This is a genomic window from Methylobacterium nonmethylotrophicum (genome assembly GCF_004745635.1).
Classification (GTDB): Bacteria; Pseudomonadota; Alphaproteobacteria; order Rhizobiales; family Beijerinckiaceae; genus Methylobacterium; species Methylobacterium nonmethylotrophicum.
On record NZ_SRLB01000005.1, the window covers coordinates 1 to 228,234 of the forward strand.

Here is a 228,234-nt window from a genome sequence, read left to right on the forward strand (position 1 = left end):
AAAAGACCGCCGTCAGCTTCATGGGCGTCCTTTGCCTTGCCTCCACACTACTGTGGTTCAAGTGACAACAGGCCCTAGTATGCCGTGCTCAACATCACTGTTTCACATCACATAACAATCGACGGCTGGTAGCCATGGATCGCTTCGACACCATGCGGCTGTTCGTGCGGATCGTCGAACGCGGGAGCTTCGCCGAGGCCGCCCGGGACCTGCAAGTGCCGCGTCCCACCGCCACTCAGGCGATCCAGCGCCTGGAGACGCATCTCGGCGTCAGGCTGCTCGAACGGACGACGCGGAAGGTCAGGCCGACGCTCGACGGGTCGCTGTACCACGAGCGCTGCGTCCGGCTGATCGCGGACCTGGACGAGGTCGAGAGCGTCTTCAGGAGCGCGAAGCCCAAGGGACCGCTTCGCGTCGACATGCAGGGCACCGTGGCGCGGCACTACGTTCTGCCCGCTTTGCCCGGGTTCCTGGCGCGCTTCCCCGAGATATCCCTCAGCCTGAGCGAAGGCGATCGGATGATCGACCTGATCACCGAGGGCGTCGATTGCGTCGTGCGGTCGGGCGACATGTCCGATTCATCCCTGATCGGGCGCCGCATCGCCGTGTTCGATCAGGTCACCCTGGCGAGCCCGGCCTATCTCGAGCGCCACGGCACGCCGGCGACGCCGGACGATCTCGACGGCCATCGGATGGTTGCGTACGCCGCCTCGACGACGGGACAGCCCTATCCGCTCGACTTCAGGATGGACGGCGAGGTGCGGGAGATCTCGCTGCCCTACGACATCGTCGTGCGCGGAGCGGAAATCTACACGGCGAGCGGTCTCGCGGGGCTCGGCCTGATCCAGGTCCCCCGCTACCGCGTGGAGCATCAGATCGCGGCGGGGCTGCTGGTGCCGGTCCTGCAGGTCTTCCCGCCGGCTCCGATGCCGGTATCGGTGCTCTATCCGCGCAGTCGGCACCTGTCGGTGCGCGTGAGGGTGTTCATCGACTGGCTGGCGGACGTGTTTCGTACGCGCAGCGGCGACACGGCCTGAACCGGCGCTATCGACAGCGGCGGCGAGTGAACTGCCTCCTGCGCAACTGCGGATCAAGCAAGCGAGCCCGCCCGGCAGCAAGACGCACCGCGACCGGGCGCGGCCTGGGCGAGTGCTTGATAACGACGGCTATGGCAGGGTCGTCCTGAAAACATCAACCGGATCCGCCCTGCCACGACCAACCGTCCAGCTTATATATTCCTGGTAGTCGTGAGCGCAGAACATGGCCACTTCGAGCCCATGTCTGTCTCGCAGTTCCCTGAGCTTGCTCAAGCTTGCGACGCGGTCGCAGGAATCGGCCTGCATGGCGATCTCGAGCGGCAGGCCCGGAGGAGGATCCAGAAAATTGATGCGGGCATCGAAGTAGGCGTCCCCGGCATGCAGCGTCCATTGCCCGTTCTCCCGGTAGGCGACGCCGCGGTGCCCTCTGGAATGCCCGGGAAGCGGTATCAACTTCGCGTCGAGATCGCGCGGCAGGGGCAAGCTCCGGGCCGGCAGACCGAACCACTGCTCGTCGCTCGGACCATAGGTTTCCAAGGTCGTCTGGCGGGAGACTTGATACGGATGATAAGACTTCCTGGAGCGCGGTTCGTCGTAGGCCGCCAGTTCTTCTGCCGAGATGTGAACCGTCGCTCCCGGGAAATCATGGAGACCGCCGGCATGGTCGGCGTCGAGATGCGTGAGCACGATATCCGTGACCTGCTCGGCGCGGATGCCGCGTGCGGCAAGGCGATGGAGCGCCGTCAGGCGGACGTCGACCACGATGCCGAGGCTCAGGAGCGCGTCCGACCCCAGATAGCGGTTCGGCTCCAGCATCTCGCGGGTCCCGAAGCCTGTGTCGAGGAGGATAACCCTCTCGCCGATCCGGAAGATCACGCAATGGACCGACATGGTGCGCGTCGGCGTATGCGCCAGGGGCCCGAGAAGGCCGAAGGTCGCGGTTTCGATCGAAACTCGTTCGGCCACCAGCGGCTCCTTTGCAATCGATGACTGAGAGCCCGTTTGATTGAAGAGAACAGAGTCTCATGGGACTGATCCATCCCATCCACGGCCTCATCCTGAGGTGATGGCGATCGAAGATCGCCATCACCTCAGGATGAGGGTGAGCAGGGGATGAATTTGCCGTGCACGTCAAACAGGCTCTCAGTAGGGCGGCCTCGGCGCAGCGGGAGTTTTGTCAGGTGCAACAAATCTATTCTCGAAGAGAATGTGATATTTATAACTTGAGCGTGGCGTCGATCCAGTTGAAGACCACCTCGTCCTTGTAGGACAGTGCGCCGGACTGGCAGTGATTCTCGGCCCCATCCTCAGCGGTGAAGCGCACCAAGGTCTTCGGCGCCTCGAGCTCGTCATAGACGCGTTCCGGCTGACCCGTGAAGAAGATGTCGGATTCTGCTTCCATCACCAAGCACGCACATTTGATCTGCTTCACGATATCGCGGAGCGTGTACTGCCTTGATGTATCCAAGATACCCGCCGCATCCGGCACGGCGAACGACCACGTGCCCTGGTTCATGTTCCACTTCAATGGCGTATTCGTCTGCATCTTCTCTTCAACGATCCGTTGGCACACGTCCCTGTCGCCAGCGTCGTAGGCCGCGATTGCCTCCGCGGGGAACAGCTTGCGCATGCTCTCGTAGAGATCGTAGACGCCGTCGAAGAAGACGGCGGCCTTGAAACGATGCTCGAAGGCGACCGCGCGCGCGGCGAGATAGCCGCCGAGGCTCATGCCGATCAGGACCAGATTGTCGCCGTCGACGTCCGGTCGCGTCAGGGCGTAGTCCACCGCCGGCGTCACGACCTTTTCTCAATCGTAGCGGAACGGCAGCTTCTGCTCGCGCATCGGCGCACCTTGCCCGGGTCCGTCGAAGGTCAGGCAATTGTATCCGCGGAGAATCGAGGGTGCTCCTCCGTAGTAGAAGAGTTCCTCAAGGCTCGAGTCGTAACCCCCGTGGAAGATGACCGTCGGCCGGCGCTTGCCGGAATCATCCGGCTTGTAGAAGTAACCGGGAAGAGTCGTTCCCTCGTAGGGAATCTCGACGCGCTCCCAGGTCGGACCCGTGAGTTCGGCGGCCTTGGTGTAGGCCTTCTGCGAGGCCCGCATCGACGCCAGGATCCGCGGGTCGTCAGGATTGCCATGAAGGTAGAACTCCGACATGCGGAAATACGTGGAGGCCCGCAGGTAGGCTTGCCGGGCACTCACCACGTGTTCGCCGGTCAGGCTCTCATCCGCACGCGCCAGGGTTCGGCGGGCACGCGCATCCCATTTCGCGAACCAGTCCTCGAAATCTCCTTCGACGATCTTCTCTGCGGTGGCGACCATCTCACCCAGATCCGAGCCCCCATAATACATGAAGCCGAGATTTCGAACGAGTTCGAATGCGAAATGATCGTCCTTGAAATCGACTTTCATCCGGCAGCTCTCCGTCTCCGGGTATGGGTCGGATTGTAATTCGGCGCACCGTGGGACGGGCGCGTGGCCGCGATCGGCCTTCCGCTCCCGGGTGGCGCCCGGCGTTCCGCACGGTGGGGCGGTGGGAGCGGAAGCGGTTGCAGGCGTGAGCCCGCCTTCGCGCCGCGGCTCGAATATGGGCTCCGATCGCAGCAGGTGACATCATTGATTTCTATGATATCGGCGCTGAAGTATTCGACGCACACGTCGCGGAATGAGGCTAGGCTTCCGGCCGGCAAGTCGCTGGAGCAGGGTGGTCCTACGCCTGCCGGGACTTTTCATCGAACTTCCACCTTCGCGACGTTCATCTCGCCGGGAACCCGACGACGGTCGCAGCGCCGCAACCGAACGCCGGCCCGGATGCGGTACGGCGGCCCGGCCTCCCGCGAGCGCTTGGCGATAGCAGGCAGGGCTGACGCCGGCCGTGCCGCGGAAGCGGGCGCGGAAACAGGCCCGCGCCTCGAAACCCGTGGCGGCGATCGCCTTCGCGGGGCAGCAATTTTTGTACTGATCACTATGAAAATCGTTGACCGCCGTCGCTCCCCGATTTATGTAGCGGATAGTAAATTAATCCTCAAGGAGGCTGTCATGGGGACGTTCACGGGGAAATCGGTGCTGGTCCTGGGCGGGAGCCGCGGGATCGGGGCGGCCATCGTGCGCCGTTTCGCGGCGGACGGCGCGGCGGTTACCTTCACTTATGCCGGATCGCGCGAAGCGGCCGAACGCCTGGCCGACGAGACCGGCGGCAAAGCGCTTCGAACCGACAGCGCCGACCGGGACGCGGTCATCGCGACGGTGCGCGAGAGCGGGCCCCTGGACGTCCTCGTGGTGAATTCCGGCTTCGCGCTCTTCGGCGACGCCCTGGAGCAGGATCCGGACGAGGTCGACCGCCTCTTCCGGGTCAACGTCCACGCCCCGTACCATGCCTCGGTCGAGGCGGCCCGGCGGATGCCGGAGGGCGGGCGGATCATCGTGATCGGCTCGGTGAACGGCGACCGGATGCCGGTCGCCGGAATGGCGTCCTATGCGCTGAGCAAGTCCGCCCTCCAGGGCCTGGCGCGGGGCCTGGCGCGGGACTTCGGACCCCGCGGCATCACGGTCAACGTCGTGCAGCCCGGTCCGGTCGACACGGATGCCAACCCCGAGAACGGGCCGATGCGGGAGCTGATGCACGGCTTCATGGCGATCAAGCGCCACGGGCGGCCCGAGGAGGTCGCCGGAATGGTGGCATGGCTCGCCGGGCCGGAGGCGAGCTTCGTGACGGGTGCGATGCACACCATCGACGGCGCCTTCGGCGCCTGACGGGGGAACATTCCCAAACCGGGGTGGCTGCCGGGGTGGCGGGGCTCAGCCGGGCACCGCCGCCTCCATCCGCTCGCGGGAGGTCTCGTGAAGGTCGCCGCCATCCCGATGCCTCCGCCCGCGGCGAGCACGGCAGCCAGCGCCTCGCTGACGTCGACCGCCAGGCCGGACGGGGGCGCGTCACCTCCACCACCCGGCCCTCGATGCGGAACGGCCGGTGCAGCACCGGACTTGGCCGCCGCGGACCCGGCGGCCTTCGTGGCGCGATGGCGAGGGCGGATGACGGGCGACGTCGCCAGGATCGATGCCGCGGACGAGCCTGGGCTCCTGGACCCGTGAGACGAAGGCCGTCGCCCGAGACCGGGACCGATATGAGCGTGGGCCACGACATGCCGGCGTCATGGCCGCCCGCCGACCGGTTCGGCACCCCCTGCCCTCTCTCTGCACGGCGACGAATGATCTCGCTCAGGGTTCGTCCGTTCACGTCTCAAGCCGATCCGCGAGGCATGCCATGTCGTCACGATTGCGCTGTCCTCGAAGAACGCGCGGTTTACGGGCGAAGGCTGGCCGCGTGGCCGCTGCTCCCACGCAGCGCGCAAAGCAGCAAGGACTGATCCAAGCACCTCTCACATCGAAGGTTCTCGAGAGAGCCCACCTCACCGCAAAGCCACCTTTGCGGCTTTTCCGTCGAAAATGCCATTCGCTCGGCCGAGACGGGTTCGACCGGGCCTTCGTGCTCCACCGATCATTTCCCCATAAAACAAAGGCAGTGCAAATCAGGAACCTGTAAGGTATGGCAAGGAGATGGCGGCCAGCATTCTTCGATTTTGCTCTTCCGAGCGTCATTGCGGATTTTCTGCTCACTCCATTCTACGGTCTCGCGTCCGATGATCCCTGCGTTTCCGCTGACCGCTCAGCCGGATTTTCTGAGACCGGTCTGTGCGCGTGACCGGGAATCAAGCTACGATACTGCCGACGGGCCTTTCTCGAACTGAATCGTTGGGGAAAGTTTTGATTCCATCATCGGCTCGGCATCGACGGCGAAAATCCTTGAGGTCGAGAATCCGCGTCGCCGTCGATCGAATCAACGATCGCGGAACTTGCGCGCGATGCGTTTGGAGGCGCTCATGGCGGTTCGGTGTCACGAGACCCTATGGGCAAAGCGTGATGCAGCAGGCGGTTGGCATTCCCTGGTGGGACATTCCGCGGATGTGAGCGCGTCCCTCAAGGCGCTGCTCGACCTGCCGCTGATGAGCGCGCGCCTGCAACGTCTCGGGCAGATCGACGAGACAGCCGCCATCGCCGCCTCGGCCAAGCTTTCGGCGCTCGCCTTCCTCCATGACATCGGCAAGGCCAATCGTGGCTTCCAGGCCCGGTCGCGAGCCGACGCGCCACGCGTCGGTCACATCGACGAACTCGCCTGGGTGTTCTCCGGCCGTCGCGGCGCGGACATCGTGTGCGACTGCCTGCACGGCCGTCTCGGGCTCGACCGGGTCGAGGCCTGGCTCGCGGACGCGCCGGGCCTGTTCGACGCGGTGTTCGCCCATCATGGCCGCCCCTGGGCCCTGGGGGGCGAGGGGCAGACCGCCGACATCAAGGATGCCTCCGCGCATTGGCGAGACGGACCGGGCGATCCCGTCGAGAGGCTCGCGCCGATGCGAGCGGCCTTCGACGCCTGGTTCCGGGAGGCCCTCGCCGATGGAGGCCCATTGCCCCGCCACCCGGGTTTCGAACATGCCTTCGCGGGGCTCCTGATGCTGGCCGACTGGCTCGGTTCGAATCCCGCGCCCAGATTCATTCCCTTCGACCACGGTCATCACGCGGACAGGATGGCTTTCGCGCAGAACCGGACGGCCCTCGTCATGCCGGCGACCGGGATCGATGCGCGCGCCACCCGCGAGGCCGCGCTCCGGGTCGGGGCGGGCTTCGCCGAAGCCTTTGCGCAAGGCGACCGGCTGCTCTTCGCCGCGAGGCCGATCCAGGCCGAGACGGCGCGGCATCCCGCGCCGCTTCTCGTGCTGGAGGCCGAGACCGGATCCGGCAAGACCGAGGCCGCCCTGTGGCGCTTCGCCGAACTCTTCCGCGCGGGCGTGGCCGACGGCCTCTACGTCGCGCTGCCGACCCGCGTCGCGGCGACCCAGATCTTCGAGCGGGTCAAGCGCTTTCGCGACAACGTCTTTCCGGTGCACGAGCGACCGGCCGTCATCCTCGCCGTCCCGGGGCAGATGCGCGTCGACGAGGCGGAGGGGGCGCGCCTGCCCGATTTCGACGTCCAGTGGAGCGACGACGGCGACCGTGCCGCCCGCTGGGCCGCCGAACATCCGAAACGGTACCTCGCAGCGCCGATCGCCGTCGGAACGATCGACCAGGCGCTTCTGAACGCGGTTCGGGTGAAGCACGCCCATCTGCGCGCCGTCTCGCTCCTCAACAAGCTCCTGGTGGTCGACGAGGTCCACGCCTCCGACGCCTACATGGAGCGCCTGCTCACGAACCTCCTGCGCTTCCACGCCGGGGCGAGCGGCCACGCGCTTCTCCTGTCGGCGACGCTCGGCGCGGGGGCGCGCTCGCGCCTGCTCGGGGCCGCGACGGTCCCGGATCGGGCGGAGGCCGAGACCGTGCGCTACCCGGCCCTGAGCTGGTGCGAGGACGGCGTCGAATACCGCAAACCCGTCGGCTCGGTCGGTGGCGACAAGGTTGTCCGCCTGGAGGCACGCCCGATTCTGGCCGAGCCCGAGGCCGTCGCGGCGGCCCGCGCCGGCGCCAAGGTCTTGATCATCCGCAACACGGTCGGGCAGGCGTTGCGGACGCAGGAGGCCCTGGAGGCGGTGCTGGACGCACAGTCGACGGCCCCGGACGGAGCTCTGCCGTTCCGGGTGCGGCACGCCGACGGACGGGGGATCGCGACGCTGCATCACTCCCGCTTCGCCGAGCCCGACCGGCGCATCCTCGACGCGGCCGTCGCGGCCGCCATCGGGCGCGAGCGCCCGGACGGTGGCCGGATCGTGATCGGCACGCAGACGCTGGAACAATCCCTCGACCTCGACGCCGACCTGCTCGTCACGGACCTCTGCCCGGTCGACGTGCTGCTGCAGCGGATCGGCCGCCTCCACCGCCACGCCGGCCGATCCCGCCCGCATGGTTGCGCCGCGCCGCGCGCGATCGTGCTCGTCCCCGCGGCGCGGGAGCTGTTTCGGGCCGACCTGCGCGCCTACGGGCTCGGATCCGGCGAGACCGGCGGCGTCTACGAGGACCTGCGCACCCTCGAGCTGACCCGGCGGCTCGTCGAGGCCGAGCCGGTCTGGACGATCCCGGCGATGAACCGCCGTCTCGTCGAGGCCGCGACCCATCCCGACGCCCTGGCGGCGATCGAGGCGGAGCTGACGGCCGCCGACCCGGCCTCGCGGCCGCATGTCGACCGGCTCACCGGCCGGTTCTTCGCTGATCTCAAGGCGGCGGAGACCGCGCTGCTGCGGTTCGACCGGCCGTTCTCCGACTTCCGGATCGAGGCCGACGCGATCATCGCCACACGCCTCGGTGGCGCCGACCGGCCTGTCGACTTCCGGTCCGAGGAGCGCCCGCCGCCGGTCGGTCCATTGACGCGGGACGTTGCCGACCGCTTCCGGGGCTTCCTGTCATCGGTGATGCCCGAGGCAGCCCCGGGCGTCTTCGTCGCTGCCGAACTCTCCCGAGGCGTGCGCGAACGGATCTGGACCGTGCTTGCGAGTTGGTGGGCCGAAATGCCGGGTGGCTCGATCGTGCTCCTGTGGAAGGATGACGCCGCCCCCGGGCGACTTGGCCTGCGCACGCTCGGCCTTCCGCCCCGAACCCTTGCGGACCTCGACGGCGCGCTTCTCGTCCGCCGCTGACGGCGTTCTTTGACATCGTGAATGCCACCAGCTACTTAGCAGGTAGAGGCGCCCCCGCCTACGCGGGGATCGACCCGGGACGTATTCCTTGATCGCGATGCGGTAGCCGGATCCCCCGGCTGAGGAAGGCAGCGACGTCCCGAGCGTCCTAGAGCCGCGCCGCACGATTCGGCCGTCATCGCCACCGCCTTCCTCGCTCGACGACATCGTGGATTTCGGCTCGCTCGGCCCTGTCCTGCAGTCTGCGGTGGAGCTTCGCGTCTTCCACTTTGCGTCCACTTGGCGACGGTCGCGGGATTGCCGCCGTCGGCGCGGCGCTGCCGTGGTGAACCTGGCCCAGGGCGCATCGCGCCACGCGAGCGTGACGCGCGCACCAGCAAACCCTGGGATCAACCATCAAGGCGCCGTTGCCTGGGTGTTACCAGAGATCACCGATCGACGGCTGGCGGCGACCACGATGGACTGAACGAGACTGCCGATCTTCACGATCGCGATCCAGTCCATCGCACGCGCTCCAGTCGACTTCAGGCGGTGCGCGTGAACCGATTATCGCGGTGGCGGGTTTGTGGTCGCGAAGGAGTAGCGTGCGATCTTCCACCCATCGCGACCTTCTTTACTGAGTATGAACAATTCGTGGTTGGCGTCGGGGACGCGCTGTTTGATCGCATTCACGATCACATGTCCGTTCGAGCTCGTCCGGGCGAACGCCCAGTTTGGAGCGACCTGCACGACTTCCTCGACCGTCAGCTCGGTGTCGAAGGTGATCGTCTGGAATATCCCGTCATAGGCAGCCCGGATCGCCTCGGCACCGACCGTCGAGGGGCTGTTCGGGGCCATGAAGACGGCATCTGTTGCGAAGACGGACAGTACCGCGTCCGTGTTTGACGCATTCAGCGCCGTCTCGTAAGCCTGCAATGCATCTTCGATGCCGGATTGGACCGAAGCTGCATCCGAGCTTGTCCCGGTCGATTTTGCGATTTTTTTCATGCTCTTGCATCTCCTGCGGGATTTGCATGTTCGTGATTGGATTTTGCGATGCGGCGTTCTTCCCCGTCGTACGGGCGTCTGTGACGCTGCATGGCTGGTGCCGGAGCGCGGCGCGACGACGACCGGGCTGGCGCGCTGCGGCTTCCGGCCTCGTCGGCATGGAACGCCGGCCCTGCCTCCCGGAACGGGCAGTTTCGCCGCGACGCGCTGCAGGGTTGCGGATCAGCCGGCACCGCCCGGGACCGGCGTGTTGAGCAGTTGCTGCTCCCAGAGATACGCGATTCCACACCCGGCGGCGTGCTGCCTGAGGACGTCGGTGACCCCGGCGACCGTCTCCAGCCGAGCCCAGTCGCGCTGCCATTCCGCCATCACCGCCAGCCAGGTCATGATGTTCACTCCGGCCCGGATCATGCGTTGGACGGCGACCTCGTGGGCCTCGATCGAGATGCCGCCGCAGGCGTCAGTGACCACGGTCACGTCCCATCCTTCGCCCGCCGCCTGGATCGCCGGCATCGCGACGCAGACCTCAGTCCAGAGGCCGGCGATGACCAGTTGCGTTCGGCCAGTCCGCTTGACTGCATCCACGACCTTGGCGTCCTCCCAGGTGTTGATGAACGTCCTGTCGATCACGTCCTGTTCCGGAAAGACGTCGGTAACCTGAGGGAAAATGACCCCGCCCCGATCGGCGATGACGCTCGTCAGGATGGTGGGAACGCCAAACACCTTGGCAGCCTTGGCCAAGGCCGTCGTGTTGTTGACGACCAGATGCTGATCGTGGCTGTTCAAACTCGCCAGCTGGTAGGGCTGGTGGTCGATGAGAACAAGAATCGAATCCTCCGGGCGAATGAGCGACGCAAGACCATTGCGTAGAGTCATGACGATCCTTTGCTGCCAGCGAGTCAGATCGCTATCGGAACAACATACGCCGGTTTCGGCGATGTCGGATCGACATTGCCATTGCGGTTTGTGTTACGATAGCGTCGGTCGGCGGCACGGTGTGTCGCGAAAACAGGAACGCCAAGGTGGACATCGACGATCTCAGAACGTTTGTGGAACTTGCCGACGCCGGAGGCGTGACACCCGCTGCGCGGCGACTGGGCGTCTCCAAGTCGATCGTCAGCCGTCGGCTCGCGCGCCTTGAGGCCGACCTCGGCGTGCAGCTGGTCGCGCGGACCACGCGTGGCGCAGCCCTCACGGAGGCGGGAGCGACGTTCCGGGATCACGCAGCCCGGGTCTGCGCGGAAATCGATATCGCCAAGGAAACGATCCTGCCCGCTGGCGACGTTCGTGGCCGGCTACGGATTGCTGCGCCGCTTTCCTTCGGCCCGACCCACCTGGCCGCCGTCTTCGCCGATATGGCGCGGCGCCATCCCCATCTCCACCTTCAAACCTGCTACACCGATCGCTTCGTGGATCTCATATCGGAGGGATTCGACTGCGCAATCAGGCTTGGCTACCTTCAGGACTCGACCCTGATTGCCAGGCGCGTCGGCCCCATCTACGGCAAGCTTGTCGCCAGTCCGGACTACATCGGTGCCCATGGCGCTCCCGAGACGCCGGATGACCTGCTCGACCACCAGGCCCTCATGCAGGGCACTGAAACGTGGCAATTCATGGATGGACACAAAGCCATCACCGTCCGCCCTCAGGGACGATTCAAAGCCGACAACGGTACCGCACTGGTGTCCGCTGCCATGGCGGGGCTGGGGATTGCCTACCTTCCGGAGAGGCTCATCCAGGAGCAACTTGCATCCGGAGCGTTGGTACCGGTCATGACGCGCTTTCCGATCCCTCCGGCAGGTTTATTCGTTCTGCGTCCGCCTGGTCATTATCCGGCCAGGGCGGTGCGAATTCTCACGCAAATGCTGATCGACTGCTTCGACAAGGCGTCGTAGCGATCCGGGCTATACGTGCACCTCACACAACTCCCGCTGCGCCGAGGCCGCCACACCGGGCCATGCCAGCGATCGGGAGTGTTGTGAGAGACACTCAATCATCGTGCCACGTCGGGCGCGAACGCCCGCATGCCTGCGCTCTCCGCACGGAAGCGCAGACAGCCCGCGATACCAGACCAGCCAGCCTCCGCCCGGGGCAGGCCGGGCGCTTCGGCCGCGACGCCCGCGACCCGGCGCCGGCCACCGCCCCACTGACGGGAAAGGGGCAGCGGGAGGAGCCGTCGCGGTGCCCCGCAGCACAGCGGCCCTCGTCCGGCATCGCGCCCCGTCACGACGCGGCAGGTGGTTCGCCCCCCGCCTGATGCAGGTAAAAGGCGTGCTCCACCGTGAACACGTGCGCCCGCATCTCCCGCGCCGCTGCCTCCCCGTCCCGCGCCCGAAGCGCGGCCGCGATACGCTCGTGCTCCGCCAGGGACCGGGCCAAGCGGCCAGGGAACCCGCACTGCGCATGCCGGAACGGCGCGACCCGCCGTCGTACCGCACGCGCCTGCTCCTCCAGGCACCCGTTCCGGCTCGCCCGGTAGATCAGGTCGTCCCGCCCCGCCGCCGCCGCCTCGCATCGCCGCCGCACCTGGTCCAGTTCCGCCCCCGCGGCCGCGCTCATCGCCCCCGCCGCCAGGCGGCAGCACAAAGCCTCCAGCTCCGCCATCACGAAGAACATCTCCGCCAGCCCCTGCGGCGCGATCGTGCTCACCCGCGTGCCCCGCCGCGGCCGCGAGGTCGCGAACCCCTCCACCTCCAGCTGACGCAGCGCCGCCCGAATCGGCGTGCGCGACGTGCCGAACGCGCTGGCGAGCTCCGCCTCGTCGATCGGCGTGCCCGGCGCGCGCCTGCCCTGCACGATCTCCTCCGCCAGCCGCCGCCGGATCTCCTCCGTGCGGGTCGGGCCGGCCTCCTCCGGTCGCGTGGGGCGTGTCGTCGGGTGTCCCGTCCTGGCCGGAGCCCTCCGGCCGCCGGCCACTCTGCATGCAGCCTGCGTGCGCACCAAGGTGGATCGTCGCGCCGTCCCCCCCTCTCGCCCCGACGCCGGCGGACGATCCGGCCCTCACCCGTCCTTCTTCTCCTCGATCCGCACCGATCCGCCCGGCAGGGTGATCCGCCGCTTCAGCGCGGCCCGCCGGCCGCTCATCTCCCAGGTCAGCCGACGTCGCGTCGCGCGCCTCCGGCGCGCAGGCCCGGATCCGGCTCTCCGCCTCCCCCGACACCAGCCCGCGCCCCGCCGGTGCCACCTCCAGAAGCGCCCGCTCCCGCGTCACGTTCGCCGGCTGCCCGGGATCGCCGAACCGCTCCGCCGTCAGCTCCAGATCGTGACCTCGTCCGCCGGCTCCCCCGGAAAGACCGGCACCCGTATCGTCTCGCTCGCGGCCGCGACGAACGCGGCGCGGGTGTCCCGGGCGCCCGCGCCCACCTCCCTCGCCCGGTCAGAACTGCAGGGCGACCGAGAAGGTGATCCGATCGTCCGCCGGCAGCCGGTCCGAGCGCTCCGAGCGGCCGTACTCCACGCTCGCACTCACGTTGGTGAAGCTCGCCTGCGGCGAGGCCCCGAAGCGGATCCCCACCCCGTAGGAGGCGCCCCGCACCATCGCGCGTTCCAACGCCGTCGGCCGCTGCAGCCGCACCATCCCGAATGCCCCGAACCCGTAGGGGCTCGCCATCACGGCGCCCAGCGTCTCCTCGCCCGATGCGAGCCCCGTCCCGAGCTGGCCCGGCCACTCGAACAGCCGGAACGGCAGGCTCACGGGCAGGACGAAGGGCAGCTGCACCTCGCCCCGCACCACGTAGCCCTCGTCCCCCTGGAACAGGCCCGCGTCGAACGACGACAGCCCAGTCAAGTTCGCCAAGCCGATCTGCTCGGAGCGCGGCAGCGCCTGGTTGAACGAGGTCTGGCCCCGCGCCCGCAGGTCGAGGGTCAGGTGCTCGGCCACCGGCTGGGTGACGCTCAAGGTCGCTTCGAGCTTCTGGAATTCCGGCCGCGCCCCCAGCCGCGACAACGGCTCGACCTCGGCGCCCGCCCCCGGTGGCCGGCGCGCGCCCAGCCCGTCGAGGCCGAAGGCGCCCGAGAGCCGGCCCGACACGATCCCGTCGCTGGGCAGGAACCACAGGAAGTCCGTGGTCGTGCGCGCGATGCGCAGGCGGTCGAGGGAGAACGGCGCCTCGACCGGCACGATCACCGTCTGGCGCTCCTCCTGTGCGTCGAAGGCCGCCTCGGCGTTGAGCGTGAAGGCCCGCGAGCGGATCAGCGGATAGCGCAGCCGGGCCGAGTAGCGCGAGAAGTCCGAGGTGAAGCCGAGCGTTCCCGCCTGAGCCTTGGGCGTGGTGCGCGCGTCGGTGACCTCCAGGTTGAGGGTGAGCCCGTCGGCGCCGAGCGGCAGCACGAGGCCGGCGGCGAGCGAGCGGTTGCGCGGCTCGGGGTCGAAGAAGCTCGCCCGCCCGCCCGGATAGGGCGCCCCGCCGGCGCGCAGGTAGAGCAGCTCGCCGGTTCCGGTCGGCGAATTCAGGTCGAGGCCGAAGCTGCTCGTGGTACGCCCCAGCGCATCCGAGAGGGTGTTGTCGATGCCGGCCGAGCCCGTCACGGGCTTGGTGCGGGCCTCGACCACCAGCACGACGCCCCCCGGCACGCTGCCCGGCGCCAGCGTCGAGCGCAGGACCGTGCCGGGGGCGTCGCCGGCCAGAAGCAGCCGGCGTTCGAGTTCGGAGAGGCGCAGGGCCCGTGCCCCGGCGAGCGGCGCCAGCACGGCGGCCACCCGCGCGCGGATCTCGGGCGGCAGCGCGTCGGTGTCGACCCGCTCGACGAAGCCGTCGAGGACGACGAGGCGCAGGTCGGCGCCGTCGGCGAGCCGCTGGGCGGGCAGGACGACCCGCACCAGGGGATAGCCTGCCGCGACGTAGGCCTGCTCCAGCGCCCGGGCGGCCGCGAACAGCTCGGCGGCGGTGACCGTGCGACCCGACAGGCCTGCGACGATGTCCTGGGTCGGGTCGGCAAGATCCGGCAGGGTGCCCTCGATCGCGACGGTGCGCAGCCGGACCGTGAGGCGCTCGGCCCCGGCCGGCGCCTCGAGGCCCGGCCCCTCCGGGATGACGAGGCCGCCGCCCTGGCTCTGCAGGGCTGGGCGGAAGCTCTGGGGGGTGATCTGGGAGGCGGTCTGGGCCAGGGCCGGGCCGGTGACGAGAAGGGCGCCGGCGAGGAGGCCGAACCGTCCACGGGCGCGCGACCTGGCGGGCACGGGCGCGACGATGTCCTGCGATCGTCCGTCGGTGAGTCGCAGCGTCATGCGGGTCGCTCCCGAAGTTTGTCCTGGACGATCTCGGCGCCCTTGCGCGTCTCGCGAGGTGATGCCGCCCGGGGGTGCCAGCCTCGATTGAGGGATTCACGTGGTGAATGCAAGGTGAAGGCCGGCAAACCGCGGACAGGCAGGACGTGCGCCGCACCTGCTTTGAGACGCGGCGCACATTCCGCTGCGGCCGGCGTGGGGCGGGGCGCCCGCCAGGACGGGCGGCCTCAGAGGCTGAGGAGCCACTCCCTCACCACCCGCACGTCGGTGTCCGGTGCCGCCGGATCGCCGTTCGTGCGCGAGCGGGCCTGCGCCGCAAGCCGGCGCAGGTCGCGCGGTCCCACGCCGTAGACCGCCCGGAACAGCCGGCTGAACGCCGAATCGTTCACGAAGCCGCAGGCGCGGGCGATGTCCCGGATCAGGAGGCGATCCTGCCCGGGATCCTCGAGCAGCGCCCGCGCCCGCGCCAGGCGTGCCCGCGTGATGGCCTCCGCCACGCCCCCAACGGGCTCGAACAGGCGGTACAGCGACGCCCGCGAGAGCCGGAACCGCCGTGCCAGGAGAGCGGGCCCGAGCTGCGGGTCGGCCACGTCCCGCGCGATGGCGGCCTGGATCATGCGCAACTGCCCGGCCCGCAGGGCCGCCCGCGCGAGGGCGCGCCCCTCCCGCGAGGGGCCGGCCGCGCCGGCGATCAGCGCGGCGGAGGCGGCCGTGGCGGCGTCGGCCTCGGCCCGGCTCATGGCAGGCGCATCGGCCCTGAGCATCGTGAGATGCGACCACAGGAGGTCGGCCATGCCGGTGCCGCGTCGCAGCATCAGGCCGTGCAGGGCGTCGCTCCGGGCGACCAGCGGCGTGACGAGGTCGCGGCGGATGGTGAGGGACAGGTTGCTGACCGCGGGGGCGCGGACCGCGAAGGGACGGGTGAGGTCCAGCACCACCACGTCGCCCGGCTGGATCGCGAGGGTCTTGCCCTCGACCTCGCAGGCGTAGCCGTTGCGCAGGTAGGTCATCAGCATGATGTCGTCGAGGCCGGCGGCCGCGATGACCCCGGGGGTGCGCAGGCAGTCGCTGCGCGGCGCCAGGGCGCCGCCCAGATGCATGCCGCCGAAATGATCGGCCTCGAACACGGCCGAGAAGTCGGCGTGGTCCTCCGGATGCGGGAGTTCCCAGCGCACGACGGGGCTGAGGGCGCACCGCATGGCCTCGTAGGCGTCCGGTGCGCCGCGGGCGATCGTCGACCGGAGCCGGGGAACCGCCGCGACCTCGGCCGGGTGTCGGGTTGCATCAGGCATGGCGAGAGTGGGAGTGCGAGGCCTGCCGCGCCCGTCGATGCAACGCGCGGCGAGGCGACCCTGGATTTCCGGAGCCGGCTGCTGCGGAGGGGCGCCCGGCCGGCAACGGACGCTCGGCCGCATTCAAGAACCAGGCTGAGGCCCAAGGCAAATCCCGCCCGATGTTTCCAAGGCGGCATGGTGCCGCAGATGATGCGAGTCCTGCCAAGAAAATAGATTGGAAGTTGTGCCGCATCGATTGTTCATCGAATGACGGTAGCGTTCATACACGATATCCGCGAGACTCCCGTGCCCTGATATTCGGGCCGATACTCCCCAGGGCTTTCATGGTTGGACGGGGCGCAGGGACGCATCGGTAGTCCTCAGCAACGACGATTCGGAATCGATCCGCATCACAATGTGCCCAGCGTATCAATCCTGACCGCGACTGTGGCGCAGTGCCTTTCTCCCGTGCTACCCTAACGGCAGATCGCGCCCCGGGGAGAAGGCCCGGGCGTTTGCGGAGGACGGTGACGGGATGCAGGCGATGCCACGCGGGTTGAGCGATCGGGATCCGGCCCCGGCGGCCTGGGGAACGGGTCCGTCCGCGCGGGAGCGCACGCGCCCGCAGGACGGATCGTCGCGCCGTCCGCCCTGCGGCCGGTCGTTGCGGCGCGGCGGCGTCCGGGGTCGGACCTGAGCGCGCCGGCCTGGGCCGTGTGCGGCCCTGCACTCTTCTTCGACCTCCTCTCGACCGCGACCCCGTGATGACCCATTCCCTGCCGGCCGCCCTCCTCGCCACCACGGCTCTCGCGACGACGGTCCTCGCGACGATGTCGCCCGCGCCGGTCCTCGCGCAGCAGGCCCTGCCGACGGGCGGGCGGGTGGTGTCGGGCGGGGTGACCATCGGCACGCCCCAGAACGGCGCCCTCGCAATCCGGCAGTCGAGCCAGACCGCCATCGTCAACTGGCAGGGCTTCTCGATCGGCCAGGCCAACCGGGTCGACATCCAGCAGCCGAACGCCCAGGCCGCCATCCTCAACCGTGTGACGGGCCAGACCCGCTCGACCATCGCCGGGCAGCTCGACGCCAACGGGCAGGTCTACCTCGTCAACCCCAACGGCATCACCATCACGAAGACCGGCAAGGTCAACGCCGCCGCCTTCGTGGCCTCCTCCCTCGACATCGCCGACGAGGACTTCAAGGCCGGGCGGCGGCAGTTCCGGGGCTCCGGCGCCTCGGCGCGGGTGACGAACCGCGGCACGATCACGATCGGGCGGGGCGGCTACGCGGCTCTGCTCGGCGGCGAGGTGCGCAACTCCGGCACGATCAGCGTGCCGATGGGCAAGGTCGGGATCGGGGCGGGGGAGCGGGCGACGCTGGACCTGTCGGGGGACGGGTTCCTGCAGGTACAGGTGCCGAGTGCGGCGGCGGGCAAGGGCGCGCTGATTCGCCATTCGGGGGTGATCTCGGCGGAGGGGGGCAGCGTCGAGATCAAGGCGGCAGCGGCGCGGGACATGGCCCGCCAGGCCGTGAACCTCTCGGGGGTGGTCGAGGCGACGAGCGTCTCGGGGCGGTCGGGCGCCATCGTGCTGTCGGGCGGGGACGGGGCGGTGGCGGTCGGCGCGGCGGCGCGGCTCACCGCCAACGGCACTGGCGGCCAGGCCGGGGGGCGGGTGCGGATCAGCGGCCGCGCCGTGTCGGTGGCGGGCCGGGTCGAGGCGTCGGGCGCGACGGGCGGGCGGATCCGGGTCAAGGCGGAGGAGAAGTTCGCGCTCACCGGCACGCTCGCGGCGACCGGCGGGACCGGGGCGGGCGGGCGCGTGACCGCGACCGGGCGGGAGATCGCGCTCACGGGCGCCGGCGTCGACGCCTCGGGCGCGGCGGGCGGCGGGACGGTGCGCTTGGGCGGCGGGCGGCAGGGGCAGGGTCCCCTCGCCCACGCGCAGAACCTGCGGATGGACGCGGACAGCATAATCCGGGCGGACGCGACCGCGTCGGGCTCCGGCGGCGACGTGGTGCTGTGGTCGGACGCCGCCACAGAATTCGCGGGGCGGATCAGCGCGCGGGGCGGCGCGCAGGGGGGCGAGGGCGGGCAGGCCGAGGTCTCGTCGAAGGGGGTCCTGTCCTACACGGGCTTTGCCGACCTGACGGCCCCGAAGGGCTCGGCCGGGACGCTGCTGCTCGACCCCTACAACGTCACGATCTCGTCGGGCACGGACGCGAACCAGTCCAGCTTCGTCGCGACGGGCAACGACTCGGTCATCAACGTCGGGACGCTGAACGCGGCGCTCGCCGGCGCCAACGTCACGGTGCTGACGGGCCTCGGCGGCGGCAGCCAGGCGGGCGACATCACGGTCGCGGCGCCGGTGACGTGGTCGTCGAACAACCTGCTCACCCTGTTCGCGGCCCGCTCGATCGCCGTCAATGCGACCGTGACCGTCGCCGGCGGCGGCGGGTTGACCATCCAGACGAACAACGGCGCGGGCTCCGGCCCCGGCGCCCTCACCTTCGCGCAGGGCGCGAGCGTGACGTTCCGGCCGAACGCCAGCCAGGCCTTCCAGGCGCTGTTCATCAACGGGCAGTCCTACACGCTGGTCCGCGACATGGCGGCCCTGCCGGGCCTGAACGGCCAGTCGGGGCGCTACGCGCTGGCCACCGACCTGACGGCGCCGGGCACAGCCTATTCGGGCGCGGTGATCGGCAGCTTCTCGGGCACGCTGGAAGGGCTCGGCCACACGATCGCCAATCTCAAGGCCAGCGCATCGAGCGGCAGCGTCGGCCTGATCGGGATGCTGGACGCCACCGGGACGGTGCAGAACATCGGCCTCGTCGGAAGCGACGGCACGGTCAGCGGCAGCACGTCGACGCTCGGCACCGGTGCCCTGGTCGGGCTCAACCTAGGGACGATCAGCCGAAGCTACGCCGGCATCGCGGTCGACTCGGGCAGCATCGGGGGCGGCCTCGTCGGCTTGAACTCCGGTGGGACGATCAGCCAAAGCTACGCCAGCGGACCTGTCACCGGCCGCAGCGGCAGCACGCTGGGAGGTCTCGTCGGAAGCAGCACCGGGAGCATCGGCCAGAGCTACGCGACCGGCGCCGTCGTGAGTTCGGGGGTGAGCGGCGGTCTCGTCGGCGTCATAAACAACGGGACGATCAGCCAGAGCTACGCCACCGGCGCCGTCGTGAACGCCGTGGGCATAGCGGGCGGGCTGATCGGCCGCGTCAGCGGCGGGACTGTCAGCCAGACCTACTGGGATACGCAGACCAGCGGTCGGTCGCAGGGGGTGGGCACCGGCTCCTCGACCGGCACCACCGGCCTGACGACGAGCGCATTCCAGTCGAACTTCGCGGTTCCGGGCGGCAGCTTCGCGGGTGGCGCGGGCCTCTACCCGTACCTGACGACTCTCTTCCCCACCGGCCCGCAGGTGATCACCGGCACCACCCAGGCCGCCCCAACCATCAACGGTCCCGCCACCGTCTCCCTCGACGCGGGCGGCCGCCTCGTCGGCCAAGCCACCACGGGGGTGAACGGGACCTACTACATCGCCCTGCCCGCCGGGACGGTGGCCAACGGAACCTCCTTCGTCGCCTCCGTGCCGACGGTCTCCGGCGCCTCCACCGCCGCCGCGACGCTCGCCACCTCGACCTACAGCACCGGCAGCCCAGTCCAGGCCGGCGTCAACCTCTACGGCGGGACGCTCTCCAGCGTCACCGGCGCGACGCGGCTCTCGGACGCGCTCGCGGCCGTGTCGTCCGGTGTCGGCGCCGCGGCGAGTTCCGGCACCGCGAGCCTGATCGCCGGCCTCGGCAGCCGCCGCGTCGTCACGACCGCGTCGAGCTTCACGGTCGACACGGCCGTCGATCCGACGAACGCGACCGTGATCCAGACCGGGACGGGCGTGCCGCTCTCCGTGACGGCGGCCCAGACCCTGAACGCGGGCGGGTCGCTGGGGCTACTCTCGGGCGGGAGCCTGCGGATCAACGAGAGCGTGACGGCGAACGGCGCCTCGTCGGTGTCGCTGAACTACGATTCATCGAACGCGACCAACCTGAGCTTCGCGCTGGGCAAGAGCGTGAGCTTCGCGGGCACGGGCGGGTCGCTGTCCGTGAACGGGGCGGGGTACACGCTGATCCGCACCATGGCGGACCTGCCGGGGCTGAACAACCAGTCGGGGCGCTACGCGCTCGCCACCGATCTCACGGCGCCGGGCACGGCCTATACCGGCGCGGTGATCGGGACGTTCTCGGGCACTCTGGAGGGCCTGGGCCACACGATCAGCAACCTGACCATCACGGGGACGAGCGACAAGGCCGGCCTGATCGGGACGCTTGCCTCCGGCGGAACGGTGCGTGACCTCGGTCTCGTCGGCGGCAGCGTGAGCGGTGGCGGCAACGTGGGCGGGCTCGTCGGGTCCAACAGCGGCACGATCGTGCAGGCCTCCACCACCGGCGCCGTCTCGGGCTCCAGCATCGTGGGCGGACTCGTCGGGATCAACTTCGGCACGATCGTGCAGGCCTCCGCCACCGGCGCCGTCTCGGGCGCTGATCAAGTGGGTGGGCTCGTCGGGGCCAACAGCGGCACGATCGTGCAGGCCTCCACCACCGGCGCCGTCTCGGGCACCATCTCCGTGGGTGGGCTCGCCGGGTACAATGACGGTACGATCACGCAGGCCTCCGCCACCGGCGCCGTCTCGGGCTCTGACGAAGTGGGCGGTCTCGTCGGGTACAGTGGCAACTTGATCACGCAGGCCTACGCCGCCGGCGCCGTCTCAGGCACCAACAACGTGGGCGGACTCGTCGGGGCCAATGACGGCACGATCACGCAGGCCTACTGGGACACGCAGACCACCGGCCAGGCGACGAGCGACGGCGGCACCGGCCTGACGACGCGCCAGTTCCAGGGGCTCGACCCCTTGCCGAGCCCGCTGACCGGCGCCCTCACGGATGCGAACAAGCTCGGCTCCGCCTTCGCGGGCGGGGCGAACGGGCTCTACCCCTACCTGACGAGCCTCTTCCCCACCGGCGTCCAGGCGATCTCCGGCACCGCCTACCGCGACGCGGGTGCGACGCTCGCCGCCTCCGGCAGCGCGGGCGCGGTCACGGTGTCGCTCGATACGGGCGGGCGCCTGCTCGGGCAGGCCACGACGGGCGCGAACGGCACCTACTACATCGCGCTGCCGGCCGGCACGGTGGCGAACGGGGCGGGCCTCGTCACCTCTGTCCCGACGAACGGAAGCCTGTCCACCGCCGCCGCGACCTTCGTCCCCTCGACCTACACGGCGGGCACGCCCGCCCAGGCCGGCGTCAACCTCTATGCCGGGACGCTCACCGGCAGCACGAGCGCCACCACGCTGACGGCCGCCGAGACCGACCTGACGGCGCGCGCCGCGGCGAGCGCGGGCGCCACGACCCAGACGCTGATCGCGGGCTTGAGCGGGCGCAACCTGACGGCGACGGGCGCGAGCTTCACGATCGACCGGGCGGTGACGACGGGCGGCACCTTCGCGGTCCGGACCAGTGCGGCGGGCGCGCCGCTGACGGTGGCGGCGCCGATCAGCGTGAGTGACGGCGGGACGCTCGGCCTGAGCGCGGCGGGGGCGCTGCGGATCAACGAGAGCGTCACGGCGACGGGCGTGGTACCGGTGGCGCTGGGCTACGACGCGTCCGACCCGACGAACCTGAGCTTCGCGCAGGGCAAGAGCCTGACCTTCGCGGGCACGGGCGGGTCGCTCGCGGTCAACGGGCAGGGCTACACCCTGATCCGCGCGATGACGGACCTGCCGGGCCTGGACACCCAGTCCGGCCGCTACGCGCTCGCCACCGATCTCACGGCGCCGGCGACGGCCTATACGGGCGCGGTGATCGGGAGCTTCTCGGGCACGCTGGAGGGCTTGGGCCACACGATCACCGGCCTGACCATCACGGGGTCGAGCTCCAATGTCGGCGTGATCGGGGAGCTCACCGCTGGCGGAACGGTGCGGGATCTCGGTCTCATCGGGGGCAGCGTGAGCGGCGGCAGTTCCGTCGGCGGGCTCGTCGGGTCCAACGGCGGCACGATCGTGCAGGCCTACGCCACCGGCGCGGTCTCGGGCTCCTCCGAGGTGGGCGGGCTCGTCGGGTCCAACGACGGCACGATCACGCAGGCCTACGCCACCGGCGCCGTCTCGGGCTCCTCCTCGGTGGGCGGGCTCGTCGGGGTCGACGGCGGCACGATCACGCGGGCCTACGCCACCGGTGCCGTCTCGGGCTCCTCCTCGGTGGGCGGGCTCGTCGGGTCCAACGGCGGCACGATCGTGCAGGCCTACGCCACCGGCGCCGTCTCGGGCTTCAACTACGTGGGCGGGCTCGTCGGGATCAACGGCGGCGGCGGCACGATCGTGCAGGTCTACGCCACCGGCGCCGTCTCGGGCTCCTCCTCGGTGGGCGGGCTCGTCGGGCTCGACACCGCCGGCGCCCATATCACGCAGGCCTACTGGGACACGCAGACCACGGGCCGAGCGACGAGCGCCGGCACCCACACCGGCTACACCACGCGCCAGTTGCAAGGGCTCGATCCGATCTCCGGCTCGGTCGCCGGCGGCAATGCCGTCTTCTTCTCCACCTCCGCCCAGCTCGGGGACGGCACCACCTCGGTCTTCTCCGGAGGGGCGAACGGCCTCTATCCCTACCTGACCAGCTTCTTCCCGAACGGCGTCCAGGCAGTCTCCGGCACTGCCTACCGCGACGCGGGCACCGCCCTCGCCACCTTCGGCAGCGCGGGCGCGGGCACGGTGTCCCTCGATGCGGGCGGCACCCGCCTCGGGCAGGCCAGCATCGGGGCGAACGGCACCTACTACATCGCGCTTCCGGCCGGCACGGTGGCGAACGGAGCGGGCTTCGTCACCTCCGTGCCGACCGTGGCGGGAGCGTCGAACGCCGCCGCCACGCTCGCCGCCTCGACCTACGCCACAGGCACGCCCGTCCAGACCGGCGTCGATCTCTACGGCGGGGCGCTGACGGCGCCCAGCACCGCAGCCACGCTCTCCGCCGCGCTGGCGAGCGCGCCGCCGAGCCTCTCCGGGATCGCGAGCGCGTCCACCGTCACCCTCGCGTCCAACCTGACCGGCCGCGGCTTCGTGACGAGTGCGGCGGGCTTCACGCTGGACACGGCCGCGCCGTCCGGCGCGACGACGGTGGTGCAGACGGGAGCCGGGACGTCGATCACCGTGGCGGCGGCGCAGTCCTTTACAGCGGGCGGGTCGCTGGGGCTCCTCTCGGGCGGCAGCCTGCGGATCAACGAGAGCATCACGGCGACCGGCACGGCCGCGGTGGCTCTGGCCTACGACGCGTCGGACCCGACGAAGCTGAGCGTCGCGCCCGGCAAGAGCGTGACCTTCGCGGGCACGGGCGGGGCGCTCGGTATCAACGGCGCCGGCTACACCCTGATCCGCACGATGGCCGAGCTCGACGCCATCGACGGGGTGTCGGCGGTCGACGGCAGCACCGTCACGGCCTTCGGCGCCGGCCTGTCGGGCCGCTACGCCCTGGCCGGGGACGTGGCGGCCTCCGGCACGACCTACGTCGATGCGCTCGTGGGGACCGCCTCCGGCGGCGGGTTCGGCGGCACGTTCGAGGGCCTGGGCCACGCGGTCACCGGGCTCACCATCGCCAAGCCCGCGACCCAGGCGAATCCCGCGCTGTTTGCGGGCCTGTTCCGGAGCCTCGGCGGCGGCGCGACGGTGCGCGACATCGCCCTGCGCGGCGGGAGCGTGTCGGCGAGCGGCATCATGGGGGCGCTCGCCGGCCAGAATGACGGGACGATCGTCTCCGTGTCGTCGGACCTGACCGTCGTCGGCGATTTCCCCGTCGTCGGCGGCCTCGTCGGCGGCAACGGCGGAACGATCCTCCTGAGCGCGAGCACCGGACGCGTGCAGGGGGGCGCTCAGGTCGGCGGGCTCGTCGGCAATTCCAGTGGCACCATCGCGCAGAGCTACGCGACCGGAAGCGTTTCCGGCGGAAGCGGGAAGGCCGGCGGTCTCGCGGGGACCCAGAACGGCGGCGTGATCCGCCAATCCTTCGCCACCGGGAACGTGTCGGGGAACGACGGTATCGGCGGCCTCGTCGGCTTCACGTCGTCCGGGAGCAGCATCGTCGAATCCTACGCGACGGGCGCCGTCTCGGGCTCCAGGAACGTGGGTGCCCTGGTCGGCCAGAACGCCTCGTTCGGCGGCGCCACGGTCGCGCGCAGCGCCGTCGATGCGCAGACCAGCGGGCGGAGCGCCTTCGGGACCGACTTCGCCAATCAGTCCGGCAACGTCGCGAGCCTCACCACGGCGCAGCTCCAGGGCAGCCTGCCCGCCGGCTTCGACCCGGCCGTCTGGGCCACCGGGCCGGGCCTCTACCCCTACCTGAAGGGCGTGTTCCCGAACGGGATCCAGGCGGTCTCGGGCACCGCCTACGCGGATGCGGGCGCGACCCCGGTCGCCGCCACCCGGGTCACCGTGGCGGGCGCCGGCACCACGCTCGGCTCGGCGAGCACCGGCGCCAACGGCGCCTACTACGTCTTCGGCCAGCCCGGCACGATCGCGGCCGGCCAGGGCCTCGTCGCCTACACCACCCAGGACGGGACGGGGGCGCGGAACGCCGCCGCGCTCGTCACCGCCGCCGGCACCCCGAATGCCGCCCAGACGGGCGTGGACATCTGGGGCGGCGTGACGCTGCTCGCGGCGCGCACCGGCCAGGCGACGCTGTCGGCCTCCGGCTTCGACCCGGCGAGCCTGCCCGCCGTGCCGGCCGGCGCGAGCCTGCCGGGCTTCCTCGCCGGCGCGGTGCCGGTGCTGGCGGCGACGGGCGCGCAGGGCTTCACCATCGACCGGGCGGTGACGACGAGCCGGCCCTTCGGCGTGCAGACGGTCGCGGCGGGCGCGCCGCTCACGGTGGCGCAGCCGGTCACGATCGGCGACGGCGGCGGGCTCGGGCTCGTCGCCGCGGGGGCGCTCGCGGTCAACGCGGCGGTCACGGTCAACGGCGCGGCGCCGGTGGTGCTGGGCTACGACGCGGCGGACGTCACCAACCTGAGTTTCGCGCCGGGTACGAGCCTGACCCTCAACGCCGCCAACGGCGCCGCGACGGCAAGCCCGGTGGCGGGCCAGTCCCTGACGATCAACGGGGCCGCCTACGCGCTGGTGCGGTCCATGGCCGACCTCGACGCCATCGACGGGCGGCGCGCGACGGACCGGGCGAGCGTCGCGACCTTCGGGGCCGGCCTGTCGGGCCGCTACGCCCTGGTGGGAGACCTGTTCGCGACGACCGACGGCACCGCGTCCGGTGTCCCGGTCGCCTACCGTTCGCCGCCGGTCGGCACGACGGCGACGATCAACGACACGGCGGCCCCCTTCGCCGGCACCTTCGAAGGGCTCGGCCACGCGATCGGCAGGCTGTCGGTCGGCGCCGGCTCACAGGGGGCTTCCGGCCTGTTCGGCAGCCTCGGCACGGGCGGGACGATCCGCGACCTCGGCCTCGTGCAGGTCTTCGTGAGTGGCGTCACCAACGTCGGCGCTCTGGTCGGCCGCATCGACGGCGGTACCCTCGCCCAGGTCTCGGCATCGGGCGGGACCGTGACCACTGGCTCCGACGTCGTGGGCGGACTCGTCGGCCTGAACAGCGGCGGCACCATCATCCGGGCCTCGGCGGGGGGCTCCGTCTACAGCTCGGGGGGCTCCTTCCTCGGCGGCCTGGTCGGGTCCAACGCCGGGGGCACCATCCGGGACGCCTCCGCCACGGGCGACGTGCAGGGCTCCGGAAGCGTCGGCGGCCTCGTCGGCACGAATACGGGCACCATCACCCGCGCCGTCGCGACCGGAGCCGTCTCCGGGAACGCGTTCGACGTCGGCGGGCTCGTCGGCACCAATGCCGGAAGCATCCTCCAGGCCTCCGCGACCGGCTCCGTCAGCGGGCCCGGCTTCTCGTCCGGCGCGCTCATCGGCAACAACGCCTCCGGCACCGTGACGCAGGCCTACGCGACCGGGCAGCTCGTCACCAACGACCGCGGGACGGGCGGCCTCATCGGCATCAATCCCGGCACGGTGACGAATGCCTACTGGGACCTGTCGACCACCGGCCGGTCAGCCAGTGCCGGGGGCAGCGGCCGGGTCACGGCCGACCTCCAGGGCACGCTGCCGGGCGGCTTCGACGCGGCGGCCTGGGGCACGGGCCCCGGCCTCTACCCCTACCTGAAGAGCCTCTACCCGAACGGCGTCCAGGCGATCTCCGGCACCGCCTTCGCGGATCGCGGGGTGACGCCCCTCGCCCGGCCGGGCGACACGTCGGACACCGTCGCGCGCCGGGTATTCCTCGACGTCGCCGGGACGCGGGCGCAGGTCGAGACCGGCGCCAACGGCTACTACTACCTCGCCCTGCCGGCCGGGACACTCTCCTCCGCCGGGACGCCGGTCCTCGCCTACACGACCGCGGACGGCGGCGAGGACGCCCTCCAGCCCAAGCCGGTGACCGGGGCGAGCCTGATCTCCGCCACCGGCACCACGCGCCACCTCGACGTCTGGGGCGGCACCCTGATCGCGCCGACGAGCGCGACGGCGCTGTCGGGCGCCCCGACGAGCGTGAGCGCGCTGCTCGCCCCCAACCTTGGCCTGCTCTCGGGCGCCAGGGGCAGCCTCGGCTTCGCCGGCACGTCGGGCCTGTCCGGGGTGGGCTACGTGGCGACGGACCCGGCCGGGTTCACCCTCGATGCGGCGGTGGCGTCGGGGGCCGCGGGCGGGCTCTACCTGCGGACCACGCAGGGGCCGATCACGGTCGCGCAGGGCCAGGCGGTGAGCGGAGCGGGGCTGTCGCTCCATTCCGCCGGGTCCCTGCGCGTCAACGCAGACGTGACGGCGAGCGGGGTCCCGGTGTCCCTCGCCTACGACACCACGGACCCGACGAACCTGAGCTTCGCGCAGGGCCGCAGCCTGACCCTCGATGGCGGCGGGTCGCTGGCGATCAACGGCGCCGGCTACGCGCTGGCGCGCCGGATGAGCGACCTGCCGGCCCTCGACGGCCAGTCGGGCCGCTACGCCCTGGCGACGGACCTGACGGCGCCGACCACGGCCTATGCGGGCGCGGTGATCGGCAGCTTCTCGGGCACGCTGGAGGGGCTCGGCCACACGATCACCGGCCTGACCATCGCGACATCGAACGACAACGTCGGCCTGATCGGAACGCTCAACGGCGGCGGAACGGTGCGGGACCTCGGTCTCGTCGGCGGCTCCGTCACCACGGGCGGCTTCTACGTGGGCGGCCTCGTCGGGTCCAATGCCGGGGCGATCGTGCAGGCCACCGCCACCGGCGCCGTCTCGGGCTCCTTCTCCGTGGGCGGGCTCGTCGGGAGCAACGCCGGCACGATCACGCAGGCCACCGCCTCCGGCGCCGTCTCGGGCGGATCAAGCTCCTCCAGCGTGGGCGGGTTCGTCGGGTACAACGCCGGCGCGATCACGCAGGGCTATTGGGACACGCAGACGAGCGGCCTGACGACCGGGATCGGCGTCGGGGCCGATGCCGGCGCGACCGGCCTGACCACCCGCCAGTTGCAGGGGCTCGATCCGATCTCCGGTTCGGTCGCCGGCGGCAATGCCGTGTTCTTCTCCCCCGCCGCCCAGCTCGGGAACGGCACCATCTCCGCCTTCTCCGGAGGGGCGGGCGGCCTCTACCCCTACCTGACGAGCCTGTTCCCGAACGGCGTCCAGGCGGTCTCCGGCACCGCCTACCGGGATGCCGGCACCACCCCGGTCGTCGGCAGCACCGTCACGGTGGTGGGCGCCGGCACCACGCTCGGCTCCGCCTCCACGGGCGCCAACGGCGCCTACTACGTCTTCGGCCAGCCCGGCACGATCCCGCAGGGCCAGCCCCTCGTCGCCTACACCACCCAGGACGCGAACGGCGCGAAGAACGCGGCCGGCTACGCGCTCTCGACCTACGCGGCGGGCACGCCGAAGCAGGGCGGCGTCGACATCTGGGGCGGCGTGACCCTGATGGCGGCGAGCACGGGGGCGGCGACGCTCTCGGCCTCGGGCTACTATCCGACCGTGAGCCGGCCGCTTCCGGTCGGGGCGACGCTGCCGGCTTTCCTTGCGGGCGCGGTGCCGTCGCTGGCGGCGACGAACGCGCAAGGGTTCACGATCGACCGGGCGGTGACGACGGGCGGCAGCTTCGGGGTGCAGACCACGGCGGCGGGCGCGGCGCTGACGGTGGCGGCGCCGGTGAGCGTGACGGCCGGCGGGACGCTCGGCCTGGGTTCGGCGGGGGCGCTGCGGATCAACGAGAGCGTGACGGCAGCCGGCACGGCCGCGGTGTCGCTGGGCTACGACGCGTCCGACCCGACGAATCTCAGCTTCGCGCAGGGCAGGAGCCTGACCTTCACGGGCACGGGCGGGTCGCTGTCCGTGAACGGGGCGGGCTACACGCTGATCCGCGCCATGACGGACCTGCCGGGCCTGGACGGCCAGTCGGGCCGCTACGCCCTCGCCACGGACCTCGATGCCTCGTCGAGCCGCTACAACGCGGCCCCGATCGGCACCTTCTCGGGCACGCTGGAGGGGCTCGGCCACACGATCACGGGCCTCACCGTCACCGGCTCGACCGACTATGCGGGACTGATCGGACGGCTCGGCGGCGGCGGGACCGTGCGGGACCTCGGTCTCCTCGGCGCGACCATCAGCGGCGGCAACAACGTCGGCGCGCTGGTCGGCGAGAACGACGGGGTCGTCGCGCAAGTCCACGCCAATGCCACCGTCAGCGGTTCCATCTCCGTGGGCGGGCTCGTCGGCTTCTTCTCCGGCTTCCAGGGGGGGGCGGTCACGCAGTCCGCCGCGACGGGCAGCGTGAGCGGCGGCGACAACGTCGGCGGACTCATCGGCTTCAGCAGCGGCGGTGCCGTCGCGCAGTCCTTCGCGTCAGGCAGCGTCAGCGGCGGCGGCAACGGCCTCAGCGTCGGTGGTCTGGTCGGCTACAACGGCGGCAGCATCAGCCAGTCCTACGCGTTCGGCAGCACGGTCACGGCCTCCAGCGCGGCCGCGGCGGGTGGGCTGGTCGGGACGAATTTCGGCTCCGTCACCTCCTCCGTCTGGGACACGCAGACGAGCGGCGCAGGCGCGAGCACGGGCGGCACGGGCCTCACCACGGCCGCGCTCCAGGGCCGCCTGCCCACCGGGTTCGACCCGGCCGTCTGGGGCGCCGGGCCGGGCCTCTACCCGTACCTGAGGAGCGTCTTCCCCAACGGCGTCCAGGCCATCACCGGCACCGCCTACCGCGACGCGGGAGCCACACCGGCGGCCTCCGGCGGCGCGGGGGCGGTCACGGTCTCGCTCGACGCGGGCGGGCGCCTCGTCGGGCAGGCGGGCACCGGCGCGAACGGCGCCTACTACATCGCGCTCCCGGCCGGGACGCTGGCCTCCGGCACCGCCTTCGTCGCCTCGGTGCCGACCGTGGCCGGAGCCTCCACCGCCGCCGCGACGCTCGCCACTTCGACCTACGCGACCGGAACGCCGGCCCAGACGGGCGTGACCCTCTACGGCGGGGCGCTGACCGCGCCAGGCAATGCCGCGACGCTGACCGACGCCCTGGCGAGTGCCCGTCCCGACCTGACCGGAATCGCGAGCGCGTCCACCGTCACCCTCGCGTCGGGCCTCACCGGCCGGGGCTTCCTGACCACGGCCCCGGGCTTCACGGTCGACACGGCCGCGCCTTCCGGCCTGACGACGGTGGTGCGGACGGGCGCCGGCGCGCCGATCACCGTGACGGCGGCGCAGGCGCTCGCGGCGGGCGGGTCGCTCGGGCTGCTGTCGGGCGGCAGTCTGCGGATCAACGAGAGCGTGACGGCGACCGGCGCGGCCTCAGTGGGCCTGGCCTACGACGCGTCGGACCCGACGAACCTGAGCTTCGCGCAGGGCAAGAGCCTGACCTTCACAGGCACAGGCGGGTCGCTGGGCATCAACGCGCAGGGCTACACCCTGATCCGCGACATGGCGGACCTGCCGGGCCTGAACAACCAGGCGGGCCGCTATGCGCTCGCCACCGACCTCACGGCGCCGACCACCGCCTATACGGGCGCGGTGATCGGGACCTTCCCGGGCACGCTGGAGGGGTTGGGCCACACGATCGGCAACCTGACCATCACGGCGTCGAGCTCCAATGTCGGCGTGATCGGGACGCTCAGCAACGGCGGCACGGTGCGGGATCTCGGTCTCGTCGGCGGCAGCGTGAGCGGCCGCAATTACGTGGGCGGGCTCGTCGGGTTCAATAGCGGCACGATCGTGCAGGCCTCCGCCACCGGCGCGGTCTCGGGCACCACCCGCGTGGGCGGGCTCGTCGGGGGCAACCAGGGCGGCAGTATCACGCAGGCCTCCGCCACGGGCGCCGTCTCGGGCACCACCTACGTGGGTGGTCTCGTCGGGTTCAACGACAGCGGAACGATCACGCAGGCCTCCGCCACCGGCGCGGTCTCGGGCTCCTCTCTCGTGGGCGGTCTCGTCGGGTCCAACGGCGGCACGATCACGCAGGCCTACGCCACCGGTGCCGTCTCGGGCTCCTTCGCCTTGGGTGGTCTCGTCGCGGACAACAGCGGCCCGATCACGCAGGCCTACTGGGACACAAAGACCACGGGCCAAGCGACGAGTGCCGGCGGGACCGGCCTGACCACGCGCCAGTTCCAGGGGCTCGACCCCTTGCCGAACCCGCTGACCGGCGCCCTGACGGATCCGAACAAGCTCGGCCCGGCCTTCGCGGGCGGGACGGGCGGCCTCTACCCGTACCTGAAAGGCTTCTTCCCCACCGGCGTCCAGGCGGTCTCCGGCACCGCCTACCAGGATGCGGGCGCGCTTCCCGCCGCCTCCGGATCGCGGGCCGTCACCGTCTCGCTCGACGCGGGCGGCCGCCTGCTCGGGCAGGCCACGACGGGTGCGAACGGCGCTTACTATATCGCGCTGCCGGCCGGCTCGATCGCGACCGGGACGAACTTCGTCGTCTCGGTCCCGACCGTGCAGGACACGACCGCGAGCCCGGTCGTCACCTACGCCAACGCCGCCGCGACGCGGGCCACTTCGACCGGCACGCCGGCTCAGGGCGGCGTGCCCCTGTACGGCGGGGCGCTGACGGCCCCGAGCAATGCCGCCACGCTGACCGACGCGCTGGCGAGCGCGCGGCCCGACCTGACGGGGATCGCGAGCGCGTCCACCGCCACCCTCGCGTCGGGCCTCACCGGCCGCGGCTTCCTGACCACGGCCCCGGCCTTCACGGTCGACACCGCCGCGCCCTCCGGCCTGACCACGGTGGTGCAGACGCAGGCAGGCGCGCCGGTCACCGTGACGGCGGCGCAGACGCTCGCGGCGGGCGGGTCGCTCGGGCTGCTGTCGGGCGGCAGCCTGCGGATCAACGAGAACCTGACCGCGACCGGCGCGGCCTCGGTGGCGCTGGGCTACGACGCGTCGGACCCGACGAACCTGAGCTTCGCGCAGGGCAGGAGCCTGACCTTCACGGGTGCAGGCGGGGCGCTCGGCATCAACGGGCAGGGCTACACGCTGATCCGCGACATGACGGACCTGCCGGGCCTGAACGGCCAGTCCGGCCGCTATGCGCTCGCCACCGACCTCACGGCGCCGACCACCGCCTATACGGACGCGGTGATCGGCAGCTTCCCGGGCACGCTGGAGGGGTTGGGCCACAGGATCAGCAACCTGACCATCACGGCGTCGAGCTACTATGTCGGCTTGATCGGGCGGCTCGAAGCTGGCGGAACGGTGCGGGATCTCGGTCTCGTCGGCGGCAGCGTGAGCGGCCGCAATTGGGTGGGCGGGCTCGTCGGGTTCAACAGCGGCACGATCGTGCAGGCCTCCGCCACCGGCGCGGTCTCGGGCTCCACCTACGTGGGCGGGCTCGTCGGGTTCAACGACAGCGGCAGGATCGTGCAGGCCTCCGCCACCGGAGCCGTTTCGGGCTCCACCTACGTGGGCGGGCTCGTCGGGTTCAACGACAGCGGCAGGATCGTGCAGGCCTCCGCCACCGGTGCCGTCTCGGGCGGATCGGGCTCCTTCGCCCTGGGCGGGCTCGTCGGGGGCAACGGCAACGGCGGCACGATCGCGCAGGCCTACGCCACCGGTGCCGTCTCGGGCCGCACCTTCGTGGGCGGGCTCGTCGGGGACAACGGCGGCACGGTCACGCAGGGCTACTGGGACACGCAGACCACCGGCCAAGCAGCGAGCGACGGCGGCACCGGCCTGACCACGCGCCAGTTCCAGGGCCTCGACCCCTTGCCGAGCCCGCTGACCGGAGCCCTGACCGACGCGAACAACCTCGGCCCCACCTTCGCGGGCGGGGCGAACGGCCTCTACCCTTATCTGACGAGCTTCTTCCCCAACGGCGTCCAGGCGGTCTCCGGCACCGCCTACAAGGACGCCGGCACCACCCCGGTCGTCGGCAGCACCGTCATGGTGGTGGGCGCCGGAACCACGCTGGGCACCGCCTCCACGGGCGCCAACGGCGCCTACTACGTCTTCGGCCAGCCCGGCACCATCCCGCAGGGCCAGCCCCTCGTCGCCTACACCACCCAGGACGCCAACGGCGCGAAGAACGCTGGCGGCTATGCGCTCTCGACCTACGCGGCCGGCACCCCCGCTCAAGGCGGCGTGGACATCTGGGGCGGGGTGACCCTGCTGGCGGCGAGCACCGGCGCGGCGACGCTGTCGGCCTCGGGCTACGACGCGACCCTGAGCCGACCGCTGCCGGTGGGCGCGACGCTGCCGGGCTTCCTGGCGGGCGCGGTGCCGGTGCTGGCGGCGACGAACGCGCAAGGGTTCACGATCGACCGGGCGGTGACGACGGGCGGGACCTTCGGGGTGCAGACCACGGCGGCGGGCGCGCCGCTGACGGTGGCGGCGCCGGTGAGCGTGACGGCCGGGGGGACGCTCGGCCTGAGCGCGGCAGGGGCGCTGCGGATCAACGAGAGCGTGACGGCGAACGGCGCGGCCTCGGTGGCGTTGTCCTACGACGCGAGCGACCCGACGAACCTGAGCTTCGCGCAGGGCAAGAGCCTGACCTTCACGGGCACGGGCGGGTCGCTCGCCGTGAACGCGCAGGGCTACACGCTGCTCCGCGACATGGCGGACCTGCCGGGCCTGAACAATCAGACCGGCCTCTACGCCCTGGCGACGGACCTGACGGCGCCGAGCACGGCCTACACGGGCGCGGTGATCGGGAGCTTCGGGGGCACGCTGGAGGGGCTCGGCCACACCATCACCGGCCTGACCATCACGGGGTCGGGCTTCCGCGTCGGCCTGATCGGAGATCTCCAAAGCGGCGGAACGGTGCGGGACCTCGGTCTCGTCGGCGGCAGTGTCGGCGGCGGATTTAGCGTGGGCGCGCTGGTCGGTCAGAACGACGGAGCCGTCGTCCGGTCCTTCGCAACGGGCACAGTTCGCGCCACGGGCTTTGCGGGTGGCTTGGTCGGGTACAACACCGGCAGCATCACCCAGGCTTACGCGACCGGGGATGTCGGCGTCAGCGGCAGCGTCAACGTCAGCGACACCGTCGGCGGGCTGGTCGGTTCCAACGACCGCGGCACCATCACCCAATCCTTTGCCACCGGCAGCGTCAGCGGGCCCGACCGTGTCGGAGGGCTCGTCGGCTACAATCCCGGCGGGACCATCACGCAGTCCTTCGCGATCGGGAGCGTCGCGGGCAACGGCGCGAACCTGGGCGGGCTGGTCGGCTTTGCCTTCGGCGGCGCGGTAAACCAGTCCGCCTGGGACACCCAGACGACCGGCCGCAGCGGCAGCGCCGGGGGCGGGACGGGCCTCACCACGGCGCAGTTCCAGGCCGGGACGCTGCCCCCGGGCTTCGACGCGAGCGCGTGGGGCGCGGGCGCCGGGCTCTATCCGTACCTCAGGAGCTTCTTTCCCGCCGGGCCGCAGGTCGTGACCGGCACGGCCTACGGCGGCGCCGGCGCCGTGCCGATCATCGGGGGAACGGTCGGCATCGCCTCGGGCGGCAGCGTCGTCGCGACGGCCTCGACCGGCGCGAACGGCGCGTACTACGCCTTCGGGGCGCCCGGGATCCTGCCGGCCGCCGCGGGCTTCGTCGCCTGGACGGACACCAACAGCGCCACCCTGACGACGACCGGCGCCGCACCGGCGGCGTTGACCGCGGGCGTGAACCTCTACGGGAACACGCTGACCGTGCCGGCCGGGGTCGGCGTGACCTCGCTCTCTGCCGCGCCGACGCCGGCGTCGGCGCAAGCCCTCGCCACGGCGGCGACTTCCGTCCCGGCGGCCCGCACGGCGATCTCTGGCGCGCAGGGACTCGGGCTCGTCGCCGCAGGGGCGTTCACGATCGACCGGCCCGTCGGGGTGGATGCCGGCAGCACCTTCCTGGTCACGACGCCGGCGAGCCAGCCGCTGACGGTGTCGGCGCCGGTCACCGTGTCGACCGGCGGCGCGCTCGGCCTCCTGTCGGGCGGCACGCTCTCGGTTGCCGCGCCGGTGGCCCTGCGGGGCAGCGGATCCGTCGTGCTCGCCTACGACGCGTCGAATGCCAGCAACCTCGCCTTCTCGGCGACCTCGACCGTCGCCGGCACGGGGGCGCTGCGCTTCCTCGACGCGACCGGCGCGGCGCTGGCCGCGAACCCTGGCAATCAGTTGCTCGCCGTCAACGGCCAGCGTTACGCGCTGCTCTACAGCATGGGCGACGTGGCGGGCATGAGCGGCACGGGCGCGTCGGCGCTGGCAGGGCCGCTGACTGCGCCCGGCACCCCCTACACGGACGCGGTCGTGGGGGCGAGCCAAGGGGGCGCGAGCTTCACGGGCACGTTCACCGGCCTCGGCAACACGATCGGCAACCTCGCGATCGCCGCGACCGGCGTCGGCACCTACGGCCTGTTCGGCACGGTGGGCGTGGGCGGCACGGTGCGGGACATCGGCGTGACGAACGCGGCGCTCACCCTGGCCGACGCGGCATCGGGCGGCAGCACCGCCTCCGCTATCGGTGCACTGGTCGGCAGCAATGCCGGCACCATCGCTTCCGCCTTCTCGACGGGCGCAATCACTGCCGGCGGGCTGAGGCAGGAGAGCGCGGCCCTGGGCGGGCTGGTGGGGCTGAACCTGGGCCAGATCAGCTCCTCGCGAAGCTCAGCCGCCGTCACCGCCGGCGCAGTCGTCGGTCAGACCGTTCTCGCGGGCGGCCTCGTCGGCAGCAACGACGCCTTGAACAGCCCTGGTGGCACGGGCGGGGTGCTCGTCAATTCGTGGAGCACCGGCGCCGTGACCGTCGGCGCCGTGAGTGGCGGCATCGCCTATGTCGGCGGCCTCGCGGGACTGAACAACGGTGGTCAGATCATCGCGGCGCTGAGCACGGGTGCGGCGTCGGCGGGCGCGAGCGCCGATGGTGCGCTCGTCGCCGTCGGCGGCCTCGTCGGCTACAACGCTGCGACGGGTCAGGTCGCGTCGACCTTCAGCACCGGCGCGGTCTCGGTGGGGGCGAACAACGGCGCGGGGACCCTGGCGGTCGGCGGGTTGGTCGGTGCCTCCGACAGCGGCGGGGTCACCAACGGCTACTGGGACACCCAGACCAGCGGCCAGGCGACGAGCGCCGGCGGGTCGGCGCAGACCACCGCACAGCTTCAGACCGCCTTCCCTCTGACGAACCTGAACACGCGAGCGACAGGCGCCGCCTTCAGCGGCGGGGCGGGCGGAAACTATCCGTACCTGGCGAGCTTCTACCCGAGCGGGGTGCAGGCGATCTCAGGGCTCGCCTACCGGGACGCGGGCGCGATCCATGCGGCCTCCGGAGCGAGAGCCGTCACGGTGTCGGTCGATGCAGGCGGTGCTCTCGTCGGGCAGACCACGACGGGCGCCAACGGTTACTACTACCTCGCGCTGCCCGCTGGCACGATCACGAACGGGACGCCCTTCGTGACCTCGGTGCCGACCGTGCAGGACACGGCCGCTGCGGCCGCGACGCTCGCGACCTACCCGGCGAACACGCCCGTCCAGACGGGGGTGAACCTCTACGGCGGGGCGCTGACCGCGCCCAGCAGCGCTGCCACGCTCACGGACGCTCGTGCGAGCACTCCGCCCAACCTGACCGGGATCGCGAGCACCTCGACCGTCACGCTCACATCCGGGCTCACCGGCCGGGGGTTCGTGACGACGGCTTCGAGCTTCGCGGTGGACACGGCCGCACCGTCTTCCGCGACGACGGTGGTTCAGACCGGGGCGGGCGTGCCGATCACGGTGACGGCCGCGCAGGTGCTGAATGCCGGCGGCTCGCTCGGGCTCCTGTCGGGCGGCACGCTCGCCATCAACGCGCCCGTGACGGTGAACGGCGCAGGCTCCGTCGCCCTCGCCTCGGGCTCCCGCGCCATCCTGGACGCGAACGGGAACACGGCCGCCACCGTGGCGGATCTCAGCTTCGCCCGAACCGCGTCGCTGACCTTCAACGACGCGACCGGCGCACCCGCGACCGGCCCCGTCTCAGGCCAGGCCCTCGCGATCAACGGGCAGGGCTACGCGCTCCTGCGCTCGATGACGGACGTCCAGAACCTCAATCCCGTCGCCGCCTCGGCGCTCGCGACGAACCTCGACGCCTCGACGACGCCCTACACGAGTGCGGTCGTCGGGAGCCTCTCAGGGACGCTCGAGGGTCTCGGCCACACCATCACGGGCCTGACCGTCACGGGGGGAAGCGACACCGTCGGCCTGATCGGAACGCTGAACGCCGGCGGAACCGTGCGGAATATCGGCCTCGGCGGCGCCGTCAGCGGCGGCTCGGAGGTCGGCGGGTTGGTCGGCCTCAACAACGGGGGGGTGATCAGCCAGTCCTCCTCGACCGCGAGCATCACCGGCACCGGCTCCAATATCGGTGGTCTCGTCGGGTTCAACGTCGGCGGCACGGTCGTTCAGAGCAGCGCGCATTCCATCGTTGGCGGCGGGTCTTCGGTAGGCGGGCTCGTGGGGCACAATGTCGGCATCGTCAGCCAATCGTCCGCAACGGGAAGCGTCCGCGGCGGCGACGGCGTCGGCGGCCTCGTCGGCTTCAACGACGATCTGATCAGCGGATCCTTCTCGTCAGGCAGCGTTCACGGCGGTAATTTCGTGGGCGGGCTGGTCGGCTACAATCTCGGAAGCGGCACCGTCGTCCGCTCCTTCTGGGACACGCAGACAAGCGGCGCGACGCTCCCCGGCATCGGATCGGACAACAGCACGACGAGCCATGTCGTCGGCCTGACGACCCGCCAGTTCCAAGGGCTCGACCGGCTGCCGGCCTCGGTCATGGGTGCGTTGACGGATGCGGGGAACCTGGGCTCCGCTTTCGCGGGCGGCACGAACGGGCTGTATCCGTATCTCGCGAGCGTCTACCCGAACGGCGTGCAGGCGATCTCAGGCACCGCCTACAGGGATGGGGGAACGACCCTGCTGGCCTCCCCCGCCGGCAGCGGCCAGACCGCGGCGCGACCGGGCCTGGTCTCGGTGGCGGCCAACGGCGTCCTGCTGGGCAGCTCCACGACGGGCGCCAACGGCACCTACTACGTTCTCGCTCCCGCCGGCACGGTTCCGGCCGGCGGCACCCTGGTGGCCTACACGCTCGCCGGCACCGTCGTCAACGGCCTGGGCGGCTCGGGCGCGCAGAATGCCGCCACCTATGTCGCAGTCACCGCGAGCACGGGCGTGACCCATGCCAGCGTGTACGGAGGCTGGCAGCTCGATCGGCCAGGCTCCGCGACCACGACCCTGTCGAGCCTCAACACCGCCGATGCCGCGGCGGCCGGCGCGCTTGCGCCCACTGGGCTGGCCAACCGCATGATCGTGCCGGGGGCCGCGACCTTCGTGCTCGACGCGGCCACGAGCCTCACCGGCACGCTCGCCCTGCGCACGGCCGGTCAGGTGACCCAGAGCGCGGCCCTGGCGGTGGGCGCGCTGCTCCTCGAAGGGGGCGGCGACATCACGCTGACGGACGGCGCGAACCGCATCGGCACCGTCGCCGCCGATACGGGTCGCCTCGCCGTGTCGAGCGCGGCCTCGCTGACGGTCGGGTCGGTCTCGGATGCTGTCGGCACGGCGGTCTCCGGCATCGGCGCGACGGGTACCGTGAGCCTGACCACGGGCGGGGACCTGACGCTCGGGGCGGCCGTGTCGGGGGCGAGCCCCGTCCTGGCGGCGACGGGGGCATTCGTCAACGCCGCGGGCGCGACCGCGGTCACGGCGACCGATGCCGGCGGGCGGTGGCTCGTCTCCTCGGCCGATCCGGGCCGCGCCACGTTCGGGGGACTGGACAGCGGCAACACGGCGGTCTGGAACACGACCGCAGGCACGGCGGTGGCGGCGACAGGCAACCGCTACGTGTTCGCGCTGCAGCCGACCCTGACGGTTGCGACGACGAGCCTCGGCAAGGTCTACGGCGAGGATGCCACGGCGCGTGTGGCCGGTGCCTACGCGATCACGGGCTTCGATCCAGGCCGGGCCGGCGCCTACCGGGGCGACGACCTGAGCACCGCCGTGACGGGCGCGCCGGTCGTGACCTCCCTGGGCAGCGCGATGTCGGCGGGCGTGAGGAGCCCGGACTACGCGATCACGGCAGATCCCGGGACCTTGGCGTCGCCCTCGGGCTACAGGTTCGGCTTTGCGGCGACAGGCTCGCTGAGCGTCACAGCCGCGCCGTTGACGATCACGGCCACCGACCAGAGCAAGGTGTACGGGACCAGCCTGGCCCTGGGCACGAGCGGGTTCAGCACCACAGGCCTGGTCACCGCCAACGGCGACACGGTCACGGGCGTGACGCTGTCGAGCCTGGGGGGTGCGGCCAGTGCGGGTGTGGGGAGCTACGCGCTGACGCCCTCGGCGGCTCTGGGCACGGGCCTGGGCAACTACACGATCAGCTACCGCGACGCGCCGACTGGCTTGAGCGTGACGCCGCGCCCTCTGACGGTGACGGCGGACGCGCAGAGCCGGGTGTACGGCAACGCCAATCCGGCGCTCACCTACGCGGTCGGCGGGCTGGGGCTGGTGAACGGCGACACGCTCACGGGCGGTCTCGCGACGGCGGCCACGACCGCCAGCGGGGTCGGTCCGTACAGCATCACGCAAGGCTCCCTGGCCGCCTCCGGCAACTACGCGGTGAGCTACCAGGGCGCGACCCTGTCGGTGACGCCGCGCCCGCTGACGGTGACGGCCGACCCGCAGAGCCGGGCGTACGGGGAGGCCAACCCGGCGCTCAGCTACAGCATCGGCGGGCTGGGGCTTGTAAACGGAGATGCCCTGTCCGGCAGCCTCGCGGCGGCGTCGACCAGCAGCAACGTGGGCACCTATGCGATCACCCAGGGGACGCTGGCCGCCTCGGCCAACTACGCCCTGACCTACCAGGGCGCGACCCTGTCGGTGACGCCGCGCCCGCTGACGGTGACGGCGGATGCCCAGAGCCGGGTGTATGGCAACGCCAATCCGAGCCTGACCTACACGCTCGGGGGGCTCGGTCTGGCGAACGGCGACACGCTCACGGGCGGTCTGGCCACCGCCGCCGTGGCAACGAGCGGGGTGGGTCAGTACAGCATCACGCAGGGTTCGCTGGCAGCCTCCGGCAACTACGCGGTGAGCTACCAGGGCGCGGCCCTGTCGGTCACGCCGCGTCCGCTGACGGTGACGGCGGATGCGCAGAGCCGGATGTACGGCAACGCCAACCCGGCGCTCACCTACACGGTCGGGGGCCTTGGCTTGGTGAACGGCGACATGCTCGTGGGTAGCCTCACGACGGCAGCGTCGACCGGCAGCAATGTGGGCCCGTATGCGATCACGCAAGGCTCCCTGGCGGCCTCGTCCAACTATGCGGTGAGCTATCAGGGCGCGACCCTGTCGGTGACGCCGCGTCCGCTGACGGTGGCGGCGGACGCCCAGAGCCGGATCTACGGCAACGCCAATCCGGCGCTCACCTACGCGGTCGGCGGCCTGGGGCTGGTGAACGGCGACACGCTCACGGGCGGTCTCGCGACGGCGGCCACGATCGCCAGCGGGGTCGGTCCGTACAGCATCACGCAGGGCACTCTGGCGGCCTCCGGCAACTACGCGGTGAGCTACCAGGGCGCGACCCTGTCGGTGACGCCGCGCCCGCTGACGGTGACGGCCGACCCGCAGAGCCGGGCGTACGGGGAGGCCAACCCGGCGCTCAGCTACAGCATCGGCGGGCTGGGGCTTGTAAACGGAGATGCCCTGTCCGGCAGCCTCGCGGCGGCGTCGACCAGCAGCAACGTGGGCACCTATGCGATCACCCAGGGGACGCTGGCCGCCTCGGCCAACTACGCCCTGACCTACCAGGGCGCGACCCTGTCGGTGACGCCGCGCCCGCTGACGGTGACGGCGGATGCCCAGAGCCGGGTGTATGGCAACGCCAATCCGAGCCTGACCTACACGCTCGGGGGGCTCGGTCTGGCGAACGGCGACACGCTCACGGGCGGTCTGGCCACCGCCGCCGTGGCAACGAGCGGGGTGGGTCAGTACAGCATCACGCAGGGTTCGCTGGCAGCCTCCGGCAACTACGCGGTGAGCTACCAGGGCGCGGCCCTGTCGGTCACGCCGCGTCCGCTGACGGTGACGGCGGATGCGCAGAGCCGGATGTACGGCAACGCCAACCCGGCGCTCACCTACACGGTCGGGGGCCTTGGCTTGGTGAACGGCGACATGCTCGTGGGTAGCCTCACGACGGCAGCGTCGACCGGCAGCAATGTGGGCCCGTATGCGATCACGCAAGGCTCCCTGGCGGCCTCGTCCAACTATGCGGTGAGCTATCAGGGCGCGACCCTGGCGGTGAGGCCGCGTCCGCTGACGGTGACGGCGGACGCACAGAGCCGGATCTACGGCAATGCCAACCCGAGCCTGACCTACGCGGTCGGCGGGCTCGGTCTGGCGAACGGCGACACGCTCACGGGCGGTCTCGCAACGGCGGCCACGACCGCCAGCGGGGTCGGTCCGTACAGCATCACGCAGGGCACTCTGGCGGCCTCGTCCAACTATGCGGTAAGCTATCAGGGCGCGACCCTGTCGATCACCGCGCGCCCGCTGACGGTGACGGCGGACGCCCAGAGCCGCGTCTACGGCAATGCCAACCCGAGCCTGACCTACACGCTCGGCGGGCTGGGGCTGGTGAACGGCGACGGCCTGAGCGGCGGTCTCGCGACGGCGGTCACGACCGCCAGCGGGGTGGGTCAGTACAGCATCACGCAAGGCTCCCTGGCCGCCTCGGCCAACTATGCGGTGAGCTACCAGGGTGCGGCCCTGGCGGTCACGCCGCGCGCGCTGACGGTGACGGCGGATGCGCAGAGCCGGATCTACGGCAACGCCAACCCGGCACTGACCTACACGGTGGGCGGCCTTGGCCTGGTGAACGGGGACAGCCTCACGGGCGGTCTCGCGACGGCGGCAACGACCAACAGCAACGTTGGCGGTTATGGAATCACCCAAGGTACGCTGGCCACGTCCTCGAACTACGCGGTGAACTATGTCGGAGCGACCTTGTCGGTGACGGCGCGGCCTCTGACGGTGACGGCGGACGCGCAGAGCCGGATCTATGGCCACAGCAACCCGGCGCTGACCTACACGTTGGGTGGGCTCGGCCTCGTCGGCGGGGATACGCTCTCGGGCTCGTTGGCAACGGGCGCCACACCGGGCAGCGGGGTTGGCCAGTACGTGATCGCGCAGGGCTCCCTGGCGGCGTCCGGCAACTACGCGGTGACCTACCAGGGCGCGACCCTTGCGGTCACGCCGGCAACCCTGACCATCGCCGCCACCGACCAGAGCAAGGTGTACGGGACCAGCCTGGCCCTGGGCACGAGCGGGTTCAGCACCGCAGGCCTGGTCACCGCCAACGGCGACACGGTCACGGGCGTGACGCTGTCGAGCCTGGGGGGTGCGGCCAGTGCGGGTGTGGGGAGCTACGCGCTGACGCCCTCGGCGGCTCTGGGCACGGGCCTGGGCAACTACACGATCAGCTACCGCGACGCGCCGACCGGCTTGAGCGTGACGCCGCGCCCTCTGACGGTGACGGCGGACGCCCAGAGCCGGATCTACGGCAATGCCAACCCGAGCCTGACCTACGCGGTCGGCGGGCTGGGGCTGGTGAACGGCGACACGCTCACGGGCGGTCTGGCCACCGCCGCCGTGGCAACGAGCGGGGTCGGTCCGTACAGCATCACGCAGGGTTCGCTGGCCGCCTCCGGCAACTACGCGGTGAGCTACCAGGGCGCGGCCCTGTCGGTGACGCCGCGTCCGCTGACGGTGACGGCGGATGCGCAGAGCCGGGCGTACGGGGAGGCCAACCCGGCGCTCACCTACGCGGTCGGCGGGCTCGGTCTGGCGAACGGCGACACGCTCACGGGCGGTCTCGCGACCTCGGCCATGTCAGGCAGCAGCGTCGGCCCGTACGCGATCACGCAGGGCACTCTGGCGGCCTCGTCCAACTATGCGGTGAGCTATCAGGGTGCGACCCTGTCGATCACCGCGCGTCCGCTGACGGTGACGGCCGACCCGCAGCGCCGGGTGTACGGCAACGCCAACCCGGCGCTGACCTACACGGTCGGAGGCCTTGGCTTGGTGAACGGCGACATGCTCACGGGTGGGCTGGCCACCCCCGCCACGACCAGCAGCAGCGTCGGCCCGTACGCGATCACGCAGGGCAGCCTGGCGGCGTCCCCGAACTACGCGGTGATCTACGCCGGTGCGACCCTGTCGGTCGCCGCGCGCCCGCTCAGCGTCATCGCCGATCCGCAGACCCGCCTGCAAGGCCAGCCCAATCCGATCCTCACCTACACAATCGGCTCGGATGGCCTCGTCAACGGCGACACCCTGGCCGGCGCGCTCTCGACCGCCGCCACGCCAATCAGCCTGCCGGGCCGCTTCGCCATCACCCAGGGCAGCCTCGCCGCCCCACCCAATTACAGCCTCACCGTCCTGGGGGCCGACCTCACCGTGCTGCCCGCCTCCAGCCCTCCCGCAGCCTCGGCCAGCACCATTGCCCAGGCCTTCCAGTTCAACACCCCGTCGCCCGGCGGCCCGCTGCCGCTGCCCGCCTCCGCCCTGATCGGCGGCAGCCTGCTCAGCGATCCCCGCTTCAGCAATATCGTGGTGTGCTCCACGTCCGCGGGGAGTTGCATCGTCGTCCCGCCCGGCCCGCAGGCCGCGCTCCCCTCCCCGCCCACGCCGTGATCCCGGCATCGATGAGGCCTCGATGAGTTCCCTGCCCCTGTTCTACCGCAGCGTGGTGCCCCTGCACCGCGACGCCCATGCCGGCCTCGGCCTGCGCAACCCGCAGCGTTTCGGCTTTGCGCGCGCCAGCCACCTGATCCCGGCGGTGGTCGACGAGTTCGCCGCCGCCTGCCGCCACCTGCCGATCCTGTTCCTGCCCGAGAGCCTGGGTCCGACGCCGGTCTTCCTGGCCGGGCTGGTGCCGGGGCGCAGCGCGCTCGTGACCGAGGACGGGGCCTGGAGCGGCCGCTACCTGCCGGCCTATCTGCGGCGCTACCCGTTCATCCTGGGCGAGAGCGAGGGCCAGCCCCCGCTGGTGTGCCTGGACGAGACGGCGGAGGCCGTGCTGCCGGCGGAGGTCCACGAGACCGAGGGGCTGCGCCTGTTCGGGGCCGACGGCGCGGAGACGGCGCTGCTGCAGGAGCGGATGCGGCTGGTCGCGGACTACGCCCAGGCGGCGCGGCGGACGGCGGCTCTGGGCCGTGCGCTGCAGGATCTGGGGCTGCTGCGCGGGGTGACGCTGCAAGGGCAGGATCCGGTGACGGGCGAGAGCCACAGCCTGCACGGGGCGCTGGCGGTGGACGAGGGCGCGCTGGCGGGTCTTCCGGACGAGGCGTTCCTGTCCTTGCGGCGCGAGGGCTGGCTCGGGCCGATCCACGCGCACCTGGTCAGCCTGCAGGCGGTGGGCGACTTCACCCTTGGCTTCGCGGCGCCGGCCGCTGCGCGTCGAGACCAGTCCGTGGGAGAGGCCGCATGAGATCAGGATCGACGGTGCCCCGCGCCGTGGCGGGATCGCTGGTGGCCGCAATCCTCGTGCTGGCGGCCGGCATGGCGGGCGCGCAGACGGCGCCCAAGGCCGCGCCGAGCCCGCCGCCGGGCCCGCCTGCGGTGTCGCCGGAACCTGCGGTGACGACGGCGAGCTTCGGGGACTGGGTGCTGCGCTGCCAGCGCCTCGGGGAGGGAGAGAAGGCGACGCGGGTGTGCGAGGTGTCGCAGGCGATCCAGGTGCAGGGACAGGCCGGTCCGCTGGCGCAACTGGCGCTGGGCCGGGTTGGCGGCGAGGCGGGCCTGCACCTGACGGTGGTGGTGCCGGTCTCGGTGAGCTTCCCGTCGAGCGTGCGGGTGGGGCTGGAGGAGAAGGAGGGCCGCGAGAGCGCCGGAATGGATCTGGGCTGGCGCCGGTGCATCCCGGCGGGGTGCGTGGCGGATGACGTCGTCAGGGAGGAGGCGCTCAAGCGGTGGCGCACATCGAGTGAGGCGGGCCGCCTGCTGTTCAAGGACGCAGCCGGGCGCGAGGTGGCGATCCCGGTGTCGTTCCGCGGTCTCGATCCGGCGCTGTCCGCCCTCGCCAGGGAGCGGGTGTGATCGTCCCGAGGTCAGGTCGGGTCCTGGCCCGCGGCGTGGCCGAAACCGGCCGTCTCGCGAGGTCCGTCCTCCGAGCTTCCACCCGGGATTTCGCCGTCCCGGCCCGCCGACGATCACCCCCTTCGATCGGCGGCACGGTGGAGGGCGCGCACCGGCCCGCCCGCTCCGTGCGAGCGGGCCGGTTGCGGCGCAGGGGGATGGACACGATCTCCGCACGACTTCCGCCTTGCGACAGCGATCCCGCAGGGATCGCCTGAAGCAATCATTCGGACGTCGTATGAGGTTCCCGAAAAACCGCCCGCACGAGTCTCGATCGATCCTTCGATTGCCGTCGAACGCGGACCACGGCCATCGTCGCTGTCTCGTTTCGTGTGGTGATCGCGTTCCTCGATCCGCCGATGGGACAGGGCGATCACACCCGATTCAGGCGCCGCCCGCGAGAACCGGGCGCCGGTCGAGGACGCCCGCGAGCGCGCCGACGACCTGCCGCGCCACGGCCTCGGTCATGCCGGGGAAGAGCGGGAGCAGGATGCAGCGGTCGCGAACCGCCTCGGAATGCGGCAACCCGAACCGCAGCGCGAGGTCGGCATAGGCCGGCTCCAGATGGAGGCACATCACGCCGCGGCGGCTGGCGACGCCGCGATCGAGCAGCCCCTGCATCACCCGGCGCTGGTCGCAGCCCGCCGGCAGCCGCACGCAGTAGCTCTGCCAGTTCGTCCGCGCCCAGTCCGGCTCGGCCGGCGCCACCACGCCCGGCACGGCCGCGAGAGCGTCCCGGTAGGCGTCGGCGAGGCGCCGCCGCTCGGCCACCATCGCGTCGAGCCGGCGCAGCTGCACCCGGCCGATCGCCGCCTGGACGTCGGTCATCCGGTAGTTGAAGCCGGTGACCGGGTAATCCTCGAACACCACGGCGGCGCTGCCATGGCGCGAGACGTCGGAGACGGCCATCCCGTGCTGGCGCCAGAGGCGGAAGCGCCGGTCCCAGGCCGCGTGGGACGTCGTCAGCATGCCGCCCTCCCCGGTCGTCAGCACCTTGCGGGGATGGAACGAGAAGCAGGCGACGTCGCCCAGCGGTCGGCCGATCCGCTGCCAGGCGCCGTCCATCCGGATCTCCGAGCCGATGGCGCAGGCGGCGTCCTCCACCACCGTGAGCCCGTGCCGCCGGGCGACCGGCAGGAGGCGGGCCATGTCGCAGGGCATGCCGATCTGGTGCACGCACAGGATTGCGCGGGTGCGCGGCGTCACCGCCGCCGCGACCCGGTCCGGATCCATCGTGAAGGTGGCGGGGTCGACGTCGACCAGCACCGGCACGGCGCCGCATTGCCGCACGACGTTGGCGCAGGCGATGAAGGTGTGGCTCACCGTGATCACCTCGTCGCCGGCACCGACGCCGGCCGCGAGGAGCGCGAGGTGGAGCGCCGTCGTTCCGTTCGACACGGCGCAAGCATGCGGCGCACCGACGGCCCGGGCGAATTCCTCCTCGAAGGCCGCGACCTGCGGCCCCTGGGTGAGCCAGCCGGAGCGGATCACGGCGGCGGCGGCCTCCGCCTCCGCCTCGTCCATCACGGGCTTGACGATCGGGATCATGGGGCGGCGTCCTGAGCGGGAGAGCGGGGCGCGCCGGCGAGGGCCCGCGCGGGACCGGCCGGAAGTCGGGCCGGCCGGCCAGGAATCCGGACGGCCGGCTCACACGGCTTCGGCATAGCCGTTTCCCAGGCTGTCGCTCAGGGCCGAGACGACCTTGGCGATCTGCCGCTCGGTGATCTCGGGGAAGAGCGGCAACGACAGCCACGCGCCGGCCAGCGCCTCGGAGACCGGGCAGGGCGTGCCGAGGCGCACCCGGTCGGCATAGGCCGGCTGGTGGTGCACCGCCTTCGGGTAGTGGATGCCGGTGGCGACGCCCGCCGCCTGCATCCGGGCCCGCACGGCGTCCCGGTCCGGCACCCGCACGGCGTAGACGTGGTAGACGTGGTCGCGCCCGCCGGGCTTCGGGGCCTTGAGGCCGGCCTGCGCCAGCAGCGCGTCGTATCGCGCCGCCGCCCGGCGCCGTCCCTCGGTCCAGCCGTCGAGGTAGCGCAGCTTCACGCCGAGCGCCGCCGCCTGCACGGTGTCGAGGCGGTAATTGAAGCCCGGGCGGACATGGTTGTAGCGCCCCTCCTGGCCCCAGTCGCGCAACGAGCGCAGGGTCCTGGCGATGTCAGGGTCGTCGGTCGTGACCGCCCCGCCCTCGCCGCAGGCGCCGAGGTTCTTGCCCGGGTAGAAGCTGAAGCAGCCGACCGTCCCGAAGGCGCCAGCCTTGACGCCGCCCCGCTCGGCCCCGTGGGCCTGGGCGGCATCCTCCACCACGGTGATGCCGTGGCGCGCGGCGATGGAACAGAGCGTCGCCATGTCGGCGAGCCGCCCGTGCAGGTGCACCGGGACCACCGCGCGGGTCCGCGGCGTGATCGCGGCCTCGAACGCCGCCGGGTCCATCGTGTAGGTCTGCGGATCGACGTCGACGAGGACGGGTCTGGCGCCGGCATAGAGGATCGCCGCGACCGTGGCCACGAAGGTCATGCCGACGGTGATCACCTCGTCGCCGGGGCGCACCCCGGCGGCGATCAGCCCGAGATGGAGGGCGGCGGTGCCGGTCGAGACCGCTACGGCGTCCTCCGTGCCGCAATGGGCCGCGAAGTCGCGCTCGAAGGCGGCGACCGGGGGCCCGAGCACGTAGGCGCCGCTGCGCAGGACCGCCAGCACCGCCTCCTCCAGGGGCGCCTGCACGGCCCGGTACTGGGCCTCGAGGTCGAGAAGCGGGATCATCAGGCGGCCCTCAGGGGAGACAGGTCGATCGGGTGCCCGCGCTGGGCCAGGGACTGGGAGGCGGCCTCGAGCAGGCGCACCACCCGCAGGCCGCTCTCGCCCGAGGTGAGCGGGATCTGGCCGTGCGCCGCGCAATGGGCGAAGTGCTCGATCTCGGTGACCAGCGCCTCCTTGACCGCGATGTGCGGCGTCCAGACGTCGCCCATGCGGTAGGCCGGCAGGATGCGGCGGATCTCCTCCGGCGAAGGCTTCTCCCGGAACTCGACGCCGCGGTCGTAGACCTTGACCTTCTCGCTCGGCTCCATGTCGTCGTAGACGATCATCCGGCGGCTGCCGCCGATCAGCGTGCGGCGGATCTTCACCGGGGCGAGCCAGTTCACGTTGAGATGCGCGGTGACCCCGCCCTCGAGGTAGAGGGTGATGTGGGCGAGGTTCTCCGGGCTGCCCTTGATGTGGCCGGCGCCGGTGGCCGAGATCGCCAGGGTCTCGGCCGGCAGAAGGAAGTCCAGGATCGCGAGGTCGTGGACCGCAAGGTCCCAGATCACGTTGCAGTCGTCCTGAAACAGGCCAAAATTGATCCGCGTCGAGTCGTAGTAGAACAGGTCGCCGGTGACGCCGGTATCGATCAGGTCGCGGATCTTCTGGACCGCCCCGGTATACACGAAGGTGTGATCGACCATCAGGGTCAGGCGGCGCTTGGCTGCCTCGGCGACGAGGCGGGCGGCCTCGCGGGTGGTCGGCGCCAGCGGCTTCTCGACCAGCACGTGCTTGCCGGCCATGAGGGCGGCGAGCGCGATCTCGTAATGCGCCTTCGTCGGCGTCGCGATCGCGACCGCGTCGACCGTGGGGTCGGCCATCATCCGCTGCCACCCGTCGTCGATGGCCACCCCCGGGTGGCGGGCGGCGGCGCGTCCTTGCGCCGCCGGCGAGGGATCGGCGATCGCCTTCAGGGTGCAGCCGCTCGCCTCCGCGATGCAGCGGGCGAGGTTCGGCCCCCAGTAGCCGTAGCCGATGACTCCGATGCCGATCATGACGCCTCCGCGCGGTTGGGCAGTGAGGAAGGGTGAAAGGGGACGGCCGGCACGCCGGCGACGGCTGCGCCGGGCGGCACGTCGCGGGTGACGACCGAGCCGGGGGCCACCTGCGCGCCGGCCCCGATCGTCAGCCCGCACAGGATCGTGGCGTTGGCGCCGATCACCGCGCCGGCCCCGACCCGGGTCGTCTCGAGGGTCCAGTCGTCCGGCCCCATCAGGGTGCCGGCCGCGGTGACGGCGCGGGGGTGGCGGTCGTTGGTGAACATCACGCCCGCCCCGACCGTGACGTCGTCGGCGAGGCTCACGCCCTCGCACAGGAAGGCGAGCGGCCCGATCCGGCAGCGCGCCCCGACCGCGGCGCCGCGCTGGATCTCCACGAAGGGTCCGATCCGCGTGGCCGCGCCGATCGCGCAGCCATAGAGGTTGACGAGGGCGGGATCGGGCAGGTCGGCGCCGGCCTCGATCCTCGCATTCACGACCGGCATCCCGTCCCCCGTGCCATCACGCTACCGGGACGCTAGGCGGGTGGGCCGGCCAAGTAATCGTGCCAATGCGGGGGTGATCGTTACACCCTAATCACGCCATTATCGGCCAGAACGGTCCGGTCTCCCTACCGCTTCGGATGTAGTGCGATCGATCACGACCAATTCAGGCGGGCTCGATGCCTCGCCGTTTTCCGATCTGGGCAGGAGACAGGCCGGATTCCGACACTCGTCCGCGAAGGAGCACCCTCATGCCGACCTTAGCGGACACCGCCCCGACCTGCGTCGTGCGGGGCCTGAGCTTCGACGCCGTGACGGCGGCCCTGGTCCGGGGCCGCGCCACGGTCTTCACCCTCAACATGATGCACATGCGGCTCCTGGCGCGGAACCCGGAGTTCCGCGAGAGCTACCGCCAGGCCTCGATCGTCACGCTGGACAGCAACCTGCTCAACATCTGCTTCCTGCGCCGGCGCATGACCGTCGCGACCGGCAGCGACCTGGTGCGGCACCTCTCGGCCCGGCGCTCCCTGCGCGACCGCTCGGTCCTGGTGATCGGCAACGTGACGCGGGAGGAGGCCGGCGCCGTGATGGCGAGCCGGCAGCTCGACGTCCTGCGCCCGCCCTTCGGTTTCATCCACGACCCGGAGGCGGTCGAGGCGGTGGTCGCGCAGGTTCAGGCCATCGCGCCGGACGTGATCTTCATCGCGGTCGGCGCGCCCCAGAGCGAGATTCTGGCCCTGCGCCTGCGCCGGGCGGGACTCGCCGCGCCCTCGATCCTGGCCTGCGGCGCCGCCTTCGAGTTCGTCCTCGGCAAGCAGTCCCGCTCGCCCGTCGCGCTTCGCCGCATCGGCCTCGAATGGGCCTGGCGGCTCGCCGGCAATCCCCGCCGCCTCGCCGGCCGCTACGCCCGGGATGCCGGGTTCCTGCTCTCGATGCTGGGCCCGCTGACCCGCCTCGCCCGCTCGGGCGCCGTGAAGGTCGGAGGCCTGCAGCTGCAGTTCCGGCAGGAGGCGGGGGTGGGCGCCTGAGCTCAGTCTCGGGCCGGGTCAGAGTTGCCCCCACGAGGAGGACCGCGATCCCCCGGTTCCGCTCTCGCGAGGCGGGCTCTTCCGCGACGGGTGCCAGCATCCTACCCTTGGGTCATGCCGGCGCCGGGTAGCGCGTCGCGAGGTGGGGATCGGGCATGATCGGACGGCGCCGGCATCGGAGCATCCTCGCGGCCCTCCTCCTCGCGATGACCGCGGACGGCGCCTTGGGGACTTCGGCGAGCTTCCGCATCGTGGACCCGGTCCCGGTCGCGCTCAGGGACCGCATCGGCGCCGCGGTGCCGAGCTTGCGCCCCGGCGACCGCGGTGACCCGCTCGCGGACGCGATCTACTGGAGAGCGTTGTACGACACATCCGGCTGGCTGCTGCTGCGCGTGGAGGCCAACTGCCCGGGCGATGTCTGCATGACGGTCATCATCCCGCCGCCGGGGGAGGAGGCGCCGCCGGCGATCGTCTCGGCGAAAAACACATTCTCCATCGACGATTACGTCATCGATCTCTGGGGCGAGCAGGCCACCGGATGGCGCTTCATCGGCGCCGACGGTGCGGACCTCGTTCTCTACCTCCGCGGCCGGCACTGGGTCGTCGGGCCCGCGCCCCGCGCGGCCTGGCAGGACGGGACGGGTGCGGAGGAACAGCGCGACGAGGACCGGCCATGGAGCGGGACCGATGCGAAAAGCGGCGGTTTCGAGCGATATCTCCGGGATCTCTCACGCGCGCGATGAGCGCCGAAGCGTGCCATCGCGCCGCGCCGGGCAGCCGGCCGGCTCTCAAGCCGCCTCCTGCCCCAGAGCCGGCCGCCCTGCCTCCCCGACCGCCCCGCCCTCCCGGGCGATCGCCGTCGCGAAAAGCCCGCGCAGGGTGGTGGCCAGCGCGGCGAGGTCGTGGTGGCGGGCGACGCGGGCACGGCCCGCGCGGCCCATGGCAGCAAGCGTCGCGGCGTCGGCCCGCAGGATGTCACGCAGGGCCTGCTCCAGCGCCGCGCCGTCGCCGGGGGGCACGATGCGGCCGCAGGTCTCGTCGACGAGTTCCGGGATGCCCGCCACCGTGGTGGTCACCACCGGCCGCTCGAGGGCGAGGGCCTCGAGCAGCACGATCGGCAAACCCTCGGCGAAGCTCGGCAGCACCAGGGCCCGGGCCTCCGCGATCGTGGCGCGCACCTCGGCGTTGCTGCGCCAGCCGCGCAGCTCGATCAGGTCGCCGACGCCGTGGCGGGCGATCTCGGCCTCGATCGCCGGGCGGCTCTCGCCGTCGCCGATCAGCACCAGGCGGAACGGCGCCTCGGTCGCGCGCAGGCGCGCCACGGCCGCCGGCAGGTAGGCCTGCCCCTTCTGCGGGCAGAGCCGGCCGACGCAGACGAGGGTGCGGCTCGCGCCCGCCGGCCGGGGCGACGGCACGAACTCGGACAGGTCGAGGCCGCAGCGCGCCACCACGATCCGGTCGCGGTACAGGGCGCCGCCGAAGCGCAGGAGCTGCCCGCGGCAGAAGTCCGAGATCGCCACCGCGAAGGCGGCGCCGGCGAGCTTCTGCGGCAGGCCGTCCTCCGTCGCGGTCAGGAACTCGTCCGGCCCGTGGGCGGTGAAGCTGTAGGAGGGCCCGCCCATGGTCCGGGCGATCAGCGCCACCGCGGCCGCGTTCGACGAGAAGTGCACGTGGATGTGGGCGATGCCTTCCCGGCGCAGGCAGCGCAGGAGATACACCGCCTCCAGGAAATAGGCGGCGTGCCGCACCGCGCCGCCGCCGGAGCGGGCGAGGCGCACGGCGCGCCAGGCGCCGCGGGCGAAGGCGGCCGGGCCGGTGATCGCCTGGCGAAAGGACGCGAAGGCAAGGCCGCGCAGGTTGCCGCTGAGGATGTAGCGGGTGCGCGCCTGGTCGGCGATGTCGAGGGGGTCGACGAGGGTCTGGTGCCAGCGCCGGAGCGCGAAGCGCCGCACCGTGACGCCCTGGGCCTCCAGCGCTGCCATCTCGCGCCGGATGAAGGTGGAGCTCGTCACCGGGGCGGTGTTGACCAGGTACGCGATCTTCATTGGCGCGGTCTTCATGGCCCTGTGCGCTCCCGATAGGTGCTCTGCAGTCTCGCGCGCAGCCTAGGGGCCCGCCCCCGGCGCCGGAGCGGCGGAATTCGGCGGCGTCCCTGCCCAGAAATGCGGGCGCGCCTACGCCTTTCGGCGGGCCCGCGTTCCCCGATTGCGACGCTTACCCCCCGGGACCGGACGGCTAGCCTGGAAGCCAGGTCGCGGCACCGCGGCACGAGCCGGCCAGCCCCGAACGAACATGCAGCGCCCCCTGATCATCCTCGGCACCGGCGGCAACGCCCTCGACATCCTCGACCTCGTCGAGAGCCGGCCCGGATCCTGGCGGGTGGCCGGCTACCTCGACGATGCCCGGCCGGAGGGCGAGCGCGTCGCCGGGCTGCCGGTGCTCGGGCGTCTCGCCGAGGCGCGGCGCTTCGCGGAGGATCCGGACGCCGCCTTCGTCAACGCCATCGGGAGCGACGCCAGCCACCGCGAGCGGCTGCGCATCGTCGCCGGGACGGGCCTTCCGCCCGAGCGCTTCGCGACGCTGGTCCATGCCGGCGCCGCGGTCTCGTCCCGGGCGGTCCTCGGCCCCGGCACCTGCGTGCATCACGGCGCCACGGTCGCCGGCAACGTCGTGGCGGGGCTGCATGTCGGCATCGGGCCCGGCGTCCGCGTCGGGCACGACACCGTGATCGGCGACGGGGCCGTGCTGGCGCCTGCTTGCGTGGTCAGCGGCTTCGTGCGCCTCGGGCGGTCCTGCTACGTCGGGGCGGGCAGCCGTCTTCGCCAGCGCGTCGAAATCGGCGAGCGGGCCCTCGTCGGCCTCGGCGCCGTGGTGCTGCGCGACGTGCCGGCGGGCGCGACGGTGGTGGGCAATCCCGCCCGCCTCCTGCGGATGGGGGCGTGAGCGCCATGCGCGGCACCGCTCCTCCCGTCACGGTGGTGCTTCCGCTCCGGGCGGATGTCCCGGTCGGGCCGGCCCTCGCCTCCCTGCGGGGCCAGAGCTTCGGCGATTACGAGGCCGTGCTGGTCGGCGACGGCGCGCGCGAGGCCGCCGCGGAAGCGGCCGACCCGCGGGTGCGGGCGCTGCGGGCCGAGGGGAGCGGGCGGGCGGCCGCCCGCAACCGCGGCGTGACGGCGGCCCGGGCGGAGTGGATCGCATTCCTGGATCCCGGCGATGTCTGGCGCGAGGACCACCTCGCCGAGCTCTTGGCGGCGACCCGCTTCGGCGACGCCGTCGCGGTGTTTGGCAACCCGGTCCGTGCAGCCAGCGGCCGGACGCTCCTGGCGATGAGCGTGCCCTCGGGCCGCGTCCCGGACCTGTTCGCCTTCTCGCTCCGGGTCGGGTGTGCGCCGGTGCGGGCGAGCGCCGCGCTGATCGAGCGGGCCGCGGCGATCGACGCCGGTCTGTTCCCGGCCCAGGCCGGCGGCGGGGCGGACCTCGACCTGTGGGGCCGCCTCGCCCTCCAGGGACTCTTCCGCTACGTCGCCCGGCCGACCGCCATCCTCGCACCCGTCGCACCGGCCCGGCGCCCATCGGCACCGCCTCTCCTCGCCGCCACCCTGGCGCAGCTCCTCGACGAGGGCGCGGTGCCGGCCGACCTGATGCCGTCCGCCCGGCGCTACCGCAACCGGCTGATGCTCGACCACGCCCGGCGCCTCGCCGCGGCCGGCTGCCCGGCCGAGGCGCGGGCGGTGCTGGCCCGGGCCTGCACGCCCGGCCTCGATCCGCTGCGCCACCTCGCGGCGCTGGCCCGCACCTGGCGGGCCGGGTGGACCGGGCCGGCGCCGGGCGCCCTCGCCGGATCACCGTGAGCTGTCGGGCCGCGGGGCGGCGGATACCGGATATCGGGCCGTCCGAACAAGCGTCGGCTCAAGAAGGCGCGGGATCCCCTCTCCAGGCGATACCAGGCTTGCCTGGTATCGCTGCAAGGTGTGGGAGAGGGGTTGGGGCGATCGAAGATCGCGCGAGGGTGCTACGGTTCTGAGTCGAGCACTGAGCGTCACGCTGGCGGCGGAACGGTCGGAGCCAAGTTCAGCACCGTCTCCACCCTCACGTGCGATCTTCGATCGCCACGGCCCCTCTCCCACACCTTTCAGCGATGCCGGGCAAGCCCGGTATCGCCTGGAGAGGGGGGACCCGCGCCACGTCCTTCCCCGGACCGCACGGCCCCGAACGAAAATTTTGCCCGAGGGATGATCCGATGAGCCTCGTCAAGCGCGCCGTGCTGCTGGTCTCGGGCGAGCGCTACCTCGTCCTGTCGATCACCCTGTGCCAGACCGCCCTGGTCTCGCGCCTGCTCACCCCGGAGGAGGTCGGCCTGTCGCTCATCGGCGTGGCGCTGGTGCAGGTCATCGACGGGATGCGGGATTTCGGCACCACCAACTACATCATCCACGACCCGACGGCCTCGGATCGGAGCGCCCGGACCGCCTTCACGGTGCTGTTCGGGCTGTCGCTGCTGCTCGCGGTCGGGCTCGTCGCCTCGGCGGGAATCTGGGCGCAGGCCTACGGCCAGCCGCTCCTCGCGCCCTACCTGCGGGTGCTGAGCCTGAGCTTCCTGCTGGTGCCGTTTTCCGGACCCCTGATGGCACTGATGCGCCGGGATTTCCAGTTCGCCGCCCTGGTGGCGGTGAATGTCGGGACCTGCCTGACCTACGCTCTCGTGCTGGTCGCCCTGGCGCTCCTCGGCTTCGGGGCGATGAGCTTCGCCTGGGCGGCGGTGGCGGCGGCCACCGCCTCGGTGGCCCTGAGCCTCGCCGGCCGGCCGCAGCCCGGCATCTACCGCCCATGCCTCACGGGCTGGCGAACGGCGCTCGCGATCGGGGGCTGCTCGAGCGCGACGACGCTGCTCAACCGCGCCTACGACCTGCTGCCGATCTTCCTCCTCGGCCGGGCCGGCGGGGCGGACCTCGTCGGGCTCTACGGCCGGGCGCAGGTGGTGAGCCAGCTCCCCGACAAGCTGATCCTCGGCAGCCTCGCCTCGGTGATCCTGCCGATGTTCGCCGCCGACCGGCGCGACGGGCGCTGCCTGGCGCCGTCCTACCTCGCCTCGATCGGCAACATCACGGTGGTGCTCTGGCCCGTCGCCCTCCTGATGGCGCTCATCGCGCAGCCGGTGGTCCTGGTCCTGCTCGGGCCGCAATGGCTCGCCGGCGTGCCGGTCGTCCAGGTGCTGTCGCTCGCCTCGATGCTGAGCTTCCCGGCGATGCTGACCTACCCGGTGCTGCTGGCGAGCGGGGGCCTGCGCGACACCCTGACGGCGAGCCTGATCAGCCTGCCGCCGAGCGCGGTCGCGATCGCCCTCGCGGCGTCGGGCGGGCCGCTGGCGGTGGCGGCGACCCAGTTCGTCACCGTCCCGCTCCAGGTCGCGGTGGCGCTCGCCTTCATCCGCCGCCGGGTGCCGTTCAGCCTCGGCGACCTCGCGGCGGCCGTCCGGATCAGCGCCCTCGTCACGGTGGCGACGGCGCTGCCGCCGCTCGCCGTGATCGCGCTCGCCGGCCAGGGCTTCGCCCTCAGCGTGCCGCAGGGCATCGTCGCCGGGATCGGCGGGAGCGCCGCCTGGCTCGCCGCCATGCTGTCCCTCGACCACCCGGTCGCCGGCCACGTCCGCGAGACGCTCCGCCCGGTGCTGCTCGTCCTGCGTGCCCGGCTGCGGCCGGCCCGCTGAGGACGGCTTGCGGCGCCCGCGCGCCGCGATACCCTGGCCTCTCATTCACCCGGCGGCACCGCGATCTCCGAGCCCGAAGATCCCCGCGCGGCCGCGCTCGCTCGGCTGTTCCGCGAGACGCCCGCCCGCGCGGGGTGGTTCGCCCCGGCCTTTCTGGCGCAGGTCCCGGTGAGCCGGGTCACCGAGATCCTGCGCGCCCTGACCGACCGGAACGGCCCCTTCGAGGCGCTGACCGGGGCACAGGAGGGCTTCACCGTGCGCCTGCGCGACGCCGAGGTCCCGGCCCGGATCGGCCTCGACGGAGAGGGGCGGATCCAGGGCCTGTTCTTCCACCCGGCCGTGCCGGTCTCCGGCGGGATCGAGGACCACGTCCGGGCCATCGCGGCGCTGCCGGGATGCGCGGCCGTGCTCGTCGCCAGCGAGGGTCAGGTGCGGGCGGAGCACGCCGCCGACCGGCCGCTCGCGGTCGGCTCCGCCTTCAAGCTCGCGGTGCTGCGCGCCGTGGCAGGCGCCTGCGCGGACGGGCGCCTCGCCTGGGACCGTGTCGTGCGGCTCGATCCGGGCTGGCGCTCGCTGCCCACCGGCCTCCTGCAGGACTGGCCCGCGGGCGCGCCGCTCACGGTCGCGACGCTCGCCAACCTGATGATCGCGCAGAGCGACAACACCGCCACCGACGCGCTGATCCGGCTCGTCGGCCGGGAGGCGGTCGAGACGCTGGCACCCCGCAACGCGCCGTTCCCGACGACGCGGGAGGCGTTCCTCCTCAAGCGGGCGGACGCGGCGGACCTCCGGCAGGTCTGGGCCTCGGGCGACGCCGCCGGCCGGCGCGCCCTCCTGGCCGGGCTCGCCGACAGGCCGCTGCCGCGGGCGGACGACCTCGCGCCGGAGGCGACCCTGGAGGTCGAGTGGCTGTTCACCGCGCGGGAGCTCGAGGCCCTGATGCGGGAGACCCACCACCTGCCGGCCCTCGCCATCAGCCCGGGCGCCGTCCCGGCGGGACGATGGCGCCGCGTCGCCTACAAGGGCGGGTCGGAGACCGGCGTCCTCAACCTGACGGCCCTGGTCACCGCCCGGAGCGGAATCCGGCACGGCGTCGTGGCGACCTGGAACGACACGCGAGCCCTCGATCCCGAGCGCCTGCTCGCGCCGTTCCGGGGCATCCTGCGCCGCCTCGACGACGAGGCCTGATCGGGCGCGGGATCACTCGCCCGGGGAGGCCTCGCCCTGCAGCGGCGGCGGCGGGGCCGCCACGCGGGGGCCGGGGCCGCCCGGATGGGCGGCGGCGTTGTTCGTCACCATCGCGAGCATCGACAGGATGAGGTCCTTGTCCGATTGCAGGGCGTCGATCTGCGCATCGGTGCAGCCCTCCTCCAGGTAGGCGACCACCACGGTGCGGCCGGCGGTGTCGGTGATGTAGCCGCCGAAATCCTGGAACGCCCGGGCGAGGGCCCGGCCCTCCGGGGTCTTGAGGCCGAGGCGGGCGAGGTCGACCTGCGGCGGGATCGCGAACAGCGACCCCATCGGGATCAGGCCGGTATGCTCGTTGTTGCCGCCGCCATCGGTGGAGGAGGCCGGCCAGACCGTCCGTGTCCGGCTCGCCTGGGTGGTGCTGGCCGCCATCGCGATGGCGTGGCGGATCTCGCCGCGCTCGAGCTCGGCCCGGCGCACCAGGCCGCCGGCGAGCGAGCCGCCGAAGGCGCGCACCCCCTCCGAGCCCCAGGCGACGCTGGCGATGCCGCTGCCGCGCAGGTCGGTGCGGATGATGTAATGCGCCGTGTAGAGGTTGCGGGCCGCGTCGAAGGCGCCGCGCCAGACCTCGTAGGCGTAGCGCCCCTCCTGGTCGATCAGGATCGCGTGCCCGTCGCCGCCGCCCAGGAAGGCGATGCCGGGCGGGGTGCGCAACGAGAAGCGGCCGCCACCGGGCGAGCCGCCATGCGGCCAGGGCACGGTGGGCGGGCGGCCGCGATAGATCCAGGTCCTCACCGGATCGTCCGGAGCCTGGCGGTAGATCCCGAAGGCGTGGCCGCCGATCCACGCGAAGGCGCCGGCCGGCCCACCGGCATTCTGGTCGCGCAGGAGCGCCGTCTCGGGCGCGTCCCCGGGCTGGAAGACCGCCCCCCGCCCGAGCGGCGTGTTCCAGATGCTCGTCGAGGCGAAGGGCTGCGCGACCGGATCCCGGAACGGGCCGGGGGCCTCGGACCGCGCCGGCAGTCCCATGAGGCCGAACAGGGCGAGCGCGAGGGCGGCAAAGCGGTGCATCGGCGCGGTTCTCCCCGGGGGAACAGGTCGGCGGCAGGGTAGCGGGCCGGCGGCGGGTGCGGAGCACCGCCTTCCGGCGCGGGCGCCTCCCCCGGAGGGCGCGAGGTCGCACCCCTTTCGGGCGAGCCGGCGCCGCCTTTCTCGGACCCGCGGCCGCCGGATTGCGCCGCTCCGGTCAGCCCGGGGGCGCCATAGGCTCCTGCCCGTGACCGGGGACACGGTCGTTCAGGACGGGAGCCGGCTTGATGCAGTGGATCCTCGCGGCCCCCTTCGCCCGAAACGACGAGGGGGACTGGATCACCCGCCACGTCGGCGGGCGCGCCCGCTTCGTGACGGCGCCGGCGCCCTACGACCACGACCGGTCGCGGGCCGCGACGGGCCTGCGGCAATGGTTCGACTACCTGCGCCACGCCTGGCAGGCCTGGCGCCTGGTGCGGGCGGCGCCCCGGGGCGAGGCCGGCCTCCTCACCAATTTCCCGCAGCTCGCCGCGACGGCGGCGATCCTCAAGCTGCTGTCCGGGCGGCGGGACGTGCCGCTCGTCGCCTGGTGCTTCAACCTCGGCCGGACGCCCGGGGGCTGGAAGGGGCGCCTCGCCCGCCTGGCGCTGCGGCAGGTCGACGTGTTCGTGGTGCATTCCCGCCGGGAGATCGCGCTCTACGCCACGTGGCTCGACCTGCCGGCGGAGCGCTTCGTGTTCGTGCCCCTGTCGATCCGCGACGAGAGGCGGGAGACGCGGGAGGACGCGGCGGCGCCCTTCGTCCTCGCGATGGGCTCGGCCAACCGGGACTACCGCACGCTGGCCGCGGCGGCGGCCCTCCTCGGCCTGCCGACCGTCATCGTGGCGGGACACCACGTCACCGCCGGGCTGGCGCTGCCGCCGACCGTCACGGTGCGGCACGACCTCACCACCGCGGAGTGCCACGACCTGTGCGGCCGGGCCCGGGTCACCGTCGTGCCGCTGCGCGATGTCACCTTCACGTCGGGCCAGGTCACGGTGCTCGAGGCGATGATGCTGGGCAAGCCCGTGGTGGCGACCCGGGCCGCCGGCACCGAGGACTACGTGGTCGAGGGGGTGAACGGCCTCCTGGTGCCGCCGGAGGATCCCGCGGCGCTCGCCGCCGCCATCGCGTCCCTCTGGGACGATCCCGCCGCCCGGGCGCGCCTCGGCGCCGGGGCCCGCCGCACCGTCGAGGAGAGCGCCACCTTCCGGGCGGTCGCCCCCGCGATGGCGGCGGTGCTGGAGACGGCCCGGGCCCGGGCCGCGCGCGAGCCCGGCACCCCCCTGCTCGCGCGGGCCGGGAGCCCGACCGGCTGAACGGCGAGGATCGCCTCGCGCAGCCACGCAGCCCCGTCCGCGGCCGGGCCACGATCGCGGACGGCAACGATGCGCCCTTCGCGCACGATCAGGGAGCGGCAGGATGCTCATGACCGCAGGGAACGGTGACGAACCCGGCTCGCCGGTGCGGATGGCCGTGTTGATCATGGCGCACGCGCATCCCGAGCAGGTCGGGCGACTGGTCGAGCGACTGAGCGCGCCCTTCGTCGACATCTACCTCCACATCGACCGGCGGACGGAGAGCGGGCCGTTCCTGTCCGCGCTCGGCGGGCGCCCGGGCTGCACGGTCTTGCCGGACCGCGACCGGGTCGGGGTCCTGTGGGGCGGCTTCTCGGTCGTCCAGGCCATCCTCAACCTGGTGCGGACCGCCCGCCGGGGCTCGCCTGCGGCCGAGCGGTTCTGCCTCCTGTCCGGTGCGGATTACCCGGCGCGGCCGATCCACGCGATCGCCCGGGAGATGGCGGGCGACGTCGAGTACATCGACGTCGAGCAGAAGCTCGACCCGAAGGGGTCGCGGTTCTGCGACACCACCATCCAGCACCACCACCTCGGGAACTTCCGGCTGTTCAATCCCCGCACCTCCCCGAGCGGCCACCTCGTGACGTGGGGGGCGATGCTGGGCGGGATGCTGCCGCGCCTGCGCCAGCCGGCGACGGACCTGTACCGGGGGTCGTGCTGGTGGGCGCTGACGCGGACGGCGATCGACGAGATCCTCGCCCTCATCGCCCGTCAGCCGGGGGAGCTCGCGTGGTTCCGCAAAGCCGTGGTGCCCGACGAGCTCGTCTTCCCGTCCTTCGTCATGGCGACGTCCCGGCGCGACCGCGTCTGGCGCGATCCGGTCGACCGCGGCGTTCTCTCGGAGCCCGACGAGGGACGGCGGCTCGGATCGCACTTCATCCGCTGGGGCGGGGGCATCTCGCCGGAGATCCTGACCGAGCGCGACCACGACGCCATCCTGGCCTCCGGCGCGCCATTCATCCGCAAGGTCGATCCCGCCGCCTCACGGGCGCTCCTCGACGCGCTCGATGCCGCGGCAGGGCGGGGTCCGGCCGATGCGATACTCTCGGAGAGCCAGGGCTGCCGCCCCGCGTCGTCCCGGGCCCGCCAGGCGGAGCCCGGGATCCACAACCGCTGACGGTGCGGGACGGGCGGGCTGCGAGCCCCCCTTGCGCGTCAGCGATCAAGGATCCCGGAACGACGGGCGCGGACACCGACACGGATGGCCGTGCGGCTTGCGCGCCGTCCGGACAGGCCGGCCCGACGCCCGAACAACCGGCCCGGATCCGGCCTCACACCAGCCGGCTCTGCTCGATCGCCGCCGCCACGAAGCTCTGGAACAGCGGGTGCGGCTCGAACGGCCGCGACTTCAGCTCCGGGTGGAACTGCACGCCGATGAACCAGGGATGCCCCACCACCTCGACGGTTTCCGGCAGGAGCCCGTCCGGCGACAGGCCGGCGAAGCGCATGCCCTTGGCCTCCAGCCGCTCGCGATAGGCCATGTTGACCTCGTAGCGGTGGCGGTGGCGCTCGGCGATGCGGGTGCCGCCGTAGATCTTCGCGATCTGCGAATCGGGCGCCAGCGCCGCCGTGTAGGAGCCGAGCCGCATCGTGCCGCCGAGGTCGCCCTCCGCCACCCGGCGCTCGAGCTCGTTGCCGCGCATCCACTCGGTAAGGAGGCCGACCACCGGCTCAGGGGTCGGGCCGAACTCGGTCGAGTTGGCGTCCGGGATGCCGGCGAGGGACCGGGCCGCCTCGACCACCGCCATCTGCATGCCGAAGCAGATGCCGAAATACGGGATCTTGCGCTCGCGGGCGTAGCGGGCGGCGCGGATCTTCCCCTCGGCCCCGCGCTGGCCGAAGCCGCCCGGCACCAGGATGCCGTTGAGGCCCTCCAGGAACGGGCCCGGATCCTCGCGCTCGAACACCTCGGACTCGATCCACTCCAGGTTGACCTTGACCCGGTTGGCGATGCCGCCGTGGTGCAGGGCCTCGATCAGCGACTTGTAGGCGTCCTTGAGGCCCGTGTACTTGCCCACGATGGCGATCGAGACCTCGCCCTCCGGGCTCTTGATCCGGCTGACGATGTTGCGCCAGCGGTCGAGCTTCGGCTCGGGGCCGGTCTCGAGGCCGAAATGCGCCAGCACCTCGCGGTCGAGGCCCTCCTCCTTGTAGGAGAGCGGGACCTCGTAGATCGTCCCGACGTCCCGGGCCTCGATCACCGCCGATTCGCGCACGTTGCAGAACTGGGCGAGCTTGCGCCGCTCCTCGCGGGGGATCGGCCGGTCGCAGCGGCAGAGCAGGATGTCGGGCTGGATGCCGATCGAGCGCAGCTCCGCCACCGAGTGCTGGGTCGGCTTGGTCTTCAATTCGCCCGCCGACGGGATGTAGGGCAGGAGCGTCAGGTGGACGTAGGCGCAGGCGCCCCGCGGCAGCTCCTGGCCGAGCTGGCGGATCGCCTCGAAGAACGGCAGTCCCTCGATGTCGCCGACGGTGCCGCCGATCTCGACCAGCACGAAGTCGTAGGCCTCGTTGCCGTCGAGGACGAATTCCTTGATGGCGTTGGTGACGTGCGGGATCACCTGGATCGTGGCGCCGAGATAGTCGCCCCGGCGCTCCTTGGTGATGATGTCGAGGTAGATCCGCCCCGTCGTGATATTGTCGGCGCGGGTCGCCGGCACGCCGGTGAAGCGCTCGTAATGGCCGAGATCGAGGTCGGTCTCGGCGCCGTCGTCGGTGACGAAGACCTCGCCGTGCTGCGTCGGGCTCATCGTGCCCGGATCGACGTTGAGATAGGGGTCCAGCTTGCGCAGGCGGACCTTGTAGCCGCGGGCCTGGAGCAGGGCCGCGAGGGCGGCGGAAGCGAGACCCTTGCCGAGCGAGGAGACCACGCCGCCGGTGATGAAGACATACCGCGTCATGGGACTCGCTCCATACACAGGCGTGGCCTTGTTGCCAAACGCCGTCAGCTCAACGGGGTCATGTCCGGACGGCGGGGCCGGCCGGATTCACAGGATCTTTTTCGGTACGGGGCGGCGCCGATGCGCCGCCGGGATCAGCGCGCGATCACCGCGACTGCGGCGCGGCCGGAACCGCCGGTGCGGTGGGCGCCGCCGGGGCCGCGGGCGCCGGCGTCGCGGGCGCGTCGCCCTGCTGCTGGCGCAGCTGGTCGAGGACGTTGCCGGCCGGCGGGGCGCCGGTCTGGCCCGCCGGGGCCCGGGTACCGGCGCCGTCGAAGATCGAGCGCGGGCCGGTGCCCCGGTGCGACATGATGGCCAGGATCATGCTGGTGGCGAAGAACAGGGCCGCCAGGATCGCGGTGGCGCGGGTGAGCGCGTTGGCCTGGCCGCGGCCGGTCATGAAGCCCTGCGTGCCGCCCCCGCCGCCGAGGCCGAGGCCGCCCTCGGAGCGCTGCAGCAGCACCACGCCGATGAGGGCGAGGACGATGATCAGGTGGACGACGATCAGGACGGTCTGCATCGGGCTTCCGGGCCGGCCCTCGCGGGACCGCCAACGTGGCAACGGCCGGCACGCGGGACGCGTCCGGACCTCCAATTCCGGGCGCTCCTATACGAGAAGCGCGCCGGCGCCAAGGGTGGCGGGGAAGAAGTCGAGATCGGAGCGGGCGCCCGAACCCTCTCCCCTCTGCGGGGGAGGGTGCCCCACGAAGTGGGGCGGGAGAGGGGCCGCCGCTTCCGGAGAAATCGCACGCGTCTTGAAGGGCGCCCCCTGGATCAGCGTTGCGCTGCCCCTCTCGACGGGACTGCGTCCCGCTGCGCTCCCTCCGCTCGCCACTCTCCCCCGCAGAGGCAGGGCTGTCCGGGGAAAATCCCTTTTAGAATCAAGCGCGAGATCCCCTCTCCCGTGTGGGAGAGGGGTAGGGGTGAGGGTGGAGACGGTGCCGCAATGATCCTGAACCGCCGAGCTGCGAAGCTCGACTGTCGGCGGCTTATCCTGAAGCCGAGCCACCCTCACCCCCGCCCCTCTCCCACACGGGCTATCGCATTCACACAACCCGGTCTGATTGCTCTCCCCATTGAAGGGAGCGCGCCTCCCCTCCCCCTTGTGGGGAGGGGTAAGGGGGTGGGGGTGGTGCCGCGTTGAGCTGTGCGGTGCCTTCTGCACCACCCCCACCCCTATCCCCTCCCCACAAGGGGGAGGGGAAGTGCGCGCTTTTACAAAGGGTTGGACCTCAAACGCGATGTGTGAATCTGCAAGCCCACACGGGAGAGGGGAGACTCGCGCTTTTCCTTTTCCCCGGACAGCCCTGCCGCGTAGGGGGAGGTTTCAGGGGCGGTGCCTCACCCCCGCGCCGGAAACCCCTCCTCGAACCGCACCGCCTCGCCGCGCGACGGCTCCGTGAGCGTACCCTCCCACATCACCGCCTGCCCCCGCACCACGGTGCCGACCGGCCAGCCGGTCACCGCGCGGCCGTCATGGGGCGTCCAGCCGCACTTGGAGGCGATCCAGGCGTTGGTGATGGTCTCGCGGCGCTTCAGGTCCACCACCGTCACGTCGGCGTCGTAGCCCACCGCCAGGCGGCCCTTCCGGGCGATGCCGAAGATGCGCTTCGGGCCGGCGCTGGTGAGGTCCACGAAGCGCTGCAGCGAGAGGCGGCCGGCCGCGACGTGGTCGAGCATCACCGGCACCAGGGTCTGCACGCCGGTCATGCCGGAGGGCGACTCAGGATAGGCCTTCCGCTTCTCCTCCAGGGTGTGCGGGGCGTGGTCGGAGCCCAGCACGTCGGCGACGCCCTGCGACAGGCCCCACCACAGCCCGTCGCGATGCACGGCGTCGCGCACCGGCGGGTTCATCTGCACCAGCGTGCCGAGGCGGGCATAGGCCTCGTCTCCGTCCAGCGTCAGGTGGTGGGGCGTCAGCTCGCAGGTGGCGACGTCCTTGTGCTCGGCGAGGAAGCGCATCTCCTCCTTGGTCGAGATGTGCAGGATGTGGATGCGGGCGCCGGTCTCGCGGGCGATGCGCACCAGGCGCTCGGTGGCCTTGAGCGCCGCCTCCGGCGAGCGCCAGACCGGGTGGGAGGACGGATCGCCCGGCACCCGCAGGCCCTTGCGGTCGCGCAGCATCGCCTCGTCCTCGGCGTGGAAGGCCGAGCGGCGGCGGGTGCGCTTCAGGATCTCACGGATGCCGGCATCGTCCTCGACGAGGAGCGAGCCGGTCGAGGAGCCGATGAACACCTTGATCCCGGCCGCCCCCGGCAAGCGCTCCAGCTCGGCCACGTCCTTCGCGTTCTCGTGCGTGCCGCCGACCCAGAAGGCGAAGTCGCAATGCATGCGGTGGTGGGCGCGCCGGAGCTTGTCGTCGAGCGCCTCCGGGTCCGTCGTCTGCGGCACGGTGTTGGGCATCTCGAACACGGTGGTCACCCCGCCCATCACGGCGGCGCGCGAGCCGGTCTCGAGATCCTCCTTGTGGTCGAGCCCCGGCTCGCGGAAATGCACCTGGCTGTCGATGACGCCCGGCAGGAGGTGGAGGCCGCGGCAATCGAGCGTGCGGCCGGCATCGGCCTGCGACAGGTCGCCGATTGCGGCGACGCGGCCCGCCCGCACCCCGATATCGGCCAGCCCCTCGCCGTCGTGGTTGACCACGGTGCCGCCGCGCAGGAGGAGGTCGAAGCTCTGGCTCATCGTCGGGATCTCCGTCCGTAGTCCGCGTTCGCCCCTGCCTCGTTCGCTCCTTGCGCCGCGATTGAGGGCCGGGCGCAGGCGGCTTATGTCAGCCCTGCCCGCGGTTCAAGCAAAGGACCCAAGATGCCGCTCGCCCTCCTGCCGGACCGCGCCATCGTGGCGGTCGCCGGCGCCGACGCATCGCGCTTCCTGCAGGATCTCCTGACCTGCAACGTCGAGACGCTGCCCGAGGACGAGACGCGGCTCGGCGCCCTGCTCAGCCCCCAGGGCAAGATCCTGTTCGACTTCCTCGTCAGCCGCGCGCCCGACGGCTACCGCCTCGACGTCGCCCGCGACCGGGTGCCCGACCTCGTCAAGCGCCTGACCCTCTACCGCCTGCGCGCCAAGGTGACGGTCGAGGCTTCACGCCTCGCCGTCGCTGCCGGCTGGGACACCCCGGCCCCCTCCCCGGCGATCCGGGACGGCCGGCTGCCGGCGCTCGGCTGGCGCCTCTACGCCACCGAGGACGCGATGCCGCCGGCCGATGCCGACGCGGCAGCCTACACGGCCCACCGCATCGCGCTCGGCGTGCCGGAGGGCGGCACCGACTTTGCCTACGGCGACGCCTTCCCGCACGAGGCGCTGATGGACCAGCTCGGCGGCGTCGACTTCAGGAAGGGCTGCTATGTCGGCCAGGAGGTCGTGTCGCGGATGCAGCACCGCGGCACCGCCCGCACCCGCATCGTGCCGCTCGTCTACCGCGACGGCGAGCCTGCGCCGGCCGGCGCGCCGGTGACCGCCGGCGAGCGCAGCCTCGGCCAGACCGGCGGCGGGGCGGGCGGGCGCGGCCTCGCGACCCTGCGTCTCGACCGGGTGGCCGAGGCGGTCGCGGCCGGCGAGACGGTGCTGGCCGGCGGGCGGCCGGTCGCGGTGGAGAAGCCGGCTTTCGCGACCTTCGCCTGGCCGGCGTGAGCCTCAGCCCCGCGTCGTCAGCACGACCCCGGCGCCGATCGCCAGGATGGCGCCGACATGGAGCGGGTCCGGCACCTCGCCGAGGACCGGGATTGCCAGCAGCGTCGCGATCACCGGCACCAGGGCCGTGAAGGCCGGGGTGCGCCGGCCGATCAGCCCGAGGGATCGGGTGAAGGCCGCGAGCGCCACCGCGCTGGCCAGCACGCCCTGGTAGACGGCCTGGACGGCGAGTTCCGCCGCGGGCGCCTGCGCCAGGCGCGACAGGCCGGAGGCGAGGTAGAGCGGGATGTAGGTGACGAGGGAGGCGACGCAGATCAGCGCCGTCGCCTCCAGCGCCCCCAGGCGCGAGCGGCGCATCCGCACCGTCCCGACGGCCCACAGGAAGGCGGCGGTGAGGAAGAGGGCGTAGCCGAACAACTCGTCGGCGTCGCGAAAACCCCCCGCCAGGGTGAGCGCCCCGGCGGCGATGAGGCCGAGGCCGGCGAGCGCCCACCGGCCCGGCCGGTCGCGCAGGGCGAGCACGCCGAGGAGCGCGGCGAAGAGCGGCATGGTGCCGGGCGTCAGCGCCGCGCCGTGGCCCGCGGGTGCGTAGCGCAGGCCGACCGAGATCAGCATCGCGAAGGGCGCGCCTTGCGCGACGTAGAGGAAGATCCCGTCGACGATCGTCCTGCGGTCGAGGCCGCGCAGGCGCATCGCGAGCACCGGCAGCAGGACCAGGCCGCCGATGCCGAAGCGCAGCGCCACGAGGTCGGCCGGCCCGAGCACGCCCCCCGCCCCCACCGTCCGGCGGGTGACCACGAACCATCCGCCCCAGATGCTGACGGCGAGGAGCGCGAAGGCGACGCCCTCGGCGAGGCGGCGTCCGGACGGCGCCCCGCTTCCCTGCGCCTTCACGAACCTTGCCTCACGAATCCTGCCTCACGAGGCCTGGGCCGCCGGGGCGGCGGGCTCGCGGTCATCCGCGAGCTGGAGCCGGTGCAGCCGGGCATAGGTGCCGCCCCGGGCGATCAGCGCCGCGTGGCTGCCGGTCTCGGCGACCCGGCCGGCCTCCATCGCGACGATCACGTCGGCGTCCCGCACCGTCGAGAGGCGGTGGGCGATGACCAGGGTGGTGCGGCCGCGCATCAGCCGGGTCAGCGCGGCCTGGACGAGCTGCTCGGATTCGGCGTCGAGCGCCGAGGTCGCCTCGTCGAGGAGCAGGATCGGCGCGTCGCGCAGGAAGGCGCGGGCGAGCGCGATGCGCTGGCGCTCGCCGCCCGACAGCCGGTTGCCGGCGGGGCCGACGCGGAAATCGTAGCCCTCCGGGCGCGCCGTGATGAAGTCGTGCGCGGCGGCGGCCCTGGCGGCCGCCTCGATCTCGGCCCGGCTCGCGCCCTCGCGGCCGAAGGCGATGTTCTGCGCGATGGTGTCGTCGAACAGCACCACCTCCTGCGACACCACCGCGACGGCGCGGCGGAGCGAGGCCAGCGTCACGTCGCGCACGTCCTGGCCGTCGATGGTGACCCGGCCCTCGGTCACGTCGTAGAGCCGCGGCACCAGGGACAGGAGCGTCGACTTGCCCGAGCCGGAGCGGCCGACCAGCGCCGTGGTGCGCCCGGCCGGCACCGTGAGGTCGATGCCTTCGAGCGCCGGGGCGTCGTCGCTGTAGCGGAAGCGCACGCCCTCGAACCGGACCTCGCCGCCAGACACCTGCAGAGCGGGCGCCCCCGGCTTCTCCCGGATCCGCGGCGCCTCGTCCATCAGCGCGAAGGTGCGCGAGAGGGCGGCGAGCGATTCCTGCAGGATCGCGTTGAGGTTGCCGAGCGCCCGGGCCGGCTGGGCGGCGAGCAGCAGGGCCGCGACGTAGCCGGTGAAGTCGCCCACCGTCTTCTCGCCCGAGAGGATGCGGTGGCCGATGAAGGCCAGCACGCCCGCGACCGCGAGCCCGCCGCCGACCTCGAGGAGCGGGTCGAGCCGGCCGCGGGCATTGGCGGCCTTCATCTTGAGGCGGCGCACCTCGTCGAGGGCGTCGCGGGTGCGGCCCTTGAGGTAGCCTTCGAGCCCGTAGGTCTTGGCGACCCGGGCGCCCGCCAGGCTCTCGCTGATCAGGCTCGCGGTGGCGCCGACCTGCTCCTGCGTCGAGGTCGAGACCCGGCGCAGCTTCTTGCCGATGCGGGCGATCGGCCCGGCGATGAACGGCACCGTGACGCCGGCGACCACCGTCAGCCACGGGTCCATCCAGATCATCGCGCAGACGAGGGCCACCAGCATCGCCACGTCGCGCAGGAGCACGGTGGAGATGCGCGTCAGCGCCTCCTTGATGAAGGCGAAGTCGGTGGTGAAGCGCTGGGTCAGGCTCGCCGGGCTCTCGCGGCCGAGCTGGGCGAGGTCCTGCTCGATCAGGTGGCCGTAGAGGGCCGCCTGCATGTCGGCTTCGACCCGGGTGACGACCCGGTTGGTCAGAACCGTCTGGGCGAGCAGCGCGAAGCCCCGCACCGCCGTGACGGCGATCACCAGCACGGGGCCGTAGGCGAGCGCGTTGGCGTCCTTGGCGTCGAAGGCGTCGAACGCGGCCTTGATCAGGGTCGGATAGAATCCGGTGGCGGCGCCCACCACCGCGATCAGCACCAGAACCAGGGCCAGGGTGCCGGCATGCGGCCGCAGCCAGTCGCGCCAGAGCCGCGTCAGCAATGGCAGCATGTCGCCGGAGAGGAGGGGGCGCCGCGCCATGATGCTCGCTTCGTCCGTTTCTTGAGACGCCGCGCTAGCACGCGGGACGGCCGAGCGGCAACGCGGGCCCGCGCGCGGCTGGGCTGCGGGCGGAGGCGCGGCACGGCTGACGGGAGGTGGAGCCCGATTGAACAATTGCCGCCTGTGCGTCAATTTCGTGTCAAAACCAGGGCGTGCAGAATGCCCGGCGACACGGAGGCTCGACGTCCATGGCCCGGTATGCTGCCCCCCTGACCGCGCTCCTGGTCGGCCTCGCCCTCGCGGGGCCGCCCGCCGCCGCCCAGGCACCCGCGGGCTACGCCGAGGCGGAATCGCGCTTCGCCTTCCTGGAGACCGAGCGGCGGGTGCGGCTGCAGACCCTGCTGACCGCCGCCGGCTACTGGACCGGGATGCCGAACGTCACCTTCGGCCGGCGCCTGTTCGACGCGGTGGCGCAGTTCCAGGGCGAGAACGGCTTCCGGCCCACCGGCTGGCTCGACGGGGCGCAGATCGCCCGGCTGCGCGTCCTGGCGACGCCGAAGCTGGCACAGTGGGGCCTGCGCACGATCGCGCATCCGTTCCGGCCGGTCTCGATTTGGGCCCCGATGGGGCTCGGGCTCACCGCCGAGCGCACGGCCCGCGGCCTCGAGCTCAAGGACCCGACGCGGCGCCTGTCGCTCGCCTACAATTATCTGCAGAACGTCGCGGTGGCCGACGCCTTCGCCTATACGGTCGAGAAGTTCCAGCGCGAGGGCGCGACCCTGCATTACAAGGTGCTGCGGCCGGACTTCTTCGCGATCTCGGCCTCCCAGGACGGCATCGACATCTACATGCGCTACCACCAGGACGGGCCGGGGGCGCTGGGCTTCGTCCTGCGCTGGGACACCCGCGCGACCGACCTGTCCGCCGAGCGCATCGCGGTGCTGGTCTCCGCCTCGCTGTGGTCGGCGATGACGCCGGACGCGCCCTTCATCCCGCTGCCCGAGATCGGCGCGCCGGACGCCCGCGCGGTCGCCCTTCCGCCGGTGCAGACCGCGCCGCCCGCCGTTCCGTCGCCGCCGCCGGCGGTCGCGGCCCTGCCGCCCGCCACCCCGCCCGCCGCCAAGCCCCGGGACAGCTCCGGCACCGGCTTCTTCGTCGGCGGGTCCGGCGAGGTGCTGACCAACGCGCACGTGGTCGAGGATTGCGGACGCGTCGAGGTCCGCGGCCCCCTCGGGGCGGTGCCGGCGCAGGTCGTCGCCCGGGACGCCGCCAACGACCTCGCGATCCTGCGCACCGGCCTGACGCCCCCGAAGGTCGCGGCCCTGAGGATGGGCATCCGCCTCGGCGAGCCGGTGGCGGCGTTCGGCTATCCCCTCGCCGGCGTGCTCTCCACCTCGGGCAACTTCACCCTCGGCAACGTGACGGCGCTGACCGGGCTCGGCGACAATACCAGCTACCTGCAGGTCTCCGCGCCCGTACAGCCGGGCAATTCCGGCGGCCCGCTCCTCGACGGCAACGGCAACTTCGTCGGCGTGGTGACGGCGAAGCTCAATGCCCTCAAGGTGATGGTGGCGACGAACGGCGACATCCCGCAGAACGTCAACTTCGCCCTCAAGGGTGCGGTGGCGGCGACCTTCCTGGAGAGCAACGGCGTCGCCTTCACGGCTGGCAGCGCCGCGGCCCCGATGGCCCCGGCCGACCTCGCCGACCACGCCAAGGCGATGAGCGTCTCCGTGACCTGCCGCTAAGGGCGTTTGCTACCGCATCATCGCGAGGGCGGCCTGGATCAGGGTCGCCCCGCCGATCGGGGCCATGAACCAGAGCAGCACGTTGACGACGATGATCCAGACGAGCATCCGCTCCTGGCGCTGGGTGAGCCGGGGCTGGCGCGGCGGCGGCTCCCAGGGCGATCTCCACCCTCCCTCGACGAACATCGGCGCCTCCGCGCTGTCCTCCGTGTCCTCGACCAGTTAGGGGCGGCGGATGGTGGTGAAAGTGCGGCGTGTTGTGCGGCCGGTCGCGGCGCTGGTCGAACGCATGGTCAGCGTGCCGCCGGAGTGAGGTCCCGCCGCATCAGCGCGTAGGTCCGGTCCCGGTACGGAAACGTCTCGACGGTCCGCCAGCCGATCCGGGCGTAGAGCCCCTCCGCGCTGCGGGTGTAGAGCCAGAGGGTCGGGATCGCGAGGTCCGAGGCCCCGGCCTCGACCGCGGCGACGAGGCGGGCGGCGTGGCCCCGGCCGCGGGCGTGGGGCGCCACGAACACGCCGGCGAGCCAGGGCGTCAGGTCCGGGCGCGGGTCGAGGTCGTGGGCGGCGAGGCTCGCCATGCCGACCGGCTGGCCGTCGGCCAGGAGGACCCAGGTGCGCGGCATCGGGTCGGTCCCGGCGGCGGTCGCGGCTTCGGCCGCCGCCACCTCGGCGAGGGTGCGGCCCTGCCCCCGCGCGAAGGCCTCCCAGCGCCAGCGGGCGGTCACGGGTGCGAGGTCGGGCCGTTCGGCCGTGGTCACGATCGCGTGGGGCATGGCGGGCCGCATCCCGGAGCGCCACCGTCCATCGCCTGTCCCCGCCCCGCCATCAAGCCGTCGATGCCGGAGGCCCGATGCCGGACGTTCAATGCCAGCCCTGGCCGAAGCGACCGGTCGAGTGCATCAGGGTGTGTCCGCATTCGAGGCAGAGGTAGCGGGTCTCGATGCCACCGCCGAACGCCTCGACCACCGGGGTCGAGGCCACCACCATCAGGCGCGCATGGGGCCGCTCCTGCCAGTGCGCGCGCATCTGCCCGCGACAGGCGCGGCAGGCCGCGTCGTCGGCACTCATCGGCGGCGGCCCGAGGCGGGCGTGGTATGTCTGCTGCACCATGACTCCGCCTCGGTGGCTCCGTCTCGATGACTCCGTCGCGGCGGCTGTCTCGCGCGGTGGGCCGCATCCGAAACGATCCCCGGGAGGAGCGCCCGCCGGCCCCGCGGGAGGAGCAAGAACGGGACCGAGCGGCAGTGCCGGCACATGCCCTGCAAGGCCAAGCCGATCCGGCCCCGCCTTTCGGTTCGGACGATACCACTCTTTCGAGGGATTGCGGCAAGACTGTGCGGGGGCGCGGCATCGCCGCCGGCGGCGGGAACCGTGGCCGCGGGTGCCGGTTGACCCGCCGCCGGAGGGACGGGCCTTCCGTCGGGAGGTCCCAGTGAGGCGTCGCCGGATCGCCGTCTGGCTCGGAGGGGTGGCTCTCCTCGCGGTCGCGGGATCGGGCCTCGCGGCCTGGCGGTCCGCCCTCCCGCCGGGCGGTCCCGAGCCGGGCGAGACCGTGCCCGAGCGGGTGCAGCAGGGAGCGGTCCTCGCCGCCCTCGGCTACTGCGCCTCCTGCCACACCGCCGAGGCCGGCCGGCCCTATGCGGGCGGCCGCGGGGTCGCAACGCCGTTCGGCACGATCTACGCCACCAACATCACGCCGGATCCCGAGACCGGGCTCGGCCGCTACACGCTCGCAGCCTTCACCCGGGCGATGCGTGCGGGTGTGGACCGGGACGGCCGCCACCTGTACCCGGCCTTCCCGTACACCCACTATGCCGGGCTCACCGACGCCGACATCGCCGCCCTCTACGCCTTCGTGATGACGCGCGAGCCGGTGCGGGCCGAGGCAAAGGCCAACGCCCTGCCCTTCCCGCTCTCCTGGCGGCCGCTGATCGCCGGCTGGAAGCTCCTGTTCTTCCGCACGCCCACCCTGCCGAAGGACGAAAGCCGCGATCCGGCCTGGCACCGCGGCGCCTACCTCGCCGAGGCGCTCAGCCATTGCGGCGCCTGCCACACGCCGCGCAATGTCCTGGGTGCCGAGATCAAGTCGCGGGCCTATGCCGGGGGCGAGGCCGACGGCTGGTGGACGCCGCCCCTCGACCGCTCCTCGCCGGCGCCGCTGCCCTGGAGCGAGGACGACCTCGCCCGCTACCTCGCCGAGTGGGACCCGCAGCATGGCGGGGCCGGCGGCCCGATGCGCCCGGTGGTCGACGCCCACGCGGCGGTGCCGAAGGGCGAGATCCGGGCGCTCGCCCGCTACGTCGCGACGCTCTACGGGCCGGGCCCCGCCGGCAGCCGCACCGGCCCGGTCGACCGGGCGCCCGGTGACGACCCAAGACTCGGTGAGGACCCAAGACTCGGCGAGGGCTCAAGACTCGGCGAGGGCTCAAGACTCGGCGAGGGCTCAAGACTCGGCGAGGGCTCAAGACTCGGCGAGGACCCGGGCCTCGCCCGGGGGGCCGCGACCTATGCGGGCGCCTGCGCGGTCTGCCACGAGAGCGGCGGGGGCGCAGCCGGCGGCGTGCCCTACACGACGCCGTCGCTCGGCCACCGCACCACCTTGCGGGCGCCGGATCCCCGCAACCTGATCCTGGTCCTGCGCGACGGCGTCGCGCCGCGGGAGCACGCGCCGGGGCCGATCATGCCGGCCTTCGGGGCGGTGCTGACGCAGGCCCAGATGACCGACCTCGCCGCCTATCTGCGGGCCCGGTTCAGCCCCGACGGGCCCTGGCCCGGGCTCGACGGGACGGTGCGGGAGCTGATGCGAGAGCCCCCCCGCTCCGGTGCCCGGGCGGAGGCGAGCCCGTGAGGAGGAGACGCCGATGCCGACCCTGACGGTGAACGGCCGGGCCCAGGCGGTCGCGGCCGAGCCCGAGACCCCGCTCCTCTACGTGCTGCGCGACGAATTCGGGCTCAACGGCGCCAAGTTCGGCTGTGGGCTCGGCCAGTGCGGCGCCTGCACGGTGGAGGTGGAGGGCCGCGCCGTCCTGTCCTGCCTCACTCCGATCGGGCTGCTGGAGGGCCGGCCCGTCACCACCGTCGAGGGGTTGGGGACGCCGGAGAATCCAGGTCCGCTCCAGGCCGCCTTCATCGCCGAGAACGCGGCGCAGTGCGGCTACTGCATCGCCGGCATGGTAATGCGCGCCTACGCCCTGTTGCGGAACAACCCGCATCCGGGCGAGGCCGAGATCCGCGACGCGCTGCGGCTCAACCTGTGCCGCTGCGGCACCCACATGCGGATCCTCGCCGCCGTGCGCCGCGCCGCCGGGCGCGAGCCCGCCGCGACGGGGGCGACGCCGTGATGGCGCTGACCCGCCGCACCCTGCTCGTCGGGGGCGCGCTCCTCGTCGGGATCGGGCTGCCGCGGCCGGCCCGGGCCGCCGCGCCGACCGGCAGCCTGCCCGCGGCGCCGCGGATCGACGCCTGGATCCGCCTCGGCGAGGACGGCGCCGCGACGGTGCTCACCGGCAAGGCCGAGCTCGGCCAAGGGATCAAGACGGCGCTGATCCAGGTCGCGGCGGAGGAGCTCGGGCTCGACCCGGCCTCCGTGCACCTCGTCACGGCCGATACCGAGCTGACCCCGAACGAGGGCTACACCGCCGGCAGCCACTCGATGCAGGATTCCGCCACGGCGATCCGGCTCGCCGCCGCGGCGGCCCGGGCGCTGCTCGCCGAGGCGGCCGGGCGCCGGCTCGGCCTGCCGCCGGAGTCGCTGACGGTGGCGGACGGGGCCGTGGCGGCACCGGACGGAATGCGGCTCCCGTTCGGCGAACTCGTGCAGGAGGTCGACCTCGAGGCGGAGGTGCCCGCCACCACACCGTTGCGGGATCCGGCCACGTACACGATGGTGGGCCGGCCGCTGCCCCGGGTCGACATCCCCGGCAAGGTCGCGGGCGCAGCCTCCTACGTCCAGGACATCCGCGCCCCCGGGATGGTGCATGCCCGGATCCTGCGCCCGCCCCGCCCGGGCGCGCGCCTCGTCGCCCTGGAGGCCGAGAGCGTGGCCGCCCGCTCCGGCGTGATCCGGGTGCACCGCGACGGCGACTTCGTGGCGGTGCTGGCGGAGCGGGAATACGCCGCCGTCACGGCTTTGCGGGCGCTCGCCCGCGTCGCGGTCTGGCAGGGCGGTACCGTCGTGCCGGAGCCCGACGCCCTGTTCTCGGACCTCGCCGGCCGCAAGGCCGAGCGCACGGTGATCCACGAGGCCGGGGCCGGCACGCCGGTGCCGGCCGGGCGGCGGCTCACGGCGCAGTACCGGCGGCGTTACCAGATGCACGGCTCGATCGGCCCGTCCTGCGCGGTCGCCGAGTTCGACGGCAGCCGCCTCACCGTCTGGTCGCACGCGCAAGGGATGTTCCCCCTGCGCAAGGCGCTCGCCGAGATGCTGGCGCTGCCCGAGGATCAGGTCCGCTGCATCCATGTCGAGGGCTCGGGCTGCTACGGCCATAACGGCGCCGACGACGCGGCCGGCGACGCGGCCCTGCTCGCCCGCGCCCTGCCCGGCCGCCCGGTGCGGGTGCAGTACACCCGCGAGCAGGAGCACCTGTGGGAGCCCTATGGCGGCGCCATGCTGACCGAGGCCTCGGCGGTGCTCGGGCCCGACGGGCGCATCGCCGACTGGGATTATTCGGTGCGAAGCCCGACCCACCTCACCCGCCCGCCCGGCGCCGGCCAGCTGCTCTCGGCCCGGATGCTCGAAAAACCCTTCCGGGCCCCGCCCCCGAAGGCGCTGCCGCAGCCCGAGGGCGGCGGCGACCGCAACGCCATCCCGCTCTACCGCCTGCCCCGGGCGCGGGTGGCGCACGACTTCGTCACCGACATGCCGCTCCGCGTCTCGGCCCTGCGCAGCCTCGGCGCCTACATGAACGTCTTCTCGATCGAGAGCTTTCTCGACGAGCTGGCCGAGGCGGCCGGCGCCGACCCGGTCGCCTTCCGGCTCGCCCATCTCGACGATCCCCGGGCGCGGGCCGTCATCGAGGCCGCGGCGGAGCGCTTCGGCTGGGGCCGGACGCTCCAGAGGGGCCACGGCGCCGGCTTCGCGTTTGCCCGCTACAAGAACCTCGCGGCCTATTGCGCCCTCGCGGTCGAGGTGGCGGTCGCGCGCGAGAGCGGCCGGGTCCGGCTGGTGCGGGCGCAAGGAGCGGTCGATGCCGGCCAGATCGTCAACCCGCACGGGATCCGCGACCAGATCGAGGGCGGGATCATCCAGGCGATGAGCTGGAGCCTGTTCGAGGCCGTGGCGCACGATGCCGAGGGCCCGACGAGCCGGGACTGGAGCACCTACCCGATCGCCCGCTTCCCCGACATCCCTGAGCGCCTCGACGTCCACCTGATCGACCGGCCCGGCGCGCCCTTCCTCGGCGCCGGCGAGGTCGCGCAGGGCCCGACCGCCGCGGCGCTCGCCAACGCGATCCGGCAGGCCGCCGGGGTGCGGCTGCGCGAGCTGCCGATGCGGCCGGAACTGGTCAAGGCGGGGATCGGGGTGTGACGCGAGGCCCTCACCCTCCGAGCGGTGACGGCACCGTCGAGATCCCCTGCGCCTCCGCCGCCCGCCGCTCGGCCGCGAGTGCCCGCCCGTAGGACGGCTCGGCCTTCAGGCCCGTCCAGTACGCCGTGGCGAAATCCGGCAGCTGCTCGCCGAGACCCGCGAACTCGGCCAGCATCAGGGCGTAGCCGACGCTGATGTCGGCCGCCGTGAAGCGCCCGGCGCAGACGAAGGGACGATCCCCCAGCACCGCGCCGAAGCCCTTGAGCCGCGACAGGAACCACCGCGAATAATCCTCGACGAGGCCGGGATTGCGCCGCTCCGGCGGCTCGAAGCGGCCGTAGCGCAGCACCAGGGTCTGCGGGAAGGTCAGGGTCGCCTCGCCGAAATGGAGCGCGTTGAGGTAGCGGCCGTATTCCGGCTCGTCGGGCCGCACCCCGAGGCTCCCGGCGCCGTGGCGCGCCGCCAGGTACTCGCAGATCGCCGCCGATTCGGTCATCCGGGTCTCGCCGTCCTCGAAGAGCGGGATCGTGCCCAGCGGGTTGAGGGCGAAATACGGCTTGGCGTGGACCCGGGGCGGGAACGGCAGCATCGCCAGCTCGTAGGGCAGGCCCAGCGCCTCGAGGGCCCAGAGCGGGCGGAACGAGCGGGCGCCGACGCAGTGATGGAGCTTCATGGTGTCACCAGCGGGCAATTGCCGGCCTTCAGGGGCCGGAAGGCCTGGTCGGCCGGGATGGTCGAGACGAGGCGGTAATAGTCCCATGGGCCCTTCGACTCGGACGGCTTCTTGACCTCGAAGAGGTACATCGGGTGGGTCACCCGGCCGTCCGCCCGCACCTCGGAGCGGCCGAATAGCGGGTCATCGGCGGGCGTCCTCCGCATCTCGGCGGTCACGGTCGCCGGGTCCTTGCTGCCGGTCGCCTTCACGGCCTTGAGGTAGTGCATCATGCCCGCATAGACGCCGGCCTGGACCATGGTCGGCATCCGGCCCTTGTGGCGCTCGGCGAAGCGGCGCGACCAGGCCCGGGTGCCGTCGTTGAGGTCCCAGTAGAAGGCCTCCGTCAGCACCAGGCCCTGCGCGACCTTCAGGCCGAGGGAATGCACGTCGCTTAAGAAAACCAGCAGGCCGGCGAGGCGCTGGCCGCCCTCGGCGACGCCGAACTCGGCCCCCTGCTTGATGGTGTTGATGGTGTCGCTGCCGGCATTGGCCAGCCCGATCACCTTGGCCTTCGAGGATTGTGCCTGGATCAGGAACGACGAGTAGTCGGTCGCCGCGACCGGGTGGCGGACCGAGCCCAGCACCTTGCCGCCGTTGCGCTCGACCACCTCCGACACGTCGCGCTCCAGCGCCTTGCCGAAGGCGTAGTCGGCGGTGATGAAGAACCAGCTGTCGCCGCCCGAGCGCACCATCGCGCCGCCGGTGCCGTTGGCGAGCGCCCAGGTGTCGTAGGTCCAGTGGATGGTGTTGGGCGAGCACAAAGCCCCGGTGATCTCCGAGGCGCCGGCCCCCGAATTGATCATCAGCCGGTTCTTCTCGCGCACGATCTGGTGCACGGCGAGCGCCACCGAGGAGAACGGCACGTCGAGCACCACGTCGACGTCGTCGCGGTCGATCCACTGGCGCACGATGCCGGCGCCGACATCCGGCTTGTTCTGGTGGTCGGCGGAGAGCACCCGGATGTCGACATCGGGGTTCTGCGCCTTGAAGTCGGCCGCCGCCATCTCGGCCGCCACCACCGATCCCTCGCCGGCGAGGTCGGAATAGGGCCCGGCGCGGTCGTTCAGGACCCCGAGGGTGACGCGGATGGGGGTTGAGGCGGCGTGGGCCTGGGCGAGGGTGAGCAGGGATGCGGCGGCGAGCGCCAGCAGGCGGAATGGTCGGCGGTGGTGGCGTGTCGGCATCGTGTCCTCCCGTTGGTGTTGCGGCATCCGGTCGTTGGTCGCCGGATGTAATTTATTCTCCATCGTCATCCCGGGGCCGCGCAGCGGAACCCTGGATCCATAACCGCAGACGCTGAACGATGAAGCGGACCGTCTATCGCCGGGTTCAGCATCGTCGGCGGTTATGGATCCCGGGTTCTCGCCTTCGTCGAGCCCCGGGGATGACACGGTGTGTCGGGGACGGTGCTGTCACTCGACCTGTTGCCGAGCAATACTCAATCCCCGCCCCGCTCCCTCAGCGCCCGCCGGATGATCTTCCCCGTCGCGGTCATCGGCAGTTCCTCCACGAAGGCGACGTGGCGCGGGTATTCGTGGGCGGCGAGCCGCGTGCGCACGAAGTCCTGGATCTCGCGGGCGAGATCCGGCGTGCCCTCGACGCCGTCCTTGAGCACGATGAAGGCCTTCACCGCCTCGGTCCGCACCGGGTCCGGCACGCCGACGACGCCGCAGAGCGCCACCGCGGGGTGGCGCAGCAGGCAATCCTCGATCTCGCCGGGACCGATCCGGTAGCCGGCCGAGGTGATGACGTCGTCGTCGCGGCCGACGAACCACAGGAAGCCGTCCGGGTCGCGCCGGCCGAGGTCGCCGGTGATCAGCCAGTCGCCGATGAACTTGCGCACGGTCGCCTCGGGGTTCTGCCAGTAGCCGAGGAACATCACCGGGTCGGGCCGGCGCACCGCGATATGGCCGGTGGTGCCGTCCGGCACCTCCCGGCCCTCGCCGTCGACGATGCGCACGTCGTGGCCGGGCACCGGGCGGCCCATGGCACCAGGACGAGCGGGAAACAGGTCGGCGCAGGAGGAGACGACGAGGTTGCACTCGGTCTGGCCGTAGAACTCGTTGATCGGCACGCCGAGGACCGCCTCGCCCCAGGCCAGCATCTCCGCCCCCAGGCTCTCGCCGCCGGTGCCGACGGAGCGCATGGCCAGGCCCGGATAGGGCGTGCTGCGGGTCTGGCGCATCAGCTTCATGGCGGTCGGCGGCAGGAAGACGTTGCGCACCGCCTGCTCGGCCATCAGCCGGAACGCTGCCTCCGGATCGAACTTCTTCGCGCGATGCGAGACCACCGGGACACCGTGGTGCAGGGCCGGCAGCAGCACGTCGAACAGCCCGCCGATCCAGGCCCAGTCCGCCGGGGTCCAGAACCGGTCGCCCGGTTGCGGCAGGAACCGCTGGGGCATCTCGACCCCCGGCAGGTGGCCGAGCAGCACCCGGTGGGCGTGCAGGGCGCCCTTGGGGTCGCCGGTGGTGCCCGAGGTGTAGATGATGACGGCGGGGTCGTCGGCGGCGGTGTCGACCGGCGTGAAGGCGTCCGAGGCGCGGGCGCAGAGCGCGTGGAAATCCTCGGCGCCCGCCTCCGGCCCGTCGATGCAGTAGATCCGCTCCAGTGCCGGCAGCGACTCGCGGATCCCGGCGAGGAGCAGGGCGCCGGCCCGGTCGGTCACCACCGCCTTCGCGCCGCTGTTGCCGAGGCGGTAGGCGAGCGCGTCGGGCCCGAACAGCACGAAGAGCGGGATGGTGATGAGCCCGGCCCGGAAGCCGGTGATGTGGGCGATCGCCGTCTCCGGCGCCTGCGGCAGCAGCACGCCGATCCGGTCGCCGCGCGTGAGCCCGTGCGCCGCCAGCACGTTGGCGAAGCGGTTCGAGAGGCGGCGCAGGTCGTCGAAGCCGTAACGCTGCACGGCGCCGTCGTGATCGAGATGGATCAGCGCGAGCGGGTTGCCGGGTGCGTGCCGGTCGCAGACGTCGGTGCCGATGTTGTAGCGGCCCGGGATCCGCCAGCGGAATTGCGCGACGAGGTCGGCATAGGTGTCCGCGCGCTGCAGCATCGGCGTCGTCCCACCCGTGAGTCTTACGTGGACCGTCGGGCGGTCCTTCGATTGAAACGATTGTTCATTCGTTTTTGGGTGTCAACACAGGTGCGGCGGGGGCGGCCATGCGTGGTCCAGGCTTGGGATTGGGCGAGCGTCCCGAGCACACGATACTGCGGGCACCCTCTGGCTTCTGGAGCCCTCCTTCGAGGACGTCGATCAAAGATCGAGGCGATCTCCGATCGCCAGCACCTCAGGACGAGGTCGCGCATGGTACGAAAAAACGGTACCCGAACCGGAGTCACCCCCCCTTCACCGCCCCCGCCGTCAGCCCGGCGACGATCTGGCGCTGGGCGAAGACGGTCAGCACCAGGACCGGCAGGGTGACGATGAGCGCCGCGGCGGCGAGCGGGCCCCAGCTCAGCTGGTCGAACGAGATCATGTTGTAGACCGCCACCGGCAGGGTGCGGGTCTCGCGCCCGGCAAGCACGATGCCGAACACGAAGTTGTTCCAGGAGAAGATCACCGCCAGGATCATCGCCACCGCGATGCCGGGCTTGGCGATCGGCAGGGCGACGTGGCGAAACACCTGCCAGCGGCTGGCGCCGTCGATGACGGCGGCCTCCTCCAGCTCGAGCGGCGTGGTCTCGAAGTAGCCGATCATGATCCAGATCACGATCGGCACCGTGACGACGAGGTGGATGATGATCTGCGGCCACAGCGTGCCGAGGAGCCCGAGCCACTGGAACAGCAGGAAGAGCGGGATGAGGTAGGACAGGCCGGGCGTGATGCGGGCAACCAGGATCACCACCGCGGCCTTGGCGGCCTTCATCCGGGCGATGCCGTAGCCCGCCGGCACGCCCACCAGCAGCGCGAGGCCCGTCGCCGTGCCGGTGACCAGCAGGCTGTTGACGAAGTAGGTCGAGAACCGGTTCGACTCGAGCACGTCGATGTAGTTCTTCCAGGCGAAGCGCTCGGGGATCAGGATCGGCGGATAGGCGGCGTTGTCGATCTCGTACTTGACCGAGAGCGACAGCATCCAGACGAAGAACAGGATCACCGGCGAGACGATCACCAGGACGGCGAAGAGCAGGGCGGCCTGCCGGAGGAGCCAGCGGAGGTTCATCCCACAGCCCCTTGCGTGCGCTTGCGGACCACCAGCAGGGCGGCGGCGAGCGCGATGATCAGCAGGAAGAACACCACCGCGATCGCCGAGCCGTAGCCGACGTCGTAATACGCGAAGGCGACGCTGTAGAGGTAGATGTTGATCGTCTCCGACGCCGTGCCGGGTCCGCCCTGCGTGATCGCGAAGATGATGTCGAAGCTCTTCACCGCGTCGATCATCCGGATCATCGCGGCGACGAACAGGAACGGCGCGACGAGCGGCAGGGTGATGTGGCGAAACACCTGCCAGAGCGAGGCGCCGTCGATCTGCGCGCTCTCGTAGGGCTCGGTGGGGAGCGCCGCGAGGCCGCCGAGCACGATCAGCATCACGAGCGGCGTCCATTGCCAGGTCTCGACCAGCACCAGCGACGGGATCACCGTCGCGGGGTGGAACACCCAGAGCTGGGCCGGGATGCCGACGAGGGACAGGAGGTAGTTCAGCACCCCGAGCTGGGGGTGGAACATCATGGTCCAGACGAGCGCGATGGCGACGGGGGTCGCCATCATCGGCAGGATGAACACGCCGCGCAGGAAGCCCCGCAGCGGGAACCGCGCGTGGAACACGCAGGCCGCCAGCGTGCCGAGGATCAGGGGCAGCACCACCGAGAGGGCGGTGTAGAGGAGCGTCTGCCAGACCGCGTCGAGGAAGCGCGGGTCGGTCGGCAGCCGCGCGTAGTTCGACAGGCCCACGAAGGCCGGCGCCGAGCCGACCTTCCACTCGTGCAGGCTCATCCACAGGGTGAAGGCCCAGGGGAAGACGATCACCCCGACGACGACGATGAGGGCCGGCACCACGAAGGGCCAGTAGCCCGGCGGGCGCCAGCGGGTGGCCGGCGCCGCGTCGGTCGCCAGCTCCCCGGTCGACACGGTCGGCGGCGCGAGGCCGGCCCGGGCCATCACGCCTTCTCGCTGCGCTCGAGGATCGGCCGGTACTGCTCGGCCGCCTTCTTCAGCTCGGTCGCCGGATCGGCCCCCGACAGGGTGGCGGTGACGGCGGAGCCGACGATGTCGCGGAACTCCGCCACCGGCACCACGACCGGCAGGCCGAGCTTGCTGATCTTGGCCGAGCCGATCGCCGAATCGAGCCACTCGCGCGGCATCTTCACGCCCTGCTGCACCTCCGCGTCGTTGAGGATCGAGTCGCGGAACGGCACGCCGCCGCCGGCCTGGAGCAGGCGCCCGCCCATCAGCTTCGAGACCGCCCACTGGCAGTAGAGGTAGCCCGCCTCCTTCTTGCTGCTCGCCGCCGCGACGCCGATGCCGTCGCCGTAGGTGGCGGCCGCGTGGTCCTTCGGCCCCTTCGGCACCACCGCGTAGCCGACCTTGCCGACGACGCGGGAGGCGTTCGGGTCCTCGAGCGGCGGCGCCCAGCCGACGCCGTCGAGCCACATCGCGGCGCGTCCTTGCGTGAACGCGGCCATCGACTCCATCCAGTTGAAGCCGACGACGCCGGGAGGCGCGGTCTTGGTCAGCAGGCGCTGGTAGAGCTTCGTCGCCTCGACCGCCTCCGGGCCGTCGATCAGCAGGTTGCCCTTGTCGTCGAGGAAGCGGCCGCCATAGGCGAGGAAGAACGCGCCCCAGAGCGCCATGTTGGCGTTGCGCAGGCCGCGCCCGACGAAGCCGTAGGTGCCGGCCTTGGGGTCGGTCAGCGTCTCGGCCGCCCGCATCATGTCGTCGAAGGTCTCGGGATAGGCGACGTTCTTCTTCTGGAAGAGTTCCTTGTTCCAGTACAGGATGAAGTAGTCGACCGACATCGGCAGCGAGCGCAGCTCGCCGTTCGGCGTCTTGGCGTATTGCAGCCCGGCGGCGCTGAAATCGGCCTCGCGCAGGGAGGGCTCGGTCAGGTTCGGGTCCTTGACGTAGCCCGACAGGTCGGCGAGCCAGCCGGCCTTGTCGAACTGGCGCTTCTGCACGTGGTAGCTCAGGTGCACCACGTCGAAGCTCGGCCGGCCGGAGGTCAGCTCGATGACGATCTTCTGGCGCTGCTGCTGCTCGGGGATCACCTCGGAGGAGACCTTGATCCCGGTGAGCGCCGTGAACTCGGCGGCGCTGCGGTGGAGCAGGTCGCCCCGCGGCCCCTTGATCAGGTTGACCTCGAGGGAGGTGCCGGCGTGCTTCTTCCACTCGACCGCCGAGAGGGCCGGGCGCGCGCCCAGAAGCCCCCCGCCGGTGAGCCCGAGGCCGGCCGCGGCGGCGCCGGAGGCCAGGATGCGGCGGCGGGTCGGGCCGCCGCGGGAGAACTCGCCCATCGTTTCCACCCCTGAAGATCGCCCGGATCTGTCGTCCAGGCTGTCTTTGGATCCGGAGCCGGTTCCCGGTCCCCGTCGCGCCGGACCGCCGAGCGGCAGCGCTGCCGCTCAAGCGTAGTGCAAGTCGTGACGCCCTGGGAAGCGGCTCACCGTGACGACCCCGATAAAATCCGCCGGCGAGCGACGCCCAGGGCAGGCGTCACGCCCGCGGGGAGCGTCACGCCCGAGACAGATCGATCGTCAGGGCGAAGCAGGCCCCGGCCTCGCCCGAGACCGCGAGCTCGCCGCCGAGCTGGCGCGACAGGCCGTGGATCACCCGCATGCCGAGGCTGCGCCGGGCCGCCGCGGTGTCGAAATCGGCCGGCAGGCCGACGCCGTCATCCTGGACGCTCAGGCGGACCTTGTCCGCGCCCTCCGGCACCGCCGCGACCCGTACCGGGCCGTGGCCGTCCGGATAGGCGTGCTTGACCGCGTTGGTGACGAGCTCGTTGACGAACAGCCCGAGGGGAATCGCGAGGTCGGCCGGGATCGCCATGGCGGGCGCCTGGCAGGTGATGGCGTGGCCCGGTGCGCTCTCGCGCAGCTTCTCGCACAGGGTCTCGAGGAAGCCCGCGAGGTCCACCGCCGCGAGGTCGGGCTGGCGCCAGAGCTGGTCGTGGACCTGCGCCACCGCCTCGACCCGCGAGCGGGCATCCGTCAGCGCCTCGCGCGCCTGCAGGTTCTCGGTGGTGCGGGCCTGGAGCGAGAGCAGGCCCGCCACGGTGGCGAGGCTGTTCTTGACCCGGTGGCTCATCTCGCGGGTGAGCAGCTCCTGCCGGTCGAGGGCGGCCTGGAGGCGGGCCTCGGCGCGCTGGCGCTCGATGGCGCCGCCGAGGAGGTTGGCGAAGCCCTGCATGAAGGCGATGTCGGCCTCGTCGAACTGGCCCTCGCGGGTGTCGTCGACCTCCAGCACGCCGAAATCGCCCTCGCGGTTGCGGATCAGCACGTTCAGTGCCCGGCGCACGCCGTGCTCGGCCATCAGCTGCGGGGTGCGGAAGCGGCGCTCGTTCTCGAGATGGTTCGAGATCACCGGCTGCCCGGTCTTGAGGGCGTAGCCCGCCGGCGAGGCGAGGTCGGCCCCGACGGTGGCGTGGCCGACGACGTTCGGACCCCAGCCGACGCCCGCGATGACGAGCAGCGTGTCGTGGCCGGGCTTGTATTCCAGCGCCTTGCAGAACTGGGCCGCCATCCCCGCCGCGCACAGCTCGGTCGCCCGCTGCAGGAGCCGGCCGAGGTCGTCGGCGCGCAGGGCCTCGACGCCGAACTCGGACAGGATCTTCTGCTGCTTCAGGCGGTAATCGAGGTCCGAACGGCTGAGCTCCGCCATCGTGTGCAATCCTGTCCTTTCCCTGCGGCGATGCGGGGGCTGTGCTGAGTCGAGGCCGGCAGCGTGGCCGGCACGGCGGGGTGGAGTGGGGTCACGTCTGCCGGGTCGGGTCAAGCGCGCGAGACGGTCGAGCCAGCATGCCGCACGCCGCGATTCCGCGCGCCAGTTGTGAGATCAAGGCCCTGTCGATTCGCCGCAGAGGCGCCATATGGTGCGGTGCAGTGGAAACAGGAGTGCAGGCCGGTGCTGCGCCTCTTCGCCCTCGGCATCATCGTGACCGCCGCCGCGCTGGTCCTGGCCGCCCTCCTCCGGCCGCCGGCGACGCAGGCCCAGGAGGAGGAGGCCTATTGCCGGCCTCCGCTGAAATTCGCCGCCGGCGCCTGCGTCGCCTCCTGCCCCGCCGGCTACGAGGACCGCGGGAGAACGTGCGTCTACCGCAGCCTGTCGCGCTGAAAGGTCAGGCGGCCTTCGCCGCAGCGACCGGCGCCGCATAGGCGTCGCCCCAGGCCTTGAGCGCCCGGATCACCGGCTCGAGGGTGCGGCCGCGCGCGGTCAGGCGGTACTCCACCCGGGGCGGCACCTCGGCATAGACCGTGCGGTGAACGAGCCCGTCCGCCTCCAGCTCGCGCAGCTGGTTGGTCAGCATGCGCTGGGTCACGTTCGGCATCCGGCGGCGCAGGGCGTTGAAGCGCAGGGCGCCCTCAGGCTCCGGCGCCTCGTCGAGCAGGTGGTAGAGGATCACGCCCTTCCACTTGCCGTCGATCAGCTGGAGCGTCGCCTCGACGGCGCAGCCCGGGCTGCAATCCAGGCTGCGGTGCCGGGTGCGGGCCATGACGGTATCCTTTTCGACACTATGGGCGCGAAATGTGCGTTCTTGTGCCGTGCGACAGTAGCGGTCATCTCGGGCTTCGTCATCAAGGAGCCCGCCCATGCGCGCCGTCGGTTACCAGACCTCCCTGCCGATCGAGGACGAGGCCGCCCTCCAGGACATCACCCTGCCCCGCCCCGAGCCCACCGGCCGCGACCTCCTGGTCGAGGTCCGGGCGGTGTCGGTGAACCCCGTCGACACCAAGGTGCGCCGCCGCGCCGCCCCCGAGGCCGGGGGCTGGAAGGTCTTGGGCTGGGACGCCGCCGGCATCGTCGTGGCGGCCGGTCCCGACGCGACGCGGTTCCGGCCCGGCGACGCGGTGTACTACGCCGGCGATATCGGCCGGCCGGGCACCAATGCCGAGTTCCACCTCGTCGACGAGCGCATCGTCGGCCACAAGCCGGCCTCGCTCTCCTTCGCCGAGGCCGCGGCCCTGCCGCTCACCGCGATCACCGCCTGGGAGACGCTGTTCGACCGCCTCGACGTGCGCAAGGCCGTGCCGGGCGCCGCGAACGCGCTCCTGATCATCGGCGGGGCCGGCGGCGTCGGCTCGATCGCCACGCAGCTCGCGCGCCAGCTCACCGACCTCACCGTCATCACCACCGCCTCGCGGCCGGAGACGCAGGCCTGGAGCCGGGAGCTCGGCGCCCACCACGTCGTCGTGCATGGCCCGTCGCTCGCCCGCGAGGTCGCGGAACTCGGGCTCGGCGCCCCGGGCCTCGTCTTCGCGACCACCCATACCGACGCGCATCTCGCGGCGATCGTGGACCTGATCGCGCCGCAGGGGCGGCTGGCGCTGATCGACGACCCGGCGACGCTCGACGTCTCGCTCCTGAAGCGCAAGAGCCTGTCGCTGCACTGGGAGCTGATGTTCACCCGCTCGCTGTTCGGCACGGTCGATATCGGGGCGCAGGGCGATCTGCTCGACGAGGTGGCGCGGCTCGTCGATGCCGGCCGGCTGCGCACCACGCTCGCCGAGCATTTCGGCCCGATCACCGCCGCCAACCTGCGCCGCGCCCACGCGCTCCTCGAGAGCGGGCGGGCGAAGGGCAAGATCGTGCTGGAAGGCTTCGCCTGAGCGCTCGCGGCGCCGGGCCGGTCCGCCGATGAGTCCGGGCGGGCGGGCCGTGTTCAGATCCGCCTGCGCGATCTGATACGCGTTCCGCCGGGATTACTGCGAGACGAACGAGGCCCGGGATCCCCTCTCCCGTTTGGGAGAGGGGTAGGGGCGATCGGAGATCGCGCGAGGGTGGCTCGGGTCCCGCAATAATCCTGAGCCGTGGAGCTGCCCAGCTCGACAGTTCAGGGTCATTGCGGGACCCGAGCCACCCTCACGCGGGATCTTCGATCCCCCGGCCCCTCTCCCAAACGGGAGAGGGGGGGGCGGGCTCTACCTTTAAGAGAACGGATCAGGCGGTCGCCCGCCTCACAGCACCCCGTACACGTCGTAGACCGGTCCCTCCGGCAGCCGCTGCCCGACCCCCACGGCGATCAGCCGGTTGAGCCAGGCGAGGTCCGGGGCGCCGGTCTCGAAGCGGACGGCGGTGCGGAAGTAGTAGGAATCCGGGGCCACCGCCTCGCCGCGGCCGAGGCGGGCCAGCACCTCCGGCGGGCCGGCACGCAGGCCGGTATACTGGCAGTAGACGAGGCCGCCGCCGGCGGCCCGCAGGGTCAGGCGCACGTCGAGATGGGTGGTGCCGTCGGGCTCCACCCGCAGCCAGTCGCCCGCCGGGCCGGGCAGGACCTCGCCGGAGAGGCGCGGCCCCTCGAAGGTTCCGCCGGTGACCGGCACGACCCGCAGGTCGGCGCCGCGGGAGGGGCCGATCCCCTGCGGCGCGGCGACCGCGAGGGTGAGGCGGAACAGGAACTCGGTGCTGAGCGGCAGCGGCGCGTCCATCGGGCGGTCCTCGGGCGGTGTGTTAGCGCGTGATATCCTTCACCGCCCGGCGCGCCGCGTCGAGGTCCGGCGGGTCGATGCGGCGGTAGCGGGCCTGGACGAGGCCGAACACCCCGAAGGCCGCGAGCCCCGCGGCGGTGACGGCCAGCAGCACCCAGCCGTAGGGCTCGGCCCGCAGGGCCTGCAGGGCGCCGCCGAGGCCCTTGACGTCGCTCGACCGGCTCTCGATCGCCGCAGCGATCAGGAAGCCGCCGATCAGCCCGAAGGTCAGCGCCCGGGCGGCGTAGCCGAAACGGCCGAGATGCCGGGCCCAGTCGCGGGCATCGTGCGGGACGGAGAGGCGCCGGGTCACGTCGCCCCGCCAGGCCTTCCGCGCGAAGGCGAAGCCGGCGCCGATCACCACCAGCCCGACCGCGCCGACGAGCCACTGGCCGAAGGGCTGCTGGAGCAGCCAGGCGGTCCAGTCGCGGGCGCCCTGGTCGTCGGAGCCGGCCGTGCCGCGGCCCAGCGCCGCCTTCGCCATCGAGAGGGCGAGGCCGCCATAGATCACCCCGCTGACGAGGTGGCCGGCCCGGGTCGCCAGCCCCTTGGCCGAGCGGCCGTAGCCGTCGGCATCGGTCACCGCCTCGACCACGCGCCAGAGCGCGAAGGCGGCGAGGCCGAACGCGATCAGGCCGAGGAGGATCCAGCCGAAGGGCTTGCCGAGCAGGATCAGCAGGGCGCTGCGGCTGCCGCCGGTCTGGCCGCCGACGCCGACCGCCGCCAGCACCGCGAGGCCGCCGACGAGGCAGTAGGTGATGCCGCGAGCGCCGTAGCCGAGGCGGGCGAGCAGTTCGAGGGCTTGCCGGCCATCGGGGCGCATGGGTGCTCGGGCTCCTCTCAGGCCGAAAGGCCGGCTTCGACCCGGGCGACCGCCGCCTCGTCGAGGTCGAGGGCCTCGGCCAGCAGGCGCAGGAAGGTGCGCTCCTGCATCGTGTCCGGATCGACGGCGAGCCGCGCCGCGGCGTAGACCCGCGCGGCCGCGGCGGGATCCTGCACCCGGTCGGCGATCTCGTCGATCGTCGCCGGGTCCTCGAGCTCGCGGGCGAGCCATTGCCGGCCGGCGAGGTCGAGGCCGGATTCGGCGACCGCCGCGTCGAGGCGCTCGCGCTCGCGGGCATCGATCACCCCGTCGGCGGCGGACGCCGCCACCATGATCCGCAGGCACAGCGTCGCCTCGTCGTCGCTGATCGCGGCGGCATCGAACGGCGTCGCGGTCTGCGTCTTGGCCGATGGCTCGGCCGGTCCCTCGCCGGCCCGCTCGGCCGGCGCGCCGCTCTGCGTCGCCCGCAGGGCCAGCCCGGCGATCAGCGCCAGCCCGCCGAGGGCGGCGGAGGCCGCGAGCCCGCCGCGGCTGCGCACCAGGGCATCCACCACCCGCTTCACCTCGGCCATCGCGCCCTCCCGGTCCGTACGCCGCATCCTTGCCGACAACGGTCTCGCCCGGCTCCGGTTCGCGCATGGCAGTTCGCGCATGTCAGGTGGACATGACAGGCGGATCAGGCCGCCGGTTGCGCCCGGACGCCGTCGGGCCCATCTTCATGGCCATGCTTCTCGCCCTGGCCTGGCTCGCGCGCACCCTGGTGCTCGCGCTCGTTCTCCTGTTCCTGCTGCCGCTCGTGACCCACGCCCTGTGGTGGTGGAGCCGCGACGACGTCGCCCCCGACTGGGCCACCGCCGACTGGTCGAGCGCCCGGCTCCTGCCCGCCGCGGCCGCGGCGCCGGAGGCCATGGTGCGGATCTACGCCGCCCGGGTCGGGCGCTGGCGGGGCATCTTCGCCCACCACACCTGGATCATCGTCAAGGAAGCGGGGGCGGCGCGCTACACCCGCTACGACGTGGTCGGCTGGGGGATGCCGGTGCGCACCGACGCCTACGCGGCCGATGCGCGCTGGTTCGGCAACCCGCCGCAGGTGGTGCTGGCCCTCGACGGCGAGGCGGCGGCCCGGGCCGTGCCGCGCCTGCGCGCGGCGACCGCGACCTATCCGTACCGGAAGGCGGGCAGCTACAGCGCCTGGCCGGGGCCGAACTCCAACACCTTCGTGGCCCACGTGCTGCGGGCGGTGCCGGAGCTCGCCGTCGCCCTGCCGCCCACGGCGCTCGGCAAGGATTTTTCGGAGAGCCCGATCGCCTGGACGCCGAGCCGCACCGGGGTGCAGCTCACCGCCCGCGGCTATGCCGGCCTCACCCTCGGCTGGGTCGAGGGGATCGAGATCAACCTGCTCGGGGCGGTGGCGGGGCTCGACCTGCGCCGCCCGGCCCTCAAGCTGCCGGGCTGGGGCCGCATCGGCATGGATCCGGCGGGCGCGACCTAGACGCTGATCGCCCCGACGGCGAGCAGCTGAGCCGGCGCCTCAGGCCACCAGCCCGCCCAGCGGCCGGACCGCCTCGCTGCCCGGGAACACGCTGCGGGCGAGCACCGCCGGGGAGAGGCCGAACAGGTCGGCGGCGAGCCCCTTGGCGACCGCCCGCACGTCGGTCGTGGCGGCGAGGTCCCGGCCCTCGTGGAGCTGCCCGTGCGCAAGGCCCGGCCAGTCCGCCAGCACCCGGCCGCCGCGCACCGCGCCGCCGAGGAGGAACGCCACCGTGCCGGTGCCGTGGTCGGTGCCGGTGGTGCCGTTGACCCGGGCGGTGCGGCCAAACTCGGTGACGACCAGGATCGCGGTGTCGGCCCAAAGCGGCGCCAGGATCTCCGCGAAGGCGTCGAACACGCCGTCGAGCCCGCCGAGCAGGCCGGCGAGGCGGCCGGTGGCGCCGCCCTCGTTGGCGTGGGTGTCCCAGCCGTCGAGCGCCAGCGCGGCGATCCGCGGGCCGTCATCGGCGGCGATCAGCCGGGCCGCTCCCTCGGCAAGGCCGCGCAAGCCCCCGGCCCCCTTCGGCCCGCCTTTCGCCAGGGCGTCGACCTCGAGGCCGTGCGCGAGGCTCGCGGCGAGGGCCGGGTCGCGGGCCTCGTAGAGGCCGAGCACCCGCCGCCCGAGCTCGTCGCTCGCCCGCGGCAGGCGCGGCGGCGCCCAGCCGAGGACCGGGGCGGGCCCGCGCAGGATCAGCGGCGGCACCACGCCCACCCCGAGGGCCGCGCGGGGTGGGATGCCTTCGCCTGCCGGCAGCGCGGCCACGAGGCGGTTGAGCCAGCCGCTCGCCGTGTGGCCGGGGCCGGGCTGGCCGCTCTCGAGCACGTCCTGCCCGTCGAAATGGGAGCGCTCGCGGTAGCCGGTGGCGGCCGCGTGGACGACGAGGGCCTGGCGGGCGGCGTAGAGCCGGCCGAAGGTCGGCAGGGCCGGATGCAGGGCGAAGAAGCCGTCGAGGGGCAAAGCCGCCCCCGTCCCGTCGCCATTGCCGTCGCGGGTCAGCGCGATCACCGGGCGAAGATCCGCGTAGGCCGGGTCGCCGAGCGGCGCCACCGCCGAGAGCCCGTCGAGGGCGCCGCGCAGGATGACGACGACGAGGCGCGGGTCCCGGGCGCCCGGGGCCGCGGTGGCGATGCGTGGGATCGCCCCCCAGGCGAAGAGCGCGCCGGCGGTGCCGAGGATCGCCCGGCGGCTCGGATGGACAGCGCAGAGATCGGCCATGGGTGTCACCGTCGCTGGAATTCGGGCGCCATCAGGACGAGGGCGATCCCTTGCGCCCGGCTCTCGGCCCGGCGCAGGGCGGTGCGGGTCTCGTCCGTGACGAGCGGGCCCAGCACCGCGTCGGCGAGCGCCATCGGGTCGGCATCGGCGGCGAGCTGGCCGGCCCGGGCGGCGACGTCGAGGCGGGTGCGCAGGCCCTCGGGCGAGGCCCAGGCCCCCGCATCGTCGGGGTAGCCGTTCGGGGCCGGGGCGGACCAGAACGGCTGGCCGAGGCTCGCGAGAGCGGCCGTCACCACCCTCGGATCCGGCGTCAGCGCCAGCCCGCGCGAGGCCGCGACCACGAATTCCTGCGGCGAGCGCACCTTGCGCTGCGCGGGATCCCAGGCCTCCGGCGCCTCGATCAGGGCCAGCGCCAGGCGGGAGAGGTCGCCATCCTGGTCGAGGAACGTCTGCGCCAGGCGCGCCACCAGGGAAGGGGGCGGATCGTCGGCGACGAAGTGGCGGGCGAGGCGCAACGCGACGTGGCGGGCGGTCGCCGGATGGGCGGCGAGGTCGGACAGCGCCATCCGCAGCTGCTCGGGCCCGACATCGAGGTAGGTGCGGCCGAGAAGCGTCACCGCGCCGGGCTCGTGGGCGCCGCGCCGGAAGGTCGTCGAGCCCGGCCACCCCTCGGCATTGCCGTCGCGCTGCAGCGACCAGCCGGTGAGGATGCGGGCGAGCGCCGTCACGTCGTCCTGGCCGTAGCCGCCATCGGCCCCGAGGGTGTGCAGCTCGAGGAGCTCGCGGCCGAGATTCTCGTTGAGGCCCACGCCCCGGCGCTGGCCGGCCGGCGAGTTCGGGCCGACCGAGGCGACGTTGTCGAGATAGATCAGCATCGCCGGGTGGGTCGCGGCCGCGAGCAGCATGTCGCGGAAGCGCCCGAGCACGTGCGGGCGGATGGCCTCGCGCTCGAAGGCGCCGGCGCTGACCCGCAGGCGCGGCCCCCGTGCCACCGAGACGGTGAAGTGGTTGGCCCAGAACCAGACCAGGCGCTCGACGAAGCCGAGGGGCGCTCCTTGCGCCAGGGCGAGGCGGGCCGCGACCTCGGCCCGGTAGATCCGTTCCGCGATCGGCGGCGCCGGCGGGCCGGCCGGCATCGCGGCGTCCTGCGCTCCCTCCCGGGCGAGCTTGCGGGCCTGCTCCTCGGCCTGGAGGGCGGAGAGCAGCGTCGGGGTCGCGGCGAGGTCGGGTCCGCTCGGCAGCGGGACGGCGGCCGACAGGATCTCGCGGTGCAAGGCATCCTCGACCGGCTCCTCCCGCGCGAGGTCGCCCGGGCGGGCGCCGAGGCCGAACCGCCCGAGGGCGAGCGCCGTCCGCCGTGGATCGAGCGCCATGCGTGGTCCCTCCCCTTCCGTCAGCCATCATGACGCGCCGCGCCGGCTTAACCGATGCTGAGCGCCCCATGACGGTTTCGTAAGGTTGCGATGCGGGGACGGAGGCCTGCCGTGATCCTCAAGAATCCGGGGATCCGCAAGCTCGACTGACACCTCGGCTTTTCACGCGGCAACCGCGGCGCTAAGGTCCGGCGACCTCGCGTGACTGACGCTTGAGATGGGTTACCATCGGGGAGCGCGAGCGGCCATCGCCGCGCGTCTGGGCCTCCTCCTGCAACGGAAGACCGATGCCCGACCCGCAGACGCTCCTCGCCTTCGCCGCCATCGCCCTCGGCATGGTCCTGACGCCCGGACCCAACATGGTCTATCTGGTCTCGCGCTCCCTCTGCCAGGGCCGGAAGGCGGGCCTGATCTCGCTCGGCGGCGTGGCCCTGGGCTTCGTCGTCTACATGCTGTGCGCGGCCTTCGGCATCACCGCCCTCGTCCTCGCGGTGCCCTATGCCTACGACGCGATCCGCATCGCGGGCGCTCTCTACCTGCTCTGGCTCGCCTGGCAGGCCGTCCGGCCCGGCGGCCGCTCGCCGTTCCAGGTCCGGGACCTGCCGAAGGACGGAGCGAGGAAGCTGTTTCTCATGGGTTTCCTGACCAATTTGCTGAATCCGAAGATCGCGGTGATGTACCTGTCGCTGCTGCCGCAATTCATCGATCCGGCCGCCGGCAGCGTGCTGGGTCAGGCGCTCGTGCTCGGCGCCACGCAGACCCTCATCAGCGTCCTCGTCAACGCGCTCATCGCGATCTCGGCGGGGTCGATCGCCCTGTTCCTGACCCGGCGGCCCTCCGTCGCGGCGGTGCAGCGCTGGATGATGGGCACGGTGCTGGCCGGGCTCGCGGTCCGGATGGCGACGGAGGCCCGCCGGTGAGGCGGACCGCCTGAGGGCGGGCGCTTCGTCCTAGGACGCCAGCGCGAGCAGCCGGTCGCAATCGACATGGGCCTCGAGGTGGTCGGCAAGGCGGTCGAGCACGCCCTCGATCACCGCCTCGTAGGCCTCCGGCCCCGGCGCGGCGCCGAGGCGGGAGAGCCACAGGGCGCGCTGGCCCTCGTCGGAGAAGAGCCCGTGCACGTAGGTGCCGCAGACGAGGCCGTCGACCGAGACCGCGCCGTCGGCGCGCCCGTCGGCGAGGCGCAGGAGCGGCCGGGCGGCGTCGGGGCCCTCGGTCTCGCCGACATGCATCTCGTAGCCGGTGAACGGGGTCTCGTCCGGCAGGCTCACGCCGCGCGCCGCGGCGAGGCGCTTCTCGGCGGTGAGCACCGTCGCGACGTCGAGGAGGCCCAAGCCCGCCACCGTGCCGGGCGGCCCCTCGATGCCCTGCGGGTCGCTCACGGTGGTGCCGAGCATCTGGTAGCCGCCGCACAGGCCGAGCACCCGCCCGCCGCGGCGGCGATGGGCCAGGATGTCGATGTCCCACCCCTGCGCGCGCAGGAAGGCGAGATCGGGGATCGTGGTCTTCGAGCCCGGCAGCAGCACGAGGTCGGCCTCCGCCGGGATCGGCCTTCCGGGCTCGACCAGCACCACGCTGATTCCGGGCTCGGCCCGGAGCGGATCGAGGTCGTCGAAATTGGCGATGCGGGGCAGGACCGGCACGGCCACCACCTTCCCGCCGGGCCGTTCGGCGCCCTTGAGGCCCAGCACGTCCTCCGCCGGCAGCCGCGCGGCGTCGGGGAAGTGCGGGATCAGCCCCAGGGGCTCCCAGCCGGTGCGGGCGGCGATCAGCGTCAGGCCGTCGGAGAAGAGCGACGGGTCTCCGCGGAACCGGTTGACGAGGAAGCCCCGCACCAGGGCGGCATCCTCCGGGTCGATCACCGCCTTCGTGCCGACGAGGCTCGCGATCACCCCGCCCCGGTCGATGTCGCCGAGGAGCACCACCGGCGTCCCGGTGGCGCGGGCAAACCCCATATTGGCGATGTCGCCCGGCCGCAGGTTGACCTCCGAGGCCGAGCCCGCGCCCTCGACCAGAACGAGATCGGATTCCGCCCGCAGCCGGCCGAAGCTCTCGACCACGGCGGAGAGGAGCCGCGGCTTCCAGGCCTGGTACTCCCGGGCCCGGGCCGTGCCGGCCATCCGGCCCTGCACCACCACCTGCGCGCCGGTCTCGCTCTGGGGCTTCAGGAGCACCGGGTTCATGTGCACCGAGGGCGGCACGCCGGCGGCCCGGGCCTGGAGCGCCTGGGCACGGCCGATCTCGCCGCCATCGGCCGTGACGGCGGCGTTGTTCGACATGTTCTGCGGCTTGAACGGCCGCACCCGCAGGCCGCGCCGGGTGTAGACCCGCGCGAGCCCGGCGACGATCAGCGACTTGCCGACATCCGAGCCGGTGCCCTGGATCATCAGGGCCCGGGCGCCCGCCGGGGGCCTCTCGTCCTGCTCTGCGCCCATGGATCCTCGGGTTCTGGCGACCGGGTCCGGCCGCGACGTCCGGACCAGCGGGAACTGAACGGAAAAAGTTCAGAAAACCGGTCGGTCCACTGCTGGGTGTGGCGCGGCGGTCATAGGCGCCCGGCCACGCTCAAGCTAGCCTCAGCTCAACTGTCCGTTCAACGGGGCGTATTCCAGTGATCAAGAAGCTCATGCTCGCCGGCGCCGCGACGTCGCTCCTCGCCGGAGCGGCCTCTGCGGCCGACCTGCCGCGCCGCGCTGCGCCCCCGCCGGTCTTCACGCCGGTGCCGGTCTTCACCTGGACCGGCTTCTATGCCGGCCTGCACACCGACTACACCTTCACCGACCGCCAGCCGATCAACACCTTCGGCAACACCCCGCTGACGATCACCAACGTGGCGACCCTCCGTCGCCCGCCGACGGTGCGCAACGAGCAGGACGGGCTCGCCAATATCGGCGGCGGCTTCGGTTACAACTACCAGTTCACGCCGGGCTCCGGCTTCGTGGTCGGCGTCCAGGCCGACTGGGCCTGGAACGACATCCACAAGAACACCTTCTATCTCGGCCCGCCGCTCGCCGCGAACGGCTTCGTGCCGGATCCGGCCGCGTTCCGGCAGGAGCTGTCCTGGCTCGGCACCGTCGTGGGTCGCGTCGGCTACGCCTTCGACCGGTTCTTCGTCTTCGGCATGGGCGGCTTCGCCTATGGCGGTGTCGATTACCGCGCCAACTTCTACACCCCGGGCGGCGTCCTGGCCTATGCGGGCCGCTACAACGACATCGAGACCGGCTACGCCTATGGCGGCGGCATCGAGTACGCCCTGCCGACCGATTCGTTCCTCTCGCGCTTCAGCCTGCTCGGCCTGCTCGGCGTGAAGTCCGAGGCGGTGACGATCAAGGCCGAGTACCTGCACTACGACCTCGGCACCCGCAACGTGCTGGTCAACAACACCGGCATCGTCGCGGCCGCGACCGGCTCCTACACCTCGCGCTTCCGCACCGAGGGCAACCTGGTCCGCGCCGGGTTCAGCTACAAGTTCAACGGCCTCTGATCGCGCGATCAGCCGAGCCGGACCGGCGGGCTCTGTGAGCCCGCCCCTCTCGACGGCCGTGGGGCGCCTGCCCGGCGGCCGTTTTTGTTGTGGGCCATGACGATTCGTCAGCCTTCCAGCGACCACGTCCATGGCGTGTAAGCTGGCCCCGCTCACACCTGATCGAAATCCACCGTCACCCGCCCGGAGGTCGGCCGGGCCTGGCAGGTGAGGACGAAGCCGGCCTCCACCTCCCAGGGCTCGAGCGAGTAGTTCACCTCCATGGCGACGCTGCCGTCGACCACCTTGGCGCGGCAGGTGCAGCACATGCCGCCTCGGCAGGAATAGGGCAGGTCGAGGCCGGCGCGGATCGCGGCGTCGAGCACCGCCTCGCCCTCGGCCACCGGCACCTCGGTGGCGATGCCGTCGGTGATGACGGTGGCGAGCGCCGCCGGCGCGGCCGCGGTCGAGACCGGGCGGGCGGCACGGGCGCGCCCCGGCTCGGCCGGCGTGAAGCGCTCGACATGGACGCGCTCGCGCGGCAGGCCGAGACCGAGGAGCGCGCCCTCCACCGTGTCGATCATCTCGCTCGGGCCGCACACGAAGGCGTGGTCGACGAGCGAGGCCGGCACGATGGTGCGCAGGAAGAGCGCCGCCTTCTCGCCGTCGAGGCGGCCGTTGAGGACAGAGAGGTCCTGCGTCTCGCGCGACAGGACGTGGAAGACCGACAGCCGGTCGAGGAACCGGTCCTTCAGGGTCTCCAGCGCCTCGCGAAACAGGATCGAGCCGGTGGCGCGGTTGCCGTAGAACAGGAAGAAGCGGCTCTTCGGCTCGGCTTCGAGCACGGTGCGGATGATCGACAGGATCGGGGTGATGCCCGACCCCGCCGCGAAGCCCACGAAGGTGCGGGCCTCGTCCGGCAGGATCTCGACGCCGAAGCGGCCCATCGGCGGCATCACCTCGATCTCGTCGCCGGGCGCGATCGCCTCGTTGGCGAAGCCCGAGAAGAGGCCGCCCTCGACGCGCTTGATCGCGACCCGCAGCTCCGGCTCGCCGACGCCCGAGCAGATCGAGTAGGAGCGGCGCACCTCCTCGCCGTCGATGGTCGTCCTCAGGGTGAGGTACTGGCCACAGGAGAAGCCGAAGGCCGCACGCGCCTCCTCCGGCACCGCGAAGGCGATCGAGACGGCGTCCGGAGTCTCGCGGCGGATGTCGGCGACGCGCAGGCGATGGAAGCGGGGGGTCATCGGCGCCTCAGATGCACTTGAAGTAGTCGAACGGCTCGCGGCAAGCCCGGCAGCGCCACAGCGCCTTGCAGGCGGTCGAGCCGAATTCCGAGACCTTCTCCGTCGCGGCCGAGCCGCAATGCGGGCAGGCGACCTGCTCCTCGCCGAACAGCGCCCGGCGCGAGGCCTTTCCGGCCGGCGGGGCGATGCCGTAGGCGGTGAGCTTGGCCTTGCCGGCATCCGTCATCCAGTCGGTGGTCCAGGCCGGCGACAGCACGAGGCGCACCCGCGCGTCCGGGATGCCGGCCTGCGCCAGGGCGGTCTGGACCTCGATCCCGATCACGTCCATCGCCGGGCAGCCGGAATAGGTCGGCGTGATCGCGACCTCGACCCGGCCGTCCGCGACGGTGACATCGCGCAGCACGCCGAGATCCGCGATGGTGAGGACCGGGATCTCGGGATCGCACACCGTCGCGGCCGCCGCATGCGCCCGCCGGGCGAGGTCGGCATCGGCGGGGGTCACCAGGTCGCTCCCGGATGGGCGCGCTGCAGGTATTGCAGGTCGGCGAGGATGAAGCCGAGATGCTCGCTGTGGCGCCCGGCCCGGCCGCCGCTCTGCATCCATCCGCCCGCCGGGCGGGTCAGCGTCGCCTCGGAGAGGATGTGGTCGAGGGTGGCGTCGAAACCGGCGCGCAAGCTCCGCGGGTCGGGGAGCGTACCGGCCTCGATCAGGGCGGCCTCCGCGGCGTCGACCTCGAACAGCTCGCCCGTATAGGGCCACAGCTCGTCGAGGGCGGTGCGGGCCCGGGCATGGCTCTCGTCGGTGCCGTCGCCCAGCCGGATCAGCCACTCGCCGGAATGGCGCAGGTGGTAGGCGGTCTCCTTCTCGGCCTTCGCGGCGATGGCCGCGAGCGTCGCGTCGCGCGAGCCCGTGAGCGCCCGGTAATACGGGTCGTTGAAGGCCGAGAACAGCACCTGGCGCACGATCGTGCCGGCGAAGTCGCCGTTCGGCTGCTCGACCAGCAGGCAGTTGCGGTACTGCCCGGCCTCCCGGCGATAGGCGAAATCGTCCTCGGTAAGCCCCCCGCCGGCGACCTCCGCCGCGTAGGCGTAGAAGGAGCGGGCCTGGCCGACGCAGTCGAGGGCGATGTTGGCGAGCGCGATGTCCTCTTCCAGCATCGGCGCGTGGCCGCACCACTCGGACAGCCGGTGCCCGAGGATCAGCGCGTCGTCGGCGCGCCGGAGGATGCCGGCCAGCAGCGGGGTCTCGGTGAGGCTGAGGGAGGTGGTGGGCATGGGGGCCTCGGGAACGTGGGGGCCTCGGGCAAGCAATCACGCCGATGACGGATGAGGCACATCTCCCCTCTCCCGTGTGGGAGAGGGGCCGGGGGATCGAAGATCCCGCACGGGCCTGCGGCCCGCGTGAGGGTGCTACGTTTCTGACTAAAGCTCAGATCGTCGTGCTGGCGGCTCGACCTTCAGCGCTCAATTCTGAGCCGTCCCCACCCTCGCGCGATCTTCGATCGCCCCTACCCCTCTCCCATACGGAAGAGGTATCCCGCGCCATACTTGGCGCGGGCTCGTGAAATCTCACATATGCCCGACCTCGTCCGGCACCTCGTAGAAGGTCGGGTGGCGGTAGATCTTCGAGGCGGTCGGCTCGAACAGGACGTCCTTGTCGGCCGGGTCCGAGGCCACGATCGCCGAGGACGGCACGACCCACAGCGACAGGCCCTCGCCGCGGCGCGTGTAGACGTCGCGGGCGGCCTGGAGCGCCATCGTGGCGTCGACCGCGTGGAGCGAGCCGACATGCTTGTGCGCCAGGCCGTTGCGGGAGCGGATGAACACCTCCCAGAGCGGGATCTTCTGCTCAGGCATTCTTTCCTCCCTCACGCCGCCTGCGGCAGCGCATCGGCGGCGGCCGCCCGGCGGGCGCGCTTCTCGGCATGCGCCAGCGCCGCCTCGCGCACCCAGGCGCCGGCAGCGTGGGCGTCGCGGCGCTGCTTCATCCGCTGGCGGTTGCAGGGGCCGTTGCCGGCGAGCACCTGCTTGAACTCCTCCCAGTCGATCGCCCCGTAGCGCCAGTGGCCGGCCGCCTCGTCGTAGGCGAGGTCGGGATCCGGGAAGGTCAGGCCGAGATACTGGCCCTGCGGTACCGTCGCGTCGACGAACTTCTGACGCAGCTCGTCGTTCGAGAAGCGCTTGATCTTCCACTTCGCCGATTGATCGGAATGCTGGCTCTCGGCGTCCGGCGGCCCGAACATCATCAGGCAGGGCCACCACCAGCGGTTCAGGGCGTCCTGCGCCATCGCCTTCTGCTCGGGCGTGCCGCGGCAGAGGGTCAGCATGATCTCGTAGCCCTGGCGCTGGTGGAAGCTCTCCTCCTTGCAGACGCGGATCATCGCGCGCGCGTAAGGCCCATAGGAGCAGCGGCAGAGCGGGATCTGGTTCATGATCGCCGCGCCGTCGACCAGCCAGCCGATGGCGCCGATATCGGCCCAGGTCAGGGTCGGGTAGTTGAAGATCGAGGAATACTTCGCCCGGCCGGCGAGCAATTGGTCGACCAGCTCCTCGCGGCTGGTGCCGAGGGTCTCGGCCGCCGAGTAGAGGTAGAGCCCGTGGCCGGCCTCGTCCTGCACCTTGGCCAGCAGCGCGGCCTTGCGCTTGAGCGTCGGCGCGCGGGTGATCCAGTTGCCCTCCGGCAGCATGCCGACGATCTCGGAATGGGCGTGCTGCGAGATCTGCCGGGTCAGGGTGCGGCGGTAGGCCTCCGGCATCCAGTCGTTCGGCTCGATCCGCTCCTCGGCGTCGATCCGCGCCTGGAACCGGGCCGCGGCCTGCGCGTCCTCGGGGCCGCCGAGCGGAGACGGATTCTCTTTGGCGTTGAGGGCCTGCGTGTACATGGCCGCGCCTCCCTAAGGCTGTCCGGCCCTCAATATGTCACGTAATTTTTGGATTGCAAGATTTTTCGTAACACGTTTCCGGGCGGCGAGGCGTTCGGGGAGCGCCGCGCTCACCCGGCGAAGCGCGCCGCGAAGGCCGGGCCGGGCGGCGGCAGCGGGCCGGTGTCGCTGGTGGCGTTCGCGTCGAGCCAGGCTTCCGCCGCCGGCGCGATGGCCCGGTAGATCGTGGCGCAGAGGGAGCGCGCCGCCGCCCCCGGCCAGCCCTCCGGCAGCAGGTCGGCCGGCAGCAGCGGGTCCTTGAGGACGGCGCGGCGGTACTCGTGGATGAGGAGGATGCGCAGCACCAGGGCGTCGAGCCCGTCCGGGCGCCGCGTCGTCACGGCCTCTCCGGCCTGCGCGAAGATGGCGGTGAAGCGGGCATAGCGCTCGCCCACCTCCGCCACCGGCCAGGCCCGGGCGGCGAGGCGGCGGGCGGTGACCGGATTGTCCGGCCGCGCGGCGAGGCGCAGGAGTCCCTCCCCCGCGATCCCCTCCCCGGCCGTGCCGTCTGCCGACGGCGCCGCGCCGATCATCAGGTCGGGCCCGAGGCTGCCGTAGCCCGACGCCGCGAGCTCGGCCCGCTTGTCGGCGCCGTCGAGGAGCAGCAGGTCGAATGCGCCGGACCAGGCCGGCGCCGCCGGGCCGTAGATCCGCGCGGTCGCCCGCGCGAAGGCGGCGGCGCCCGTGCCGGTGAGGCGGTAGAAGCTGTTGCGGCCGAGCTTCCAGCGCTCGAACCAGCCGTCCGCGACGAGGCGCGACAGGGCGGTGCGCACCACGCCGTCGCCGATGCGGAAGGCCCGGGTGATCGCCAGCAGCGATTCCAGCGACAGCACCCCGCCACGGGGCACCACCGCGTCGCCGAAGACCGTGACAACCAGGGAACCGGCGCGGATCGGCGTGCGGGCGTGGAAGTGGTCGATGAGCGGCGCGAGGAGGTCGGCCATCCGGGTCCTTCGGGGTGGTGCCGTCCCGATAGCTGGGCCAGGCCGGTCCTGTCGAGGCGTCGTGGCTTGACCAACCGGCCGGTCGGTTAATAATGGTCGCAGAAGAAGGGGAGGACGCCATGCGGCTGGAGAGCTACGTCCAGGGACGCTGGATCGCGCCGGGGGGAGACTGGACCGGCATCCGCAGCGCCGTCACCGGCGCCGTGGTGGCGGAGGTGGGCAGCAGCGGCCTGTCGATGGCCGATGTGCTGGACCATGCCCGCCGGGTCGGCGGCCCGGCTCTGCGGCGCCTCACCTTCCACCAGCGCGCCGAGATGCTGAAGCGGCTGGCGGCCTATCTCAACGAGCGCCGGGACGGGCTCTACGCCCTGTCGCACCAGACCGGCGCGACCCGCACCGACAACCTGATCGACATCGACGGCGGCGTCAGTACGCTGTTCGTCTACGCCTCGAAGGGCCGGCGCGAATTGCCGAACGCCACCTTCCTGATCGATGGGGCCGTGGAGCCCTTGTCGCGGGGCGGCAGCTTCGTCGGGCGCCACGTGCTCACCGCGCGCACGGGCTGTGCCGTCCACATCAACGCCTTCAACTTTCCCTGCTGGGGCCTGCTGGAGAAGCTCGCGCCCGCGATCCTCGCCGGCGTGCCGGTGGTGACGAAGCCCGCCACGATCACGGCCTACGTCGCGCACGCCCTGGTGCGGCTGATCGCCGAATCGGGAATCCTGCCCGAGGGCGCCCTGCAATGCGTGGTCGGGCCGACCGGCGACCTGTTCGACCATCTCACCGGCCAGGACGTGGTGTCGTTCACCGGTTCGGCCGAGACGGCGCAGATGCTCCAGCGCCATCCGGTCATCGCCCGCGAGGCGGTGCATTTCGTGGCCGAGCGCGACTCGCTCAACGCCGCGATCCTGAGCCCCGATGCCGGGCCGGGCACGCCGGAATTCGACCTCTACATCCGCGAGGTCGCCAAGGAGATGACCGTCAAGGCCGGGCAGAAATGCACGGCGATCCGCCGGGCGCTGGCGCCGCGCGCCCACGTCCCGGCCGTGATCGAGGCCCTGAGCCGGCGCCTTGCGTCCGTCCGGATCGGCGATCCCGCCCGCGAGGACGTGCGGATGGGGCCGGTGGTGGGCCTGTCGCAGCGCCGCGACGTGCTCGCCCGGGTCGAGGCGCTGCGGGCGGAAGCCGAGCTGGTCTTCGGCGATCCGGCGCGGGTCGCGGTCGAGGGGGCGGATCCGGAGAAAGGCGCCTTCCTGCCGCCGCTGCTTCTGCATTGCCCCGACCCGCTCCGGGCCCGGCAGGTGCATACGCTCGAGGCCTTCGGCCCGGTCTGCACCGTGATGGGCTATGACGGGCTCGAGGAGGCGGCGTCGCTCGCCAATCGCGGCGAGGGCAGCCTCGTCGCCTCGCTCTACACGCACGATCCGGCGGCGGCGGCGGAGCTGGTCTTCGGGGTCGGGGCCTATCACGGCCGCCTCGTCGTCATCGACCGCGACTGCGCCAAGGAGCAGACCGGCCACGGCTCGCCGATGCCGCACATGATGCATGGCGGCCCCGGCCGGGCCGGCGGCGGCGAGGAACTGGGCGGCGTACGCGCCCTCCACCACTACATGCAGCGCACGGCGCTCCAGGGTTCGCCGGCGATGCTGAGCCGGATCACGCAGAGCTGGATCAAGGGCGCGCCGGAGACGATCCTCCCCGAGCATCCGTTCCGCTGCCACTTCGAGGACCTGGAGATCGGCCGCAGCTTCCACTCGGCCGAGCGGGTGATCACGCTGGAGGACATCGAGCACTTCGCCCACTTCACCGGCGACACCTTCTACGCCCACATGAGCGAGGAGGCGACGAAGGGGCATCCGTTCTTCCCGGGCCGGGTGGCGCACGGCTACCTGCTGCTCTCCTTCGCGGCCGGCCTGTTCGTCGATCCCGATCCGGGCCCGGTTCTCGCCAATTACGGGCTCGATTCCCTCCGCTTCCTCAAGCCGATCCAGCCCGGCGAGGCGATCCGGGTGCGCCTCACCGCCAAGGAGAAGTCGCCCCGCAACGCGCAGTACGGCGAGGTGCGGTGGGACGTCGAGATCCAGACGGCGGCGGGGGAGATCGCGGCGACGTATGAGCTGCTGACGATGAATGCGATGCGGGGGGTGTGACGGGACGCTCCGGTCTTAACCCCCCCCGCAAAGTGCAGGGCTGTCCGGGGAAGAGAGAGTGGCGCGAGGTTCCCCCCCTCTCCCCGCGGGCGGGGAGAGGGCCGTGTCGACGTTCAGGAGACACGGCAAGCGGAGGCGCAGCCGGAGCGAGGGTGAGGGGGTAGTTCCGGATGAGACTCCTCCGGCACCTCCCCCCTCACCCTCGGGTCGATCCCTGCGGGATCGATACGCCGCCTCGCCGCGCCGACGACAAGGTCGTCGCGGCCCTCTCCCCGCCTGCGGGGAGAGGGGAAGACTCGCGCCTTCTCTTTCCCCGGACAGCCCTGTGCGGAGGGGGAGGGTTCAGGCGCGCGCCTCTGAGAGCCTGTTTGACGTGTCTGGCAAATTTATCCCACCCTCAACCTCATCCTGAGGTGTCGGCGATCGGAGATCGCGCACGATTGAAGATCGACTGACCTCGAAGGAGGCTTCCAGCAACCACTGTGATATCTGGAGCCCTCCTTCGAGGCTCCTTTCAGTCGCACCTCAGGATGAGGTCGTGAACGGGATAGATCTGGCCCATGCGATACCGTTCTCGGCAGTCAAGCAGGCTCTGAAGCAGTCGTCACCCGAACCGCCCCGCCCGCAGCGCCTCCACCTCCACCGCCGGCCTGCGCCCCGCCAGCAGGTCCGCCACGATCCGCCCGGTCCCGGCGCTCTGCGTCAGCCCGAGATGGCCGTGGCCGAAGGCGTAGATCACCCGCGGGCTCGCCCGCGACGGACCGATCACCGGCAGGCTGTCGGGGAGCGACGGCCGAAATCCCATCCATGACCGGCCGCCCTCCGTCCGCAGCCCGGGCAGGAAGGCGGCGGCCTTGCGCAGCATCGCGTCCGCGCGGGCGAAGTTGGGCGGGCGGTGGAGGCCGCCGAACTCGACGGCGCCGCCGACCCGGATACCGGTCGCGAGCGGCGTCACCACGAAGCCGTGGCCGCCGAAGGTGAGCTGGCGGCGCAACGGGAAGGCGCCTGGCGGCAGCGTGGTGTTGTAGCCGCGCTCGGTGTCGAGCGGCACCCGGTCGCCGAGGCGGCGGGCGAGGTCCCGCGACCAGGCCCCGGCAGCGAGGACGCAGGCGTCGGCGGTCAGCGTGGCGCCGTCGGCGAGCGTCAGGCGCACGCCCTCACCGGCGGGCCCGATCTCCCTCACCTCTCCCCCGGCGAGCGCCGCGCCCTTCGCCATGACGTCGGCGTGCAGCGCCAGGGCGAACCGGTGCGGATCGTCGACCGTAATCCAGTGCGGCGTGAAGGTGCCGGCAACGAGCCGCGGCGACAGGCCGGGCTGCAGCTCCGCGAGGCGGGCGCCGCGGACATGCTCGAAGGCGATGCCCTCCCGCGCCCGGGCGGCCCAGCCGGGCTCGGCGGCGGCGAGCTCCGCCTCGCTCTCGTAGAGTTCGAGGTTGCCGTCGCGCCGCAGCCGCCCGGCGAGGCCCGCCGCCTCCACCATCGCTGCCATCGCCTGCGCGGCGAGCCGCATCAGGCCGGCCTGCACGGTCGTCGCGTGGCGGTGACGGTCGGGCAGGCTGGCGCGCCAGAAGCGCAGGAGCCAGGGCGCGATCCGCGGCAGGTAGGCGGGCGGCAGCGCCAGCGGCCCGAGGGGATCGAGGAGCCAGGCCGGCGCCTTGCGGAGGATGCCCGGCGAGGCGAGCGGCAGCACGTCCGTGAAGGCGAGGGCCCCGGCATTGCCGAAGCTCGCCCCCTCGGCGACGCCGCCGCGCTCGACGAGCCGCACCCGCCAGCCCTCGGCGAGCAGGTGATGAGCGCAGGCGAGGCCGACGATGCCGGCCCCGACGACGATGACCTCGCGGGCCAAGGCGGCCTCTTACGCCGCGAGCTTCAGGCTCGGGCGGCGCTCGAGCGCGGTCCGGACGATCGCCTCGACGGCGGCCCGGCGCTCCCCCGAGAGGGGCTTTCGCGGCATGCGGACGTGCTCGGTCGAGCCGATCGCCAGCGCCTCGGCGAGCTTGATGTTCTGGACCAGGAAGGTCGAGACGTCGAGGTCGAGGAGCGGGCGGAACCAGCGGTAGATCTCGAGGGCTTCCGCGTATCGGCCGGCCTTCATCAGCCGGTAGATCGCCACGGTCTCTTCGGGGAAGGCGACGACCAGGCCCGCGACCCAGCCGACCGCGCCGACGCTGAGCGCCTCGAAGGCGAGGTTGTCGACGCCGGTGAGCACCGCGAAGCGGTCGCCGAAATGGTTGATGATCTCGGTGGTGCGGCGGATGTCGTCGGAGGATTCCTTGATGGCCACGAAGCGGGAATCGGAGGCCAGCCGCTCCATGATCGGCACCGTCACGTCGACCCGGTAGGCGACGCGGTTCGAGTAGACCATCACCGGCAGGTCGCCGGCGGCGGCCACGGCGCCCAGGGTCGCGACCGTCTCGTCCGCGTCGGTGTGGTAGATCGGGCTCGGCACCACCATCAGGCCGGCCGCGCCCGCCTTGGCGGCTCGGGCGGCGAGCGCGCAGGCCTCGCGGGTGCCGGCCTCGGAGACGGTGAGCAGCACCGGCTTGCCCTCGGCGACCGACTGGGCGGTCTTCAGCACCGCGAGGCGCTCGTCGGGCGACAGCATCGGGCCCTCGCCGAGCGAGCCGCAGACGATGAGGCCGTCGCAGCCGGCCTTCATCTGCAGCGCGAAGCAGCGCTCCATCTCGGCGTGGTCGAGGGCACCGTCGGCGGTGAACTTGGTGGTGACGGCGGGAAGGACGCCTGTCCACATGGGTCGTGTCTCCTGAGGTGTCGTCGGGTTGGAAGGTCAGGCCGCCTCGGCGACCGGGGGAGGCTCGGGCTGCGGCCGCGCCGCCCGGGCGGCGCGGCGGTGGCGCAGGTGCAGCCACTCGCCGACGACGCCGCGGCGGAAGAACGAGACGCAGAGGATGAAGATCAGGCCGATCACCACCGTGACGAGGTCGCCGATCGTCGCGAGGTAGTTCTGCAGGCCCACCACCAGGGCGGCGCCGACGAGGGGCCCGAACAGGGTGCCGACGCCGCCGAGCAGCGTCATCAGCACCACCTCGGTCGAGGTGTGCAGCGAGACGTCGTTGAGCGAGACGAGGCCGAAGACCAGGGCCTTGAGGGCGCCGGCATAGCCGGCGAGCGCCGCCGAGAGCACGAAGGCGAGGAGCTGGAACCGGGCGGCATCGTAGCCGAGCGACACCGCCCGCGCCTCGTTGTCGCGCACCGCCTGCAGGATCTGGCCGAAGGGCGAGTGCACCACCCGGTCGACGAACAGGAAGCCGGCGGCGAACAGGACGAGCGCCAGATAGTACATCGCGGTGTCGTTCTGGAGGTCGAGAAGGCCGAGGAGCGTGCCGCGCGGGATGCCCTGGAGCCCGTCCTCGCCGCCGGTCCAGCGGACCTGCACCGCCAGGAAGTAGACGATCTGCGACAAAGCGAGCGTGATCATCGCGAAGTAGATGCCGCGCCGGCGGATCGCGAGGCCCCCGATGGCGAAGCCGACGAGCGCGGAGACCGCGACGCCCGCCACGAAGGCGACCGGCACGCCGAGCGGGTGGGCGCCGAATCGGATCATCAGCGCCCCGGTCACGTAGCCGGCGCTGCCCAGGAAGGCCGCGTGGGCGAAGGAGACGAGGCCGGTGAAACCGAGCAGCAGGTTGAACGCGCAGGCGAACAGCCCGTAGGCCATCACCTTCATGACGAAGATCGGGTAGATCAGCCCGGGCACCAGCGGCACCAGGACGAGCAGCGCGACGAGGGCGGCAAACAGGGTCCTGGTGGTCATCTCACGCCTCGCGCCCGAACAGGCCGGCCGGGCGCAGGAGCAGCGCCAGGGCCATGATCACGAAGACCACCACGGTCGAGGCCTCCGGATAGACCATCTTGGTCAGGCCCTCGATCAGCCCGAGGCCGAGGCCGGTGAGCATGGCGCCCAGGATCGAGCCGAGGCCGCCGATCACCACCACCGCGAACACGATGTTGAGGAGGCTGCCGCCCATCAGCGGCGTGACCTGCATGATGGGGGCGGCCAGCACCCCGGCGATGCCGGCGAGCGCCACCCCGAAGCCGTAGGTCAGGGTGATCATCACCGGCACGTTGATGCCGAAGGCCTGGAGCAGGCGCGGGTTCTCGGTGCCGGCCCGCAGGTAGGCGCCGAGCTTGGTGCGCTCGAACAGGTACCAGGTGGAAAGGCAGATCAGCAGCGAGGCGACCACGACGAACACGCGGTATTTCGGCAGCAGCATGAAGCCGACGTCGACCGGGCCCTGCAGGATCTCCGGCGGCTCGTAGCCCTGGCCCGACACGCCGAAGGCGTAGCGAAAGCCGCCCTCCATCACCAGCGCCACCCCGAAGGTGAGGAGCAGGCCGTAGAGGTGGTCGAGGTGGTAGAGCCGGCGCAGCAGGGTCCGCTCGACCGCCATGCCGAAGACCGCGACGAGGGCCGGGGCCAGCACCAGGGCGAGCCAGAAATTCACCTGCAGGTCCGGCTGGCCGAGCCAGGGCCCGATCTGCGTCAGCCCGATCCAGGCCAGGAACGCCGCCATCATGAACTGCGCCCCGTGGGTGAAATTGATGATGTTGAGCAGGCCGAAGATGATCGCCAGCCCCATGCTCAGCATGGCGTAGAAGCAGCCGCCGATGAGCCCGATGGTGAGCTGGGCCAGGAAGGCCTGGAGGGTGATGTCCGACATGGGAGGACCGGGGAAGACTGACGGGACGGTTCGGATTGTCCCCTCCCCCCTCTGCGGGGGAGGGTGCCCGGCTGCGAGTGCGAAGCACTCGTGCGCCGGGCGGGAGAGGGGACGCCGCTTCCGGAGAGGTCGCGACCGTCATGACGGGCACTCCCTGGATCGGCGTCGCGCTGCCCCTCTCCCGCCCCGCATCCGCGGGGCACCCTCCCCCGCAGAGGGGGGGAGGGTTCAAGCAGCGCCGCGTCACCCCTTCGCATTCAGCGGGCAGGCGTCGCTCGGCTTCGGATAGACCTCGTCACCCTTGAGCACCGCCTTGACGTGATAGAAGTCCCAGTCGCGCTTCGATTCCGCCGGCTTCTTCACCTGGAGCAGCAGCAGGTCGTGGACGAGCGCACCGTCGGCCCGCAAGCGCCCGTTGCGGATCACCGCGTCGTCGATCGTCATCGAGCGCAGCTGCGTCATTACCGCCCCGGCCTCGTCGGTGCCGACCGCCTGGATCGCCTTCAGGTAGCTCAGGACAGCGGAATACACCGCCGCCTGCGAGGCGCTCGGCATCCGCTTCATCCTGGCGAAGTATTTCTCCGCGAAGGCGCGCGAGCGGTCGTCGTAGTCCCAGTAGAACGCTTCCGTAAGGTACATGTCCTGGGCCTTGGCGAGGCCGAGGCTCTTCACGTCGGTGATGTAGGTGAGGAGCGGCGCGATCACCTGCTTGTCGCTGCGGCCGATGCCGTACTCGGCCGCCTGCTTGACGGCGTTGATGGTGTCGTTGCCGGCGTTGGCCAGCGCGATCACCTGGGCGCCGGTGCCCTGCGCCTTCAGCATGTAGGACGAGAAGTCGCCGCCCGGGAAGGGATGGCGCGAGACGCCCAGCACCTTGCCGCCCTCGGCCTCGACCATTGCGGCGGCGTCCTTCTCCAGCGAATGGCCGAAGGTGTAGTCGGCGGTGACGAAGTACCAGCTCTTACGCCCGGCCTTCAGCAGCGCCTTGGCGGTGCCGGCGGCGAGCGCGTAGGTGTTGACCATCCATTGCGCGCTCAACGGCGAGCACTTGTCGGTGATCGCCGCCATGGCGACGCCCGCCGAGAGCATGGTCACCCGGTTCTTCTGCCGCGCGATCTCCATCACGGCGAGCGCCGTCGAGGAGGTCGGGAAGTCGGCGATCATGTCGACCCTGCCCTGGTCGAACCACTCGCGGGCGAGGTTGGCGGCGATGTCGGGCTTGTTCTGGTGGTCGGCGGCGACGAGCTCGACGGGGGCGCCCAGCACCATGCCCCCCATCTCGTCGATGGCGATCTGCGCCGCCACCGCCGAGCCGCGGCCGGTGAAGTCGGAATAGATCCCCGACAGGTCGTTGAGGATGCCGACCTTCACCACCCCGTCGCTGACCTTGTCGGCGGCGACGGCCCCTGACGCCAGAGCGGCGAGAGACAGCCCGAGGGCGCACCCGATGACACGCGACCGCATGATTCTGAGCCTCCTGTGACCCTGCTGGATGAAGCTGGTTTCGCGAAAGACCCGTCAGATCCCGAGCAGCCGCCCGACCTCCTCCTCCCGCGCCGCGACCTCGTGCGCCGCGATCATCGCGGCGATGCGGCCGTGCTCGACCACGTAGTGGCGGTCGGCGAGGTGGCGGGCGAAGTGGAAGTTCTGCTCGACCAGCACGATGGTGAAGCCGCGGCTCTTCAGGAGCGCCACGGCGCGCCCGAGCGCCTCGACGATGACCGGCGCCAGCCCCTCGGTGATCTCGTCGAGGAGCAGGATGCGCGCGCCCGTGGTCAGGACGCGCCCGAGCGCCAGCATCTGCTGCTCGCCGCCCGAGAGCCGGCCGCCATAGCTGTCGGCGCGCTCGGCGAGGTTCGGGAACAGCGCCAGCACCTCGTCGAGGGGCAATCCCCCCTCCCCCAGGCGCGGCAGCAGGGTCAGGTTCTCGCGGGTGGTGAGCGTGCGGTAGACGCCGCGCTCCTCCGGGCAGTAGCCGAGGCCGAGGCGGGCGATGCGGTGGGTGGGGAGCCGGATCGCCTCCTCGCCCCGGACCCGCACCGAGCCGGCGCGCCGGTCGGTGAGGCCGAGGATCGCCCGGAGCGTGGTGGTGCGCCCGGCGCCGTTGCGGCCGATCAGGGTCACGCACTCGCCCTCGCGCACCGTGAGGTCGATGCCGTGCAGCACGTGGCTCTCGCCGTACCAGGCCTGGAGGCCGCGCGTCTCGAGGACGGTCTCAGGCATGGCCGCCCCCGAGATAGGCGGCGCGCACCGCCGGGTCGGTCGAGACGGCGGCGTAGGGCCCCTCGGCCAGGATCTCGCCGCGCTGCAGCACCGTGATCGTGTCGCAGAGGTCGGCCACCACCGACATGTTGTGCTCGACCATCAGGATCGTGCGGCCTTCGGCGATGCGCCGGATCAGCCGCTTGATGCGGTCGACGTCCTCGATCGCCATGCCCTGCGTCGGCTCGTCGAGGAGCAGGAAGGGCGGATCGAGGGCGAGCGTCGTGGCGATCTCGAGGGTGCGCTTGCGGCCGTAGGACAGGTCGGCGGCGCGCGCCTCCGCGGCCTCCGCCAGGCCGACCTCGGAGAGGAGCCGCCGCGCCTCGTCGTCGAGCACCGCCAGCGTGCGGCCGGAGAGCCAGAATCGGTACTGCGTGCCGAGGCGCCGCTGCAAGGCCACCCGGACGTTGTCGTGGACGCTGAGGTTCGGGAAGATCGCCGAGATCTGGAACGAGCGCACCAGCCCGCGCCGGGCGATGGCGGCGGAGGTGTCCCGGGTGATGTCCTGGCCCTCGTAGAGGATCTGCCCCTCGGTCGGCACGTGGACCTTGGTGAGCAGGTTGAAGACCGTGGTCTTGCCGGCGCCGTTCGGGCCGATCAGCGCGTGGATCGTGTGCCGCCGGACCTTCAGGTCGAGCCCCCGCACCGCCCGGAAGCCGCCGAACGCCTTGGTCAGCCCCCTGGTCTCGAGTGCGGTCTCGGGCACGGCGTGGTCCTCGCGTCGGCGTGATTCGTAGATTGTATAAAATATGCGATCACGTCAAGCGGTGGTTCGGCGTTCCCGTCGCTCGAATCCGGATTCCACACCCTCGGCGTCATCCCGGGGCCGCGCAGCGGAACCCGGGATCCATAACCGCCGATGACTCAGAGCCTGTTTGACGTGCCTGGCAAATTTATCCCACCCTCGACCTCATCCTGAGGAGTCAGTCGATTGAAGATCGACTGACCTCGAAGGAGGGCTCCAGGGATCACTGAGCCTTCTGGAGCCCTCCTTCGAGGCTCCTTTCAGTCGCACCTCAGGATGAGGTCGTGAACGGGATAGATCGGGCCCATGCGATACCGTTCTCAGCAGTCAAACAGGCTCTCAGAAGATTTCGGAACATGGTCCGCCTGACTCGGAACCGTCAGCGGTTATGGATCCCGGGTCCTCGCCTTTCGGCGAGCCCCGGGACGACGCGGAGGGTGGGAAGACCGAAGCATCGATCGATGCTGGCGATCGGAACCGCCCGTGGATAACCTTCACACCGCCGCCGCCGACTTCCTGTAGATCTCCACCAGCGAGCGCCCCGCATGCTCGACATGGATCCGCAGCAGGTTGGCCGCCGCCACGACCTCCCCCGCCTCGCACAGATCGAGGATCGCGGTGTGCTCCATGTCGGCCCGGGCGACGTCGCCGGTGACGGAGAGCTGGAGCCGGGTCGGGCGGTCGCAATCCTGGAGCAGGCCAGCGATGATCGCCAGCGAGCGCGGCCGGCCGGCATGGCGCAGCAGGCCGAGATGGAAGCGCCGGTTCAGCTCGCCCCAGGTCTCGACCGTGCCGGCCTTGAGCGCGGTGCTGTACTCGTCGCGCAGGGAGCGCAACTCGGCGAAGTCCTCGGGGGTGAGGTGGCGGGCCGAGAGGATCAGGAGTTGCGGCTCGAGGGAGACGCGGAGCTGGAAGACGTCCTCGATCTCCTCGACCGAGAGTCCCGTCACGACGGCGCCGCGATGCGGCACGATCTTGACGAGCCCCCCGGCTTCGAGCTGCAGCAGCGCCTCGCGGATGGGGATCCGGCTGATGCCGAACTCCTCCGCCAGCGCGTCCTGGCGCAGCTGGACGCCCGGCGCCAGGGCGCCGGAGAGGATGCGCTGGCGCAGGGCCTCGGCCACGGCGGCCGAGACGGTCCGGTGTCCGAGGCCTCCGGCGACGGATCGCGTCCCTCGCTCCTGCGCCGTCACCGCCATGCTCTCGACTCCACTCGCTCACATCACGTGAATATTGTATACGATTGGCGGTTGCAAGCCGGTCAGAAGGTCGGCGGCGTGCAGGCGCTGACGACCTCGCAGGGGTGCGGGCCGACGCAGCGGAAGCGGTGCGGCCGGCGGCTCGAGAAGTAGTAGGCATCGCCCGGGCCGAGCACCCGGCGCTCGTCGTCGACCGTCACCTCGAGCCGGCCCGACAGCACGATGCCGCCCTCCTCGCCGTCATGGACGAGGGGCACGCGGCCGGTATCGGCGCCCGGCTCGTAGCGCTCCTTGAGGAGCTGCAGCGCGCGGCCGAAGAGGCTGTCGCCGACCTGGCGGTAGGAGATCCGGCCCTTGCCGATCTCGACCAGCTCCTCGCTGGCATAGAAGGCCTTCTCGGTCCGCTCCGGGGTCAGCGAGAAGAACTCGGCGAGCCCGATCGGCACCGCGTCGAGGATGCGCTTGAGGGCGCCGACCGACGGGTTGGTCTGGCCCGATTCGATCAGCGAGATGGTGGAGTTGACCACGCCCGCGCGCTTGGCCAGGGCCCGCTGCGACAGGCCGTGCAGCAGGCGCACGTGGCGCAGGCGCGCCCCCACCTCGTCGTTGGTCACGCCGGCTCCCCTGTTGAGGCTGTTGCGGATCGGGCAACACTCTACCTTGGCCACTCTGGGCATCAAAGGCTTGGCGGAAGCCAGAAAAGGACTTGTTGCCCTTGCCGGAACGGTCTTGTCTGGGCGCCATCGCGCCCCAGGGACCCTGCCAGGAGGAACCCCGCCATGAACGCCCATCCGCCGCGCCTGAACCGCCCGAGCCTCGACGCCTACTGGATGCCGTTCACGGCCAACCGCCAGTTCAAGGCGGCACCCCGCCTCCTCGTCTCGGCGGAGGGCATGCACTACACCGCCGATGACGGCCGCGAGGTCCTCGACGGCACCGCCGGGCTGTGGTGCGTCAATGCCGGCCACGGCCGGAGGCGGATCGCCGAGGCCGTGGAGCGCCAGCTCTCGACCCTCGACTACGCGCCCTCGTTCCAGATGGGCCACCCGATCGCCTTCGCGTTCGCCGAGCGCCTGGCGGCGATCGCGCCGGGGGGCAGCCTCGACCGGGTGTTCTTCACCGGCTCCGGGTCGGAATCGGTCGACACCGCCCTCAAGATCGCGCTCGCCTACCAGCGCGCCATCGGCCAGGGCACGCGGACCCGGGTGATCGGGCGCGAGCGCGGCTATCACGGCGTCGGCTTCGGCGGCATCTCGGTCGGCGGGCTCGTCAACAACCGCCGGATGTTCCCGCTGCTGCCGGGCGTCGACCACCTGCGCCACACCCACGATCTGGCCCGCAACGCCTTCGTGCAGGGCCAGCCCGAGCACGGGGCGGACCTCGCGGACGACCTCGAGCGGCTGGTGGCGCTTCACGGCGCCGAGACGATCGCGGCGGTGATCGTCGAGCCGGTGGCGGGCTCGACCGGCGTGCTGGTGCCGCCGAAGGGCTATCTCGAGCGCCTGCGCGAGATCGCGACGAAACACGGCATCCTGCTGATCTTCGACGAGGTCATCACCGGCTTCGGCCGCCTCGGCGCGCCCTTCGCCACCGACTATTTCGGGGTCACGCCGGACCTGATCACCACCGCGAAGGGGCTGACCAACGGCACGATCCCGATGGGCGCCGTCTTCGCGTCGCGCGCCGTCCACGACGCGCTGATGCACGGGCCGGAGGGCGCGATCGAGCTCTTCCACGGCTACACCTATTCGGGCCACCCGGTCGCCTGCGCGGCCGGCCTCGCCACCCTGGAGATCTACGCCGAGGAGGACCTCCTCACCCGCACGACGCAGATCCAGGCGCACTGGCACACGGCGATGCACGCGTTGCGCGGGCTCCCGCACGTGATCGACATCCGCACCATCGGCCTCATCGCCGGCATCGAGCTCGAGCCCCGCGCCGGGGCGCCGGGGGCGCGGGCCTACGACGTCTTCACCGACTGCTTCGAGAAAGGCCTGCTGATCCGCGTCACCGGGGACATCATCGCCCTCTCGCCGCCGCTGATCGCGGAGCCCGAGCACATCGACACCATGGCCTCGATGCTGGGCGAGGCGCTGCGGCGGGTCGCCTGAGCGGAGGGTGCGCGGGCCGTCGCCCGGCGACGGCCAATGACCTGCAGCCCAGAAAAAAGGCCGCCCTTGCGGGCGGCCCGAAGTCTAGGGAGGAAACGCCCAAGAAGGGCAGCACCGCCGCGACGCCATCGCCGCGGTGCGTGAAAACGATTTCACATTTTGCGGCGCACACAGCAAGCGACGACAGGGCGGGGCCGCCATGCGTCGGTCGCAGGGCGCGTCGGTCACAGGGCGCGGGCGCTCTCCCCCTGCGCCCGCCGACGCTGCCCCAGGACCGCGAGCGTCGGCTCGGCGTCGAGGAGCCGGCGCGTATACGCCTCGCGCGGATGGTCCAGCACCTCCCGCACCGGGCCGGTCTCGACGAGCCGCCCGGCCTGCATCACCCCGACCCGGTCGGCGATCTCGTCGACGACGCCGATATTGTGGGTGATGAACAGCACGGTGAGGCCGTGGCGGTCGCGCAAGGACAGGATCAGGCGCAGGATCTGGGCCTGGATCGACAGGTCGAGGGCCGAGACCGCCTCGTCGGCGACGACGAGCTTCGGGTTGGTGATCAACGCCCGGGCGATGGCGATGCGCTGGCGCTGGCCGCCGGAGAATTCATGCGGATAGCGCACCGCGGCGCTCGCCGGCAGGCCGACATCCGCGAGCGCCCGGGCGACCAGCGCCTCGCGCTCACGGCCCCGGGGCGCGTCGTCGAGGAGGTGGAGCGGCTCGGCGACGATGCGGCCGACGGAGTGGCGCGGGTTGAGCGAGCCGTAGGGGTCCTGGAAGACCATCTGGAAGTCGCGGCGCTTGCGCGCCAGCGCCCTTGGCGGCAGCGCGAACAGGTCGTCACCGCCGAGCCGCACGGTGCCGCCGGTCGGCCGGTCGAGGGCCATGACGATGCGCGCCAAGGTGGACTTGCCGCAGCCCGATTCGCCGACCACCGCGTAGATGCTGCCGGCCTCGACGTCGAGGCTGACGCCGTCGACGGCGCGCAGATGCCGGGTGGCGCCCCCGGTTCCCCGCAGGGCGTAGTCGCGGGTCAGGTTCTCGATCGCGAGGAGCGGCGCGCTCACCGGCCGCCTCCCGCAACGCGGCGCGGTTCCCCGCCCGCGGTCTCCCCGCCCAGGCCAGCCCGGGCCCGGCGGGGCAGCGCCGCGATCAGGTCGCGGGTGTATTGCGCCGTGGGCCGGCGCAGGACCGCCTCGGTCGGCCCCTCCTCCACCGCCCGGCCGCGGCACATGACCAGGGTCCGGTCGGTGCTGCGGGCGATCACCCCGAGGTCGTGGCTGATCAGGATCAGGGACAGGCCGAGATCCGCCACCAGCTCGTCGAGGATGTCCAGGATCTCCTTCTGCACCGTCACGTCGAGGGCCGTGGTCGGCTCGTCGGCGATCAGGAGGTCGGGCTTCAAGGCGAGCGCGATGGCGATGCCGACGCGCTGGCGCTGGCCGCCGGACATCTCGTGCGGGTAGCTGTCGATGCGCCGGGCCGGATCGGGGATCCGCACCCGGTCGAGAAGGCGCAAGGCTTCCGCCCGCGCCTCGGCGCGGCCGACGGCGCGGTGGAGGCGGATGCCTTCGGCGATCTGCTGGCCCGCGGTCATGGCGGGGTTCAAGGCCGTCATCGGCTCCTGGAAGATCATGCCGATGCGCCGGCCGCGGATGCCCCGCAGCTCGCGCTCGCTCGCCGCCAAGATGTCGCGGCCCTCGAGCAGGATCTCGCCGGCGGCGCGGGCACTCTTCGGCAGGAGCCCGATGGTCGCGAGCGACAGCATCGACTTGCCGGAGCCCGATTCGCCGACGATGCCGAGGCTCTCGCCGCGCTGGACCGCGACCGAGACGTCGTCGACGACCCGCACCGGGCCGTCGGGGCCCGGGAAGGCGATGGAGAGGTTGCGGATCGCGAGCATCAGGAGGCCTGCCGGCGGCGCGGGTCGAGGCGGGCGGCGAGCCCGTCGCCCAGGAGGTTGAGGCCGAGCACCGCCGCCGCGATGGCGAGGCCTGGGGCCAGCGCCAAGTGGGGCGCCTGGAGCAGGTAGGTCTGCGCTTCGGCGAGCATCCGCCCCCAGGTCGGGGCCGGCGGCGGCAGGCCGAGGCCGAGGAAGCTCAGGCCCGCCTCGGTCAGGATCGCCATGGCGAGCTGGATCGTCACCTGCACGATGATCTGCCCGGCGATGTTGGGCAGGACATGTTCGAGCGTGATCCGCGCCGTGCCCTTGCCGGCCATGCGGGCGGCCATGATGTAGTCCCGCGCCCAGATCTGCAGCGCCGCGCCGCGGGTGACCCGGGCGAAGACCGGGATCATGAACACCCCGATGGCGATGATCGCGGTGAGCGCGCCCGGCCCCAGCAGCGCGCCGAGCATGATCGCCGACAGGATCGGCGGCAGGGCGAACAGCGCGTCGCAGATCCGCATCAGCACCGCATCGAAGCCCGCCCTCGCCGCCGCCGCGACGCCCGCGAGCGTGCCGAGCACGGCACCCACGGCCACCGCCGCGAAGGCGACGGTGAGCGAGTTGAAGGCGCCGCGCATCAGCATCGAGGCGACGTCGCGCCCGAGATGGTCGGTGCCGAGGAGCCCGGAGACCAGGGGCCCTTTGAGCTTCTGGAGGATGCGCATCCGGGCCGGATCCTCGGGGGTCCAGACCAGGGAGGTGAGCGCCACCGCGACGAGGAACGCCGTCAGGACGCCGCCGACGAGGAGCGTGACGCTGCCGGGGCGCCAGGCCCGCCGGGCCCGCAGGGCGAGGACCGTCACGCGCGCCTCCTCAGGCGGGGATCGACCACGGTGTAGAGCAGGTCGACCCCGAGATTGACCACGATCACCACCGTGGCGAAGACCATCACGACGTTCTGGATCACGATCAGGTCGCGCTGGGCCAGCGCCTGCCAGGCGAGCCGGCCCATGCCCGGCAGGGTGAACACGTTCTCGACCAGCACCGCGCCGCCGATCAGGAACGAGATCTGCAGGCCCAGCATGGTGATGACCGGCACCAGCGCGTTCGGCACCGCGTGGCGCCAGAGCGCGCGGGAGACCGAGGCGCCCTTGGCCCGGGCGGTGCGCACGAAATCCTCGTTCATCACCTCGACGACGGAGGCCCGCGTCACCCGGGTCAGCACCGCCGATTGCGGGATCGCCAGCGCCAGCGCCGGCAGGAGCAGGGCGCGCAAGGCCGCGACCGGGTCGCCCCAGCCCGGGAAGCCGCCGGCCGGCAGGAGCCCGAGGCCGAGCGCCACCGTCATGATCAGCAGGAGCCCGATCCAGAAATTCGGCACCGCGATCCCGGCCTGCGCGTAGAGGGTGGCGGCCCCGTCCGCCACGCCGCCCGGCCGCGACGCCGCGGTGACGCCGAGCGGCAGGGCGATGCCGATGGCGAGCAGGACCGCGAGGCCGGTGAGCGGCAGGGTCACCGCCAGCCGCTCCAGGATCAGCGATCCCACCGGCACGCCGTAGGTGTAGGAGATGCCGAGGTTGCCGCTCGCGAGCCCGCCGAGCCAGCGCAGGTAGCGGACGACCGCCGGCGCATCGAGGCCCATCTGGGCGCGCAGGGCCGCCAGGGTCTCAGGGGTCGCCGAGGTGCCGAGCATCGCCGAGGCCGGGTCTCCCGGCACGATCTCCATCATGCAGAAGACCAGCACCGAGATCAGCAGGAAGGTGACGGCGAAGCCGGCGGCGCGGCGGGCGAGGTGCCTCAGCATGGGATCGGTCTCGAAGTCCGCTCGATGGGACTGTTCAGGTTCATCCCACCCGCGCCCTCATCCTGAGGTGCCGGCGATCGAAGATCGCTGGGCCTCGAAGGAGGGCTCCAGGGATCGCAGAGGCTTCTGGAGCTCTCCTTCGAGGCTGGGCGATCTGCGATCGCCCAGCACCTCAGGATGAGGTCACGGGTGGGATGGAACATCGAAAGCAATGCAAGCAGGCTCTTATACTGGCCGCGGGATCGCCTGGAGAGGGGAGCGGCCCTCTACTCCGTCCACCGCACCTCGGTCAGGTCGTTCGACGGCACCGGCTCGTTCTTCCAGAACCCGGTGAGCTTGGCCTTCCACACGCTGAGCTTCGGCAGCACGAACAGGAACAGGGCCGGCACGTCGTCGGCGAGGATCTGCTGCGCCTCGCCGTAGGCTTTCAGCCGCGCCGCCTCGTCGGTCGCCTGCGCGGCCTCCGTCACCACCGCGTTGAAGGCCGGGTTCTTGTAGCCGAAATAATACGGGTCGTTGGAGTAGATCGCGATGTCCATCGGCTCGGCATGCGCGATGACCGTCATGTCGAAGCTGCGGTCGCGCATCACCTCCTGCACCCACTTGGCCGGGAACTCGGTCGGCACGATGGTCATGGTGACGCCGACCTCGGCGAACATCGCCTGCAGGATCTCGGCGGTGCGCGAGGCGTAGGCCATCTGCGGCGACTTGAAGGTGAAGGTCAGGCCCTTGGCGTAGCCGGCTTCCGCCAGCAGCGCCTTCGCTTTCTTGGGGTCGTAGGGATAGACGCCCGTGAGATCCCGGTAGCCCGGGTCGTTCGGCGTGTAGTGGCTGCCGATGGCTGCGCCGTAGCCGGAATAGGCGCCCTCGACCAGGAGCTTGCGGTCGACCGCCATCATCAGCGCCTGGCGCACGCGCTTGTCGCCGAAGGGCTTGGCGGCGTTGTTCATGCCGGCCACGACCTTCATCTCGGTCAGGCCCGGCTCCGCCGTGAACGCCTTGTCCTTCTGGAAGGCGGCGTAGAGCTCGGGCGCCGGCAGCAGCGGGAAGGCGTCGACGTCGCCGGCCCGGAGCGCCGCGGCCGCCGCCTGCGGATCGCCGATGAAGCGGAACGTGACCTTGTCGAGATGGACCTTGCGGGCGGAATCCCAGTGGTCGGGGCTGCGGGTCAGCTCGACCCGGTCGCCCTTGCGCCAGGACGCGAAGCGGAACGGGCCGGTGCCGACCGGAATGGCCTTCAGGCCGTCGCGCGACTTCGGCTCGACCATCACGGCGGCCGGCAGGCCGAGCCAGAACAGGAGGTTGCCGGAGGGCTTCGACAGCGTGAGCACCAGGGTCGCCGGATCCGGCGCCTTCACGTCGGCGATGACGGCGTAGAGGGCCTTCTGCGGATTGACCGAGCCGGGTGCGCGGATCGCGTCGAGGGCGAACTTGGCGGTGGCCGCGTCGAAGGCCTCGCCGTTGTGGAACTTGACGCCGGCCTGGAGCGCGAAGGTGTAGGTCAGGCCGTCGGGCGAGACGGCCCAGCTCTTCGCCAGCTGCGGCTGCACCTTGCCGTCGCGGTCGACCCGGGTCAGGCCCTCGAACACGTTCTGCCACACCACCTGGCCGATCACGGTCGGGGCGGCGCTGGTCGGGTCGAGGCCCGGCGGCTCCACCGGCATGCCGAGGACGAGGTCGGTGCGGGGCGCCGCGACGGCGAGGCCCGGGACCAGGAGCGCGGCCAGGAGGGCGCCCGTCAGGAGGTGGCGGCGGGTGCGTGAGACCATGGAACCCCTCGGTTGGCGTGTCGCCCGGCCGCCTTTCCCGTACGTCCCGGCGATGCCGCCAGGAGATCAGGATTTTTGGTGTGGCCGCAACAGCGATCTGGTGCGCACCCCGTAGCCGAAACCGCTACACCCCGGGAGGGGCGCGGAAGCCCGGCATGTGCTGTTCGAGCACGCCGACCAGCTTGGCGGCCGCGAAGGAGAGCGGCCGGTCCTCCCGGTGCGACAGGTCGAGATGGGTGCGGATGCGCAGGTCCCGGAACGGCCGCGCCACCAGCGTCCCCGCCGCGCCGTCGCGCCGCACGCTGAAGGGCGGCAGCACCAGCACGGCCCGGCCGCGGCGGGCGAGCTCGAGCTGGATCTCGAGGGCGCCGGTGGTGAAGACCGGATCGAGGGGCGGCAGGCCCGCCTCCCGCATCTGCCCGTCGAGGGCCTGGCGCACCCCGAAGGCCGCGTCCGGCATCGCCACCGGATGGGCGAGAAGGTCGCGCGGGCCGATCGCGTCGAGGCGGGCCAGCGGGTGCGACGGCGCCATCACGGCGGCATGGTCGATCGCCACGCGGCAGCGCACGAAGGTCTCGGCCTCCGGCGGCGTGAACAGGGTGACGGCGAGGTCCGCCTCCCCCTCGACCAGCGCCTGCATGGTGCGCCCGACGCTCGCCACCACGACCTCGAACCGCACCTCCGGGTAGCTCGCGGAAAAGTCCGCGAGCGCCGGCACCAGCAGCCCGGAGGCCGCCGCCCCGCTGGCATAGACCGTGACGCGGCCCGCCCGCAGGCCCTTGAGGTCGTCGATCAGGGTGCGGACGTGGTCGAGCTCGCGCAGGGTGCGGGCCGAGCGGGCGGCCAGGAGTTCGCCGGCGGCGGTGAGCCGGATCCCGGTCGGGTCGCGCTCCACCAGCGGGGCGCCGAAATGGTATTCGAGGTTCTCGATCTGCCGGCTGATCGCGGTCGGCGCGATGCCGAGCTTTTCCGCCGCCCGCCGCATCGAGCCGTGACGGGCGAGCTCGTTGAAGTAGATCAGGGCCCGCAGCTGCACGGCTGACACCATCCTGGCGGCCGCACCCCGGCCTGCCGCTAGGGAGTAGGCTGCTCCGCCGCTCGCGTCCACGCCCGGGCTCAGGTCGTCGACTGCGCGCCCCGCTCCTCCTCCGTCGTGCCCGGCACCGGGCCCTTCGCGGCGACCCGGCTCACGGACATGTCGAGCCGGGCGGTCGCCAGCGCATCACGACGGCACGGCCCTACTCGGCCGCCAGCACGCCGCGGCGGATCTGGTCCTCCTCGATCGACTCGAACAGGGCCTTGAAGTTGCCCTCGCCGAAGCCGTCGTCGCCTTTGCGCTGGATGAACTCGAAGAAGATCGGCCCGATGGCGTTGGCGGAGAAGAGCTGCAGCAGGATCTTGGTCATCCCGCCCTCGACCACGCCCTCGCCGTCGATCAGGATGCCGTTGCGCTCCATCCGCTCCAGCGGCTCGCCATGGCCGGGCAGCCGCCGGTCAACGCGGCGGTAATAGACGGAAGGCGGCGAAGGCATGAAGGCGACGCCGCCGTCCCGCAGAGCCTCGATCGTCGCGTAGATGTCGCGGCAGCCGCAGGCGATGTGCTGGATGCCCTCGCCGTTATAGGCGTGCAGGTATTCCTCGATCTGGCTCTTCTCGTCGGCCGATTCGTTGATCGGGATGCGGATCTTGCCGTCCGGCGAGGTCAGGGCCTTCGAGAACAGGCCGGTATGCTTGCCCTCGATGTCGAAGTAGCGGATCTGCCGGAAGTTGAAGATCTTTTCGTAGAACCCGGCCCAGACGCCCATCCGGCCGCGATGCACGTTGTGGGTCAGGTGGTCGAGATAGTAGAGGCCGAGGCCCTCCGGCTTCGGGTCGCGCGCGCCGAGCCAGTCGAACGCGGCCTCGTAGGGCGAGCCCTTCGTCCCGTAGGTGTCGACGAAGTAGAGGAGCGAGCCGCCGATGCCCTTGATCGCCGGCACGTCGAGGGTTTTATCTCCGTCCGCAGGATCCGCCGGCTCGGCGCCGAGCGCGATCGCCCGCGCGTAGGCGGCCTCGGCGTCGACCACCCGGAACGCCATCGCGGGGGCGCAGGGACCGTGGGCGGACACGAAGCGGTGGCCGTGGCTGCCGGGCTCCTCGTTGACGAGGTAGTTCACGTCGCCCTGGCGGTAGACGGTGATCGCCTTGGTGCGGTGGCGCGCCACCGCGGAAAAGCCCATGGCGCGGAAGAGGTCGTGCAGGGCCTGCGGCTCGGGATGGGCATATTCCACGAACTCGAACCCGTCCGTGCCCATCGGGTTGGCGGCGGTGACCTGCGCGGCCGGGGCGTCGTGCGGATAGGGGCCCATCGATGCGTCTCCTCGTGTGCGTGGCCTCGAGTCCAGCATGGACGGCCCGCGCGGGGCGTGCGAAATGCGGGCGCCGGCCGCGCTCGCGCGCACGGATCGTGCATGGAACCGCCCCGCGATGACCGACTCGCTCACCCTCGACGGGTTCGACCTGAAGATCCTCGCGGCTCTGCAGGAGGACGGGCGGCTCGGCAACCAGGAGCTCGCGGACCGGGTGCATCTCTCGCCGAGCCAGTGCTCGCGAAGGCGCCTGCGGCTCGAGGAGCGCGGCGTGGTGCGGGGCTACCGGGCCGATCTGGCGCCCGGCCCCCTGGGGCTCCGCGTCACCGTGTTCACCAAGGTGGCGCTCGCCACCCACAACCGCGACAATGCCCGCCGCTTCGCCGAGCTGGTGCGGGGCCTCGACTGCGTGCTCGAGGCCCACGTCATGACCGGCGACAGCGATTACCTGCTGAAGGTGATCGTGCCCGACCTGAAGGCGCTCTCGGGCCTCGTCAACGACGTGCTGCTCCCGCACGAGAGCGTGGCCCACGTCCATTCCTCGGTGGTGCTCGACACGCTGAAGGAGGCGGCCCCCCTGCCGCTGCCCCTCCTGCCCGCCTCCGGCTGAGGCCGCGTCAGAACTCCACCCCCAGCTTCACCCGCACCGCGTGGCGCTCGAAATGGGTGAGGTCGAGGGGGCGGCGGGTCTGTCCCTCCGTGCGGTCGCGGCCGGCGATCTGGCCCGCATAGGCGAGCGTCACGAAGGCCTTGTCCGACAGGCGCCGGTAGAGGAGCGGTCCCAGCGTCAGGGCCCGGCCCTCGTAGCGGTTGAGGAAGGCGCCGTCATGGGACCGCAGGTAGCGCAGTTCCGGGCCCACGAACGTATCGGCGTCGATCCGGACCGCCACCGCGTTCGACCACAGGAAGGTCGAGGAGCGGTCGGTGTCGCGGGAGCCGCGCAGGGTGCCGACCGTCGGCTCGTAGCTCACATTCATGCCGTACCAGACCTTGTCGGGCACCAGCCGGAGGTCGAGCTGGAGCACGCTCTCCATGTCGAAGATATTGGCGCCCCGGCCCTCGACCGGGAGCACCCGGGCGAAGCGCGGGCGCAGCTCGACCGCGAGGCCGAGGGGCTGGTCATCCGAGCCCTTCAGGAACTGGTACTTCAGCTCGATGCCGGCCCCGTCGAAGCTGCCGTTGTCCTTGTCGGGCAGGTCGGCGGCGCCCCGCACCCGGCGGGCATCGCCGAACAGGCCGAACTCGATGCTGAGCGCCTCGGTCGGGTCGAACTGGTAGCTGAGCTTGGTGCTGGCGACGCCGTAGCGGCGGGGACCGGTCGCGCCCCGGTTCTTGCCGGCGCGCCCGACCGTGTCGAGGAGGATCTCCTGCTCGCCCTTGCGGCCCGTGCTCGACCCCTCGGTGAAGCCGAACAGGTTCTCGGTGTCGACGTCGCTCTCCTCCCCGGCGGCGGCCGGCTGGGCCAGCGCGGCGAGGAGCAGGGCGCCGCGCAGGGTTCGGCCCGGTCTCGTCATGCCCGTCTCGATGCCCATCCCCCGACCATCGGCCGTGTGGCACGGGCCCGCGGACCCCCGCAAGCCTGCCGCAAGGGCGGTTTTCGCTAAACGGTGATGAAACCTCCGCCGTTGACGAACGCTTGATGGATCCAGGCCACACTACGGTCCGGGACAGGCCCGGCAGAGGTCAGGCGCCATGATGTGGGACGGCATCGCACTCTTCTCCGGCGCGCCGGTGCGGCGCTCAGCGGACGGCGTGCTGGGTGCCGCGGGCGTGCCGCCGGTGCCCGAGCCGCCCCGGCGGGCCAAGGTCGGCCTGGCGCTCGGGGGCGGCGCCGCCCGGGGCTGGTCCCATATCGGGGCGATCGAGGTGCTGCAGGAGGCCGGCATCGCCATCGACGTGGTGGCGGGCTGCTCGATCGGGGCGGCGGTCGGCGCCTGCCACGCCGCCGGCAAGCTCGGCGAGCTGCGCGAATTCGCCCTGTCGCTGACCAAGCGCCGGGTGATGGGCCTGCTCGATTTCCACATCAGCGGCTCGGGGCTCATCGCGGGCGAGCGCCTGCGACGGCTGCTCGAGCGCGACCTCGGCCGCTCCCGCATCGAGGACCTGCCGCTCACCTTCGCGGCGGTGGCGACCGAGCTGGGCACCGGCCACGAGATCTGGCTCACCCGCGGCGGCCTCGTCGAGGCGGTGCGGGCCTCCTACGCGCTGCCGGGCATCTTCGACCCGGTCAAGATCGCCGGGCGCTGGCTGATGGACGGAGCGCTGGTCAACCCGGTGCCGGTCACGGCGGCCCGGGCGCTCGGCGCCGACGTGGTGCTCTGCGTCAACCTCAACGGCGACATGCGGGTGCGCGGCACCGTTATCCAGTCGCACGGGGCGGAAGGCGCGGATGCCGTGATGGAGGTCGCCGCCGAGGCGGCGGCCGGCCTGCCGGAGGAGCCGCGGCGCTGGCCGCTCATCGGGGCGCGCAAGGCGCGGCCGAAGCCCCGGCCGGAATCCGGCGCGCCGAGCGGCATCGCCAGCGTGATGGTCGACGCGTTCAACATCACGCAGGACCGGATCTCGCGCTCGCGCCTGGCCGGCGACCCGCCGGACGTGATGATCAACCCGAAGCTCGCCCAGATGGGCCTGTTCGAGTTCCACCGCGCCGAGGAATGCATCGAGCTGGGTCGCCAGGCCACCCGGCGGATGCTGCCGGAGATCCACGAGATGATCGCCGCCGCCGTCGCGCCGATGTGAGGAATGCCGCTCAGGCCGTGGCGATGTACTCGCGCAGGGCCTGGTGCTCGGCCTCGACCGACTCGATGCGGTGCTTGACCACGTCGCCGATCGACACGAGGCCGACGAGGCGGTCGTCCTCGACCACCGGGACGTGGCGGAAGCGGCCGTCGGTCATCAGCTCCATCACCTCGTCGATGGCGGTGGAGCGGGTGCAGCACACCACCTTCGCGGTCATGTGCCGGGACACCGGCGCTTCCAGCGCCGCGCCGCCGCCGCGGACCACCGCTCGGATGATGTCGCGCTCCGAGAGCATGCCGAGGACGGTCTGGCCGGCATCGCTCACCACCAGGGCGCCGATGCCCTTCTCGGTCAGGAGCGCGGCCGCCTCCGCCAGGGTGCGATGGGGCTGCACGGTCACGACGGTGCGGCCCTTCTGCGACAGGATGCGCGCAACGGTCATCAGCGTCTCCCTGTAGGGGCCCCGCCGGCCTCGAAGCGGTCCGGGCGGGACTCTCGTTCGGAGGGCGAGTGTGTGACCGTGCGCCGGGCGACGCAAGCACCCTGGAAGTCGAAGCGAAGAATCGTCCACCGGGCGTCAGCGTCGTCCGAGCCGATCGACCAGGGGAAGCAGCAGGAACCCGACGACGAACCCGCCGAGATGCGCGTCCCAGGCCACGGCGGAATCGCTGAGCCCCAGCGGCAGGGCGGCGAGGCCGAACAGCAGGTTGGTGACGAACCAGATGGCGAGGAATACCGCCGCCGAGCGGTTGCGCAGCAGCTCGGGGATCGTCTGGAGCCGCGTCGGCACCGGGCGCTGCCAGGGCAGGGTGGCGGGCCCCGCGGCCTCGACCGGGTGGAACGCGAAGCGCACCGCCGCCGCCATCAGGCCCGACACCCCGGCGGAGGCACCGACCAGGGGTACGGTGCTCAACGGATCGATGAGGACGTGGAGCAGGCCGCCGGCGGCGGTGGAGGCGAGCGCGATGACACCGTAGCGCCAGGCGCCGCAGCGGCGCGCCACCGGCGTGCCGAAGGCGGCGAGCCAGACGCTGTTGAGGAGGACATGGGCCCAGGAGCCGTGCAGGAGCGCGTAAGACACGAAGGTCCAGGGCATCGCGCCCGGATCCGCCACCAGGTAGGCCGCGAAGGCCTTGCGGGTCCCGACCTCGAGCGCGGACCCATCCGCGCCGGCGGCGGCCCGCAGCACGTCGGCGGCCCGGCCGGGATCGAGGGCGAGGGTCCAGCGCGCCGGCACCAGGGCGAGGTCGAGGAAAAGGGTGACGTCCCAGAGGTCGGGGAGGATCTGCCGCACGGCGTGGATCAGCACCAGGATCCCGACCGAAGCGGTGACCACGGCGGGCATGTTGAAGACCGGCACGCGCGGCGGCCGCGGAAGGTCGGGGGTGGCGTCCATGCGGGCACCATTGCGGGCCGCGGGCGCCGGCCGCAAGGCCGGGCGGCGTCGCGGACGGTCCGCGCACCGAAGAAAGAGTGCAACGCCCGGAAAAAAGAAGGGAGAGCGTTGCCGCTCTCCCCGAAAGAGGGCGATCGCGCCCGGCCGGGAGGCCGCGCGCGGAACGCCGTCAGGACCGTGACGGCGCGGGCCACCTGGGCCCTCACCCCTTTGCACGTCGGCCAGCATGGGGCGCGCTCCCCGCCCCGGCCAGCCCGAATTCGCTGTTGCCCGTCACAATCGCGCAGGTGTGGGACGAACGCAACATTTATCAACCGGTAACCTTAATCGAACCTTACGCTCTCACGGCTCGGCCGTTCGGCATACGGTCTGCTGCACCGAATCAGCACAGCCGGTCGCCGTCCCGTTGCGGGACGATGACAGGCCGCTCCCCGGACCGCCCGCCCCAGACCGAGACGCCATGAAGCACCCGACCAGCCGCATGCTCCACGCCTACTGGAACGGCCTGCGCGGCGCCCGCGCCGCGCCGGAGCGGGGCGAGATCGAGCCCGGGGAGATCCGGCACGTCCTTGCCGACAGCCTGATCCTGGAGATCGACGCCCCGCGCGGCCTCGCCAGCGTCCGGCTCGCCGGCACCCGGCTCTGCGCGCTGTTCGGGGCCGAGCTGCGGGGACGCTCCTTCGCGGGCCTGTGGGGCGAGGCCCCGGCCGCCGATCCGTGGCGGCTGATCGAGGTGGTGATCCAGGAGACGGCGGGCGTCGTGGTCGGGCTCGTCGGGGTGACCGAGGCCGGCGAGACCCTCGACCTCGAATTGCTGCTGCTGCCCCTGCGCCACCGCGGCAAGACCCAGGCCCGGGTGATCGGCGCGCTCTCGCCCGCGGTGATCCCGACCTGGCTCGGCTTGCGCCCGATCGTGGCCCTGCGCACCGTGTCGCTGCGGATCCTCACCGCCGCCGAGGCGAACGCCGCCGCCCCTCCCCCGCTCGCCGCGCCCCCGGCCGCCAACGACGAGCCGGGGCTGGAGCGCCGCAAGCGCTTCGTGGTGCATCGCGGCGGGCGGATCTGACGGCGTGTCGGCGGTTCCTTAACCCTTCGGCGGCACGCTGCGCGGGCGGTCGGTTCCGCGCGGGAGAGACGAGCGCCATGGGCCAGGCACCGCGGTCGAGCTTGCGTCCCCTCGCGCTGCGGGCGGCGACTGACCAGCGTCGGCATCGCCGCGTGGCGGTCGCCCTGCTCGGGCGCTACATGCTCTCCGACCGGAAGGAATATCCCTGCCAGACCGTCGACATGTCCCCCGGCGGGGTGCGGCTGACCTGCGCGGTCGGCGGCGAGGTCGGCGAGCGCACGGTGATCTATCTCGAGCACGTCGGGCGGATCGAGGGCACGATCGCGCGCCTCCTGCCGGACGGGTTCGCGGTGGCGATCAGCGCGACGGCGCACAAGCGCGACAAGATCGCCTCGCAGCTCACCTGGCTCGCCAACCGTGCGGTGCTCGGCCTGCCGGAGGACCGCCGCCACGAGCGCCTGGTGCCGCGCCAGACCGTCACCACCTTGCGCCTCGAGACCGGGCGCGAGATCGCCGCGCGCATCGTCGACATCTCGCTGTCGGGCGCGGCCATCGCCTGCGCGGTCGAGCTGCCGCTCGATGCGAGCCTGACCCTCGGCCGCACGCCCGGCCGGGTGGTGCGCCAGTTCAAGGGCGGCTTCGCGGTCGAGTTCCGGCTGCCCCTGTCGCCGGACCGGTTCGACGAGAACCTCGTGCTGTAACGCCGCCGCCGCGCGAGGAGCCGCGCGCCGCGCGAAGGTCCGCCCGTCCCGATCACTTGGCGCCGCCGCGACACTCGCGCGGGGCCGCCATCCGCCACGGCGGGAGCCGGCGGCCGATGCCGGCCGGGAAGGGGGGACGCGCCCTTGCGGACGCGTGCGTCGCGACGGCGAACCCGGCGCGGATCGCCCGAAACGATCGCTCGGCAGAGTTGCACGGCGCAACTCTGCCGAGTTCATCGGTTCTGCAGCATTTTCGCCGCCGAACCGGTGACCGCTTCGGCGAAGGATGCATAGGGCAATCCCGCCCCGTGCGGCGCGCTGGGCCCGCCCGGGGCAGGGCCCGCGCTCAGGCGGCGCGCACCGTGTCGAGGAATTGCCGCACCTCGGTCGAGAGCGACTCGGACTGGCGCGACAGCGCGGAGGACGAGGCCAGGACCTGCGTCGCTGCGGCGCCGGTCTCCTCCGCCGCACCCGCCACGCGCGCGACGTTGGTCGTCACCTCGCCCGCACCCGCGGCGGCCTGGGCGACGTTGCGGACGATCTCCTGCGTCGCCGCGCCCTGCTGCTCCACCGCCGCCGCGATCGAGGCCGTCACGGAGCTGATCTCCCGGATCCGCCCCGAGATGCCGCCGATCGCCTCGACCGCCTGGCTCGTCGCCCCCTGGACCTGCCCGATCTGCCGGCCGATCGCCTCGGTGGCCTTCGCGGTCTGGTCGGCCAGCGCCTTGACCTCGGACGCCACCACCGCGAAGCCCCGCCCGGCCTGCCCGGCCCGCGCCGCCTCGATCGTCGCGTTGAGCGCGAGCAGGTTCGTCTGGGCGGCGATGCCCGAGATCATCCCCGCCACGTCGCCGATCTCGGCGACGGTGGAGGTCAGCTGATGCACGAGCGCGGCGGTCCGGTCCGCCTCGCCGACCGCGGCCCGGGCGAGGTCGGAGGAGCTGGCGACCTGCCGGCCGATCTCCTGCACCGAGGCGCCCAGCTCCTCCGCCGCGACCGCGACCGTGCCGACGTTGGAGGCCGCCTCCTCGGCGGCGGAGGCGACGGAGGTGGATTGCAGGGCGGTCGCGGCTGCGGTGGACGTCATCGTCCGCGCCGTCGCCTGCAGCTCCGCGGCGGAGGACGAGACCATGCCGACGATGCCGCCGACGGCCCGCTCGAACGCCTCGGCCATCTGGTGCATGGTCGCCCGGCGCTGCTCCTCGGCCGAGGCGCGGGCGAGCGCCGTCTCCTCCTCGAGCGCCTTCGCGCGGAGCAGGCTCGCCTTGAAGACCTCCACGGCCCCGGCCATCGCGCCGAGCTCGTCCCTGCGCCGCGACCCGGGAATGGCGGTGTCGAGCCGGCCTTCGGCGAGGCGGTGCATGGCGTTCGCCAGGCCGAGGATGCCCCGCACCACGCGGAACTGGACGGTCGCGATGGCGGCCGCCGTGAGGAGGACCGCCACGAGGATGACGGCGATCGCCGAGAGATAGTCGGCCTGGGCGGCGGCCGCGTCGGTCCTGGCCTTGGCGACCGCGGCGTCGACGGCGGCGAGGGCGACGTCGACGATGGATCTCTGACCGGCCACGACGCCCGCATCCCACTCCGCCACCGCCACCGGCACCTTGCGTCCTTCGGCGACGGCGGTGGTCGCCACCTGCCGCATCGCTCCGAACGTCCCTCCGAAATAGAGGCCGTTGGCCCGGGCGTAGGCCTCCTTGACCGAGGCGTCGAAGCCGCCGACCGCGATCATGCGGCCGACGAGATCCCAGGCCGTCTTGCTCTGCGCGAGAGCGGCGTTGAGCTGCGCCCAGTCCGATGCCGTGGCCGCCCGGTCGGCGGCCAGGAGCTGGTTGATGCCCAGCATGGCGCGCCCGTCCGAGGTCCGCACGATCCAGGTCGTCGCCCGGGCGTCGATGAGGCTGCCGAAGCTGGGATCGAGCCGCAGGATCACCGTCTCGGTCGCGTCCGAGAGCGCCTCGAGCGCCGCGAGGAGGCGGGCGCCGAACTCGTCCAGGCGCTTGCGCAGCGTGCCGTCCCGTGCGGCGGCATCCTGGTCGAACGCCTTGTCCACCGCCGGGCGCAGGTCCTGCCATTCGGCGACGAGGGCCGCGATCTCGTCGCGCTTGGCCCGCAAGGCCGGGTCGGCGGCACGGCTCAGGCTGTCGAGCGCGATGCCGATCGCCTGGTTGAAGGCCGCGCGGGCATCCAGCGACAGCCGGCGGTGATCGCGGTTGGCACCGGGCTCCTTCAGGAGAGCCGTGAGGGCATAGCCCCGCTCGACGCGCATCTGGGCCAGGCTCGCGAACAGGTTGCGGTCGGCGAGCATGTAGGCCGTCACCTGGTCGGCGACGTCGCTGCGGACTTTATTCCTGATGAGGTCCCGCCCGGCCAGGACGATGGCCGAGAGGCCGATCAGCGAAACCAGGGACATAATCAGGAATCGAATAGAGAGCCCGCGCATGTGTCCTGCTTCCCGGCAAAAAGCGCTCGCGCGCAGGACATAGGATCGAGGTTAATTTGCCGTTCATGCGGCCTTGCGGCGTCTTGCTGTCATTCCTCGGCGCCAGCGACGACTGGCCGGCCCGCCCCGAACGGCCCGCCCCTACCGGCTGCCCTCGCGGATCGAGCCCGGATCGGCCAGCGCGTGGAGCAGGCCCGCCGCCGCGTGGGCGAAGCGCAGGGTCACGGCCTTGCGGCGGGCCCCCGCCAGGGGATGCTCGGGCGGCGCACGCAGGATCGCGGCCCCGAAGGCGTCGGCGACGATGAGGCCCGTATCCTCGGGCAGGATCTCCACCGGCAGGTCCTCCGGCACCGCGAAGTAGAACCGGTCGCAGAAGTCGCGGTAATCGGGCCATTTCCGGTCGGCGCGGAAATCCGCGACGCTCGACTTGATCTCGATGATCGTCAGCTTGCCGCAGGCGCCGAGGGCGATCAGGTCGGCACGCCGGCCGTTGGCGAGGGTGAATTCGGGGATTGTGACGTGCCCGAGCTCGGCGAAGAGCCGCCGCACCCCGCGCTGCACACAGAGCGCGGTCGGCGATTGGCGGCGGTCGACGGGGAGCGAGAGGGCGAGGGCGGCGGACAAGGCTGTGGATGGGGCTTGCGCGAGAGGTTGCAGGCGGACCGAATCGGGAACGCCATCGGACCAGCTTCGCTCGGCGTTGTCACCTGCAGGCCGTGTCGCAGGCGGCGCCCCCCTTGCGCGGCCGCCCCAGGGCCGAGCCAGCCGATCGGGGTGCTGGGCAGCGGCCTCTCCCTCTGGTGGGCGCGCCAGCGCCGCCCGGCGCCGGCCCTGCGGGCGCGGGCGGCATGAGGCGGCAGGCTGCTCCCCGCCGCGCCGCGGCGGGGTGGCGCGCCGTGTTCGGCGTGCCGCTGATCGTGGGCGCGGCGACCCTCGCCGGGCTCCTGGCGGCGCTCCTGCACGAGGGCGCCGGCTGGGTCGCGGCCTGGTTCGGCCTGGGCCTGCCGCTCGCCCTCACCGTCTGGCACGTCGTGCGGGCCTATGCGCCGCGAAACCGTGCCACGCGACCGAGGTAGCGGTTGATCTCGCGCGTCCGCTCGCCGATGGTCGGCCCCGCACCCGGCCGCGCGAGACGGCCGGGCGGCGGGAGGGAGCAGGCAGCATGGTCGGGCAGCGCGCCGCCGAGGGGCGCAAGGGGGGTCGGGCCGGGATGCGGGTGGTCGGCGGAACGGCGCTCGCCCACGACGCCGCGGCGGTGCGGCTGCAGGGCATCGGCATCGCCTTCACCCTCAAGGGCGGGAAACGCTATGTCGCCGTCGAAGGCATCGATCTCGGGGTGATGCCGGGCGAGTTCGTGGCGGTGGTCGGACCGACGGGCTCGGGCAAGTCGACCCTGCTCAACGCCGCCGCCGGCCTGCTCAAGCCCGTCTCGGGCAGCGTCACGGTCTTCTCCTCCGCGCTGTCGGGCCTCAACGCCCGGGCCGGCTACCTCTTCCAGGCCGACGCCCTGATGCCGTGGAAGACCGCCCTCGACAACGTCGCGGTCGCGCTCGAGCCCCAGGGCGTGCCGCGATCGGAGGCGCTCGCGCGGGCGCGCGACTGGCTCGGCCGGGTCGGCCTCTCGGCCTTCGTCGAGCGCTATCCGCACATGCTCTCGGGCGGCCAGCGCAAGCGCGTGGCGCTGGCCCAGATGCTGATCCGCGACCCCGAGATCCTCCTGATGGACGAGCCGTTCGGGCCGCTCGACGCGCAGACCCGGCAGATCATGGGCAACCTCCTCCTCGAATTGTGGGCGGCCAACCGCAAGGCGGTGATGTTCGTCACCCACGATCTCGAGGAGGCGATCGCGCTCGCCGACCGGGTGGTGGTGCTCTCCGCCGGCCCCGCCGCCCGGATCGTCGGCGATTTTCCGGTTCCGCTGGCCCGCCCGCGCGACATCAGCGAGATCCGCCTCGAGCCGCAATTCCACGCCCTCTACAAGGAGATCTGGTCGTGCCTGCGGGTCGAGGTCTCGCGCGCCTATGCGGGCGGCCCGGCCTGATGCCCCTCGGAGACATGACCCCGTGAACCGCCTCGGCCTCCTCGCCCTGCAGATCCTCGTCGGCCTCGCCGGCTTCGCGATCTGGCACGTGCTGACCGTCTATCCCGTTCTCGGGGCGCCCAAGCAGATCCAGTTCTTCTTCTCGACCCCGGTCGAGGTGCTCAAGCGGACCTGGGCCGAGATGGCGAACCCCGAGATCTGGGGCCATCTCTGGATCACCCTGCAGGAGACGGTGCTGGCCTTCGTCTTCGGCGCCGCCGGGGGCATCGCCTTCGGGTTCCTGTTCGCCCGCAACGCGCTGCTCGCGGCGGTGTTCGACCCCTACATCAAGGCGGCGAACGCCCTGCCCCGGGTGGTCCTGGCGCCGATCTTCGCGCTGTGGTTCGGGCTCGGCATCTGGTCGAAGGTGGCGCTCGGCTTCACGCTGGTGTTCTTCATCGTGTTCTTCAACGTCTACCAGGGCGTGCGCGAGGTGAGCCCGGTGGTGCTGAACAACGCCCGGATGCTCGGGATGAGCGAGCGCGGGCTTCTCCGCCATGTCTACTGGCCCTCGGCGCTGACCTGGATGTTCTCCTCGCTCCACACGGCGGTCGGATTCGCCCTGGTCGGCGCCGTGGTGGGCGAGTATCTCGGCTCCTCGGCCGGCCTCGGCTACAAGATCCACGAGGCCGAGAGCGTGTTCGACGTCACCGGCGTCTTCGCCGGGATGCTGATCCTGACCGTGTTCGTGATCGTGATCGACACGGTCGTCACCCTGATCGAGAACCGCCTCCTGGTGTGGCGCCCGCAAGCCGGCGGCCAGGGCTGAGACTTCGTTCGTCTGCTCGCGCGGGCCGACTCGCGACAGGCTTCCTCCCACCCGGACCTCAGGATGAAGTCGGGGATGGGATAGGTTCGACAGCTCGGCCTGACCGGCCCACGGAAACAACGGGAGGACCATTTCCATGCAACGCCGCAGCTTCCTCGCCGGCGCCGCCGCCCTGGCCCTCGCGCCGGCCGTGCCGGCCCGAGCCGAGACCGTCAAGGTCCGCATCGGCGTCGGCGGCAAGCCCCTGCTCTACTACCTGCCGCTGACGATCGCCGAGCGGAAGGGCTTCTTCAAGGAGGAGGGCATCGAGGCCGACATCAACGATTTCGGCGGCGGCGCGCGCTCGCTCCAGGCGCTGATCGGCGGCTCGGTCGACGTGGTGACGGGCGCCTACGAGCACACGATCCGAATGCAGGCCAAGGGCCAGGACGTGCGGGCGGTCTGCGAACTCGGCCGCTTCCCCGCCATCGTGATCGGGGTGCGCAAGGATCTCGCCGGCACGGTGAGGACGGCCGCCGACTTCAAGGGCCGCAAGATCGGCGTGACCGCGCCGGGCTCCTCGACGGCGCTGACCGCGCAATACGCGATGATCAAGGCCGGGCTGAAGGCCACGGACGCGCCCCTGATCGGCATCGGCGGCGGCGCTGGCGCGATCGCCGCGATGAAGAAGGGCGAGATCGACGTCATCGCCCATCTCGACCCGGTGATCGCCAAGCTCGAGGCGGACGGCGACATCGCGGTTCTGGTCGATACCCGCACGGAGGCCGGCACGCGGGCCCTGTTCGGCGGCCCGAACCCGGCGGGGGTGGTCTACACCAAGCAGGACTGGATCGAGCGCCACGCCGCAGCGACCCAGAAGGTCGTCAACGCCTTCGCCAAGTCGCTGAAGTGGATCGTCGCGGCGACGCCCGAGGAGATCGCCGACACGGTGCCGCCGGCCTACCATTTCGGCGACAAGCCGCTCTACCTGCAGGCGGTGAAGAACTCGCTCGAGAGCTATTCCCGCACCGGCATCCCGACGCAGGAGGGCATGGCGAGCGTGCTGGAGCTGGTCCGCACCCTCGATCCGGAGCTGCAGGGCGCCAAGATCGACCTCGCGACGACCGTCGAGGACCGCTTCGTCAGGAAGGCGATGGGCTGAGGACCCAGCCTCACGCGACCCGGGCCGCGAGCACCGGCGGCTCGGCCGCCAGCGCGCAGCGGCCCTTGCCGGCGGCCTTGGCGCGGTAGAGCGCCGCGTCGGCCTCGGCCAGGAGCGCGTCCGGGCTCATCCCCGGGAGCGCCCAGGCGAGGCCGATGCTGAGCCCGACGCCGATCCCGTTGCCGTCCTGCCCCGCCGGCCCGACATCGTAGGGCGCCTTCACGGCCTCGATCAGGCGCGCCGCCACCAGGCCGGCCTCCCGCCTCCGGGCGCCGGCGGCCAGGATCACGAACTCGTCGCCGCCGAGGCGGGCCGCCTGCCACTCCGCGGGGATCGTGGCGGCGATCTGGCCGGCGACCTGCACCAGCAGGGCGTCGCCGGCGGCGTGGCCGAGGCAATCGTTGACGGCCTTGAAGCCGTCGAGGTCGAGATAGAGGAGGGCGAGATCGCCCCCGCGCTGCAGCCTCGCGGCGAGGTCCTCCATCAGCCCGGTGCGATTGCGCAGGCCGGTCAAGGGGTCGTGGGTGGCGCGCCGCTGGTCCTCCTGCCTGGCGAGCAGGACCTCGACGTAGGTGCGGTTGAGACGCACGGTCGTGGCGCTCATCGCCACCCCGAACAGCAGGCCCTGCACGGTCCCGATCAGGAACCAGGCATCGCCGTAATGGAACGGCAGCATCAGCTTCAGCGGGAGGTCGCACAGCACGATCATCGCGACGGCGAGACGCGGTGCCGCGTAGTTGCGGGTGACGATCCCGCTCAGGATTCCCATCATCGTGAGCGGTGCCAGGACCTGCAGCACGGGATCGCCGCTGGCGAAGCACAGCACCGTCGCGGCGCCGATCAGACCGGCCCAGGCGAGGCTGCTGGCGAGCAGCACGTCCGTCGCCGCCGGCCGTCCTTCCGCGACCGCGCGGCCGCTCCGCCGGAGAAGGACGAGGCGGAAGGCGAGCAGGCAAAGATCCGTCGCGAGCAGGCACAGGAAGGCCGGCTCCGGATGCCGGATCACCGCCACGAGCTCGATGATCAGCATCGCGACCGCGCCCAGCACCAGCGAGGCGACGGAGGACAGGAGCGTCGCGAGCAGGCGGACCCGCAGCTCGGCCGGCAGGTCGAGCCCCGGATCCGCCAGCCAGCGCAGGGGCGCCGCGCGCGGCAGCCGGTAACTCGGTGTCGGTTCGGTCATGAGGGCGTCCGCGAGCGCCCCTCGAGGCACTACGAGGTGAATCTGCCGATGCGGCTAAACATCTGGTTGTATCGACGGGTCGGTCGTGCCGACGACGGCACTGCACGGGATGATACGGCCGGAGCGGCACGCTTTCGAGTGCGTGTCTTGCCGCAGGGTCACGTGCGCCGCAGCCAGTCGATCAGCCCGGCGCCCGGCGCGAGCCAGACGAAGGCCCAGACGAAGGCCGAGGACAGGTTGGCGAGCTGGAAGGGCAGCCGCGGCAGCAGCGCCACGCCGGCGACCAGCGGCACCACCGCCCGGGCCGGGCCGATGAAGCGGCCGGCGAAGATCGCCCACGCGCCCCAGCGCTGGCAGAAGGTCTCGCCCTTGGCGACCATGTCGGGGTAGCGGTTGAGCGGCCACATCCGCTTGGCGCCGTCCTTGTAGTAGCGGCCGATCTCGTAGGAGACCCAGTCGCCCAGGATCGCCCCGATCGCCGCCCCGACCATCACCGGAAGGAACGGGATCACCCCCGACCCGATCAGCGCCCCGATCCCGATCAGGATCACGGTCGCCGGCACCAGGAGCGAGAGCACGGCGAGGGATTCGCAGAAGGCGATGATCCCGGTGATCACCGGCGCCCAGGCCTGATGGTCGCGCACGACGTCGAGGACCGTGGTGCGCAGAGTCTCGAAGTCCATGGAGCCTTGACCGTGGGTGAGCGGAGTGGCGGGACAAGTCGGGGAGCCGGGCGGGCGTTCCGCGTTCCTTCCGTCTTACCCGGCACATGTGAGCGGCGCGTGAACTCACGCCTAGGCCAGGCCCCTCTCGACGATGCGGCTCGCCCGCAGCACGGTCATCTCGCCGAAGGGCGGCCCGACGATCTGCAGCCCGACCGGCAGGCCGGCCGCCGTCCCGCACGGCACCGACGCCGCGGGCTGGCGGCTGAGGTTGAACGGCCAGGTCAGCGGGGTCCAGTCGTACCAGCGCGGGAAGCGGCCGGGATCCGGGGTGTTGAGGCCGGCCGCGAAGGCCGGCATCGGCAGGGTCGGCGTCACCAGGAGGTCGTGCGCCTGATGGAAGCGCTGCATCGCCTGGCAATGGGCCCGGGCGGCGTCCTGGGCGGCCTGCAGGTGCGCGGCGGTGAGGTCGCGGGCCGAGACGACGAGGTCGAGGAGGTCGGGCTCGAGGCGCTGCAGCTCCGCCCCCGACAGGTGCCGCAGGCTGCCGGCGAAGCCCGCCCGCCAGATCACGTCCATCGCCTCGCGCAAGGGGGAGAGGTCGAGGGCGACCTCCTCGATCCGGGCGCCGGCCTGCGCCAGGACGGCGACGCCGCGCGCGAAGGCCGCCGCCACCGCGGACTCGACGATCGGGAAGCCGAGGTCCCGCGACACGGCGATGCGGAGATCCGCGACGCCCCCCTCGATCCCGGCGAGGTAGTCGGTATCGGGGTGGGGCACCGCGAAGGCGTCGCGCCAGTCGCCCTGGGCCAGCAGGCGCAGCATCAGGGCGCCGTCGCGCACGTCCCGCGACAGGCCACCGAACACGGTGAGCCAGCCGAGCGAGGTCGGGGCGTAGGGCACGAGGCCGAAGGTGGGTTTCAGCCCGAACACGCCCGTGAAGGACGCCGGGATGCGGATCGAGCCCCCGCCGTCGCCGCCGGTGGCGAGCGGCACCACGCCCGCGGCGACGAGCGCCGCCGCGCCGCCGCTCGACCCGCCGGGCGTGCGCGACGGGTCGTGGGGGTTGCGGGTGATGCCGGTGAGCGGCCCGTGGGTGATGCCCTTCCAGCCGTATTCCGGCGTCGCGGTCTTGCAGAAGAACACCGCCCCGGCCTCGCGCAGGCGCGCCACGCCCGGCGAATCCTCGGCGGCCGGCACGTCCGGGGTCGGGACGGCGCCGTAGCGGGTGGGCCAGCCGGCGACGTGGTTGGTGTCCTTCACCGCCACCGGCACGCCGTCGAGGGGGCTCAAGGGCCGGCCCTCGCGCCAGCGCCGGGCCGAGGCCTCGGCCATCCGCCGCCCGGTCGCGGCATCGACCAGGATCGCGGCGTTGAGCGCCGGGTTCACGGCGGCGAGCCGCTCCAGCGCCTCGTCGAGCACCGCGACCGGCGAGAGGCGGCCCTCGGCGAAGCCCCGCGCCAGGTCGAGGGCGGTGGGCGCGCTTCGGGCGACGAGGTCCGCGCCAGGTCCCGGCGTCGTGTCCATTCTCCCCTCCCCGATCGTGGCGGTCCTGTCAGGGTTAGAGCAGGTTTCGTGCCCGTCGGCCTCACGTCGCGCGCCGGGGTGGTTGCCAGGAGCCGCCGGGGCAGGGATCGTGCGGGCCGCGAAGCCCCGCGCGAGGTCTGAGTGCCGCGATGAACGTCCTGTCGATCCAGTCCCACGTCGCCTACGGCCATGTCGGCAACGCCTCGGCGGTCTTCCCGATGCAGCGCCTCGGGGTCGAGGTCTGGGCGGTGCACACGGTGCAGTTCTCCAACCACACCGGCTACGGCGCCTGGCGCGGGCGGGTGTTCGACGGGCCGGCGATCGAGGACCTGGTCGAGGGCATCGCCGAGCGCGGCGTGCTGCTCACCTGCGACGGGGTGCTGTCCGGCTACATGGGCTCGGCCGATATCGGCACCGCGATCCTGCGGGCGGTGGAGCGGGTGCGCGCCGCCAACCCGGCGGCGCTCTATTGCTGCGACCCCGTCATCGGCGATGTCGGCCGGGGGGTGTTCGTGCGCCCCGGCATCCCGGAATTCCTGCGCGAGCACGCGGTGCCGGCGGCCGACCTCATCACCCCGAACCAGTTCGAGCTCGACTACCTGAGCGGGATCGAGAGCCGGACGCTGGCCGACGCCAAGGCCGCCGTGGCCGCCGTGCAGGCGAGCGGGCCCAAGGTCGTGCTGGTGACCTCGCTCCACACCGAGGAGACGCCTGGCGACAGCATCGACATGCTGGCCGGCGAGGGCGGGCGGTTCTGGCGCCTGCGCACCCCGAGGCTGTCCCTCGGCGTCAACGGCGCGGGCGACGCCACCGCGGCCCTGTTCCTGGTGCATTACGCGCGCAGCCGCTCGGCCGGCGAGGCCCTTGGGGCCGCCGGCGCCTCGATCTTCGGCCTTCTGCGCCGCACCGCGGAAGCCGGCTCCCGCGAGATCCTGACGGTCGCGGCGCAGGACGAGTTCGTGGCGCCGAGCCGCACCTTCCCGGTCGAGGCGGTGTGACGCCGGGCCGGGTCCCCGACGCGGCCTTCAGGCCTCCAGCGCCAGCAGCGCGAAGCTCGCGAGCCAGTGCTCGCCCATGTAGTCGTCGGCGAGGTGCGGCAGGGCCGCCGCGAGATGCGCCTCGGCCGCCTCCCGCAGCACCGGCACGCGGGCGTCGTCCGCAGGCAGCGCGCCGGCGAGCGCCCGCCAGCACCAGGCGCGGCTGAGGTTGAGCCCGTCGAGATGCGCGATCTTGCCGTCGCTGCGGTCGGTGACGAGGGCCGGGCGAAACAGCGTCGCCGGCTCGCCCGCGGCGAGGCGCGGCAGGAAGCGGTCGAACCACGGCCGGAAGGCCTCCGCCGGCATCAGGCGGCGCAGGCACTCGGCCTCGATGAGGGCCGAGGACAGGAAGTCGTCGCCGCTCGGCTCGCCCCAGGCGGGGCAATCGGCATCCGCGCCGTACCAGCGCTCCGCGGTCGCCCGCAGCAGGTCCATCAGGGCGGCATCCCGGGTGCCCTCGGCGTAATCCGCCGCCATGCGCAGGCCGAAGGCGGTGTTGAAATGCGTGCCCACCCGGACCGGATAGGGCGAGAGCGGCAGGAACGCGCGGAAGCGCTCGGCGATGATCTCGGCCATCGGGGCGAGCGCCCGCGACCAGCGGGGATCGGGCAGGCGCGACAGCTCGTCGGCGAGCTTGAGCGCCCAGGCCCAGCCATAGGGCCGCTTGAAGCCCCGCGCCGTCGGCGCCGCCAGGTAGGCGCACTCGCCCGCAACCTTCCCGGGTGTCAGCTGCCGGTCGAACAGCGCCCGGATCGCGCCGGCCTGCGGCCCGTCGGGGAAGCGCCGCAGCACGCGGGCGAGCAGCCAGTAGCCGTGGACGCAGGAATGCCAGTCGAAGCTGCCGTAGAACACCGGGTGGAGCGCCGACGGGGTGCGGGCATCCTCGGGACCCGCCAGGGTGTGGTCGGGCTTGTTCGGGTATTCCCGGGTGACGTGGCCGAGGGTCAGGGCGGCGAAGCGGGCGGCGGTCTCGGGCGTCAGGGTTTGGGGCATCGGAGCTTTCCGTCGAAACGCATTCGGCTTCGTTCGCTCCTCGCGGAGCACCGTCCGGGCCGCAGCCGGCATTCGCCTGAGCCGGACCGAGGCATGACGCGAACTGGCCGAGCCTCCTCTGAGGGAGAGACGCGCCTCGTTATGGCATTTTCGCGAAAATGCCATAACGGCCGACCGAGGGCTGGCATCCGCCCCCCAGGTCTTGCGCCGCCCACCCGATCCGTGCTGCCTCGCCGCGAGCCACCGAGAAGGACCACGCGATGCCCGCACGCCGCTACGCGACCCTGGACGTGTTCACCGAGCGGCCGCTCGCCGGCAACCCGCTGGCGGTGGTCCTCGACGCCGAGGGGCTGGACGAGGCCGCGATGCAGGCCATCGCCCGGGAGTTCAACCTCTCGGAGACGGTGTTCGTGCTGCCGCCGCAGGAGAGCCGCCACCGGGCGCGGCTGCGGATCTTCACGCCGACCCAGGAGCTGGCCTTCGCGGGCCACCCGACCGTCGGCACCGCCGTGCTGCTCGCCCTCGGCGACCGGCGGGCGGAGGTCGCCGACGCGGTGGCGTTCGGGCTCGAGGAACAGGTCGGGGTGGTGCCCTGCCTGGTCGAGACCGGCGAGGGGCGCGGGCGCGCCCGTTTCCGCCTCCCCCGGCTGCCGGAGGGCTGGGGCGGGGCCGAGGAGCCGGACGCGACCGGGATCGCAGCCGCCCTCGCCCTCCAGCCCTCCGAGATCGGCTTCGCCCGCCACCGGCCGAGCCGCTACAGCGCCGGCACGCCGTTCCACCTCGTGCCGGTCCAGACCCTCGACGCCCTCGGGCGGGCGCGGGGCAGCGCGGATTCGCTCGGCCCGGCCTTCGGGCCGGGCGCCAAGGTCTTTCTCTACACCGGCGAGACCGGGGATGCCGGCCACAGCTTCCGGGCCCGGATGTTCGCCCCCGGCGCCGGCATCGCCGAGGACCCGGCGACCGGCGGCGCGGTCGCGGCCTTCGCGGGCGCCCTGATGCAGTACGAGCCGCTCGGCGGCGGCACCCACGACCTCGTCATCGCGCAGGGGTTCGAGATGGGCCGGCCGAGCGAGATCGCGCTCCAGCTCGTGATCGAGGACGGGGCCCTGCGCGCGGCCGAGATCGGCGGCAGCGCCGTGGTGGTGTCCCGGGGCGAGCTGCACCTCGGATGAGCGTCACCATCACGCCGGCCCGGCGCGTCGACGCCAGGATGGTCGCGCACGACTGGGCCTGGGCCCGCGAGAACCGGGAGGCCATCTCGGCCCACTGGCAGGCACGCCGGGCCGTGCGCCCGGCGATGTTCAACGGCACGGTGCTGATGCTGCGCCGCTGGAGCCTCGAGGACGGCGTGCTGGCTGCCGAGCTGTTCGAGGCCGAGTACGCGGCGCTGACGGCCCTCAAGGACTGGGGCTTCCCGGACGCGAGCGTCGTCAACGTCTTCGCGGCGGTGGTGCCGCGCACCGCCGACGGCGCCTACATCCTCGGCGAGATGGGTCCGCACACCGCCTCCGCCGGGCGGGTCTACTTCCCTTGCGGCACGCCGGACCCCACCGACATCGCCCCCGACGGCACCGTCGACCTCGCCGCGAGCGCGCTGCGCGAGTTGAAAGAGGAGACCGGCCTCGTCGCGCCGGCGGGGCCGGATCCCGGCTGGGTCATCGTGCGCGACGGCGGCCTGATGGCCCTGCTGCGCCCGGTGCAGCTTCGCGAGGACGAAGCGACGGTGCGGGCGGGCATCGTCGCCCACCTCGCCGCCGAGGCCGAGCCGGAGCTCTCCGGCATCGTCGGCGTGCGCGGGGCCGCGGATCTCGACGCGGTGCGGGTCCCGGGCTTCGTCCGGGGCTACCTGCGGGCCGTGCTGGGCGGCTGAGCGGGATGGCGTGAGGCTGGTTCGCCGCCCGACGGGAGCGAACCGGCCTTCACCGCATGCGGCCTACGGGTAGCCGTAGCGGGCCTTCGCGGCGGCGAGGAGCTGCAGCGCCTCGCCGTCCCGGCCGGCCGCGCAGGCGGCGGAGGCGTTGGCGAGGTCGGCCGAGAAGCGCTTGCCGACCGGGGCGTTGAGGTTGCCGGTGGCGACGTCGCTGTCGACGATGGCCTGGGTGCGGGCGATGGCCGGGCCGCAACCCGTCCCGCCGGGAAGCGCGGGGGCCGGCAGGGCCGCGACCGGGCCGGGCAGTGCTGCGGGCGGGGCGCTCGACCTCGACTGGCAGGCGCCGAGGGCGAGGAGGGCCGCGAGGGCGAGTCCGGGCTTCAGCTGCGACACGGGAAGGCTCCATCTCCAGGGCATGGACCGACGACGGGACACCTCTTCGTCGCGGACGATGCGGCGCGATCGGACACACGAGGGCAGCGCGCAGTCGCAGGCTGCTCCCGACGAGCACGTAAGGTCGAGCTTGTGGCAAGCGCGAACCGGGCGGTCAATCGCGGGCGGTAACCGCGCGGACACGATGCCGTGTCGGGTTGCCGCTCGGGTACGAGGGGCGGCGTCGGACGAGGCAGGGGCTGCTGGCACCGGTCAGCCGGGACGATCGGGCAGTCGCTCCTATGGCAAGGGTTTGATGGGCGGATAGTGCCGATTTTCCGGCTTCATATACAAAGAATACCCTTCCGCTCGCGCGTCCGTCTCTGTGATGGAGATGAAGCCGTCGGTCCAGCCGTCTTGATCGAGCGTGTATGGATAGATTTGGAAGCCCGCCGGGTAATCCCGAAATCCAAGCTTGTTGGAGAGACGGTCGATCGCTGCGCGCGCAGCGGCCTCTGAAGAATAAATACCGATGTGAAGTTCCGTATCTTCACGATCTTCGTATTCGCGCTCAAACCAGAGATTGAATACAACATTGCCCATTTTTGTCTCTCGGATGATTGCTTTTGTAGCTTATCATCCTGAACGCTGTATGATAGATCGATAAAAGTGGGAAGATACCAGCTGGCATCGTCCGGATCATGAGGAATCGGCGGACCGCCCCCGGCCGGCCATCTGGGACAGCACGCCACCCCCGATGACGAGACCCGCGCCGACGAGGCCCACGGGCGTCGGGAGGACCTGGACGAGGAGCGCGTCGAGGGCCATGGCCCAGATGAGGCCGGAGAACTGCCAGGGTGCCAGCCGCGACGCCTCCCCCCGGCGCAACGCCGCCGCGATGCTCGCCAGGGCGGCCGTCTGGACGAGCGTCACCAGCAGGACGAGCCCCGCGACCCTGGCATCGACGGGCCGCCACTCCGCCGCCACGGGCCCGGCCAGCAGGAGGACGCCGACGAGCGCGACCTGCAGCACCGTGTCGAGGGTCGTGGCCGCATCGCGCAGGCGGCGGATCAGCACCTGGTAGACCGCGTAGGTGAGCGCGCCCCCGAAGGCGGCCGCGATGCCGGGCAGGCTCGCCTCGCCGCCCGGCCGTACGATCAGCAGCATGCCGGCAAAACCCAGAAGGGTGCCGAGCCAGCGGCCGGGCGGGACGCGCTCGCGCAGGAGCAGCCCGCCGAGCAGCGTCAGCAGCAACGGTGCGGTGAAGCCGAGGGCCGAGGCGGCGGTGACCGGCATCAGCGCGTAGGCCATCACCGCGAGGGCGTTCGACACGACGAGCGCGGCCGCGGCGGCGCGCTGCTCCCAGGCCCTCTCGGGCCGCAGGAGGCGGCGTCCCGTCACGGGGCCTCCCGGCCACGACGCGGCGCAGAGGCCGCCGGCGAGGATGACGGCGCAGCGCAGGAAGGTGACCTGCAACGGACCGAGGCCGTCCTGCGTGACCAGGCGCTTCGAGAGCGCATAGCCCAGGACGTAGAGCAGCCCGGCCAGGATCGTCAGGCCGATGGCGGCCAGGGTCGAGGCATCTTGAGGCCGGGCCGCCGTCCTGATCATCGCCATCGTCCCGCCCTGCCGTCACGAGGGCGGCCGCGTGCCTCGCCTCATCAGGGACATCATAGGCCGAGCTGAGCCGTTATCGAGGCGGAGCGCGGCGGCATCGTCCGCCGGCAGCCAATCCGCTTGACGGCGAAGGTGGGTGACGACAGTGTCGCGGGCCATGATCAGGAACCGGACCCTGTATGACCGCCGCCGACGCCGCTGCTTCCAAGCGGCGGCTTTTCCGGCTGCGCGTCGATCGGCGTCCATCCGCGCAGTGGCGGCCTCATCGTAGGCCCCACCCACCGCCGGAGCGGCCCCGGCCCGCGTTCCCGAAAGAACCTCCGCAGCCCCCGGCTTCGGGGGTTTTCTTTTGCTCCCCTCCCAGAAGGACACCACCATGAGCCTCCGCGTCGGCATCGTCGGAATCAGCGGGTTTGGCGGCGGCGAGGCGCTGCGCCTGATCGCGGGCCACCCGTCCTTCGAACTCGTTTACGCCGCGGGCGAGGGCAGCGCCGGCAGCCGCCTGGTCGACCGCTTCCCCGGTGTTCCGGCGAGGCTGGCCGACCTGGTCATCGAGAAGTGGGACCCCGCGACTCTGCCGGGGCTCGACGTGCTGTTCGCGTCGCTGCCCACGGGGGCCTCGGCCGAGGGGCTGGCGCGCGTGCCGAAGGACGTGAAGATCGTCGATATCGGCGGCGACCATCGCTACGTCGAGGGCTGGGCCTACGGCCTGGCCGATGTCTGGCCGGCCCGGATCGCGGGCCGGACCCGGGTCGCCAATCCCGGCTGCTTTCCCGCAGCGACGCTGACCGCGCTGGCGCCGCTGCTCGCCGAGGGGCTGATCGAGCCCGGCAACATCGTGATCGACGCCAAGACCGGCATCTCCGGCGCCGGCCGGGGCGGCGGCGACAGCCGGTTCGGCTACGCCGAGAGCAACGAGAACCTGGTGCCCTACGGCCTGCTCAGGCACGTCCACATGCCCGAGATGGCCGCGACGATCGAGCGCTTGAGCGGCGGCAGCGCGGCCGGGCTGGTGTTCACGCCGCACCTCGTGCCGATGACCCGCGGCCTCCTCGCCACGATCTATGGCCGCGGCCGCGCCACGACGGCCCAGTGCCTGGAGGCGGCCCGGCGCTTCTATGCCGGGCGCGCCTTCGTCCGCGTGACCGAGACGCCGCCCCAGACCAAATGGGCCACCGGCTCGAACCTCGCCTTCGTCAGCTACGCGGCCGATCCGGAGCGCAACCTGGTGATCGCGATGGGCGTCGTCGACAATCTCGGCAAGGGCGCGGCGGGCCAGGCGGTGCAGAACGCGAACCTGATCTGCGGATTGCCGGAGACCGCGGGGCTGGAGGGCGCCCCTGTCTGGCCGTGATCGCGCCGGAGGGCGGGTGCGGTCTGCACCCGCCCCGCCGAAAGAGACCCCGACCGTCGGCGCGGGATCAGGCGACGAACCGGCATTGCGAGGCCGGCGTGCGCGTGTCCATGTTGCGGCCGCGGTTGATGTGGTCGTCCGCATCCGCCGCGCAGCCGAGCATGCGGGCGAAGAGGAAGATCGTGAAGGCCGCCGTCTCGAGCGCGCCGCCCGACAGGCTGCCGTCGCGATAGGGCCGCCACAGCATCTTCAGGAGCAGGGCCGCGATCACCGCGTCGATGTTCACGCAGTAGACGGTGCGCGACACGCCCGCCTCGAACAGGGACTGGACCAGGGTGCGGTAGTAGGCGTGGAAGGCGTTGTAGTCCCCCCGCGCCGCCAGGAGGTCGTGGATCCAGAGTTCGCGCGGGTCGTGGTTCACCGCCTTGTCCTTGAAGACCGGGTGGTTGACGCCCGGGATCTTCTGGATGTCGAGGCTGCCCAGCGTCTTGCGGTCCGACTTGTAGCGGGCGTAGTCCGCCACCGTCCGGTCGGCGAGGGCCTTGAGGTCGATCCCGTGGTCCGGGTCGGCCGGGTCGGCGAGGTTCGCGTCGCGGAACTGCTCGATCAGGAAGGCGATGCCCTCGTAGCCGTTGCCCCCGTGGGTGTAGCCGGCATGGGTCAGGAACCCGATCATCGCCTTGTTGAGGTGCACCCGCTCCGGGCTCTCCGGCCCGTCGGCCGAGACCGCCCCCTTGCACCCCTGCGCCGAGATCGTGCCCGGGCCGTTCGACAACAGGAGCCCGATCAGGGTCTCGAACACGAAGACGTCGTCAGGCTGGCCCTCGCGCCCGAGGAGGGCGAGGCAGCCGATCTCGCCGAGGGTGCGGCGGGCGAGGAGGTCGGCATTCGGCACGCCGCAGAGGCTGTCCGGCCCGTGTGCCGCCGCCGGCAAGGCCGCGCCCAGCAGCGTGCCGAAGAGCTGGAGCCACCAGGGCAGGCTCTCGGCGGTGAGGCGCGAGATGCGCTTGCGCATCAGCGGGCCCCAGGCGAGCGTCGTGGCGATCGCGGCCAGGACCGCGTCCCGGGTCGGGTGGCCGTCGAGGCTCAGCAGGTAGCGCAGAAAGACCGAGCGGGCGCCGCGGGCCTCGAGCGCGGCGAGGAGCGCCTCGGCCCGGGGATCCGGCTCGGGGCCGACGAGGAGCCCGGACAGCTCGGCGTCGGGTGCGATCCGGCCGAGGTCGAAGCCCTCGTCGAGGGCGCTGCCGAGCCTTGCCTCCGCGAAGCGGTCGGTCAGGAGCCGGCAGAGGCGCCGGGCGGTCTCGGCGCGGCGCGGGCCCACCAGGCTCGCGGCGGCGGCCAGCACCATGTTGGGCGCGTTGCCGGCCTCGCGGGCGGCTTGCGCCGCCGCGAGCTCCGGCCGCCCGTGCAGGTTCACCTCGGCGGCGATTGCGGCGTTGACCAGCGCCCGGTCGTTCTCGCTGGCGGGCTCGCGCAGGAGGGCCAGCACGAGGTTGGCCTCCATCGGCAGGCGCGCGGCCTCCAGCATCGACACGCCGTGCAGGCTCGTGACCTGGGTCTTGGGGTCCATCTGCGAGGCGCCGGAGGCGTCCTTCATCGCTTGGCGCGGCAGGACGACGCCGATCTGGCGGTCGAGCCGCGCGATCTGCTCGCCATAGGGCGCCACCGCCTCGACGACCGGCAGGTCGAGCTCGGCCGGCAGGGTCAGGCCCGCGCTGGAGCCGAACCACGGCTTGAGGGCGAGGCTGCTCTCGGGCGCGAAGTCGGGCCGCGCCCCGTTCTCGCGCATCACCGCGGTGAGCGCCGCCGGGATATGGGCGATGTTCGTCACCACGGCGCCCTTCGCCGAGACGACCGGGTTGTCGGGCGTGAACAGCCCCGCGACCCCGAGCTTCTCCATGAACCACCGCTCCTTGGCGGCGGCATCGTCGTCGCCCCCCGCCATGGCGCCGGCATGGCCCACCGCCCGGGTGAGCCGGCTCTTCCAGCGCCCGACCACGCAGGCGACGACGGGCTTGGTGAAGTGCGCGTCCTGCTCGTAGTAGCCGCCCGGCTCGACGTAGAGCACCGCCGCCTTGCTGCGCGCGTCGTTGGCGAGGGCGAAGGCGAATTCCGGCGCCGCGTACTGGATGTAGACGTCCTTGCCGCTGGAGATCAGCGTGGTGGTGCCCCAGCCGCTCATCCGCAGGTAGGTGGCGATGGTCGTGGTGAAGTTGCCGGAATTGGAGAAGATCGCGATCGAGCCCGGCCGCAGCGCCTCGCCCGGGTCGTCGCCGCCGAGCGCCCCGCCGATCCGCACCTGGTGGTAGGAATCGGCGACGCCCAAGCTGTTGCCGCCGAAGATGTCGACGCCGTTCTGCTGGCCGAGCGCCCGGATCTCGCGGCTGTCGTGGACCGACAGCTTCTCGGTGACGATGAAGATCTTGCGCAGGTCCGGGTTGACCCGGATCAGCTCGGCGACGCCGTCGCGGGCGCCCGACGGCGGCAGGTAGACGACGCCGCAATTGAAGCGGTGCCCGGCCTCCAGCCCCTCGCGGACGTTGTTGTAGACCGGGATCCCGCCGAGCGGCGTCTCCAGCACCTGCCCGCTGCGGCCCGGCGAGGTGCCGAACACCACGTTGCCGCCCGAATAGGCGTGGCCCACCGGCGTGACGTCGCTCGACTCGCCGCCCAGGATGTTGAGCACGCAGACCCGGTCCTCGCGCGTGGCGATCCGGTCGAGCGAGCCGATGCCGACGTGATACTTGAAGCTGCCGACGCTGTGCCTGTGCATGATGCCCTCCCTTACTCGGCCGCCTGCTTGAGGTCGGTGCGCGGCGGCTCGCCGATGGTGAGGGCGCGCGCCACCGCCTCGCGGCCGCCCTGCTTCATCCACTGGTCGGCCTTGCGGGCGTAGGCGACGACCTCGCTCATGTCGGAATCGAACCCGAACAGCCGGTAGGGCAGCCCGAGGGCCTCGGCGGTGTCGCGCAGCGCCCCCATGCCGCGGATGAGGTTCGGCCCGCCGCGGCCGGCCACGATGTAGAGCGGCGTCGGCCCGTGCCGGCCGACATGCTCGCGCAGCGCGTCCGCCATCGCCCGGAAGGTCTCGAAGATGTCGGTGTTGTTGGACTTGCCGCCGATGATGAACAAGACGTTGGCCTGCTTCAGCCAGTGCTTGAAGCAGATGCGCGCCACCTCCTTCATCTTCTCGTAGGGCGGGTTGCCGCCGAAATCGGAGGAGATGATGGCGTCGTCGCCAAGCATCTCGGTGACGAGGGAGTTGGCGCCGCCGCCGAAGGTCGGGGCCAGGATCGTGCCCGAGGCGTTGATGATGCAGACGTCGCTCTGGCCCTGGTAGGTCCGCAGCTGGTTGATCTCGGCCTCGAAATCCGAGTAGTCGACCGAGAACAGGTGGCCGGGCAGGCCGAGGCGCTGCCAGCGCGGGTCGTCGCGGTCGAAGCCGCACTTGAAGTCGCAGGCCACCGGGGTGAGGCGACCGTTCCGGTCCGGCCGCATCCGGATCGGGTTCAGCTCGACCGTCGTCATGCCGAAGCCGTGATAGAGTTCCCAGAGCTTCGGCAGCTGCTGCACCAGGGGCGAGATCAGGGCCTTGGGGGCGTTCAGCTCGGAGAGGGCGTTGGCCACCACGAAGGCCTTGAGGCCGGTCAGCGGATCGAAGGGAACCTGCGCGACCTCGCTCTTGTCGAGCTCCTCGATGTCGATGCCGCCCCGGTGGGTCAGCGTCATGGTGGGCGCCCGGAAGCGCGTGCTGTCGGAGATCGAGAAGTAGACCTCGTGCTCGGCCGGCACCGCGCCCTCGAACGTGACGCCGTTGGCCTTGGCGACGGCGTTGCCGTGGCGGTGCTCGACGAAGTAGAGCCGCTCCTTCTCGCGCAGGGCCGTGCGCAGGTCGAAGGCGCGACCGAGAAGACCGGCCTTGCCCTTCTTGCCGACCCCGCCTTTGAACACCGGCTTGACGAAGACCGAACCGTGGCGGTCGATCAATCCCTTGATCTCTTCCTCGCTGGCGTCGGGCCCGAGCACCTCGGAAGTGGGAAACCCGGCGAAGTGCAAAAGCTTCGCGCCGTGCAGCATGCCCGTGACTTGCATCGTCTCCTCCGTGCTTCGTTTGAGCGCACGGTAACGGGCCAACCTGTCAGCTACCTGTCGCGAATGTTAGTCCGGGGTGAAATCGCCGGATCCCGCGCGCGCGCCGCGAGACCCGCCCGGGTGCCCCGCCTCGCCCTCCCGCCGGCTTCTCGATAGTGTCACGGGACCGCCCTTAAGCTCGCGCCCCGGGACGAACGGGAGCGGGATCGACCATGAGCGAGTTGCGGGGCGCGTCCGACGCCGGCGCCTTGGAGGCGCTGCGGCGCGAGATCGCGGAGGCCTACGAGGAGGAGCTGGAGCTCGAGATCGAGGAGGAGCGCCTCGCCGGCCTCGTCCCGCCGCCCGAGGGCATGGGCGAGGGGGTCGACCGCCGCCTCTACTTCCGCGAGCTCCTGCGCCTGCAGCACGAGCTGGTCCGCCTCCAGGACTGGGTCCAGACCAGCAAGCTCAAGGTCGTGGTGCTGTTCGAGGGCCGCGATTCCGCCGGCAAGGGCGGCGTCATCAAGCGCATCACCCAGCGCCTGAACCCCCGCGTCTGCCGCGTCGCCGCCCTGCCCGCCCCGAGCGAGCGCGAGCGCGGCCAGTGGTATTTCCAGCGCTACGTCAGCCACCTGCCGACCGGCGGCGAGATCGTGCTGTTCGACCGCTCCTGGTACAACCGGGCCGGCGTCGAGCGGGTGATGGGCTTCTGCTCAGAGGCGGACGTGGAGGAATTCTTCCGCTCGGTGCCCGAGTTCGAGCGCATGCTGGTGCGCTCCGGCATCATCCTGGTGAAGTACTGGTTCTCGATCACCGATGCCGAGCAGGCCCACCGCTTCGAGATGCGCATCCGCGATCCGCTCAAGCAGTGGAAGCTCAGCCCGATGGACGTCGAGTCGCGCCGGCGCTGGGAGAGCTACACCCGGGCGAAGGAGGACATGCTGGCCCGCACCCATATCCCGGAGGCGCCGTGGTGGGTGGTCGACGCGGTCGACAAGAGGCGCGCCCGCCTCAACTGCATCAGCCACCTGCTCGAGCAGGTGCCCTACGGCACCGTCGAGCGCGCGCCCGTCCACCTGCCGGCGCGGGTGCGCAACCCCGATTACGTCCGCGGGCCGATCCCGGCGGAGATGTACGTCCCGTCCCGGTACTGACCGGCGGATGGGCGTGGGCTCGCGCGCGGCGGCGCTGTCTCGGCCGACACCGAGTTCGCCACGCCCAATCGGCGGTGGTGTTCTTCAATGCCGGCCTCGGCTTGCCGAATATCGGCGCCGTGGTCCTGCCGAGCGGCGGGCCGATCTACCCGCTGGCGACCCCGGCGGTGCGGGTGAAATACGGACCCGGCGAGCGCCTGTCGTTCCAGGGCGCCGTCTTCAACGGCGATCCCGCCGGCACGCGCCGGGGCAGCGACAGCGACCCGCAGGCCCGCAACCGCTCCGGCCCCAGGTTCCGGGTCAACGATCCGGCCCTTCTCCTCGGCGAGGTCGCGTACGCCTACACCCTCAGTGTGGGGGGAAAGCCTGCACGGCACCGCCACCCTCGGAGGACTGGCCGGGAGATGGATCGCCGGCGCGTCGCGCGCGTCACCCCTCCTGCCGTCACGACCTGTGAACACCACGGGGAGGGGCACGCGGCACCCGCGCAGGCCGGGATTTTCGCTATAGGGGAGGCCGGCAGGACAGGGTCCCACGGCATGTCACATCTCGCGGCGATCGCGTCGACGCTGGTCTCGGTCATCCTTCCGGTGTTCGGCCTGATCGTGATCGGCCGCCTGATCATCCGGTTCGGCATCGTCGATCGGGGCGAGACCAAGGGGCTGACGGGCCTGATCTTCTGGGTCCTGCTGCCGTCGTTGCTGTTCCTGTCGATCATCGGCAGCAGGACGCCGCCGCGGCTCGACGTGATCGGCACCTACTTCGCGGTGGCGCTGCCGCTCTTCGCCCTGTCGGTCCTCGGCGGGATCGCGCTCTTGCGCTTGACCATCGCGCAGGCGGCGGTGTTCGGGCTGAACGCGGTCTTCGGCAACACCGTCCTGCTCGGCATCCCGATCGTCGGCGCGATCTGGGGCGGCGCGGGCCTCGCCGTCCTCCTGTCGATCATCGCCGCGCACTCGCTCCTGCTGCTGCCCGCGGCGACGGTTCTGGTCGAGCTGGACCGGGGCGTGCCTCGCGACCGCCTCGTCCACACCCTGCGCGACACGATCACCGGCAGCCTCAAGAACCCGATCATCTCCTCGATCGTGGCGGCCACGCTCTGGAACGCGACCGGCCTCCCGCTGCCGGAGGGGCTCAGGCGGATGCTCGATCTCCTGGCCCAGGCCGCGCCGGCGCTGGCGCTGATCAGCCTGGGCGCCTCGCTGCCCGTCCTGCGCCGGGAGACGGTCGGCCCGTCCGTCCTGCTGGCGGTGGGGATCAAGCTCGCCGTCATGCCGCTCGGCATGGGGCTGGCCGTGACCCTCGCGGGGATCCCGGCCCCGGCCTCGCTCATCATGATCGTGACCGCCGCCCTGCCGACCGGCGCGAACGCGTTCCTGCTCGCGCACCGCTCGGGGGCGATGATGGAGGTCTCGGCGGCGACGGTCGTGGTGGCGACGGTCCTCTCCGTCGCGACGCTCACCGGCATCCTGTCGGCCGCGCTATGACCCGGATGGGCGCCCGAATCCGGCGTGCCTCACGGCTGGCAGTTCATGAGCCCCAGCGACTGTTCCAGCGTGAGCAGGGCGTCGTCGAGCGCCCGCCTCTGCGCCGCGCTCAGGCCGGACAGGAGCTGTTCCTCGCGCGCCAGCAGCAGGGGCACGAGCTCCCGGTAGACCTCCCTCCCCCGCGGCGTGAGCTGAAGCATGATCTCGCGACGGTCGTCGTCGCTCTCCTGCCGCTCGACGAGGCCGAGTTCGGTGAGCTGCCCGACGGCGCGGCTGATGCGGGATTTGTGGGTGCGGGTGCAGCGCACGACGTAGTTGGCGCTGCGCGGCCCGTCATGCATCCCCAACGTCGCCAGGACCCGCCATTCCGGGATGTCGATGCCGAACCGCGCGTAATCCGCCGTCAGGGCGGTGCTGAACTCGGCCGCGAGGCGGTTCAGCCGGAACGGCGTGAAGCTGAGCAGATTCAGACGATCCATGCACGCTCTCGGAACGCGTCCCCCGGTCACCGGGAAGCGGCTGCGCAATAGTCCCCTTGACGGTTGCACTCGCAACTGGTTAGGAGTGGTTGCACTCGCAACAAGCACAGGCGTCGCGACTTTGCAATGCCGGAGCGCCCATCCCGCGCCGTCCGCTACGGGAGGGAACGCGCGAGGCAAGGCGCACGAGGCAAGGCGCGCAAGGGAGGAGAACCACGATGAGCAAGGGTTTCGCCAGCCAAGCCGACCTCGCCGAGAAGAAGGAGACGTTCTCCGAGCTGGCCCCCGGGGTCTACGCGCTGACCGCCGAGGGCGACCCGAATTCCGGGATCGTCGTCGGCGACGATTCGGTGCTGGTGATCGACGCCCGGGCGACGCCCCGCATGGCCGGCGACCTCGTCAGGAAGGTGCGCGAGGTGACCGACAAGCCGATCCGCCACGTGCTCCTCACCCACTACCACGCCGTGCGGGTGCTCGGCGTCGCCGGCTACCCGGACCGGGTCAACGTGATCGCCAGCGACGTCGCCCGCGCGATGATCGTCGAGCGCGGGCAGCAGGACATGGAGTCCGAGATCCAGCGCTTTCCGCGGCTCTTTCGCGGGCGTGAGGAGATCCCGGGCCTGACCTGGCCGACGCTGACCTTCCACGGCGAGATGACCCTGTGGCTCGGCGCGCGGGAGGTGCGGATCATCCATGCCGGGCGCGGCCACACCGCCGGCGACACGATCGCGTGGCTGCCGAAGGAGCGGGTGCTCTTCTCCGGCGACCTCGTGGAATACGGCGCCACGCCCTATTGCGGCGACGCCCATTACGGCGACTGGCCCGCCACCCTCGACCGCCTGGAGGCCCTGAAGCCCAAGGCCCTTGTGCCGGGCCGCGGCGAGGCGCTGACCAGTCCCGAGCAGATCCGCGAGGGGCTGGAGGGCACCCGGGCCTTCCTGCGCGACCTGTTCGGCATCGCCAAGGCCGGCGTCGCCGCGGGCCACGACCTCAAGGCGGTCTACGATCGGGCGATGAGCGAGATGCGGCCCAAATACGGGCACTGGGTCATCTTCGAGCATTGCATGCCGTTCGACGTCAGCCGCGCCTACGACGAGGCGAAGGGGATCGACACGCCGCGGATCTGGACCGCCGAGCGCGACATCGAGATGTGGCGGGCCTTGGAGGGCTGACTCCGCGCCGTCAACGACGAACGACGCCCGGATTCCACCGGGCGCACTCCCCTGACCTAAGGAACGCCACAGGGAGCGCCGATGACCGCTCAACCTCGCTTTGCCCCCACGCCGGCGCCCGAGCCGGGCGGCCGCCGGCCGGTCGTGGTGATCGGCGCCGGGCCGGTCGGCCTCACCTGTGCCATCGACCTCGCCATCCGCGGCGTGCCGGTGGTGGTGCTCGACGACGACGACACCGTCGCGACCGGCAGCCGGGCGATCTGCTGGGCCAAGCGCACCCTCGAGATCTGGGACCGGCTCGGCGTCGGCCAGCGGATGGTCGACAAGGGCGTGACCTGGCAGGCGGGCCGCGTCTTCCGCGGCGAGGAGGAGCTCTACCGCTTCGACCTCCTGCCCGAGAGCGGGCACCGCCGCCCGGCCTTCATCAACCTGCAGCAATACTACGTCGAGGAGTACCTGATCGCGCGGGCGGCGGAGTTTCCCGACCTGATCGACCTGCGCTGGCGCCACGAGGTCACCGGGCTGAGGCAGGGCGCCGAGGGCGCGCGCCTCGACGTCGCGACGCCGGACGGCGCCTATGCCCTCGAGGCCGAATGGGTGCTGGCGGCGGACGGGGCGCGCTCTCCGACCCGGACCCGGTTGGGCCTTCCCTTCCCGGGCCCGCGCTTCGAGGAGCGCTTCCTCATCGCCGACGTGACGATGAAGGCGGATTTCCCGACCGAGCGCCTGTTCTGGTTCGAGCCGACCTTCCATGCCGGCCAGAGCGCGCTCCTGCACCGCCAGCCCGACGACGTCTTCCGCATCGACTTCCAGCTCGGGCCCGAGGCCGATCCGGAGCTGGAACGCCAGCCCGAGCGGGTGATGCCGCGGGTGCGCGCCGTGGTGGGCGAGGACACGCCCGTCACCCTCGAATGGTGCTCGGTCTACTCGTTCCGCTGCGCCCGGCTCGAACGGTTCGTGCATGGCCGCGTGGTGTTCGTCGGCGACAGCGCCCACGTGGTCAGCCCGTTCGGGGCCCGCGGCGGCAATGGCGGCATCCAGGACGCCGACAACCTGTGCTGGAAGCTGGCGCTCGTTCTGCGGGGCGAGGCGCCCGAGAGCCTGATCGCGACCTACGACGAGGAGCGCGGGCATGCGGCCGACGAGAACATCCTCCATTCGAGCCGCACCACCAACTTCATGACGCCCAAGACGAAGGCCGAGCGGCTGTTTCGCGACGGGGTGCTGGCGCTCGCCGCCGAGGCGCCCTTCGCCCGCGCCCTGCTCAATGCCGGGCGCCTGTCGCGGCCGTGCCGCCTCGCCGGGTTCTCGCTCCAGACCCCCGACCCGATCCCGCAGGCCGATGGCTTGCGGCCCGGCGATCCGTGCGTCGACGCGCCGGTGGTCGACGCGGCGGGTCGCGCCGGCTGGCTGCTCGACCGGCTCGGCGGGCCGTTCACGCTCCTGGTCTTCGCCGGGGCCGAGGCGCCCGATCTGGGCCCCCTGCCGGACCTCGCGCCGGGGCTGCGCTGCGTCGTCGTCGCCGAGCGCCTGCTGGCGGTGCCGGCAGCCGAGATGTTGCGCGACGCCGAGGGCCTCGCGGGGCTCCGCTACGGAGGCAAGCCCGGGACCGCCTATCTCATCCGCCCCGACGCGCACGTCGCCGCCCGCTTCGCGGAGGTCGACCCGGCGCGCGTGGCCGAGGCGCTGGCACGGGCGACCGGCCGATCCGGCACGGCGGCTCGGGAGGCGGCGTGATGACGGGTCTGCTGCGACGGGACGACGGCTTCTCCGGCCGGGCCGACGACGTCTACGAGAGCCTGATCCGCGCCCATCAGGGCCTGAGCGACGAGGAGAGCGCGGCGCTCAACGCGCGCCTCGTGCTGATCCTCGCCCACGAGGTCGGCGATCCGGCGGTGCTGGCGGAGGCGATCGCGCTCGCGCAGCGCACGCTTCGCCGGGCCGACGGGCCCCGTTCCTGACGGGAGCCTCGAAGGCGACCGCCCCGAACGACACGCCCTCGGCTACCTCCCGGGCGCCGAGGCGGTCCGGGGGCGCCATGCCCACCCATCGCGTTGTCCATTGGCACGGGAGATCCACCCCATGAACCAGCTGGTCCACCCCGCCCCCGCCGGGACGCAAGCGGCGACCCAGATCCATCCGGGCTACATGTCGGGCTTCGGCAACGGCTTCGAGACCGAGGCGCTGCCCGGCGCGCTGCCGGTCGGCCGCAACTCGCCGCAGAAATGCCCCTACGGGCTCTATGCCGAACAGATCTCCGGCTCGCCCTTCACCGCGCCGCGCACCACCAACGAGCGGTCCTGGCTCTACCGCATCCGCCCGACCGTCATGCACTGGGGCGCCTTCCGGAAGGTCGATGCCGGGCTGTGGCGCACCGCCCCGGCGCCCGAGGTCGAGATGGCGCCGGCGCCCCTGCGCTGGGACCCCGTCCCGATCCCGGCCGAACCGCTCTCCTTCGTCGAGGGGATCCGCACCATGACGACGGCCGGCGACGCCGGCTCGCATGCCGGCATGGGCGCGCATCTCTACTTGGCCACCCGCTCGATGCAGGACGAGTACTTCTACAATGCCGACGGCGAGATGCTGGTGGTGCCGCAGCAGGGCAGCTTGCGCTTCCGCACCGAGTTCGGGATCATCGACGTCGAGCCCGGCGAGATCGTGGTCATCCCGCGCGGCGTGAAGATCGCGGTCGCGCTTCTCGACGGCCCGGCCCGGGGCTATCTCTGCGAGAATTACGGCGGCGCGCTGACGCTGCCGGAGCGTGGGCCCATCGGCGCCAACTGCCTGGCCAACCAGCGCGACTTCCTCACCCCGGTGGCGTCTTACGAGGACCGCGAGGCGCCCGGCACGATGCTGGTGAAGTGGGGCGGGAGCCTGTGGGCGGCCGAGATCGCCCACTCGCCCCTCGACGTGGTCGCCTGGCACGGCAACTACGCGCCCTACAAGTACGACCTGCGCAAGTACTCGCCGGTCGGCCCGATCCTGTTCGACCATGCCGACCCGTCGATCTTCACGGTGCTGACCTCGCCCTCGGAGACGCCCGGCACCGCCAACATCGACTTCGTGATCTTCTCCGACCGCTGGCTGGTGGCCGAGAACACCTTCCGGCCGCCGTGGTACCACCTCAACGTGATGAGCGAGTTCATGGGGCTGGTCTACGGCGTCTACGACGCCAAGACCGGCGGCGGCTTCCAGCCGGGCGGCGCCTCGCTCCACAACACCCTGCTGCCGCACGGGCCGGACGTCGACGCCTTCGAGAAGGCCTCGAACGCGGAGCTGAAACCCCACAAGCTCGAGGGCACGCTCGCCTTCATGTTCGAGACGCGCTTTCCCCAGAAGGTCAGCCGCTTCGCCGCCGAGACGCCGGCGCTGCAGACGGATTACGGCACCTACGGACGCAAGCTCGCCAAGCACTTCGACCCGAGCCGGCCGGAGGCGCGCTGATGACGGGGATCGACCACACGCACGACGCGGCCCTCCGGTCCTGGGTGCCGGGCGCGGACGGGCATCCCGACTTCCCCATCCAGAACCTGCCGCTCGGCGTGTTCTCACCGGGTGACGGCGTGATGCGGCCGGGCGCCGCCATCGGCGACCGCATCCTCGACCTTAAGGCGCTGCTCGCCACCGGCCTGCTCGCGGGCGACGCGGCGGCAGCCGCCGAGGCCGCTGGGGAGACTGCCCTCAATTCGCTCCTCGCCCTCGGGGCGGGGCCGCGCCGGGCCCTGCGGGCGCGCCTGTCGGAGCTGCTGCGCGCGGGCTCGGCCGATCGCGACCGGGTCGCCCCGTTCCTGCACGAGGCGGCCTCCTGCACGCTGCACCTGCCGGCGCGGATCGGCGACTACACCGACTTCTACGTCGGCATCCATCACGCCGAGAACATCGGCAAGCAGTTCCGGCCGGACAACCCGCTGCTGCCGAACTACAAGCACGTGCCGATCGGCTATCACGGCCGCGCCTCGTCGATCCGGCCTTCCGGCATCCCGGTGCGCCGGCCGCGCGGCCAGTCCAAGGCGCCGGATGCGGCCGCGCCGCGCTTCGGCCCCTCGGCCCGGCTCGACCTCGAGCTGGAACTCGGCGTGTGGATCGGCCCCGGCAACGACCTCGGCACGCCGATCCCGATCGGCGCGGCGCAGGACCACGTCGCCGGCTACTGCCTGCTCAACGACTGGTCGGCCCGGGACATCCAGGCCTGGGAGTACCAGCCGCTCGGCCCGTTCCTCGCCAAGAACTTCGCCTCGACGATCTCGCCCTGGATCGTCACGCCGGAGGCGCTGGCCCCGTTCCGCATCCCCCAGGCCGCGCGCCCCGCGGGCGATCCCGCGCCCCTGCCCTACCTCCTCGACGAGTCCGACCAGGCGAGCGGCGCCTTCGACCTCCGGCTCGAGGTGCTGCTGGTGACGCCCGGCCTGCGGGAGGCCGGCCTCGCGCCCCACCGGGTCTCGGTGTCGAATGCCCGGCACATGTACTGGACGATGGCGCAGCTCGTCGCCCACCACACCAGCGGCGGCTGCAACCTGCAGCCCGGCGACCTCCTCGGCACCGGCACGCTCTCGGGCCCGGATCGCGACGCCTGCGGCAGCCTGGTCGAGGCGACCCTGGGCGGCCGGGAGCCGCTCCGGCTCGCCTCGGGCGAGGAGCGCCGGTTCCTGGAGGACGGCGACGAGGTGATCCTCCGGGCCCGGGGCGTGCGCGAGGGCTTCGCGACGGTCGGCCTCGGCGAGTGCAGGGCGGAAATTCTGGGAGCCGTCGCGTGAAGCTCTACGGCTACTGGCGCTCGACCTCGTCCTACCGCCTGCGCATCGCGCTTGCGCTGAAGGGCGTGGTGCCGGAGCAGGTCCCGGTCCACCTCGTGCGCAACGGCGGCGAGCAGCGCGGCGAGGCCTACCGGCGGATCAACCCGCAGGGCCGGGTGCCGAGCCTCGCCCTCGACGACGGCCGCGTGCTGATCCAGTCCCCGGCGATCATCGAGTACCTGGAGGAGGTGTATCCGGATCCGCCGCTCCTGCCGGCGGATCCGGTCGCACGCGCCCGGGTCCGGGGCGTGGCGGCGATCATCGGCTGCGACATCCATCCGCTGCATAATGTCGGCCCGCTCGACCACCTGCGGCGCGATCTCGGCCGCCCGGAAGAGGAGGTCGGCGCCTGGATCGAACGCTGGATCGCCGAGGGCTTCGCGGCGGTCGAGGCGCTGATCGACGGCGAGGGCTACTGCTTCGGGTCCGGGCCCGGACTCGCGGACGTGTACCTCGTGCCCCAGGTCTATGCCGCACGGCGCTTCGCCGTGCCGCTCGAGCCGTTCCCGAAGATCCGGCGCGCGGCCGCGCTCGCCGAGGCGCACCCCGCCTTCCAGGCTGCCCACCCGTCGCGCCAGCCCGACGCCGAGTAAGTCAAGTCGCGTTCAGTCTATTCCCATACGAATAAAGCGCGGGATCCCCTCTCCCGTGTGGGAGAGGGGTAGGGGTGAGGGTGGCGCGCTTCCGTGTAAAGCTCAGAACGTCGTGCTGGCAGCGGAACGGTGCAGTCTTTCTGCGGCACCGTCGCCACCCTCAACCCCGGCCCCTCTCCCACACGGGAGAGGGGAGATGCGCTCCATCTTTATGCGAAATCATCAGCCGGACATCACTCGCCGATCCGGCTCCTGATCTCCTGCGCCAGCGCCGCGTAGTTGCGCGGGTGGATGTTGTCGCCCCCGGGGGCGAACGAGACCGTCTTCACGCCGTTCGACGCCGCCCAGCTCTGGACGAGTCCGCGGGCGCCGTTCGCCGGCAGGACGAGGAGCAGGTGGTCGCCGGCCTTGGCCGAGACCGTGGCGAGCGCCCCGCGGACCCGCGCCTCCGACTGCACCCGCTGGGCCGGCTGGATGCCGCGCGGGAAGTCGTTGCTGCCGAGCGACGCGATCGTCCAGTGGCCGCCCGCCCGCACCCGCTCGGCCACCGCGGTCGAGCTGATGCCGACCTTGGCGGAGGTCGAGCACACGCCCTTGAGCGCCATGCCGATCCCGACGCCGACGCTGTCCCCCACCACCATGCAGGCCGCCTGCGCGCCTGGGCTGATCCACAGGCTCGCCACCATGGCCGCGATGCCGAGCCGGCCACCGTTCCTCATCGTCCCTTCTCCTGTCACGCGCGTCAGAGGGGCTCACCGGTCAGTCCGGCTTGCGGGTGAGGTCCTTGCCGCGCTCGCGCAGGGCGCCGGAGATCGGGGCGAGGCCCAGGCTCTCGGAGAGAGCGACGAGGCGGGAGGCGCAAGCCTGGGCCGCGTCGACCGCCGGATTCGGCTCGAAATCGTCGAGCCAGGCGACGAGCGCCTGGGGATAGGCGAGCGCGAGGAGCAGGCAGGTCCCGTAGACGACGGCGATCGTCCGGCCCGCCGGGCCGAGGCGAAGGATCCCTGCCCCCGGCACCGGAAGGCCGCGGGCGATGGGGCGAACGGGCGCGAGCCGGTCTGCGGGTTGGGCGAGGGTCGTCATGATCAAGTCCGGCTTTCCCGATCGGATCAGAACTGGAAGTAGATGAAGGGTGCGACGCCCGAGGGCGCGAGCATGATCACCGCCCAGATCGTGGCCGTGCCGAGCGCGACCTTCGCGGCGACCGAGACCTTGCGGAAGGAGCGGTCGGCGGCGTCGTAGGCGGACGGGGGCAGGAGCTGGGTCAGGAAGCCCGCCATCATCAGGACGAGGACGAGGGGCGAGGCGGTGAGCGGCGCGCCGTCGCCGACGCGGCGCAGGATCGTCGCCAGGTAGTCGCAGGCGCTGCCGGCATCGGCCGACCGGAAGAAGATCCAGGCGACGCAGATGAAGTGGAAGACGAGGAGCCAGCGGATGGTCTGGCCGAGCTCGCCGCGCAGGAACTGGCGGACGCGGCCAGCCTCGTCCGTCGCCTCGCGCAGCAGGCGCTCCGCCGCGAGGCCGACCCCGTGGAGCGCCCCCCAGACGATGAATTGCAGCCCGGCCCCGTGCCAGAGCCCGCCCAGCACCATGGTCAGGATGAGGTTGCGGTAGGTGAGCCAGCGGCCGAGGCGGCTGCCGCCGAGGGGGATGTAGAGGTAGTCGCGCAGCCAGGTCGAGAGCGTGATGTGCCAGCGGTGCCAGAATTCCTGCAGCGACAGGGCGATGTAGGGCTGGTCGAAGTTCCGCGGGAACCGGTAGCCGAGCAGGTTGGCGACGCCGATCGCGATGTCGGTATAGGCGCTGAAGTCGCAGTAGATGACGATGGCGTAGGCGTAGGCCGCCAGGATCAGGTCGACGGTGCCGTAGGCCTGCGGGTTGGTGAAGACCGGATCGACGAACAGGATCGAGAGGTGGCTCGCGACCACCACCTTCTTGAACAGGCCGCCGAGGATCAGCAGCGCGCTTCCCCCGAGATCGATGGCCTTCGGGTCCGAGGGGCGGGCGAGCTGATCGAGGAACTCGGCCGCGCGCACGATCGGCCCGGCCACGAGATGCGGGAAGAAGCTGATGTAGAGGAGGAGATCGAGGAGCGAGCGCGAGGCCCGGACCTTCCCGCGGTGGACATCCACCACGTACGAGATGCCGTGGAAGGTCAGGAACGAGATCGCCACCGGCACGGCGAGCCCGGTCGACCCGGGATCGAGGTGCAGCCCGGCGAGCGCGGCGAGCGCCCGGAGCTGGGCCGCGGCGAAATCGTAGTACTTGAAGAAGCACAAAGGCGCGAGATTGCCGGCGACCGCGAGGCCCACCACCCATTGGCGCCGGCCCGGATCGGCGATGCGTCCGACGAGCAGCCCGACGCCGTAGTTGAACAGCGAGGACAGGAACAGGAGCAGCAGGAACGGCACGCTCCAGAAGCTGTAGAAGACGTAGCTCGCGATGACGAGCATCGCCTTCTTGAGCGTGTTGCGGCGGTTGAGCAGCCACGTGCACGGCAGCACGAGCATGAAGAACAGGGCGAACTCAATGGTGGGAAACAGCATCGTCGCCTCTGAGCAATGCCCGCAATTCCGGCTCCAGGAAGCCGGCGAAGGCCTGTCCGCCGATCCGGTAGCCCGCCTTGGTGAAATGGATCCGGTCCTTCGCCATCAGGGGCGGGTCGGCCGACATCCAACGTGACGCCCCGCAGCCGGCCGGCATGATCCCCCACCAGTCCCAGAACGGGATCCGCTCCGCCGCGGCGAGGCGGCGTTGCACCGCGCGCACCTGATCGAGCTGCGGCGGCCGCCACGGGCACGCATCGGCCCCCTCAGGAGGCTGCGCGGCCGGGTCGGCGGGACATGGCCGGGCCGGGTCGGGCTTGCAGGCTGGCGCCGCGCGCTCGGCCTGCGGCGGCCCGATCATCACGAGCCGCGCCCCCGGCACCGCCCGGCGGATCACGCGCAGCACGGCGGCGTAGCGCCGCTCGTAGGCGGCCGGATCGAGCCCGGCGTCGAACCCCTCGTTGGTGCCGAAGGCGAGCACGACGATGTCGGGCGCCAGCCGCCGGACATTGTCGGCGAGCGTCGCCTCGGGGTAGCGGCCGAGCCAGTCGATCGTCGCGCCCGGCACGCCGAGGCTGCTGTAGGTGACCCCGGCTCCCGCGCGGACAATGCCGACGCCGAGGAAAGCCACCGGCCTCGCCTCGGTCGTCCGGATCACCAGCCGCCGGAAACCGGCGCTGCCGGCGGGGGGACGGACCGTCAGGGTCTTGCGCTCCGCGATCCCGGCGGCGAGGGAGGCGGCAAGGACCGGCGCGCCGTCGACCTCGACCGCGACCGCGCCCATCCCGGGACCCGTCCGCGCGTCGATCTCGATCGCCGTATAGGCGACGGGCACCTCGCTCGCGAAGGAGAGGGTCTCGCCGGCGCGGTCGGTTCCCGCCACGTAGCCGGAGAGCCCGAACAGGTCGGGCCGCGTCGCGCGCTTCAGGCTGTCGTAGCGCCAGCCGGCGCTCGCCGACGCGGACAGGCTCGTGCTGCGGATGCCCGGATGGGGCGTTCCCGCGGCGAGGTAGCCGATGCCGCCGGCACCGAACCGCTCCTGCAGGATGCGCCGCGCGGTGCCGGTGAACTGGTCGGCGGCGGTGTGGCTGTCGCCGATCTGCAGGACGGAGACCGCCCGGCGGGCATGTCGGACAGGCGGGGCCTCCGCGCCGCCGATACGCAAAGGCGCGACGGCCGCCACCGCCGGGCGGGGCACGGAGGTTTCCCCGTCGGCACCGGGGGCCAGCGCGACGACCGTCACCGGCAGCAGGATCGCTGCGCCGAAGGCGGCCAGGCGGCCGCGCCGGCCCCCGGGGAGTCTCATCGATGCGCCTGCTGCATCCGGCAGGGAGTGCCGATCGCGTGCCCCTGCTCCTTCAGGACGCCGGCGACCGCAGCCAGCAGGTAGGCGGAGACGACGTCGTAGCCGGCAGTCGTGAAGTGGATCCCGTCGGCGGCGCGGAGCTGGACCTGCGCGCCGCGGAGATCCGGCCCGTAGGGCTGGAACGCGTCGGGGCCGGCGCTGCCCAGCCGCCAGGGGGCGACGAAGCGGACCTTCGGATCGCCCAGACCCTTCACCGCCTCGGCGAAGATCGCGTTCTTCTCCGCGGCGTCGTCCTGGGCGGCCGCGTCGCGCAGGACCGGCAGGCCGATCCACACCACGCCCGCCTCGCCGGCGCGCAGGTTCCGGGCCATCGCCTGGCACAGCTCGGTGTAGCGCGTCCGCCAGGCCGGCGTGCCGAGATCGAACCGGGCCCGGCTCGCATCGACGATGCTCTGCCGGTCGTTGAGCCCGATCGACACCACCGACAGGGTCGGCTTGAACTTCGCGACGACGGCCTTGCTCTCGGACACCCAGTCGAACTTCGCCGGGCGGGTCAGGCCGGTCCCGTTCTCGGCGAAGCGCCCGAGCTTGACCCGCCCGCCGAGGCATGCCTCCCGGGCCGCGAGACGGGTCACCCCGCCCCACATTCCGTCGGACAGCGAATCGCCGACGAACGCGATGCGGATCTCGCCGGGGCTCTCGGCCGCGACGGCCCTGGCGGGACCGGCGCCCGCACAGACGAGGGAGGCGAGGCCGCCCATGACGGCGCGGCGGGAGAGTTGATCGGTTTCCATGGCGAGCACCCTCGATCATGCCGCGGCGCCGGCTCGGGCCACGCCGCAGATGTCGTCCTGCGTGATGATGAAACAGACGATCGGCGCCCTGGTCCGCCGACGGCCAGGGCCTGCGGCGCGCGGGGTCGGCACCGACCAGCTTGCGGCAGAACAATCTCCGCCGACTAGTCGTCGAGGATCCGGCTGTTCGAACAAGAACTCGGCCGGTCGTCCCGGCATCGACCGATCCGAGGCGAGCAGGGCGCGAAGACCGACATCCAGGACTTAAACAGACTGACGCTTGAGCACGGCATGACCTGGGGCCCTGGGGTTCGTCAACGTCGGCGAGCCGCTTCCTTGGCGGTGAATGTGGCTGAAACAGCGATAAGTTTAGGTTAATCGGTGTGGTTTACGGTTCGTTACCAAGCTCAGTCCTCGCCCGCCGCGGCGGCTTCTCGACAGGGCGTTGTGACGGAGCACGTCGGATTTCGAAGACAATAGTCTCAAAGAACCCAGGTCGATAAAATTTTAGCGGGCCGCGCAGGTCTGCTTCAAGGCGCAAGCGTCACGGTGTCGACGTCGTCCAGTCGACCTGAAGAAAAGGCCTGAAGAGGCAGCCATGTCCGACACGCTCTCCTCCGCTTTCTCCGCCGCCCGTCGCCTCGCCCTCGTGACGGCGGCCGCGCTTCCGCTGGTGGGTCTCCAGGCGCCCGCCCAGGCCCGTGACGGAGGAGCGATCGCGGCCGGCATCATCGGCGGCCTGGCGCTCGGCGGGCTGGCGGCGGCCGCCGCGTCGCAGCCGCGCTATGCCTACCCGGCTTACCCGTACCCGGCCTACGGCTATCGCCCGGTCACCTATGTCCGGGATTGCTGGATCCAGCGCCGGCGGGCGCGCGACGATTTCGGCAACGTCTACTACCGGCGGGTGCGCGTCTGCGACTGAGAGCCAGGAAACCGGGAGCCGCCTTCCGCCCGACGGCGGGGCGGCTCCGTCGCCCGATTCGCACGAAGAGACCAGTCGCACAGCGAGACCCGGAATGATCGGACGATACCTTGGCCTGGCACTGGCCGTCGCGGGCTGCGGACCGGGCGTCGCGCAAGACCTCGGCAGCGCAGGCATCACCATGCAGGGCAATTACAACACCATCATCTACAACAACGGGGCGATGAACCTGGTCCCGAACGGCGCCCCGGCGGAGGCCCGGCCGGTCCGGTCCGGCGGCTCGCTATGGGAGCACAACAGCTCGGTGGTCAGCCTCGAGGCGGCCGGCAACCAGCGGCGCTTCTACTACCATCGGCCCCGGGCCGGCATGGGGGAGGCCGGGGCCCGGCCGGGCAGCCTGCTGTTCGAGGGAATCCGGTCCGGCAACCGGTACCACGGTACCGCCTACATCTTCGCGGGCCGCTGCGGCACCTACCCGTACCGGGTGAGCGGCACCGTCATCCAGGACCGCGAGGTGGTGATGCGCGGGATGGCGCCGCGGATCGACCGCTCCGATTGCCAGGTGTCGGGGCAGATGAGCGACCTCCTGGTGTTCCGGCTCCTGTGACGCCGCCTCCGGACGGCCGGCCCTTGCCGGACGGTCTCGACCGTCCGGCGCCGTGCACGGGGAAGGGGCGCTTCAGGCGCGGATCGCGGCGAGGCCCTTCCAGTCGAAGGTGATGCCGTGGCCGGGCCGGGCCGGCGCGACCGCGAAGCCCTCCTCGATCACGAGCGGTTCGGCGATGTAGCGGTCGAGGCCGAAGCCGTGCGCCTCCAGGTAGGAGCGGTTCGGCGCCGCCGCGAGCAGGTGCACCGTGACGTCGTGCGCGCCGTGCGACGTGACCGGCAGGTTGAAGGCCTCGGCGAGGTGCGCGATCTTCATGAAGGGGGTCACGCCGCCGCAATTCGTCACGTCCGGCTCCGGAAAGGTGACGCCGCCCGCCGCGATCAGCTGCTTGAAGTCCCACAGGGAGCGCAGGTTCTCGCCGGCGGCGATCGGCAGGCCGCCCTCGCGCACGACGCGGGCCTGGCCGGCGACGTCGTCCGGGATGACGGGCTCCTCCAGCCACAGCGGCGCGAAGGGCTGGAATGCACGCGCGGCGCGGATCGCCTCGTCGGCGCTCCAGCGCATGTTGGCGTCCACCATCAGCGGAAAACCCTCGCCGAGATGCTCCCGCATCGCCTTGACGCGCGCGACGTCCTCGGAGAGCCGCGCGCGGCCCACCTTCATCTTGATGGCGCGAAACCCCTTTCCGAGATTGTCGTCGGTCTGCCGGAGCAGCTGGTCGAGCGGCAGGGCGAGGTCGATGCCGCCGGCATAGCAGGGCACGCGGGGATCGTGGCCGCCGAGAAGCGTCCAGAGCGGCTGGCCCAGGCGCCGGGCCTTCAGGTCCCACAGCGCCATGTCCACGGCCGACTGGGCCAGGACCGTAGGGCCGCCACGGCCGCCGTAATGCTGGCCCCACCACAGCCGCTGCCAGACGTGCTCGACGAGGTCGCCGTCCTGCCCGACGATCTGCTCGGGGATGTCGCGCCGCAGGATCGCGTCGACGGCCGCGCCGTTGCGGCCGCAGGTATAGGTGTAGCCGACGCCCTCGGCGCCGTCCGCGTCGCGCAACCGGACCGTGTTGAGCTCGAAGGCCGGCATGTCGCCGTGCATGCTGTCGCTGAGGGTGACCTCCAGCGGCACGCGGTAGTAGCCGGCCTCCAGCGACGCGATCCGTGGCATGGCATTCCTCCCGATGTCGTGCGGCGCGTCGGCCGCGCTCCGCAGTTCAGCTTTTTATTGTCGGTGTCCCCTAATGTCAGTCATCCAGAACGTCAAGACCTGATCGCGGAGCAATGCCCAAGACAGGCAGGATGTTTACGAGGAAAATCTCTGCTGCACGTCACAGTCATGCGCAATCGACGCTGTAGCAGACCGAGCCGCTTCGTCTTGCTCGCGCATCGTCTTGACGGGCGGGATGGGTCGCCCGCATCGCAGCCGGCCGCCTCCCCTCTCCGTCGGCCACGCCGCCGGCGCGACGCAGGCGCGCCGGGAGGCGACGGGCGCAAGAGATGCCGCGCGCAAGAGATGCCGGGCTGCCGATGCGTCCGGCACCGGACGATCAACCCAAGGTGACGGTTCCCGGGGACAATCTCGACAATGCGGGAGCGTAATACTTTCGTCGTGCCGCCGCGCCGGCGCGCGAGCGGCCCGGTTACTCGGCAAAATTTACGGTCGCCGACGGTCCGGCGCCGGCGAGACCGGCTTTCGCCGATTGCTTCGGGCGGCGTCCCGTGCTGAAATACCAGTGAGCGAGCCGCCCGACCAACGAGGCGGATGGGAGGAGAACACCGATGAGGCGAGTCGTCGCGGGAGCGTTGTCGCTGGGCGCGTGGGTGCTGGCCGGGATGCCGGCCGTCGCGCAGGACAAGACGCTCACCGTCTGGTTCAGCAAGGGCTTCTATCGGTCCGAGGACGAGTCGCTCTGGGCGACGATCAAGAAGTTCGAGCAGAAGACCGGGATCAAGGTCGAGCTGTCGCAATACGCGATCCAGGACATGATCCCGAAGACGGTCGCGGCGCTCGATTCCGGCTCGCCGCCCGATGTCGGCTATTCCGACACCTACAACAACCAGGCGGCCGGCAAGTGGGCCTTCGAGGGCAAGCTCGAGGACCTCAGCGACATCCTGCAGCCGATGATGCCGCGCTTCGCGCCGCAGACGGTCGAGCACGTGCTGCTCATGAACGGCCAGACCGGCAAGAAGGCCTATTACGGCTTCCCGCTGAAGCGCCAGACGCTCCACACCGAGATCTGGGGCGACATGCTCGACAAGGCCGGCTTCAAGCAGGCCGACATCCCGGCGAAGTGGTCCGACTACTGGGCGTTCTGGTGCGACAAGGTCCAGCCGGCCTACCGCAAGGCGTCCGGCAGCCGCACCTACGGGATCGGCGCGCCGATGGGGGTCGAATCGACCGACAGCTTCCAGTCCTTCTACGCCTTCATGGACGCCTACGACGCCAGACTCGTCGACAACGACGGCAAGCTGACCGTCGACGACCCGAAGACCCGCGAGGGCCTGGTCAAGGCGCTCAAGGACTATACCGATCCCTACGTCAAAGGCTGCGTTCCGCCCTCGGCCACGACCTGGAAGGATCCCGACAACAACGTCGCCTTCCACAACCGCACCACGGTGATGACGCACAACTTCACCATCTCGATCGCGGCGAAGTGGTACGAGGACAGCGTCAACCCGAACAACACCCCGGAGCAGCGCGAGGCCTCGAAGAAGGCCTACGAGGAGTCGATCGTCACCGCGCCGTTCCCGAGCCGGCCGGACGGCAAGCCGATGACCTACCGCGCCGACGTCAAGCACGGCGTCGTGTTCTCCGGCGCCAAGAACAAGGCGGCCGCCAAGGAGTTCGTGAAGTTCATCATGGAGGAGGACAACCTCCGTCCCTACGTCGAGGGCGCGATCGGCCGCTGGTTCCCGGTCACCAAGGACTCGATCGAGAGCCCGTTCTGGCAGGCCGACAAGCACCGCAAGGCCGTCTACAACCAGTTCAAGTCCGGCACCGAGTCGTTCGACTACGTGAAGAACTACAAGTTCACGCTGGTCAACAACGAGAACGTGTTCGCCAAGGCGATGAACCGGGTCGTGAGCGAGAAGGTCCCGGTCGAGAAGGCCGCCGACGAGATGCTCGCCCGCATCAAGCAGATCGCCGCGCCGTAACCGGCCGTGGAAAGCTGAGGAACGCGCAGGACTGCCCAGGGAAAGACAAGGCGCGTGTCTCCCCTCTCCGATACGGGAGAGGGGATCCGCTTGATCGATACGACGATCGTCTCTGGGCCGACCCGCGGAACAAGAGGAGAGGCGCAGTGCCTCGATCCATTTCAACCGGAGCGGGGTCCGATCACCACGTGATCGGGGCCCGCTCTCGGTTTTCGAGTCCCTCTCATCCAGGCGTCACCAGGGAGACCGATCATGTCCGCAACGGTCGCTGAGGCCGCGCCGGCCGCCGCGGCGCAGCCCTTCCGCCTCAGCTCATGGCAGGCCTGGGGGCTCATCCTGATCGCGCCCTACCTGCTCGTGTTCCTGTTCTTCGTCATCTACCCGATCGGCTACGGGCTCTGGCTCGCCCGCAGCCCGGCGAGCTACGCCCACCTCGCCGCCGACCCGATCTTCGCCCGTGCGGTCGTCAACACGCTGATCTTCCTGATCGTCGGCATCAACATCAAGATGGCGATCGCGCTCCTCCTGTCGGGCTTCTTCACCAACGAGCGGCGCTGGATCCGCTGGCTGTCGGTGCTGTTCATCCTGCCCTGGGCGGTGCCGTCGATCCCGACGATCCTGTCGGTCCGGTTCATGCTGAACCCCGAATGGGGCGTGGTGAACCAGCTCATCTTCCGGTTCACCGCCGAGGACGGGCCGAACTGGCTCAACGATCCCACCCTCGCGCTGTCCCTCGCCATCGCGGTCCATATCTGGAAGTCGCTGCCGTTCTGGACGCTGATCCTGCTCGCCGGGCGGCTCGCGATCTCGGCCGACCTCTACGAGGCGGCCTCGGTCGACGGCGCGACGAGGTGGCAGAAGTTCCTGCACGTCACCTGGCCGTCGATGCGGACGCTCTACGTGACCTGCACGATCCTCTCGATGATCTGGACGCTGGGCGACTTCAACTCGGTCTACCTGCTCACCGGCGGCGGTCCCGCCGACCTGACCCACGTGCTGGCGACGCTCGGCATCCGGTATCTGCGGCTCGACCAGGTCGACCACTCGATGGCGGCGGTCGTCTGCGCGATGCCCTTCGTGCTGCCCCTCGTCTACGTGCTGATGAAGAGGCTCTCGAAATGAGCACGACCACCGCCCGTTCGGTGCTTCCTGCGACGCCCTCGGCGGAAGAGCGCTCCGCCGCCCGGACCAACTGGCTGAAGGCGGCCGGGACGGAAGCCAAGCTCCTCCTCATCGGCATCCCGGTCCTGCTCTGGACCCTGATCCCGATCTACCACCTCGTCCTGTTCGCGATCTCGCCGAAGCAGGACGCGATGTCGGGCGCGCTGTTTCCGGCGCACCCGACCCTCCAGAACTTCAAGATCGTGTTCGGGGAGAAGCACTACTTCCTGTCCCACTTCTGGCAGCAGTTCTGGAACTCGGCGCTGATCGCCTTCGCGACCGGCGTGCTGACGCTCGTCGTCGCGACCTCGGCGGCCTTCGCGATCAGCCGCCTCAAGGTGAAGGGCGGCCGGACCGTGATGAACATGGCGCTGTTCACCTACTTCATCCCGGCGGCGTTCCTGGCGGTGCCGATGTACAAGACGATGGGGTCCTACGGGCTCCTCAACACCAAATGGGCGCTGATCCTGGCGATGGTGACGATCGCCAGCCCCTACGCGATCTGGGTCCTGAAGCAGGCCTCCGACAAGCTGCCGGTGGAGCTCGACGAGGCGGCGATCATGGACGGCGCCTCGCCGCCGCAGCTCTTCCGCTTCGTCTACCTGCCGCTGATGGTGCCCTCGCTCGTCGCGATCGGCGTCTACGCGCTGCTGCTCGCCTGGAACGAGTACCTGTTCGCGTTCCTTCTCCTGTCCCGCGACACCGACGTGACCCTGCCGGTGGCGCTCGGCAGCTTCCTGGCCGCCGACGACTCGCCGTGGGAATTGCTGATGACGACGGGGCTGATCTACGCCCTGCCGCCCGCGGCGGTCTATTACGTGTTCAAGCGCTACATGGTCGGGGGGCTCACGGCCGGCGCGGTCAAGAGCTGACACCCAGTCCGTCCGACGCGCCTGGCGGACCGCTGGACCCCAACCGGCGGTCGTCAGGCCGCCATGCTGCGGGAGGCGTCCCGGACCAGGCGGGTCGAGGCATCGACCTCCTGGGTCGAGGCGGCGATCAGGCCGACGCTCCGGCTGATCTCGGTGACGGCCTGCGTCATCGCCTGCATGCTGCCCGAGATCTCCTGGGCGACGGCGGTCTGCTGCTCGACGGCGGTCGAGATGGCCGAGGAGATCTCGTTGACCTGCCCGATCGTCTCGCCGATGCCGGAGATCGCGGCGGCGGCCCGGTTCGCGGCGGCCTGCGTCTCGCCGATCTGGGCACCGATGCTCTCGGTCGCCTTGGCGGTCTGGGCCGCGAGGGTCTTCACCTCGGCCGCGACCACCGCGAAGCCCCTTCCGGCCTGGCCGGCGCGAGCCGCCTCGATGGTGGCGTTGAGCGCCAGCAGGTTCGTCTGGCTGGCGATCCTGTCGATCATCTCGACGACCTGACCGATGCGCTGCGCCGCCGAGGCGAGCCCGGCCACCACGGCCGAGGTGGTGTTCGCCTCGGCGACCGCGCGCCCGGTGACCTGCAGCGCGCGGCTCACCTGCCGGCCGATCTCCCCGACCGAGGCGGCGAGTTCCTCGGCGCCGGCCGCCACGCTCTGGGTGTTGCCGGAGGCCTGCTCGGCGGCGCTCGCGGCGCCGACCGCCTGCCGGGACGCCTGCGTGATCGACGCGGCGATGCCGTCGAGGTCGCGGTCGATGCCGCGGTGCAGCTCCGTCCGCCGAAGCCGCTCCTCCACGGCGGCGGTGATGTCGGTGGCGACCTTGACGACCTTCGCGATCCGGCCGGAGGCGTCCTGCACCGGGTTGTAGGTCGCCTGGATCCAGACGACCCGCCCGCCCTTGCCGACGCGCCTGTACTCGGCCTGCTGGAACTCGCCGCGCCCGAGCGCCTCCCAGAACGCCCGGTAGGCCGGGGTGCCGCGCTCGGCGGGGTCCACGAACATCGCATGGTGCTGTCCCCGCACCTCGTCGAGGTCGTAGCCCACCACGGCCAGGAAGTTCGCGTTCGCGGTCACGATCGTGCCGTCGAGGTCGAACTCGATGATGCCCTGCGAGCGGTCGAGGGCCCTCAGCTTGCCTTCGAAATCGGCATTGCGCAGCTTCTGGGCGGTGACGTCCGAGGCGCACTTGAAGACGCCGTAGGGCCTGCCGTTGCGCCCGAGCAGCGGGTTGTAGCTCGCCTGGAGCCAGACCTCCCGGCCGCCCTTGGCGATGCGCCGGTACTCGGCCTGCTGGAACTCGCCGCGGCGCAAGGCCGCCCAGAACAGCCGGTAGGCCTCGCCTTCGCGCTCGGCGGGGTCGACGAACAGGGAGTGATGGCGCCCGCGGATCTCCTCGAGGCGGTAGCCCATCACGGCCAGGAAGTTGGCGTTGGCCGTCACGACGTTGCCGTCGAGATCGAACTCAATCAATGCCTGCGAGGCATCGATCGCGTTCAACTTGGCCTTGAGTTCGGTATTGAGCAACATTTGACGTTCCCAGTCTCAAAGGAGGTCTGTCGCCTCACTTTCCGCTAGGGTATGGGCCGCGTGCTGCCAAGACCTGAACCCGAACGGTGAAACACCGGTGTATGCCGGCTTTTTCCGCATCGGCTTTCCTGTCATTCCGGCACCCGGGCCCGCGTCGCCTTCGCGCCTGGCAGCTTTTCTGCCATTCTGCCCCGGCGACGGTGCCTCGCCCCGGCCAGCCGCGACGGGAACCTCGCGCCGGCCGCCTGGCCGGAAGTCCCTGCCCGGGTCATCGTGCCCGGGCGCGGCCTCTCCGGCCGCGCCGCCGGCGCGAGACGCCGATGCAGCATGACATGCGGAGGGTTGTTTTACACTTTTGGCATAACCCGCATGGCATATATCCTCGCATTCCGATGCGATACCGCCTGAGAGAGGGAAACGGTATGCCGACACGTGCACTGATGCGTCCTCAGGCGCCGGCGGAGGCGGGCGCGGTCCCGCGCGCGTTCTCCTCGCGCCACTTCCTCAAGCTGATCGAGGATACCGGCAAGGTCGGCTTCTGGTCGGCGGACCTGCGCTCGGAGCACATGGACGCCTCGCTTGGCCTCTACCGCATCCTGGGGCTCGACCCGGCCTCCGGGATCACCTTCGGCTTCGGCCTCGACATGATCCATCCCGAGGACCGGGCCGCGCATGGCGACCAGATCGCGGTGCTGCGCTCCGGGCAGCCGATCAGCCGCGAGTTCCGCATCATCCGGCCGGACCGGACCCAGCGCTGGCTTCTGCACCACGCCGAGGTGATCCTCGGCCCCGACGGGCTCCCGAGCCAGGGCATGGGCGTGGTGTTCGACGTGACGGAGCGGCACGACGCGATGAATGCGCTGCTGCAGCGGCACGACCGGCTCAACGCGCTGATCACCGCGACCGGCGCCATCTTCTGGGGAACCCAGGCCAACGGCGAGCCCACCGAGATGGCGCAATGGATGGCGCTGACCGGGCAGAGCTTCACGCAGATTCAGGGGCTGGGCTGGATGAATGCCGTCCACCCGGACGACCGTCCCCGCACCCATGCCGCCTGGATGACGGCGATCGAGCACGCCTCGGCCTACAACACGGATTACCGCATCCTGTGCGCGGACGGCATCTACCGCTGGTACAATTCCCGCGGCGCGCCGGTGCTCAACAAGGACGGCTCCGTGCGGGAATGGGTGGGCGTCTGCCTCAGCGTGCCGGGCCGGAGCCGGTACGGCCTGTCCCCGTCGGCGCCCGATGCCGCGGGGCCCGGACCCGCAGGCCAGGCCGCGGCGGCGAGGCCGGCCAACCCCGATCCGGCCACCACCCGGACGGCAGACGGCACGGAGCTTCTGACACCGGCGCAGATCCGTGCAGCGCGCGGCATGACCGGCCTGTCGAAGGACGAGCTGGCCAAGCTGGCCAACGTGTCGGTCTCGACCCTCAACCGCCTGGAGGACGAGTCCACCTCGGTCAGACCGCGTCCCGACACGATCCTGGCCGTGCGCCGCAGCCTGGAGAAGGCCGGCGTCGCCTTCACCTTCGAGCCGGGGGCGAAGCCCGGCATCCGCGAGGCGTGAGGGCGCGCCACCCGGGGGCGCGCAGGCGCTTCGGACTCGCACCTCGAGACCGGATCGCGGGCAGCCGCCTCTCGCATCACGGCCTGGGCGATCGCCGTCATGCCGGCGGCCTCGCGTCCCGGCTCTGTCCCGGCGCGGCGTGCGGTCGCCGCCGCCGGATCGGCTCATGCGCCGGAATCGGGCTTCGACCCTTGCGAATGCCTGAATTTATTCCCTGCCGCCGCGGGCCGAACCCGTCATTCGCGGGAGAGAGATCGTTAACAGATCCTGATTTATGAGCACGGGGCGTGTTTGTGGGAGAAATCATGCCATGGAACTCGCCGACCTGGTGCGGCTGTTCGCCGATTCCCTGGACCTGGCGGTGGTCCTGACCGATGTCGACCTGGCGCGGCCGGGACCGACGGTGCTCTACGCCAACCCCGCCTTCGCGCGCATGAGCGGCTACGCGGCCGAGGAGGTCGTGGGCGCCTCGCCGCGCCTGCTGCAGGGCCCCGGCACCAGCCGGGAGGCGACGCGGCACCTGCCGCGCCTGCTGCGGACGGAAGGCCGCTTCCTCGGCTGCCTGCGGAACTACCGCAAGGGCGGGGAGGAGTACCTGTGCGAGATCGACGTGCGGCCGATCCTGGGCCGCGACGGCACCCCGCAGGCCTTCATCGCCTTCGAGCGCGAGGTGGTCCGCCGCCGCGGCCGGCCGTCGGATGGCGGGACGCGACGCTACCGCCCGGCGATCGGGGCCGCTTCGCCGCTCGGCGACGCCGCCATCCCGCTCTTCGCCTGAGGCTCGGCCCGAGACCCGGCGGCCGTCCCCTGGCCAGCGGTGCGGGCGGGAACGGCGAGCGACCCCGCCCCGGCGCTCATGCGACCAGGCGCGGCGGCGCGGCGCGCAGCAGCATGCCGAACAGGTCGCGCGGGTCGTCCGGATCGGCGAGGAGGTCGAGATCCTCGTAGTACGGCCAGGCGGCCAGCAGATCGCGCACGGTGCGCAGGGCGGAAAAGTCCTCGATCGCGAAGCCGACCGAGTCGAACACCGTGACCTGGCGCGCGTCGGTGCGCCCGGGCGCGAGACCGGAGAGGACGCGCCACAGCTCGGACACCGGGTGATCCGGAGCGAGCTGCTGGATCTCGCCCTCGATGCGGGTCTGCGGCTCGTACTCGACGAAGATCGAGGCGCGGTGGAGCACGCCGGGCGCCAGCTCGGTCTTGCCCGGGCAGTCGCCGCCGACGGCGTTGATGTGCACCCCCTCCCCGACCAGGTTGTCGCCGAGGATGACGGCGTTGCGCTTGTCCGCCGTCACCGTGGTGACGATGTCGGCGCCCCGCACCGCCTCCTCGGCGCTGGCGCAGGCCGTCAGGTCGAAGCCGAGGCCGGCGAGGTTGCGCAGGCACTTCCTCGTCGCCGCCGGGTCGATGTCGTGGAGGCGCAAGCGGTCGACGCCGAGGAGCGCCCGGAAGGCGAGCGCCTGGAACTCGGCCTGCGCCCCGTTGCCGATGAGCGCCATGGTGCGCGAGCCCGGACGGGCGAGAGCCTTCGCGGCGAGCGCCGAGGTGGCGGCGGTGCGCAGGGCCGTGAGCAGGGTCATCTCGGTGATGAGCACCGGATACCCGTTGCCGACATCGGCCAGCACCCCGAAGGCGGTGACCGTCTGGCGCCCGCCGCTGGCGTTCTTCGGGTGGCCGTTGACGTACTTGAAGCCGTAGGTGTGGCCGTCGCTCGTCGGCATCAGCTCGATGACGCCGTCCGGGCTATGGGCGGCGATGCGGGGCGTCTTGTGGAAGGCGTCCCACCGCGAAAAGTCCCCCGCGATGGCGTCGGCGAGGCGGGTCAGCATCGCCTCGATCCCGACCGCGTGGACGAGACGCATCATGTTGTCGACGCTGACGAAGGGGACGACGTTGAGGGCCGGCATCAGTAGCTCCGGGTCGGCTTGTCGAGGATGCGGCGGCCGAGCAGGCTGGCGGCGAGGTCGGCCATCAGGAGGGCGGTGCGGCCGCGCTCGTCCAGGAAGGGGTTGAGCTCGACGAGGTCGAGGCTGCGCACCAGCCCGGAATCGTGCAGCAGTTCCATGATCAGGTGGGCCTCCCGGAAGGTGGCCCCGCCCGGCACCGTGGTGCCGACGCCGGGCGCGATGCCGGGATCGAGGAAGTCGACGTCGAGGCTGACATGGAGCAGGCCGTCCGCCGCCGCGACCTCGCGCAGGAAGCCCCGCAGCGGCGCGACGACGCCGTTCTCGTCGATGTCGCGCATGTCGTGCACCCGCACGCCCCGCCCGAGCGCCTCGCGCTCCGCCGGGTCGACGCTGCGCAGCCCGAACATGCAGATCCGGGCCGGATCGAGCGCCGCTTCGAGCGGCGGAAAGTAGCCGGAAAAGCCCGGCCGCCCGGTGAGGTAGGCGAGCGGCACGCCGTGCAGGTTGCCGCTCGTCGTCGAATCGAGGGTGTGGAGGTCGGCATGCGCATCGAGCCAGAGCAGGAAGAGCGGCCGCCCCTCTCGTTCCGCCCTCCGCGCCATGCCCGCCACCGTGCCTGCCGAGAGGCTGTGGTCGCCGCCGAGGAAGATCGGCAGCGCCGCCTCGCTGTGCCGGAAGGCGGCGTCCGTGAGCGCCAGGGTCCAGCCCGCCGTCTCGGCGAGGTTGCGGATCGCCCGGTTCGGATGCGGCGGCGAGGAGAAGGGAGCTGGCGCGACGTTGCCGGCATCCGCGACCGTGAGGCCGAGGTCGCGCAGCGACTCGCTCAGGCCCGCCGCCCGGTAGGCGCTCGGCCCCATGTCGCAGCCGAGCCGGCCGGTGCCCGATTGCACCGGCGCCCCGATAAGGACGCACCCTCTCGCTTCGCTTCGCGCCACGTCGCCCGCTCCCGTCTGGATCACCAGACCGTAGCGGGCGCCTGCGGCACTTTGAACAGGCTAAGCTGCGCGATTTTCAACGCCGAATGCTCACTTCGGCAAGCGGAATCGACCAGTGTGTCGGCATGGACGACCTCGACCAAGCCCTCATCACCCTCTTGCGGCACGATTGCCGGCGCCCGGTCTCGGACCTCGCCGCGATCCTGAAGGTGTCGCGCGCCACCGTGCGGGCGCGGCTCGACCGCCTCGAGCGCGGCGGCGAGATCATCGGCTACACGGTGGTGCTGCGGGCCGACGCCCTGCCCGCCGCCGTGCGGGCGATCACCCTGATCGCGGTCGAGGGGCGCAAGGCCGGCGACGTCATCGACGCGCTGAAGGGGTTTGCCGAGATCACCTCGGTCCACACGACGGTCGGCACCTGGGACATCGTCGTGGAAGTGTCCGCCGGCAGCCTGCCGGAGCTGGACGACCTGCTGCGGCGGGTGCGCCTCGTCCCGGGCGTGACCACCTCGGAGACGCACCTGCTGCTGTCGACGCCCAGGAGTGCCCGGGCGCGGCTTTAAGGACGTGCGACGTCCGAGCGATGGACGAGCTTAGCGCGCTCCCACCCTCGATCTCATCCTGAGGTCGAGGGTGGGAGGATGGGTGAGTTCAGGAGTGTCGGGGTCGCGACCCCGCCTCTCAGACCGGGCGCTGCAGCTTGCAGCTGTCGATGGCGCCGAGCGCCTTGGCGCGGGCCGAATCGTTGAAGTAGCCGGTGGCGCGATAGGCCTCGATCTCGGAGGCGTCGAGCGCCCGCAGGGTGGCCTTGGCGTAGCAGCCGCAGGGGCGCTCGAGGCTGGTCTCGGCGGTGTTCTGCAGCCGGGCCTGGACGACGGTGCAGGCGCGCCGCACCCGGGCCTCGAGGTCCGACTTCGGCGCGGTGCGCAGGGCCGGATCGGGCTGGTAGGCCTCGAGCTGCGACGAGGACGCGCCGGCGAGCGCCGCGGTGGCGCCGAGCGCGAGGAAGCCGGCGGCGAGGAAGGTGCGGAGACGCATGGGAGGTGGAATCCGTTGGGCTGCTTGCCTGAAAGCGTGACCGTTGGACGCCGAAACTTCCCGCCCGCACAAGGGCGGACGAGCCACACCGGGTGATTAAAACCCTTGGCGCGCTATTGCGGCAGCGCCGCGATGGCGACGTGGTTGTCGTGGAAGGCAGCACCCCCGAAGGGAGCCGGCGCATCGGCGCCGGTCAGCGTGTTGATGCCGCGCCCGTCCGGATAGGCGTCGTTCGGCCAGATCGACTCGGCGATCAGCACGCCGCGGCGCAGGCCCGCGAACAGGGTCGCCCGCAGGGTGACGGCGCCGCGCTCGTTCGACAGGCGCACCCAGGCCCCCTCCCCGATCCCGAGCGGACCGGCATCCTCCGGGTGGATCATCACCGTCGGGTGGCGCTCCCGGGCGAGCGAGGTCGGGGTCTCGGTGAAGGTCGAATTGAGGAAGTTGCGCGCCGGGCTGGTGGCGAGACGGAAGGGATGGTCCGGCGTCGCGTTCATCAGCGGCGCCTCCCAGTGGTCGGGGAGCGGCGGCATCGCCGGCCCGCGCGGGCCGTCCTGCGCCACCGGCACCGTCGCCCAGTCCGGCTTGAAGCGGAAGCGGCGGTCGGGATGGGCGAAGCCGTCGAGGAAGTGGGCGCGCGCGAAGGGCGGCTGCGCGTCGAGGAAGCCGTCCTCCTCCATCTCCGCCAGGCTGCCGCGGCGCGAGGCCTTGAGCGTAGCGTCGATCAGGTCGCGCGGGCTCATGGCGAAACCCGGATGCTCGGCGCCGAGGCGCTGGGCGAGCGCCACGATCACCTCGTGGTTCGAGCGGCAGAGGGCGGGCGGCTCGATGCGCTTCAAGCCGAGCTGGATGTGCTGCTGGCCGCCGCCGGTATAGAGGTCGTCGTGCTCCAGGAACATCGTGGCGGGCAGGACGAGGTCGGCCATGCGGGCCGTCTCGGTCATGAACTGCTCGTGCACGCAGACGAACAGGTCGTCGCGGGAAAATCCCCGCTTCACCAGCTCCTGCTCGGGGGCGACCGAGACCGGGTTGGTGTTCTGGATCAGCATCGCGGTCACCGGCGGGCCGTGGCGCAGGGCCTCCGGGTCGCCGGTGAGCACCCGGCCGATCTGCGACTGGTCGAGCTGGCGGGTGCCGGGGCGGACCGCGTCGAGCCCCTCGATCAGGCGCTTGTTGAGGCCGAAGACGCCGCTGTTCGAGTGGAACGCCCCGCCGCCGCGATGCTGCCAGGCGCCGGTGACCGCCGGGATGCAGAGCGCCGCGTGCATGTTGGCGGCGCCGTTGCGGCTGCGGGCGAAGCCGTAGCCGAGGCGGAAGAACGTGTTCTTCGTCTTGCCCACGAGATGAGCGAAGCGCTCGATCTCGGCGACCGAGAGGCCGGTGATCGCCGCGGCCCATTCGGGATCGCGGCTCTGGAGATGGGCCTCCAGCTCCTCCGGGCAGTCGGTGTAGCGGGCCATGTAGTCGCGATCGGCGAGGCCGTCCCGGAACAGCACGTGCATCACCGCGCAGGCGAGCGCCCCGTCCGTGCCCGGTCGCAGCAGCAGGGCGAGATCCGCCTGCTTCATCGTCGGGTTGTCGTAGATGTCGACGACCACGACCTTGGCGCCGCGATTCTTGCGGGCGGCCTGGACGTGGGTCATCAGGTTGACTTGCGTGTGCACCGGGTTGGTGCCCCAGATCACCACGCAGTCGCTCTCGGCGATCTCGCGCGGGTCGACCCCGCCGAGGCGCCCGGTACCGGCGATGTAGCCCGACCAGGCGAGCGTGGTGCAGATGGTCGAGAACTGGCCGGAATAGCCCTTGGCGTGGCGCAGGCGGTTGATGCCGTCGCGCATCACCAGCCCCATCGTGCCGGCATAGTAGTAGGGCCAGACCGCCTCCGGCCCGTGCGCGGCCTCCGCCGCTTTGAAGGCGTCGGCGACGCGGTCGAGCGCCTCGTCCCAGCCGATCGGCGCGAAATCCCCCGAGCCCTTCGGGCCGGTGCGGATCAGGGGCCTCGTCAGCCGGTCGGGATGGTGGATCCGCTCGGCGTAGCGGGCGACCTTGGCGCAGACGATTCCCGCCGTGTAGCTGTGGCGCGGGTTGCCGCGCACCCGGCCGATCGTCGCCCCGTCGATCACCTCGACCTCGAGGGCGCAGACCGACGGGCAGTCGTGCGGGCAGGTGGAGGTGGTCCGCTCGATCCGTGGCTGGGCCGTCACCGTGCGCTCTCCCTCGAACACGAAAGCCCTCGCCGCGTGCGGCGAGGGCTCGCAACCTATCGGCGATTTCCCGAACGGGAAACCGTCAGCCGACGATGTCCTTGTCGTCGAAGAACTGCTTGATCTCGATCGCCGCGTTCTCGAGGCTGTCGGAGCCGTGGACGGTGTTCTCGCCGACGGACTTCGCGAACTTCTGGCGGATGGTGCCCTCGGCGGCCTGGGCCGGGTTGGTGGCGCCCATCACCTCGCGGTACTTGGCGACGGCGTTCTCGCCCTCGAGCACCTGGACCACGACCGGGCCCGAGGTCATGAAGGCGACGAGCTCGCCGTAGAACGGGCGCTCGGCGTGGATCTCGTAGAACTTCTTGGCCTGGGCGTCCGACATGCGGATGCGGCGCTGGGCGACGATGCGCAGGCCCGCCTCCTCGATCACGGCGTTGACCGCGCCGGTGAGGTTCCGGGCGGTGGCGTCGGGCTTCAGGATGGAGAAGGTGCGCTCGGTGGCCATGGGACGTCCGTCAGGAGAAAAGCGGTGGCGTGGGCGGCGGGATGCCGCGCGGGATCGGACCGAAGGCCCGGCCGGACCTCGGGTCCGGAAGATGCCGGGCGCGAGCGCCCGCCCGCCGGGGCCATGCGGACGCCCGGCGCCGGGCTTATAGCGGCGGGCCGACCGGCCCTCAAGCCAGGAAGGCAGGGCGCCCGGCGCGGACCAAAGGGACGTCCGCTGCGACCCTGCCGCAACACGGCCGAAAAATCGCCCCAAAGACCAGGCTCTTTGCGCGTCAACGTGACCTTTCAGCCACGCCGCCCCGCGCGAAGGAGCGGCGTCCCTCGCCAGCACCGCCGCTCCACGCCTTCGAGCGCTGAGCCCCGCGGACAGCCAGGAGTGTCCTGCATGCGTTCGATCCTGATCCCGGCCCTCGCGGTCTCCCTCCTCTCCGCCGGTACCGCGATGGCGGCCTCCGCCAAGGACCCGACCGGGACCTGGCTCACCGAGGACGGCCGGGCCAAGATCAGGATCGAGAAATGCGGCCCGGGCGGCACCCAGGCCTGCGGCACGGTGGTGTGGCTGAAGACGCCCCTCAACGACCAGGGCCAGCCGCGCACCGACATCAAGAATCCCGATCCGAAGAAGCGCAGCCGTCCGGTGATCGGCCTCCCGCTGATGGAGGGCCTGAAGCCCGAGGACGGGGCCTTCAAGGGCCAGATCTACAACGCCGAGGAAGGCAAGGTCTACGACGTCTCGATCTCCCGCGAGAGCGCGAGCGAGCTGGCGATCTCGGGCTGCATGCTGAAGGTGCTGTGCGGCTCGCAGACCTGGACCAAGGCCCCGGACGAGTTCGCTCAGGCGGCGCAGCCGGCCGCGAAGAAGCCCGCTCCGGCCAAGCCGGCGGCGAACTGAGGCGCCGGCATCAGGCCCGCGAGGCCGGGCCCGGCGGCTCCTCCGGGGCCGGCTTCAGCTGGAAGCCGCGCTGGACCCCCGGGCGGGCCTTCATCCGGTCGATCCAGGCGGCGACGTGGGGCAGCGCCGCGATGTCCTGGCCCTGGCGCTCCCAGAGCTTGGCCCAGGGCAGGATCGCGATGTCGGCGATGGTGTAATCGTCGCCGGCGACGTGGGGGTGACGGCCGAGCTGCGCGTCGAGGGTGGCGTAGAGCCGGGTCGTCGCGGCGGTGAAGCGCTCGATCGCGTACGGGATCTTGTCCGAGGCGTAAATCCGGAAGTGGTGGGTCTGGCCGAGGGTCGGGCCGAAATTCGCCGCCTGCCAGAAGAGCCAGATGTCGACCGCGATGCGGGCGCGCTCGTCGGAGGGGTAGAACAGGCCGGTCTTGCGGGCGAGGTACTGCAGGATCGCGTTCGATTCGAACACCGTGATCGGCTGCCCCCCCGGCCCGTCCGGATCGACGATGACCGGGATCTTGCCGTGCGGCGCCACGGCCAGGAAATCGGGGGCGGTCTGGGCCCCCTTGCCGATGTTGATCGGGATCATCCGGTAAGGCAGGCCGCATTCCTCGAGCATGATCGAGGCCTTCCAGCCGTTCGGCGTCGTCCAGTAGTAGAGGTCGATCGGCGGCTGCGTCACGGCCGACATGCGGGCGGTCCTTCTCGCATTGCGGGGACGTCAGGCGCGTCCGTCGCGCATCGGGCTACCCGGTGAGGTAAACAGAGGCCGGCCCGCCCTGTACAGGGTGAAGGTTGTCTCAATCACCGCTCCTGCACCGCTCCTGCGGCGGTGTTCTCGGCCGGACACGGGAGGCGCGGCGCCTCTTGCCCTTGCGTCAGGTTGTGGCAGTGTCTCGCCCGCGCCACCCTCTCGGCGCCGTCCGCCCCGCGAGCCTGCCCCCATGCCGTTCCCGCTCCCCCGCGCCGTCCTGGCAGCCCTGCTGGTTGCCACGCCCATCTCCGCCCTCGGCCAGGCCGGCACGAAGCCCGAACTCGCGCCCCGCCGGGAGCCCAGCGTCCGGAGCCTCGCCGCCCGCGAGCGCCAGCGCAAATGCGGCGCCGAGTGGCGCGCCCTCGGCCCGCCCGAGAAGGCCGCCCAGGGACCGCGCTGGCCGCAATATTACAGCAAGTGCGTGCGCCGGCTGAAGGAGCAGCGGGCCTGACGCCGCCGGCCTGCGGACGAAGCCACGCTCTGCCCGGACGCCAGGGTCGTGCGTGTTGCGCGCGAATGTCGAGCATCGCACACACGCGTTGTTAGTTCTTGTCGCGACCACATCGTTGATCGCAATTTTTGTTCTCGATGTGCCGACAGCAGTTGTCTCAACCTGATTATGCTGTTACGTAATGCATATCCTGAGTTTCGAGACCCAGGGCACCTTTGAGGCGCACTCTTCGAGTGCGCCTTTTTTCTTGCCCCATAGCTGACACAGCAAAAAAGAGCCCCGGCTTTCGCCGGGGCCCCCATTCCCAAACTTCGAAGAGCTTAGAAGTCGCGCTGCACGCGCATGCGGACGTTGAAACCGTCGATGGCGTTGGTGGTCGGCAGGACCGCGCCGTTCAAGGTCGGCAAGCCGGCGGCGTTCACGCCGTTCGGCGCACCCGCGGTCTTGTTGGGGTCGATCACGCGACCGCTGTTGATGGCCTGGCGGGTGTACAGACCTTCGACGCCGATATCGAGATCCTTCACCGGCGACCAGATCAGGCTCGCGCCGGCGACGATCTGGTTGGAGTCGCGCAGCACCGCGTTGAACGCGGACTGGGCCAGGAACGGGTTGCCGAGGGGCTGCACGCCGGTGCTGGCGAGGTTGCTGATCAGGGCGAGATTATTGCGGGCGGCCGTCCCGTGATAGATCTCGCCGTAGCTGCCGATGAAGGCCGAGCGCCATTCCGGCGTCCAGTAATGCAGGTACGACGCGACGACGGTCCAGCTGCGGGCGAGGCTCATCTTGCCGTTGACCGGGTCGACGATCGCGTCCGAATACCACTGGTTGAAGGCACCGGCGGCGATGTTGCCGTTCGAGGTCCAGCCGCCGTTATACGAGTTGATGCCGGTATAGGAGTTGGCACCTTCGCCGTACGAGCCCTGGAGGTAGAGCGCATCGCCGGCGGCGATGAAGGGCAGGTTGGCCTTGATGCCGGCCTGCACGGCCCAGCCATACGCGTTGTTCACCCGCGCCGCCGAAGCCGCGCCGGTGGCGATCGCCGGGAAGCCGTTGAAGGGGGTGACGGTGCTGGCGTTGCCGACGGTCAGCTCGTGCACGGCGGCGGAGAGCTGGGCCGAGCCCCAGGCGGCGTCGTAGCGCAGCGCGCCGACGAAGTCGGGCATGCGCGAGCGCTGGACCACGTCGTAGTTGGCGACGCCGACCGGGACGCCCGCCGCGTTGAAGGCGAGGACCGGGGTGAAGTTGCCGGCTCCGGCGGTGAAGACCTGGTACTGGCCGTTCCCCAGGATGGTGCCCGTGCCGAAGATCGGCACCTTGCGGAAGATCGGGTCTTCCATCGACAGCGTCGCCGAGAAGCCCTGGCCGAAGGTGGCGGTGTAGGCGAGCAGGTTGGTGGAGGAGACGTCCGAGCCCAGCGAGGTGCCGATGATCTCGAAGTCGTGGGCGTAGAAGTCGTAGAACGAGGCCGCGCGACCGGCGGTGAGGCCGGCGAACTGGATGAAGGCCTTGTCGACGTTCACGTATTGCTGGGCGCGGCCGAACGTGTCGACGCCGAGCGCCGGGAAGGAGTTGCCGGCGCGGTTCTGCGTGCCCGAGGTCAGGTAGGCGCCGGTGCGGGAGGCGAGCTCGAAGCGCACGAAGGCGCGGAGAGTGCCGTAGGCGGTCTGCGTGCGGGCGTCGAGGTTGAGGCGGCCGAGGCCGCGATAGCCCGACAGGTCGCCGGCCGAACCGGAGCGGGTGAAGTTCTGGGTGTAGCCGGCCTCGAAGCGGGCGCGGCCGGAGACGCGCAGGCAGGTGTCGGTACCGGGAATGAAGAAGAAGCCGGCCCCGTAGGCCGAGCAGACACGAACGTACTCAACAGGCGCCGCCTTCTTGACCGGCAGATCGGCAGCCTGCGCCCCCGCGACGACGGTCAGGCCAGCGGCCGAACCCAGCAGAAGGCTCTTCACGAGCTTCATTGAGACCTCCAAGATTTCGGACCCGAAAAGGGGTGAACGACTCTGTTCCGAAGACCTTTTCGGCCTCGAGACCATGTCCCTCTTATGCCCCCGAAGATTCAGCCCCGCAGACGTTCGGCTGAACCGCACCGGACCCCGTCCGGCGCGAAGGAACAATCTTTCATGACGCTGCGTTGATCAATGTGCTCTAAGAACTAACAACTGTCCCTGACGACCTTGACGGGACAATGTGGCAGAATCACCACATTTTGAACTGCGACATCGGCCTGTTATTTCTCTTGAACTAACATTTTATTTGCATCTCTTGATTGATCTAACAAAAAATAACATCGGTTTTATTGAAGCACTAACTTAACAAAATTTCAGACATAATGCAGAGATATTTTGGAGTCAAATCATTGTTAGCGCGATGTTTATACAGTAGATAAAGCACTTAAATGATAATATTGATTATATTTCCCACATATCGATTGATGTTTTTCTCATACTGATCTTTGAGATGACCCTGAGCATAGGACCACGCCGGCGGCCGCCGGCCCCGCGGTGCTCCACCGCTGGCCGGCTCTGGCGAGCCGGCAGGCTTTCCGCTTCCATCGGCGCGCCGCGAATCGCCGGGCGGCGTCGACCGAGGGAGTCAGACCATGCGCACGATTTCGGGCGGCCTCGCCGCCGGCCTTCTCGCGGCGAGCCTCGCCGCCTCGCTCGAGACCGCGACGGCTCAGGACGCCCGGCCGCCCGCCCCGGGCCGGCCGCACAACGTGGTGCTGTTCGTCCCCGACGGGATGCGGTCCCGGATGGTGTCCGCGGAACTCACCCCCGCGATGGCGGCCCTGCGCCAGGCCGGGGTGGACTTCGCCAACAGCCACTCGCTGTTCCCGACCTTCACCACCGCCAACGGGGCCGCGATGGCGACGGGCCATCATCACGGCGACCACGGCGACTTCTCGAACACGATCTATACCGGCACGCCGATCGCCGCGCAGGACCGGACGGTGACGCCCTTCGTCGAGCACGACGCGGTGCTCGGGGACATGGATGCCGCCTTCGACGGCGACTGGCTCAACGAGGAGACGGTGCTGCGCGCCGCCGCCAGGGCCGGCTACTCCACGGCGGCGATCGGCAAGGTCGGGCCGGTGCTCAACTTCGACCACACCAACCGCACCGGCGACCCGACCATCGTGGTCGACGACCAGACCGGCTCCAACGTCGGCATCCCGCTCAGCCCCGAGATGCGCCGCCGGCTCGAGGCCGTCGGGCTGCCGCTGGCCGCCCCCGGGCGCGGCGAGAACGGCAAGGCCGGCTCCTCGACCGTGCCGGGCACGCTCGCGGCCAACGTCGATCAGCAGGCCTACTTCGCCGACGTCGCCACCAAGGTGGTCCTGCCACTGTTCCGCGAGCGCGACCGGCCGTTCATCCTGGTCTACTGGTCGCGCGACCCGGACGGGGTGCAGCACAACGAGGGCGACAGCCTCGGCCGCCTGGTGCCGGGGATCAACGGGCCGACCTCGCGGGCCGGCATGCGCAACGCCGACGACAACCTCGCGGCCCTGCGCCGGGCGCTCGACGCCCTCGGGCTGGCGGCGACCACCAACATCGTGGTGGCGGCCGACCACGGCTTCTCCACCATCACCAAGGAGAGCGCGACGAGCCCCGCCGCGCGCCTGAGCCTGCCGGACGTCCCGGCGGGGCTGCTGCCGCCGGGCTTCCTCGCCCTCGACCTTGCCCGCGCCCTCGACCTGCCGATCTTCGAGCCCTTCGGCGAGCGCGCCCCGGTGCCGGCGAATGCCCGCCCGCGCACGGCGAGCGCCCTGATCGGCCGCGACCCTGCCGATCCCGACGTGGCGGTGGCGGTGAACGGCGGCTCGGACCTCGTCTACCTGCCCAAGAAGGACCTCGCCGGCAACGCCGCGCTCCTGCGCCGGATCGTCGACGCCCTGATGGCCCAGGACTATGTCAGCGGCCTGTTCGTCGATGACGCCTATGGCCCGGTCCCCGGCACGCTGCCGCTCTCGTCGATCCACCTGAAGGGCGACGCGCGCACCCCGACCCCGGCGATCGTCGTCAACTTCCGCTCGTTCACCACCGGCTGCGACGTGCCGGTGACCTGCGTGGCCGAGGTCGCCGACACGGTGCTGCAGCAGGGCCAGGGCATGCACGGCACCTTCAGCCGCGCCGACACCCACAACTTCATGGCGGCGATCGGCCCCGACTTCAAAGCCGGCTTCGTCGATCCGGCCCCGGTGAGCAACGCCGATGTCGGCCGGACCCTGGCGGCGCTCCTGCGCCTTGAGATCCGCGCCAAGGGCCGCCTGCTCGGACGCACGATGACGGAGGCCCTGACGAACGGTGCGGTGCCGGAGATCCGCGCCGGCACCCTGCGCTCCGCGCCGCACGGCACCGGGCTCGCGACCGTGCTGCGCTACCAGGAGGCCGGCGGGCAACGCTACTTCGACGCCGCCGGCTTTCCGGGCCGGACCTTCGGGCTGGATTGAAGCCCTGCGCGGCCGGCCCGAGCGCGGGCCGGTCGCCCCCCGGGAGACGTCGAGTCCCATGCCCTCCCCCGGCAGGGACCTTGCCGATAGTTTTTAGTTGTTCTAATTAGCAACTGCGAGCGCCGGACGGTGGTCCGGCGGACGGGAGAGACGTGATGGCGACCAATTCGGGCGCGGCCTGCAGCAGCTGCCGCTACTTCGACGACCGCGCGCTCAACGGCGCCGCCGCCCAGGGCGACGAGGGCCTGTGCCGCTTCAACCCACCGGTGAGCCAGCCCGAGCCGCAGGGCCACGGCCTGTGGCCGGTCGTCGCCGGCCAGGACTGGTGCGGCCACTTCACCGCCGCGCAGCATCCGGCGGAGTGAACCGCCCGCGCCCCGCCCGGGGCCGACGTGTCTCGACGGTTTCGTCCCCCTCTTCCGCCAGGAGAGGGGGATTTTTCGTCGTCGGCCGTACCGCGAATGTTGCGTCCGGCCCGCCGGACGCAATACGGGGCGGCCCCGGACCGGCGAAATCACCCGCGCGACGCAAAATCCCGGACATGCACCGTGCCTATACCGCCCGCCACAAGGGAGCCCGGGGACACGGGCGGCGAGGAGGCAGTCATGGTTGTGGCGCGGGTGATCCTGATGAGCGCGATGCTGACGGTCGGCATCATCGAGGTGGCGAAGACCCCGGCCCAGCGCGCCGTCGAGGCGACGCCCGCGGCACTGCCGGTGACGGCGCCCACCGCCGGCTCCGCCTGCACCGGCGCGACCTGGCCCTACCTGCCGGAATCCTGCCTGCGGCCCGGGACCGCGCCGCGGGACGGCGAGCCGCGCCGGCCGGTGCGGGTGATCGAGGAGCAGCGCCCGGCCGCGCCGGTCCGGGTTCCGGGCCGGGTCTCGGTCGGCTGACGCCGCGGCCGATGCGACGAGACCGTCATGCCGCATTTCAGCGCCGATCTCCTGGACGCGTTCCTGGACGGCGATCCCGAGGAGCGGGAGGCGCTGCGCGCACTCCTGGCCTCGCCGTCCCCGGCCTCGGGCACCGTGCGCCCGGCCCCGTCCCGCGACGCCTCGATCCGGGACCCGGCGCGCCCGACCGTGACGGGGATCCTCCCGGCGGCGACGAGCCCGACCCGGACGCGCACGCCGCGCGACGGCAAGGCGGGGCGCCGCCCGGCCCCGCGATCCGGCCAGCCCTCCGCCGGCGAGCGCAGCCGCGGCGCCCCGCGTCCCGCCGGCGGCCGATGCCGGGACGGCGCCGGAGGCCCGGCTGTGGCGGTCCCTGAGAAATAATGCATAGTCCTCACCCGCGGCGGAACGGGGCCACGATGCGGGTCGGCCACAAGATCATCCTGGTCGGCGGTCTGCCGATCGCCATCGCGGCGCTGATCGCGCTCGCGGGATGGCTCCTGCTCGCCCAGGCCGAGCGGGCCCGCGCCGGCGCGGTGCTGGCGGGCGCGATCTACCGCACCCTCACCCTGTCGACGACGGTGCGCGACGAGTTCCTGGCGGCCCGGCCCGCCGAGCGCACCGACCACGCCGAGCGCTTCGCCCGCCTGACGGCGGAATCCGCCGCCTCCCTCGACGAGTTGCGCCGCTTCGCCCGCACCCCGGACCAGGCCGCCCGCATCGAGGCGGCCCGCGCCGCCCTGAAGGATTCGATCGACCAGATGCAGGCCCTGGTGCGGATCACCCGGGACAATGACGGGCTGATCGCCGAGATGGCCGCCCGGGCCGATGCCCTGGTGCGGCTGGCCGATCAGGCCCGGGACCGGCAGCGGGCCGCCAACACCGACCTCGTCGTCTCCCTCACGGACAAGGCCGGCACCCTGCGGCAGGTCCGCGACGTGGTCGGGGCGGTCAACGAGCTGCGCGCCCTGGTGGCGCAGACCGAGATCGCGGCCCTGCGCGGGGCCGGCCACGCCTCCGCGACGCTGCAGAGCGCGATGGTCCAGGTGCGCAACGCAGCCCGCGACCTCGCGGCGGCGCTCAAGGGGGACCGGCGCGAGCGGGAGGCCGAGGAGCTGCTGATCCTGACCGCCGCCTACGAGGCCTGGCGCGGGGCCGAGGAGCCGCGCCTCGTCACCAGCGAGGGCGCCGCCTCCTCCCTCCCCTCGCCGGTCAACGTCCTCGACGAGTGGTGCGAGCGGGTGCTGAAGATCGACGGCTCGGCCCAGCGGGCGCTGCACGACGAGGTCACCCAGCTCCTCTCCTACGCGGTGCAGTCCAACGAGACCGAGCAGGCGACCCAGAACATCGCGCTCGAGACGCTCAAGCTCGGACAGCGCACCGCCGAGGCCCTGCGCCGACGCGACGTCCCGGCGGCGGCCGCGATGCTGGAGGACGGCCGCACCCTGTCCGAGACCGCCGCCGCCCTGCCGATCTCGCCGCTGATCCAGGGCGAGATGATCGAGGCGATCGACGGCTGGCGCGAGCGCCTCGGCACCACCGTCGAGGGCCTGCGCCGGCAGAACGAGGGCATCGCGGCGATGGACGGCCTCGCCGCGGTCATCGGCGAGACCGCCCGCAGCCTCAACGAGATCTTCATCGACGACGCCGACCGCTTCGGCACCTTCCTGCTCCGCCTGCTGCTCGTCGGGGCCGGCGCCGGCCTGGTGCTCGGCTCAGGCGTGGCCCTCGCGGTGGCGCGCTCGATCACCGGGCCCCTGCGCCAGCTCCAGCGCAGCATGCTGGCGCTCGCCGCCGATCCGGGCCGACGGGATGTCGGGGCCGAGGTCGGGCGCCGGCGCGACGAGCTCGGCGACATGGCCCGGGCCACCGCGATGTTCGTGGAGGAGATCGGCCGGCGCGAGCGCGCCCTGCGGCGGGCCAAGGAGGAGGCCGACCGCACCCTCGCGGCCCTGCGCCAGACCCAGTCGGACCTGATCCAGGCCGAGAAGCTCGCCTCGCTCGGCCAGCTCGTCGCCGGGGTGGCGCACGAGATCAACACGCCGCTCGGCATCGCGCTCACCACCGCGACCCTGGTGCGGGACGAGGCGCGCGACTTCGGCGAGGTGGCGAAGACCGGCCAGCTCTCGCGCTCGCGCCTGGCCCACTTCGTCGACCGGATGCAGGAGGGCTCGCACCTGCTCACCGCCAACCTCGCCCGGGCGGCGGACCTCGTCCACAGCTTCAAGCAGGTCGCGGTCGACCGGGTCAGCGACGAGCACCGCCGCTTCCCGCTGCGCGAGTGGCTGGGCGAGCTGCTGCGCAGCCTCGGGCCGCTCCTGCGCCGGGGCGGGCACCGCCTCGACCTCGAGGCGGAGGAGGAATTCGAGGTCGACACCCATCCGGGGGCGCTGGCCCAGGTCATCACCAACCTGGTCAAGAACGCGGTGGTGCATGCCTTCCCGGAGGGGTCTTCCGGGCACATCACGGTCGCGGTCGCGCGCGGCGCGACGCAAGAGGGCGTGCACGAGGGGGCCTTCGTGCGCCTCGAGGTGCGCGACGACGGGCGCGGCATCGCGGCGGCGGACCGGGAACGGATCTTCGACCCGTTCTTCACCACCGCCCGCCACCGCGGCAGCTCGGGGCTGGGCATGCACATCGTCTACAACCTCGTCACCGGCCAGCTCCAGGGGCGGATCACGGTGGAGAGCCGCGAAGGCCGGGGGACGGCGGTCCGGGTCGAGTTCCCGGCCAGGCTCGCCCCGGCGGCGCCCCCCGCCCGCGCGGCCGCGGCGCCGTTCGGCGTGGCCGCCCAATAGGCACAGGGACGCCGCGCCATCACCGCATCGTCATCGCCGCTTGGGGATTTCGTCCTTTCGGTATGTACTGGCCGCGAGCGTGACGGGGCTGCCGGGGCGACTGTGCCGCGGCAGGCCTGCACGGTCGGGGGTGAGGGAGGGACGGCCGCGCGATGCCCGCGACAGAACCACGATTCGGATCCGGGCGCCGGACAACAGGCCTGCGGCTCGCGAGCCTGCTCGGTGCGGCGGACCCGCGCAGGAGCGCGGCGGACCCGCGCAGGATCGGGGCCGCGCTGCTGGCGGCTCTCGGCGCCGCGATCCTCCTCGCCGCGCCGGCCGTCGGCAGGACCCTGGTGTTCTGCTCCGAGGGCAATCCCGAATCGCTCAACCCGCAGCTCGTCACCACCACGACCGGCATGGACGCGGCCTGGCCGGTCTTCGACACCCTGGTGGCCTTCGAGCCCGGCACCACCACGATCCGCCCGAGCCTCGCCGAATCCTGGACGATCTCGCCGGACGGACGCGACTACACCTTCACCCTGCGGGCGGGCGTCCCGTTCCACCGCAACGCCCGGTTCCGGCCGACCCGGCCGCTCGCCGCCGAGGACGTGGTCTTCTCGATCGGGCGGCAATGGCGGGCGGACCACCCCTATCACCGCGTCTCCGGCGGCCAGTACGCGTATTTCCGCGATCTCGGCCTGCCGGATCTGATCGAGGCGGTGGAGGCGCTGGATCCCCGCCGGGTCCGGATCCGCCTGCGCGAGGCCGACGCCACCTTCCTGCCCAACATCGCGATGGCGCTGGGGGCGATCCAGTCGGCGGAGTACGCCGCGATCCTGACGGCGGCCGGCGAGCCGGAACGCCTCGATCGGGAGCCGATCGGCACCGGGCCGTTCAGCTTCGTCGCCTTCCAGCCCGACGTCGCCCTGCGCTACCGCGCCTTCCCGGATTACTGGGGCGGGCGCCAGCCGGTCGACGGCCTGGTCTTCTCGATCACCCCCAACGCGGCGGTCAGGCTCGCCAAGCTCCGGGCGGGCGAGTGCCACCTGATGCCGTTCCCCAATCCGCAGGACCTCGACGCGATCCGGGCCGACCCCGCGCTGGCGCTGATGCGGGAGGAGGAGCTGAACATCGGCTACCTCGCCCTCAACGTCACGAAGCCGCCCTTCGACGACCTGCGGGTGCGCCGCGCCGTCGCGATGGCGATCGACAAGGCGGCGATCGTCTCGGGCATCTACGGGCCGGGCGGGACGGCGGCCCGCTCTCCCCTGCCGCCGAACCTGTGGGGGCACGACCCGACGCTCCAGGACCCGCCCCTCGACCGGCCTGGGGCGCAGAGGCTGCTCGCCGAGGCGGGCTTCCCGTCCGGCTTCGAGGCCGAGCTGTGGTACCCGCCGGTGAGCCGGGCCTACAATCCCAACGGCCGGCGCGTCGCCGACATGATCCAGGCGGACCTCGCCCGCATCGGCATCCGGCTGCGGCTGATGACCGACGAATGGGGCGCCTACCGGGCCAAGATGCTGGCCGGCGTGCCGGCGATGGCGCTGTTCGGTTGGACCGCCGACAACGGCGACCCGGACAATTTCCTCGGCGTCCTGCTGTCCTGCGTGCCGGCCCGGGCCGGCGGCAGCAACATCGCCCGCTGGTGCGACCCGGCCTTCGACGACCTGGTGACGCGGGCCCGGCGCCTGCCCGACCAGGCCGCCCGCGCGGAGCTCTACCGGCAGGCGCAAGGAATCTTCCGGCGCGAGCTGCCCTGGGTGCCGATCGCCCACTCGGCGGTGTTCGTGGCGGCGCGCCGCGAGGTGACGGGCTACCGCATGGATCCCCTCGGCCGGCACCTCTTTCGCGGCGTCGACCTGCGTGGGGGCGAGCCGCGCGGGGCCGAGCCGCGGGAAGGTCCGGAGGCCGGGGCCCGCGCTCAGGGCGGCGCCGGCCGGGTGCCGTAGGCGTCCGCCATCTCGGCGATCGCCGCTAGCTTGCCGTGGTAGGCCGACCAGTCGTCCTGCGCGGCGATCGGCGCCCACAGGGCCTCGACCTCGTCGATCAGCATCGTGCAGGGCGCGGGCTTGGCGAAATACGGGTGGTCGAGGCGCGCCGCCGGGGCGGGCGCGAGGGCCTCGAGCGCCGCGCGCACCCGCGCGAAGCCCTCCCCGGCGTAATGGACGGCCGCCGGGCTGCGGGCGGCCCGCGCCTCGCTCGCCAGCCCGCCGTACCAGTCGAAGAAGACCTGCTCGAAGGGCGCGCGGCTCGTCTGCAGGAAGGCCCAGAACGCGCCGACGAGGGCGTGCATCGCGGCCTCGTCCTGCGGCACCGCGAGGCCGAGGCGGCGCAGGATTCCTCGCGCGAACGCCTCCTGCAGGGCCGGGCCGTAGACGTCCATCGCGGCGCCGAGCCGCGCCTCGTCGGAGAGCGGCAGCAGGCACTCGGCCAGCCGCGCGAGGTTCCACCCCAGGGCCTCCGGCTGGCGCCCGAAGGCGTAGAGGCCGTACTCGTCGAAATAGGCGGCGGTGAAGGCCGGGTCGTTCACCGGGGCGAAGCGCCAGGGCCCGTAATCGAAGCTCTCGCCGGTCACGTTGATGTTGTCGGTGTTGAGCACCCCGTGGACGAAGCCCGCCGCCATCCACTGCGCGCCCATGCGGGCGACGCGCCGGCAGACATCCGCGAGGAAGGCCGCCGCCCGGTCGGCCGGGTCGTCGCGCCACGCCTCGGGCCGGTAGGTCCGCACGGTGTGGTCGAGGAGACGCAGCAGGTTGGCGGTATCGCCGTGGGCCCGGAAGCGCTGGAAGGTGCCGATGCGGACATGCGAGTGGCTGAGCCGGACCAGCACCGAGGAGCGGGTGGGCGACGGCTCGTCGCCGCGGATCAGCGCCTCGCCGGTCTCGATCAGGCTGAACGACTTCGAGGTCTCGACGCCGAGCGCCTCCAGCATCGTGGTGGCCAGCACCTCGCGCACCCCGCCCTTCAGCGTCAGGCGGCCGTCGGCGGTGCGCGACCAGGGCGTCTGGCCGCTGCCCTTGGTCCCGAGGTCGAGCAGGCGACCGTCGGCGAGATCGTGCAGCTGCGCGAACAGGAAGCCGCGGCCGTCGCCGAGATCCGGGTTGTAGCTGCGGAACTGGTGGCCGTGGTAGCGCAGGGCCAGCGGCTCCGGAAAGCTCCCGGGCAGCGGTTCGAAGCGGCCGAAATGCGCGATCCACGCCTCGTCGCTCAGGTCGCCGAGGCCGACCCGCTCGGCCCAGGCCTGGTTGCGGTGGCGCAGGATGCAGGCCGGGAAGCGCGCGGGTGCGACGACGTCGTAGAAGTCGGGGCCGAGATCGGCGTGGCGGCGCGACGGACGGGGAATCTGGGCCGGCATCGAGACCTCGGCGGTTGGATGGCGTGGATCGGGCGGGACTCGGGCGGGACCGGCGCCGCCGGGAGGGCCAACGCGTCACGGTGCCGGCCGGGTCCGGGGCTGCTCCGGGGAGGTCCGTCCGGGGAACCGGCCGTGCTCATACGCCACACTGATGCGCGAAGGACACGGGGAAAAGATACTGAATCGGGCTGTCAATCCGCGCTGTGACGTGAGAAAGTAACCTCGTCATCGCCACACGGGGCAGATCCGCCTTGCGGTACGGTCTGAGTTGCGTCAGGAGTGTGGCGGTCATCTTGGTCACCGCAACCGGGAATGGAACGATCCCGAGGCGTCGGCCGTCAGGCACGGAGCGCACCGGGGTACAAGGGTGGTCGGCGGTTTTTACGTTTTGGCGAGCTTCTAATGGGACGTGGTCGTGATTTCAGGGAGCCGCGCCGTCGCGGCTTCGACGAGGGTGGTGGCGAGCCGCGGTGGCCTGACCAGGCACCGCAGGGCAGCAGCTACGGCGGTGGCTATGGTGGCGGTGGCGGCGGCTACGGCGGCGGTGGTGGTGGTTACGGCGGCGGCGGCTTCGGCGGCGGCGGCGGTGGCTTCGACCGCGGCGGGCCGCGCAACGCTGCCCCCTCGGGGCCGGAGCGCGATGCGACGGTCAAGTGGTTCAACAAGGAGAAGGGATTCGGCTTCGTCGAACTCGGCGATGGCTCGGGCGACGCCTTCCTCCACATCCGCGCCGTCGAGGCGGCCGGCCATGCCGACCTGATGCCGGGCACCCGCCTGACGGTGCAGACCGCGCAGGGCCAGAAGGGCCCGCAGGTGACCAACATCACCAGCGTGGACACCAGCACGGCCGAGGCTCCGGTCCGTCGCGATCCCCGTCCCCCGCGCAGCGGCGGCTTCGGCGGCGGTGGCTACGGCGACCGTGCGGGCGGCGGTGGCGGCGGTGGCCGCTTCGCATCCGGCCCGTCGACCGAGATGACCGGCACCGTGAAGTGGTACGATCCCGCCAAGGGCTTCGGCTTCGTCTCGGTGAAGGATGGCGGCAAGGACGTCTTCATCCACCGCTCGGCGCTCGCTCGGGCCGGCCTCGAGTCCCTCGCCGAGGGCCAGTCCGTGACCATGGGCGTGGTCGAGGGCATGAAGGGCCGCGAGGCGCAGAGCATCAGCGTGGACTGATCCTCGGTGCAGCGGCGCACGGACGATCGACCTGTCTGGACGGAGCGGTGGCCCATGGCCACCGCTCCTTTCCGTATGTGGGCCACCCTGATCGGGCTCGCCCTGGCAGGCACTCTCGCCAGCCCGGCGGCGGCCGAGGACTTCACCGGCTTCTACGCCGGCGTCAATGCCGGCTATGGCTGGGGAAAGGACCGGACCGACGGCACGAGGCCCGGCGCTCCCCTCCCCGCTCAAGCGGCGACGCGGGACGGCGACGGCCTTCCGCCGAGCGCCGCCCGGGCCGCCGCCCGCAATCCGGCCCTCGCCGGCGGCGTGAACGGCACGCGCTGACCGCCGCAGGTCCGTGCCGGACCCGGAGGTCCGGTGCCGGAGCAGTGGGGACGGCCGTGGGCAAGGCCCCGTCGCGACGAGCGCAGACGTGCGAAACCGCCGCGATTGTGGCATGGTGCCGCCCGAACCCAACCGGGCTCGGGACCCCTTTCACCATGACCACCGTTCACGATGTCACCCCGGACCAGCTGCGCGGGCTGGAAGCCGCCGGCGAGGCAGCGCTCAACGCCGCGCTCAGCCGCCTCTCGGCCCGCGAGCGCGAGGCTTATTGGGCCTCGGTGCGCCGCGCCTACAATGCGCCCTACAACGATGCCGTGAAGAAGCCGCGCACCGCGGGCGTCGCGGCGGAAGCGCGAGCGGTCTGAAGCGCGATGGGTCGCTGACCTGCACGGCCTGATCGACGATCCTCCCCCCCATGGATCTCGGGCAAGCCCGAGTTCCGCATCTCCTTGCCCAAATCGGGCAAGCCCAACTTGGGACGGGGAAGGGTGCCCGGCTGCGGGTACGAAGCACTCATGGGCCGCGCGGGACAGGGGCAGCGCGACGGTTTCGAGCATGGCGCCCGTCACCGATCGTCGCGCCTTCTCCGGGAACGTGGTTCCCCTCTCCCGGCCCGCTTCGCGGGCGACCCTCCCCCGCGGAGGGGGAGGGTCGAGCGTGAGCCACTGGAGGGACGTCCGGGCGAAGGCGCCCCGCCCCCCGGCGCCGTTCAGGCCGACTTCTTGGCCCGCTCGATGCCCTCGACGATCAGGCGCTGCGCCTCGGCCTTGTCGCCCCAGCGCACGATCTTCACCCACTTGCCGGGCTCGAGATCCTTGTAGTGCTCGAAGAAGTGCTGGATCTGGTGGATCGTGATGTCGGGCAGGTCGGTGTAGTTCTCGACCCGGTCGTAACGCTTGGTCAGGTTGCGGGACGGCACCGCGATGATCTTCTCGTCCTCGCCGGCATTGTCCTCCATCACCAGCACGCCGACCGGCCGGACGCTCATCACGGCGCCGGGGACGATGGCCCGGGTGTTGGCGATCAGCACGTCGCAGGGATCGCCGTCGCCCGACAGGGTGTGGGGGATGAAGCCGTAATTCCCCGGATAGTGCATCGCCGTGTAGAGGAACCGGTCGACGATCAGCGTCCCGGCCTCCTTGTCCATCTCGTACTTGATCGGCTCGCCGCCGACAGGAACCTCGATGACGACGTTAACGTCCTCGGGCGGATTCTTGCCGATGGAGATGGCATCGAGGCGCATGTGCAACACTCCCTGCAAGGGCGTGAATGCCCCTGAACGGCGCGGTCCTTAGAGGGCCGCGGGCGCCCGCACAAGCGCCGTGCTGCAACGGCGACCGAGCCAGTCGAGCACAAGTTCCCCTGCGCCCTCGCGGCGACCAAATCCGCCCTTTCCCGGCCCATTGCTGCGGATGAGTAGCGGTTAAGCAGCTTTGTCGTCCCGGGCGATCAAACGAGAGGCAGGGCAGGCCTCTCGGCGGTGTGTCCCGGCAGCCGGGCCGCCGAGCCGTCCCGCCGGGGCCCGCGCCCTCAGCCGAACAGGTACGCGACCTTGGCGAGAGTCGCCCCGGCGATGCGGTCCTGCGCCTCCGCGACCACGCGCCCGCCCATCCGCACGTAGAAGTCCCGCGCCCGGTCGTTCTCGGCGAGCGACCAGACCGCGACCCGGCGCACGTCCCGGTCGGCGAGGTCGTTGCGCACCGCCCGGAACAGCCGGGTGCCGTAGCCGAGGCCCTGGTAGGTCGGCGCGAGATAGATCTCGTCGATCTCGCCCTCGGCCTTGAGCGCCCGGTCGCGGCAGCGGCCGTAGGAGACGTAGCCGATGACCGTCTCCCCCAGTTCCAGCACCACCAGCGGCCGGTTGCGGGCCACCGTGGAACGCCACCAGCGCGGGCCCCGCCGGGCGAGCATCCGGTCGAGGGCGACGCCCGGGATGATCCCCTGATAGGCCTCGCGCCAGGCGGCGTCGAAGATCTCCGACAGCATCCCGGCATCCTGCTCCCGGGCCCTGCGAATGCTGACGACCTGCGTGCTCACGGTCATGCCCCCCGATTGTTAGCCGACGGATCGCTTCCCCACGATGCGGGGGAGCCGTCGCAAGCGCAATGCCAGGCTTGCCTGCGGGCTCATCGCGGGACGGATCGTTGCGGACGGGTCACGCGGCTGGTAGAGCGGCGCGCTGCGCCTCCGCGCGAATCCCGACCCTTCAGGCGCCTGCCCCGCGTGCTCAACCGCTTCCTTCCGCCCGAGACCCGCTACGCCCGCCGCATGGCCCGCATCGCCCGCTGGGAGCGGCCGATCGCCGGCACGGCCGGGCGCCTGCGCGCCTGGGCCAACATGCTGCTCGTCGACCACGGGGTGATCCGGCTCGCCTATCTCAACCGCCACCGGGTCGGGCGCGGGCTGGTCTGGCGCTCGGCCCAGCCGGCCCCGCACGACCTCGCCTGGTTCCGGCGCCAGGGCGTGCGCACGATCATCTCCCTGCGCGGCGGGCGCGAGCACGGCTCCTGGCAGCTCCAGCGCGAGGCCTGCGAGCGCGAGGGGCTGGCGCTCGTCGAGTTCGTGGTCCGCTCGCGCGAGGCGCCCGACAAGGCGACGCTGCTCGCCGCCAAGGATTTCTTCGCCGGCCTCGCCTATCCGGCGGTGCTGCACTGCAAGTCCGGCGCCGACCGGGCCGGCCTCGCCGCCGCCCTCTACCTGATCCTGCACGAGGGCCGGCCGGTGCGCGAGGCGTCGCGCCAGCTCTCGGCCCGCTTCGGCCATTTCCGCTTCGCCAAGACCGGCATCCTCGACGCGTTCTTCGAGCGCTACCTCGCCGAGGGCGAGCCGAAGGGCCTGAGCTTCCTCGACTGGGTCGAGCACGTCTACGACCCCGAGGCGCTCCAGCGCGAGTTCCGCGCCGGTCTGTGGTCGGACCTGCTGGTGGACCGCCTGCTGCGGCGGGAGTGATGCACCCGTCCGGCGACGGCGCCTCGTTCGACACGGCAGCGCCACCCGCGACCGGCCGGGTCGCGGATGGCGGTGTCACGCGTGCGTGATGGGCGGCCCGTCCGGACCGCCCTCCCCCGGCTTAGCGGAAGAGCGAGAGGACGTTCTGGCTCGCCGAGTTGGCGATCGAGAGCGCCTGCACGGCGAGCTGCTGCTGCGTCTGCAGCGCCTTCAGCTTCGTCGACTCCTCCTCGATATCCGCGTCCACCAGCGTGCCGATCGTCCGGTCGTTGACCTTCATCAGCGTGTCGACGAAGTTCTTCTGGCCGTCGATCTGCGTCTTGCTGGCGCCCAGCCTGGTGCCGGAATCAGTCACCTTGGCGATGGCCGCCTCGACCGCGTTGATGTACCCCTTCAGGACGTTGTCGCTCACCGCACCGGTGCTGACGTCGTAGATCTTGATCGCCGTCACGGCGTTCGCGCCGCCGGTGTCGAGGATGCCGCCGCCGGCGCCCGTGGCCGCCGCGGTGCCGCTCGCCGTCGCGGTCGCGCTCGCCGCGCCGTAGCCGATGTTGACGGTCGCGGCGGCATCCATCGCGACGTCGATCTTGGCGGCGGTGCCGGTGGCGGCGCCGCCGATCGTCTCGAAGACCAGGCGGTTCGAGCCATCCAGGCTCGCCTGGATCTTGCCGGCGGTGTTCGCCGAGGCCGCGATCTGGTTGTTGATCGCGTTCACCAGTTCCTGCTGCGTGACCGCGGCCAGGTTCGCCACCGCCGAGGCGAGGCTCGTCTTGTCGAGCGTGATGGTGTCGGCGGTGCCGCTGTTCGCCGCCAGCGTGAAGGTCGCGACGCCGGTGGTGCTGAAGTTAAGCGTGCCCGAGAGCGCCGTGCCGGCCACCGTCTTGGCGGTGGTCGCCTGGGTGCCGCCGGAATTCGCGTCGTAGAGGCGGATGCCCAGGACCGAGATGTCCACCGTCGAGAAGTTGATGCTCCCGGTCTTGTCGCGCGAGAACCCGGCGACGACCGACCGCGTGTCCTTGTAGTTGGCCGGATCGGAGGAGTTGACCGACAGCCAGTTCTGGCCGCTCGACACCGAGGAGTCGGCCACGGCCTTCATCTGGTTCAGGATGGCGGCGATCTCGGTCTGGACCTTCGCGCGGTCGACGCCCGGCTGCAGGGCGGTCTGCAGCTTGGTGCGCATGTTCTGGAGGTTGGTGATGACGCTGGTGACGCCGTTATAGGCGGTGTCCACCGCCGAGGAGCCGAGGCCGAGCGAGTCCTTGACGGCGCCCAGCGAGGCGTTGTCGGTGCGCACGGTGGTGGCAATCGACCAGTAGGCGGCGTTGTCCGAGGCGGCAGAGACGCGCTGACCGGTGGAGACGCGGTTGCTGGTCGTGTCAAGGCTCTGGCTGATGCTCTTGAGCGTCGTCAGCGCCGTCATCGCGGCGGTGTTGGTCAGAAGGCTGGTCACGAGTCTGTCTTTCCGGGAGAGAGAGTCGAAGGGAGGTCCGTTTCCGGGCTCGCACCGGGGCAGGGTGGCCGTTGCGGACCATTGACCCTAGGGAAGAAGGGTCGCCCTGCGCGTTGGACATCCGGACTTTCACCGGCACAGCGGACCGACATCATGTCTCCGGGACGGGACCCGGCCGCTGGACGCTTTAGCCGGTGCTGCACTCCTCGCGGGAGCGCCCTTGCCGACATCTCCACACTGGCGGAATAAACTTAGCAGGCGATTAAGGTTACGTGCCTTCGCGAGCCCGGATCTGAGACGGGCTCTTTATGCCCTGACGGACGCCCGCACGACACGGCGGCCACCGGCCGCGCGCGAGGCGGCTCTCATAGCGAAGAAGGCCGCACCCGATGCCGGGCGCGGCCTTCATTCCTTCGACTGTCGGCGGTCCCCGAAGGGACCGCCCTTCCCCGGCTTAGCGGAAGAGCGAGAGGACGTTCTGGCTCGCCGAGTTGGCGATCGAGAGCGCCTGCACGGCGAGCTGCTGCTGCGTCTGCAGCGCCTTCAGCTTCGTCGACTCCTCCTCGATATCCGCGTCCACCAGCGTGCCGATCGTCCGGTCGTTGACCTTCATCAGCGTCTCGACGAAGGTCTTCTGGCCGTCGATCTGCGTCTTGCTGGCGCCCAGCCTGGTGCCGACGTCGGTCACCTTGGCGATGGCCGCCTCGACCGCGTTGATGTACCCCTTCAGGACGTTGTCGCTCACCGCACCGGTGCCGGCGTTGTAGATCTTGATCGCCGCCACGGCGTTCGCGCCGCCGGTGTCGAGGATGCCGCCGCCGGCGCCCGCGGCCGCCGCGGTGCCGCTCGCCGTCGCGGTCGCGCTCGCCGCGCCGTAGCCGATGTTGACGGTCGCGGCGGCATCCATCGCGACGTCGATCTTGGCGGCGGTGCCGGTGGCGGCGCCGCCGATCGTCTCGAAGACCAGGCGGTTCGAGCCATCCAGGCTCGCCTGGATCTTGCCGGCGGTGTTCGCCGAGGCCGCGATCTGGTTGTTGATCGCGTTCACCAGTTCCTGCTGCGTGACCGCGGCCAGGTTCGCCACCGCCGAGGCGAGGCTCGTCTTGTCGAGCGTGATGGTGTCGGCGGTGCCGCTGTTCGCCGCCAGCGTGAAGGTCGCGACGCCGGTGGTGCTGAAGTTAAGCGTGCCCGAGAGCGCCGTGCTGGCCGTCGTCTTGGCGGTGGTCGCCTGGGTGCCGCCGGAATTCGCGTCGTAGAGGCGCGTGCCCAGGATCGAGACGTCCACCGTCGAGAAGTTGATGCTCCCGGTCTTGTCGCGCGAGAACCCGGCGACGACCGACTGCGTGTCCTTGTAGACGGTCGCATCGGAGGAGTTGACCGACAGCCAGTTCTGGCCGCTCGACACCGAGGAGTCGGCCACGGCCTTCATCTGGCTCTGGATGGCGGCGATCTCGGTCTGGACCTTGGAGCGGTCGACGCCCGGCTGCAGGGCGGTCTGCAGCTTGGTGCGCATGTTCTGGAGGTTGGTGATGACGCTGGTGACGCCGTTATAGGCGGTGTCCACCGCCGAGGAGCCGAGGCCGAGCGAGTCCTTGACGGCGCCCAGCGAGGCGTTGTCGGTGCGCACGGTGGTGGCAATCGACCAGTAGGCGGCGTTGTCCGAGGCGGCAGAGACGCGCTGACCGGTGGAGACGCGGTTGCTGGTCGTGTCGAGGCTCTGGCTGATGCTCTTGAGCGTCGTCAGCGCCGTCATCGCGGCGGTGTTGGTGAGAAGGCTGGTCACGGCTGATGCTTCCGGTGTTCTGGTATGGCGAGAATGTGCAAGGTTCCGGGCTCGCACCGGTGCAGGACAGCAAATTCAAGTCGTCGACCTGAAATCTGACTGACTGCGCTTTAACACATCCGGATTCTCACCGGGGTCAACGGCTCGACATCATGTCTTGGATTCGGGGAACCCATCCGTTGCGCCTTCGAAACGGCCCTTCCGAGGGGCCGCCGACAGGCTCACTATTGGAGCGAGCCCGTTAGCAACCGATTAAGTCAGCGGTAATACCCGCTATCCACAACTGGGCCGGAACCACCTCACTACCGGCGGAACGGGCCGGCGGCACTGATGTCCCGCAGCCATGCCCGAGCATCACGAATAAGGTTTGCATCGACAGATCTATGCTTCGTCAACCATGTTTCCCGGCCGGTCGCCAACCCGACGCTCGTATTGACCCTGTACGCTCGGGCAGAGCGGTGGAAGGTGAGGGCGACGCGTCGCGATCTTGTCCGGCTGCCCCTGCCGCCGGTGAGACGGGCCGGATGCCTCGCCGGCCGATGCCCCGGCGGCTGCCGGCGCCGGGCGCGAAAAAGCCCCGCGCAAGCCACCGGGCTTAGAGCGATCTCGCGTCAAGACGGAGCTTTGCGGGACATGGGGATCGTCGTCGGCCTGCTCATCGCGATCGGCTGCATGCTCGGCGGCTTCGTGGCCATGGGCGGCCACCTGATCGTGATCTGGCAGCCCTGGGAGTTCGTCATCATCGGCGGGATGGCGGCCGGCACCTTCGTGATCGCCAACCCGATGAAGACGGTGGTCGATTCCGGCAAGGCCACCATGGAGGCCTTCACCGGCAAGGGCCCCAAGCGCAAGGACTTCCTCTCCCTGCTCGGCCTGATCCACGCCCTCCTGCGCGAGATCAAGACCAAGCCGCGCAACGAGGTCGAGACGCACTTCGACGACCCGGCGAATTCCGAGATCTTCAAGAACTATCCGGACGTGACCAAGGACCAGGGCCTGGTCCTGTTCATCTGCGACTATTGCCGGCTGATCCTGATCGGCGGCGCCCGCTCGCACGAGATCGAGGCGCTGATGGAGGAGGAGATCGGCACGCACAAGAAGTACGCGCTCAAGCCCTACGGGGCGATCAACACGGTGGCGGAGGCGCTGCCGGCGCTCGGGATCGTGGCGGCGGTGCTCGGCATCGTGAAGGCGATGGGTGCGCTGGACCAGTCGCCGCAGATCCTCGGCGGCCTCATCGGCGCGGCCCTCGTCGGCACCTTCTTCGGGGTGTTCGCCTCCTACGGCGTGCTGGCGCCGCTGGCCCTCAAGGTGAAGGGCGTGCGCGAGAAGCAGTGCTCGGTCTACACCATCGTGAAGCAGAGCCTCATCGCCTACATGAACGGCGCCCTGCCGCAGGTCGCGATCGAGCACGGCCGCAAGGGCATCGCCGCCGCCGACCGCCCGACCATCGACGAGGTCGAGGCCGCCACGGTGCCGGGCGCCCAGAACCGCGAGGCGGCATGACCATGCACCATCCGCGAAGCGGCCCGAGCGCCGGGACACCCGACCGATGACCCGATCTCCGGACCCGACGATCCTCACGAGCCCCGCCGACATCCGCGCCCGCATCCAGGAGGCCGCCGGCCTGTCCCTGGACCGGCTGCCGATGCTGCAGCTCATCTTCGACCGCCTGGCCACCGCCTGCGGCGACGGCCTCAAGCACCTCGCCGCCTCGTCGATCCTCTATTCCCTGAGCGGCGTCGAGAGCGGGCGCTTCGGCGAGTTCCTGGACGCCTACGATGCGAACGCGGTGGTGGGCATCTTCCAGGCCCCGGCCTGGGACGGCCACATCCTGGTCGGGTTCGACCGCGACTTCATCTTCACCATGGTCGAGGTGCTGTTCGGCGGCGACGGCTCGGAGCAGCCGGTCGACGACGAGCGCACCTTCTCGGCGATGGAGCTGCGCATCGCCCAGATGATCCTCGAGCAGGTCGGCCGGGCGCTCGAATCCTCGTTCGGCCTCGTCTCGAAGACGCCGTTCCACCTCGAGCGCACCGAGACCCGGATGGAGTTCGCGGTGATCGGCCGGCGCAGCAACAAGGCGATCCAGGCCAAGTTCCTGCTCCAGGCGCTCAACCGCGGCGGCGAGATGTTCATCATCATCCCGCAGACGGTGCTCAACCCGCTGCGGCCGAGCCTCGCCAAGGTGCTGACGGGCGAATCGACCGCCCGCCGCGACCCGCGCTGGACGAGCCAGATCGCCGCCGAGGTGCAGAAGACCACGGTGCACCTGCGCGCCGTGATGGAGGAGCGCCACCTGAGCTTGGGCGAGATCGCCGGGCTGAAGGTCGGCCAGGTGATCGCCCTCGACGCCACGCCGGCGACCCGGATCAAGCTCGAAGGCAACGACAAGCCGCTGTTCTGGTGCCATGCCGGGCAGTCGCAGGGGGCCTACGTCCTGCGGATCGACGAGGCGATCCAGGACAAGGAGGAGGCGGAGCATGGTCTCGCTGGTTGACGGAGTGCTGCTCGCCGCCCTGGTCGGCACCAATGCCTGCGTGCTGCCGCTCTACCTGAAGCTCAAGCGCCTCGACCGCGCCCAGGCCGAGTACGGGCGGGCCTTCGCGGCCTCCGGCCACGCGCTCGCCAGCGCCGGCGAGGCCGTGCGCGGCTTCACCGGCGAGGGCCGCGAGGTGCTGGCCGCCCTCGGCGCCAAGATCGACGAGGCCCGGGCCACCCTCGAGGCCCTCGAGGCGGGCCGGCGCGCCGCGGCTCAGGCCGAGGCCGGCCGGTAGAACCGGGGCCCCGCAAGCCTCGGATCAGCTTGGGCGCTTAAGCCTGTCAGGGACTTCAGAGGATTCCACGCGAGCCCGCGATGAGCACGAGCCCCTTTCCCGATGCCGGCACGAGCCCGGCCTTCCCGAGCCAAGGCGTGCAGACCGGTGCCCCGATGGCGGCCGGGGGCAACCTCGACTCGATCCTGCGCATCCCGGTGCTGGTGCAGGTGGTGCTGGGCTCGGCCACCATGCCGGTCGCCAACCTGATGAAGCTCGGCCGCGGCGCCATCGTGCCCCTCGACCACCGGGTCGGCGAGCCCGTCGACGTGATGGTCAACGGCCGGGTGATCGCCCGGGGCGAGATCGTCATCGTCGAGGAGGACAATTCCCGGTTCGGCATCTCGCTGACCGAGGTGGTCGGCCCGGCCGACGCGTCGCAGAACGGCTGACCGCGTGAACATGGCGGCGCCCCCTCCGGCCCTGCGCGGCGCCTCGCGGTCGCTCGCGCCCGTCGACCAGGTCGCGACCCTGCTCCTGGCGATGGGCAAGCCCTCGGCGGGGCGCCTGCTGAAGTATTTCGAGCCGGACGAGATCAAGCGGATCACCCACTCGGCCTCGCGGCTCGGCGCGGTGACCCCCGACCAGCTCGACACCGTGGTCGAGACCTTCGCGGAGGAGTTCGCCGGCGGATCGAGCCTCGTCGGCACGGTGCAGGAGGTCGAGAAGCTGCTCACCGGCCTGCTGCCGGCCGACCAGATCGCCGACATCCTGGCCGAGGTGCGGGGCAACGCCAACCGCTCGGTCTGGGAGCGGATGGCCACGGTGCAGGAGAGCGTGCTGGCGAGCTACCTCGTCAAGGAGCACCCCCAGACCGCCGCCCTGATCCTGTCGCGGGTCAAGCCCGCCATCGCCGCCAAGGTGATGGGCCACCTGCCGCTTCCCCTGCGCAACACCGTGATGCGGCGGATGCTGAGCTTCAAGCCGGTGGTCGACGAGGTGATGCAGGCGGTCGAGCGCACCCTGCACGAGGACTTCATGATCAACGGGTCGCGCAATGCCGGCGCCGATACCCACGCCAAGATGGCCGACATCATCAACAAGATGGACCGCCAGCAGATGGACGAGGCGCTGTCGAGCCTCGCCGAGGCGCGGCCGAAATCGGTCGAGATCCTCAAGGGCCTGCTGTTCACCTTCGACGACATCGTCAAGCTGGCGCCGCGCGCACGCACCACCCTGTTCGACGCGGTGCCCAACGACCGCCTGGTGCTGGCGCTGAAGGGCACCGAGGCGGAGTTCCGCACCGTGGTGCTCAGCGCCCTCTCGGCGCGCGTGCGCCGCATGGTCGAGCACGAGCTCAACGGCGGCGAGCCGGCCGCCCAGCGCGACGTGATGGAGGCGCGCCGCAGCATCACCGACCTCGCCATGGAGATGGCGGGCCGCGGCGAGATCGAGATCAACCCGGGAGGCGAGGATGAAGCGCTCATCCGCTGAACCGGTCCGGGCCGTGAGGCGGGCGGGCGCCTGCGGCGCGACCCCCGTCGGTCCCGCCCCCTTCGGCCCGACTCCCGTCGGCCCGGCCCCGTTCGGCCCGGCCCCGTTCGGCCCGGCCCCGTTCGGCCCGGCCCCGTTCGGCCCGGCCCCGTTCGGCCCGGCCCATGTCTGAGGAGACCGACCAGGAGAGCAAGACCGAGGCCGCCACCGAGCGGAAGGTACGCGACGCGATCGAGAAGGGCGACGTCCCGTTCTCCCGCGAGGCGCCGGTCTTCGCCTCGATCCTCGGCCTCCTGGTCTGCCTCAGCCTGGTGGTCCGGGGGCAGGCGGCGGCCCTGTCCCGCGACCTCGCGTCGTTCCTCGACCATCCGGGGGGCTTCGCGCTGGCCTCGGGGGAGGACGCCCTGACCCTGATGCACGCGACCGGCTTCGCCCTGGCGCGCTTCCTCACCCCGATCCTGCTGGTGCTCGCCGGCTTCGGACTCGTGGCCTCGCTCGCCCAGAACGTGCCGAGCCTCGTCTCCGACCGCATCGCCCCGAAGTGGAACCGGATCTCCCCGGCCTCGGGCTGGAGCCGGATCTTCGGCCGGTCCGGCCAGATCGAGTTCCTGAAAGCCGTCCTTAAAGTCTCGTCGGTCAGTCTCGTCGTCCTCCTGCTCCTGCGCTCGGAGCAGGGCAAAGCCGTGAGTGCCATGTTCGTCGACCCGAGCCAGCTCCCGGAACTGATCCTCACGACCGCGATCCGCCTGGTCTCGGCGATCAGCATCGCCACCATCGTGATCGTGGCGGGCGACCTCGTCTGGGCGCGCCTGCGCTGGCAGCGCTCGCTGCGGATGTCGCGCCAGGAGATCAAGGACGAGCACAAGCAGATCGAGGGCGATCCCACCGTCAAGGCGCGCCTGCGCTCGCTGGCCCAGGACCGCACCCGCAAGCGCATGCTCGGCCAGGTCAGCCGCGCCACCGTCGTCATCGCCAACCCGACCCACTTCGCGGTGGCGCTCCGCTACGAGCCCTCCGAGGGACCGGCGCCGATCGTGCTCGCCAAGGGCCAGGACCTCATCGCCCTGCGCATCCGCGAGATCGCCGAGCAGCACGGCATCGCGGTGATCGAGGACAAGCCTCTCGCAAGATCGCTGTACGATGCTGTCCAGGTCGACCAGATGATTCCGGCGGAATTCTATCGCGCAGTCGCGCAGATCCTGTTCTTCCTGTTCGCGAGACAACGATGATCCCTCACGACCACGATCTCGCGCAGGCCCGGGCGAACTCCCGGGACGTGATCGCGGCGGCCGAGCAGGTCTTCGCGACGGCGATCCGCGACTTCATCACCGAGTTCTGCCTGCTCGACGGCAGCGTGCTGATCGGCTGGGTGCGGGGCGAGCGCCACGGCAACATCGCCGACCTCGTCGCCTCCTCGGCCGAGCCGTTCTTCAAGCACGCGACGCTCACCTACGCCGACGCCTCCGACGTCTGCCTCGACTGGGGCCGCTCGATGCAGGTGGTGCTCGACATGGAGTTCGCCACGAAGCCCGTGACGGTGTTCTTCAAGCTCGTCATCGACGGCTGCTTCGTCGGCGTCGCGATCCAGCGCATCCTGGCCGAGGACGGCCCGCCGTTGCGCCTCGACGCCTTCGCCCGCGCCCTCTCGGAGGCCCGCCTCGCCTGAGCCGGAAGCCGGGCCCGCCGCGCCGGACCACGGCCGCCGCGGGGGAATCCGCGTGGTGCATCTCGGCTCGGCCTTGCGGCTGTGACCGACAGGTCCGACGCCGAATCGCCCACCACCTCGGCACTTGCGCGTCCGCGGCCGGCGGTTCTACGCCCAGGCGAGCCGCCCAGCGCCCGCCCCGGCCGAGCTGACTGCGGTTTAACCGTCAGCGGACACACGCTCCCCGGGAGATCCCTCAAAAAGTCCTGCGAACGGGGCCTGCTGCGGCTCTGCGGTCATTGACCCGCAGCGGCCGCCCGGACATGAATTCGTCCTGGTCATACCAGACACCGCAGGGGTTTCCGGACCGGCGCGTCACCCGCGCGCCGGGCGGCAGAAGCTGCCGTACCGGGAGCACAAGAAGGGGCACAGGTCCGGGTCGGCGTGCCGCTGCGCCACCCGGCCGGCTCGACGAGGGCATGGCAGATGTATTTCTTGGTCGATGCCAGGAAATCGGTGAACGCGGGCTTCAAGGCCGGCTTCGACCGGGAAGGAGTATCTTCCTTCTCGCTGTCGCCGGAGGAGTTCACGAGCTGGATCGAAACGGCCTCGCGCAGCGACCTCGACGCGGTCCAGGGCTTCCTGCTCGGCGACTTCGAGGAGCGGGCCCGCTGCGCGAGCGCGATCCGCCGGCACTCCCGCGCGCCGATCATCGCGCTGGCCGATACGCGCTCGCTCGAGCAGACGCTGGTTCTGTTCGACGCCGGCATCGACGACGTGCTGCCCAAGCCGGTCCACGTGCGCGAGATCCTGGCCCGGGCCGAGGCGATCTGGCGGCGGGTCAACGGGGAGCAGGCGGCCGAGGCAGCCGCCGCGCCGCCGGATGCCCCGCAGGGCGGAGCAGCGGTGCGGGGCCCGGAGCGGCTGCGGGTGTTCTTCGACGGGCGCGACCCCGAGATCGACGGCGTGCCACTCTCCCTGCCGCGGCGCGAGCGGCACATCCTGGAATTCCTGGTGCGCAACCGCGGCCGGCGGGTGACGAAGACGCAGCTCTTCAACGGGGTCTACGGCGTCTACAGCGACGGCGTCGAGGAGAGCGTGGTCGAGGGCCACGTCAGCAAGCTGCGCAAGAAGCTGGCGCAAGCCCTCGGCCACGACCCGATCGAGGCCAAGCGCTACATCGGGTATACCTACGTGGGATGAGGATGGCTCCAGCGGTCTGACCGGCGTCGGAACCGCACCGCGATCTGCGGCCCTCCCCATCGTCCCGGGCGGGGCTTGCCGAGAACCCGGGTGACGGGAGGGCGTCGCCTCGCCTTACCGGCAGAACGCCTTCGCGCCCGTCGTCCACTGGCCGAAGCCGGTCGCCACCATGTTGGCGATCACCCGGCAGACATACTGCTTCTGCGCCGGGTTGTTGTTCGGCCCGGCATGGTAGCGCGCCACCGCCAGGGTCCAGCTGCCCTCCCGGGCCTTCAGCTCCTTGAGGAAGGTCGTCGCGTATTCGACGTTCTGGCGCGGATCGATCATCGCCTCGAGCGAGGAGAACTTCGCCCGGTGGTAGTGGTGGTTGATCTGCATGCAGCCGAGATCGACGAGGCGCACGCCGCTGGCCTGCGCCTCGCCTAGGCGCCGGATCACGTCGGCGGCGCTCGCACCGAAATAGGCCTTGCCGCCGATGTTCATGGCGTAGGGCTGGAGCGAGCCGCGGTTGCCGCTCTCGGTGAGGCCGACCGCGTACAGCATGCCGAGGGGCACGCCGTGGCGCGAGGCGGCCTGGGCCATCTGCTGCTCGCAGACGTTCCCGGTCGGCGGCAGCCCCGCCTTGGCGGCGCCGGACACCGTGGCGGCGGCCTGCGCGCCGGTGCCGGAGCTAAAGGTACAGGCCGCCGCGGTCGCGATCGCCAGGATGCGCGTCATCTCTCTGCTCCATGGTCCGGCGCCCGCCTTCCTCGGGCGCGTCGGGGATGCGGCGGGCCGGCTGGTCCGGATTCGCGCCGCCCTGCTGCTGCCCTCCGGCGAAGGCCTGGGAGGTCTGGCCGCCGCTCTGCGGCGCCTCGGGCTGACCCGAGGCGGGCTGGCCCGGGAGGGGGCCGGCCTGGATCGTGACGAGATCGGGCTGGTAGCCGGCCTCGCGCACCAGCGCGGTCAGGAGGCCGCCGTCGCGCCGCAAGAGGTCCGCCGTCTCCTCGCGCGCGGCCCGCAGGCTCATCTCGAGGCGCCCGTCCTGGAGCCGCATCCGGACCAGGACCTGGCCGAGCTCGGCCGGGCGCAGCTGCAGCGTCAGGAGCCGCACCGGCCCCTCCGCCTGCGCGGCGGCGCTCCAGGCCGCCGCGACCGCCCCGGCCCGGACGGCGCTGCCGTCCGGCAGGGACGGGGCCCCGCTCGTCACCGCGTCGGCGATCTGGCGCAGGGTGGCGGCGGGCAGTGCCGGCGGGCTCGCGAGCGGCACGGGCTCGGCCGCGCGACCCGCCTCCGGCGCGCGCAACGCCGGCTCCGCAGGGGCCTCGGCGCGGCGCTCTCCGGGCGTGGGCGGGGCGACGGCCGTCGCCTCGGTCGAGGCTTTGGCCGCGCGGCCGGACGAATCCTCGGGCGCGATGCCCTCGGCGCCGGACGGATGCGCGCCGGGGCGGTCCGGCGTCCCGGCAGGCTCCGGCCCGCCGAGGCCGGGCGACGCGTCGCCGCTCGACGCATCAGGCGCCTGAGCCGCCGCGATCGCGGCCGGGACCGGCCCGGCGGCCGGCGGAGCAGGAGCATGTCCGGGCGGCATCACCCCGCCCGCTGCGGTGCGGTTCGCCGGGCCTGGATCCGGTCGGGCCGCCACGGACGGCGTCGCGGCCGCGTTCGGTCCCGTCGAAGGCAGGGCCGCGGCGGGGCTCGGAGCGGAGGGGGATGCCGGGGCGGTCGCGGGCTCCCGCACGGCCGCGACGGACGGCGTCCCGGCCTGCTCCGGATCGCCGCTCCGCGGACCGGCCGGCCCGGAAGGCAGGGCCGGCCGCTCGGGCGACGGGGCAGCGGCCGGCGGCGGAGGCGGCGCCGGGGATGCGGACATCCGACCGGCGTCGGCGTTCGGGGCAGCGCCTCGCCCAGATGGCGGAGCCGACGCCTCGGCCAGGCCAGCGGCCGCCGGCTGCGGGCGCGTGACAAATATCCGGTCGCGGTCGCGACCCGGCGAAACGACCTCCTCGGAAGCCGGACCCGAGGGTGCAGGGCGCGGGGCGACCGCCGGCTGGGGCGGTGCGGCAGGCGGGATGGGGGCACGATCCTGCGGCTGCGCGAGGATCATCCCGTCCGCCTGCGCGACGGCCGGCCGCACGACCTCGGCCGGACCGGCGGCCGACCGGCCGTCCGGCACCGGCCCGGACGCGGCTGCGACCGGGACCTCGCGGGCGAACGGGACGCCGGCCGCTGCCGGAGCCGGGGACGATGCATCCTGCTGCGTCGGATCTGCTGCTGCCGGTGTCACGCCGGACGGCGCAGCCGCGGCCGGGGGGGCCGCCGGCGCTCCGGCGTCAGGTGTCGCGGCAAGCGTCACGGCAAAGGTCGCGGCGTGCGGCGTGAGCTCGGGCGGAGCCGGAATCGATGCGGGCGCGGCGCCCTGCTGCCGTGAGGGGGCCTGCTCCGCAGCGGGCGGCACGGCCGCCTGGTTCGTGAGGGCGCTCCGGCCGGTCTGCGCCGCCCCGGCAGCCTCGGGCCGTCGGACGGCCGGCGCGATGGCGTCCGCGCTCCGGGATTCCGCCGCGGGCGGCGAAGCCGTCGCCGCATCGCTCGGCGCGGCCGGTGGCGACCGGCCGGCGCCGGCCGATGCCTCGGCGGGAGGAAGCTGTCGCGAGGCCGCCGTCACAGCCCGGCGAACGAAGGGCGGAGCGGCCGCAGGCTCGGCCGTCAGCGGAGCGGCCGCGGGCGCGGAGGCGGTCGACCCCGCGTCGCGTCCTAGGACCGCCGGAGGTGCCTCGGGGATGACCGGAACCGGATCGGGCGTTGCTGGCGCGGCGGAGACGCCCGTGACCTGCGCCGTCGGCCCAGGCGCGGAGGCCGCGCCGTTCGGCTGGCCGCGGGCCGCGTCAAGACCCGGGATCGGCGGGGCAGCGGGCGCCGGCGAGGCGATCGAGGACCGTCCTGCGGCCAGCGCGGCCGAGGTCGCAGGCCCGGGCTCCGGCAACCGGGACGCCGCGGCCGCGGGCCCGGACATGACGACGGGCCGGGCCGGGCCGCCGGGCACCGGCTCCGCGACCTGCGGGAGATCCGCGGCGCCCGGCGCAGGAACGGCGGCCCGCATCGCCGGACTCTCGCCCCGAAGGCCCGCAGGCTGGATCGAAGCGGCCGGCATCGCGGCGTCCGCCGCCGTGACCGGCGGGCCCGCGACCGGAATGGCGGCGGCGGGAGCGGCCGTCGCCGCCGGAGGGGCGCTCGCCGTGGGGGGAGGCAGGGGCAGGGTCTCGGCCGGCTCCGGGCGGGGCGCGAAGGCCGCCTCCATGCGCCCGCGCGCGCCGGGTGAGGTCGGCGCCGCGACGGGCGCGAAATGCGTCTCCTGCGCCACCACGGTCACGGTGGGCCGCGCCGTGCCGCCGGAACCCGCCGCCCCGGCACCCGGGGGGGCGGAGGCCGGCACCGGATCGGGCCGAAGCGCCTCGCCGGGCGTCTGGACGCCGTTCGGCGAAACGGCGGGGGCCGGGATCGGGAGGGCGGCGCGCACCGGCCAATGCAGGGAGCCGAACGGAGCGATCGCGACGGGCGCGGACCCGTCCGGGGCGGGCCCCGGGTCCGGTGCGTCCGGCGAGCCGGCCTCGGTGGCGGGCACCGGATCGCCAGAGCCCGGCAGGGTGCGCGGCGACGCCGCCGGATCCACCTCGTGCGGCGGCGACCCGGCCCGGGACGTCGCCTCGTCCCGCGGCGGGGCGGGCAGCCTCTCCCGGGCCGGAGCCGCGGCCGCGAGCGCCCGGGCGGCATCGGGGATCCCGTCGGAGCGCGGATCCGGCGCGGCGGGTTGTTGGGGCGGCCGGGCGGCCGCCCGCTCCACCAGGGCGGCGAGCTCCGCCCCGACCGGACGGGCCGGCGCCGCCGACCCCGGATCGGCGAGGAGCGAATCCAGGGCGCCGCGCGGCGCATCGGCGCGCGGCGGGGGCTCCGCGGGGGCTTCCGGGGCGGCGTTCGTCCCGGCCTCCGGCGAGCCCGCGGGCGCGCGGCTCTCGAGGAGTTCGAGCACGGCGTCGAAGCCGGGGCCGGATTCCGGGCGGGCGGCCTCGCCGGCGGCGCGGGCGGCGTCGAGACGTGGGCGCGGGCCCGGCAGCATCGCGTCGAGGGGGCTCACGGGTCGGTCCTGTCGATCATCTGGTCGGCCCGCGCGAGCGCCTCCCGCGCCCGGGCGATCGAGGCGGCGTCGGGAATCTGGCGCCGGCCGGCGGGTGCGGAATCCTTGGCGGAGGCCTCTCTGGGCGGCGCAGCCGGCGGCGCGCCGCCGCGGATCTGGCCGGCGGTGGAGAGCGCCGCGTCGAGCAGGGCGAGGTCGGACGGGTCGAGGCCGGCCCTGTCGACCGCGCGCAGGGCCCCGAGCCCCTCCTCGTAGCGGCCGTCGACGACGATCAGGGCGGCGGCGCGGTAGAGCCGGGCCCGGGCGGCGGCCTCGGTCTCCGGCCCCGCCAGGCTCAGCGCCCGCTCGGCCGCGAAGGTCGCGGTCTCGCGCCGGCCCTGCTCCAGGCCGGCCCGGGCGACCAGGAGGTAGAGGTCGCGCCGCTCGCCGGGCTCGATCTCGTCCAGCATCCGCTCGAGCTGGGCGATGCGGGCGCGGTCGCTGTCGAAGTCGAGCCGGGTCAGCGCCGTGGCGAAGCGCTGGCGGAACGTCCCGGCATAGACCGAGCGGCGGAACCGGCGCAGGTACTGGATCGCCAGGATCTCGAAGCGCTTCGCATCCCCGCCCTGCGCGTGGATGAAGATCTCGCGGCGCAGCGCCCCCTCCTCCACCAGGGTGCCGGGAGCGAGGAGCCGGGCGAGGTCGAGGAGCTCGATCGCCCGCCGGGGCGTCTCGCGCACGGCGAGCGCCGCCTGGGTCAGGGCGAGCTGGCCGGCGAGGGCGGGGGGCTGCGTGCGGGCATCGAAGCGGCCGAGCAGGGTCCGGGCCTCGCGCTCGCGGCCCTCCAGGTAGGCGAGCGCGCCGACCACCAGGGGCGAGTCGGCCTCCGGCAGCTTCGCCGTCTCGAGCATCCGCCGCAGCAGCGCCGGACCGCCGCCACCGAGCGCGAAGGCGACCGCGGCCCGCAGGTTCTCCGGCGACGTCCAGGCCTCGGGTGGAAGGGCGAGCAGGCGCTGCTCGATATGGCCGAGGAGCTGGCGCTGGGCGAGATGGGCCTGGGTCGAGCCGCGGGCGATGCGGTCCTGCAGCAATTGCAGCGTGCGCACCAGCTCCACCGGCAGGCCGCGGGGCGCCACCGGCAGCGGCTCGACCGGCTTCGCCGGCGCGCCGTGGCCGTCGCCGTGCCCGCCTCCCCCGCCATGCGCGTCGGCCGCCGGTGCGGCGTGGCCGCCGCCGTGACCGTCCCCGCCGGCCTGAGCGGGAACCGCGGCGACGAGGAGGCCGGCCGCCAGAAGGGCGATCCCCGAGCGGACGGTCCCGAGGCGCGCGATCCGGAGGCGCCGGCTCATTCGGGCAGCCCCCGCACCAGGATCTCGATGCGCCGGTTCTCCGCCGCCTTCGGGTCGGCGGGGTTGCGGGGCTGGCGGTCGGCGTAGCCCTCGATGCGCTCGATCCGGGACTCGTCGACGCCGCCGCGCACCAGCATGTAGGAGGCCATCTGGGCCCGGGCCGTCGAGAGGCGCCAGTTGTCGTAGGTCTCCGAGCGGAACGGCCGCCCGTCGGTATGGCCGCGGACCACGATGCGGCCGGGCCGGGCATTGATCACCTTGGCGATGCGCTCGAGCGCCCGCACCACCTTCGGGGTCGGCTCGGCCGAGCCGATGCCGAACATGCTGAAGTCGATCTCGTCGGTGATGCTGATCAGGATGCCCTCGCCGGAGCGGCGCACCTCGACCTTCGGGGTCGGCGTGCCGATGGACAGCGGCGCCACCGCCTTGGCGATCTCGGCCTTCATGGCGGCGAGTGCCGCGGTCTCGGCCGCCTTCGGGTCCTTGGCGGGGTCCTTGACGGAATCCTTGGCCGCATCCTTGGCCGAATCCCTGGTCACGTCCTTGGGCGCCGGCTCCTTCAGGGCGGCAACCTTCGGCGCCCCGTCCTTGGGCGCCGCCTCCTTGGCCGGCTCCTTCGGGGTGAGTGGCAGCGTGTCGTCCGCCGAGGCGACGCGCAGGGGCGCCTCCTTGGTGTCGGGGCGGGCGGAGTCCCGCGGCCTGGCCGCGGCCGCCACCTGTCCCTTCGCGTCGAGGCGGGCCTCGGCGGGGGCCGCGACCGCGGTGCCGAGGGTGCCCGGCCGCTCGGTGCGGTGTCGCGGCAGCGGCTCGACCTGCCAGTAGAGCGGATCGAAGGGATCGCGCGCCGCGTCGCCGCCGCTGATCCCGGGCTGGCCCGTCTCGACCGCGGCCGCGTCGGCGCTCGCCGTGTCGCCCCGCTCCGCCTCGGCGGCGAGGCGCGCCAGCACCGCGTAGGGGTCCTGGAACAGGGCCGATTCCCGAGCCCGGCTGCCCGGCGCGGCCTCGCCCCGGGCGTCGCCGGCCTTGCCGTCTCCCTTGCCCTCTCCCTTGCCCTCGCCGCCCTTGCCCTCGGCCTTGCCGCCCTCGGCGCCGGGCTCGGAGGGGGTGTCGTGGGGATCGCGCAGGCCCTTCTTGTCGTGGGTGACCTCGGCGAGCTTCACCGGGTTGAAGTACTCGGCGATGGTCTGCTTCTGCTCCTTGCTGGTCGAGTTGATCAGCCACATCACCAGGAACAGCGCCATCATGGCGGTCATGAAGTCGGCGAGCGCGATCTTCCAGGCGCCGCCGTGATGGCCGTCCTCGTGGTCGCCGTGGCGCTTGATGATGATGATCTCGTGGCGGCCGGTCTCGGACATGTCAGGCCTCCGCCACCGCCGCGGCGATCAGGCGCGTCCAGGCGCCGAGCCGGGTGTCGATCACGGTCTGGTCGGCGCTCACCTGCACCTCGGGGGTCTCGGCCGGCGCGAACGACACCGCGGCGGCGAGCGGCCCGAGGCGGGCGGCCAGAGCCGCCAGCAGGTCCTCCGGCCCGCTCACCCGGATCGTTGCCGCCTGCGGCTCGGCGAGGAGCCGCGTCAGCGCGCCGCTCAGCTCCGCCACCGCCTGGCGGCGCAGGGCATCGGTCAGGATCGGCACCAGCAGCCGGGCGATCCGCTCGGACAGGGCCGCGTCGAGGGCGCGGAGCGCCGCCGAGAAGCCGTCGGCCAGGGCCTCGGCCTCGGCCTCGCTCCAGTGCCGGCGCGCCTCGGCGAGGCGGTGCTCCGCCTCCTCCGCCGCCCGCAGGCGCGCGGCCTCGGCCTCCTCGCGCGCCGCGGCCAGGCCCTGCTGGCGGCCGCGCTCCTCGGCCGCCGCGATGAGCGCCGCGCGCTCCTCGGGGGTCTCGCGCCGGGCCGCCGGGGGCCGCGGCGCCTGCGGGCCGAGGGGAAGAGGCTCAAGCCTGGGCGTCTCGGGCCGGACCGGCTCCACCCGGATCGCGTCCGGGCCGTCGGCCACCAGCGGAGCGGCCGGGCGCGTCGCGCGGGCGAGGCCGGCCCAGGGATTGCCGAAGGCCTCCGGAGCCGCGGCCGGGGACGCAACGGGGGCCGCCGGGGCGAATTCCGGCAGGTAGCGGGCGATCACCGCGTCCATCACGCCGGCTCCTCACGCAGCAGCCAGCGCTTGAGGATGGCGGCCACCTGCTCCTCGTTGAGGTCGATCATCTGCTCGAGCCGCTTCTGCGGCGAGGTCCGCGCCTTGTCGGCCATGTCCTCGATCAGGCTTGCCATGGCGGGCACGGCGTCGGGTCCGGCGAGCGCCGCCTGCCCGGGCACGGCCTGACCACCCGGCGCCGGCAGGGCGCCCGCCTCGCCGGGCCCTGCGCCCGGCAGCGCGGCACCCGCGGCCTCGAGGGCCGCGACCTCGGCCTGGGCCGCCTCCGGCGTGGCCAGGATGGCGCGAAGCGCCGGGCGCAGGCCGAACCAGATCAGGAGGCCGGCCACCACCAGGATGGTCGCCGCGTTGATCAGGGTCGCGGACTGGCGCACCATCACGTCGGCGATGCTCAGCGGCGGCACCGGCTCGAGGGCCTGGCCGTCGTTGATGAAACTCACCGCCGCGACCTTGATCGTGTCGCCGCGCTCCTTGCTGGTGCCGGCCGCCGAGGCGACGATCTGCTCGATCTCGGCGATCTGCTTCTCGATGTTGGCCGCGTTGGCGGCGTTGCCCTCCTGGCCCTGCTGCCCGGCGGTGAGCCGCGAGCGGTTGACCAGCACCGCCACCGAGAGCTGCTTCATCGCGTAGCCGTCGCTCACCGTCTGGATCACCTTCTGGGAGATCTCGTAGTTGGTGAGGTCCTCCTTCTTCGAGGTCTCGTTGCTGGCGGTGTCGTTGCCGTCCGAGCGGGTGCGCTGGTCGGGCAGGTTCTGCTGCGCGCTCGTCGGCCGCTGGGCGCTGCGATTCTGGCTGTTCTCGTTCTCGCGCACCGAGCGGACCGAGCGGGCGACCTGCTGGTCGGGGTTGTAGATCGTCTCGTTGGTCGAGGTCTTGTCGGTGTTGAGCTGGGCCGCGACGCTGACCTCGAAGTTGCCGAGGCCGAGATAGGGCGTCAGCGCCCGCCGGATCCGGTCCTGCACCTCGCGGCTGACGTCCTTCTCCAGGCTCGCCATCTTGCCGGTCGGGACCTGGCCGCCGTCGTCGCCGGACAGGAGCAATGTGCCGTCGGCGCCGATCACCGTGACCCGGTCGGGCCTCATGCCGGGAATCGCCGAGGCGACGAGCTGGCGGATCGCCTGGGCCCCGCTTCGGTCGTCGGCCGGCTCGGTGCGCACCACCACGGAGGCGGAGGGCGGCTGCTGGTCGCGCCGGAACGAGCCGCGCTCGGGCAGCACGATGTGGACCCGCGCCGCGCGCACGCCCTTCATGCCCTGGATCGTGCGGGCGATCTCGCCCTCGAGCGCGCGGACCCGGGTCACCTCCTGCATGAACGAGGTCATGCCGAGCGAGCCGAGGTCGTTGAACAGCTCGTAGCCGGATTTCGAGCTCTGCGGCAGGCCCTTCTCGGCGAGCAGCATCCGGGCCTGCGCGGTATTGCCGTAGGGCACCAGCACCGCCGCGCCGTCGGCGCTGACGTCGAAGCGGATGCCCGCATCCTTCAGCACGCCACCGATGCGGGCCACGTCCTCGCGGGACAGCCCTGTGTAGAGCGTCTCCTGCGCCGGCCGGCTCAGGTAGTAGGCCCCTAAGCCCACCGCCAGGAAGACCACGAGGCCGATCAGCCCGAGGGCGGCGAGGCGCCGGGGGCCAAGCTCGACGATGTTGCTCCACAGCCTCTCGGCTTGCTCGCGACCGGACATGCCCCCGCCAATCCCGCTCCAGCACAGGCGATTCTTGCCTCATCGTTCTGTGACGCCCCTGCCTTGTGCGGAGGTTGCGGCCAGGGACGCGGCGCGGGGTGCGCGGGCGCACGCGCCACCGGCCGGGGCGATTGACGTTTTTCATGATGATTGACATCAATACAGACATGACGGCCATCATGAAAACGCCGCCGTCACGGAGCACGACCATGACCGACCAGCCCGAGCCCGCCCAGTCCAAGCCCGCCGCCCTGATCACCGGCGCCTCGTCCGGCATCGGCGCCACCTACGCCGACCGCCTCGCCCGCCGCGGCCATCCCCTGGTGCTGGTGGCCCGCGACGCCGCCCGCCTCGAGACCCTGGCGGCGCACCTGCGCGCCGAGACCGGCGTCGCGGTCGACGTGCTGCCGGCCGACCTCACCGACGCGGGCAGCCTCGCCGCCGTCGAGGCGCGCCTGCGCGACGATGCCCGGATCGGCATCCTGGTGAACAATGCCGGGGCGGCGGCCCCGGCGGGCTTCGCCGCCGCCGACCTCGCGCCGCATTACCGCCTCGTCGACCTCAACGTGGCGGCGCTCACCCGCCTCGCCGGCGCCGCGACGCAAGGCTTCCTCGCCCGCGGCGGCGGCGCGATCGTCAACATCAGCTCGGTCCTGGCGCTCGCGCCCGAGATCATGCCCGGCGTCTACGCGGCGACCAAGGCCTACGTGCTGACCCTGTCGCAGGCGCTTCAGGCCGAGCTCGGGCCTCGCGGCGTGTACGTCCAGGCGGTCCTGCCGGCCGCGACCCGCACCGAGATCTGGGAGCGCTCGGGGCGTTCGGTGGACGGCATGCAGGGCGTGATGGAGGTCGGCGAGATGGTCGATGCGGCGCTGACCGGCTTCGACCGGCGCGAGGCGGTGACGATCCCCTCCCTGCCCGACGCGGCCCAGTGGGACGCGTTCGAGGCGGCGCGCCAGGCGATGATGGCGAATTTCGCGCAGTCCCACGCGGCGGCCCGCTACCGGGCTTGAGGCAAGACCCAGGTCAGGCCAGCTGCCGCCACGGCAGATGGCCGGCTAAAGCGTCCGTTTCCGGACGGACCGGGACAATCGGCGGCCGCATCGGCGCAGGGAGTCCCACATCACGGAGGTCTATAAAATCTTACGACGACAGATTTCATGGGCTGTTAACCGTGAAACGACAAGGTTGTTCGACCTTGATCGACCTGACGAGTCTCCGAACGTGCCCATGTCTGCGCGACGCCCGCCCTCCTTGCGGTCCATCGGGGGCAAGCTCACCGCCGCCCTGCTCGCCTGCTCCCTGACGGCGACCGCCATCCTCGGATGGACCGCCTACCGGCAGCAGCAGGAGGCCGGCGAGGAGGCGGTCGCCTCGGCCCTCGGCCAGCGCTACCGCGCCGTGACGGACGCGATGGCCCAGCAGGGGCAGCGGGCGCTCGCGGCCTCGACGAGCCTCGCCCACGACCCGGCGATCGGCGACGCGATGCAGCGGAGCGACCGCTCGGCGATCCTCGAGCGCTATCCGGCGCTCCTGGCGCGGCTCGCGGAGAGCCAGAACCTCCGTCTGGTGAGCTTCTTCCGGCCGGACGGCATCGCGCTCGCCCGGCTTCACGCGCCGGACGCCCACGGCGATTCGGTGCTCGCCCGCCGCGTCACCGTGCGGGCGGCGCTCCAGGACGGGAAGCCCACGACCGGCATCGAGCCGGGGCGCGACACGATCGCGATCTTCGCGACGGTGCCGGTGGTCCGGGGCGGCGCGAGGGTGGGCATCGTCGATGTCGGCAGCCCGCTCGGCGACGGTTTCCTGGCCGAGATGAAGCAGCGGCTCGGCGTCGACCTTGCGTTCCACCTCGTCAAGGACGGCGCCCCCGCGACCCTCTCGGCGACCTTCCCGGACAGGACCCTGCTCGACCCCGCCGCGCATGCGGCCGGGATGGCCGGGCCGATCGCCTGGCGCGAGACGAGGCTCGCCGACAGGCCGACCGCGGTGGTGGCCGGCCCGCTCCTCAATGCGGCGGGCCAGGCCATCGGCACGATCGAAGTGGCGCTCGACATCTCGGACCTGGCGAGCGCCCGGCAGCGCGCCGCGCTTCTCCTGTTCGGCGTCCTCGCCGTCGTCGCCCTGGCGGCGCTCGCCGTCGCCTGGGTGCTGACCCGGCATATCGGCCGGCCGCTCGCGGCCCTCGACCGCACCATGCAGGCCCTCGCCGAGGGGCGCCTCGACACGGCGGTGCCGGCGACGGAGCGCGGCGACGAGATCGGCACCATGGCCCGCTCGGTCCTGATGTTCCGCGACGGCCTCGCCGAGGCCGAGGGCCTGCGCGCCGCGCAGGCCGCCGACCAGGCGCAGAGGGAGCGCCGGGCCCAGGTGGTGGACGACCTGGTGCGCGGCTTCGACCGGGCCGTCGGCGAGGTCGTCGGCATGGTCTCCTCGGCGGCGACCGAGATGCAGGCGACCGCCGCCCAGCTCACCGCCACCGCGGGCGAGACCGCCCGGCGCTCGACCGCCGTGGCGGACGCCGCCGGCGATGCCGCCCAGAACGTCCTGATGGTGTCGGGTGCGGCCGAGGAGCTCGGCTCCTCGGTGGCGGAGATCGACCGGCAGGCCGGCCTCTCGGCCGAGATGTCGCGCAGCGCCGTCGACGAGGCGACGCAGGCCGGAACGATCGTGGCCGACCTCGCCAGCGCGGCGAACCGGATCGGCGACGTGCTCTCCCTCATCTCGGGCATCGCCCAGCAGACCAACCTGCTGGCGCTCAACGCCACCATCGAGGCGGCGCGTGCCGGCGCCGCCGGCAAGGGCTTCGCGGTGGTCGCCGCGGAGGTCAAGGAGCTCGCCGGGCAGACCGCGAAGGCCACCGCCGAGATCGGCGAGCAGATCGCCTGGATCCAGGCCTCGACCGGGCGGGCGGTGACGGCGATCTCCGGGATCGCCGGGACGATCCGCGCCGTCAGCGACACCGCCGACGCCATCGCCGGCACCGTGCGCGAGCAGGGCGGCGCCACCCGGGAGATCGTCACCTCGGTGGCGCAGGCCTCCTCCCGCACCGGCGACGTCACCGCGACGATCGCGGGCGTGTCGCAGGCCGCCCACGAGACCGGCAACGCCGCGACGCAGGTGCTGTCCGCCTCCGCCGAGCTCGCCGGCCAGGCCGAGCGCCTGCGCGGCGAGGTGCAGGGCTTCCTGGAGGCGGTGCGGGCCGCGTGAGGCGGTCCTCCGTCAAAAGCGCTCGACCCAGGGGCGCAGCTCGACCTCGAACGACCAGGCGTCCCGCGGCTGGCGCAGCAATTCGAGATAGGCGCGCGCCACGCCCTCGGGGGTGAGCGTGCTGTCGGGGCGGTCCTCCGGGTCGGGCCGGCGGGCGCTGCGCACCGCGCCGTCCACCACCACGTGGGCGACGTGGATGCCCTTGGGGCCGAGCTCCCGCGCCGCGCTCTGGGCGAGGCCGCGCAGGGCGAACTTTCCCATCGCGAAGGCGGCCGAGAGCGGAAAGCCCTTCACGCCGGCGGTGGCGCCGGTGAACAGAAGCGCCCCGTGCCCGCGCGGCTCCATGCGCCGCGCCGCCTCGCGGGCGACCAGGAAGGCGCCGAAGGCGGTGATCGCCACGGCCCGCCGGACCGCCTCCGGATCGAGGGAGGCGAGCGGCCCGGGGGCGCGGGCGCTGGCGTTGTAGATCACGACGTCGGGCTCGCCGAGGCGCGATTCGACCTGCGCGAACAGGTCGGCCACGGCCTGCGGGTCGGCGGCGTCGGCCGGGAAGGCCTCGGCCCCGGTCTCGGCCGTCAGGCCGGCGAGTTTTTCGGTGTCGCGGGCGGCGAGGCCGACCCGCAGCCCCTCGGCGGTCAGGAGCCGGGCGAGTGCCGCGCTGATGCCGGCGCCGGCGCCGACGATGAGGGCGGTGCGATAGGGCAGGCTCACGGGCGTTCCTCCTCGGGTGCGGATCGGCGGGGGATCTCCCCCGGCGCGCCAGAAGGTCATTTCCCACGACCCCCGGCAAGGGAATCGGTAGACGGACACCTCCGAGGCCGGCCACCATCGCGGTCACGACAGCAGGAGGCTCCCGCATGCCCCTTCCCGCCCCACTCGACGGCGCCGAGGCCGTGGTCTTCGACGCCTACGGCACGCTGCTCGACGTCCATTCCGCCGTGCAGCGCCACGCGGCCGCGGTCGGCCCGCAGGCGCAGGCCCTGTCGGAGACCTGGCGCCAGAAGCAGCTCGAATATTCCTGGGTCCTGTCCCTGTGCGGGCACTACGCGCCGTTCTGGACGCTGACCGAGCGCGCCCTCGACTTCGCGCTGGCCAAGCATCCGCAGGTCGACAGGGCGGTCCGCGGCGACCTGCTCGAGGCCTACCGGGCGCTCGATGCCTATCCGGAGGTCCCCGGCACCCTCGACGCCCTGCGCCGGATGGGACTCAGGACCACGATCCTGTCGAACGGCGACACCGCCATGCTCGCCGCGGCGGTGAAGGCGGCAGGCATCGAGACCCGTCTCGACGCGGTCCTGTCGGTCGATCCGGCCGGCACCTTCAAGACGTCTGCCCGCGCCTACGACCTGGCGCCGGAGCGCCTCGGGGTCGCGCGGGAGCGCATCGCCTTCCTGTCCTCGAACCGGTGGGACATCGCCGGGGCGGCCGCCTACGGCTTCGCCCCGGTCTGGGTCAACCGCACCGGCCAGCCCGACGAATACCCGGACCTCGCGCCGGTCCGGGTGATCCGGTCCCTCGACGGGCTGCTGGCCTGACGGCCCGGCCTACTCGCCCGCCACCGGGCGGGCGGCGCCCGGCAGGGCATCAGCCGCGGTCGCGCCGCGGCGGTAGATCAGCAGGGTGGCGATGAGGCCGCAGGCGCCCGCGAAGGCCATCCACAGGCCCGGCGCCGCCTTGTTGTCGAGCGTCTCGATCAGCCAGGTCGAGACGACCGGGGTGAAGCCGCCGAACAATGCCGTGGCGAGCGAGTAGGCGAGGGAGAAGCCGGTGGTGCGGACATGGGCCGGGACGATCTCGGTCAGTGCCACCACCATCGCGCCGTTGTAGCTGCCGTACAGGAAAGACAGCCACAGCAGCGTGAGCAGCATGTTGGTGAACGAGATGTTGGAGGTGAGCCAGGCCAGCGCCGGATAGGCGGTGAGCATCGCGAGCGCCGAGAAGGCGATCAGGATCGGCTTGCGGCCGATCCTGTCTGACAAGGCCCCCATCACCGGCAGCCAGAACAGGTTCGACAGCGCGGTGCAGAAGGTGACGATCAGGCTGTCGGTCTCGGACAGCTTCAGGACGTTCTTGCCGAAGGTCGGGGTGTAGACCGTGATGGTGTAGAACGACACCGTCGTCATCACCACTAGCAGCATGCCGAGCAGCACGATCTTCCAGTTCTCGCCCAGGGACTTGAACACCTCGGGCAGCGAAGGCCGGTGCTTGCGGTGCAGGAACTCCTGGGTCTCCTCCAGCGAGCGCCGGATGTAGAACAGGAACGGCACGATCAGGCAGCCGATGAAGAACGGGATGCGCCAGCCCCATTCGGTCATCTGGGCCGGCATCAGGGCGTGGCTCAAGGCAAAGCCGATCAGCGCCGCCACCATCACGGCGACCTGCTGGCTGCCGGACTGCCAGGAGACGTAGAAGCCCTTGCGGCCCGGCGTCGCCATCTCGGCGAGGTAGACCGAGACGCCGCCGAGCTCGACGCCCGCGGAGAAGCCCTGCAGCAACCGGCCGATCAGCACCAGAAACGGCGCCGCCAGCCCGATGGACTGGTAGGACGGCACGAAGGCGATCAGCACCGTGCCGGCCGCCATGATGCCGAGGGTGACGATCAGGCCCTGGCGCCGGCCGATGCGGTCAACATAGGCGCCGAGGAAGATCGCCCCGAGCGGGCGCATCAGGAAGCCCGCCCCGAAGGTCATGAAGGTGAGCATCAGGGAGGCGAACTCGTTCCCGGCCGGGAAGAACGCCTTCGAGATGTGGCTCGCGTAGATGCCGAACAGGAAGAAGTCGAACATCTCCAGGAAGTTGCCGCTCGTGACGCGCAACACCGTGGCGACCTTCGACCCCTGCGGGCCGTGGACCGGACCTGCCATGCTCATTCCTCCCGGTAGGCGGCTCCCTCGACTGCGCCCTTCCTACAGCCATCGTGAGCACGTTTGATAGAGAAATCTAATCCCGAGGAATGTGGTGGATGGCGCCGGACCGGGTGGCGGCGGCTTCTGGGGATGATCGTGCGCGGCTTTACGGAGGCCTGTCAGGCTCTGGGGTCGAGCGTCTTCGCGATAAACGGCGAGTAGGTCGCGACCGCCTCCGGCCCGCTGGTGGGCACGATTCCGGAGGCGCTCCCACGCGGCTGGCCCGCCGGCTGCCGGGCAGAAGAAGAGGCACATCTCCCCTCTCCCGTGTGGGAGAGGGGCCGTGGCGATCGAAGATCCCGCACGGGCCTGAAGGCCCGCGTGAGGGTGGCGCGCTTCATTGTAAAGCTCGAAACGTCGTGCTGGCAGCTCGACGCTGAGCGCCTGATCCTGAACAGTCGCCACCCTCACGTGCGATCTGCGATCGCCACTACCCCTCTCCCACACCTTGAGCGATACCGGGCAAGCCCGGCATCGCCTGGAGAGGGGATCCCGCGCCTGATCTTCAAGCGGGGGCATTTTCCCTGGGAAAGCAGTGCCGCGCGCGGCAAGAGCGGAGAGAAAGACCGCCCCGCGGGTCGGGCTCGCGACTCGGCGGCCACCGGCCCGCTAACCCACGATTCACGACGCGGAGAATCCGATCGATCGGATTCACCACCTCTTCACGCCGCCCGGTCCCTGATGGGGCCACACAACAGGTCTCGCGCCGCCCGAGAGGGCCGGCACAAGCGAGCGGGGACGGCATCATGCGACAGGGTCGGACGCCCGGAGCAGCGGCGCGCAACACCGCGCCGCTGCTCCGGCAGGAGAAGCACGCGCATCAGCGCTACCTCGCGGCCCCGGGCTACCACCCGGGCGCCCTGGTGATCGCCGCCGCGGGCCCGGCGCTCGGCGCGGCGATCCTGGCGGTCATCGCGCTGGGGCTGCGCGCGGCCTTGTGAGCGCGGCCGGCGGGCGCCGGCCGCCGCGCGGAGGCCAGTGAGACCTCAAGGAAGCGCCCGGCGCGACCGCCGGGCGCCCTCCCCTCCCGGCCTCAGGCCGGCGCGCCGGCGGCCTTCGCCTCGCGCCGGCGGGTATGCAGCACGTACTCGGTGTAGCCGTTGGGCTGCACCCGGCCCTTGAAGACGAGGTCGCAGGCGGCCTGGAAGGCGGGGCCGTCGAAGCCCGGCGCCATCGGGCGGTAGAGCGGGTCGCCGGCATTCTGGCGGTCGACCACCTTCGCCATCCGCTTCATCGTCTCCATCACCTGTGCCTCCGACACCACGCCGTGGTGCAGCCAGTTGGCGATGTGCTGGGACGAGATCCGCAAGGTCGCGCGGTCCTCCATCAGGGCGACGTCGTGGATGTCCGGCACCTTGGAGCAGCCGACGCCCTGGTCGATCCAGCGCACGACGTAGCCGAGGATGCTCTGGACGTTGTTGTCGATCTCCTGCTGGACGTCGTCGGGGGCGAAGTTCGAACGGGCGAGAGGGATCTGCAGGATCTCGTCGAGGGCCTGGCGCGGGCGGCGCGCCAGCTCCTGCTGGCGGGCCTTCACGTCGGTCTCGTGGTAGTGCAGCGCGTGGAGCGTCGCGGCGGTCGGCGAGGGCACCCAGGCGGTGCTGGCGCCCGCCTTCGGGTGGGCGCCCTTCTGCATCAGCATGTCGGCCATGGCGTCCGGCGCCGCCCACATGCCCTTGCCGATCTGCGCCCGGCCGAGCAGCCCGCAGGCGAGGCCGACATCGACGTTGTTCTCCTCGTAGCCCTTGATCCAGGGCGTGCCCTTCATGTCGTTCTTGCGGATGACGGGGCCGGCCTCCATCGAGGTGTGGATCTCGTCGCCGGTGCGGTCGAGGAAGCCGGTATTGATGAACACCACCCGCTCGGAGGCCGCCTTGATGCAGGCGGCGAGGTTCACCGTGGTGCGGCGCTCCTCGTCCATGATGCCCATCTTGAGGGTGTTGGGGGCCAAGCCCAGCATCGCCTCGACGCGGGTGAACAGCTCGACCGCAAAGGCGACCTCGTCGGGCCCGTGCATCTTCGGCTTGACGATGTAGACGGAGCCGCGGCGGCTGTTGCGGATGCCCGACGTGCCCTTGAGGTCGTGGATCGCGATGAGCGCGGTCACGGCGGCGTCGAGGATGCCCTCCGGTACCTCGGCGCCGGCCTCGTCGAGCACCGCGTCGGTGAACATGTGGTGGCCGACATTGCGCACCAGCATCAGCGAGCGGCCGGGTACGCTCACCTCGCCCTCGCCGGAGGGGGCGGTGTAGGTGCGGTCGGGGTTGAGCTTGCGCTCGAACCGGCGCCCGTCCTTCTCGACCGGGGCCGAGAGCGTGCCGTTCATCAGGCCGAGCCAGTTGCGGTAGACGACGACCTTGTCGTCGGCATCGACCGCCGCGACCGAATCCTCGAGGTCCATGATGGTGGAGACCGCGGATTCGATCACGATGTCGGCGACGCCCGACGCGTCGAAGCGGCCGATCCGGTGGGTGCGGTCGAGGACGACCTCGACATGCAGGCCGTTGTGGCGCAGCAGCAGGGCCGTCGGCGAGGTGGCCTTGCCGCGATAGCCCGCGAAGGCCTCCGGCCGGGCGAGCGGGATGGTGTCGCCGGTGTTCATGTTGCCGACGAGCTGCCCGCCCTCCACCGCGTAGGTCACCACGTCGGCGTGGCGGCCGCCGGCGAGCGGCAGGTTGCGGTCGAGGAAGGCGCGGGCGCGGGCCACGACCCGGGCGCCGCGGGTGCGGTTGTAGCCCCCGCCGCGGGTCGCGCCGCCCTCCTCCGACACCGCGTCGGTGCCGTAGAGCGCGTCGTAGAGCGAGCCCCAGCGGGCATTGGCGGCGTTGAGCGCGTAGCGGGCGTTCGAGACCGGCACCACGAGCTGCGGGCCGGCGATGGTGGCGATCTCGTCGTCGACGTTGTCGGTGCGCACCTGGACCGGGCCGGGATCGGGCAGGAGGTAGCCGATCTCGGTCAGGAAGGCCTTGTAGGCGGCCTCGTCCACCGGCTTGCCGACCCGCTCGCGGTGATAGGCGTCGATTCTGGCCTGGATCGCGTCGCGGGTCTCGAGCAGGGCGCGATTGCGGGGCGCGAGGTCGCGCACGATGGCCGACAGGCCGTCCCAGAACGCCTCGGGGGCGATCCCGGTCCCCGGCAGGGCTTCCTCGACCACGAAGTCGTGCAGCACCCGGGCCACCGACACGCCACCCACCGTCTTGCGATCCATGTTCTTTTCCCTCCCGCGGGCATCCGCACGTGCCGCGCTCTGCGCCCCCCTTAACAGGGGATGCGGGTGCCAGAAAGCCGGGCTCCGCGGGGGAAGGCGGCGCGAGCCGGGATGAGACGACGTGACGAAAACGTAATGCATGACGAGGGCGAAAACGCTGCGCTGACGCGTTTCCTCCCCGTGACAAACCCGAACCCCTCTCCCATCTCGTGGGCGCCGGGCCGGGCCCCGCCCGCCGGCAACCGAAGGAGTACGGCTCCATGAACAGCGAAGAACGCGACGTCATCAACGGCATATTCCAGCGCCTGGAGCAGGCCTCGCAGCAGCCCCGCGATGCCGACGCGGAGCGCTTCATCGCCGACAAGATCCGCGCCCAGCCCTACGCCCCCTACGCCATGGCGCAGCTGATCTACGTGCAGGAGGAGGCGATCAAGAGCCTCAACCAGCAGCTCGAGCAGGCCCGGGCCGAGGCCCAGCGCGGCGGCCAGGGCGCCGGCCAGGGCTCGGGCGGCGGCTTCTTCTCCAGCATCTTCGGCGGGGGCTCGCGGCCCGAGCCGCAGCCGCCGCAGCGCGCCGGCGCCTGGGGCAACCAGGGCGGCGGCTACGGCCAGCAGCCCGGCTATGGCGGGCCGCAGGGCTATCCTCCGCAGCAGCCCGGCTACGCCCCGCAGCAGGGCGGCCCGTGGGGCGGCCAACAGGCGCCGCAGCAGCGCGGCGGGGGCTTCCTCGCCACGGCGCTGCCGATGGCGGCGGGCGCGGCGGGCGGCATGCTGCTCGGCAGCGCGCTCAGCAACGCCTTCGCGGGCGGCCACTCGTCGCTGGGCAGCATGGCGGGCCTCGGCGGCGCGGGTGCCGCGGGCGGTGAGACCGTGGTCGAGAACAACTACTTCGGCAATGCCGGCGGCAGCCAGGATTTCGGGGCGCCCCTCGGCGGCGGCGACGCCGACTTCCAGGACGCCTCGTTCGACGGCGATGGCGGCGACGGCAACGACGACTGGGTCTGACCGGTCGTCCTGACACCGACCTGAAAGGGCCCCGCCGCTTCACGCGGCGGGGCTTTTTCGTCAGATCACCATCACGCGGGCCCCGACCGGCACCCGCTCGTAGAGGTCCGTCACGTCCTCGTTCATCATCCGGATGCAGCCGGACGAGACCGACTGGCCGATCGTGTGCGGCTCGTTGGTGCCGTGGATGCGGTAGAGCGACGAGCCGAGATAGAGTGCCCGGGCCCCGAGCGGGTTGGACGGCCCGCCCGCCATGTGGCGCGGCAGGTCGGGACGGCGGCGCAGCATCTCGGGCGGGGGCGTCCAGTCCGGCCATTCGCGCTTGGCGCTGACCGTCTTCATGCCCGACCAGGTGAAGCCCGGCCGCCCGACGCCGATGCCGTAGCGCAGCGCCCGGCCGCCGGGCTGGACCAGGTAGAGGAAGCGTGAGGGCGTGTCGATCACGATGGTGCCGGGCCGCTGCCCGCCGTCATACGCCACCTCCTGGCGCTGGAAGCGCGGGTCGACGGCACGGGCGATCCCCTCCTCCCGGGGCTCCATCGGCGCCGGGCGGCCGCGGGGGGTCTCGAACGGGTCCGGGGCGTAGGCCTGGAGCTGCGGCTGGGCTTGCGCCGGCGCATAGGCCTGGACCGGCGCGGAGGGGGGCTGCCCGTAGGCCGGGGGCGGCACCGGGTCGCCGGAGCGCAGACGCGTCCCGGGCACGACGGGGGCGTAGCCGACCTGCGCGCCGGAATAGCCCGTCGGGGCGTAGCCGGCGGTGTTCGCGTAGGCGGGACGCTGCGCGTCGGCATC

At 71.9% G+C, this 228,234-nt stretch carries 183 protein-coding genes and 1 riboswitch (1 of these 184 only partly in view); of the genes, 81 read left to right on the top strand and 102 right to left on the bottom strand.

Annotation, left to right across the window (positions count from 1 at the left end; genetic code table 11):
* Positions 1–134: 134 nt before the first annotated feature.
* The gene (locus EU555_RS07030) at positions 135–1,037 is read left to right on the top strand and encodes a LysR family transcriptional regulator (protein ID WP_135413968.1); all 903 of its coding nucleotides are present in this window, start codon (positions 135–137) and stop codon (positions 1,035–1,037) included.
* A gap of 129 nt (positions 1,038–1,166) precedes the next feature.
* Here the strand turns inward: EU555_RS07030 and EU555_RS07035 are convergent, their stop codons facing one another.
* The 3 genes from EU555_RS07035 to EU555_RS07045 all read right to left on the bottom strand — a co-directional run bounded on the left by EU555_RS07035 (position 1,167) and on the right by EU555_RS07045 (position 3,450).
* Positions 1,167–2,003, bottom strand: coding sequence for an MBL fold metallo-hydrolase (locus EU555_RS07035; protein WP_135413969.1), 837 nt, complete (start codon positions 2,001–2,003; stop codon positions 1,167–1,169).
* 250 nt (positions 2,004–2,253) lie between these two features.
* Complete coding sequence (locus EU555_RS07040) at positions 2,254–2,823, bottom strand: alpha/beta hydrolase family protein (RefSeq protein WP_167858477.1); 570 nt, start codon at positions 2,821–2,823, stop codon at positions 2,254–2,256.
* Between the two features lie 21 nt (positions 2,824–2,844).
* On the bottom strand, positions 2,845–3,450 hold the full coding sequence (locus tag EU555_RS07045) for an alpha/beta hydrolase family protein (protein ID WP_135413971.1): 606 nt from the start codon (positions 3,448–3,450) through the stop codon (positions 2,845–2,847).
* Between the two features lie 627 nt (positions 3,451–4,077).
* Between EU555_RS07045 and bdcA the strand changes: the two genes are divergently transcribed.
* Together bdcA and cas3 are read left to right on the top strand one after the other, a co-directional pair.
* Complete coding sequence (bdcA, locus tag EU555_RS07050; protein ID WP_135413972.1) at positions 4,078–4,791, top strand: SDR family oxidoreductase; 714 nt, start codon at positions 4,078–4,080, stop codon at positions 4,789–4,791.
* 1,127 nt (positions 4,792–5,918) lie between these two features.
* Entirely contained in the window at positions 5,919–8,657 is a 2,739-nt protein-coding gene (gene cas3, locus EU555_RS07060) for a CRISPR-associated helicase Cas3' (protein WP_281041274.1), read from the top strand.
* Positions 8,658–9,203: 546 nt separating this feature from the next.
* Here the strand turns inward: cas3 and EU555_RS07065 are convergent.
* The gene (locus EU555_RS07065) at positions 9,204–9,644 is read right to left on the bottom strand and encodes a YybH family protein (protein WP_135413974.1); all 441 of its coding nucleotides are present in this window, start codon (positions 9,642–9,644) and stop codon (positions 9,204–9,206) included.
* Between the two features lie 222 nt (positions 9,645–9,866).
* Positions 9,867–10,520, bottom strand: a complete 654-nt coding sequence (locus EU555_RS07070) for a hydrolase (protein ID WP_135413975.1) — start codon at positions 10,518–10,520, stop codon at positions 9,867–9,869.
* 146 nt (positions 10,521–10,666) lie between these two features.
* Between EU555_RS07070 and EU555_RS07075 the strand changes: the two genes are divergently transcribed.
* A complete protein-coding gene (locus EU555_RS07075; protein ID WP_135413976.1) occupies positions 10,667–11,539 on the top strand; it encodes a LysR family transcriptional regulator in 873 nt (290 codons plus the stop codon).
* A 328-nt stretch (positions 11,540–11,867) separates the two neighbouring features.
* On the opposite strand, the gene EU555_RS07080 is transcribed toward EU555_RS07075, so the two are convergent.
* The 3 genes from EU555_RS07080 to EU555_RS07090 all read right to left on the bottom strand — a co-directional run bounded on the left by EU555_RS07080 (position 11,868) and on the right by EU555_RS07090 (position 16,070).
* Positions 11,868–12,584: a GntR family transcriptional regulator gene (locus EU555_RS07080; protein ID WP_425375097.1), complete on the bottom strand. Its 717-nt coding sequence runs from the start codon at positions 12,582–12,584 to the stop codon at positions 11,868–11,870.
* 436 nt (positions 12,585–13,020) lie between these two features.
* Positions 13,021–14,871, bottom strand: coding sequence for a ShlB/FhaC/HecB family hemolysin secretion/activation protein (locus EU555_RS07085; RefSeq protein ID WP_135413977.1), 1,851 nt, complete (start codon positions 14,869–14,871; stop codon positions 13,021–13,023).
* Positions 14,872–15,098: 227 nt separating this feature from the next.
* Positions 15,099–16,070 (bottom strand): helix-turn-helix domain-containing protein, encoded by a 972-nt coding sequence (locus EU555_RS07090; protein ID WP_167858479.1) that lies wholly within the window; start codon positions 16,068–16,070, stop codon positions 15,099–15,101.
* 839 nt (positions 16,071–16,909) lie between these two features.
* On the opposite strand from EU555_RS07090, the gene EU555_RS07095 reads away from it, so the two are divergent.
* The 3 genes from EU555_RS07095 to EU555_RS07105 are packed head-to-tail and all read left to right on the top strand — an operon-like array spanning position 16,910 to position 44,755.
* A complete protein-coding gene (locus EU555_RS07095) occupies positions 16,910–43,351 on the top strand; it encodes an MBG domain-containing protein (RefSeq protein ID WP_135413979.1) in 26,442 nt (8,813 codons plus the stop codon).
* A gap of 22 nt (positions 43,352–43,373) precedes the next feature.
* Positions 43,374–44,147, top strand: a complete 774-nt coding sequence (locus EU555_RS07100; RefSeq protein ID WP_135413980.1) for a SapC family protein — start codon at positions 43,374–43,376, stop codon at positions 44,145–44,147.
* The gene (locus EU555_RS07105; RefSeq protein WP_135413981.1) at positions 44,144–44,755 is read left to right on the top strand and encodes an invasion associated locus B family protein; all 612 of its coding nucleotides are present in this window, start codon (positions 44,144–44,146) and stop codon (positions 44,753–44,755) included. Before EU555_RS07100 ends, EU555_RS07105 begins: the two co-directional genes overlap by 4 nt.
* Before the next feature lie 423 nt (positions 44,756–45,178).
* On the opposite strand, the gene EU555_RS07110 is transcribed toward EU555_RS07105, so the two are convergent.
* The 4 genes from EU555_RS07110 to EU555_RS07125 all read right to left on the bottom strand — a co-directional run bounded on the left by EU555_RS07110 (position 45,179) and on the right by EU555_RS07125 (position 49,076).
* Positions 45,179–46,342, bottom strand: a complete 1,164-nt coding sequence (locus EU555_RS07110) for a DegT/DnrJ/EryC1/StrS family aminotransferase (protein ID WP_135413982.1) — start codon at positions 46,340–46,342, stop codon at positions 45,179–45,181.
* Between the two features lie 99 nt (positions 46,343–46,441).
* Entirely contained in the window at positions 46,442–47,557 is a 1,116-nt protein-coding gene (locus EU555_RS07115; RefSeq protein WP_135413983.1) for a DegT/DnrJ/EryC1/StrS family aminotransferase, read from the bottom strand.
* Positions 47,557–48,588 (bottom strand): Gfo/Idh/MocA family protein, encoded by a 1,032-nt coding sequence (locus EU555_RS07120; RefSeq protein WP_135413984.1) that lies wholly within the window; start codon positions 48,586–48,588, stop codon positions 47,557–47,559. Before EU555_RS07120 ends, EU555_RS07115 begins: the two co-directional genes overlap by 1 nt.
* Entirely contained in the window at positions 48,585–49,076 is a 492-nt protein-coding gene (locus EU555_RS07125) for an acyltransferase (protein ID WP_135413985.1), read from the bottom strand. The genes EU555_RS07120 and EU555_RS07125 overlap by 4 nt, the downstream gene beginning before the upstream one ends.
* A 248-nt stretch (positions 49,077–49,324) precedes the next feature.
* Here EU555_RS07125 and EU555_RS07130 point away from each other — a divergent pair, with 248 nt between their 5' ends.
* On the top strand, positions 49,325–50,101 hold the full coding sequence (locus tag EU555_RS07130) for a WecB/TagA/CpsF family glycosyltransferase (protein ID WP_167858480.1): 777 nt from the start codon (positions 49,325–49,327) through the stop codon (positions 50,099–50,101).
* Between the two features lie 155 nt (positions 50,102–50,256).
* Positions 50,257–50,844 carry a hypothetical protein gene (locus tag EU555_RS07135; RefSeq protein ID WP_135413987.1) on the top strand — a complete coding sequence of 196 codons (588 nt, stop codon included), beginning with the start codon at positions 50,257–50,259 and terminating at the stop codon, positions 50,842–50,844.
* 45 nt (positions 50,845–50,889) lie between these two features.
* On the opposite strand, the gene EU555_RS07140 is transcribed toward EU555_RS07135, so the two are convergent.
* On the bottom strand, positions 50,890–52,161 hold the full coding sequence (locus EU555_RS07140; RefSeq protein ID WP_205820826.1) for a glycosyltransferase family 4 protein: 1,272 nt from the start codon (positions 52,159–52,161) through the stop codon (positions 50,890–50,892).
* A 232-nt stretch (positions 52,162–52,393) separates the two neighbouring features.
* On the opposite strand from EU555_RS07140, the gene EU555_RS07145 reads away from it, so the two are divergent.
* From EU555_RS07145 to EU555_RS07160, 4 genes are all read left to right on the top strand, one after another.
* Positions 52,394–53,044, top strand: a complete 651-nt coding sequence (locus EU555_RS07145) for a NeuD/PglB/VioB family sugar acetyltransferase (RefSeq protein ID WP_135413988.1) — start codon at positions 52,394–52,396, stop codon at positions 53,042–53,044.
* Between the two features lie 5 nt (positions 53,045–53,049).
* The gene (locus EU555_RS07150) at positions 53,050–53,952 is read left to right on the top strand and encodes a glycosyltransferase family 2 protein (protein ID WP_245524199.1); all 903 of its coding nucleotides are present in this window, start codon (positions 53,050–53,052) and stop codon (positions 53,950–53,952) included.
* Positions 53,953–54,341: 389 nt separating this feature from the next.
* Positions 54,342–55,808: an oligosaccharide flippase family protein gene (locus EU555_RS07155; protein ID WP_167858481.1), complete on the top strand. Its 1,467-nt coding sequence runs from the start codon at positions 54,342–54,344 to the stop codon at positions 55,806–55,808.
* A gap of 168 nt (positions 55,809–55,976) precedes the next feature.
* The gene (locus EU555_RS07160; RefSeq protein WP_135413991.1) at positions 55,977–56,996 is read left to right on the top strand and encodes a serine hydrolase; all 1,020 of its coding nucleotides are present in this window, start codon (positions 55,977–55,979) and stop codon (positions 56,994–56,996) included.
* Positions 56,997–57,008: 12 nt separating this feature from the next.
* Here the strand turns inward: EU555_RS07160 and EU555_RS07165 are convergent, their stop codons facing one another.
* Positions 57,009–58,067 (bottom strand): hypothetical protein, encoded by a 1,059-nt coding sequence (locus EU555_RS07165; RefSeq protein ID WP_135413992.1) that lies wholly within the window; start codon positions 58,065–58,067, stop codon positions 57,009–57,011.
* 245 nt (positions 58,068–58,312) lie between these two features.
* Here EU555_RS07165 and EU555_RS07170 point away from each other — a divergent pair, with 245 nt between their 5' ends.
* Together EU555_RS07170 and EU555_RS07175 are read left to right on the top strand one after the other, a co-directional pair.
* Positions 58,313–59,383, top strand: a complete 1,071-nt coding sequence (locus tag EU555_RS07170) for a glycosyltransferase (protein WP_135413993.1) — start codon at positions 58,313–58,315, stop codon at positions 59,381–59,383.
* Positions 59,384–59,492: 109 nt separating this feature from the next.
* A complete protein-coding gene (locus tag EU555_RS07175; protein WP_167858482.1) occupies positions 59,493–60,539 on the top strand; it encodes a beta-1,6-N-acetylglucosaminyltransferase in 1,047 nt (348 codons plus the stop codon).
* Between the two features lie 154 nt (positions 60,540–60,693).
* On the opposite strand, the gene EU555_RS07180 is transcribed toward EU555_RS07175, so the two are convergent.
* From EU555_RS07180 to EU555_RS07195, 3 genes are all read right to left on the bottom strand, one after another.
* A complete protein-coding gene (locus EU555_RS07180; protein ID WP_135413995.1) occupies positions 60,694–62,322 on the bottom strand; it encodes a CTP synthase in 1,629 nt (542 codons plus the stop codon).
* 145 nt (positions 62,323–62,467) lie between these two features.
* Positions 62,468–62,881, bottom strand: a complete 414-nt coding sequence (gene secG / locus EU555_RS07185; RefSeq protein WP_135413996.1) for a preprotein translocase subunit SecG — start codon at positions 62,879–62,881, stop codon at positions 62,468–62,470.
* 821 nt (positions 62,882–63,702) lie between these two features.
* A complete protein-coding gene (locus EU555_RS07195; protein ID WP_135413997.1) occupies positions 63,703–65,043 on the bottom strand; it encodes a dihydroorotase in 1,341 nt (446 codons plus the stop codon).
* Between the two features lie 123 nt (positions 65,044–65,166).
* On the opposite strand from EU555_RS07195, the gene ygfZ reads away from it, so the two are divergent.
* Positions 65,167–65,994, top strand: a complete 828-nt coding sequence (gene ygfZ / locus EU555_RS07200) for a CAF17-like 4Fe-4S cluster assembly/insertion protein YgfZ (protein WP_135413998.1) — start codon at positions 65,167–65,169, stop codon at positions 65,992–65,994.
* Positions 65,995–65,997: 3 nt separating this feature from the next.
* On the opposite strand, the gene EU555_RS07205 is transcribed toward ygfZ, so the two are convergent.
* Together EU555_RS07205 and EU555_RS07210 are read right to left on the bottom strand one after the other, a co-directional pair.
* Entirely contained in the window at positions 65,998–66,888 is an 891-nt protein-coding gene (locus EU555_RS07205) for a DMT family transporter (RefSeq protein ID WP_135413999.1), read from the bottom strand.
* A 24-nt stretch (positions 66,889–66,912) separates the two neighbouring features.
* On the bottom strand, positions 66,913–68,703 hold the full coding sequence (locus EU555_RS07210) for an ABC transporter ATP-binding protein (RefSeq protein WP_205820828.1): 1,791 nt from the start codon (positions 68,701–68,703) through the stop codon (positions 66,913–66,915).
* Positions 68,704–68,912: 209 nt separating this feature from the next.
* On the opposite strand from EU555_RS07210, the gene EU555_RS07215 reads away from it, so the two are divergent.
* Positions 68,913–70,412, top strand: coding sequence for a serine protease (locus EU555_RS07215; protein ID WP_135414000.1), 1,500 nt, complete (start codon positions 68,913–68,915; stop codon positions 70,410–70,412).
* Between the two features lie 9 nt (positions 70,413–70,421).
* Here EU555_RS07215 and EU555_RS36065 read toward each other — a convergent pair whose 3' ends face one another.
* From EU555_RS36065 to EU555_RS07225, 3 genes are all read right to left on the bottom strand, one after another.
* Positions 70,422–70,598 carry a hypothetical protein gene (locus EU555_RS36065; protein WP_167858483.1) on the bottom strand — a complete coding sequence of 59 codons (177 nt, stop codon included), beginning with the start codon at positions 70,596–70,598 and terminating at the stop codon, positions 70,422–70,424.
* 107 nt (positions 70,599–70,705) lie between these two features.
* Complete coding sequence (locus tag EU555_RS07220) at positions 70,706–71,185, bottom strand: GNAT family N-acetyltransferase (RefSeq protein WP_167858484.1); 480 nt, start codon at positions 71,183–71,185, stop codon at positions 70,706–70,708.
* Between the two features lie 88 nt (positions 71,186–71,273).
* Positions 71,274–71,522, bottom strand: coding sequence for a hypothetical protein (locus EU555_RS07225; RefSeq protein ID WP_245524181.1), 249 nt, complete (start codon positions 71,520–71,522; stop codon positions 71,274–71,276).
* 322 nt (positions 71,523–71,844) lie between these two features.
* On the opposite strand from EU555_RS07225, the gene EU555_RS07230 reads away from it, so the two are divergent.
* The 3 genes from EU555_RS07230 to EU555_RS07240 are packed head-to-tail and all read left to right on the top strand — an operon-like array spanning position 71,845 to position 75,939.
* The gene (locus tag EU555_RS07230; RefSeq protein ID WP_245524182.1) at positions 71,845–73,260 is read left to right on the top strand and encodes a cytochrome c; all 1,416 of its coding nucleotides are present in this window, start codon (positions 71,845–71,847) and stop codon (positions 73,258–73,260) included.
* Positions 73,261–73,273: 13 nt separating this feature from the next.
* Positions 73,274–73,753, top strand: a complete 480-nt coding sequence (locus tag EU555_RS07235; protein WP_135414003.1) for a (2Fe-2S)-binding protein — start codon at positions 73,274–73,276, stop codon at positions 73,751–73,753.
* Positions 73,753–75,939 carry a xanthine dehydrogenase family protein molybdopterin-binding subunit gene (locus EU555_RS07240; RefSeq protein WP_135414004.1) on the top strand — a complete coding sequence of 729 codons (2,187 nt, stop codon included), beginning with the start codon at positions 73,753–73,755 and terminating at the stop codon, positions 75,937–75,939. Before EU555_RS07235 ends, EU555_RS07240 begins: the two co-directional genes overlap by 1 nt.
* Positions 75,940–75,949: 10 nt before the next feature.
* Here the strand turns inward: EU555_RS07240 and EU555_RS07245 are convergent, their stop codons facing one another.
* The 7 genes from EU555_RS07245 to EU555_RS07275 form a co-directional block, all read right to left on the bottom strand.
* Complete coding sequence (locus EU555_RS07245; RefSeq protein WP_135414005.1) at positions 75,950–76,612, bottom strand: glutathione S-transferase family protein; 663 nt, start codon at positions 76,610–76,612, stop codon at positions 75,950–75,952.
* Positions 76,609–77,838, bottom strand: coding sequence for an ABC transporter substrate-binding protein (locus EU555_RS07250; protein ID WP_135414006.1), 1,230 nt, complete (start codon positions 77,836–77,838; stop codon positions 76,609–76,611). The genes EU555_RS07245 and EU555_RS07250 overlap by 4 nt, the downstream gene beginning before the upstream one ends.
* Positions 77,839–78,092: 254 nt before the next feature.
* The gene (locus tag EU555_RS07255) at positions 78,093–79,706 is read right to left on the bottom strand and encodes an acyl-CoA synthetase (protein WP_135414007.1); all 1,614 of its coding nucleotides are present in this window, start codon (positions 79,704–79,706) and stop codon (positions 78,093–78,095) included.
* Between the two features lie 283 nt (positions 79,707–79,989).
* On the bottom strand, positions 79,990–80,814 hold the full coding sequence (locus EU555_RS07260; RefSeq protein WP_135414008.1) for a carbohydrate ABC transporter permease: 825 nt from the start codon (positions 80,812–80,814) through the stop codon (positions 79,990–79,992).
* Positions 80,811–81,749 carry a carbohydrate ABC transporter permease gene (locus tag EU555_RS07265; RefSeq protein ID WP_135414009.1) on the bottom strand — a complete coding sequence of 313 codons (939 nt, stop codon included), beginning with the start codon at positions 81,747–81,749 and terminating at the stop codon, positions 80,811–80,813. The genes EU555_RS07260 and EU555_RS07265 overlap by 4 nt, the downstream gene beginning before the upstream one ends.
* Positions 81,749–83,101: an ABC transporter substrate-binding protein gene (locus EU555_RS07270; protein ID WP_135414010.1), complete on the bottom strand. Its 1,353-nt coding sequence runs from the start codon at positions 83,099–83,101 to the stop codon at positions 81,749–81,751. The genes EU555_RS07265 and EU555_RS07270 overlap by 1 nt, the downstream gene beginning before the upstream one ends.
* Before the next feature lie 217 nt (positions 83,102–83,318).
* Positions 83,319–84,467 (bottom strand): sensor histidine kinase, encoded by a 1,149-nt coding sequence (locus EU555_RS07275; RefSeq protein WP_135414011.1) that lies wholly within the window; start codon positions 84,465–84,467, stop codon positions 83,319–83,321.
* Between the two features lie 243 nt (positions 84,468–84,710).
* On the opposite strand from EU555_RS07275, the gene EU555_RS07280 reads away from it, so the two are divergent.
* Positions 84,711–84,920 (top strand): hypothetical protein, encoded by a 210-nt coding sequence (locus EU555_RS07280; protein WP_135414012.1) that lies wholly within the window; start codon positions 84,711–84,713, stop codon positions 84,918–84,920.
* Between the two features lie 4 nt (positions 84,921–84,924).
* Here EU555_RS07280 and EU555_RS07285 read toward each other — a convergent pair whose 3' ends face one another.
* On the bottom strand, positions 84,925–85,299 hold the full coding sequence (locus tag EU555_RS07285; protein ID WP_167858485.1) for a winged helix-turn-helix transcriptional regulator: 375 nt from the start codon (positions 85,297–85,299) through the stop codon (positions 84,925–84,927).
* A gap of 97 nt (positions 85,300–85,396) precedes the next feature.
* Here EU555_RS07285 and EU555_RS07290 point away from each other — a divergent pair, with 97 nt between their 5' ends.
* The gene (locus EU555_RS07290) at positions 85,397–86,413 is read left to right on the top strand and encodes a zinc-binding alcohol dehydrogenase family protein (RefSeq protein ID WP_135414014.1); all 1,017 of its coding nucleotides are present in this window, start codon (positions 85,397–85,399) and stop codon (positions 86,411–86,413) included.
* Between the two features lie 348 nt (positions 86,414–86,761).
* Here EU555_RS07290 and EU555_RS07295 read toward each other — a convergent pair whose 3' ends face one another.
* From EU555_RS07295 to EU555_RS07305, 3 genes are read right to left on the bottom strand one after another with little or no spacing between them, the layout of a single operon-like run.
* Positions 86,762–87,232, bottom strand: coding sequence for a DUF3237 domain-containing protein (locus EU555_RS07295; RefSeq protein ID WP_135414015.1), 471 nt, complete (start codon positions 87,230–87,232; stop codon positions 86,762–86,764).
* A gap of 22 nt (positions 87,233–87,254) precedes the next feature.
* Positions 87,255–88,094 carry a DUF1206 domain-containing protein gene (locus EU555_RS07300; protein WP_135414016.1) on the bottom strand — a complete coding sequence of 280 codons (840 nt, stop codon included), beginning with the start codon at positions 88,092–88,094 and terminating at the stop codon, positions 87,255–87,257.
* A gap of 17 nt (positions 88,095–88,111) precedes the next feature.
* Positions 88,112–88,666: a DUF533 domain-containing protein gene (locus EU555_RS07305; protein ID WP_135414017.1), complete on the bottom strand. Its 555-nt coding sequence runs from the start codon at positions 88,664–88,666 to the stop codon at positions 88,112–88,114.
* 152 nt (positions 88,667–88,818) lie between these two features.
* Here EU555_RS07305 and EU555_RS07310 point away from each other — a divergent pair, with 152 nt between their 5' ends.
* The gene (locus tag EU555_RS07310; RefSeq protein WP_135414297.1) at positions 88,819–89,586 is read left to right on the top strand and encodes a DUF3750 domain-containing protein; all 768 of its coding nucleotides are present in this window, start codon (positions 88,819–88,821) and stop codon (positions 89,584–89,586) included.
* A 39-nt stretch (positions 89,587–89,625) separates the two neighbouring features.
* On the opposite strand, the gene EU555_RS07315 is transcribed toward EU555_RS07310, so the two are convergent.
* Entirely contained in the window at positions 89,626–90,840 is a 1,215-nt protein-coding gene (locus EU555_RS07315) for a DUF1501 domain-containing protein (protein WP_135414018.1), read from the bottom strand.
* A 5-nt stretch (positions 90,841–90,845) separates the two neighbouring features.
* Positions 90,846–92,213 (bottom strand): DUF1800 domain-containing protein, encoded by a 1,368-nt coding sequence (locus tag EU555_RS07320; RefSeq protein ID WP_135414019.1) that lies wholly within the window; start codon positions 92,211–92,213, stop codon positions 90,846–90,848.
* Positions 92,214–92,404: 191 nt separating this feature from the next.
* Positions 92,405–92,485, top strand: a riboswitch (ZMP/ZTP riboswitch).
* Between the two features lie 15 nt (positions 92,486–92,500).
* On the opposite strand from EU555_RS07320, the gene EU555_RS07325 reads away from it, so the two are divergent.
* A complete protein-coding gene (locus EU555_RS07325) occupies positions 92,501–93,133 on the top strand; it encodes a LysE family translocator (RefSeq protein ID WP_135414020.1) in 633 nt (210 codons plus the stop codon).
* A gap of 30 nt (positions 93,134–93,163) precedes the next feature.
* Here the strand turns inward: EU555_RS07325 and EU555_RS07330 are convergent, their stop codons facing one another.
* Positions 93,164–94,600 carry a cobyric acid synthase gene (locus tag EU555_RS07330; protein WP_135414298.1) on the bottom strand — a complete coding sequence of 479 codons (1,437 nt, stop codon included), beginning with the start codon at positions 94,598–94,600 and terminating at the stop codon, positions 93,164–93,166.
* Positions 94,601–94,824: 224 nt separating this feature from the next.
* Here EU555_RS07330 and EU555_RS07335 point away from each other — a divergent pair, with 224 nt between their 5' ends.
* Positions 94,825–95,697 (top strand): outer membrane protein, encoded by an 873-nt coding sequence (locus EU555_RS07335; protein WP_135414021.1) that lies wholly within the window; start codon positions 94,825–94,827, stop codon positions 95,695–95,697.
* 152 nt (positions 95,698–95,849) lie between these two features.
* Here EU555_RS07335 and paaE read toward each other — a convergent pair whose 3' ends face one another.
* The 6 genes from paaE to EU555_RS07365 form a co-directional block, all read right to left on the bottom strand.
* Positions 95,850–96,923 carry a 1,2-phenylacetyl-CoA epoxidase subunit PaaE gene (paaE, locus tag EU555_RS07340; protein ID WP_135414022.1) on the bottom strand — a complete coding sequence of 358 codons (1,074 nt, stop codon included), beginning with the start codon at positions 96,921–96,923 and terminating at the stop codon, positions 95,850–95,852.
* A 7-nt stretch (positions 96,924–96,930) separates the two neighbouring features.
* On the bottom strand, positions 96,931–97,428 hold the full coding sequence (gene paaD, locus EU555_RS07345) for a 1,2-phenylacetyl-CoA epoxidase subunit PaaD (RefSeq protein WP_167858492.1): 498 nt from the start codon (positions 97,426–97,428) through the stop codon (positions 96,931–96,933).
* Entirely contained in the window at positions 97,422–98,198 is a 777-nt protein-coding gene (gene paaC / locus EU555_RS07350) for a 1,2-phenylacetyl-CoA epoxidase subunit PaaC (RefSeq protein WP_135414024.1), read from the bottom strand. The genes paaD and paaC overlap by 7 nt, the downstream gene beginning before the upstream one ends.
* Positions 98,199–98,492: 294 nt before the next feature.
* A complete protein-coding gene (gene paaB, locus EU555_RS07355) occupies positions 98,493–98,780 on the bottom strand; it encodes a 1,2-phenylacetyl-CoA epoxidase subunit PaaB (RefSeq protein ID WP_135414025.1) in 288 nt (95 codons plus the stop codon).
* Positions 98,781–98,791: 11 nt separating this feature from the next.
* The gene (gene paaA, locus EU555_RS07360; protein WP_135414026.1) at positions 98,792–99,805 is read right to left on the bottom strand and encodes a 1,2-phenylacetyl-CoA epoxidase subunit PaaA; all 1,014 of its coding nucleotides are present in this window, start codon (positions 99,803–99,805) and stop codon (positions 98,792–98,794) included.
* A 110-nt stretch (positions 99,806–99,915) separates the two neighbouring features.
* Complete coding sequence (locus EU555_RS07365) at positions 99,916–100,788, bottom strand: PaaX family transcriptional regulator C-terminal domain-containing protein (RefSeq protein ID WP_135414027.1); 873 nt, start codon at positions 100,786–100,788, stop codon at positions 99,916–99,918.
* A gap of 119 nt (positions 100,789–100,907) precedes the next feature.
* Between EU555_RS07365 and paaZ the strand changes: the two genes are divergently transcribed.
* The gene (paaZ, locus tag EU555_RS07370; protein WP_135414028.1) at positions 100,908–102,938 is read left to right on the top strand and encodes a phenylacetic acid degradation bifunctional protein PaaZ; all 2,031 of its coding nucleotides are present in this window, start codon (positions 100,908–100,910) and stop codon (positions 102,936–102,938) included.
* Between the two features lie 604 nt (positions 102,939–103,542).
* Here paaZ and EU555_RS07375 read toward each other — a convergent pair.
* From EU555_RS07375 to EU555_RS07415, 9 genes are all read right to left on the bottom strand, one after another.
* The gene (locus EU555_RS07375; RefSeq protein WP_135414029.1) at positions 103,543–104,784 is read right to left on the bottom strand and encodes an NAD(P)/FAD-dependent oxidoreductase; all 1,242 of its coding nucleotides are present in this window, start codon (positions 104,782–104,784) and stop codon (positions 103,543–103,545) included.
* Between the two features lie 9 nt (positions 104,785–104,793).
* Positions 104,794–105,690: a dihydrodipicolinate synthase family protein gene (locus tag EU555_RS07380; RefSeq protein WP_135414030.1), complete on the bottom strand. Its 897-nt coding sequence runs from the start codon at positions 105,688–105,690 to the stop codon at positions 104,794–104,796.
* A gap of 36 nt (positions 105,691–105,726) precedes the next feature.
* On the bottom strand, positions 105,727–106,713 hold the full coding sequence (locus EU555_RS07385; protein WP_135414031.1) for a branched-chain amino acid ABC transporter permease: 987 nt from the start codon (positions 106,711–106,713) through the stop codon (positions 105,727–105,729).
* Position 106,714: 1 nt separating this feature from the next.
* Entirely contained in the window at positions 106,715–107,620 is a 906-nt protein-coding gene (locus EU555_RS07390) for a branched-chain amino acid ABC transporter permease (RefSeq protein WP_135414032.1), read from the bottom strand.
* Between the two features lie 243 nt (positions 107,621–107,863).
* Positions 107,864–109,084: an ABC transporter substrate-binding protein gene (locus EU555_RS07395; RefSeq protein WP_135414033.1), complete on the bottom strand. Its 1,221-nt coding sequence runs from the start codon at positions 109,082–109,084 to the stop codon at positions 107,864–107,866.
* Positions 109,085–109,138: 54 nt separating this feature from the next.
* Positions 109,139–109,843 (bottom strand): ABC transporter ATP-binding protein, encoded by a 705-nt coding sequence (locus EU555_RS07400; protein WP_135414034.1) that lies wholly within the window; start codon positions 109,841–109,843, stop codon positions 109,139–109,141.
* Positions 109,836–110,588 (bottom strand): ABC transporter ATP-binding protein, encoded by a 753-nt coding sequence (locus EU555_RS07405; RefSeq protein ID WP_135414035.1) that lies wholly within the window; start codon positions 110,586–110,588, stop codon positions 109,836–109,838. Before EU555_RS07405 ends, EU555_RS07400 begins: the two co-directional genes overlap by 8 nt.
* Before the next feature lie 533 nt (positions 110,589–111,121).
* Positions 111,122–111,826, bottom strand: coding sequence for a GntR family transcriptional regulator (locus tag EU555_RS07410; RefSeq protein WP_135414036.1), 705 nt, complete (start codon positions 111,824–111,826; stop codon positions 111,122–111,124).
* A gap of 62 nt (positions 111,827–111,888) precedes the next feature.
* Complete coding sequence (locus EU555_RS07415; RefSeq protein WP_135414037.1) at positions 111,889–112,440, bottom strand: cupin domain-containing protein; 552 nt, start codon at positions 112,438–112,440, stop codon at positions 111,889–111,891.
* 165 nt (positions 112,441–112,605) lie between these two features.
* On the opposite strand from EU555_RS07415, the gene aptA reads away from it, so the two are divergent.
* A complete protein-coding gene (gene aptA, locus EU555_RS07420) occupies positions 112,606–113,937 on the top strand; it encodes an omega-aminotransferase AptA (protein ID WP_135414038.1) in 1,332 nt (443 codons plus the stop codon).
* Positions 113,938–114,161: 224 nt separating this feature from the next.
* Here the strand turns inward: aptA and EU555_RS36885 are convergent, their stop codons facing one another.
* The 7 genes from EU555_RS36885 to hppD form a co-directional block, all read right to left on the bottom strand.
* Entirely contained in the window at positions 114,162–114,998 is an 837-nt protein-coding gene (locus tag EU555_RS36885; protein WP_135414039.1) for an ATP-binding cassette domain-containing protein, read from the bottom strand.
* Complete coding sequence (locus EU555_RS36890) at positions 114,995–115,834, bottom strand: ABC transporter ATP-binding protein (RefSeq protein WP_245524183.1); 840 nt, start codon at positions 115,832–115,834, stop codon at positions 114,995–114,997. Before EU555_RS36890 ends, EU555_RS36885 begins: the two co-directional genes overlap by 4 nt.
* Complete coding sequence (locus EU555_RS07435) at positions 115,834–116,682, bottom strand: ABC transporter permease (RefSeq protein ID WP_245524184.1); 849 nt, start codon at positions 116,680–116,682, stop codon at positions 115,834–115,836. The genes EU555_RS36890 and EU555_RS07435 overlap by 1 nt, the downstream gene beginning before the upstream one ends.
* Complete coding sequence (locus tag EU555_RS07440) at positions 116,679–117,623, bottom strand: ABC transporter permease (protein WP_135414041.1); 945 nt, start codon at positions 117,621–117,623, stop codon at positions 116,679–116,681. Before EU555_RS07440 ends, EU555_RS07435 begins: the two co-directional genes overlap by 4 nt.
* 266 nt (positions 117,624–117,889) lie before the next feature.
* Positions 117,890–119,392: an ABC transporter substrate-binding protein gene (locus EU555_RS07445; RefSeq protein WP_135414042.1), complete on the bottom strand. Its 1,503-nt coding sequence runs from the start codon at positions 119,390–119,392 to the stop codon at positions 117,890–117,892.
* 124 nt (positions 119,393–119,516) lie between these two features.
* Positions 119,517–120,428, bottom strand: a complete 912-nt coding sequence (locus EU555_RS07450) for a LysR family transcriptional regulator (RefSeq protein WP_135414043.1) — start codon at positions 120,426–120,428, stop codon at positions 119,517–119,519.
* Between the two features lie 202 nt (positions 120,429–120,630).
* The gene (gene hppD / locus EU555_RS07455) at positions 120,631–121,740 is read right to left on the bottom strand and encodes a 4-hydroxyphenylpyruvate dioxygenase (RefSeq protein ID WP_135414044.1); all 1,110 of its coding nucleotides are present in this window, start codon (positions 121,738–121,740) and stop codon (positions 120,631–120,633) included.
* Positions 121,741–121,858: 118 nt separating this feature from the next.
* On the opposite strand from hppD, the gene EU555_RS07460 reads away from it, so the two are divergent.
* Positions 121,859–122,350 (top strand): Lrp/AsnC family transcriptional regulator, encoded by a 492-nt coding sequence (locus EU555_RS07460; protein WP_135414045.1) that lies wholly within the window; start codon positions 121,859–121,861, stop codon positions 122,348–122,350.
* 7 nt (positions 122,351–122,357) lie between these two features.
* Here the strand turns inward: EU555_RS07460 and EU555_RS07465 are convergent, their stop codons facing one another.
* A complete protein-coding gene (locus EU555_RS07465; RefSeq protein WP_135414046.1) occupies positions 122,358–123,254 on the bottom strand; it encodes a hypothetical protein in 897 nt (298 codons plus the stop codon).
* A gap of 178 nt (positions 123,255–123,432) precedes the next feature.
* On the opposite strand from EU555_RS07465, the gene EU555_RS07470 reads away from it, so the two are divergent.
* A complete protein-coding gene (locus EU555_RS07470; protein ID WP_135414047.1) occupies positions 123,433–124,479 on the top strand; it encodes a patatin-like phospholipase family protein in 1,047 nt (348 codons plus the stop codon).
* Between the two features lie 10 nt (positions 124,480–124,489).
* Here EU555_RS07470 and EU555_RS07475 read toward each other — a convergent pair whose 3' ends face one another.
* Complete coding sequence (locus tag EU555_RS07475; protein ID WP_135414048.1) at positions 124,490–124,921, bottom strand: CBS domain-containing protein; 432 nt, start codon at positions 124,919–124,921, stop codon at positions 124,490–124,492.
* Positions 124,922–125,056: 135 nt separating this feature from the next.
* Positions 125,057–125,875, bottom strand: a complete 819-nt coding sequence (locus EU555_RS07480) for a rhomboid family intramembrane serine protease (RefSeq protein ID WP_135414049.1) — start codon at positions 125,873–125,875, stop codon at positions 125,057–125,059.
* A 460-nt stretch (positions 125,876–126,335) separates the two neighbouring features.
* On the opposite strand from EU555_RS07480, the gene EU555_RS07485 reads away from it, so the two are divergent.
* A complete protein-coding gene (locus EU555_RS07485) occupies positions 126,336–126,941 on the top strand; it encodes a PAS domain-containing protein (protein ID WP_135414050.1) in 606 nt (201 codons plus the stop codon).
* Between the two features lie 77 nt (positions 126,942–127,018).
* Positions 127,019–127,642 (top strand): PilZ domain-containing protein, encoded by a 624-nt coding sequence (locus tag EU555_RS07490; RefSeq protein WP_135414051.1) that lies wholly within the window; start codon positions 127,019–127,021, stop codon positions 127,640–127,642.
* A gap of 346 nt (positions 127,643–127,988) precedes the next feature.
* Here EU555_RS07490 and EU555_RS07495 read toward each other — a convergent pair whose 3' ends face one another.
* Positions 127,989–130,055, bottom strand: a complete 2,067-nt coding sequence (locus EU555_RS07495) for a methyl-accepting chemotaxis protein (protein ID WP_245524185.1) — start codon at positions 130,053–130,055, stop codon at positions 127,989–127,991.
* 171 nt (positions 130,056–130,226) lie between these two features.
* Positions 130,227–130,709, bottom strand: a complete 483-nt coding sequence (locus EU555_RS07500; RefSeq protein WP_135414053.1) for an MmcB family DNA repair protein — start codon at positions 130,707–130,709, stop codon at positions 130,227–130,229.
* Between the two features lie 224 nt (positions 130,710–130,933).
* On the opposite strand from EU555_RS07500, the gene EU555_RS07505 reads away from it, so the two are divergent.
* From EU555_RS07505 to EU555_RS07520, 4 genes are all read left to right on the top strand, one after another.
* Complete coding sequence (locus EU555_RS07505) at positions 130,934–131,161, top strand: hypothetical protein (RefSeq protein ID WP_135414054.1); 228 nt, start codon at positions 130,934–130,936, stop codon at positions 131,159–131,161.
* A gap of 134 nt (positions 131,162–131,295) precedes the next feature.
* Entirely contained in the window at positions 131,296–132,126 is an 831-nt protein-coding gene (locus tag EU555_RS07510) for an ABC transporter ATP-binding protein (RefSeq protein ID WP_167858493.1), read from the top strand.
* A 22-nt stretch (positions 132,127–132,148) separates the two neighbouring features.
* Positions 132,149–132,934: an ABC transporter permease gene (locus EU555_RS07515; RefSeq protein WP_135414056.1), complete on the top strand. Its 786-nt coding sequence runs from the start codon at positions 132,149–132,151 to the stop codon at positions 132,932–132,934.
* Between the two features lie 136 nt (positions 132,935–133,070).
* Entirely contained in the window at positions 133,071–134,075 is a 1,005-nt protein-coding gene (locus tag EU555_RS07520) for an ABC transporter substrate-binding protein (protein ID WP_135414057.1), read from the top strand.
* A 10-nt stretch (positions 134,076–134,085) separates the two neighbouring features.
* Here the strand turns inward: EU555_RS07520 and EU555_RS07525 are convergent, their stop codons facing one another.
* From EU555_RS07525 to EU555_RS07535, 3 genes are all read right to left on the bottom strand, one after another.
* The gene (locus EU555_RS07525; RefSeq protein WP_135414058.1) at positions 134,086–135,258 is read right to left on the bottom strand and encodes a GGDEF domain-containing protein; all 1,173 of its coding nucleotides are present in this window, start codon (positions 135,256–135,258) and stop codon (positions 134,086–134,088) included.
* 158 nt (positions 135,259–135,416) lie between these two features.
* Positions 135,417–135,941: a DedA family protein gene (locus EU555_RS07530; protein WP_135414059.1), complete on the bottom strand. Its 525-nt coding sequence runs from the start codon at positions 135,939–135,941 to the stop codon at positions 135,417–135,419.
* Between the two features lie 111 nt (positions 135,942–136,052).
* Entirely contained in the window at positions 136,053–137,447 is a 1,395-nt protein-coding gene (locus EU555_RS07535; protein ID WP_135414060.1) for an amidase, read from the bottom strand.
* Between the two features lie 149 nt (positions 137,448–137,596).
* On the opposite strand from EU555_RS07535, the gene pdxY reads away from it, so the two are divergent.
* On the top strand, positions 137,597–138,445 hold the full coding sequence (pdxY, locus tag EU555_RS07540) for a pyridoxal kinase PdxY (protein WP_135414061.1): 849 nt from the start codon (positions 137,597–137,599) through the stop codon (positions 138,443–138,445).
* A 27-nt stretch (positions 138,446–138,472) separates the two neighbouring features.
* Here the strand turns inward: pdxY and EU555_RS07545 are convergent, their stop codons facing one another.
* Entirely contained in the window at positions 138,473–139,477 is a 1,005-nt protein-coding gene (locus EU555_RS07545) for a DUF2891 domain-containing protein (RefSeq protein WP_135414062.1), read from the bottom strand.
* Positions 139,478–139,737: 260 nt separating this feature from the next.
* Here EU555_RS07545 and EU555_RS07550 point away from each other — a divergent pair, with 260 nt between their 5' ends.
* Together EU555_RS07550 and EU555_RS07555 are read left to right on the top strand one after the other, a co-directional pair.
* Entirely contained in the window at positions 139,738–140,649 is a 912-nt protein-coding gene (locus tag EU555_RS07550; RefSeq protein WP_135414063.1) for a PhzF family phenazine biosynthesis protein, read from the top strand.
* Positions 140,646–141,347 carry an NUDIX hydrolase gene (locus EU555_RS07555; protein WP_135414064.1) on the top strand — a complete coding sequence of 234 codons (702 nt, stop codon included), beginning with the start codon at positions 140,646–140,648 and terminating at the stop codon, positions 141,345–141,347. The genes EU555_RS07550 and EU555_RS07555 overlap by 4 nt, the downstream gene beginning before the upstream one ends.
* Before the next feature lie 63 nt (positions 141,348–141,410).
* Here the strand turns inward: EU555_RS07555 and EU555_RS07560 are convergent, their stop codons facing one another.
* The 3 genes from EU555_RS07560 to EU555_RS07570 all read right to left on the bottom strand — a co-directional run bounded on the left by EU555_RS07560 (position 141,411) and on the right by EU555_RS07570 (position 143,330).
* A complete protein-coding gene (locus tag EU555_RS07560) occupies positions 141,411–141,764 on the bottom strand; it encodes a hypothetical protein (protein WP_135414065.1) in 354 nt (117 codons plus the stop codon).
* A gap of 255 nt (positions 141,765–142,019) precedes the next feature.
* Positions 142,020–142,322 carry a hypothetical protein gene (locus EU555_RS36640; RefSeq protein WP_205820829.1) on the bottom strand — a complete coding sequence of 101 codons (303 nt, stop codon included), beginning with the start codon at positions 142,320–142,322 and terminating at the stop codon, positions 142,020–142,022.
* A gap of 96 nt (positions 142,323–142,418) precedes the next feature.
* Positions 142,419–143,330, bottom strand: a complete 912-nt coding sequence (locus EU555_RS07570; RefSeq protein WP_167858486.1) for a DMT family transporter — start codon at positions 143,328–143,330, stop codon at positions 142,419–142,421.
* Between the two features lie 382 nt (positions 143,331–143,712).
* Here EU555_RS07570 and argC point away from each other — a divergent pair, with 382 nt between their 5' ends.
* Entirely contained in the window at positions 143,713–144,690 is a 978-nt protein-coding gene (gene argC / locus EU555_RS07575; RefSeq protein ID WP_135414067.1) for an N-acetyl-gamma-glutamyl-phosphate reductase, read from the top strand.
* Between the two features lie 67 nt (positions 144,691–144,757).
* Here argC and EU555_RS07580 read toward each other — a convergent pair whose 3' ends face one another.
* Complete coding sequence (locus EU555_RS07580) at positions 144,758–147,463, bottom strand: CoA-binding protein (protein WP_135414068.1); 2,706 nt, start codon at positions 147,461–147,463, stop codon at positions 144,758–144,760.
* Positions 147,464–147,474: 11 nt separating this feature from the next.
* The gene (locus EU555_RS07585) at positions 147,475–148,782 is read right to left on the bottom strand and encodes an ATP citrate lyase citrate-binding domain-containing protein (RefSeq protein WP_135414069.1); all 1,308 of its coding nucleotides are present in this window, start codon (positions 148,780–148,782) and stop codon (positions 147,475–147,477) included.
* 212 nt (positions 148,783–148,994) lie between these two features.
* On the opposite strand from EU555_RS07585, the gene ppk2 reads away from it, so the two are divergent.
* Together ppk2 and EU555_RS07600 are read left to right on the top strand one after the other, a co-directional pair.
* Entirely contained in the window at positions 148,995–149,915 is a 921-nt protein-coding gene (ppk2, locus tag EU555_RS07590) for a polyphosphate kinase 2 (protein WP_135414070.1), read from the top strand.
* A gap of 74 nt (positions 149,916–149,989) precedes the next feature.
* Positions 149,990–151,402, top strand: a complete 1,413-nt coding sequence (locus EU555_RS07600) for an AEC family transporter (protein ID WP_245524186.1) — start codon at positions 149,990–149,992, stop codon at positions 151,400–151,402.
* A 29-nt stretch (positions 151,403–151,431) separates the two neighbouring features.
* Here the strand turns inward: EU555_RS07600 and EU555_RS07605 are convergent, their stop codons facing one another.
* Positions 151,432–151,881 (bottom strand): MarR family winged helix-turn-helix transcriptional regulator, encoded by a 450-nt coding sequence (locus EU555_RS07605; protein ID WP_135414072.1) that lies wholly within the window; start codon positions 151,879–151,881, stop codon positions 151,432–151,434.
* A 218-nt stretch (positions 151,882–152,099) separates the two neighbouring features.
* Between EU555_RS07605 and EU555_RS07610 the strand changes: the two genes are divergently transcribed.
* The 6 genes from EU555_RS07610 (at position 152,100) to maiA (ending at position 158,439) form a co-directional block, all read left to right on the top strand.
* Positions 152,100–153,053: an MBL fold metallo-hydrolase gene (locus tag EU555_RS07610; RefSeq protein WP_135414073.1), complete on the top strand. Its 954-nt coding sequence runs from the start codon at positions 152,100–152,102 to the stop codon at positions 153,051–153,053.
* Between the two features lie 81 nt (positions 153,054–153,134).
* The gene (locus EU555_RS07615) at positions 153,135–154,790 is read left to right on the top strand and encodes an FAD-dependent oxidoreductase (RefSeq protein ID WP_135414074.1); all 1,656 of its coding nucleotides are present in this window, start codon (positions 153,135–153,137) and stop codon (positions 154,788–154,790) included.
* Positions 154,790–155,014 carry a DUF2783 domain-containing protein gene (locus EU555_RS07620; protein WP_135414075.1) on the top strand — a complete coding sequence of 75 codons (225 nt, stop codon included), beginning with the start codon at positions 154,790–154,792 and terminating at the stop codon, positions 155,012–155,014. Before EU555_RS07615 ends, EU555_RS07620 begins: the two co-directional genes overlap by 1 nt.
* 121 nt (positions 155,015–155,135) lie before the next feature.
* Complete coding sequence (hmgA, locus tag EU555_RS07625; RefSeq protein ID WP_135414076.1) at positions 155,136–156,497, top strand: homogentisate 1,2-dioxygenase; 1,362 nt, start codon at positions 155,136–155,138, stop codon at positions 156,495–156,497.
* Positions 156,497–157,807 carry a fumarylacetoacetase gene (gene fahA, locus EU555_RS07630; protein WP_135414077.1) on the top strand — a complete coding sequence of 437 codons (1,311 nt, stop codon included), beginning with the start codon at positions 156,497–156,499 and terminating at the stop codon, positions 157,805–157,807. Before hmgA ends, fahA begins: the two co-directional genes overlap by 1 nt.
* Positions 157,804–158,439: a maleylacetoacetate isomerase gene (maiA, locus tag EU555_RS07635; RefSeq protein WP_135414078.1), complete on the top strand. Its 636-nt coding sequence runs from the start codon at positions 157,804–157,806 to the stop codon at positions 158,437–158,439. Before fahA ends, maiA begins: the two co-directional genes overlap by 4 nt.
* 233 nt (positions 158,440–158,672) lie before the next feature.
* Here maiA and EU555_RS07640 read toward each other — a convergent pair whose 3' ends face one another.
* Genes EU555_RS07640 through EU555_RS07660 form a run of 5 tightly spaced genes read right to left on the bottom strand, consistent with a single transcriptional unit; the run spans position 158,673 to position 163,085 of the window.
* Entirely contained in the window at positions 158,673–159,158 is a 486-nt protein-coding gene (locus EU555_RS07640) for a hypothetical protein (RefSeq protein WP_135414079.1), read from the bottom strand.
* A 40-nt stretch (positions 159,159–159,198) separates the two neighbouring features.
* Entirely contained in the window at positions 159,199–159,522 is a 324-nt protein-coding gene (locus EU555_RS07645; RefSeq protein ID WP_135414080.1) for a hypothetical protein, read from the bottom strand.
* 26 nt (positions 159,523–159,548) lie between these two features.
* Positions 159,549–160,985 carry an MBOAT family O-acyltransferase gene (locus EU555_RS07650; protein WP_135414081.1) on the bottom strand — a complete coding sequence of 479 codons (1,437 nt, stop codon included), beginning with the start codon at positions 160,983–160,985 and terminating at the stop codon, positions 159,549–159,551.
* Positions 160,966–162,291 carry a GDSL-type esterase/lipase family protein gene (locus EU555_RS07655; protein ID WP_135414082.1) on the bottom strand — a complete coding sequence of 442 codons (1,326 nt, stop codon included), beginning with the start codon at positions 162,289–162,291 and terminating at the stop codon, positions 160,966–160,968. The genes EU555_RS07650 and EU555_RS07655 overlap by 20 nt, the downstream gene beginning before the upstream one ends.
* Positions 162,288–163,085, bottom strand: coding sequence for an SGNH/GDSL hydrolase family protein (locus EU555_RS07660; protein WP_135414083.1), 798 nt, complete (start codon positions 163,083–163,085; stop codon positions 162,288–162,290). Before EU555_RS07660 ends, EU555_RS07655 begins: the two co-directional genes overlap by 4 nt.
* 598 nt (positions 163,086–163,683) lie before the next feature.
* Here EU555_RS07660 and EU555_RS07665 point away from each other — a divergent pair.
* The gene (locus EU555_RS07665; protein WP_135414084.1) at positions 163,684–164,007 is read left to right on the top strand and encodes a hypothetical protein; all 324 of its coding nucleotides are present in this window, start codon (positions 163,684–163,686) and stop codon (positions 164,005–164,007) included.
* 94 nt (positions 164,008–164,101) lie between these two features.
* On the top strand, positions 164,102–164,614 hold the full coding sequence (locus EU555_RS07670; protein WP_135414085.1) for a hypothetical protein: 513 nt from the start codon (positions 164,102–164,104) through the stop codon (positions 164,612–164,614).
* Between the two features lie 72 nt (positions 164,615–164,686).
* Here EU555_RS07670 and EU555_RS07675 read toward each other — a convergent pair whose 3' ends face one another.
* Positions 164,687–165,775, bottom strand: a complete 1,089-nt coding sequence (locus tag EU555_RS07675) for a mandelate racemase/muconate lactonizing enzyme family protein (RefSeq protein WP_135414086.1) — start codon at positions 165,773–165,775, stop codon at positions 164,687–164,689.
* 611 nt (positions 165,776–166,386) lie between these two features.
* Here EU555_RS07675 and EU555_RS07680 point away from each other — a divergent pair.
* The 3 genes from EU555_RS07680 (at position 166,387) to EU555_RS07690 (ending at position 169,796) form a co-directional block, all read left to right on the top strand.
* Positions 166,387–167,763 (top strand): ABC transporter substrate-binding protein, encoded by a 1,377-nt coding sequence (locus EU555_RS07680; protein ID WP_135414087.1) that lies wholly within the window; start codon positions 166,387–166,389, stop codon positions 167,761–167,763.
* 252 nt (positions 167,764–168,015) lie between these two features.
* Positions 168,016–168,885 carry a carbohydrate ABC transporter permease gene (locus tag EU555_RS07685; RefSeq protein ID WP_135414088.1) on the top strand — a complete coding sequence of 290 codons (870 nt, stop codon included), beginning with the start codon at positions 168,016–168,018 and terminating at the stop codon, positions 168,883–168,885.
* Positions 168,882–169,796: a carbohydrate ABC transporter permease gene (locus EU555_RS07690; RefSeq protein WP_245524187.1), complete on the top strand. Its 915-nt coding sequence runs from the start codon at positions 168,882–168,884 to the stop codon at positions 169,794–169,796. Before EU555_RS07685 ends, EU555_RS07690 begins: the two co-directional genes overlap by 4 nt.
* Before the next feature lie 53 nt (positions 169,797–169,849).
* Here EU555_RS07690 and EU555_RS07695 read toward each other — a convergent pair whose 3' ends face one another.
* The gene (locus EU555_RS07695; protein WP_135414089.1) at positions 169,850–171,325 is read right to left on the bottom strand and encodes a methyl-accepting chemotaxis protein; all 1,476 of its coding nucleotides are present in this window, start codon (positions 171,323–171,325) and stop codon (positions 169,850–169,852) included.
* Positions 171,326–171,747: 422 nt separating this feature from the next.
* On the opposite strand from EU555_RS07695, the gene EU555_RS07700 reads away from it, so the two are divergent.
* The gene (locus tag EU555_RS07700) at positions 171,748–172,896 is read left to right on the top strand and encodes a PAS domain-containing protein (RefSeq protein ID WP_245524188.1); all 1,149 of its coding nucleotides are present in this window, start codon (positions 171,748–171,750) and stop codon (positions 172,894–172,896) included.
* A gap of 310 nt (positions 172,897–173,206) precedes the next feature.
* Positions 173,207–173,674 carry a PAS domain-containing protein gene (locus EU555_RS07705; protein ID WP_135414090.1) on the top strand — a complete coding sequence of 156 codons (468 nt, stop codon included), beginning with the start codon at positions 173,207–173,209 and terminating at the stop codon, positions 173,672–173,674.
* A 76-nt stretch (positions 173,675–173,750) separates the two neighbouring features.
* On the opposite strand, the gene EU555_RS07710 is transcribed toward EU555_RS07705, so the two are convergent.
* Together EU555_RS07710 and rocF are read right to left on the bottom strand one after the other, a co-directional pair.
* Positions 173,751–174,803, bottom strand: a complete 1,053-nt coding sequence (locus tag EU555_RS07710) for an ornithine cyclodeaminase (protein ID WP_135414091.1) — start codon at positions 174,801–174,803, stop codon at positions 173,751–173,753.
* Positions 174,803–175,738, bottom strand: a complete 936-nt coding sequence (rocF, locus tag EU555_RS07715) for an arginase (RefSeq protein ID WP_135414092.1) — start codon at positions 175,736–175,738, stop codon at positions 174,803–174,805. Before rocF ends, EU555_RS07710 begins: the two co-directional genes overlap by 1 nt.
* A gap of 125 nt (positions 175,739–175,863) precedes the next feature.
* On the opposite strand from rocF, the gene EU555_RS07720 reads away from it, so the two are divergent.
* On the top strand, positions 175,864–176,301 hold the full coding sequence (locus EU555_RS07720) for an Lrp/AsnC family transcriptional regulator (protein ID WP_135414093.1): 438 nt from the start codon (positions 175,864–175,866) through the stop codon (positions 176,299–176,301).
* 118 nt (positions 176,302–176,419) lie between these two features.
* On the opposite strand, the gene EU555_RS07725 is transcribed toward EU555_RS07720, so the two are convergent.
* The 3 genes from EU555_RS07725 to ndk form a co-directional block, all read right to left on the bottom strand.
* A complete protein-coding gene (locus EU555_RS07725) occupies positions 176,420–176,776 on the bottom strand; it encodes a hypothetical protein (protein ID WP_135414094.1) in 357 nt (118 codons plus the stop codon).
* 113 nt (positions 176,777–176,889) lie between these two features.
* Entirely contained in the window at positions 176,890–178,980 is a 2,091-nt protein-coding gene (locus tag EU555_RS07730) for a molybdopterin-containing oxidoreductase family protein (RefSeq protein ID WP_135414095.1), read from the bottom strand.
* 85 nt (positions 178,981–179,065) lie between these two features.
* The gene (gene ndk, locus EU555_RS07735; RefSeq protein WP_135414096.1) at positions 179,066–179,488 is read right to left on the bottom strand and encodes a nucleoside-diphosphate kinase; all 423 of its coding nucleotides are present in this window, start codon (positions 179,486–179,488) and stop codon (positions 179,066–179,068) included.
* A 387-nt stretch (positions 179,489–179,875) separates the two neighbouring features.
* On the opposite strand from ndk, the gene EU555_RS07740 reads away from it, so the two are divergent.
* A complete protein-coding gene (locus EU555_RS07740) occupies positions 179,876–180,382 on the top strand; it encodes a DUF2147 domain-containing protein (protein ID WP_135414097.1) in 507 nt (168 codons plus the stop codon).
* A gap of 10 nt (positions 180,383–180,392) precedes the next feature.
* On the opposite strand, the gene EU555_RS07745 is transcribed toward EU555_RS07740, so the two are convergent.
* Complete coding sequence (locus tag EU555_RS07745) at positions 180,393–181,070, bottom strand: glutathione S-transferase family protein (RefSeq protein WP_135414098.1); 678 nt, start codon at positions 181,068–181,070, stop codon at positions 180,393–180,395.
* A gap of 253 nt (positions 181,071–181,323) precedes the next feature.
* On the opposite strand from EU555_RS07745, the gene EU555_RS07750 reads away from it, so the two are divergent.
* Positions 181,324–181,584 (top strand): hypothetical protein, encoded by a 261-nt coding sequence (locus tag EU555_RS07750; RefSeq protein ID WP_135414099.1) that lies wholly within the window; start codon positions 181,324–181,326, stop codon positions 181,582–181,584.
* Positions 181,585–181,904: 320 nt separating this feature from the next.
* On the opposite strand, the gene EU555_RS07755 is transcribed toward EU555_RS07750, so the two are convergent.
* On the bottom strand, positions 181,905–183,542 hold the full coding sequence (locus EU555_RS07755) for a porin (protein WP_135414100.1): 1,638 nt from the start codon (positions 183,540–183,542) through the stop codon (positions 181,905–181,907).
* 641 nt (positions 183,543–184,183) lie between these two features.
* On the opposite strand from EU555_RS07755, the gene EU555_RS07760 reads away from it, so the two are divergent.
* The 6 genes from EU555_RS07760 (at position 184,184) to EU555_RS07785 (ending at position 191,659) form a co-directional block, all read left to right on the top strand.
* Positions 184,184–186,034 carry an alkaline phosphatase family protein gene (locus EU555_RS07760; RefSeq protein WP_135414101.1) on the top strand — a complete coding sequence of 617 codons (1,851 nt, stop codon included), beginning with the start codon at positions 184,184–184,186 and terminating at the stop codon, positions 186,032–186,034.
* Between the two features lie 155 nt (positions 186,035–186,189).
* Entirely contained in the window at positions 186,190–186,399 is a 210-nt protein-coding gene (locus tag EU555_RS07765) for a hypothetical protein (RefSeq protein WP_135414102.1), read from the top strand.
* A gap of 240 nt (positions 186,400–186,639) precedes the next feature.
* Positions 186,640–186,930, top strand: coding sequence for a hypothetical protein (locus EU555_RS07770; protein ID WP_205820831.1), 291 nt, complete (start codon positions 186,640–186,642; stop codon positions 186,928–186,930).
* Positions 186,931–186,957: 27 nt separating this feature from the next.
* Positions 186,958–187,314: a hypothetical protein gene (locus EU555_RS07775; protein WP_135414103.1), complete on the top strand. Its 357-nt coding sequence runs from the start codon at positions 186,958–186,960 to the stop codon at positions 187,312–187,314.
* A 35-nt stretch (positions 187,315–187,349) separates the two neighbouring features.
* Complete coding sequence (locus tag EU555_RS07780) at positions 187,350–189,728, top strand: sensor histidine kinase (RefSeq protein WP_135414104.1); 2,379 nt, start codon at positions 187,350–187,352, stop codon at positions 189,726–189,728.
* 152 nt (positions 189,729–189,880) lie between these two features.
* Positions 189,881–191,659 (top strand): ABC transporter substrate-binding protein, encoded by a 1,779-nt coding sequence (locus tag EU555_RS07785; RefSeq protein ID WP_135414105.1) that lies wholly within the window; start codon positions 189,881–189,883, stop codon positions 191,657–191,659.
* On the opposite strand, the gene EU555_RS07790 is transcribed toward EU555_RS07785, so the two are convergent.
* The gene (locus tag EU555_RS07790) at positions 191,632–193,065 is read right to left on the bottom strand and encodes a protein adenylyltransferase SelO (RefSeq protein WP_135414106.1); all 1,434 of its coding nucleotides are present in this window, start codon (positions 193,063–193,065) and stop codon (positions 191,632–191,634) included. The two genes, EU555_RS07785 and EU555_RS07790, sit on opposite strands and share 28 nt — an antisense overlap.
* Positions 193,066–193,467: 402 nt before the next feature.
* On the opposite strand from EU555_RS07790, the gene EU555_RS37470 reads away from it, so the two are divergent.
* The 3 genes from EU555_RS37470 to EU555_RS07805 all read left to right on the top strand — a co-directional run bounded on the left by EU555_RS37470 (position 193,468) and on the right by EU555_RS07805 (position 194,933).
* A complete protein-coding gene (locus tag EU555_RS37470) occupies positions 193,468–194,238 on the top strand; it encodes a cold-shock protein (RefSeq protein ID WP_135414107.1) in 771 nt (256 codons plus the stop codon).
* A gap of 54 nt (positions 194,239–194,292) precedes the next feature.
* Positions 194,293–194,568, top strand: a complete 276-nt coding sequence (locus EU555_RS07800; protein WP_425375091.1) for a hypothetical protein — start codon at positions 194,293–194,295, stop codon at positions 194,566–194,568.
* A gap of 155 nt (positions 194,569–194,723) precedes the next feature.
* Complete coding sequence (locus tag EU555_RS07805) at positions 194,724–194,933, top strand: hypothetical protein (RefSeq protein ID WP_135414108.1); 210 nt, start codon at positions 194,724–194,726, stop codon at positions 194,931–194,933.
* Positions 194,934–195,277: 344 nt separating this feature from the next.
* Here the strand turns inward: EU555_RS07805 and ppa are convergent, their stop codons facing one another.
* Together ppa and EU555_RS07815 are read right to left on the bottom strand one after the other, a co-directional pair.
* Entirely contained in the window at positions 195,278–195,811 is a 534-nt protein-coding gene (gene ppa / locus EU555_RS07810; protein ID WP_135414109.1) for an inorganic diphosphatase, read from the bottom strand.
* Positions 195,812–196,098: 287 nt separating this feature from the next.
* Positions 196,099–196,605 (bottom strand): GNAT family N-acetyltransferase, encoded by a 507-nt coding sequence (locus EU555_RS07815; protein WP_135414303.1) that lies wholly within the window; start codon positions 196,603–196,605, stop codon positions 196,099–196,101.
* A 186-nt stretch (positions 196,606–196,791) separates the two neighbouring features.
* On the opposite strand from EU555_RS07815, the gene EU555_RS07820 reads away from it, so the two are divergent.
* A complete protein-coding gene (locus EU555_RS07820) occupies positions 196,792–197,517 on the top strand; it encodes a fused DSP-PTPase phosphatase/NAD kinase-like protein (protein WP_135414110.1) in 726 nt (241 codons plus the stop codon).
* A gap of 121 nt (positions 197,518–197,638) precedes the next feature.
* On the opposite strand, the gene EU555_RS07825 is transcribed toward EU555_RS07820, so the two are convergent.
* Positions 197,639–198,967 carry a flagellin N-terminal helical domain-containing protein gene (locus tag EU555_RS07825; protein WP_135414111.1) on the bottom strand — a complete coding sequence of 443 codons (1,329 nt, stop codon included), beginning with the start codon at positions 198,965–198,967 and terminating at the stop codon, positions 197,639–197,641.
* A gap of 454 nt (positions 198,968–199,421) precedes the next feature.
* The gene (locus EU555_RS07830) at positions 199,422–200,750 is read right to left on the bottom strand and encodes a flagellin N-terminal helical domain-containing protein (RefSeq protein ID WP_135414112.1); all 1,329 of its coding nucleotides are present in this window, start codon (positions 200,748–200,750) and stop codon (positions 199,422–199,424) included.
* A gap of 633 nt (positions 200,751–201,383) precedes the next feature.
* On the opposite strand from EU555_RS07830, the gene motA reads away from it, so the two are divergent.
* The 9 genes from motA (at position 201,384) to EU555_RS07875 (ending at position 207,848) form a co-directional block, all read left to right on the top strand.
* Positions 201,384–202,256 (top strand): flagellar motor stator protein MotA, encoded by an 873-nt coding sequence (motA, locus tag EU555_RS07835; RefSeq protein WP_135414113.1) that lies wholly within the window; start codon positions 201,384–201,386, stop codon positions 202,254–202,256.
* A 46-nt stretch (positions 202,257–202,302) separates the two neighbouring features.
* Positions 202,303–203,250, top strand: coding sequence for a flagellar motor switch protein FliM (locus EU555_RS07840; RefSeq protein ID WP_135414114.1), 948 nt, complete (start codon positions 202,303–202,305; stop codon positions 203,248–203,250).
* The gene (locus EU555_RS07845; protein ID WP_135414115.1) at positions 203,234–203,527 is read left to right on the top strand and encodes a hypothetical protein; all 294 of its coding nucleotides are present in this window, start codon (positions 203,234–203,236) and stop codon (positions 203,525–203,527) included. The genes EU555_RS07840 and EU555_RS07845 overlap by 17 nt, the downstream gene beginning before the upstream one ends.
* Positions 203,528–203,607: 80 nt before the next feature.
* Entirely contained in the window at positions 203,608–203,958 is a 351-nt protein-coding gene (gene fliN, locus EU555_RS07850; protein ID WP_135414116.1) for a flagellar motor switch protein FliN, read from the top strand.
* 10 nt (positions 203,959–203,968) lie between these two features.
* A complete protein-coding gene (locus tag EU555_RS07855) occupies positions 203,969–205,000 on the top strand; it encodes a flagellar motor switch protein FliG (protein WP_135414117.1) in 1,032 nt (343 codons plus the stop codon).
* On the top strand, positions 204,981–205,172 hold the full coding sequence (locus EU555_RS36070; protein WP_167858488.1) for a hypothetical protein: 192 nt from the start codon (positions 204,981–204,983) through the stop codon (positions 205,170–205,172). Before EU555_RS07855 ends, EU555_RS36070 begins: the two co-directional genes overlap by 20 nt.
* Complete coding sequence (gene flhB, locus EU555_RS07865) at positions 205,165–206,229, top strand: flagellar biosynthesis protein FlhB (protein WP_135414118.1); 1,065 nt, start codon at positions 205,165–205,167, stop codon at positions 206,227–206,229. Before EU555_RS36070 ends, flhB begins: the two co-directional genes overlap by 8 nt.
* Positions 206,226–206,666 carry a hypothetical protein gene (locus tag EU555_RS07870; RefSeq protein WP_135414119.1) on the top strand — a complete coding sequence of 147 codons (441 nt, stop codon included), beginning with the start codon at positions 206,226–206,228 and terminating at the stop codon, positions 206,664–206,666. Before flhB ends, EU555_RS07870 begins: the two co-directional genes overlap by 4 nt.
* Positions 206,667–207,131: 465 nt before the next feature.
* Complete coding sequence (locus EU555_RS07875) at positions 207,132–207,848, top strand: response regulator transcription factor (RefSeq protein WP_135414120.1); 717 nt, start codon at positions 207,132–207,134, stop codon at positions 207,846–207,848.
* Between the two features lie 114 nt (positions 207,849–207,962).
* Here EU555_RS07875 and EU555_RS07880 read toward each other — a convergent pair whose 3' ends face one another.
* Genes EU555_RS07880 through fliF form a run of 6 tightly spaced genes read right to left on the bottom strand, consistent with a single transcriptional unit; the run spans position 207,963 to position 217,114 of the window.
* Positions 207,963–208,565, bottom strand: a complete 603-nt coding sequence (locus EU555_RS07880; RefSeq protein WP_135414121.1) for a transglycosylase SLT domain-containing protein — start codon at positions 208,563–208,565, stop codon at positions 207,963–207,965.
* Positions 208,519–211,956, bottom strand: coding sequence for a flagellar hook-length control protein FliK (gene fliK / locus EU555_RS36905; protein ID WP_245524189.1), 3,438 nt, complete (start codon positions 211,954–211,956; stop codon positions 208,519–208,521). The genes EU555_RS07880 and fliK overlap by 47 nt, the downstream gene beginning before the upstream one ends.
* Positions 211,953–213,284: a chemotaxis protein MotC gene (locus tag EU555_RS07890; protein WP_135414122.1), complete on the bottom strand. Its 1,332-nt coding sequence runs from the start codon at positions 213,282–213,284 to the stop codon at positions 211,953–211,955. Before EU555_RS07890 ends, fliK begins: the two co-directional genes overlap by 4 nt.
* Positions 213,281–214,639: a MotB family protein gene (locus EU555_RS07895; protein ID WP_135414123.1), complete on the bottom strand. Its 1,359-nt coding sequence runs from the start codon at positions 214,637–214,639 to the stop codon at positions 213,281–213,283. The genes EU555_RS07890 and EU555_RS07895 overlap by 4 nt, the downstream gene beginning before the upstream one ends.
* Before the next feature lies 1 nt (position 214,640).
* Positions 214,641–215,411: a hypothetical protein gene (locus EU555_RS07900; protein ID WP_135414124.1), complete on the bottom strand. Its 771-nt coding sequence runs from the start codon at positions 215,409–215,411 to the stop codon at positions 214,641–214,643.
* Positions 215,411–217,114, bottom strand: coding sequence for a flagellar basal-body MS-ring/collar protein FliF (gene fliF / locus EU555_RS07905; protein WP_135414125.1), 1,704 nt, complete (start codon positions 217,112–217,114; stop codon positions 215,411–215,413). The genes EU555_RS07900 and fliF overlap by 1 nt, the downstream gene beginning before the upstream one ends.
* A 209-nt stretch (positions 217,115–217,323) precedes the next feature.
* On the opposite strand from fliF, the gene EU555_RS07910 reads away from it, so the two are divergent.
* The gene (locus EU555_RS07910) at positions 217,324–218,127 is read left to right on the top strand and encodes an SDR family NAD(P)-dependent oxidoreductase (RefSeq protein WP_205820834.1); all 804 of its coding nucleotides are present in this window, start codon (positions 217,324–217,326) and stop codon (positions 218,125–218,127) included.
* Between the two features lie 217 nt (positions 218,128–218,344).
* A complete protein-coding gene (locus EU555_RS07915; protein WP_135414127.1) occupies positions 218,345–220,324 on the top strand; it encodes a methyl-accepting chemotaxis protein in 1,980 nt (659 codons plus the stop codon).
* A gap of 12 nt (positions 220,325–220,336) precedes the next feature.
* Here the strand turns inward: EU555_RS07915 and EU555_RS07920 are convergent, their stop codons facing one another.
* Positions 220,337–221,035 carry an SDR family NAD(P)-dependent oxidoreductase gene (locus tag EU555_RS07920; protein WP_245524190.1) on the bottom strand — a complete coding sequence of 233 codons (699 nt, stop codon included), beginning with the start codon at positions 221,033–221,035 and terminating at the stop codon, positions 220,337–220,339.
* 146 nt (positions 221,036–221,181) lie between these two features.
* Here EU555_RS07920 and EU555_RS07925 point away from each other — a divergent pair, with 146 nt between their 5' ends.
* On the top strand, positions 221,182–221,859 hold the full coding sequence (locus tag EU555_RS07925) for a haloacid dehalogenase type II (RefSeq protein ID WP_135414129.1): 678 nt from the start codon (positions 221,182–221,184) through the stop codon (positions 221,857–221,859).
* Between the two features lie 9 nt (positions 221,860–221,868).
* Here the strand turns inward: EU555_RS07925 and tcuC are convergent, their stop codons facing one another.
* Positions 221,869–223,188: an MFS transporter gene (gene tcuC / locus EU555_RS07930; protein ID WP_135414130.1), complete on the bottom strand. Its 1,320-nt coding sequence runs from the start codon at positions 223,186–223,188 to the stop codon at positions 221,869–221,871.
* A 788-nt stretch (positions 223,189–223,976) separates the two neighbouring features.
* On the opposite strand from tcuC, the gene EU555_RS07935 reads away from it, so the two are divergent.
* Positions 223,977–224,171, top strand: coding sequence for a hypothetical protein (locus EU555_RS07935; RefSeq protein ID WP_135414131.1), 195 nt, complete (start codon positions 223,977–223,979; stop codon positions 224,169–224,171).
* 92 nt (positions 224,172–224,263) lie between these two features.
* Here EU555_RS07935 and EU555_RS07940 read toward each other — a convergent pair whose 3' ends face one another.
* Complete coding sequence (locus EU555_RS07940) at positions 224,264–226,438, bottom strand: malate synthase G (protein ID WP_135414132.1); 2,175 nt, start codon at positions 226,436–226,438, stop codon at positions 224,264–224,266.
* A 260-nt stretch (positions 226,439–226,698) separates the two neighbouring features.
* Here EU555_RS07940 and EU555_RS07945 point away from each other — a divergent pair, with 260 nt between their 5' ends.
* On the top strand, positions 226,699–227,442 hold the full coding sequence (locus tag EU555_RS07945; RefSeq protein WP_135414133.1) for a DUF2076 domain-containing protein: 744 nt from the start codon (positions 226,699–226,701) through the stop codon (positions 227,440–227,442).
* 60 nt (positions 227,443–227,502) lie between these two features.
* Here the strand turns inward: EU555_RS07945 and EU555_RS07950 are convergent, their stop codons facing one another.
* Positions 227,503–228,234 carry the 3' portion of a L,D-transpeptidase gene (locus tag EU555_RS07950; protein ID WP_425375098.1) on the bottom strand. The gene runs 225 nt beyond the window's last position, so the window shows 732 of its 957 coding nt (coding positions 226–957); its start codon lies off the right edge, out of view; the stop codon is at positions 227,503–227,505.

Bases quoted from the DNA above. Each gene is read 5' to 3' on its own strand.
- EU555_RS07915 (WP_135414127.1), top strand. From the start codon at position 218,345: ATGTCTGCGCGACGCCCGCCCTCCTTGCGGTCCATCGGGGGCAAGCTC.
- EU555_RS07175 (WP_167858482.1), top strand. From the start codon at position 59,493: ATGACCGCAGGGAACGGTGACGAACCCGGCTCGCCGGTGCGGATGGCC.
- EU555_RS07380 (WP_135414030.1), bottom strand. From the start codon at position 105,690: ATGTGGACAGGCGTCCTTCCCGCCGTCACCACCAAGTTCACCGCCGAC.
- paaA (WP_135414026.1), bottom strand. From the start codon at position 99,805: ATGTACACGCAGGCCCTCAACGCCAAAGAGAATCCGTCTCCGCTCGGC.
- EU555_RS07770 (WP_205820831.1), top strand. From the start codon at position 186,640: ATGGTTGTGGCGCGGGTGATCCTGATGAGCGCGATGCTGACGGTCGGC.
- EU555_RS07125 (WP_135413985.1), bottom strand. From the start codon at position 49,076: ATGCCGGTCGTGAATGCGAGGATCGAGGCCGGCGCCGACCTGCCCGAT.
- EU555_RS07465 (WP_135414046.1), bottom strand. From the start codon at position 123,254: ATGACGAGACCGGGCCGAACCCTGCGCGGCGCCCTGCTCCTCGCCGCG.
- EU555_RS07775 (WP_135414103.1), top strand. From the start codon at position 186,958: ATGCCGCATTTCAGCGCCGATCTCCTGGACGCGTTCCTGGACGGCGAT.
- EU555_RS07900 (WP_135414124.1), bottom strand. From the start codon at position 215,411: ATGGACGCGGTGATCGCCCGCTACCTGCCGGAATTCGCCCCGGCGGCC.
- EU555_RS07495 (WP_245524185.1), bottom strand. From the start codon at position 130,055: ATGTCCCTGGTTTCGCTGATCGGCCTCTCGGCCATCGTCCTGGCCGGG.
- EU555_RS07510 (WP_167858493.1), top strand. From the start codon at position 131,296: ATGCGGGTGGTCGGCGGAACGGCGCTCGCCCACGACGCCGCGGCGGTG.
- EU555_RS07120 (WP_135413984.1), bottom strand. From the start codon at position 48,588: ATGATCGGCATCGGAGTCATCGGCTACGGCTACTGGGGGCCGAACCTC.
- EU555_RS07165 (WP_135413992.1), bottom strand. From the start codon at position 58,067: ATGCACCGCTTTGCCGCCCTCGCGCTCGCCCTGTTCGGCCTCATGGGA.
- EU555_RS07305 (WP_135414017.1), bottom strand. From the start codon at position 88,666: ATGGCCGAGGTGAAGCGGGTGGTGGATGCCCTGGTGCGCAGCCGCGGC.
- EU555_RS07750 (WP_135414099.1), top strand. From the start codon at position 181,324: ATGCCGTTCCCGCTCCCCCGCGCCGTCCTGGCAGCCCTGCTGGTTGCC.
- EU555_RS36065 (WP_167858483.1), bottom strand. From the start codon at position 70,598: ATGTTCGTCGAGGGAGGGTGGAGATCGCCCTGGGAGCCGCCGCCGCGC.
- EU555_RS07470 (WP_135414047.1), top strand. From the start codon at position 123,433: ATGATGTGGGACGGCATCGCACTCTTCTCCGGCGCGCCGGTGCGGCGC.
- EU555_RS07225 (WP_245524181.1), bottom strand. From the start codon at position 71,522: ATGGTGCAGCAGACATACCACGCCCGCCTCGGGCCGCCGCCGATGAGT.
- EU555_RS07400 (WP_135414034.1), bottom strand. From the start codon at position 109,843: ATGCCTGAGACCGTCCTCGAGACGCGCGGCCTCCAGGCCTGGTACGGC.
- EU555_RS07615 (WP_135414074.1), top strand. From the start codon at position 153,135: ATGACCGCTCAACCTCGCTTTGCCCCCACGCCGGCGCCCGAGCCGGGC.
- EU555_RS07910 (WP_205820834.1), top strand. From the start codon at position 217,324: ATGACCGACCAGCCCGAGCCCGCCCAGTCCAAGCCCGCCGCCCTGATC.
- EU555_RS07385 (WP_135414031.1), bottom strand. From the start codon at position 106,713: ATGACCACCAGGACCCTGTTTGCCGCCCTCGTCGCGCTGCTCGTCCTG.
- EU555_RS07115 (WP_135413983.1), bottom strand. From the start codon at position 47,557: ATGATCCCGCTTCTCGACCTCGAGGCCCAGTACCGGGCCGTGCAGGCG.
- fahA (WP_135414077.1), top strand. From the start codon at position 156,497: ATGACGGGGATCGACCACACGCACGACGCGGCCCTCCGGTCCTGGGTG.
- EU555_RS07440 (WP_135414041.1), bottom strand. From the start codon at position 117,623: ATGCTGAGGCACCTCGCCCGCCGCGCCGCCGGCTTCGCCGTCACCTTC.
- EU555_RS07895 (WP_135414123.1), bottom strand. From the start codon at position 214,639: ATGTCCGAGACCGGCCGCCACGAGATCATCATCATCAAGCGCCACGGC.
- ppa (WP_135414109.1), bottom strand. From the start codon at position 195,811: ATGCGCCTCGATGCCATCTCCATCGGCAAGAATCCGCCCGAGGACGTT.
- EU555_RS07710 (WP_135414091.1), bottom strand. From the start codon at position 174,803: ATGCCGGCCCTCAACGTCGTCCCCTTCGTCAGCGTCGACAACATGATG.
- EU555_RS07100 (WP_135413980.1), top strand. From the start codon at position 43,374: ATGAGTTCCCTGCCCCTGTTCTACCGCAGCGTGGTGCCCCTGCACCGC.
- EU555_RS37470 (WP_135414107.1), top strand. From the start codon at position 193,468: ATGGGACGTGGTCGTGATTTCAGGGAGCCGCGCCGTCGCGGCTTCGAC.
- EU555_RS07620 (WP_135414075.1), top strand. From the start codon at position 154,790: ATGACGGGTCTGCTGCGACGGGACGACGGCTTCTCCGGCCGGGCCGAC.
- EU555_RS07285 (WP_167858485.1), bottom strand. From the start codon at position 85,299: ATGGCCCGCACCCGGCACCGCAGCCTGGATTGCAGCCCGGGCTGCGCC.
- paaZ (WP_135414028.1), top strand. From the start codon at position 100,908: ATGCGGCTGGAGAGCTACGTCCAGGGACGCTGGATCGCGCCGGGGGGA.
- EU555_RS07720 (WP_135414093.1), top strand. From the start codon at position 175,864: ATGGACGACCTCGACCAAGCCCTCATCACCCTCTTGCGGCACGATTGC.
- EU555_RS07395 (WP_135414033.1), bottom strand. From the start codon at position 109,084: ATGCGGTCGCGTGTCATCGGGTGCGCCCTCGGGCTGTCTCTCGCCGCT.
- EU555_RS07295 (WP_135414015.1), bottom strand. From the start codon at position 87,232: ATGGACGCGCCGCTGCCGCTCAGCACCGAGTTCCTGTTCCGCCTCACC.
- EU555_RS07745 (WP_135414098.1), bottom strand. From the start codon at position 181,070: ATGTCGGCCGTGACGCAGCCGCCGATCGACCTCTACTACTGGACGACG.
- EU555_RS07475 (WP_135414048.1), bottom strand. From the start codon at position 124,921: ATGACCGTTGCGCGCATCCTGTCGCAGAAGGGCCGCACCGTCGTGACC.
- EU555_RS07240 (WP_135414004.1), top strand. From the start codon at position 73,753: ATGGCGCTGACCCGCCGCACCCTGCTCGTCGGGGGCGCGCTCCTCGTC.
- flhB (WP_135414118.1), top strand. From the start codon at position 205,165: ATGTCTGAGGAGACCGACCAGGAGAGCAAGACCGAGGCCGCCACCGAG.
- EU555_RS07535 (WP_135414060.1), bottom strand. From the start codon at position 137,447: ATGGACACGACGCCGGGACCTGGCGCGGACCTCGTCGCCCGAAGCGCG.
- EU555_RS07270 (WP_135414010.1), bottom strand. From the start codon at position 83,101: ATGGGCGAGTTCTCCCGCGGCGGCCCGACCCGCCGCCGCATCCTGGCC.
- EU555_RS07870 (WP_135414119.1), top strand. From the start codon at position 206,226: ATGATCCCTCACGACCACGATCTCGCGCAGGCCCGGGCGAACTCCCGG.
- EU555_RS07685 (WP_135414088.1), top strand. From the start codon at position 168,016: ATGTCCGCAACGGTCGCTGAGGCCGCGCCGGCCGCCGCGGCGCAGCCC.
- EU555_RS07805 (WP_135414108.1), top strand. From the start codon at position 194,724: ATGACCACCGTTCACGATGTCACCCCGGACCAGCTGCGCGGGCTGGAA.
- EU555_RS07940 (WP_135414132.1), bottom strand. From the start codon at position 226,438: ATGGATCGCAAGACGGTGGGTGGCGTGTCGGTGGCCCGGGTGCTGCAC.
- EU555_RS07845 (WP_135414115.1), top strand. From the start codon at position 203,234: ATGGTCTCGCTGGTTGACGGAGTGCTGCTCGCCGCCCTGGTCGGCACC.
- EU555_RS07045 (WP_135413971.1), bottom strand. From the start codon at position 3,450: ATGAAAGTCGATTTCAAGGACGATCATTTCGCATTCGAACTCGTTCGA.
- EU555_RS07505 (WP_135414054.1), top strand. From the start codon at position 130,934: ATGAGGCGGCAGGCTGCTCCCCGCCGCGCCGCGGCGGGGTGGCGCGCC.
- EU555_RS07460 (WP_135414045.1), top strand. From the start codon at position 121,859: ATGACCGACTCGCTCACCCTCGACGGGTTCGACCTGAAGATCCTCGCG.
- EU555_RS07315 (WP_135414018.1), bottom strand. From the start codon at position 90,840: ATGGCCGATCTCTGCGCTGTCCATCCGAGCCGCCGGGCGATCCTCGGC.
- EU555_RS07755 (WP_135414100.1), bottom strand. From the start codon at position 183,542: ATGAAGCTCGTGAAGAGCCTTCTGCTGGGTTCGGCCGCTGGCCTGACC.
- EU555_RS07030 (WP_135413968.1), top strand. From the start codon at position 135: ATGGATCGCTTCGACACCATGCGGCTGTTCGTGCGGATCGTCGAACGC.
- EU555_RS07650 (WP_135414081.1), bottom strand. From the start codon at position 160,985: ATGCTGTTTCCCACCATTGAGTTCGCCCTGTTCTTCATGCTCGTGCTG.
- EU555_RS07690 (WP_245524187.1), top strand. From the start codon at position 168,882: ATGAGCACGACCACCGCCCGTTCGGTGCTTCCTGCGACGCCCTCGGCG.
- EU555_RS07445 (WP_135414042.1), bottom strand. From the start codon at position 119,392: ATGGTCTCACGCACCCGCCGCCACCTCCTGACGGGCGCCCTCCTGGCC.
- EU555_RS07880 (WP_135414121.1), bottom strand. From the start codon at position 208,565: ATGACGCGCATCCTGGCGATCGCGACCGCGGCGGCCTGTACCTTTAGC.
- EU555_RS07935 (WP_135414131.1), top strand. From the start codon at position 223,977: ATGCGACAGGGTCGGACGCCCGGAGCAGCGGCGCGCAACACCGCGCCG.
- EU555_RS07300 (WP_135414016.1), bottom strand. From the start codon at position 88,094: ATGCGCCCCGATGGCCGGCAAGCCCTCGAACTGCTCGCCCGCCTCGGC.
- EU555_RS07610 (WP_135414073.1), top strand. From the start codon at position 152,100: ATGAGCAAGGGTTTCGCCAGCCAAGCCGACCTCGCCGAGAAGAAGGAG.
- tcuC (WP_135414130.1), bottom strand. From the start codon at position 223,188: ATGGCAGGTCCGGTCCACGGCCCGCAGGGGTCGAAGGTCGCCACGGTG.
- EU555_RS07670 (WP_135414085.1), top strand. From the start codon at position 164,102: ATGATCGGACGATACCTTGGCCTGGCACTGGCCGTCGCGGGCTGCGGA.
- hppD (WP_135414044.1), bottom strand. From the start codon at position 121,740: ATGGGCCCCTATCCGCACGACGCCCCGGCCGCGCAGGTCACCGCCGCC.
- EU555_RS07740 (WP_135414097.1), top strand. From the start codon at position 179,876: ATGCGTTCGATCCTGATCCCGGCCCTCGCGGTCTCCCTCCTCTCCGCC.
- EU555_RS07275 (WP_135414011.1), bottom strand. From the start codon at position 84,467: ATGGCGGAGCTCAGCCGTTCGGACCTCGATTACCGCCTGAAGCAGCAG.
- paaB (WP_135414025.1), bottom strand. From the start codon at position 98,780: ATGCCTGAGCAGAAGATCCCGCTCTGGGAGGTGTTCATCCGCTCCCGC.
- EU555_RS07855 (WP_135414117.1), top strand. From the start codon at position 203,969: ATGGCGGCGCCCCCTCCGGCCCTGCGCGGCGCCTCGCGGTCGCTCGCG.
- EU555_RS07255 (WP_135414007.1), bottom strand. From the start codon at position 79,706: ATGCTGCAGCGCGCGGACACCTATGCCGACCTCGTCGCGCAATTCCGC.
- EU555_RS07760 (WP_135414101.1), top strand. From the start codon at position 184,184: ATGCGCACGATTTCGGGCGGCCTCGCCGCCGGCCTTCTCGCGGCGAGC.
- argC (WP_135414067.1), top strand. From the start codon at position 143,713: ATGAGCCTCCGCGTCGGCATCGTCGGAATCAGCGGGTTTGGCGGCGGC.
- EU555_RS07645 (WP_135414080.1), bottom strand. From the start codon at position 159,522: ATGACGACCCTCGCCCAACCCGCAGACCGGCTCGCGCCCGTTCGCCCC.
- EU555_RS36640 (WP_205820829.1), bottom strand. From the start codon at position 142,322: ATGGGCAATGTTGTATTCAATCTCTGGTTTGAGCGCGAATACGAAGAT.
- EU555_RS07700 (WP_245524188.1), top strand. From the start codon at position 171,748: ATGCCGACACGTGCACTGATGCGTCCTCAGGCGCCGGCGGAGGCGGGC.
- EU555_RS07325 (WP_135414020.1), top strand. From the start codon at position 92,501: ATGCCCGACCCGCAGACGCTCCTCGCCTTCGCCGCCATCGCCCTCGGC.
- EU555_RS07570 (WP_167858486.1), bottom strand. From the start codon at position 143,330: ATGATCAGGACGGCGGCCCGGCCTCAAGATGCCTCGACCCTGGCCGCC.
- EU555_RS07555 (WP_135414064.1), top strand. From the start codon at position 140,646: ATGAGCGTCACCATCACGCCGGCCCGGCGCGTCGACGCCAGGATGGTC.
- EU555_RS07135 (WP_135413987.1), top strand. From the start codon at position 50,257: ATGATCGGACGGCGCCGGCATCGGAGCATCCTCGCGGCCCTCCTCCTC.
- EU555_RS36890 (WP_245524183.1), bottom strand. From the start codon at position 115,834: ATGCTCGCGATCCGCAACCTCTCCATCGCCTTCCCGGGCCCCGACGGC.
- EU555_RS07195 (WP_135413997.1), bottom strand. From the start codon at position 65,043: ATGAGCCAGAGCTTCGACCTCCTCCTGCGCGGCGGCACCGTGGTCAAC.
- EU555_RS07070 (WP_135413975.1), bottom strand. From the start codon at position 10,520: ATGACTCTACGCAATGGTCTTGCGTCGCTCATTCGCCCGGAGGATTCG.
- EU555_RS07410 (WP_135414036.1), bottom strand. From the start codon at position 111,826: ATGGCGGTGACGGCGCAGGAGCGAGGGACGCGATCCGTCGCCGGAGGC.
- ndk (WP_135414096.1), bottom strand. From the start codon at position 179,488: ATGGCCACCGAGCGCACCTTCTCCATCCTGAAGCCCGACGCCACCGCC.
- motA (WP_135414113.1), top strand. From the start codon at position 201,384: ATGGGGATCGTCGTCGGCCTGCTCATCGCGATCGGCTGCATGCTCGGC.
- EU555_RS07680 (WP_135414087.1), top strand. From the start codon at position 166,387: ATGAGGCGAGTCGTCGCGGGAGCGTTGTCGCTGGGCGCGTGGGTGCTG.
- EU555_RS07390 (WP_135414032.1), bottom strand. From the start codon at position 107,620: ATGTCGGACATCACCCTCCAGGCCTTCCTGGCCCAGCTCACCATCGGG.
- EU555_RS07675 (WP_135414086.1), bottom strand. From the start codon at position 165,775: ATGCCACGGATCGCGTCGCTGGAGGCCGGCTACTACCGCGTGCCGCTG.
- EU555_RS07875 (WP_135414120.1), top strand. From the start codon at position 207,132: ATGTATTTCTTGGTCGATGCCAGGAAATCGGTGAACGCGGGCTTCAAG.
- EU555_RS07220 (WP_167858484.1), bottom strand. From the start codon at position 71,185: ATGCCCCACGCGATCGTGACCACGGCCGAACGGCCCGACCTCGCACCC.
- EU555_RS07310 (WP_135414297.1), top strand. From the start codon at position 88,819: ATGCTTCTCGCCCTGGCCTGGCTCGCGCGCACCCTGGTGCTCGCGCTC.
- EU555_RS07235 (WP_135414003.1), top strand. From the start codon at position 73,274: ATGCCGACCCTGACGGTGAACGGCCGGGCCCAGGCGGTCGCGGCCGAG.
- EU555_RS07480 (WP_135414049.1), bottom strand. From the start codon at position 125,875: ATGGACGCCACCCCCGACCTTCCGCGGCCGCCGCGCGTGCCGGTCTTC.
- hmgA (WP_135414076.1), top strand. From the start codon at position 155,136: ATGAACCAGCTGGTCCACCCCGCCCCCGCCGGGACGCAAGCGGCGACC.
- bdcA (WP_135413972.1), top strand. From the start codon at position 4,078: ATGGGGACGTTCACGGGGAAATCGGTGCTGGTCCTGGGCGGGAGCCGC.
- ppk2 (WP_135414070.1), top strand. From the start codon at position 148,995: ATGAGCGAGTTGCGGGGCGCGTCCGACGCCGGCGCCTTGGAGGCGCTG.
- EU555_RS07545 (WP_135414062.1), bottom strand. From the start codon at position 139,477: ATGCCCCAAACCCTGACGCCCGAGACCGCCGCCCGCTTCGCCGCCCTG.
- pdxY (WP_135414061.1), top strand. From the start codon at position 137,597: ATGAACGTCCTGTCGATCCAGTCCCACGTCGCCTACGGCCATGTCGGC.
- EU555_RS07095 (WP_135413979.1), top strand. From the start codon at position 16,910: ATGACCCATTCCCTGCCGGCCGCCCTCCTCGCCACCACGGCTCTCGCG.
- EU555_RS07580 (WP_135414068.1), bottom strand. From the start codon at position 147,463: ATGCACAGGCACAGCGTCGGCAGCTTCAAGTATCACGTCGGCATCGGC.
- EU555_RS07105 (WP_135413981.1), top strand. From the start codon at position 44,144: ATGAGATCAGGATCGACGGTGCCCCGCGCCGTGGCGGGATCGCTGGTG.
- EU555_RS07780 (WP_135414104.1), top strand. From the start codon at position 187,350: ATGCGGGTCGGCCACAAGATCATCCTGGTCGGCGGTCTGCCGATCGCC.
- EU555_RS07085 (WP_135413977.1), bottom strand. From the start codon at position 14,871: ATGACGCTGCGACTCACCGACGGACGATCGCAGGACATCGTCGCGCCC.
- EU555_RS07660 (WP_135414083.1), bottom strand. From the start codon at position 163,085: ATGGAAACCGATCAACTCTCCCGCCGCGCCGTCATGGGCGGCCTCGCC.
- EU555_RS07490 (WP_135414051.1), top strand. From the start codon at position 127,019: ATGGGCCAGGCACCGCGGTCGAGCTTGCGTCCCCTCGCGCTGCGGGCG.
- EU555_RS07290 (WP_135414014.1), top strand. From the start codon at position 85,397: ATGCGCGCCGTCGGTTACCAGACCTCCCTGCCGATCGAGGACGAGGCC.
- EU555_RS07695 (WP_135414089.1), bottom strand. From the start codon at position 171,325: ATGTTGCTCAATACCGAACTCAAGGCCAAGTTGAACGCGATCGATGCC.
- EU555_RS07585 (WP_135414069.1), bottom strand. From the start codon at position 148,782: ATGCAAGTCACGGGCATGCTGCACGGCGCGAAGCTTTTGCACTTCGCC.
- EU555_RS07800 (WP_425375091.1), top strand. From the start codon at position 194,293: ATGGCCACCGCTCCTTTCCGTATGTGGGCCACCCTGATCGGGCTCGCC.
- EU555_RS07150 (WP_245524199.1), top strand. From the start codon at position 53,050: ATGCGCGGCACCGCTCCTCCCGTCACGGTGGTGCTTCCGCTCCGGGCG.
- EU555_RS07790 (WP_135414106.1), bottom strand. From the start codon at position 193,065: ATGCCGGCCCAGATTCCCCGTCCGTCGCGCCGCCACGCCGATCTCGGC.
- aptA (WP_135414038.1), top strand. From the start codon at position 112,606: ATGAACGCCCATCCGCCGCGCCTGAACCGCCCGAGCCTCGACGCCTAC.
- EU555_RS07665 (WP_135414084.1), top strand. From the start codon at position 163,684: ATGTCCGACACGCTCTCCTCCGCTTTCTCCGCCGCCCGTCGCCTCGCC.
- EU555_RS07320 (WP_135414019.1), bottom strand. From the start codon at position 92,213: ATGGCGCTCGATCCACGGCGGACGGCGCTCGCCCTCGGGCGGTTCGGC.
- EU555_RS07560 (WP_135414065.1), bottom strand. From the start codon at position 141,764: ATGCCCTGGAGATGGAGCCTTCCCGTGTCGCAGCTGAAGCCCGGACTC.
- EU555_RS07265 (WP_135414009.1), bottom strand. From the start codon at position 81,749: ATGGCCCGGGCCGGCCTCGCGCCGCCGACCGTGTCGACCGGGGAGCTG.
- EU555_RS07130 (WP_167858480.1), top strand. From the start codon at position 49,325: ATGCCGACCTTAGCGGACACCGCCCCGACCTGCGTCGTGCGGGGCCTG.
- cas3 (WP_281041274.1), top strand. From the start codon at position 5,919: ATGGCGGTTCGGTGTCACGAGACCCTATGGGCAAAGCGTGATGCAGCA.
- paaE (WP_135414022.1), bottom strand. From the start codon at position 96,923: ATGACCCCCCGCTTCCATCGCCTGCGCGTCGCCGACATCCGCCGCGAG.
- paaC (WP_135414024.1), bottom strand. From the start codon at position 98,198: ATGCCCACCACCTCCCTCAGCCTCACCGAGACCCCGCTGCTGGCCGGC.
- EU555_RS07890 (WP_135414122.1), bottom strand. From the start codon at position 213,284: ATGAGCCGGCGCCTCCGGATCGCGCGCCTCGGGACCGTCCGCTCGGGG.
- EU555_RS07530 (WP_135414059.1), bottom strand. From the start codon at position 135,941: ATGGACTTCGAGACTCTGCGCACCACGGTCCTCGACGTCGTGCGCGAC.
- fliF (WP_135414125.1), bottom strand. From the start codon at position 217,114: ATGTCCGGTCGCGAGCAAGCCGAGAGGCTGTGGAGCAACATCGTCGAG.
- EU555_RS07065 (WP_135413974.1), bottom strand. From the start codon at position 9,644: ATGAAAAAAATCGCAAAATCGACCGGGACAAGCTCGGATGCAGCTTCG.
- EU555_RS07840 (WP_135414114.1), top strand. From the start codon at position 202,303: ATGACCCGATCTCCGGACCCGACGATCCTCACGAGCCCCGCCGACATC.
- EU555_RS07145 (WP_135413988.1), top strand. From the start codon at position 52,394: ATGCAGCGCCCCCTGATCATCCTCGGCACCGGCGGCAACGCCCTCGAC.
- EU555_RS07260 (WP_135414008.1), bottom strand. From the start codon at position 80,814: ATGAACCTCCGCTGGCTCCTCCGGCAGGCCGCCCTGCTCTTCGCCGTC.
- EU555_RS07170 (WP_135413993.1), top strand. From the start codon at position 58,313: ATGCAGTGGATCCTCGCGGCCCCCTTCGCCCGAAACGACGAGGGGGAC.
- fliN (WP_135414116.1), top strand. From the start codon at position 203,608: ATGAGCACGAGCCCCTTTCCCGATGCCGGCACGAGCCCGGCCTTCCCG.
- secG (WP_135413996.1), bottom strand. From the start codon at position 62,881: ATGCAGACCGTCCTGATCGTCGTCCACCTGATCATCGTCCTCGCCCTC.
- EU555_RS07640 (WP_135414079.1), bottom strand. From the start codon at position 159,158: ATGAGGAACGGTGGCCGGCTCGGCATCGCGGCCATGGTGGCGAGCCTG.
- EU555_RS07155 (WP_167858481.1), top strand. From the start codon at position 54,342: ATGAGCCTCGTCAAGCGCGCCGTGCTGCTGGTCTCGGGCGAGCGCTAC.
- EU555_RS07140 (WP_205820826.1), bottom strand. From the start codon at position 52,161: ATGAAGACCGCGCCAATGAAGATCGCGTACCTGGTCAACACCGCCCCG.
- EU555_RS07925 (WP_135414129.1), top strand. From the start codon at position 221,182: ATGCCCCTTCCCGCCCCACTCGACGGCGCCGAGGCCGTGGTCTTCGAC.
- EU555_RS07180 (WP_135413995.1), bottom strand. From the start codon at position 62,322: ATGACGCGGTATGTCTTCATCACCGGCGGCGTGGTCTCCTCGCTCGGC.
- EU555_RS07785 (WP_135414105.1), top strand. From the start codon at position 189,881: ATGCCCGCGACAGAACCACGATTCGGATCCGGGCGCCGGACAACAGGC.
- EU555_RS07725 (WP_135414094.1), bottom strand. From the start codon at position 176,776: ATGCGTCTCCGCACCTTCCTCGCCGCCGGCTTCCTCGCGCTCGGCGCC.
- EU555_RS07765 (WP_135414102.1), top strand. From the start codon at position 186,190: ATGGCGACCAATTCGGGCGCGGCCTGCAGCAGCTGCCGCTACTTCGAC.
- EU555_RS07330 (WP_135414298.1), bottom strand. From the start codon at position 94,600: ATGATCCAGGGCACCGGCTCGGATGTCGGCAAGTCGCTGATCGTCGCC.
- EU555_RS07550 (WP_135414063.1), top strand. From the start codon at position 139,738: ATGCCCGCACGCCGCTACGCGACCCTGGACGTGTTCACCGAGCGGCCG.
- EU555_RS07485 (WP_135414050.1), top strand. From the start codon at position 126,336: ATGAAGCACCCGACCAGCCGCATGCTCCACGCCTACTGGAACGGCCTG.
- ygfZ (WP_135413998.1), top strand. From the start codon at position 65,167: ATGCCGCTCGCCCTCCTGCCGGACCGCGCCATCGTGGCGGTCGCCGGC.
- EU555_RS36070 (WP_167858488.1), top strand. From the start codon at position 204,981: ATGAAGCGCTCATCCGCTGAACCGGTCCGGGCCGTGAGGCGGGCGGGC.
- EU555_RS07210 (WP_205820828.1), bottom strand. From the start codon at position 68,703: ATGGCGCGGCGCCCCCTCCTCTCCGGCGACATGCTGCCATTGCTGACG.
- EU555_RS07215 (WP_135414000.1), top strand. From the start codon at position 68,913: ATGGCCCGGTATGCTGCCCCCCTGACCGCGCTCCTGGTCGGCCTCGCC.
- EU555_RS07250 (WP_135414006.1), bottom strand. From the start codon at position 77,838: ATGCCGACACGCCACCACCGCCGACCATTCCGCCTGCTGGCGCTCGCC.
- EU555_RS07090 (WP_167858479.1), bottom strand. From the start codon at position 16,070: ATGCGGTGCGCCCTCAGCCCCGTCGTGCGCTGGGAACTCCCGCATCCG.
- EU555_RS07245 (WP_135414005.1), bottom strand. From the start codon at position 76,612: ATGAAGCTCCATCACTGCGTCGGCGCCCGCTCGTTCCGCCCGCTCTGG.
- EU555_RS07110 (WP_135413982.1), bottom strand. From the start codon at position 46,342: ATGATCCCGATCGTCAAGCCCGTGATGGACGAGGCGGAGGCGGAGGCC.
- EU555_RS07365 (WP_135414027.1), bottom strand. From the start codon at position 100,788: ATGGCCGACCTCCTCGCGCCGCTCATCGACCACTTCCACGCCCGCACG.
- EU555_RS07605 (WP_135414072.1), bottom strand. From the start codon at position 151,881: ATGGATCGTCTGAATCTGCTCAGCTTCACGCCGTTCCGGCTGAACCGC.
- EU555_RS07705 (WP_135414090.1), top strand. From the start codon at position 173,207: ATGGAACTCGCCGACCTGGTGCGGCTGTTCGCCGATTCCCTGGACCTG.
- EU555_RS07525 (WP_135414058.1), bottom strand. From the start codon at position 135,258: ATGACCGAACCGACACCGAGTTACCGGCTGCCGCGCGCGGCGCCCCTG.
- EU555_RS07655 (WP_135414082.1), bottom strand. From the start codon at position 162,291: ATGAGACTCCCCGGGGGCCGGCGCGGCCGCCTGGCCGCCTTCGGCGCA.
- EU555_RS07520 (WP_135414057.1), top strand. From the start codon at position 133,071: ATGCAACGCCGCAGCTTCCTCGCCGGCGCCGCCGCCCTGGCCCTCGCG.
- EU555_RS07945 (WP_135414133.1), top strand. From the start codon at position 226,699: ATGAACAGCGAAGAACGCGACGTCATCAACGGCATATTCCAGCGCCTG.